The sequence below is a fragment of the Psychrobacillus sp. NPDC093200 genome (assembly GCF_050280345.1).
In the GTDB taxonomy this organism is placed as follows: Bacteria; Bacillota; Bacilli; order Bacillales_A; family Planococcaceae; genus Psychrobacillus; species Psychrobacillus faecigallinarum.
This window is the reverse complement of record NZ_JBNNVC010000002.1, coordinates 921627-1144914: the sequence shown is the minus strand read 5'-3', so window position 1 is coordinate 1144914 and position 223288 is coordinate 921627. Positions and strand designations below refer to the sequence as shown.

Sequence of the window (223288 nt, the reverse complement as noted above, 5' to 3'; positions counted from 1 at the left end):
AGGTTTTTGGAGGGCTATTTGTCATGCATAAAATAGTATATCATAAGATTAATAATAATTTTAGAGAAAAATATTGACATCCTATTAGCTGGTTTGGCAAAATATGGCCATCATTCGATGGTCTATTTTTATGTCCAAAACATTAAGTTGATCCCAGATACGCATTGTGAAATGTTACACTTAAACTAACGCAGCAGGTTAGTTGAAGATCAATGTTTAACTTGTGTTCAACAATCGGGCCAGATTCTGAAATAAAACTTAATAAAAAAATTCGATATTTATGTTAAAGTAGAAAGGTTATTATAAATTATACTTAAACGTAATGCAGGGTAGCTAAGAATTAGTGAGTATATTATAGAAACGGTAAGGAGTAAATTTTCATTATGGATAAAAAGGATTTCTTAATAGGTTTTTTAACAGTTTTCGTGATATCTCTCACTTATAATATAATGAGCAGTATACAACTATCGAATATATGGATACTTAATCTATGTATTAATTTGATTGTCAGTGTTGTAGTGTTTTTTATTTTTACACGTATCTGGAGTTATTTTAAAAAGGAAAAATTTTTCAGCTAAAGGGCTCATTTTTTGAGTAAGAAGGCGTCTTTTTGTATAGACAACACAATTGATGGATTGAGTTTATAATGATTTGTAAAAAAAGATTGTGAAGTATTGTACTTAAAGTAACGGGTGCTTTAGTAAAGATCATAGGGTTGCTTAGGCAACTCTTTTTATTTATTGACTATGGAGACAGTTTAGTTTAGTGGAACAACAAGATGTTAAAGACTAAAACAACTTATAATAGTAACGAATGAAGGGATTTGTTTTTGTACATGATTTGAAAATAATTGATATAATAAGGAGTTAAACTAAGACAGAATCGTAGGGAAAAGTAAGCTAAAATACAAGGAGGATTGATTGTATGAGGAGGAATATTATTTTTGCATAGCAAAGGCTATTGCATAATAATATAAATAAAAATAGCCTTTGCTATTCCTAAAAGAAATATTAACATTTAGGAGTGCAAAAATGAGCTATAAAAATGCAAAGAATCTTCTACCGGCTGAGTTGATAGAGTTAATACAAAATTATGTTGATGGTGAACATATTTATATCCCACTAAGAGAAGATAATAAAAAGTGTTGGGGATCCAATACTTCTACTAGAAGAGAATTGGATTTAAGAAATTCTAATATTTATTACGATTATCTATCTGGAATGGATATGACTATTTTAAGTGGAAAATATTATTTGTCATTCAAGAGTATTCAAAGAATTGTATTAAATGAAAAAAGAAAAAGAATAAACTTTTGAATAAAGCCAATGTGTTTTTTTACACATTGGCTTATTTTCTTTTATGAAATAAGTATGAGGTATTTTAAGGAATATAAGTCAGATATAATCTAATCTAATCACCTCTTAAAAATGAAGAGTTGTGAAAACAATTTTATGAATAAAGGAGACAAGTATGAAACAAACAAAATACAAACTAAACCAAATAACAGATTATATTAATGAACTTATCAATAATCAACAGGGAGTTGGATTGAGCGTTGCAATAGTTAAAGACTCAGAAATTATTTGTTCTAAAGGCTTTGGACACGCTCAGATTCAGCCTTTAAACCAACCAATTGATGGAGAAACATTAATGAGCATTCAAAGTATTTCAAAGAATTTTATGGCACTTTCGATAATGCAACTTGTTGAAAAGAACCTGATTTCATTGGATGATGCTGTTGTTAAATATTTACCATACTTCAGAACCAATAATAAACAACAAAGTGATACAATCACGATACGGCATCTTTTATCTCATACGGCTGGTTTTCCGTCTAATTTAGGAATTGCAAATATGATAGCTCCGAATGTAAGAGAAATTTTTTCTGATACACCTACTGAGTTTCAAGAAGCATTAGACTATTACAATCTTACAGATGATGAGATTAGAAGTGTACAAAGCAGAGAAGATGTAACGAAATGGTTCCAAAAAGTTGAATTGGAGTATCCAGTGGGAGAGGGATGGAATTATTGTACAGATTCGTATGTAATACTGGCAGATTTGTTCGAAAAAGTGACAGGTTCCAATTGGGAAAACCATCTTAGAAATGAAATCCTTACTCCCTTAAATATGGAACGGACAACTAGCGATTCAGATAAAGTTGAAGGAGATTTAAATAGTGCAAGATATTACTTGGGCGAAAATAAAATAGAAACACCTTTTCCAAAAAACTCAATTTCAGCTCCAATTGGTTATTTGTATTCATCGGCAAATGATTTAGGGAAATATTTAGCATTTCACTTAAATAAAGAGCCGATTATTTTACGTACAGATTTAGTCGAAGAAATGCAGAATCCTATTCATCCTGTCAGTGAGGAATGGCGGTTCGGAAGTGAAGTCAGAAGCTACGGACTTGCATGGTTTACTGACGTGTATAGAGGGTTCAAAGTTGTAGAACATAATGGCGGTCAAATGGCTGTAAGGTCTCTGATGGCAATGGTTCCTGAGCTTAACTTGGGGGTAGTTGTCTTACTCAATTTTGACGGGACCGCTCATCATGATATTTGTGACAAGGTTATAGACGTATTCATTGATTCCTAACATAAGAAAATAATTTATACTCGACTGAATACAAATCGACTATAACCGTTTTCTTTCGATTAAACCAGCTAAGAAAAGCGGATTCTTATTCAACTAAACCAGCTAATAGTTTGTCAATATTTTTCACTAAAAAAATTATTAACCTCATGATATACTAAAAAAATACATGCCAAATAACCTTCCTCTAAATCACTTTTGGAAGGTTTTGGTGAATTAATATTAATACAGTTTCTATGCTATATCCTGGAAAGTAGTTCTGTTTTTTAGTAAGGCATAAATCCAGTGTAAGAGCTTATTTACACAGGCAATAATGGCTACCCTAAAGGGTTTTCCTTCTTCTCGTTTCTTGTAGTAAAATTCTCTCAGTCTTTTATTTCGAGGAATGATTTCATCCGTTGTCTTCTTTTTTCTTGCATCTCGAATGCCACTTTGAATAGCCATATACAGGGCGTGACGCAGTCTACTGGAACCCCGTTTGGTAATTCTGTTAATCGATGCAGTAAATTTACCCGAAGAATAAACACTAGGATCGACTCCTGCGAATGCAACGAGTTTTTTGGCGGCGTCAAACCGATCTATCTCTCCAATCTCCGAAATAATCGTTGCAGCGATTTTTTCTCCGATTCCAGGGATAGATTGGAGTATTTTATATTCTTCTATCTTTTTTGCGAGTGAATCTATTTCATTTGATAGCTTTGACAGATGCTTTTGATATTGCAAAACAATATTTATTAACATCTCCAGATTAAAAATATGGCTTTGGTACTGGTTATGTGGAAACGGGTTTCGAAGAGCGGCCTCTCTTAATTTCTGTGCTCTTTCATTTGCCCATTTCTCCGAACGACTGTTACAGAGGGAAGATATCTTCTCAGTCAATTCTTTTTCATCGACACTTAATACGCTTTCGGATGTTGGAAATGCGAGTAAGGTAAGTAATGATACCTTAGAGTAGAGACTTCCAAATACACCTCTAAATTCAGGGAATACCTGATCTATTAAGGAATGAAGCTGTAACTTGGTTTTAGCTGCCATTTCCGCAATACTTTCTTGTTGTCTTGTTAAATTACGAAGATTTAATAGTTGTATTCCTCTCTTTTTATATGGTTCTAATTCTTCTTTATAATAAAGTTCACAAAGATGATAAGCATCGATCGCATCCGTTTTTACCTTTCGTAAACTAGAGCTTTTGGCTCTATGGGAAATAAGGGGATTGATCACTATATAAACATAGTTTTGTTCCTCTAAAAACTGGATAACTGGAGTATGGTAGTGTCCAGTTGATTCTAATACGACCGAAGGGTGATAACCGCCAGAAGCTATTTCTATTTCTTGAAGAAAATCAAGAAAAGCCTTCAATCCTTCCAAGTTATGTTGAATACTAAAGCTCTTTCTATAGGGTTTGCCTTTATCTAAAAATGCTTGAACCTGACTCTCTCCTTTAGCTACATCAAGACCCACAACTGGGTTCATACGTAAATCTTCTCCTAGTAATATAAAATTAGTCGGTATCCCCTAAGGCTTCTTGTAATGTCATAGGTTCGCTTGTTAAACGGGATCAATGTCCCGACCAGCCTGAAACATGCTTATACAAGTAGGGGGTGAACAGTTTAGCTGACGGGGTCTAGTCCCACGGGTGCGACGTTCTACCCCGACTACCGTTATAATAAGACCAATTAGAAAAAGGTCAACCAGAAAAATCTGGCTAACCTTATATTACGAAAGGGGCTTTAGAAGAGTTCTAAAGCATATCAAATGAGGAGGTTGGAAATGAAAAAAAATACTAGGTTTTTCGAAGAATATAACATTAGTAGCGTAATTATTTTTTATGGAATTGTTTTGCTTTACACCTTGTGGATTGGTATAGAGATAGATGTAAAAAAAATATTTACAATTCTAGTTTTCACAATTATTTTTTGGTTAGCAAATAGTTTGCAATCATCCAAATCACCCCAAAAGTAATTTATTTTTGCAATATTATATATATTTTTGAAATAAACAAGCGGCTGCCTGTAATGGTAGCTTTTTCTTATTGAACTAACGAAGCAGTTTAGTTGAATAAGGATTTATGTCGATTGTCATTAGAAAAGGAGAAAAATCATATGTTTGACATAATCTATGCATTAATTGGGCTAATCATTTGCACCTCTATAGTAATCTTTTTTGTGAAAAAAAAACGGGGGCATAAAGATTTTTATTTTAGTGTTATTACAGTAACCTTTTTTGGAATCCTATGTTTGATTCTTATAATTTGGAATACAGAGGATTATATTGCCATTAAAAATAAGGACTTTCAAACAGTGAGTGGTCAATGTTTCGTAACAGAATTTGAATCAACGGGTAGAACAACTAACCATCAACTTCACGTAGAAATTAATGGTCTTGTTGTTTTTGGAGAGTTTGATGATTTTAGTGATGTTAGACAAGGGACCTATCCTTGCACTGTAAAATATATCGAGAAAACTCGTACACTGTTTAGTATCAAGCTAAATTCCACTAACAAGTAAATTTGGATAAAAATTGATGTGAATTGAATAATATAAAAAAAGTCTTAGTGAACATTTCGCCCATTACTTGAATTAGATGAAAAGGTGCTTGTTCAACTCCCATGAAAATTAAAAAATTCTCAAAATATACAAAAATGCATAACAAAAGAGACTCAGAATAAGCTTTTTTAAAAAAGCTGAGCCTTTAGAGTGGTTATATTAAGTTGAAAGTTAAATCAGGAATCAACTCCATTCTTCTTATAATAAAGGCATGGCTGGTGCAGTAACCAGAATAGGATTAATCTCCCATGAGTGCTACTAGTGTAGAGTGCGACAGTCTGTGATGCACCGTGGTCGTTGGAGTCAGACTAACGGATGGGCTCAATGGCACCATAGTTGATCGACCTTCTTCGCCAGCCATAGTATCCTATACCCGTTTTTCACATTTTCATTCTCTCTGGTGTAGCGCTGGTTTTGAGCTACATGGATGGCTAACGGGTGCTTTAGAAAACAGGGCTATCAGGTAAGACAGCCTTTATCCACAAATGAAGGGAAAAAAGTGTTGCAAGCAGCACTTTTAAAATTTTCTTCCTTTGTCGCCAAACCAGTAGATAGAACCCATGATAAAACAGAAAACAAAGAATATCAAGGCGAAAAACGCCATAACGACAAGACCCAAACTCATACCTCCTTTTCTCAGCAATCGTTATTAGTATTATATTTCATCTTTCGGAATTATATTTAAATTATGTTAACCGTGATTAAGAAGGGGAAAAGGACAAGTTTGTGAAATAATGTACTTAAACTAATGAGTGCTTTACTTCAATAAGGTATAAAGACTACTTAGAGGCAGTTTTACTGAATGTCGAAAAATAATCTGAATAGGGGGATGGAATTGAAAACACAATATTTTGTTCAATACTCCAATGATAGTATAATTAATCGTTTTGTCATCCCAAAAGAAACGTTTACATCTATTAGTATTGGAATTAGAAATGTAGGAACCGATTTTATTTTTCCATTGGTTCAAAATATGTTTAGCTTTCCTATTTTCTTTGTTTTGGAAAATGATATTTTTGAACAAGGGAAGAGTATCATTTCGGAAAGGAATATCCCTTCATATAAATTCTCTTCTAACGGTTTTATTATCAAAATCGAGTCTGTTGATACATTGGAAGCAATCTGTGACATATCAGTTGATTTAGCTTTGAATGGTATAAGCGTGTTTATTTTCTTCGGACAAGGGCTTTATGAGGAAGATTTAGTTCCATTGACTCAATGGAATAAACCTATTGAATTTAAAAACCTTGATTTTCAAAAGGTCGAAACATTTATTGATGTAAGCGAGGTTGGAACTACTATATTTAGCAGGAATAATAAGTTCAACTCACCCAGAAAAGTTTCATACTTTATATCAGCATCCTACTTTCTCGATATAGAGAACAGTGACATATAAGTACAAATGATTGATTATTATATTTGTGCTAACTAGGTGCTTTGGCTAAATATGGCCATCACTTCGATGGTCTACTTTTTGTCCAAATCATAAGTTGATCTCAGAATATGCATTGTGAAATGTTACACTTAAACTAAAGGGGCAGGTTTGTTGAAGAAGGTAATTATAGATAAATGGCGAATAAATAAATTTGGAGGCGATTTTTTGAAGAAGGTAATTATAGGATTATGTATAGTTATAACCACTGGACTTATCCTCTTTATCGTACAAGATGAATTTATAGGGAACGAGAATGCAAATAGTATTGATGAAATGTTTTCTGGTCAAATTTTTGATGATGCACAAGAGAAATTTACTGTGCATGCTATGGGGTTAAGTCCAGAAGAAAAAGTCTTTACAGTTAGAATTGAAAGAACACAATACAAAGAACAAGCAGAGGAATACTTTAGAGACATTTTAGATCGTGATATGAAAAGTTATGAACTTGAGGTATTTGCTGATGATTTAACTTTACAATAAAGAGATTTGTGAAAATATACTTAAAGTAACGAGGTGCTTTACTTCAAGAAGGAGTAACGCCTTTTTTCTTATTGATCTAAATGGGCAGCTTAGTTGAACAATGATAAACAACTACAAAGGAGTGAAAATATATGATTACTGCTTCTCTACTCATAGGAGGGTTTTTAATGCCTATCTTGTGTGTTATATTTTGTTTAAATTTGGTTTCTATATTGAAAAAGGTAAAACACGAAGAAAAAACTACAGTCAATACTTTTTGGCTTACAATATCGTTTACTCTGATTATGTGGAGCATTGCAATATTAGCGGCAGCAGGCAAGTAAAAAAGATACCAATATAAAATGAGCTTGGAGATACATCTTCCAGCTCATTTTTTATATGCACTTTAAATTAGAAATTACCAAAGCAAAGATTTAAAAGGAATATATAATAATTTCCTATGTATTAATAAGATTTATGATTATTTCACTTAGATTTTAACCCCGTTTTAACCCCAACAATAAAAAATGACATAATCTTAATGAAAATAAAAAAACCACAAACCCTTTAAGAACAAGGGTTGTGGCTACTATTAATTGATGGTCCCGACTGGTCTCGAACCAGCGACCCCCACCTTGTCGAGGTGGTGCTCTCCCAACTGAGCTACAAGACCGGAATTTATAAAGTTAAATTGATTTTAACATATTTGAGAGTTGGCGGTATATAGTTTTTTTTCTGGTTCTTTTGAATGGGTGTCATAAAATCCTCACATATAAACCAAATGGGGTACTTGTTTGTGGCTGCTGACTTCCACTAAGATGGAAGAGATAGTGGGAGGGAATAAGATCATGTTAAATGAAGCGCAGGATTTTATGAGACTTTATTATTCAGAAACAGGTAAAGAGGAACAAGAGTTGGTTGCTCGCCTGAAAGAAATAGAAGAAGAGATCAATCGTGATGGTACTTACGTACATACAGCGGAAGAGTTGGATTTCGGTGCTAAAGTAGCGTGGCGCAATAGTAATAAATGTATAGGTCGTTTGTTTTGGCAAAGTCTAACGGTCATAGATAAGCGAGAGTTACATAAAGAAGAAGATATTTTAAAGAGCCTACTTGACCATATTCAATACGCTACAAACGAAGGAAGAATCAGGCCGACAATTTCGATTTTTTCTCCTAGTGATGTTCGTATTTGGAATCATCAGCTAATACGTTATGCAGGGTATGAAACGGAGGCAGGGGTCATTGGAGACCCTGACTCTCTAGCTTTTACGAAAGTATGTGAGGAGCTTGGGTGGAAAGGGAAAGGCACGAAATTTGATGTACTTCCACTAGTGATTCAAGTGAAGGATCAGCCTGCAAGGTTTTTTGACATTCCAGAATCTTATATATTAGAGGTTTCCATCCGCCATCCAGAAATGGAGTGGTTTCAAGACCTACAGCTAAAATGGTATGCCGTTCCGATGATTTCCAGCATGAAGCTAGAGATTGGTGGAATTAACTACGTAGCTGCTCCATTTAACGGATGGTATATGGGTACAGAAATAGGTGCTAGGAATCTTGCAGATGATTATCGTTATAACATGTTACCAAGGATTGCTGAGCAAATGGGCTTGAACACTAAGTCAAACGCTTCACTTTGGAAGGATCGCGCATTAGTTGAGTTGAATGCTGCCGTTTTATATTCCTTTAAGGAGGATGGGGTCAGTATTGTTGATCATCATACTGCGGCACATCAGTTTAAAAAGTTCGAGGAAATAGAAAGAGATGCAGGTAGAGATGTCAGCGGAAACTGGACTTGGCTTATCCCACCTATGTCACCTGCTACTACACATATTTTCCATAAGCCCTATAACAATGAAAAGTTAACACCGAATTATTCCTATCAGCCAAATCCGTATTAATCATGGATTATTCAGGAATGGAAAGACCATCAATGATAAGATTGATGGTCTTTTGTTATTGGAGAAATTAGGGGGCATTTTGTTGTGTCAACAAATAAAGAAGAGGGTTATGAGATACAACTGTTGAATAAGTTTTTATAGGTAAGTTAATTTCATAAATAGCACTTTGCCAATTAAAAACGAACATTTCTTACTTGTTCCTTATAGCGGAGGGCTGTAGTAATGCATCAGAATGCTCGCGAAAACGACGGTGACCGTTTTCCGCTCACCCCACGGAATGCTTCAGCCTATAGCGGAAAACTATAAAATTATATTATTAGAAAAGAATAAATTTATTTATAGATTGTTCGATTTCAAATCAATAGGAATTATGAAAAATACCATAAACAAAATTTTACTTTATGATGGGTTCATTAAAATTATTCATGAAGGAATGTGAAACAGATTTTCCGAGCAATGTTGAATTTGTAGAAAAGTATTTGAAAGCTAATATTGTAAGGCAGATCGTGAATAACAAGTCTTCAAAATTAGCCACGACAATTCTAAAAGATAGATAGGAGTAGTAATATGACTAAAGATAAAATGAAGGGCTTTGTTAGTCTAGGGGCCTTATTAAGTATTTTCGGGTTAATAATGATATTTTCCAGTGTGCATTTTGGTACTTCCTTAGCGGATCATTGGCTTTCAAAAGAGGGAGGGGCAGATACAGAGATATACTTAATGAGAATCTCGGGCTATACAAATAATTTTTTAGCTACTGGGAGTATACTTTTGGGTATTGGCCTTGTCACAATTATGTATTTTTATTATAAAATATTAAATTATAATGAAAAAAACAATGAATAATTTTCTATGTAACGTCTTGGTTTAACGAATAAATATAGCGACATATCGAGGTTTTCTTTATAAGTTACCCAAGTATTTTTAACTTTCTTCATTAAAAAATTTGAAGGGCATCATTCCATTAAGAAATGATGCCCTTCAATATACTCGTTTGTTAAGCCTCTGATACAAATCTATTTCTACCAGCATGCATTCCGGCAGAAAATAGGAGAATAGCAGTCACGATGAATAAAATCATAGGAGTATTCCAGCTTCCTGTCGTATCGTGAACAAAGCCAAAGAAGACAGGGCCAATAGCAGCGAGTAAATATCCAATTGACTGGGCAACACCGGATAAATCAGCAGCCTCCATTGGTGTTCTGGATCGAAGAGAGAAGAACATCATAACTAGCCCAAAGGATGCCCCTCCACCTAATCCTAGGAATACCATCCAGAGTATTGCAAGTGATAGACTTCCGTATAATAACCCTGTGAAACCAATTAAATAGCAAATTGTATACACTGCTACTAGAATTCGCTGATCCTTCATTCTACCTGCGAGTATCGGAATTAGAAAGGTCATTGGAAGCTGTGAGAATTGCATGATAGATAGCATCCAGCCTGACTTCTCTGCTTCCATTCCTTGTGTCTGCAATATTTCAGGAATCCATGCAGCGGTTGTGTAAAAAATAAGCGATTGGAAACCCATACATAAGGTAATTGACCAGGTTAGTGGAGATTTTAAGATAGATTTAGCCTTCACTGGATTGGTGTCCGGTCCTTCTGTGACAAGCTGTTGCTTTTTCTTAATTTGTGGTATCCAAACTAAACAGGCAACGATAGCTAAAATAGACCAAAAACCAAGGGCTCCCTGCCATCCAAACGAAGTTCCTTCTGCGATAGGATAGCTAATGCCGGCACCGATGCCAGCTGATAGATTCATAGAAACCGTGAAGATACCTGTGAGTAACCCAATCTGTAATGGGAATTTTAGCTTGATGAAGCTAGGGATCAATACATTTGCAAATGCAATTGCTACTCCTACCAAGGCAGTTCCGAATAATAAGAAAAATGGAGTGCCGATGGAGCGAATTGCAATTCCTACCGCCAGTAGCAATATGGCAAGAAACAATGTCATTTCCATTCCTAACCGACGTGCTACTCTAGGAGCAAATGGGGAGATGATGGCAAAGGCAAGCAATGGGATAGTAGTGATAAACCCTGCTAATACATTAGAAATGTCCAAGCCTTCCCTAATATAAGAAATGATTGGACCAACTGCAGTAAGTGGGGCCCGCAGTGTTGAGGAAATAAAAATTATCCCTATGATTAATAACGTGATTGTTTTTTTATTAGATTCTGGAGTAGTCAACAATTCGAATTCTCTCCTTACACCTTCTGTACTTTCATTCTAGCAAATCCTACACTCTTTAACTGAAAAATTCAACAGTAATACAAATAAAATATAAGTAAGAAAATTGGACATCAAACACTATTATCTATATGCTACACTATAAATGTAAATATTTTGAATAATTACATTCTATTATACTAGGAAACACTGAAATAGATAGTTACAGAAAATAGTTCTTTTCATAACGTAACTACTATAGATATATAAATAAAGGGGGAGTTAGATGGAACCACAAAAAATTTTATCATTAGTAAATGTTTCCAAAAGCTTTGGGAACAAGCAGGTTCTAAGCGGGATAAACTTAGATGTCTACGAGGGACAGATCATCGGATATATTGGACCGAATGGAGCAGGTAAAAGTACTACAGTGAAGCTAATACTTGGTTTAATCGAAGGTTATTCAGGGATGATTGAGATTTTTGGGGAAAATATACACAAAAGTGATTATACATATAAAAAACGGATTGGCTATGTCCCAGAAACTGCGGAGCTTTATGAAAACCTGACAGCCTTTGAGTTTCTAATTTTTACTGGTGAAATGTATGGACTAACGAGCGAGAAAGCCGAGGAAAAAGCCTTTTCTCTCATGAAAGAATTTGGTCTAGAAGGTGCTTTTCATCAAAGGCTTTCCTCTTTTTCAAAAGGGATGAAGCAGAAGGTATTAATCATTTCTAGCCTGTTGCATGACCCTGATCTTTTGTTTTACGATGAGCCACTTAGTGGCTTAGATGCCAACAGTGTCATGGTTATTAAAGAGATTCTTGCAAAACTTGCTGAGCAAGGCAAAACAATTTTCTATTCCTCTCATATTATGGACGTCGTAGAAAAAATCAGTAATCGAATCGTGCTATTGGTGAACGGGGAGGTAGTAGCAGATGGAAGCTTTGAAGAGCTAAAACAGCAAAGTCAGGAGGGCTCACTGGAGGGGATTTTTAATCAATTGACTGGGTTTACTGAGCATGAAGAGATAGCAGAACGTTTTGTACAAACAGTAAGCGAGGGGAAAAGGCTATGAAGGATTTTGCATCGCTAAGAGTGCTAGATCGCTTTAGTACAGTTTTTCTCAAGCTGGATATTGATTATGACATGATGAGAAGGATCTTGCAGCTTAAGCTGACGATGGATAGTCGTAGAATGCCTCCTATTTTCAATGGCTCTAAAGTAAAAAAAGATGGAAATCAATTTCTAAAATCTTTATGGATTTATGGACTTTTTGGACTTATCCTGTTGACCCCATTTCTTTTTTTAGGAAATAGCTTTCTTTTTTCTTTTACTATTATGTTCAGCACGCTGTTTCTTATCTTAATGACTTCTATGATTTCCGACTTTTCTGCAGTACTTTTAGATATCCGAGATAAGAATATCTTACAGCCGAAGCCAATTAGCAATAGAACGATCAATGCTGCTAAGACCATGCATATTTTGATTTATATTGTTTTATTGACCGGCTCCTTTGTTGCTATTCCATTGGTAGTTAGTATATTTAAGTTTGGTATACTGTTTGCACTTTTATTTTTGCTTGAAATTATTTTAATAAGTTGTTTGACGGTCATTTTTACAGCTTTTGTTTATCTATTTATCCTACGCTTCTTTAGTGGAGAATTCCTAAAGGATGTTATTAATTACGTTCAAATTTTCCTAGCAATTGGTATGACTGTCAGCTATCAGTTAATAGCACGTATATTTGACATCGTAAATTTAGATATTGGCTATAGCTTCGCATGGTGGCATTTATTCCTCCCACCTTTTTGGTATGCTGCACCTTTGGAGCTGTTTTTTAATGGCAATGATGCTTTTTATACGATTGTTTTCAGCGTGCTTGCAATTATCATACCTATTTTTGCTGTTTTACTTTACGTGCGACTCATGCCTGCCTTTGAAAACTACCTAGCCAAATTACAGAGCGATTCAAATAGAAGAAAGAAAAAGGCTCGAAGATTGACTACCTTTTGGTCTAAGGTATTGTGCAGAACGAGTGAAGAGAAGGTTTTTTATAGATTTTCCTCCATTATGTTAAAGGAAGAAAGGGAATTGAAGCTAAAAATTTATCCATTGCTAGGTTTTGCAGTTGTTTTCCCATTTATTATGCTTTTCAATAACTTGAGGTTTAGCAGTTATGAGGAAGTAGCGAGTGGAAATTCGTTTATGGTGATCTATTTTGCGCTAATCTTTGTTCCTTCGGTAATTCCAATGCTTGAGTTTTCTAACTACTATAAGGCCCATTGGATTTTTTACGTAGCACCGATTCCTACTAGAGCTACTGTATATAGTGCAACCTTGAAGGCTACTATTATTAACTATTTTATGCCTATATTAATTCCTTTAAGTATAGTTTTCCTTTGGATTTTTTCCTTCCGAATATGGTTGGACATAATCATAGCTTTGCTAGTTGCAGTAGGACTAACAATAGTTTCCTACTGGATATTCATCAAAGATCCTTTTCCATTTTCCAATACACCGAAGCAAGCTCAGGATAATTCGATGATTAAAGTGTTTGGGTCAATGTTTTTAGTTGGTGTCATGGCATTTGTTCATATGATAGTTACTATAGTTAGCCTCGAGTGGTTATACATTTTAGTGCTTATAATTAGTATTTCCATAGGATGGAAGCTGACATTTTATAGTAGAAAACAGAAAGTAGATGCATAGAATGGATATTCATACAGAGCAACAAATTACAGCTTTAATCGAGGCTGATGCTTGGATGATGAATTTATTGAGAGTTGTAAAGAATTTGAAGCTTCCGGATTGGTGGATATGTGCTGGATTTGTACGCTCCAAAATATGGGATACATTGCATAATTATGAGGCAAGAACTCCACTAGCAGATATTGATGTTATTTATTTTGACTCTAGTTGTCTAGATGAGGAAATGGAGAAAAGGATAGAGCAGAAGTTATTCGCTATCAGGCCAGAATGCATGAAGTTAATAATCTCCCTCCCTATAAGTCTGCGACAGACGGGATAGCCAATTTTCCAGAAACGATGACGGCTCTGGGCGTAAAACTAGAGGGGGATAAGTTAATTTTAACTGCTCCCCATGGAGTGGATGACGTCCTCCAGATGCATGTAAGACCAATTCCTAGATTTAATGCAAGCAGCGACCTTAAAGCGATTTATGAAAGACGTATGATGAATAAAAACTGGAAAGCTATTTGGCCAAAGGTCGATGTATAACTAATGTCGAATACTCATGAGAAATGAAAAAATTTGTAGTTCTTTCCCTTTTTGTCTACACAACATCTTAAAACTGATGAACCGATTGGGCAAACGGTGCATATGATGTTATGACTTGAATACAAGGAGGAAGAACATGAAATATTTGCGACATATCGTGACGAAGGCAGTTGTTGCTAAAGGTAAGAAGAGAACGGAATCTTGTGAAACGCTTCGACCACCAAACACACCTTCTAGCATTTTAGGATGCTGGGTTATCAATCATACTTATCAATCCAAAAAACATGGGAAATTTGTAGAAGTAACAGGAAAATTTGATATCAATGTGTGGTATGCCCACCACGATCACTCCAAAACATCGGTATTTACTGAGACAGTGAACTATAAAGACCGCATCAAACTAAGCTTCAGAGATAAAGACTCTACTGGTGAAGAAGTGCATGTGCGTGTTATCCAGCAACCAAACTGCACAGAGGCTATCATTGTCAATGGTCAATTCCAAGTAACTGTAGAGAGAGAATTGCTTGCTGAGGTCGTTGGAGAAACAACTGTTTGTATACAAGTGTATGATGAAGACTTCGAGGAAGAATGGTCCTATGAAGATGAAAGCTCATCTAGTTCTTCCAGCTCTTCATCCAGCTCATCTGAAGACTTCCACGATTCGTCCTCTCTTTAATAAGCCGGCGCAGTCCGGCTTTTTTTTATGGGGTAAAATAGTATATATTTTTTCCTAATTGGTTGTAGAGACAGATATGGAGATATGAAAGTGTAAGCTTTTGTCTAGTCTAGCTTCCTACCTAAGGTCATTTTAAATGAGGGGAATCCAACTGTACTTGCAAAGGTTAATACTTTTTAGGATTGTAATAGCGGGAATGTGTATCCGTTCTTAAGGAAGGTCAATGAAAGAGGATGGCGTATGCACCTCTTTAGCAATGTAAATTTTCCAACATAAAACAAATAAAAGAGCTCGCATTATGTCTGCTTCATTTATTTAATTTGTTATAATAGGTGTAGTAACAATGAGAAGAGGTTAACAATGACTACAATTACTCCAATGATGCAACAATACTTAAAGATTAAAGAAGACTACATAGATGCTTTTTTGTTTTTTCGTCTCGGCGATTTTTATGAACTCTTTCATGATGATGCGATTAAAGCAGCATCTATTTTGGAAATTACTTTAACAAGCAGGAAGGACGGCATTCCGATGTGTGGGGTGCCACACCATGCAGCTCAGAGCTATATTGAAACCTTGATCACAAAAGGGTATAAGGTGGCAATCTGTGAGCAGGTGGAGGATCCGAAAGTAGCAAAAGGGGTGGTAAAACGAGAGGTTGTACAACTCGTGACTCCAGGCACTCTAATGGAAGGGAAGTCGCTACATAATAAAACGAATTATTTTATTGCATCTGCTGATTTACTGTCTACAGATGAAATCGTCTTCTCCTATCTAGACGTATCTACTGGTGATGGGTTTACTACTATTATAAAAGGCGACGAAAAGGAAGTAGTTCAGCAGCTATTAGCATTGCAAGCAAAGGAACTGATTGTAAGCGAGCAAATGTATTTAGTAATCAATGAATTATCCTCGATTCACAATTTTGTACTGTCTATCGAGCAGGAGGAGCTGACAGATGAAGAAGCAGAAAAGTATGTCAAGGATCATCCGGTTTCTACACATCGTACCATCAAAAGATTACTAAAATACATACAAAAAACACAAAAGAGATCGCTTTTACACATTCAGCCCTTAACTTTCCAAGAAAGAGAAGCATTCCTAGCGATGGATTACCATTCCAAGCGCAATCTAGAACTTGTATCCTCTATCCGAAATGGAGATCAAAAGGGAACATTATTATGGTTGCTCGATGAGACAGTCACAGCAATGGGTGGAAGAAAATTAAAACAATGGATTCATCAGCCACTTGCCACTAAGCAGGCAATTGAATCTCGACTTGATATCGTCACAAGCTTCTTAGATGATTTCATGCTTAGAGAGGAAATTAAAGAACTGTTTAAAGAGGTATACGACTTAGAGCGTTTGGTCGGAAGAATAGGATTTGGAAGTGCAGGGGGTAGAGATCTTGCCCAGCTAAGACAGTCTCTTTCTAAAATCCCGCAGATTAAACAGCTGTTATTGGAAACGCAGGACGAAACGTTACAGCGTTTGGGAGAAGCAATTGAGGATTGTCAGGATATATGGAGAAAACTTGCAGATGCAATTAGCGATCAACCACCGATTTCCGTGAAAGACGGAGGGGTTATTAAAAACGGCTATAACGAACGTTTAGACCAGCTTCGAGATGCTTCTGTTAACGGGAAAAAGTGGATAGCAGAGCTCGAGCAAAGAGAGCGTGAAATCACGGGAGCAAAAAATTTAAAAATAGGCTATAACAGAGTGTTTGGATATTATATCGAGCTGACCAAATCGAATATCCATTATGCAGATGAATCTAGATATGTCCGGAAACAGACACTGGCAAATGCGGAACGGTACATAACGGACGAGCTGAAAGAGAAGGAATCTCTTATTCTATCTGCGGAGGACGAAAGCTTAGTGCTTGAATACGAACTTTTCACCGAGCTCCGAGAGGAAATTAAACATTATATTCCGCTTGTTCAAAAGCTGGCCAAACAAATTAGTGAGCTAGATGTGTATATTTCCTTTGCAGAAGTTGCTGAAAAACATCGTCTGACGAGACCTGTCTTTCATAATTCGAAAGCTATGATTATCAAAGAGGGCAGACATCCAGTTGTAGAGAAAATGATGAACAACCAATTATATGTCCCTAATGACTGTGTGCTCACTGAAGAAGAAAATATGATGCTAATTACTGGACCTAATATGTCTGGTAAGAGTACTTTTATGAGACAGGTGGCAATAACTGTCATTATGGCACAAATCGGTTGCTATGTACCAGCTAAATCAGCAGAATTGCCGATAGTAGATAAAATATTTACACGAATCGGAGCTGCAGATGACCTTGCTGGTGGTCAAAGTACTTTTATGATTGAAATGATGGAATCGCAACATGCCATTGTCAATGCAACAAGCAATAGTCTTCTTCTATTTGATGAAATTGGTCGAGGAACGTCCACATATGACGGCATGAGCCTTGCACAGGCGATGATGGAGTATATTCATAATCATATTGGGGCAAATACGTTATTTTCTACCCATTACCATGAGCTGACGGAACTTGAGCAAACATTGTCCCATCTTCGAAATGTTCATGTAGCTGCTACGGAGAAGGATGGTAAGGTCGTATTTCTTCATAAGCTACAGGATGGGCCAGCAGATAAAAGCTATGGTATTCATGTGGCAGAGCTTGCGATGCTTCCGGAAGGAATTATCTCCAGAGCTCGGGAAATTCTTGATACCTTCGAGCAGCAGGACAAAAAGGAATCAAAAAAGGAGAATGAGGCAAATACTCAGCTATCATTTTTTGATGAGTTGCCTACCCCATCAACAGCTACTAAAATAGTTGAAGCGAAAACATCAGACAACGAAACAACAGAAAAAATAGTAAAAAGGCTTAAAAAGGTTAACATTTCGGGTACTACACCTTTAGAGGCTCTTCAATTATTATATGAACTGCAAAATGAGCTAGATTAAAACATAATAGGTGGTGAGCAACAATGGGGAAGATCGTCGTAATGGAAGAGCTTTTATCCAATAAAATAGCGGCGGGGGAAGTAGTGGAGCGTCCTGCCTCCGTCGTGAAGGAATTAGTGGAGAATGCCATTGATGCAGAAAGCACCTCCATTGAAATCATGCTACAAGAAGCAGGACTAGCAGAAATACAAGTAACCGACAACGGAAAAGGTATGGATGAAGAGGATGCTCTTCGTTCCTTTTCCAGACATGCCACTTCTAAAATAATGACTGAGCATGATTTGTTCCGTATTCGCACCCTAGGTTTTCGTGGGGAGGCACTTGCTAGTATTGCCTCTGTATCTAAAATCCTTCTATGGACATCGAATGGGGAAAACATCGGTACAAAGGTGGAATTAGAAGGCGGGAAGATTCAATCTTGTACCCCGGCTCCCATTCGCCGAGGGACTGATATCGTTGTGAAGCAGTTGTTCTTTAACACACCAGCACGACTTAAATATTTGAAAACTATTCAAACGGAGCTAGGTCATACTATCGATCTTATTAATAGGCTAGCACTTAGCTTTCCTAAAATAGCTTTTAAGCTTTCACACAACGACCAAACGATCCTACAAACTAGTGGCCGCGGAGATTTGAGACAGGTTCTTGCCTCGATCTACGGAGTGTCCAATGCTAGAAAAATGATTAAATTTGAGGCAGAGTCCTCTGATTTTAAAATTTCCGGATATGGTACGCTTCCGGAGGTTACGAGAGCATCTAAAAACTATATGACGATTCTTGTCAATGGCCGTTGGGTAAAGCATTACGGGCTGAACAATGCAATTGTAGAGGCGTATCATACCTTACTCCCAATAGGTCGTTATCCGATTGTCGTATTGAACATAGAAACAGATCCAATGCTAACGGATGTGAATGTTCATCCAGCGAAGCATCAAGTCCGGCTGAGTAAGGAAAAGGAACTGATGGAGCTTGTGAAGAAGACCATCCGTTCTGTTATGCATCGCTCTCAGCAGCCACCGGAGATTAAAGAAAAACCCGTAAGGCCAAAGCCACAGCCTAGCTACCAGTTTGACTTTTTTAAACAAACCTACGAGTCGGTAAAGCCTCCTCAGAATGAGGAGCAAGATACTACGACTCCTATAGCTACTTCTACTCCATTAGGCCCTGAAGACACCAATTGGGGAGGAACCCCTAAGGTCTATGAGGAATCGTCTCCTCTTACGGAAGAAGTATACCCAGAAGAAATCATAGAACAAAAAGAGCCGTTTCCAGATCTTCATGTGGTTGGTCAAATCCATGGTACATATATTGTGGCGCAAAGTCAGGATGGGTTTTACTTGATTGACCAGCATGCGGCTCAAGAACGCGTCAAATACGAGTATTATAAAGAAAAGGTAGGAGAGGTTGATGCAACTGAGCGCCAAGCGCTTTTATTGCCACTCACATTCCACTACTCTTTAGATGAATCCTATCGTATTAAGGAATCTTTGGAGGAGCTACACAAAGTAGGGATATTCTTAGAGGAATTTGGTTCTTCCAGCTTTGTTGTCAGAGACCATCCAGCTTGGTTTCCTAAGGGGCATGAAACGAAAATTATCGAAGGACTGATCGAGCAAGTATTGACGAACCGAAAAACAGATATTAAAAAGCTTCGGGAAGAAGCTGCGATCATGATGAGCTGTAAGCTCTCGATTAAAGCAAACCATTATTTAACTTTACATGACATGGAGCAGTTGCTAGTCAGCCTTAAAAATGCAAAGCATCCACTGACTTGTCCGCACGGTAGACCAGTCATTGTCCATTTTTCTACGTATGAAATTGAAAAGATGTTCAAAAGAGTAATGTAGGAGGGGTTATATGGGGAAGTATATTTTATCAATTGATCAAGGAACCACTAGTTCAAGGGCTATTCTGTTTGATAAGGAAGGTAACATCGTTCATTCTTCTCAAAAGGAATTCAAGCAGCATTTTCCGAAAACAGGCTGGGTAGAGCATGACGCAAAAGAAATATGGGGGACTGTGCTCTCGGTATTGGCGGCCGTATTAACGGAGAGTGGAAGTCAGCCGGGAGATGTCCATGCAATAGGGATAACCAATCAGCGGGAAACGACGGTTGTCTGGAACAAGCATACAGGCAAACCTGTATATAATGCGATAGTCTGGCAATCAAGACAGACTCAGTCTATTATCGATGATCTTAAGAAGGATGATCTAGAATCCTTCTTTCAAGAAAGAACAGGCTTAAGGTTGGATCCTTACTTTTCTGCAACTAAGGTCAAATGGATTTTAGATAATGTCGAGGGGGCAAGAGAGCAGGCAGAGGCTGGAGAGCTGCTGTTTGGGACCATTGATACATGGTTAATCTGGAAGCTTTCAGATGGAAAAGCACATGTCACAGATTATTCAAATGCCTCTCGAACGATGATGTATAATATTTTCGAGCAAGAGTGGGATCAAGAGATTTGCGAGAAGTTAAATATACCGATGAACATGCTACCTACAGTTGCTTCCTCCTCAGAAGTTTATGCAAAGACAGATCCGTCTGTTTTCTTTGGCAAGGAGGTAGACATAGCTGGTGCCGCAGGAGATCAACAGGCTGCCTTGTTCGGTCAATGCTGCTTTGAAAAGGGCATGGCGAAAAATACCTACGGTACAGGTTGCTTCATGCTATTAAATACCGGGGAGGAAGCCGTAACATCTGACTCTGGTCTACTAACGACAATTGCTTGGGGCTTGGATGGTAAAGTCACATACGCATTAGAGGGAAGTGTATTTGTGGCTGGTTCAGCCATACAATGGCTACGAGATGGACTCCGTATGCTAAAACATGCAAGTGAATCTGAGAACTACGCAAAACGAGTCGACTCTACAGAAGGTGTCTATGTCGTACCTGCCTTTGTTGGCTTAGGAACCCCATATTGGGATTCTGATGCAAGAGGTTCAATTTTTGGGCTCACACGAGGCACAACCAAGGAGCACTTTATACGTGCGACACTGGAGTCACTTGCCTATCAATCAAAGGATGTTTTAGATACGATGATGAAGGATTCTGGTGTGGAGGTAGAAGTTCTCCGAGTAGACGGTGGGGCAGTAAGTAACGAATTTCTCATGCAGTTCCAAAGTGATTTGTTAAATTTACCGGTAGAGCTAGCGAAGCTCAATGAGACAACAGCACTTGGTGCTGCATTCCTAGCGGGATTGGCCACGGGATTTTGGAAGGATGAGCAAGAGCTTTCGAACATGAGAGAAAGCCAGCGCTTGTATGAGCCGGAAATGGATGAGGAAAAACGTAAGAGATTATATAAGGGCTGGAAACTAGCCGTAGAAGCAACAAGACTATTCAAAATATCAGAACAAGGAGTGGACTAAGTGAAATCTTCAGTAGAACGTGAGCAAATACTTAACACACTAAACTTTTACGAATTTGACGTATTAGTAATCGGAGGCGGGATTACTGGTGCAGGTATTGCCCTAGATGCAGTAACAAGAGGTATGTCTGTAGCCTTGATAGAAATGCAAGACTTTGCAGCAGGGACATCTAGTAGATCTACAAAACTGATCCATGGTGGTTTGCGTTACCTTAAGCAAATGGAAATAAAAATGGTTGCGGAGGTCGGAAAAGAACGAGAAATCGTATATGAAAATGCGGTTCATGTTTCTAAGCCTACCGGTATGCTTCTACCGTTCCATAAGCAAGGGACATTCGGACCTTTAAGCACTTCTGCTGGCCTTAAGCTTTATGATTATCTAGCAGGAGTCAAAAAGGAAGAGCGTCGTTTGATGCTTTCTGCAAAGGAAACATTAGAAAGAGAACCTTTAGTAAAAAGTAAAGACCTTCTTGGTGGAGGCTATTATGTAGAGTACGTGACAGACGACGCAAGGCTAACGATTGAAGTTGTAAAGAAAGCGATTGAAAAGGGTGCTGTTTGCTTAAACTATGCTAAAGCTAGATCATTCCTTTATAACGACGAAAACAAAGTGGTCGGTGCTGAAATTGTAGACATGGTAACGAACAAAAGAATAGCAATCCATGCTAAAAAAGTAGTTAATGCGACTGGACCATGGGTTGATGGTGTGAGAGCACTTGATGCAATCGAAAACAAAAAAAAGCTGCGACTAACTAAAGGTATTCATGTAGTAATTGACCAATCTATTTTCCCTCTCCGTCAGGCAATTTATTTTGATACACCTGATAAGCGAATGGTATTTGCTATACCTAGAGATGGAAAAACATATGTTGGAACGACAGACACCTTCTTTGAAGGAAAAATTCAAAATCCAGTAGCTACGCTAGAGGATGTGGAATACTTAATAGATGCGATTCACTATATGTTCCCTGATGTAAGAGTTGGAGTAGAGCATGTAGAATCCACATGGGCTGGTGTACGACCTTTAATATACGAAGATGGTAAAGACCCTTCTGAAATTTCCCGGAAGGATGAGATTTGGCAATCGGAGGCTGGCCTTCTAACAATAGCGGGTGGTAAGCTGACAGGCTATCGCAAAATGGCAGAGACGATTGTAGATAAAATTTCCAAGCAGCTTGGGGACGAAAAGTATGGTCCTTGTGTAACAAAACATTTAAATTTATCCGGTGGAGAAACTGGGGGCTCTGAGCAATTTGAAGGTTTTGTTACAGTAAAAGAACAAATTGCTCCTTCTTATGGTTTGTCACGTGAGGAAGGTAGAAGATTAGCTAAACTCTATGGCTCTAATGTAGATAAAGTATTTCAATACGCTCATATTCTATCTACAGTCCCTTCAAATTTACCGCTTGGTCTGCTTGCGCAGGTGTATTATGCAGTTCATGAGGAAATGGCATATTCTCCAGTGGATTTCTTAGTTAGAAGAACTGGTATGCTCTATTTCCATATTAATCAGTATAAAATGTACAAGGATGAAGTATTAATTGTTATGAAGCAATTGCTCCAATATTCTAAGGAAGAGACCGAAAGTTTTTCGCAACAATTGGAAGAAGCTTTACTAGATGCTATGTTTTCGGAAGGTAGTGTTGTCGAGTGAAGGAAATTTTAGAAGCGAAGATGTCAGATGGTCATCTCATTTATGTAATGAAAAATGTACCAAATGATACACCAATCGGCCATGTCCACCTTTTACATGGCTTGGCCGAACATATCGATCGTTATGATGCATTTATGCATTTCCTTGTCGATAAAGGTTTTATCGTCAGTGGACATGATCATCGGGGACATGGTAAGACTGCTGGAAAAAATGGTAAGCTAGGTTATTTTGCAGACCATTCAGGCTTCGAGAGAATAACAGAGGATGTACGAGAGGTATTGATAACCGTCCGAGAAGGAATAGGCGAAATTCCTGTTATTTTATTTGGTCATAGCATGGGCTCGTTTGTCGCCCGTCGATATATGCAAAAATATAGTGACTCCCTGTCAAAAGTTATTCTAAGTGGTACAGCATTTGACCCTGGCGTAATGGGAGACATAGGAAGGTTAATTGGTAAAGTAGCTTCTAAGATAAAATCGCCGCAAGGGGAAAGCCCATTGCTTAACTCGCTTGCCTTCGGTGGATTCAACAAGCAAATCGATCAACCAGAGACTCAGTTTGACTGGTTAAGTACTGACAAGGTAGAGGTAAATAAATATATTGAAGATCCACTTTGTGGATTTATCCCATCTAACCAGCTGTACGTGGATATGTTCGGTGGGATGAAATCCATTCATAAGGAATCGGAAATCATGAAAATTCGCAAAGATTTACCAGTGCTGCTCATTAGCGGTGGGAAGGATCCTATCGGAAAAGACGGCAAGGACATTTTTAAAGTAGCGGAAGGTATGAAAAAAGCAGGCATGAGGGATATAACCGTGCAAGTGGTGGAAGGTGCAAGACATGAACTCTTAAAGGAAAAGGGAAAAGATAAAACAATGGACTACATTTACAAATGGATGATGAAGGATGAATAAAAAACCAGCTGTTATTGCAATTGTTGGGCCAACCGCAGTAGGCAAAACGGCGTTAAGCATTGAGCTAGCAAAGGCTTACAATGGGGAAATCATCAATGGTGACTCCATGCAGGTTTATCGAGAGTTAAACATCGGTACCGCGAAAATTACAGAAGATGAAATGGCAGGAGTTCCACACCATCTGTTGGACATCAAGGATCCGACAGATGGCTTCTCTGTAGCAGAATACCAAAAACTTGTACGAGACAAAATAGAAGAAATAGCTTCTAGAGGTAAAGTGCCCATTATTGTTGGGGGAACTGGTCTTTATGTGCAATCGGTATTATATGACTTCCGCTTTACGGAACAGCCAAAACTAGCTAGCACAAGGATACAGGAGCTTGAAGGCCTTAAAGCGGAAGAATTATATGCAAGACTTCTAAAAAAAGATCCAGAGGCTGCTAAGGATATCCATCCGAACAACGTCCAAAGAGTAATCCGTGCAATTGAGAGGCTAGAGCTTACTGGAATGCAGCGAGATGAAATTGAACAAAAACAAGGACATGAAAAGGTTTATCCCCATTATATTATTGGTCTTAATATCGACCGCGAAGTACTCTATGAGCGCATTAACAAACGAGTAGATATCATGGTGGAGCAGGGGCTGTTGCAGGAAGTAAAGGGACTTTATGACAATGGTATTAGGAACTCGCAATCCATCCAAGCGATTGGATACAAAGAAATTTATGAATATTTGGATGGGAAGATAACGCTTGAAGAAGCACTTGAGAGATTGAAGCAAAACTCTAGAAGATATGCCAAGCGTCAGCTAACCTATTTCCGTAACAAAATGGATATTCATTGGTTTAATCCGTTTGAAGACAATAAAAGAATTTTAGAAGAAATTAATAGCTTTTTGCAGGAGAATAAATAATTAAGGCGAATAGTTAAAGTGTTAGGGTATTTTAGCGTAAAATGCAAACGGGGGTATTAAGATGAAACCGATGAATATTCAAGACAATTATTTAAATCAGTTAAGAAAGAACGAGATTTTTGTAACAGTATTTCTTTTAAATGGTTTCCAATTAAAAGGAACAGTTAAATCATATGACAATTTCACAGTATTGTTTGAATCAGATGGGAAGCAACAGTTAATTTATAAGCATGCGATTTCTACGTTTGCTCCATCTAAACCTGTTAAATTATCAGAAGAGTAAAATCGAATCCATTGACAGTTCCACTTGCTCCTATTATTATTTGATAGAATCTTTAAATGAAGTGGAGAGGTTAAATATGAAGACTATTACGACAGATGAGCTTCTAAAAAAAATAGATGCAGGCGAGCAAGTAAATATTATTGATGTACGTGAACAAGAGGAAGTGGATGCAGGTATTATTCCTGGAGCAAAGCATATCGCATTAGGGCAAGTGGAAACAAGCTTGGATCAAATCGACCCGTCCGTTCCTCATTACATAATTTGCAAGGCTGGTGGCCGCAGTGCAATGGCTTGCGAAATTCTAGAAGAGAATGGTTACGACGTAACTAATGTGACAGGCGGAATGATGGCCTGGGACGGCGAAGTACAATTCTAATATCTACTATACAAAGGGGCTAATTTCATTTTTTGAAATTAGTCTTTTCTCTTTTATCAAAAGGAAGTAATGCTTTCATAAATGAAAGTATATTTTTATCCAACAAAACACAAATTACAACGAATAGAATTAGGAGATGCATCATGGAATTTATAACTACTTTATCAAAAAATGTAACAGAACTGGCAGAATCAGCTGAATCTAAGATTGTCGAACAACATAAAGAAGTGGAAGGAATTGCTTTTCACAATCAACAGAAAGTGCTTCATGCATTTAAGGAGCATCACGTGAGTGACCATCATTTTAACCCTTCAACTGGATATGGCTACGATGATGAAGGACGTGATACATTAGAAAAAGTGTATGCAACGACTTTTGGAGCAGAGGCGGCGCTTGTTCGACCGCAAATCATCAGTGGTACGCATGCGATTTCTATTAGCCTATTTGGAGTTTTACGCCCAGACGATGAATTATTATATATAACTGGGAAACCCTATGATACATTGCAATCGATTGTCAGTGGTGGAGAAGAGGACACTGGATCTCTAAAAGACTTTGGCATTAACTATCAGCACATTGACCTGTTAGAAGATGGTGCTGTGGACTGGGAAGCAGTAAAAAATGCAATACACGACAAAACCAAGGTAGTGGCGATTCAACGGTCTAAAGGTTATGCAGTCCGTCCTTCCTTCACAGTGAATCAAATTAAGGATATGGTCGAAAAAATTAGAGGGATCAAAAAGGATGTCATTATCTTTGTGGACAACTGCTATGGAGAGTTCGTTGAAACCCTTGAGCCAACTAACGTCGGAGTTGATTTGATGGCTGGTTCTCTTATTAAAAACCCAGGTGGCGGTATCGCTAAAACTGGTGGTTATATTGCAGGAAAAAAAGAATTTGTTACAAAATGCGCTTATAGAATGACTTCACCGGGTATAGGTTCAGAGGCGGGCGCTTCACTGAATACATTATTAGATATGTATCAGGGATTTTTCCTAGCTCCACATGTCGTTTCGCAAGCGGTAAAAGGCGCTATCTTTACCTCAGCAGTTTTGGAGGAAGTAGGCATGACAACCGAGCCTCATTATTCACAGAAGCGTACGGATTTAATACAATCCGTCTCCTTTCAGACGCCAGATCAAATGATTCAGTTCTGCAAGGCAATCCAAGCACATTCACCTATTAATGCACAGTTTGCGCCAGAACCAGCTTACATGCCAGGCTATGAGGATGATGTAATAATGGCTGCTGGAACCTTTATACAAGGCTCAAGCATGGAACTAACTGCAGATGGACCGATTCGTCCTCCTTATACTGCTTTTATCCAAGGTGGATTGACATATGAACATGTGAAATATGCGATTTTGGGGGCAGTTCAGTCTTTATATAAATAACAAAAAAATACCACTTTCTAAAAATAGAGAGTGGTTTAATTTTTTTGAAAATTTTATGTAAGAATTGTTGACATGGTGTTGACATGTTAGCTAACATCACATATACTATGTTTATAACCTACATAGGAGGTGCAGCGATGGAAAAGGAATGGAGACGTTCCATGCCACTGCTATCGATGAATATTGTCATGCAGCTAACAGGATTAACAGCAAGACAAATTCGATATTATGAAGAGCAAGAATTAGTTCAGCCTGCACGAACGGAAGGTAAGCAACGCATGTTCTCATTAGACGATATCGATGTCCTGCTAGAGATTAAAGACTTATTGAAATCTGGTGTGAACATAGCCGGTATTAAACAAATTTTTGAGATGAAGAAAAATCCTGCAACCTCCAAGGACGTCCGACAAGTAATCTCTGATCAGGAGTTACGCGAAATTGTTAAGGAAGAAATGCGATTGGCACAAAGACAGCAGCGAGCTTCTTTGAGGCAGGGGGACTTATCTCGCTTTTTTCGTTAAGTGAGTTTAAAAAAATATCAAATATTTAGGAGAGTGGAAAAATGAGTAAGTATACAAAAGAAGACATCAAAAAGTTCGTTCAAGAGAATGAGGTGAATTTTATTCGTCTTCAGTTTACAGACATACTAGGTACGATTAAAAACGTGGAAATTCCAGTGAGTCAGCTCGACAAAGCTCTTGATAATAAAATGATGTTTGACGGATCTTCTATCGAAGGATTTGTTCGTATTGAAGAATCTGATATGTACTTAGTTCCAGATTTAAATTCGTGGGTAGTATTCCCTTGGATTACAGGAAAAGGGAAAGTGGCTCGTCTAATCTGTGATGTAAATAAAGCAGACGGAACTCCATTTGCTGGGGATCCTCGTAGTAACTTAAAAAGAATTTTAAAAGAAATGGAAGAACTAGGGTTCACTAGCTTTAACTTAGGGCCAGAGCCGGAATTTTTCCTTTTCAAATTAGATGCTCAAGGTGAGCCGACGCTAGACTTAAATGACCATGGTGGTTATTTCGATTTAGCTCCAGTAGATCTTGGAGAAAACTGCCGTCGTGATATCGTACTTGAGTTAGAGGAAATGGGCTTTGAAATTGAAGCATCTCACCATGAAGTAGCTCCAGGGCAACATGAAATTGACTTCAAATATGCGGATGCTATCACTGCTTGTGACAACATTCAAACATTTAAGCTAGTAGTTAAAACGATTGCACGTAAACACGGATTGCATGCAACATTCATGCCAAAACCATTATTCGGTGTTAACGGTTCAGGAATGCACTTTAACGTATCATTATTTAAAGGTAAAGAAAATGCATTCTTCGATGACTCAGCAGACATGAAAATGAGCGAAACATCTATGCAATTCATGGCCGGTGTATTAAAACACGTCCAAAGCTTCACTGCAATTACAAACCCGACTGTAAACTCATATAAACGTCTAGTCCCTGGTTACGAAGCGCCTTGCTACGTTGCATGGTCTGGTCAAAACCGTAGTCCACTGATTCGAATTCCTTCTTCTAGAGGATTAAGTACTCGTATCGAGGTTCGATCAGTAGACCCAGCTGCAAACCCATACTTAGCTATGGCTGTAATTCTTCAAGCTGGATTAGATGGTATCAAAAACAAATTAACACCACCGCCAGCTGTAGACCGTAATATTTATGTTATGACAGAAGAAGAGCGTATTGAAGACGGTATTCATAACTTACCACCATCATTACACGCAGCTATCCAAGAACTTGGTAAAAATGAGATTATCCGCGGAGCTCTAGGCGAACACATCTACGCTAACTTCGTAGAAGCAAAAGAAATCGAATGGGATATGTTCCGTACGACTGTACATCCTTGGGAACGTGAGCAATATCTAAAAATGTATTAATAGTAAAGCGTTGGGGCTCTAAGCTTCCAACGCCTTTTTGTTTATTGTAAAAAGAGGTTCGTGGTATGAATTTAAAATGCAAACACATTTCTACCACGAAATTATTCAATTTCTTTCATTTACTCATCAAACTTATCAATTGAACGTGCAGCAATTTTCTTTTAACATGTGCATATACGTCCGATGTAATTTGCATAGATCCATGGCCCAGACGTTCCTGGACAAACTTCATATCTGCGCCAGCTTCAAGCAGCATGACAGCATGTGTATGTCTGGTCGAATGGATAGGCAAAGAGGAATGACCGATTTCCTCTAGGCATCCTTTGAAAGCATTAAAAAGAGTAGATTTAGGCAAAGGTGTGCCGTCATCACGACACAAAACAAGATTCAAATCGTGACTATAAAGTTCCTCTAAAACTAATTTTCGCTCATTTTGATAATTGAGATGCGTCTGCAATTCACTGATTAAGGGCGCTCTTATTTCGATTGTTCTTCTAGAATGATAAGTTTTTGTATCTCCTAATATAGGATCGTCATTTTCTGGTTGGAAATCAAGTGAATTTTTAATTGTAATTGTTCTATCTTTCCAATTAATATCTGACCACTGTAGAGCTGCAGCTTCACCCTTTCGAAGGCCAGTATCGAATAGGAGTTTAAAGAATAATCCGTAAATTTGTCCACGCTTATACAATGCTTTTATCAAAGGAGTTACTAACTTTGGTTCTAAGAACTTTAACTTCTTTACTTCGCGCCTTTTTATACTTACATGTTCACAAGGGTTTTTGGTTACATAGCCATTTATCAATGCGCGTTTAAATGCTTGGTATACTACGTAATGAATTCTCCTAGCTGTTTCCGTAGATAATCCTTCTTCCAACTTGCCATCAATAAATTTTTGATACATCATCGGTTTTACATCTTTTAATTCCAGATTACCAAAGTGTGGTATAGCATGGTTATCGAGTACTGTTCGATACGTTTTATAGGTATTCGGTTTTAGCTTGTCCTTTACATACTGGTTCAACCAGGCATGCATATAGATAGCAAAGTTCATTTCACCTTGTTCAAACCCATTCATCACTTCAATTTCTTTTTGACGAGATGCTATTTGTGCTTCCTTCTTAGTCTTATAACCACTTTTAGAAGTTTCTTTCCATTCATCAGAATAGATAACTTTATAGCGTACACGGTACTGCCAAACATCTCCAATTTTTCTAAACGAAGCCATAACTCATTTCTCCTTTCATTAGTATGTAATACTAGCTCCAACATAATTCTATGTATAATACAGCTACCTATTCTATACAAAATTATTAAAATTGCGCTTGAAATGCTGCATCCAATTGCTGCTGGTATAGCTTCATCATGTAACGTTCATAGCGGATGCGAGCAAATTCGGGTGTCACCCGAAAGTTTTCTATAATTAGATTAATAGGGTGATCTTCAGGGGCACTCATAAGTTCCCTTAACATAAATTCAGGTACACAAAATTCATACATAAAGTTTTTTGCTTTGTTTTCTTGATAATTACGGAAAAGTGAAGACATAAGCATTTGGTCTCCAGCATGTATAAGTATATGGCAAAGTTCATGTGTAAAATCTTGCCATTGTTCTTCGTATATCAGATTCTTATTTTAAAAAATAAATGCTCTTTCCTTTAAAAATAAAGCTTGGCTTCTATCATTCCAGAAGAAAACTTTTATATTTAATTGATTGGCTATCCACTGGAAATCTATTTTTTTTGGTTCTGTTATTTTCATTTTAACGTAGATTTTTCTTATGTAATCTTCCAAATGACTTAGGTTGTGCATAGTTTCACTCCTATATAAGAACGTTTGTTCCTTTTTAGTATAATGTAATGACCTAATAAATGATAGTATATTATAATAAATGTTTTAATATATTTGAAAACAAAGCAAACTTGTGTCTTGTTTATGTGCATAAACCTGGTATACTTTTTTTAAGGAGTTGAATACTGTGAAAGTAATTGATTTATTTGCAGGTGCAGGGGGATTGTCAGAAGGTTTTCGACAAGAAGGTTTCGATATACTTGCTCATGTTGAAATGAATAAAAGCGCGTGTAACACTTTAAGGACAAGAGAATCATATTATTATTTGAAAGAGAATAATAAAATAAATACATATAAAAAATACCTATTAAATGAAATTGATAGAAACGAATTATATAATAATGTTCCACCAGAAATTTTAGATAAAGTTATTGAAGCAGAAATTAATAACAAGACTATGCCGAGTATATTTACAAAGATTGATGAACTATTAGAAGAAAATGAAGTAGATTTAATTATTGGCGGACCACCTTGTCAAGCTTATTCAACAGCTGGTATTTCTAGAGATCCAGATAGAATGAAAAATGACCCAAGAAACTATTTTTATAGGTATTATATTAAGTTTTTAAGAAAGTATAACCCTAAGATGTTCGTTTTTGAGAATGTGAGAGGTATACTCACAGCACAAGATGGAAAAGTATTTAAAAACATACGAAGAAATTTGATAAATGCAGGCTATAAAATGGACTATAGAATACTAAATGCTAAAGATTTTGGCGTTACTCAGATAAGAGAGAGAGTTATCATTATTGGTTGGAGAAATGATATCAACTTTAAATATCCTGATTTTTTGATGGAGAAAGAATCTCCTTCAGTAAAGGAGCTCTTTTGTGATTTGCCGAAAATGAATGCCGGGGAAAGTATAAATGGTAAGGGAAAATATCTAACTCAAAAAAATGAATCTATAGAAGGGCTTAGAAGTAATAACTGGAATATACTTACACAACATATTTCTAGACCAAACAATGAGAATGATTTAAAAATTTACAAGCAAGTAGTAGAGACTTGGAACAACGAAAAAAGATTATTAAAATACAATGAATTACCAATTGAACTAATTACTCACAAAAATAGTGATACATTTTTAGATCGTTATAAAATGGTTAAATACGATTCTTTAGCACATACCATAGTGGCTCATATTTCAAAAGATGGCCATCATTTTATTCATCCAGATATAGAACAAAATAGATCTTTAACAGTAAGAGAAGCTGCAAGAATTCAATCCTTTCCCGATGATTTTTATTTTGAAGATTCTCGAACTGCTGCTTTTAAACAGATTGGAAATGCGGTTCCACCATTAATGGCTAGAAAGATTGCAAGAACCTTAAAAAGCACAGAACTCTTATGAGTCTGTGCTTTTTTATTTTACTTATATAGAAGAACATATAAATTCAAAGAAGAAAGTTGAATTTTGCCAGTGAGTTTGTAATTGATTGGTGCTTACTGATTTATCTGTCCAATGCATAGCGAGATTAATATCGTCGATGCATTCAGCTAAGTCATTTAGGTGTTTTAAGGATCTAGTATCAAATTTTTTGACGGTGGGAAGATAGTTTTTAAAGTCCATTAATTTTACTTTGATAGGAACGTCTTTTTGTCCTGGTATATTAGTTTTTGTGTTGATATGTTCTTTCTTTATATTTTTGTTTGAATCAACTACATAGTCTTTGAAATTATTTTTAATTTTACTAAGATGTACTCTAAGGTATTCATCCATCATTACTTCTGTGAGGCTTCTTAGTAAGTAAGCTGTAGCTAGAGGATATTTTTCAACATTAATTGTTGTAATTTCGTTAATAAGTGAAGCCACTTTTGGCGATTTTATATTATCTTTTATCTTAGGGTCAATATATCCTATAGTTTTAAATTTCGAATACCTGTTCTTATAATCGTCTTTCTCGTTTCCATTATTACCAGAACCAGTAGGACCGGAACCAGTAGGACCGGAACCAGTAGGACCGGAACCAGTAGGACCAGAACCAGTAGGACCAGAACCAGTAGGGCCGGAACCAGTAGGACCAGAACCAGTAGGACCGGAACCAGTAGGACCGGAACCAGTAGGACCGGAACCAGTAGGACCAGAACCAGTAGGACCGGAACCAGTAGGACCAGAACCAGTAGAACTGGAGCCATTTACTGTTCTAGTTTTAGGCTTTTTAATTAAATCAACTGATATACTTCTATCTTTACCAAATTGAGTAACAATTAAGTCAAGGATATCATGAAAATAAGTTGAAGCATCATTCCTTATGAAGCCTTCTCTGTTTGTTTTTTCTTCCAAAATTATTGACTTATTTGGATCAAGAATTATATATCCAAAAGTTTGTTTATTATCAATGTTTTCAGCAGCTTTCTTTAATCTTTTTTCTGCTAGTTTTAGCCAGTCTACTTTTCCATGACCATAGATTTTATAATTATCTCTGTATACTGAAATACCTTGAAATGCATCTAGAAAACGAGTTTTAATTTCATTTTCTCTTCCTTTAGTAACATTTTTATAAGTGGGGTCAAAGAAAAAGTTATTAATTAAAACAGTTGTTATTCCTATATCAGCTACTTTTTTTAATTTTGTAGCTTTAGTTTGAAGACTTGAACTATTATTGTTGTTGTAGATAATTTCACCTTTGTAGGTGCAAGTATAATTATACGATATGATTTTATTCCCCGAAAATTCTATTTTTGCATGAAAAGGTGCTTCAAAAACACACTCTTCAGGTGCATGATAATTTACCATTTCAAGACTATTGGGATATATAACTTCAAATGTTTTTTTATTTCCTGGCAAAGTTAAATTTTCTAATTCTTGTTGTATCTCTAATAAATCTAATGTATTGACATCTTTTAATCTAATTTTAGTGCCGTTTTTCTCGACAGTATTACTGTGGATAATCTTTATTTTAAAATCAGTAAGAGTTTCATTATTTTCTAGTTCCTCTTTTGACAGTTGGAATTCGCATTTTTTTCCGTTTGAGACAGTTATAATCTCTATTATGTTTGCAATTCTAAATAAACTAAAACGACCAATACCTTTACCTCCAAGTAAATTAAGTTTTTGATTTTTATTGGCGGTTGCAACAAAAAACCAATTTTCTTTAACTTCTTCTAAACTCATTCCACTCCCATCATCGGTTATTTCAATTTGGCCTTCATTATATAGAGAAAAATCAACACATATAGAATCGGCTCCGGCATCCCGTGCATTTTTTATTTGTTCTGCAATTGCTATACTATCCGACTCTATTATTTTGCTTCCTAATGATTCATAGATGACTCTTGGATCGAACTCTATACCTGTTTCATAAACCATTGAATTACTACTCATAAAAAGTCCCCCGTAACTTTATTTTAATGTCCAATAATATTCCTTAATCACCTTTAATTTCTTCTTTCTATAAAAAAAGTAATTAAATAATTCTAAATGCCTGTAATATAATCTATGTAAATTTAACTACATAATACTTATAAATAAAGAGATTTGGCATAGCCAAATCTCTTTATTTTGTTTATTGTTTGTCATTAGCTAGCTATTAACATCATTCTTAATCATTTCCCATATAGATCGTAGTTTTTGCAAATCCTCTTCTTCACTTTTAGGCAATTCTTTATACCACTTTTGTAGAGAAGGATCATTTACAAAAGCTTGGAATTCCGCTTCTTCTTTTTCAGCTTTGTTTTCTAAGAGTTTATTTATGTCTCGTCCAAGCAAATAATCAGTAGTTACTTCAAAGTAATCAGCGAACTTAGTCAATAATTCAAAGTCAGGTTTTCGTTCATTACGTTCATACATGCTTATTGTACTTTCGGCCACACCAAAAATTTTCCCAAAATCCTTCTGAGAAATATTCCGTTTATTCCTTAAAAATCTCAATGTTTTTCCAAATTGTTCAGTCATGTAATCACCTTTCTTAATAATAGCACATTTTGTGTTAAGTAAAATATTTTTTATTATAATGTTGACAACACATTTCGTGTAGTTTATATTGAATTTACTAACAACACAAAACGTGAAGGGGTGAATAAATTCATGGATAAAATGAAAGTTGGTAAATTGTTATTAGATTTACGCGGAGAGACCTCGAGAAAAGAGGTTTCAAATAAGATAGGCATAAGTGTTAGTGCACTACAAATGTATGAGAATGGTCAACGTATGCCGAAAGATGAAATTAAAATAGAAATTGCTGATTATTATAATAAATCTATAGAGGAAATTTTTTTATGTGAAACTTTCACGTTTTGTGAACATTTTAATGAGTTTTCGGGGTGTTAAAAATATAGAAGACCTATAAGAAAGGAGAAATAATATGTTTTCAGTAAGTGTGGACGAATTACAGTTGGAGTCAATTGTTCGTGAAGAACTTTCTAAGAAGCACAAAACCTATAAGAAAAGACCACCAAAATGTAGTGGTCTCAACGTTTTTCAATAATTAATCTCACCCCATAATCCACCCCATAAATACCCCATTTTTATTTTTAGGCTGTAGAATCACATGTTAAATGATTTCTTGAAAACCTTGTTTTATCTACATTTTTAATACTATATAGTTCTATACATTAAGGCAGTATGTCATCCGTACGACTGTATACCCATGGGAACGTGAGCAATATTTGAAGATGTATTAATAGTAAAGCGTTGGAGCTGTATGGCTCCAACGCTTTTTTGTATATTGTAAATGAGGTTCTTGGTATGAATTTAAAATGCTACCACATTTCTTTCACAAAACTATTCAAATTCTTTCATGTACTCATCAAACTTATCAATTGAACGTGCAGCAGTCTTTTAAGATATGCATACATCCGTTGTAATTTGCTTAGATCCACGCTCCAGTCGTTCCTGCATAAATTTCATATGCGCCAGCCTTCATAACTGCTTATATATATCTTGTTTAATGAATGGGCAAAGAGAGCTTAGAAATAGAAACTTTAAGAACGATAAAGCTTCTTTGGTTGCAATAGAAGAAATAAAAAAACACATCCAAACCGACGTAGTTTTTTATTTTTAAAAATTAAAAATAATCTAAAAAAATAAAGGGTTTTGGATAAAAAGTAGAATATAACAATTGGAAGATAAAAATGAACTAAAAAGGAGGTAAAATTATGAAAATTAAAAAGAAGTTATTGTCGATTGTTGCTTTGCTTATTGTAAGTTTATCTTTTGGAGCAGGGGCAAGCGCTCAACACGTTGGCGAAGGTGATGGTCCTAGGCCAATATGTACTAATAATGGTCATTGTTACTATCCATAATAAGATTTTTAAAAGTTTTTTGAGCATCTCTTCGGAGGTGCTTTTTATTATGAGAAAGAGGATAAGGAATTAATAAGTGAAGCTAATTGCTCTAGGAAATAGGGTGATGAAGTTCCAATAATAGTGGCATAAAATCAGATTAATTAAAAACCATTAAAGGAACAAATCTTTTCCTGTCTCTTTGAACAAAAATAGTTCATGAAGTCACATTCAATACAAAGTGCTGCTTTTTATTATGCTTTAGAAGTGGTGATAAAATGTTTTTCTATAAAACTAAATTGTGGTGGTCTAAACACACCAAGGTTTTAAAAAGTGATATGTAATGTTCCGAGTATTATTAAACTCCTATGAATGATTCCAGTTAGGAAGGGACAGCCTCTGATGCACCGTAGTGATAGGAGTCTGACTAAAGGATGGTCTATATTTTTTTCTAAATCATATTACAAAAAGCAGAAAAAGCAGGAGTTAGAGTTTAATTTGTCGAATTAGTTTCACTTACATTAAAAAGAGGTGGATCAACTATGGAATTTATAATAGATAATGAATGTTTTAATAAGGCAATATCAGATGTTAATAGAGCAGTATCTTTAAAAACAACCTTTCCTATACTGACAGGTATTAAGATAATTGCAAATAATAATGGTTTAACCCTTGTCGGTAGCAATTCAGATTTTATTATTGAAAAGGTTATTCCTTTAATGATTGATGGAAGAAAAGTATTGGAAGTCTATAATCCTGGCAGTGTTGTGATTTCAGCAAAGTTTTTAAGCGAAATTGTTAAGAAATTGCCCGAGAAAATACATATAAAAGTAAACGAAAAACATTTAGTTACCATACAATCCAATGAAATAGTAACAAACTTATACGGATTTGATGCAGAAGAATACCCCACTCTTCCTCAAATAGATGAAAATAAACATGTTACAATTTCTAGTGAAGATCTAATAGAGGCTATTAAACAAACTGTTTTTGCAGTATCAAAAAGCGAGGCTAGACCTGTCTTAACAGGAGTTAACATGTCAGTCAAAGATAGCAGGCTTAAGTGTGTAGCAACAAATTCTCAACGTTTAGCTTTAAGAGAGGTTGCAATAAACTCCAATGTAGATGGAACTTTCATTGTACCAAGTACAAGTTTAAATGAACTAATTAAAATAATTAATAATGAACATAGTGTATTAAATATTTTTTTTACAGACCGGTATATGATTTGTAAATCAAATACACTTTCATTTTTTTCTAGATTAATTGATGGAATTTACCCAAATGTTTCAGGATTACTTCCAGAAAACTCGAAAACAACAATTACTCTCAGTACAAATCAACTATTAAAAAGTATAGATAGAGCTTGTCTCTTTGCGAGTGAATGGAAAAATAATAATGTACATCTAGAAATCATGAATGATTTAAAAATACAAATTTCCTCAAACTCGTCGGAAATAGGGAAAATAGAAGAAACTTTGAACATTAAGGCTATTACAGGTGAAACTAACTTAAATATTTCAATTGATGGGAGTTTTTTAATGGACGCATTAAAAGCAATCAAGGAAGAAGAGATAAGAATAAGTTTTGGCGGTTCTATGAGACCAATCCTAATTGAACCTATTGACAATTTATCTTATCTTCATCTTATTTCACCTGTTCGTTCCTATTAAATAGTACAATTTAGAATGCAAATTAAAATGTACTTTTGTAATTTTTTCATTTAAGGAGCTTAGGCTCTTTTTTTGTTGAAATTCAACTAATAAATATGTTAACACTGTACATAGTTGTAAGTTTAAAAAACATAAAAAAAGACCTTCTTCAAGGTCTAATCAGCTTTAGTTCGCTATTCACATGTTCACGAATGAGAAGTAATTCAATAACATCCTGAGATGAATATGAGTAAGGTGCATTATCAGGAATAAGCTCATTGAATTGTCTAACCAAGTCATTAAGGGTGTCTACATAAAAGTCATTTAAATGTAATTCAAATTTTATCAATATTGTTCTCCTTCTTCTTTTTTAGAAGCATGAACCATTCTCTATAATTTTATTCAATTAGTAGTGAAATACATGCATTAAAAATTAAGAAAATAAAAAAGGACCTTTATCTAAGGTCCTCATGTAAACTGAGATGAGAGTAAAATAAATTTCTCAGTTGTTATTTAGCTTATGTAAGTAACAATTTATTGTACAGGCATGACTACTGTAAAAATACAAAATTTCTTTCAAAATCAAAGAAGTTGATTTCTTTTAATAACATCTCTGAACAATACAATAGCGCCAGAGATTGAAACAAGCGCTATTGTATTAAATGATTAAGGCCTGTCTAAACATGGCGCAGATGCACCAGTGCCACAATTAAAAGCTGATGCCGGACTTTGGCCGATTAAAAATGCTGTTAGGCATAAAACAGAGATAAAAAGTTTAATGTTTTTCGTCTTACCCACTTAATATTAGAGTGTAATCACTTTTACAATAATCACAAGTCCTTAGGTACACATGGAGCGTTACTATAATCAGGCTTACAAATTGGAGGTGCTTGTACAGTTGCTGCTGAAGCAATTGTTGTAGATGATAAAGCAAACACAAAGCCAAAAGCGAGTAGTAACTTAGTTATTCTCTTTTTCATTATTTTCACCATCCTTTCAAATATAAGTAAATTATAGACAACGGTTCCAATTTATTCATCGGTCATTTTGAGTGAATTTTCAGTGAATTTAGTAGTGCTTACTAATTAGTAGAATTGACTTTCTAATAGGTAAATATTATTGTATCGATAGAATTTATTTCAGTAGATACATCAAAGAAAAGAAGAATGAAGATACACTAATTGGAGTTAACAAGCAATTTTATGTGGTGCAAAATACAGAGTATTAAACTCTAATAAGATAGACAACATATTATAGGGGCAGGAGGCGACTCCATCGGGGGAAGGGAGATAGATAAGCCATCAAAAATGACACTTGAGCGACGGTGATGGCTTATCCCCCCGCGGAAAGTGGAATTCATTTATACTTTGTTCTTTGTAAAGTTACTAATTCTTTAGAAATAGAATCAATTGTAAAAAACAATCAGCTTCAGGTAAATTACCATCAACTGATTGTTTAAATAGTATTCTTCATATCTAAAAATATGCAATCGTACTTACATTAAAGATGTGAGCTTTCTCTAGTATTATTTCTGTAAAAAGGAGCTTTCAAAGAAATCAAGCAAAGTATCTAGAGTAATTGGATCACTGTAAGTAGAAGCTTTTGTGTTTATTTCATATACTTGACCGTTTTTGACGGCAGGGATGTTCTTCCATAAATCTGTTTCTAAAAAAGAGTTATCTACATCAGGATTTTTGCTAAAAATTACATAGTCTCCAGCGAATTCAGGAAGTAATTCTGTGGAAAATGTATATATACCAGATTCAAGAGCCAATTCCTCCACTTTTTCCGGCATTTTTAGACCCATGGCTTGATATAAAATTTCAGTGCCACGTGCATAATTATTTCCGAAAACATAAAACTCCTTATTACCACTTTCAATAACAGAAACAGTAGCATCTTCACCAATTTTCGCTTTAATAGCCTCTCCAGTGGATGCCGCGCGTGATTTAAAATCCTCAATCCATTCTTTAGCTTCTTTTTCTTTGTTCAGCAGCTTTCCAATTTCCAACTGCTGATCTAAATAGTCCAGTTTTCCCCATGTAAAAACAACAGTCGGTGCGATTTCATTTAATTTATCAATATTATTCATATGCGAGCCTGCTATAATCAGGTCTGGATCTAATTCAATTATTTTCTCTAGGTTTTCCTCTGTTACAACTTCTACTCCATCAAGTCTTTCTTGAAAAAGAGGGTTCATCTTCGTCCAGTCGTCAATTCCAACGATATTAGCATCTAAAGCCAGTGCATTTGGGCCATTTGTAAGAGTTATTACTCTTTGGGGATCTGTAGGAACCTCAATAGGTCCAGTTTCAGATTCATATGTAAAAGTATCCGACTTTGTCTCTCCTTCAGTTTCTTCCTTGTTCGTGTCATTGTTCCCACATGCTGCAAGTAAAAGCACTAAGAAAAATAAGGATGTTATAAATAGCTTTTTCATCATGTAAAACTCCTTTTTTGTCATTTGTATTTTAAGAAAAGTTGATATTAATTAGTAATGATAATCATTTTCAATTAACTCTCATAAATATTAATTCTATTATTAAAAATTGTCAATAATATTTTATTTTCATGGTTGGAAATACATGTGTAATATCACAAGTAGAAAAATAATTTACTGGTCCTAATAGAGGAGGATAACAAGCTTCTCAAATATTTTTAGTATTTCTGGACAAACTACTAAAAGAGGTAACGAAGGAGGGATAAAGATGGAAATATTATTGAATAGGATTCATGAAGGAATTGAATATCTTACTTCACAAGGTAAACAAATTAACTTAATAAAAATGAACCCTGACATTTTTGATTCTTTGACGCAAGACGAACTTCCTAATGTTAAAATATGTAACGATGCCACAACGATTTTTGGAGTTTCAATGGAAGCAGATGAGAACGTAGAAAAATATGAATTCATTATATCTAGGCCACTTAACTAAAAATAGAAAGGGACCTCTTTGTATAAGATAGAGGTCCCTTTCAACATATACAGCTACTGTCTAATAGATTGCAAGGAAGAGGAAGCTTAAAATGTACCGATTAATAATCGGCTTCACAAAAACTATTGGACTGGAAATTTATTATCTATACTTTTCTAAATCACTTAAGGCTTTTTGCAAGCCTTCCTCGATGCTTTCATTTAAATCTGTTTGGTATACATAAAAAATTAAGCCATTATGGAATTCGTATAGATTATAGGACACAACATTCATGCTTTCCGTCTCTTTTTTTAATTCTTTAAGCCCTTTTTTCCGATCCTCCTCAGAAGGGTAGATATAGATTAAGAATGGTTTGTTATCTAGCAAATATATATTTGGTTTTACGCCGTTTAGCTTATTGCCAAAAATATTACCGTTCCTCTCCTTTGGCTCTTCTAGAGTAAGGTGCTGATTTTCAAGGGAGCCAATTACGTCCTTTAAGGTAATAACTTTAGGATCTTGCGCTTGGCAAGCAGTTATTAACACAAAAAGAGTGAATAAGAATAAGTAAGCCTTCCTCATCTTAATGCTCCTTATCATTTGTTGTTCTATCTCACTTTGATTTGAATAGTAAGCTTTTGCCGACATACTTACGATAACCCCATATACCAAATGACATGATAGTCACACCTATAATAGCGATAAAATATAGTCATAGGAATTTACGTTTATTATTTGATCAAGTGATATACCTATAAGGAGACCACTTATCCCGGCAAATAAAGACCAAAAGAAACGTTTCATTCTATAATCCTCCTCTAAAGTACTGTTAACAATGACTGTCATTTTACTCTACTATCTATAATCTACAAATATTTCCAAAAACCTTGTAGAAACAGCTATAATAGAAGAGAATTAAAAAAATGGAATAGGGCTAATAACAGTTGAAACTTCAACTAATTTAAAATAATAGAGATATAACAAGGTAACGACAGGAGTATTTTTAATGAAAAAAATAATAATTGGTACTGCTTGCATTATGATAGTTGGTATATTCGTAGGTACTTTATTTTACGAAAATTTAGATGCGATTCCAACGGATTCCAAGCAGAATAATATAACAACATTAGAACAAACAAAGCCACTACAGCCATTCTATGTAGACGATTTAACTGGATATTCTTTAGAGTATGATCAAGTACAAATTACTTTTAATAGTGGCAATGAATGGATTGAAGTTCCTATTGAAAAAGAAACGTTATTTGAAGGGGAATATTCCGGAAGTAAGACAGAACTGATAGATGATAGCTATATACTTTCACAGGGGCATGCTTATTTTTTATATTCTAATGAAAATGATTCAAACGAAACCAGTATCGAATTGCTTTATACAAAAAATGAAGGTAAGACATGGGGGAATATAGTTGTCGTAGATCGCTATCCTCCCATTCGTTTTCGTAAAGTTGAGTTTTTAAATGATTCCTTTGGTTACGTCATAATTTCAGGTGATCGTACAATGTCACAGGAATGGACTAATGTTTATATTACGAAGGATGGCGGGATGCAATGGAAAGAAGCGACTCATTCGAATATCACCAGGTTAATTTCAGATGGGGGATTTGTTAGTGAAGAAATAGGCTTCTTGTCATTTGGGATACTTAACCCTGAAGAACCTGATCTTCATGTCACGCAAGATGGAGGGGCCTCTTGGCGTGAAGCCCATATCAATATTCCAGAGAAATATAACAAAATATTTGTTCTGGCGGAGGTACCTTTTAAAGAAGATGACTACTTAGCCGTCTACATTAATCAAGGACCTAATGGGGATTACCAAGGTGGGAAAGTTAAAGGGAAATTCATTTCTAATGATAACGGCAAGACATGGGAATTTTTAAAGGAGGTAACACCAAATGAACCGAAAATATAAAAAAATAGGAGGCTGGTTATTCTTTCTAATGGCCATTGGATTGTTTAGTGTTCAAATGGGATATTTCTTTTTAAAATCAAGATATGTAATAGAGTACGTGGATAATCGATTTTTTTACGTGATAAACATATTAATAGTATTAGCCATTTTCCTCTCCTTGTTTCTTCTGCTCGCTGTCAATAAAAAGTGGAAAATGATAATAGTGAGCATTACAGTCGTAATTCTATTTATACAAGGGGTTTTTATTACTATCCATAGCTATCAAACTAAACATATTCTAAGTATTTCACCAGACTTTAAAAATGTGGTAGTCATTAAGGAAGATAGGAAAGCCAAACAGGCAAAATACTATAGATCATATTATTGGATATTTGCTCGGGAAAAAGAAATTTTGCCCTATAAAACTAAAAGCGAGTTTAAAGTGAAGTGGGTAGAAAAAGACATTGCCGCGGTTACTTATAAATCTGCTGATAGTAAGATACACCAATATATCGGTACCTATGGGGGTCGTGACGAGGGTTCCTATTCTTACGTTGGTCCATCTATCGCTGGACAATGGCAAGGGGATAATGCAATGGTTATCAGTTCACCGGATGGAATTACTGTTGTCCATAACGGAAAAACGGAAAAGTTTAAATGGGACAGTGTTGTTCAATTTGGTACATTAGCCGTTGTTTTGGTCCAAAATAACGAAGCAACTTGGATGATAGGTTTATCAGAGAACTTTAATAGTAACTCGAATGAACAAATACCACCCTCAGGAGAAATCGTGTTATATGAAGCAACTATGAATAACAACGATCCGATAACTCTGAAGTATCTATCTGTTGAATAAATTATATGTGAGTGCAAGAAAATCTATCTATATGTATGGATTAATTTATCCACTAACAACTATAACTGCATGTCCAATCAAACCAGCAACATTTGCTAAAGAGGTTACAAACCACCTCCTCAAAATGATGATTGAAAGTTTCTAAACTGAATTTTATATTGCTTTTCAAGTTATCCAAAGGGGTGTATTAATTGAAAATAATAATAAGTTTAGTTGTTTTGGTTGGATTAGCAATTTTAGCTATAGTTGCTATCTATCCTGGCAGTCAAGATGATGCTGAAGTAAAATTTGCTGAATATCTGAATAAACAAGGTGTAGATGATAATAAGATATCATCAAAAAAGATAATTAAAGACTATAAGAATGGTGGGTATGGATTTATAGTCACTTTTGAAGATGATTCTGCTTATAGTTATGAATATTTTTATAATAGTAATAGTAAAAAAATAGTTCTAGTTGTCTATGATGATGGAAAATCAATAGATGAAGGTATGAAATATGAACCTATAAATGATTAATAATAATGCAACATTCTCTACGAGTTAACCCACAAAATGCAAATGATGTAGACATTTGTCTAATGGGCTTGAAGAACAAGTAAACATCATATTTAATCGTAATGTATTGCTAAAAATTAAACAGAGGTAATTGTATTAAATCCAAAAAGTTATAAAGTGGAGCTCAATTTTAAAATTTTAGGGGGAATTGAAATTGAAAAAAATACTCGCTTTGTTTTTTACAATATTATTTTTGACCGCTTGTTCTGAGACCACGAAAAACGATTATAAATTTATTGGAGAAAGTGATCAATGGGAAGCTGAATATTTGTATAAAGGAATCGAAAAATGGGGAGAAACTAATGGAACAAAAACGTATTCGAACGATGTCAGCTATGAGTTCGTTTTAAAATACAAAGGTTCATTAGAAGAGTTGTCGTCACTACAAAAGCTTGAATACTCTTATCAAACTGATAATAGTAGCGGGAAAAGAGTTCAAGAGTTCACAGAACCTCCATCGTCCGTTACATTTTCTTCTTCAGGGGCCTCAAAAGGTGGCTCAAAATTAACCGAAGATGCTGTCATTAAAGTAAATGTTAAATGGGGAGATTTAGAAGAATCATTTGATCTGCATAATTTAAAGTAGCATATCTGATTTTTACTCCATACAATCTTGGCTTTCTAAGAAAGAAAAGGTATTCGCAAAATATGCTTCGATACTTTCCATTCCATTAGCTGTGATATATATTGCTTTTATATGTAATCGTCGGCAAAATTTAATTAATGAATAAAATCAATTCATAGGTGAATGTGAACTATCGAAAGTTCTATTATGTAAATTTTTTTCTGAAGATCTATTCAAAGGGGATGATTAGGTGAACTCATCTATTTACAGTAACGAATTGGGGTTGTTTACTTTCAATGAAATAACCAATAACTATGAAAATCATGAAAGTAAAATTCATTGGAGCCTAAATACTAGAAATTTAGACGATGCCAAGAGGCTGTTGATAATCGCCGAAAAGTTCTTTATATCTATAGATGAGAAGGCAAGAGTATCTGTGGCAACAAGTATGATTCATTATAAAAATGATTTTTGGCCAGAATACGATGAAAATGATCCGACATTAAATTGGGATGAAGTGGATGCTGGGGAATATGATATAACAAAAGAAAAGTTTGCTAAGTCTATTTCATTATATGATGTGAAAATAAGTAGAAATGAAATATATTGTGAATTCCATGATGGCAATTTATTTGGAGGGCATAGAATACACGCAAGCTTTGATCATTGTTTAGACCTACTAGAGGCTAGTATTTAGTTGAGAAAATGGATAGATATTGTGGTTGTAGGAATTATTATATTAATTATCGTTTTAAATATTTTCTTTAAGAGATAATAAAAAACATACGTACACACCCTAGCCTAAAACGAAAACATTTTAGGTTTTTTCTTTATAGACTGATAATTATTTTCTTCCGGGGAACAATAGGAGAAAATTATAAAGGTGTGTAAGAGATGAAAAAAGCTGTATTTTTAGATCGAGATGGTGTTATAAACGAAGTACTAACTAATCGAGTTAAATTCCTGAATAAACCGCAGGACTTATATTTCCTGCCAGGCGTACCAGAGGCTATAAAAAAATTAAATACTATCTTTGATTATGTGTTTGTGGTTACCAATCAAGGTGGAGTAGGTCTTGGATATATGAAGGAACAGCAGTTAATTCATATACATGAGCATCTGAAGGAAGCTTTAAGGAAGAAAGGAGCGATTGTGAATGATGTTGTCTATTGTCCCCATAAGCCAAAGTCAGGCTGTTCCTGTAGAAAGCCTAATAGTAAATTAATTGAAGATCTTGCCAAGAAGTATGAAATAAATTTGGCCTCTTCTTATATGGTTGGAGACACAGATACGGATATTATTGCGGGTAAGAAAGCTGGTACAAAATGTGTTTTCCTTGGAAAAAGTGACCCTCTAGCTGATGCGATATTTTCTGATTTAGCAGGCGCCGCTGAATGGATTATTCAGGATAGTCAAATTAAGTAAATCGGGAATATTATTTCCCTAAACTTAATTGCTACTCGAAGCAGAAAGGAGCTTGTGTATGAAGATACATTGGGTAAATGGCCAATATTCAGAAGATAATAGGATTTTTGATACTGAGAATGAAGTGTATGAATGGTCTAATTCATTGTATGGCGATTTTTTAGGCTACTTAGTTAGTAAAGAGAATGTTGGGTATACAACTCCAGATGAAAAAGTGATTAAATCTCTCGATAAACTCATACCAAAATGGGCCAATTATATAAATATAATGGTTGTTGTGCAAAAAGATAAAATTAACGTAAACAATAAATATCTTTATAGAATTTGGACTTTAAATATTTAAAAGGGGGAGTTAATATGAATTTTTACATTGCCTCAAGTTTTAAGAATATCCATGAAGTAAGAGAACTTGCTAGAATTTTAAAACTTGAAGGCTGGAACCACACATATGATTGGACTAAAAATGAAAGAGTAGATTCGTATAACTTGCTCTCTGAGATTGGCAAAATAGAAAAACAAGCAGTAGTTGAGAGTGATTTTTTTGTTGTTCTTCTTCCAGCTGGTAAGGGTAGCCATATCGAGATGGGAATAGCCCTGGGGTTAGAGAAAAGAGTTTTTTTATATTCTACTACGAATTCAAGTTTTGATTTTGACCAAACCAGCACTTTTTATCATGTGGATGGGGTAGAACGTTTTACTGGAGATCTACAGTCCTTCGCTCACTATTTAATAGGTAAACATCACCATTAAGATTAAGGGATAAGTTAGGCAGTTTTTTTGTTAGTAAATATAACAAGACCGATTATTAATGGGAATAAAAATATCCAGATTAAATTTTCATTTAAAACATTGACCATGTTATTATTAAAGTTTTTATTGTCGATTTAGTAAAAAAAGCTCGTCCTGACGTTAATAATACGTAAATGCTTATAGTGAATTTGAGAAATTTCCCCGAGAATACTAGGAGTAAAATCAGTACAAAAGAAGTTAGTGAGACTAGACAATAAAAGAAGTTCAATTCATGCATTTTATAGTTGACGGTATATCCGCAAGCATGATTATTTTTCTAAGAAATAAATAAATTTATTAATACAATGACGCACACACATATCCCAATTATGTTTATCAATCGCATATAGAAGCCTCCACAAGTCGTTGAAATTTAGTTAAGTCTATTAGATTTATTTTTTGGATATATTTAATGGATCAAAAAACAACTCATACTCCTTATATTGTATGGAAATTCCATGTCGTTGCTTGTAGACATTAAGAGCTTCTTTTAAGTAGTTAGCTGTAATTTCAAGGTGCAAGCAAATTTCCTCGACAGTCGTATACCCATGTAGATAACACTCGATTAAATGATCGAGTGAGACAATTTTTTCGTAGCCCCACCTTCTTGCAATCAGTTCTAGCTTTTGATTGTTTATATTGCCTAAATCGGTTATATTCCCGGTGGACGTCTCGTAATGTCCTAGCTCTTCAGCCAAAATACAGTGTTTTTCGTAAGAGGACTTGGATTTATTGATTTCTATATTATTGTCATAGTATAGACCGGAAAGCCCCTTTGGCAAGTCCTTTTCCATAATACATATTTGCGGATATTCCATCAGTAGTTTCTCGAAACTCATGTAATTACACCCCCTTAATCCTTCATGGAAATTATTTTCTTTGTGATTTGATAAACTCAATATACTTTTTAATGTCCTCCATCTCTTCCTCGGTAACATTCTCATCTATATGGGCGGCAAATGTTTCGATATTCTTACCCTTTTTAGATTCTAATGGAGGGAAAAATTCATTGATAGAAACATTTAAGATTTTAGCAAGCTCATATAATATTTCTTGATTGGCCTTCCTTTCTCCTTTTTCATAACGAGAAATAGTTTGTTTAGTAGTATGTAACTTTTCAGCCAATTCTTCTTGGTTCATATTTCTCATAATCCGCCATTTTTTTATCTGTTTTCCTACGTAATTAGTCAGCTCCATGTCACTTTTTTCCTCCTGCAATAGTATTTATCTAATTATATAATAAAAGTCACCATAACGGAAGCGAGATTAAGGAATAATGCTATTTAACCATTTACAAGTAACCAATACGGTGATATATTGTTTTCACAATCAGGATTAAACTTCTAAGATAATAGATCAATAAAAATTTTTATCCTAAAGTCACCGAAATGGTTACTTGAGAAGGGAGGAGAAAATTAGATGAAGCAGGAAACGTATTTGTTGGATGTATGGTATTTCAATGATGGTACTCTAAAGGATCCATTTGAAATTTGGTTTGTAGTTACGAAAACCAGAGGCTATGAGGAATATTTAAAAGTGAAGGAACAATCAAGTGAAATACGCTTTAACCCATACTCTGAAAGTCTTTTGTCTAGTATGTTTAGGAACTGGTAGCATGAAGCGTTTGAAAGGGGTGAGTTCTAATTGTCTGTTTTATACGTACTTCTGACTACTGTTACTCTAAGCTTTAGCTTTTGCTTGATCGAAGTGGACAAACGCTTAGCTCGTCTAGAGAAAGTAAGAAAGGGAGTTGATCTGTATGAAAAATGAAAAACTAAAAATCGAGCAAGCTGTATGTTTGATTAAAGATGGAGAAATGGAGCTAGTGGAAAAACCTCAATATGGCTACGGAAAACAAATTATTACTTGGCAAAATGGAAAGCCTACACATATAGAGATTCAATCGACTAAAAGAATATAACCGTTACTGGAATAACCAGGACACAGACTTGAAGACAAGTCTTGTGTCTTTTTTTTGCTTTGCACCCGTTGTAGTTTAAGGCCAAATGGAAAAGGATGCCTCTTGTAATCTTGCCGTTAATGTCCAAATATACAAACTTGTGCATTCCATATTAAGGAGGACTTTAAATGAATATACAGCAAATAGATTCTCGTAAAACCAAAAAAGCAGTGGAACGTGCTTTTGCAGAATTTAGAAGATATCTACTTCAATCTTCTTTAGATAAAATGCCAACTATTACAGCTCAGTATTCCTTGGTACCGCGATCTGGAAGCTTTAGTGGCTCGTCTACTGAAAATTCAGCAGTGAAAAATATAGATTATGAGCGAAAAAGAAAGCTAGTAATGGAGAAAATTATACATGCTGTTAACAAACTATCCTATAAGGAAAGATCTATAATTACGATGAAATATTTTGGTGAGGAGGAGGTATACGATTATGAAGTTTACACTGACCTTCACCTTTCTCATCGGCAGTATTATCGTATTAAAGCTGTGGCCTTTCGAAAGCTTGCTATAGTATTGAATTTAGTTGTATGGAAAGAACAAGAGAACTTGATTAAGGACATAGATCTGCAAGATAGGGAAATAATCGAGTGGCACTTTTAAGGCACACTTTTTTGTTTTAGATGTGTTTTAATATAACCTATAGAATAGTTTTAAAAATCAATTTCCCAATTAGTGCTTTGCAATTAAAACACAACCATTGTTACTTTGTTGTTTGGAATAGAAAGTGAGCTCCTAAAAAGAAGGCACATTGCTGGCACACATTTTCGTTTTGGATATGTTTTAATATAAACTAAGAAGAATAAAAAATATGAGTGGACAGAAGAGAACGTTCCCAATAGGGTCGTTCTTTTTTTGTTCCCTAAAAAGGAGTGAGGGAATGGAATTATTCATCGGCATGAGTTGCACAGTTTTAGGGTTTCTTGTTGGGTTGCTTACTTATAGTCGCAATAGGGACAAGGATATGAAGGCAGAGGCAGCTAGAACAGCGGTAATTGAAACCAAGCTCGATAACATCAGTAGAGGGGTGGAGATAATTCAACAAGAAATGAAAGCATCGGAAAAGCATCGAGAAATTTTGTCAGAAAGACTTATAAGAGTGGAGGAAAGTACTAAGCAAGCTCACCGTCGATTAGACGAAGTAGCACTTATTCAGGAGGTGACGAGTGTATGAATATCAACTGGAATGTGCGTTTACAAAACAAGATTTGGGTGATGAGTTTCCTGTCCCAATTATTTATCCTAGCAGAGCTAATGCTTATTGCTTTCAATAGTCTAGGAATTACTGAGTATTCCTTTTCAGAGAACATAGAGAAATGGCTATTAGCCATGGTAAATGTAGTTTTTGGCCTGTTAGCGACATTAGGATTGATTCAAGATCCTACTACACAAGATCTCTCTGATAGTAAAAGAGCAATGACATATAAAAAACCAAATTGAGCTGCCCTTATGGGTGGCTCTTTCTATTGAAAGGGGTGATTCCATTGGTGTAGACAACGGTTGTACAAGTTTTCTTTAAAAAAATAAAAACAAAAAATTAGAAGAGGTGATTGATTATGGTAAAAATTTTTATTGATCCAGGTCATGGGGGAACTGATCCAGGAGCTGTAGGTAATGGATTACAGGAGAAAAATTTAACTTTGCAAATTGCAACACGTGTGAAAAATATTCTTTTAGCTGAATACAACAATGTAACTGTATTAATGAGCCGTACAGGAGATACATTTCCAACTTTGCAGGATCGTACGAATCAAGCGAATGCCTGGGGAGCAGATTTCTTCCTTTCTATTCATATTAATGCAGGAGGGGGGACAGGCTATGAGGATTATGTCTATCCAGGTAGCGGAACTCCTACTACAACGTATCAAACAAATATTCATTCAGAGATCTTAAAGCTTGTTAATTTTTCAGATCGAGGAAAGAAAACGGCTAATTTTCATGTTTTGCGAGAATCAAATATGCCTTCGTTGCTTACAGAAAATGGCTTCATCGATAATGCCAATGACGCAGCTAAACTTAATACATCCTCTTTCATTGAATCTCTAGCAAGAGGCCATGTAAATGGTATTGTTAAGTCCTTTGGGCTTCCTAAAAAGAGTACCGCTGTGTATCATACAGTAGTAAGTGGAGATACAGTTTACGGTTTAAGTCAAACTTACGGAAGCACAGTTCAACAGATTAAAGATTGGAATGGCCTAGACTCCAATTATACAATTTATGTTGGTCAGGTTTTAAGAGTAAAATAATAGGCCAATGATGCAGTGAGTATTAGGGAGTCCTTCATTGTAAAATATTAAATAATTTATATTGAAAAAGCGTTGAGATTTCTATCTCAACGCTTTTTTCTATTTAGCTTCGATTGTTACGCCTTGCAGTTTTATATATTGTCCATCAGAGACTGTAATATATGTATCTGCTTCAACGTTTTCATTTGTCACAATATCCTCTAACTGATGCGAACTGCTCTTAGAGACTTCGTAATATCCTAATCCTGTATCAGTATTATAAATAATTTTATATTCTCCAGCCGGGATATCTTTTCCTACTTTGTACATACCGTCTTTATAAATACCATCAATAGGAACTATAGAAGGAGCTTGCTCAATAGAATACATATCACCATCCTGAAACTTAAAATATTCTCCATCGTGAAGCGTCACATAGGAATGGGAATCCTTACTTAAATTATCGTTGAAAATAATACCTTCCAATTTACCTGAGCTGTCTTTTGAACTTTCTATATATGTGTAGCCATTAGCAAACACTATATATTCTCCTGCGGATATATCAGTACCAACCTTGTATGTCCCTGATTTAATCTTTCCTTCATTTTTCTTTTCTTGTTTATCCTCGTCTGTTTTTGAATCATTAGTCGTTGAAGCTTCGTTTTTATTGTCTTCTGTGGTTTTCTCGGTAGCTATATCGTTGACTGGCTCATCATCTCCGCCGATTGATGCAAGTGCAATAACAAAAATTACGACGATTACCCAGAACCACCACTTCTTATAAAAAGGTTCTTTTGAATTTCCCATTATTCTTCTCCACCTGTCATATGTAGAATTACATTTAAACATTAACAGAATGCCCATTAATACTGTTTTTTATGAGAGCAAAGAGATATTTTGTTGTTACAATCAAACAGTAAAAAAAGAGATGAGAGAAAAAGTAAATACTTTAACGTGTTATTCGATTATTTAGGGGAGACTCTTTTAGATTACGTCTTTTTGTGTATAGGTCATAGGCTGGAAGAGCATAGGGAGGCCATTACTTAATAGGCATTTTGAAAGAAGAACATTGTTTTTTTATCACAATATAAAAATGAAAATTATTGTATGTATAAGACTGGTCGCTAAACAAGGGCGATCAGTCATCAAAAAAAGGTTAATAGAATTGCAATGTTATTGGATTCCGTATTCTTTAATAAGAGCCTCCATTTTTCTTGAAAACTCGCGATCCAATTTCCTAACCTCATTTAGAATTTCATTTGCTTTAGTTATCTTGTCTGGATCATTCGCATCTAGACCAGCAGCAATTTCACTGAATGCGATATGTTGCTTGCTAATAGCATCTATTAATATTTCATGCGTGGCTGCAATATCATCATTTGGAGGAATAATAGCTTCAATGTTTTCTAAAACAAACATATTTTGTGGAAGAATTTCCTCGTAAATAGCAGTGGCAAATGTATAGCTGTCCAATTGACCATTGGATGATCCAAATCTTAGTTCATCCCAGCGTACTGCTAAATCTGTTACCTCCATATAAGCTACTCTCACATCGTCCACATAGTATTGCACCAGTTCCTTATCTGTAGATACCATTTCCTCCTCAGGTACTGTTGCCTCTTCTTTTGAATCTGATTTGTTTACTTCCTCAGCCGCATTCTCTTCTTTTGTTACTACTTTCTCTATCTCTTTTTCAGGTTTTTCTTCCTCCTTTGCTACGGAGCAAGCAGTAAGGCCCAACATACAAGAAACCATTATTAAAAATAACCATTTTCGCATTATGAAAAAAACTCCTTTTGGCTTTTAATCCTGTGCTTATTAAAAAAAGCTAAGAACATATTGTATAACTTGGTTTAAGATGAAAAAAAAATATTGTTGCTTTTACAAGGATTTAGTTGAGCAAATGTAAGGTCTGGCGTTAGTTCCTGTACTTGATTTATTATTTCTCACGATAAGAAAGGGGATTTCAGTCGGCTTTAAAATATGCACTTATTTACTATATTCATCTCTTAAAATGAAGTCACTGCTATAAGGAAGGAAAACGGGTTTTTGTTAGCGTGGATATATACGACAGGTTACGAGAACAGTAGGATTAGAAAATGTATTTAAATAACATTTTTATGGAAAATAAATATTGAGGCATGAAGTGGCATGGAGAAGAAAAGTCCTACTATGTAGCTCTTAAATAATCAGATGTGGAATTGGAGGGACGCATATAGATATTACTTTTCAATCAACAACAGCAGAAACAAAAAAAGGAAGACAAGAATTTTTATTCTAGTCCTTCCTTTTTTGTTGAATCTAAAGATTTGAGGATAGAAGAGCCAAATTAATGTAGCGAAATAATGGGATCAATTGTTTCACCCCCATTAAATAATTTTTGAACAATATTCTCAGTTGGACAATGAAGCTAATTTAAAAAAGAGGTTTAGGAAAACCATTGAAATGAGCTATGATGCCAATTTGTCCTATGTGGTATGCTTCGTGACTATATATATGATGGAATACCCAGTTATAGGTTGGGGGAGAAGGAGGAATCCAACCATCAGAAAATTTAGGGACTTCAATCAGTTGATTAAACTGTTGATCAGTTAAGTTATTTAATATTCCGTCTGTATGTATGCGAATATCTTGATAAGCTTTAAGTATTTCGAACGAAGAGGAGTTTTTGTCTAAAGTCAAAACTAACTTTTGTTGGAGTGCCACTTCATTAATCCAGAAATCCTCACTAGTAGCAATATGTGAAATAACCCATGCCAAATTATTTGGATAGGTTGGTGAGGTTTTAAACCAGCTTTCTTCTTGTAAACTATTTAAATAAGGTAATAACGTTTTTCTGTAATCATTCCGATATGGAAAAGCCAAATAAATCAATCCTTTCTATTAACATATATTAAATAATGTAAATATAAATTTTAATAAACAAATGTATTCATTTATGAATTTCTAAATATTTTTTATTGTTCCGATGAATTAAAATAGGATAAAGAGCTTACAAATTTGATGTTAATATAGTACAATGCTACTTATATATCTGTAATTCCGGAAATAGTGGAGGGATAGAATGTGGATGCAAATGAATTAATTAATGTGATTAATCATAGTATAGAAAAGTTAGATTATGCTTCAGCAAGAAAATATATAGAGGAAAATCTAAATCTAGTTAATATAAATAAACATTTACTTATTGACAATGCGAGAAGTGTGTTAGTTTACATAAACGACACCCTAGAATCAGGAGCCCAGCCTTTAACTCGCCAAGAAGTTTCCTTGATTTACACGATTAATAAGCATGCTACGAAATTTGACGTTAGAGCTTTGAGAATGATAATAAGAGATAACCCGTCCTTGCTAATAAGACAAGACATCAAACATTATTTTAATGAAGATGCAAAGACTCTCTTAGAGGGAATGAATGTAATACCAAAACAATCAAAACAAGCAATAATATAAACAAAACCCCTTCATGTCTCGAACATGAAGGGGTTTTTCGATGATCTAAACAAAAATGTCCACTTTCTTGTTAGATATGATATCGGCTCAAAGTAATCATACTATGAAAATTGTAGAAGTCAAGCAATCATTAGTGAATATGTCGGTAAACTCCTACTACTTTTCCTAAAATAGAGACTTGATTAACAATAATCGGATCCATCGCAGAGTTCTCCGGCTGTAGGCGGAAATACGTTTTTTCTTTAAAGAATCGTTTTACTGTTGCTTCATCCTCTTCTGTCATTGCTACAACGATGTCCCCATTGTTAGCAGATTGCTGTTGTTTAACAATGACATAATCTCCATTCAAGATTCCAGCTTCAATCATACTATCACCCATAATTTCTAACATAAATAGGTGATCATCTGAAGTACCAAACGTTTCAGGAAGCGGGAAGAATTCTTCAACGTTTTCAATTGCAGTAATAGGCATACCAGCTGTAACCTTCCCAACTAAAGGAACATGCACAACTCCCTGCCTTTCGACAGTAGCCTCTAAACCATCTAATATTTCTATTGCACGTGGTTTTGTAGGGTCTCTACGAATTAAACCTTTACTTTCCAATCTTGCTAAGTGTCCATGTACAGTAGAACTTGAAGCAAGACCTACTGCCTCACCAATTTCACGTACGGATGGTGGATAGCCTTTTTTACGAACTTCTTCCTTTATAAAAGCTAGAATATCTTCCTGTCTTTTAGACGCTTTCTTCAATGAGTTCACCTCTTTTAGTAATAAATTCCCTACTAGATTAATACTTATTAATAGTATACCAGTGTCCTGAAAATTATGCAAACATAGGTTCTAATATTTGTTGACAAAAACAAATGTTCGTATTAATATTAGAACATACATTCCGAACAAACATTCTAATTTTGGGGGTTTTTTTATGAATTGGGTAAAAAACAATTATTTTTTAGCATTATTTTTAGGACTAAATCTTATATTTATGACAACTATGGTAATCTCACATACAATAACAAACGAGGAAGACTCACACATCAAAATAGAACAAGGGGATTCCTTATGGGCTCTTGCAACAAAATATGGCATAGAAGATTCAAGGGAAGAATGGGTTAGTCAGGTAATAGAAATGAATAATTTATACGATACCTCTATTAAAGCTGGGGATGTTATAGTTGTTCCTAAAGTAAGTGAGAACCTTCACTTAAATTATGGAACAGAGGTAGCGGGAGAATGAAATCAGTTATTTATTGTCGAGTAAGTACAGACAAATCCACACAAGAAACTTCTTTAGAGAGACAAGAGGAAGAGTTGATAGATTTTGCTAAAAAACAGGGCAGTGAGGTTTCTCAGGTTTTTGCAGATCAGCATAGTGGATATGATGTTGAGAGAGACGGGCTATTAGAGATGCTCAATTATGTAAAAGAAAATGATATCAAAGCGGTGTTTGTGCAAGATGAAACTAGAATAGGTAGAGGTAATGGTAGAATGGCTGTCCTTCATTTACTTCAGAAAACAAACACATCGGTCTATACGTTACAGGATAAAGGTATATTAAACTTAAATGAAATGGATTCTATGCTTTTAGAAATCCTTGCCTTGGTGGAGGAATATCAACGTAAAATTCATAATGCCAAGATTAAAAGAGGAATGAAGCGCGCGATATCAAAAGGCTATCGTCCAGAAAAGAATTTAAAAACTCGAGGAAACCCTGAGGGAAGAGAGCGAATAGATATACCTGTTGATGAAATTGTCCGATTACGGAACGCAGGGCTCACATACGAGGAAATCACCTCTACATTAAAGGGATTAGGTTTTAATATAAGTAAAGCAACTGTACATAGAAGATATATGGAATTTAAAGAGACTCACGAAGGGTAAAGACTTGCACTTCGTGTGTTTTTTTCATACCTTTATATAAGAGTTAGTTGAAAGGATGAAAAATATGTTAAGTAAAGAAAAACTAGCACGTATTAATGAGCTGGCAAAAAAGTCTAAGTCCAGTGGATTATCTATTGAGGAAGCAAAGGAACAAAGTGCTTTGCGCAAAGAATATTTGGAAACATTTAGAGCAACAATGAGAGATACAATAGAAAGTGTAAAAGTTATCGACCCTTCTGGAAACGATGTTACACCAGAAAAGGTACAACAAGCGAAAAAGGGTAAATTTCTGAATTAACTAATCATTTCAGAAACCATTGATAATACGCGAATTGTTGTCTAAACTATTATTATAGAAAAAATTTTGTTCGAGAGGATGTCATTCATGTCATTACAATCAGATCTATTAGCAATTACGACTATTCGTACTCTATCTATCGATGCAATCGATAAAGCAAACTCTGGTCATCCAGGTCTTCCTATGGGAGCTGCACCAATGGCGTACACATTATGGACAAAACATTTACGCCACAACCCAAGCAATCCTAATTGGTTTAACCGCGACCGCTTTGTTTTATCAGCAGGTCATGGCTCAATGCTGTTATACAGCTTGCTACACCTTGGTGGTTATGATCTTCCTATGGAAGAGATTAAAAACTTCAGACAGTGGAACTCTAAAACTCCCGGACATCCAGAATTTCGTCACACAGCAGGGGTAGAAGCAACAACTGGTCCTTTAGGACAAGGTATAGGTATGGCTGTAGGTATGGCCATGGCAGAGGCGCATTTAGCTGCTACTTACAATCAAGAAGGACATTCTATTGTTGATCATTATACGTATGCATTATGCGGAGATGGAGATTTGATGGAAGGTGTAGCTGCTGAAGCTATTTCTCTAGCGGGACACTTAAAATTAGATAAACTAATCGTATTGTATGATAGTAATGATATTTCGTTAGATGGAGATTTACATAAATCTTTCTCTGAGAACATTGAAAAACGTTTTGAATCATACGGATGGAACCATATTTATGTAGAAGATGGTAATGATATTGAAGCAATTTCAGCTGCAATCGACAAAGCTAAATCACAAAACGATAAACCAACAATTATCGAAGTGAAAACAGTTATTGGATTTGGTTCTCCCAACCGCTCCGGAAAAGCAGATGCTCATGGTATGCCGCTTGGCAAAGAAGAATCTCTATTAGCTAAAGCAGAATATAAATGGTTATTCGAAGAAGATTTCTATGTACCAGAGGAAGTTTATGAAACTTTCAAGGAAGCTGCTGAGCGTCAAGGTGTTCAAGAAGAAGCTACATGGAACGAAAGATTAGCTACTTATGAAAAAGAGTTCCCAGAGCTAGCTCAAACTCTAAAACAAGCGATTAATGGAGAGATGCCTGCAAACTTTGCAGATGCACTTAAAACTTATGAAGAAGGAACTTCACAAGCAAGTAGAGCAGCTTCAGGTGAAGCTATTAATGCTATCGCTCAAAATCTGCCTTCATTTTTCGGAGGAAGTGCTGACTTAGCTGGTTCTAACAAAACGACTATTAAAAATGCTGGAGATTTCTCTGCAGATAACTATGCGGGCAAAAACATCTGGTTTGGTGTTCGTGAGTTTGCAATGGGAACTGCTCTTAATGGTATGGCCCTTCATGGCGGTCTACATGTGTTCGGTGGGACATTCTTCGTATTCAGTGATTATGTACGCCCTGCAATTCGTCTATCCGCATTAATGGGATTGCCAGTAACATATGTGTTCACTCATGATAGTATTGCAGTAGGGGAAGATGGACCAACTCATGAACCAGTTGAGCATTTAGCTTCACTAAGAGCTATGCCAGGCTTATCAGTAATCCGTCCAGCTGATTCAAATGAAACAGCGGAAGCATGGAAATTAGCTGTATCCTCTAAGGATCAACCAACTGTGTTAGTGCTTTCTCGTCAAAACTTACCTACACTTAAAGGTTCTGTAGACCAAGCTAGTGAAGGTGTGGAAAAGGGAGCTTATATCGTTTCACCAGTTGAAAATGCAGAGGGTATCTTACTTGCAACAGGTTCAGAGGTTGGACTAGCAGTAGAGGCTCAAAAAGCTTTAGCAGAAGAAGGAATTCAAGTTTCTGTAGTATCTATGCCATCATGGGATAGATTTGAAAAACAAGATACTGCATATAAAAATGCTGTATTGCCTTCTAACTTAACAAAACGCCTTGCTATTGAAATGGGATCTTCTCTTGGATGGCATCGTTATGTTGGATTCGAAGGTGACGTTATTGCAATAGACCAATTCGGTGCAAGTGCACCTGGAGAGATCGTAATGAAGGAATATGGCTTTAGTGTAGGAAATGTTGTTTCTAAGATGAAAAATCTACTACAAAAATAATATTCTTCTTTGCAATTCGAATACTTTCTCTTAAAAGTATTCGAATTGCTATTTATCAAAGAATTTATATAGAATGCCTATGAAATTTATAGTATAATTTCAATTGGTGTCTTGTACACGTAGAGAAGTTGGTAAAGGAGGAGAAAAATTGGATACTTGGATATGGGTTGTTATAGTAATTGTCGCTTTAATCGGTGGTGTTGTAATCGGATTTTTTGCAGCACGACAATATATGATGAAATATTTGAAAGAAAATCCACCAATCAATGAACAAATGCTACGTATGATGATGGCACAGATGGGTCGTAAGCCATCCGAAAAACAAGTGAAACAAATGATGAACCAAATGAATAAAATGCAAAACAAATAATTAAAGGCACTCATTAATTGGGTGCTTTCTGACTGTAAACATCTCAAACTAATTGAGCTGTTTGCAGTTTTTTATATACACTCATTTTATTTTAGGATTATTTCTAGTATGAAAAAGGATTACTTCAAAAATATTTGTTGAATTTTATTAAAGTAGACTCCCAAAGAATATAGATTCTCTTTAAGGAGATTTTCACTCTGAATTTATTATGTAAAGATTTCAATTAGGAATGATTTGTTATCAATAAAAATAAAAAGAGGATTCCAATTCTATAATGGAATCCTAATCTTAAAATTTTATTATTCAATATGCTTAATTAATGGAATATTAATCGTTTAAAATCAAATTAGAAATGCCTATTTTTCCCCTAGCAAGCTATATTGCTTTAAAAAATCTGATACAACTTCTTCATATTCCTTGCTATTTTCATTAAACGATTTAGCGTGTGCTCCTACATCGAATAATTTGAGCATTTTAGGTCCTTTTTTCTTTTCATATAAATCTTCTGTCATCTTTGGCAAGATGAAATCATCCTCCATACTATGAATAAATAAAACAGGTTTTTCTATTTTATCTACTACATCAATCGGAGATACCAAATTCAAGGTGTAACCATCTCGCCATTTTAAGAAGAGATTAGCAAATCGGATGGCTAAGCTAGAGCGAAGTGGGGTGGTTTGGGTAAGTAAATGATAAACCTGGTCTTCAAAATCAGAGAATGCGCAATCTGAGATATAGAAGTCTGCATCGTCAATAATAGAACCGGCATATAGCAGGGTGGTGGCTGCTCCCATTGACTCCCCGTGTATCCCAATTACCGCTTTTTCGCCTGCACGTTCCCGAACTGCTTCCACTATTGCCTGTAAATCCATTTTTTCGTAATAACCAAAGCTTGTCGTTTTACCTCCAGAATCACCATGTCTACGATGATCATAGACGACGCAGTTAAAGCCAAGTCTTTCGAACATTCTTACAAAACGTAGCGAATTAATCTTATTCTCAGTAACACCATGACAAATGATGACGTAATTCTTCGTTTGGAGAGGTTCAATGAAAATCGCTTTCAGAGAGTAACCATTCTTCGAGGGTATCCACCGTTCTAATTTGTTTACAGCATTAAACCAGACCTCATCTAAACGTTTGGAAGTAATTTCTCTATTGTATATAAAGTCATCTTCTTTTTTCTTCATGTACATGAGTTTATTCGTGAGAAAAAAACCAAACACAGTGGCTACTGCTGTAAGAATACTTGTGAAAATACTCGTCCAAACGATAACTCTTTTTTTCATAAGCTCAGCTCCTACTTGCTCTTATATAATCTATACATCCCTGTCTCAATTGGTCTGGAAACATATGGAGCAACGATATTGACTGCTTTTAATAATTCGTCCATATTGATATTGGTGGAAATATCCATTTTATGTAGCATATTCACAACATCCTCAGTTGCTACATTTCCTGTGGCACCGGGTGCAAAAGGACATCCTCCTAAGCCACCTGCAGATGTGTCGAATCTTGAAATACCGGCCTGTAGGGCTGCAAATATATTGGCAATCCCCATTTTGCGAGTATCATGAAAATGTGCAGTAATTAATGTATTCGTAAATTCATTTTTTATAGCATGGAATAAATTATAGCTTTCTTTTGGATTCGCCATTCCAATGGTATCTGCTACACTAAGTTCGTTTACACCCCATGACACGAATTCCTTGCATAGGTCGATTGTCTTTTGTGGATCGACCGCACCCTCAAAAGGACAATAGAACGCAGTAGAAATACATGCTCGGACAAAATGTCCATCTTCCATTAGTTTTTCCACAATAGGCTTTAATTCATCCATACTTTCTCTTGTAGTTTTGTTAATATTTTTTTGGTTGAAGCTATCTGATACACCTACGAAAACTGCGAAGCTAGTAGCTCCATTTTCCATTGCTAGCTCTACACCTTTTTTATTTGGTGTTAGTACAAATTGTCTACCCACTTTTTTAACTTTCGTAACGATCTCTTTTGAGTCTTTCATTTGTGGAACCCATTTTGGTGATACGAAAGAACTTAGTTCCATTTCTTCTATACCAGCCTGTTGAAGCTGTTCAATAAAAGCTAATTTTATTTCTGTTGGAACCTCATTTTTTTCATTTTGTAGGCCATCTCTTGGTCCTACCTCGATTATTGTCACTTTATTTGGTAAACTATACATATTCATCCCTCCCTCTTTTATTGTAATGAATGGATGGTTGAACAAGCAAACTTTTAATTTGATTTATTAGATTTTATTGAAAAAGGGAATATTAAGGAGGAAATTCACGTGACAAATGAAGTTGTGATCGTAAGTGCTGTTAGAACAGCGATTGGTTCTTTCCAGGGTGGATTAAAGGATATACCAGCAACTAAACTTGGGGCTATCGTTATTCATAAGGCATTAGAAAAAGCAGGGGTAGAAAAGGAATCAGTAGATGAAGTAATCATGGGGAACGTGCTTCAAGCAGGTCTAGGACAAAACCCTGCCAGACAGGCATCCATTCAAGCTGGACTTCCACAATCGGTTTCAGCTCTGACTATAAATAAAGTATGTGGTTCAGGACTTAAAGCAATTCATCTTGCTACTCAAGCAATTATTGCTGGGGATGCAGAAATAATTGTAGCTGGCGGTATGGAAAATATGAGCCAAGCTCCTTATCTATTAAAGAATGCTAGAGACGGCTTCCGGATGGGAGACCAAAAAGTAGTGGATAGCATGATTTCCGATGGACTATGGTGCGCATTCAACGATTATCACATGGGCATAACGGCAGAAAATCTTTGTGACCGTTATGAAATCTCTCGAGAAGAGCAGGACAAATTCTCTGCGCGATCACAAGCAAGAGCTGCAGAAGCTGTAGAAAATGGAAAGTTTGATGAAGAAATAGTTCCTGTGGAAATTCCACAAAGAAAAGGAAATCCCGTTATCTTTGATAAAGATGAGTATCCGAAAAAAGGGTCTACTGAGGAAAAACTAGCTGGATTGCGTCCGGCATTTAAAAAAGATGGGTCTGTTACCGCTGGAAATGCTTCTGGTATTAACGATGGGGCAGCTGCTGTAGTTGTAATGTCTAAGCAAAAGGCAGATCAATTGGGCCTAAAACCTTTGGCTACGATTGTGGCTAACGCATCTGCTGGAGTAGATCCAAGCGTAATGGGTATTGGTCCGGTAGAGGCAGTGAAAAAAGCTTTGAATAAATCCCAGTTATCTCTAAGTGATATTGAGCTTATTGAAGCAAACGAAGCTTTTGCAGCTCAATCTATAGCAGTTGATAGAGAGCTATCCTTCAATCATGATATACTAAATGTAAATGGTGGAGCTATTGCTTTAGGCCACCCAATCGGTGCTAGTGGTGCTCGTATTTTCGTTACTTTACTTCATGAAATGGAGAAGAGAAATGCTAAAACAGGACTTGCGACACTTTGCATTGGTGGAGGTCAAGGGGTAGCTACTATTGTGAAACGCTCATAAAGTAGGTGAAAAAATGGCTAAAAAAAAGCAAAAAAGACATCAACAGCCGCAAGCTAAATCCTCTTCTGTAAAAGAAGAAGGTAATGCTCTTTCAGATCAGCTTTCTATGGATGTTCTTGCTAAGTTAAAAGAAACGAAGAAACAGTTAGTGACAGCTGAACAAGAAAGAGAAGAGGAAAGACAGGCACAGCTTGCTTTTGAAAAAAAACAAAAAGAAAAGAACAAAACCTTTGAAGAGCTACTCGATGAGTATGGCTTTGGTGGTTCTAAGTTCTAATTGAAGACCTATTCACCCGCAAAGGTGAATAGGTTTTTTTATTAGATAAGGAATTTTTAAAAATTAGCATAGGGCTATTTGATAAGTAGAATATTATTTTTCCTTCATCTTTAGAGCACACAATCCTCTCAATAAGTAAAAGAATTTATTAATAACTCATCTTGATGTGTTATATGCTGAAACCGGTTGGTTTACCTCCGAAATCGGTCCGTTCATCTAAAATTTATCCTTTAAATCAGGTGCAAACGGCTAGAAGAATCAGTTTACGACAATAAATGTGTAGATTACTACAATGAAGCCTTGTTTTACAGCAATCTTAGCCTCATTTGAAAACCCAATTTCCAGAAACAAAAACTCGATTTAAAAAAATATATAAAATTTTCAAACAATTTATTGATAAAAATATCCAATTATACTATGATTATCATAACAATACAATAGACATGTAATATACCTGTCTGTTCCTATAGAGGAGTGACCATTCGATGAAAATGGCAAGGCTGGGGGTTCTTTTTGATAGAGAGGAAGCAGAGAAGCAATGGGGGAGGGGAAACAATGTTTTTGAATGTTATGTTTATGAAATTCTCGACCATTTTAGACTCCCTTATCAAAAAATAGATAGTTTGGAACAACTTAATTCCTTTGATTTATTGATAGTCGCTCAATGCTCGGATACTGAAGCTACTCAAGCTACTCAAGCAAAAATACTAAACTATGTAGAGTCTGGGGGAATTGTGATTGCATATGGTGGACTAAATAATCTGAAGGATAAGCTAGGATTTAAAAGTCAACATATTTCCACTGCAGGATATGCAGAGCTTTCGACTTTTCTCAATCAACAGACCCCTCTTCGATATCTTCAAGCGGAACCTTGGACCTATGAAGGGACAGAGTTATCGCACAGCCAGTTAGGGACATTGCTAAATGAGGATGCGTATGCACTACAGCGAATTCAGCACGGAAAGGGCTCGATTGAGCGTTGGGCGGTTCCTATACCACAAACGATCGTTGCTATGCAGCAAGGAACTGCTCCAGTAACTTTAGACGGCATTCCAGCACCAGATGGGAGTGCAAATATTGATGAGGATATTTTAAAGGCAGATGATGGCTTCGAGCTAGATTGGGATTTAGATAGAATCTTTACCCAAACAGGAATGCCGTATTTTCCTCATCCTTACGCAGACTTATGGAGAGAGGTTATTCTAGAGCATCTTGTTAAATGTGCAATGGATAAACAACTTACTATTCCTCTTATTGATTATTGGCCAACTGACGTGAAGCATATGGCTATGATCTCTCATGATAGTGACCTTAATGTTGATGAATCAGCACAAATAACACTAGATACACTAAAATCAGAGAATGTGCAATCCACTTGGTGTATGATTGCGCCTGGTTATAATGCTTCTATTTATGAGCAGATAAAAAAAGATGGTCATGAAATAGCACTCCATTATAATGCGCTTGAGCAGGATGATGGCATTTGGTCGCAGGAAGCCTTTGAAGCACAGCTTACATGGCTACAACAATCTACAAAAGTTGAAAATATAATTTCAAATAAAAATCATTATACGAGATTCGAAGGGTGGGGAGAATTTTTTGTATGGTGTGAGAAATATGGGATTGAAGCAGATCAGTCGAGAGGGCCAAGTAAAAGAGGAAATATAGGATTCCTATTTGGAACATGCCAACCTTATTTTCCAATGGCTTGGGCGGATGAAAAAAATCGACTATATGACGTGTTGGAGATTGGTTTCCTGACGCAGGATTTAAATCATCATACATTAGCTGATGCAACGGTCATTGAACCGTTTCTTGAAGGAGTAAAAAGAGTGAATGGAGTGGCCCATTTTCTATTTCATCAAATTCATATTTATCAGCAGCAACCTGTTCGTGAAGCTATAGTCCAATTAATCCATACTGCAAAGCAGCAAGGCTTTTCGTTCTGGACCAGTAAGCAAATTAACAATTGGGTAAGAGGAAGAAGAAAAGTAGAAATCATAGGTATTTCCGATTTAGGTGAGATCGAGCTTAAAGGGAATATATATGAGGATAAGTTAGTCGTTCTTTTGCCTGTTTCGGCTGAAACTTCACAAACGGTCAAACGTTTTGGATTGAACTGTAAAATTGCTTCTATTGCCAATCATATATTAAAAGAAGCTTAATGTTGGAGGGGCTTATGATGAAAAACAATACTTTAGCAATATTTGGTGGCCAACAAGTAAAAACGACTCCCTTTGGTACTGGAAAGCGCTTTGGCTTAGATGAAGCGACGGAGCTGCTTGAAGCATTAGAGCAGAATACTCTTTTTTATCATTTTGGCAACAAGGTCAAGCAATTTTTATCCGATTTTAATGAAATGTATGGAGTAAAGTATAGTGTTGCAACCTCCTCGGGTACTGCTGCGCTTCATGTAGCCTTAGGAGCTGCTGGCGTTACAGTAGGTGATGAAGTAATAACAAGTCCGATAACAGACCAAGGTACCGTTATCGGAATTCTGTATCAAAACGCTGTCCCGGTGTTTGCAGATTTGGAGCCACATAGCTATAACCTAACAGCTGAATCTATCGAAAGAGTAATTACGCCGAAAACCAAAGCAATTATCGTCGTTCATCTTGCTGGCAACCCCTGTGACATGGAACCAATCATGGAGCTTGCTAAAAAACATAAGATAAAGGTGATTGAGGATTGCGCCCAAAGCTATCTAACCACATACAAAGGACGTTTGACGGGAACAATTGGAGATTATGGGTGCTTCAGTACAAATGATTTTAAGCATATATCTACTGGAGATGGCGGAATTGTTACTATTAATTCTGGTCAAGAGGAAGATTACTACACAACACATGCTTTTGCGGACAAAAATTATAAAAGACAGGAAAAGTCAGTTATAAGGGATATCGAATACTTGGCACCAAATTATCGAATGACAGAGCTACAAGGTGCAGTTGGTATAGCTCAATTAAAGAAGCTGGAATGGATTTGTACGAGACGAAACGAGCTTGGAGAACAATTGACCGTAGGAATACAGAATACGAAGGGCATTCATCCAATGAAAATTACTAAAGGTGGATGGTGTAGCTACTGGTTTTATATGTTCACTCTGGACTCGGAATCTTTGAAATGTACACGTGAAGAATTCTCGACGGCACTATTAGCAGAGGGTATACCAAACTCACCTGGGTACATACCACAGGTTCTGTACGCTCAAAGTTTATTTCAACAAAAGCAGGCTTACTTAAATAGCCATTATCCTTTTGACCAAGGTAACTATGATTATGCTATTGGAAGTTGTCCGAACGCGGAAAGAATTTTGCAGAATGCAATTCGACTAGATATCAATGAGTTTTTTGAGAACAAAGATATAGAGGATATGATTACGGCGTTAAATAAAGTAGCAGCCCATTATCGTGTGTAAGGGAGAGGTCTTTATGTATCATAAATTTATAGATCATGGGACTCCTATTGACGCGGAGGAAGAGCGAACTGCTGCCTTATGTACGAAGGAGGAGGGCACTAGATTTGTTATTGCTTCAAAGGGGTTTGTATTAATAGTTGACATAGACATGGGTAGTTCCAAACAGGTTTTTTTCCCAGAGGGAAATAAAGAATATCCTTTTGCTTCCTTTAGTAGTAATGGGCTATTTTATACAGGTGCAGGAAATATGCTGCTGGTGTTGGACCCGTTCTTGGAACGCTTCATAGATTATCAAATGATTGAAAATGAAGAAGAAATTGTTGGATTTAGTTTTGCGGAGGATTTAACAGGTAACATTTATTTCACCACCTATCCACGATGTTTTTTACTATCCTATAATCCAGAAACGAAGAGTGTCATGGATTACGGCTCCATGCATTCACAAGAAAAATATCCAAGTAGTCTTGCAGTTGACGAATATGGCTGGGTATATATTGGAGTAGGTACAGAATTCAAGGACATAATAGCCTTTCATTTAAAAACAGGCAAGAAAAAGAATCTAATTCCCTCTTCCCTTAGGCAAAAGGGGTCAGGTTATGTTTACCTTGGCACAGATGGTTTTGTCTATGGGCATATGGAGGCATCAGATATGAGGGATGTATTAACAGCTTCACAGTGGTTAAAGTTCACAGAGGGTGAATTTCAGACTGCTAATTATGTTGCACCATCTTATTATGGAGGAGCTGGATTTCAAAAAATACACCATTATCAAGAAGCATCCTATGAAATATTAAGCTACAGTCTATCGAAAAGATATGTAGAAATTGTAGAAAAGAAAACTGGAGTTCATACAACCATTCAGCTAAATTATCAGTCGGATGGAGCTGAACTCTCTACTATTTATCTCGATATATCCGGGTACATTTATGGAACATCCATGCATCCTCTACAATTTTTTCAATTTGATATATCTAATAACTCCTTTAAAAATTTTGGAGCACTAGAAAAAGGCGGCGGTGGAAATATTTGTGCCTATGCCTCCCAGGGCGATTTACTGGTGGGAGTAGCTTATGCAGGTGGCAAGCTTTATGTTCATAATATGAATCAGAAATCAGAAAAACCTACTAGCCCTCGCTTAATTTTAGAGGAGGAGCATATTCATCGTCCACGATGTGCTCTTGCCACGAGCGATAAAAAAGAAGTCGTATGGGGTGGATTTCCGGGTTATGGGGTAGTTGGTGGTGCTTTAGCATTCTTTCATATCGAGACAGAAAAACATACTGTAATTTCTAATAATAATATTTTACCTTATCACAGTACGATCTGTCTTAGCGAGCTAAGAAACGGGGATATCGTTGGTGGAACTAGTGTAGAAGCCCCAGGAGGAGCCGAGGTTAAAGCGCAAGACGCCAATTTGTATGTGTTAGATAAAAAAACAAAACAATTGAAGTATAAATTTGCTCCCTATAAAGGAACACGGGAAATCATCTCTCTTTATACGGATAGTTATGATTACGTTCATGGAGTGACGGAGAAAGGTTTATATTTTGTTTGGATGCCGTCAACGAACACAATTATTACTGAAAAAAATCTCTCTCATTATGGGGAGCCTATTCGCTCTTGTTTCGTGTTTGATGAGCTCACCCAATCTCTTTACTGCCTGATGAGTAAAGGACTCTTCGTGAAGAATTTGCAATATCCAAGCGCTGAAATTCTGTTAGTTGAAGAATTACCCACAAAGGCGAGTAGTGGAATTGCTCTCTATCAAAAAAGAATTTACTATGGGAGCGGCAGTCATTTGTATAGCGTAAGTCTAGATTGATGGAGGGCAGGAATGTATACATTAACGACTTTAAATCAACAAGGGGCTTCATCCCTTTTACAAGAAATAGGAAGTAAAGAAGACTGGGAGAAAAAGAGAAGTCAAATAGAAAATACATGGCGTGAATGTATTGGAGAAATCCCGCCATTAGTAAAAACGCAGTTTGAATTATTCTCATGGGAGACATTTCCTGAATACTATTTTCTAAAAGTAAAGTATGCTACGGTTTTTGGAGATACTGTGCCGGCAAACCTGCTACTGCCAAGAGAGGTTAACTCAAAAAATCTGACTAGTAAGAACGATGCTCTGGAAATCTTATATTCGAAACAATTACAGTATCCAGCAGTGATTGCCCTACATCCTACGAGTGAAGTAGGGAAAGACGATGTAAGTACGCCAGAAGGTAGAGAAAATAGACAATATGGACTTGAACTTGCCAAGAGGGGATATGTAGTTCTTGCACCTGATACTATTACAGCAGGAGAACGGGTTCTAGATATCGAAAAACCTTTTCAAACAGCAACCTTTGATACGCAACATCCTAATTGGTCGGCAGTGGCGAAGATGATTATTGATCACAAGCAGGGAGTTAGTCTGTTAGAGAATATTAAATGCGTTGATAGCAATAGAATAGGTGCTATTGGTCACTCTTTAGGAGGCTATAATAGCTACTTCTTAGCTGGAGTTGATCGAAGAATAAAGACAGTGGTTTGTAGCTGTGGGTTTTCTACAATTGCTGAGGATCCAGAACTGCATCGATGGGGTAAACGAGAATGGTTCAGTCATATACCAAAGTTAAGTGAATATATAAATGAGGGTAAAGTTCCTTTTGAGTTTACAGAGATAGCGGCATTGGTCGCACCAACCCCTTTTTTTGTGTGGATGGGGCAAAATGACTATATATTCCCACATTGGAAGCCGGCTGCACAAGGCCTGAATGATTTAAACTCCTTATATCGATGGTTAGAGAAAGGGGAGCGAATTCAAACGCTTATTGGAAACTCTGATCATGATTTTCCAAAAGAAATTAGACAAATGGCTTACCTATTTTTAGATAGGTGGTTAAAGGAAAAGTGATACTATCAACCTTCCACATGATATTATGTATTTATAGTTAATTTGGGCCGATTTGAGGCAGGGGAGTTGTATGCATTGCTAAAAAGAAAAAGTGACTTTGAAAGTCGTTATAACAAGTTTATCCATGAGGTAAAGCAAGAAATAATTACAGGAAAGATTAAGCCTGGAGAATTTATCCTTCCAGAAAACACTTTGAGTAAAGAGTATGAGCTTAGCCGGGTATCCATACGAAAAGCATTAGCAGAACTAGTGGACGCAGGCCTAATAGAAAAAATAGCTGGAAAGGGCAACCGAGTTACATTGCCCTGTGAAACACAGAAGCAAACGATTACACTTGGATGGTTTTCCAACTCTTACGAAATAGAGACAATCCGTCAGATTATTAGTCGATTTGAAGAGCTTAACCCATATATAAAGGTAAATCTTGAAGTTTTGCCGAATAATCAGTATGTCTATAATCTTTCACAAGCCTTTAAGCATGGAAATGGTCCAGATGTTTTTATTGTTTCGGATTATCATTTTAGACAATTGATGGATTCAAATCGTTTAGACCTGCTAGAGCCTTATTTACCAGCACATCTTGATTCGGAGAAGGATAGCTATCATCAGATTTTTGATATGTTTACTACGGAAGGTAAAATTCATTTGACGCCATTCGTCTTCTCGCCAGTAATGATTTGCTATAATAAGGACATTTTTAAAAAAGCGGGGATAACTGAAGAATTTTTAATAAAGGATTGGGAGGATTTATTGCATATTTCTCAGCAGGCTACTAATGAAGTTAGTGAGGATAATCTTATTAATGAGTATGGTTTTTGTTTTTCCTCTTCTACAAACCGTTGGCCAGTATTTCTTCTGCAAAATAATGGACGTTTTATCGGTTCCGATGGTTCTCAGCCAGTGATGAACAGTCAAGAGAATATAGAGGCGCTTGAGTTTTGTGTAGATTTGATGTATAAGCATCAAGTTTCTCCAATATTTTCTCATGGTAGCAATGACCTCGCAGAAAACTTGTTTATGCGTGAAGGAGCTGCAATGATTCTAACCACCTATTATTTCATGAATGAATTTAGGGACCATAAAATACAGTGGGACGTAATTCCCCCTCCCAAAAACAAAAAATCTGCCACCCTGTTACTAGGTGGTGCTTTGGGTATCAATGTGGACAGTACGATGAAGGAGTCTGCACATGCACTTATTGATTTTATGGTTGGTGAGGAAGCGCAGAAGCTTATAAAGAAAAATGGCTGTACGATTCCAATGCTTCGGACTGTGGCAGAAGATAATAGTCTTTTACAGACTGGGATTCATCCGGAACACTATAATGCATTTATAGAAACGATGCCAAATGCTGTAACTATAAAGGATTTAAATCTGACTGTTGAAGAATTTGAATTAGTTGAACGAGAAATGCAATTCCTATGGGCGAATATGGAAAAATCACAGGATACGTGTCAAAGAATTCAAAACCTACTAGAAGGAAAAAATTCCTTAGTAAAAAATAGTTAGTTTTTTTATGAAACGGCAGGTAGGTTAATTGATTTCTTTTTTATCTATGCCTCCGAATGTAATAGTAAGGTAAACAGTTTGTTGGGGCAGCAATTGAATTGCGATATTTCTACGAAAGGAGGAGAAAAAGCATGAAATTAGCCTTGCTTAGTCCTCATGCCCCTCAAGTCGGTTTTTATTATAACTTAACTAAAACAGAATCTCACTTAGTGTTTAAGATAGACCGAGCAATAGAACAAAAGGTAGACTATTTATTTTTTCCTAAAGAGGAACAGATTAGTAGAAGAGCTTTAATTCATGACAAGATTACATTTTTAGGTAAACAGGCTTGGATAACTTTTTTGAACAATGAAATGTATCCATCCAAGTTTTCTATTAAAGGTGCAAGTTCCCTTGAAATAGAAGGGAATCATTTTTGTCATGTGAGCAACGATGCCAATATTTCAGTATATTTTTACGAAGCTTCCGTATTGATCATGTTAGAGGTAAAAGAAGATACTACAGTTTCACTAAAAATACCGAGGCCAATTCAAATTTTGATAAATGGTAAAGAGACTATAAAGGCACAAGGGATTTGTGGCTTCCAAAATGGAATGCTTAAGTTAAAACTAGAAAAAGGTCAATATAGCGTGGCGGTTACGCTATAAATAAGTCTTTTCTATTATAAATAGATGGAATATTTCGTGAATCTTATAAATATAAGAGGTGTTTGGTATGGAACTGACAGGATGGAGAGGTACATTATATCGATATATGGACTGGGGGATGAAACTTGCTTATGTAAATATCCTTTGGTTAGTTGGAACGGTCATAGGGCTGGGGATTCTAGGATTTTTTCCAGCTACTGTTGCAATGCTTACCATTATTCGTAAATGGAGCAATGGGGAAGAAGATATAAAGTCCTTTACACTCTTCAGAGAAATCTATAAAAAAGAATTCCTCAAATCTAATCTATTTGGTTACATATGGGTTATTATTGGCATCATTCTTTTTGTAGATTTACAATTTTTCCGTAGTTTGCCTAACATAGCTGCTTTAATAGCTTCCTTTTTCTTTTTTATACTAGGGGTCATTTATTTGATTGCTCTATTATATGCGTTTCCACTCTATGTTGGTTATCAGATGAAGCTAATACAATACTTTAAAGATTGTCTTTATATTGTACTTTCCAACCCATTATTTGCAATATTCATGGTTTTAGGATTTTATTTTCCTTGTTATTTAATGATGAAGATACCTGGACTAATCCCTTTTTACGGTGGAAGTTTAATAGGTGTTGCTTTGATTTTTATCTCTAATAAGATGTTTCAAATCATAGAATCTAAGCAGAAGCACAATATTAATACGGCGCACAAATAATTTTAGAAAAATATTGAATAATTGTAAAATTTAAACTAATATTATTATAAATACAGGTATTATACAGGTAATCAATTTGGCGAATCAGTATAAAGGAAAGGGGAAATAAGTTATTGTAACTAAAAATAAGAACATAGAGACAGTTGTACCTCCAGTAACTGAATTGAAGAAAAACCCCAAGCCGTCCAAGAACAATTCCATTAAACAAAAATTATGGAGAGATCGCTATTTATTGTTACTTCTTTTGCCGGGGGCATTATATTTTTTAATCTATCGATATATTCCTATGGTCGGTATACTTCTTGCATTTAAGGATTATAGTCCCTTTATAGGGTTTATTGATAGTCCTTGGGTAGGGTTAAAATACTTTCGATTAATATTTGAGGATGCTGAAGTGGTGCAAGTTATATGGAATACACTACAAATTTCTCTACTACAAATTGTTTTTGCTTTCCCAATCTCAATTATTCTGGCCCTCATGCTAAATGAGTTAAGGAACCAACTTTATAAAAGGTTTCTTCAATCAATTGTTTATATGCCACACTTTCTTTCGTGGGTAGTAGTTGTTGGTATTACAGTTATTTTTCTTCGGAGTGAAGGTTTGGTGAATAACGTTCTAGGAACCTTTCTAGATATAAATCCTATTCCTTTTTTAACTGATCCAGCTATGTTTAAGCCCATTGTTATCCTTCAAGTCATATGGAAGGAATCTGGGTGGGGAACAATATTGTTCTTGGCCGCCTTATCAGGAATCAGCCCTCATCTGTACGAGGCTGCAGTTATGGATGGTGCAAGTCGAATGAGACAGATTTGGCATATTACTCTACCTGCATTGAAAAGTACGATTGTCATTCTGCTAATTCTTCGCCTAGGAAATGTAATGGATAGCGGTTTCGAGCAAATCTTTCTGATGTTAAATCCCTTCAACATGGAATCTGGGAACGTGCTCGACACATATGTATACTTCAAGGGAATACAACAGGCTAATTTCAGCTTTGCTACCGCCGTTGGCTTATTCAAAGGAATTATTGGATTAATATTAGTAGTACTCGCAAATAGGCTAGCAAAACGCTTTGGAGAGGAAGGTTTATATTGATAGATTGATAATTTAGGATGATGAGACTATGAAGTAAGGTCTCATTTGATAGGGGGTATGTTAATGTTCAGATCTTCAGGAGAAAAAGTAATGGATTTTTTTAATGGAACGGTTCTTTTAGTTATTGCTGCTGCAATGCTATTTCCATTTTTATATATTTTCTCAGTTTCTTTTTCCAGCGTCAGTGATGTATTAAATAGCGATTTCCTCATATGGCCAAAGGAATGGGTGACTGATGCCTATACGTATATACTAGGTTCTGATCAATTTGTTAGGTCCTTATTTGTGACAGTTTATATTACTGTAGTAGGAACCTTTGTTAACCTATTGTTTACCACCACTATGGCTTACTCATTAACTAGAAACATTTTGGGTCAGCGTACAATTCTTTTTCTAGTTTTATTTACAATGCTTTTTTCAGCGGGGATGATTCCGACTTATATCGTTGTAAAGGAAACAGGATTATTAAATTCCCTATGGGCACTTATAATCCCTGTTGCAATCAGTCCTTTTAATTTGATTATTATTACTCAGTTTTTTAAGGGCATTCCTGAGGAACTAACTGAGGCAGCGCTAATAGATGGTGCAAATGATATTCAAATATTTACTCGTATTATCTTGCCTTTATCTAAGCCGGCCTTGGCGGCGTTTGGTTTATTTTACGCGGTAGGTCATTGGAATAGCTATTTTTCGGGAGTTCTCTATTTAAATGATCCTGCAAAATGGCCGATTCAAGTAATTTTAAGGCAAATCGTTATTGTCAACGAACCTAATGCTGCACTCGGTGGGCATGCAGCCATGCTTGAAAATTTACCACCACCAGAAACGGTACAGATGGCAGCTATTTTGTTAGCCACCTTACCAATTTTGATAGTCTATCCTTTCTTACAAAAACACTTTGCTAAAGGAGTGATGCTTGGATCTGTCAAAGGATAACTTTCTATTGTAATGACATCGCAGATTTTTTTCACCAGCCAACAAAAATAGTAACGGAGGGGTTAATGTGAGAAGTAAGCAGTGGTTTTATGGTTTTATAATTCTTATTATTGGTCTTGTTTTAGTAGCTTGTACCGATGAAAATGCCCAAACTGAACCAACGAAAGAGCCTGCAGATGAAACAAAGACTGAAGAAGGAAATAAAGAGGAACCTAAAGTAGATCCTTTTGATCATACAGAGAAGTATACAATTACAGGGATGACATTCCGTTTTGGAGATCCGCCACCACTAAAAAGTCCAGGACTTGATATGATCAACGAGCGCTTCAATGTAGACTACAAGCCAGAAATTATACCTCAGGGAGATTACATTGAAAAGTCTTCTGCTATAGTAGCATCCGGTTCTATGCCAGATTTAATCGGTTTTCCAGGCACAGATACACGCTTTTATCAATGGGCTGAACAGGGAGCGTTCTTGCCACTAGATGATTATCTTAAGCACTATGACACGCTAGGAAACATTCCAGACTATGTCTATAACTCTTTTAAGGTGAATGGCAAAATATATGGTATTCCTCGTTACTCTCAACCATATCCTGTAACGCCAGTTATTCGTAAGGATTGGTTAGATAAGCTTGGCTTAGAAATCCCAACAAACTATGAAGAATTAGAGAAGGTTGCAATTGCCTTTACGAAGGAAGATCCGGATGGTAATGGTAAAAATGATACTTATGGGGTTGCAATTGGAGAAAATATTAACCCGAATTTTAACATGGGAACATACTGGGATTTTAATGCATGGTACCACCAAGACGAGGAAGGCAATTATATCCCAGGTATCATTTCTGAAGGAAGAAAAGATTTGATTCAATTCTTCGCTAACCTTTATAAAGAAGGTGCGATGACAAAGGATTTCGCAGTACTTGATTGGGCTAGTACAAACACTGAGTTTTATTCTGGTAAGGCTGGAATATTTGTTGGTGGCGTTTCAGGTATGTCAGAGGCTTACTTTGAGGGATTATTAGCAGCAAATCCAGACGCTCACTTAGTAGCAATTCCTCCTTTTGAAGCACCTGATAAATCAAAAGGCTTTACAATCGGATCTGGCTATTCAGGAATTCTAGCACTTAATGCAAAAATGGCTGGTGATGAAGGTAAGATTTTCCGTGCATTAGAAATGGTAGACTTCGGGAAGAAATTCTATCCAAGAGACACGAAAAATCCAGACAATGCGGATTTCGATTTCTATTTAGGTGGAGAAGGTAAAGGATATAACATGGAAGACGGGCAGGCTGTTCAATTGCCAAACTTCTCATCAGATGGGCTTTCTCCTTCAACTTATTTCTTAGACAATCGTGAGCAAGTACCAACAGATGCAAATATCACATATGCTGATGACTACAAAATGCCAGAGATGAAGGAAATGGTTCAATCTTTACAAGAAATGTTTGAAGCCAATAAATTATATGTGGATCCATCATATGGGGTTATGTCTCCAACTAACCAAGAAAAAGGTACAGATCTAACTCAGTTCATTATGAACGAGCAATCCAAAATGATTGCTGGCCAAAGACCGATTTCTGATTGGGATAGCCTAGTAGATGAGTACATGAAACGAGGTGGAGAAGCAATCATCAAGGAAACAAACGAAGGTATTAAAGCAAAAGGCTACACAGAAAGAGAATGGAAATAATCTCAAAGTAAGGGCTGTCTCAAAAGTTTACCAGACTTTTGGGGCAGCTCTTTTTTATAGCTTTCCATAAGGACTATTTATCTTCAAACACTAATTTACTTCTTTTATTACTCTTGAATTCAACGTAAATATTATAGAAATAATTACTATTAAAATGCCACATAAAAGCATAATGTTCGAAATTGTTATATTCAACATTAGTGCTAATGAAACAAACCCATAGGAAAGTGGGACAAGACCATTAGATGAGGCATTAATAAGGCTCATTACTCTTCCCATTTTTTCTTCATCACATTGCTCTTGAATAAGGGAGATGAGTGAAACATTAATTATCGAGGAAAGGACGCCCATCATCAAAAGTAAGATAATACCTTGCCAAACTGCTTCGATTTGACCAAGTAAAGATAAGAGAAGCCCCAGGATAGAAATGATTAGTAATACTATTAGTCCTCTTTTCTTTCTTAAGTTTAGTAATCCTACAATTATGGCACCGACTAACATTCCACCTTGGTAAGAGCCTTGTAAAAAGCTTAAATCTAACGGTACTCCATGGATCACTTTGTCTACTAGAAGTGGTATGCCCATGAGAAGCGGACCGAAAAAGAAAAAGTTAATGACAACTAGAACAAACAACATATTTTTAAGGAAGGGCATCTTCCAAACATAGGAAAATCCTTCTTTTAATTTCTCTTTCGTACTATCCATTTTCGAGGAGTTTTGTTTACGATTTTCTTCCTTTATGAATGCGGAAAAAACAAAAGTCAAAGACAAAAAGAATGCGATTAACGAAAATAAAATACTAAAAGATCCTACAGTAAGTACCCATCCACCAATCATTGGCCCAGAAAACATAGCAATTTGGTTTGAGCTTTGAATAAATGAATTTGATCTTGTAAGAAGATCTTTGGAAACTAGGTTAGGAAGTAATGATGTATTTGCTGGAGAAAAGAATGCATCTAATACTCCAAATAATAATGCAAAGCAAATTAGAGGCCAGAATTCAAGAATATCCATTCGTAGAAAAAATACCATAATTATAACCAAAACACATCTTACTAAACTTGAAACAAGCATAATTTGAGATCTTTTATAGCGGTCTGCCCATACTCCACCAATTGTCATAAAGATGATACGTGGTAGCATAGTTACCATCATCACAATCCCAAGGGCACTTTCTTTATTTAGAACCTTGATGATATACCATTGCTCCGCAAATAAATAAGTAGATAGTGCTAAAAAAGAGGTTGTACTTGATAACCATAAAAAAACAAATGCTCGATTTCTTAACAAATTTGAAGAAAGGAATTCATTCTTGTTTTCCCTTAACACTTGCTCTCTACTCAATAGATATACTCCTTTTACCTTATGGTTTGTTTTTAAAGATAGGTTCTTCAATCTGAAATGCAGTGGTCATAATATAATAGTTTTGCTGTTCAAGGTCTGTATCTTTTTCAAGCTCATCTAGTAGCTCTCTATACTTCCGAGTAAATTCGAGGAATTTGTCTTTACTAACTTTTACTTCTTTTTGAATAGAGAGTTTAGGCCATTCTTCGACATTTGACGAATTTAATTCAAAGGATTTATCAGGTGCAGTTAAAACTCTGGTCTTAGCACGATCAATTACCTCCAAATATGACTGTCTAGTAGCCTCTTTTGCTTCCACGTAACTTAATAGGTTATCGGCAGGGATGAACCCCTTTGCTACAGCTTGGTAAAACTTTAGAATATTTCCTCCGCGTTCTTCCTTTCTTACAAGCTTAATGATTTGGTGCTTCTCCAGTTCTCGAAGATGATAAAGAATTTTTGCTCTAGATAAGTTGAGTTCCTGGGCAAGCATATGTCCTGTGTGGGGTTGTTCGACTAGTAGCATCAGCATTTTAGTACGTAACGGATCACTAATAACCTTTAACTGTTCGTAGCTTTCAATTATAAAAATGGATTTTTGCTGCATGTAAATTCTCCTTTTTAACCGGTTAATATTTATTAACTGTAATCCATTATGTAATAAATGTAAATAGATGTAACGTGTTTTTATGTAAAAATAAAAAAATTTTGAAATTTTGACGGTAAGAATATAGACGATACTATATTAAGAGAAATTATTGGGTTAGAATGGATAGGGTGAAAATGGAAAGAGGGGTGAAATAATAATGAAAATACATATTTTAGGTGCGTCAGGCTCAGGCACTACTACTTTGGCTCAAGCATTATCAACTGTTCTTCACAATACACATTTGGATACGGATGATTATTTCTGGTTAACAAAATATACGGAAATAAGAGAAGTAGGAGAAAGAAGATATCTACTGAAGGAAGACCTAAATAAGTATGAGAGCTCTATTTTATCAGGGGCATTATGTGGTTGGGGAGATAACTTCAAATCTTATTTCGATTTGGTCATTTTTTTGTCGATTCCACCAAATATTAGATTAAAAAGATTAGAGAAAAGAGAGTTTGAAAGATACGGGGATGAAATATATGTAGGTGGGGCTAAGCATGATCAATATAAGAAGTTTATCGAATGGGCGTCCTTATATGACTACGCAGGTTTAGAAGTGAGGAGTAAAGCTTTACACGAACAATGGATGGATTCGTTAAACTGCCCGATATTGAGAATTGAAGGGGATTATTTAGTGGAAGAACGAGTACATCTTACAATGGACTTCTTGCACGATAACGGTAGTTTCTAGTTCAACGTCCCGTATTTTAAAATAGCTCATAGATTTCTATAAAACCAACTAAATTGCTTCAAAACTATGTGAATTACGACAAAGTATAGCTTATTTACTACAATCATTAGCTGAATTACTACAATCCTTAGTTAATTTACTACAATCAGCACAAATTTTACGACAATACAATATCATGCTCGGTAAAACATAAAAAGCCCCTAAGTATAGTTCCATCAGGGGCTAAAATCTTTGTTATTATATTCGATGCTCAGTATATTTATCTTTTTTTGTAATTTCAGCTGCTTTTTCTAGTATTTCTATTGAAACCTTGGATTTATACGCTTCTATAGTTTCCATTAGTTGCTCTTTAGAGCTTGCTCCAACGATTGCAGCACCATTTTGAAGCACATAATGAAGGGCAATCGAATTTAGAGGTATATCTAATGCTTTAAGCTTAACTAATGTGTCTAATAGTTCTTTGTTGGAGTAGGAGAGGTAATCTCCAGCCTTTTTCGCTCGAATTAGATTTTCATCTTCCGTCAACAAGCCCTTTGCAAGTGAGCCCCTGCTGAGTAGTGAACTATCGTTTTGCTCGAGTAAGGAAAGCCATTCCTCCGGTCTTCTATCTAGTAAACTATATTGCATCATAACTGAAACTGCAGAGCTTTTATTCAAAAATCGATTGATAACATTTGGTCGAATAGAAGAGATGCCGTATTCCCTAATTAGGCCATCTTTTTTGAGAGATTCCATTGTGTCGATAACCTCATCCACGTTGTCTTCCATTGTTCCCCCATGGAGCTGGTATACATCGATATAATCTGTTTGGAGACGTTTTAAGGAGTCATGAATAGCTTTTTGAATCCATTCTTTAGAGGCGTCCCAATGCCAGCCATCACCATTTTCATTTGGTCGATTACCAACCTTTGTTGCAATGATTATCTCTTGTCTATGAGATTTAAGAAGGCTCCCTAGCATTTTTTCATTTTCGCCCTGATCATATAAATCTGCAGTATCATAATAAGTAATGCCATGTTCTAATGCGGTTTGAATAATCTTTTCTGCTTCTTCAAGATTTGATGGCAGGGACATACATCCAAGTCCAATTTCTGAAATCGAAACATCACTTTTTCCTAATTGTCTTTTTTCCAAGATTATCACTTCCTTTCTTACATGTTACAATGAGAACTAGGTAGATTCAAATAAGAGGGAGCGAAACAATGAAAAAATTTGAAGAAAAAACAGTGCAGACCAATCTTGAATTTTCTGGACGAATCATAACCTTACAAGTGGATGAAGTACTATTGCCAAATGGTAAAACAGCTAAAAGGGAGATTGTTAAGCACCCTGGAGCGGTGGCAGTAATAGCTGTGACAGACGATAAAAAGATTATCTTGGTAGAACAGTATAGAAAAGCTTTGGAACGCTCTATTATTGAAATACCAGCTGGCAAAATTGAACCTAATGAGGCACCTGAGCTAACGGCATTGCGAGAGCTAGAAGAGGAGACAGGTTACACCTGTGCTAATATGAAATTTATCCAATCATTTGCCACTTCACCAGGCTTCGCTGACGAGATTATTCACCTTTATATGGCAGAGGATATTGCAATAATGGAACAAGCATCTGCCTTAGATGAGGATGAGTTTGTGGAACTATTGCACGTATCACTTGAGGAAATGGAACAAATGGTAATCTCTCAGCAAATATTTGATGCTAAAACAGCGTTTGCATATATTTGGTTAAAAGATTACTTAAAATGAAGCATGTTTGAACCTAGTACAAGCATAAGATGAAAATAGATAGGGGGGATTCCAAGTTGAACCAGTCTTATACTATTTTCATTTCACTATGCGTACTAGTTTTGAGCTTTGTTGGTGGATTAATATTATTCGAAAGAAGTTCACCAGAACAGCAGCAATGGATCATCAACCTTTTGGATGCAAGAGTCTTACTTGAAGGGCCACCTAGTTTTTTAGAGACTATCTTTCCTCATTTGATGATTGCAGTCGTGTTTTTTCTGTTTTATCAGCATCGGTATTTGCAAAAGTTTACATTAGTTATTTGTGCCTTCAAAATAACCTTTTATGGCTTTTGTTCAAGTTATTTACTACAGACACAAGAAACTACATTCCCGTATGTTTTCTGGTGGTTTCCTTTTCAACTAGTTTACTGCATTCTACTTTTGGCTTTGGCAAATCGGGTAAATCTCTTTACACTTGCCTTCTATATAATTACTATTATAATAGAGTTTATTCTTTTACCATTTATAGTATATAATAATTAGTATTAAATAATAATTATTATTATGTGAATCTCTTGTAATGAGAAAACACTTCTTGGTATAATAGTGGTAGTTAAGGAGGCGTCATATGGAAAGCCGTATTGATCGTATTAAAAAACAATTATCTGGTGCGGGCTATAAACTGACGCCACAGCGTGAAGCGACAGTTCGAGTATTGCTTGAGAATGAAGAAGATCATTTGAGTGCGGAAGATGTTTTCCTACTAGTTAGAGAAAAATCTCCTGATATAGGGCTTGCAACAGTTTATCGTACATTAGAGTTATTGAACGAATTGAATGTTGTAGATAAGATTCAGTTCGGAGACGGCGTATCACGCTATGATTTGAGACAAGAGGGCGCTGCTCATTTCCACCATCACCTTGTTTGCATTGAATGTGGAGCTGTGGATGAAATTCAAGAGGATTTACTCGAGGATGTAGAGGAAATCGTCGAAAAGAAATGGAACTTTATCATAAAGGATCATCGACTGACTTTCCATGGGATTTGTCATCGTTGCCAAGATAAATAACCAGAAAGGATAGCTATTATATGCTATCCTTTTTTTAATAGTTAAAAAAGGATATGCTGTTACTAAATTACTTATCTAGGTTCAGCGTAATAGCGCGAGGTTAAATGAAAAAGCTCCAATGATTAGGGAAATTACCCTTCCCTTTTTTGCAGCTATCAGCATAGATTTTTTAAAAGGAGATTTTAAATTTGAAAGAAGGCCTACTTCATTTAGAAGACTATTTACATTTCCTGCGTATTGAAAGGCAGTTAGCGGAAAACACTTTAATTTCGTATAAAAAAGATTTAACGGATTATTTGAAGTCTGTTTATGAAAAACAGCATTTGCAGAGTTTAAGTGATGTAGAAAGACAGCATATTATCATCCATTTAAGAGATTTAAAGGAGAATGGTAAGTCTGCAAGGACAATTTCTCGTCATATATCATCTATTCGATCCTTTCATCAATTTCTATTGAGAGAGAAAGTGGCATCGAATGATCCGACTATTCATTTAGAGCTGCCCCAGTTGGAGCAGAAACTCCCAAACTTCTTGTCAGTAGAAGAACTCAACAGTCTTCTTGGAAGTATCAGTGTGTCCAAGCCACAGGGTGTTCGAGATTTGGCTATGTTTGAACTGATGTATGCAAGTGGTATGCGTATAAGTGAATGTCTAAATCTAAATCTCGAGGATTTACATTTGTCAATGGGCTTTGTTCGTGTATTTGGAAAAGGCGGGAAGGAACGTATTATTCCACTTGGAGGAGCTGCGTTGCGAGCATGCAGTAATTATATTGAAAATGCTAGGCCGCAGTTACTTAAACAGGAACGTACCGACGCAATATTTATTAATCAGCGTGGCAAACGTTTAACAAGACAGGGTATTTGGAAACTACTAAACAAACATGCCCTTATGGCTGGTATTAAAAAAGAAATTACGCCTCATGTACTAAGGCATTCCTTTGCTACTCACCTAATTGAAAATGGTGCTGATTTAAGGGCAGTACAGGAAATGTTAGGGCATGCAGATATTTCTACAACACAGATTTACACTCATGTAAGCAAGAAAAGATTAAAAGAAGTTTACAAACAATATCATCCTCGTGCATAATGTCAGAGGTCTGACATTTATTTTTGAGGAATTTTTGGTACACTAATATAGAACAAGTAGGAGGTACTATTCATGGAAAAATTTAAGCGTATACATGTTATTGTTATGGATTCGGTAGGAATTGGAGAAGCACCTGATGCAGCAGCATTTGGTGACGTAGGCTCACACACGCTGGGTCATATCGCAGAAAAGATGAATGGCTTAAACATGCCAGAAATGCAAAAGCTAGGATTGGGTAATATTGAACCAATCAAAGGAATTGCTCCAGCAGAAAAACCAGCAGCTTATTTTGGTAAAATGCAAGAAGCTTCTGTTGGAAAAGACACGATGACAGGTCACTGGGAAATCATGGGCTTAAACATCGACAAACCTTTTAAAGTGTATCCTAACGGCTTCCCAGCTGAATTGATCGCTGCTTTAGAAGAAAAAACTGGTCGTAAAGTAATTGGGAACAAACCGGCAAGTGGTACAGAGATTTTAGATGAGCTTGGGGAAGAGCATATGAAAACAGGGGCAATCATTGTATATACTTCTGCAGACCCTGTTTTGCAAATAGCTGCTCATGAAGAAATTATACCGCTAGAAGAATTATATCGAATTTGTGAAATCGCTAGAGAGCTTACTCTGTCGCCTGAATTTTTAGTGGGACGTATTATCGCACGTCCGTTCATCGGAGAGCCAGGAAGCTTTGTGAGAACTTCTAATCGTCATGACTATGCATTGAAGCCATTTGGTCGCACTGCAATGAATGAATTACAAGACGCTGGTTTAGAAGTTATGGCAATTGGTAAGATTAATGATATTTTTAATGGAGAAGGTATTACTTCAACAGTTAGAACGAAAGATAATATGGATGGCATGGATAAATTTATCGAGACATTGGCAAAAGACTTTACAGGTATAAGCTTCTTAAATTTAGTAGATTTTGATGCTTTATATGGTCATAGAAGAGATCCAATCGGTTATGGTAAAGCACTTGAAGAGTTTGATGCTCGCTTGAAGGAAGCGCTTCCTAATCTCACAGAAGATGACTTATTGATTATCACTGCCGATCACGGTAATGATCCAACGATGCCTGGAACAGACCACACGCGTGAATATGTTCCTTTAACAGTTTATTCGCCTAGATTCACAGAGGTAAAAGAATTGCCTTTACGCATGACATTTGCAGATATCGGAGCAACCATTACTGAAAACTTTGGTGTTAAACCAACAGCTTTTGGTGAAAGCTTCCTATCCTTATTAAAATAAAGGACGTGTATGACAATGAGAATGAATGATATTATCGAAAAGAAAAGAGACGGCCAAGCTTTAACAAAAGAAGAAATCAATTTCTTTATTGAAGGCTATACAAACAATTCAATCCCAGATTATCAAGCTAGTGCTTTACTAATGGCCATTTATTTTCAGGATATGAACGATGAAGAACGTGCTAATCTAACAATGGCTATGGTCAATTCTGGTGAGCAAATAGACCTCTCTGCTATTGAAGGAGTTAAGGTTGATAAGCACTCTACCGGTGGAGTTGGTGACACAACTACATTAGTCTTGGGTCCACTAGTTGCCGCTTGTGGCGTTCCAGTAGCTAAAATGAGCGGACGTGGCCTTGGACATACAGGTGGAACAATCGATAAACTAGAGGCGATTGATGGTTTCCATGTGGAGTTATCTTCTGAGCAGTTTGTTAAACAGGTTAATGAAATCAAAGTAGCGGTAATCGGGCAAAGTGGTAACTTGACACCTGCTGACAAAAAGCTCTATGCATTGCGAGATGTTACCTCTACTGTAAACAGCATTCCACTGATTGCTAGCTCAATTATGAGTAAGAAAATTGCAGCAGGAGCAGGTGCTATTGTTTTAGACGTTAAAACTGGTGACGGTGCCTTCATGAAAACAACTGAAGATGCTCGAAAGCTTGCAAAAGCAATGGTTCAAATCGGTAATAGTGTAGGACGTCAAACAATGGCAATTATTTCTGATATGAGCCAACCACTCGGAAGAGCGATTGGAAATGCCCTAGAAGTACAAGAAGCAATTGACACACTAAAAGGCAAAGGTCCGGATGATTTAACTGAGCTATGCTTAACTTTAGGTAGCCAAATGGTAGTTGTAGGAGAAAAAGCTGATACTCTAGAAGAAGCCCGTATAATGCTACAAAAAGCAATCGACGATGGTTCTGCACTAGAAATCTTCAAGCAATTCATCAAATGGCAGGGTGGTAATGAAAAAGTAGTAGACGATACTGCTCTATTACCAAAGGCAGATTTCATCTTTGAAGTGTCTGCTAAAAACGCAGGCTACGTAACTTATATGGAGGCAGATGAAATTGGTACTGCTGCCATGCTATTAGGTGCTGGGAGAGCTACAAAAGAGTCTGAAATCGATTTAGCAGTAGGTATAATGCTAAACAAAAAAGTAGGAGACCATGTAGATGAAGGCGAATCACTGGCTACTATTTACGCGAACTCTGAAAATGTTCAAGAGGTTATGAATAAATTACACGAAAACATTCATATCGAAGCAGAACGAAAAGAAGCACCACCATTAGTTTATGAAATAATTACAGAATAATATTTGTAATAGAGCGACCTTGGTCGCTCTTTTTTTGTTAGCTATTTGAAAGTTGTTGGAAATGGTTGTTTTCAAATTATCTTTTAGACCACCTAGTATTTTAACCATATATTCAGTGAGTAAAAGATTTTAAAGAGTATAGGCTTTAATTTGCCCTTCCATAGACATCTCGTAAAAGTTTATAAAAACTTTTACGAGATGTCTATTTTTTGATTAGAAATTGTTGAATATTCCCATACTAAATGTGTATAGCCCATTTGTCGAAAATCTTCTAAATTTCGATGATTTCTTCTACTTTTGTCAGGCGCAAAGGAATATAGAATTCTATGTGGAATTGCGCTTTATGAGGAGGCGATTTTATGAAACATGATGTTGAAAAAGTAGGAGACGAAATTGTAATTATTCGATTGAAAGGTGAGCTAGACCATCATAGCACTTCTGAAATAAGGAATGAGATAGTACCAATGATTAAAAATGGCTCTATTAAAGTACTAGTTTGGAATTTGAAAGATTTAAATTTTATGGATAGTTCAGGTATAGGACTAATTCTAGGTAGAATGCGAGAGCTAGCGCCAATTGATGGTCAAACAATTATAGTTAACCCGTCACCAACGATGCGTAAAATTTTTCAGTTTGCAGGTTTAAGCCCGTACATCTACAGTGAGTCAGAAATTGAAATAATTTCAAAGTTAGGGGGAATAGTTTATGGACAATGAAATCACATTATCTTTTATTGCCAAAAGTGAGAATGAAGCATTAGCGAGAATGGTGATGTCTAGTTTTATCTCAGCAATTGATCCGACAATTGAGGAGCTATCTGAATTTAAAACAGTTATCTCAGAAGCTGTAACCAATGCTATAGTGCACGGTTATGAAGAGGATGGCGTAGGCAAGATTGAAATTCATGCCGAAAGAAGCGGAAGAGAGATTGTGGTCTCCATCGTTGATTATGGGCGTGGAATACAAGATGTGACACAGGCGAGAGAGCCTTTATATACTACCAAGCCTGAGCAGGAACGCTCTGGAATGGGCTTTACGATAATGGAAAGCTTCAGTGACGACGTGGATATTTATTCCATTCCTGATAGGGGGACAACCGTTACTATCACGAAGAAATTTGTACCAATTCAAGAATCATGTAGGATCGTCTAATGATGAACAACAAGCCAACTATTTTACTGACCCAAGAGAAAATGAGAGAACTTATTGCCTTGTCGCAGGAAGGGGATAAGTTTGCCAGACAGCAAATGATAGAAGGAAATACAAGATTGGTTTGGTCTATTGTTCAGCGCTTTGCTTCTAGGGGGGCAGACCTAGAGGATTTATTTCAAATTGGATGTATTGGTCTTATGAAGTCGGTTGATAAATTCGACTTGTCCTATGAGGTAAAGTTTTCTACGTATGCAGTTCCTATGATTATTGGAGAAATTCAGAGATTTCTTAGAGATGATGGAATGGTGAAGATAAGCCGATCAATACGCGAACTAAATTTTAAAATTCGTCATGCTACAGACGATTTTCTTAAGACTCATGAACGGCAGCCAACCATTTTAGAGCTAGCAAGTATATTAGAGGTTTCAAGAGAAGATATAGTCATGGCCACGGACGCTTTAAGAGATCCCGCTTCCTTGCAGGAGCAACTCTATGAAAACGATAGTGGTGATGCTTTAACCCTGATGGACCAAATGAGAGATGAGCGTTCTGAAAAGTCATTTGATCATATTCCTCTGAGAGAATTGGTAGAAAAACTAGAAAAACGAGAACAGATGATTATTTATCTGCGTTATTACCTAGACTGTACTCAAAGTGATATTGCTGAAAGGTTAGGTATATCCCAGGTTCAGGTGTCAAGGCTAGAAAAGAAGATATTGACACAGTTAAAGAGCTGGCTAGTGCCTGTTGGTAGTACCGCTAATACAAAAGCTAGAGATAGGTGATTATTACGAAACCGTTATTTAAGGATGTGGCCGAGGCCGAAGCATATTTAAAAGAGAAGTTTGGGGTGAATGAGTCTTATGATTTCGGGATTCTTCATACCCATTTGTTTAAATTTCCAGTGTTACTTGTTTATATTAACGGTCTTATCGATGGTCCAACGTTAACTGAATTGATGACCGGCACTTTAAAATGTCCTCCAGAAGAGGACCTAGATCAAAATGAAATTATGAGTCATTATTTTCCTTATTACTCTATAACGGAATATGATTCTAGAGAAAAATGGATTGCCGCGCTACTAAGTGGTCAGGTAACATTCATTTTAGAAAATGGATCTGTTTACACGATTGATGTACGTAGCTATCCCGGTAGAACACCTGAGGAGCCTGACAACGAAAAGGTTGTACGAGGCTCCAGGGATGGCTTTACCGAAAATATTGTATTAAACACTGCTCTCATTCGTAGACGAATAAGAGACACCAATCTCCGATTTGAACTACACCAAATATCCTCCATGAGTAAAATGGACATTGCAATTTCCTATATTAAAGGAGTGGCAAATGAAGAAAACTTAAAACTTATTCGGAAGCGTCTTAAAAATATTAAACATGACGGTTTTACAATGAGCGATAAGGCATTAGAGGAATGGTTATTTGTTCAAGGCTTTCATCCTATGCCTTTTGTTCGCTTTACAGAACGACCGGATATAGCTGCTGCACATTTGCTTGAAGGACATATTTTACTCGTAGTAGATACCTCTCCATCGGTTATTATAGTCCCTACGACTCTTTTCCACCATTTACAACATGCAGAGGAGTATAGACAGGCGCCGGCAATAGGGACTTTAGTAAGATCGATTCGTTTTTTTGGTGTTTTCTTCAGTTTATTTCTCTTGCCATTTTGGTATTTAATGTCTAAGCATCCAGAACTTCTTCCGAATGCCTTGGACTTCTTAGGTCCCAATGAGAAAAGTGCCATTCCGCTTTTACTACAAATAATCTTTGCGGATATTGGGATAGAATTTTTAAGGCTAGCAGCTATTCATACGCCCACTCCGTTATCCACTGCGATGGGTATCATTGCGGCATTAGTTATTGGCCAGATGGCTGTAGATGTTGGATTATTTGTTTCTGAAGTCATTTTATACACAGCAATCACAGCTATATTTACATTTGCTATCCCTTCCTATGAGCTAAGTATAGCGACTAAAATATTCAGAATGTTTATTTTAATTGGGACAGCCATTTTAGGAGTAAATGGATTTTTTATAGCAACCGTATGTTTGATTTGGTACATATGTAGTCTTAAACCGTTAAATGTACCCTATTTATGGCCGTTAATTCCTTTTTATCCAAGAGCATTTGCTCGTATACTCATTCGTTTTCCGATGCCAACCAACGCAAAGCGACCTTATATAACACGATCACCTGTTCGAGATCGCTCCAAATAGCATTGCATTTCCCTTATTCGATATGGTAAAGTTCATATAGAAATGAGGAAAAGAGGCGAGGATACATGGTAATGGTATCAGAGCATGCTGTGAACGAAAAAGGGCACCTATTAATAGGTGGTATTGACTCCTTAGAACTTGCAAAAACATATGAGACTCCTCTGTTTGTATATGATCTGTCTCTTATTAGAGCTAGAGCTAGAGCCTTTTTAGACACATTCAAGCAAGAAAATGTAGTTGCACAGGTTGCCTATGCAAGTAAAGCCTTCTCTAGCGTTGCGATGTACCAAGTGATTGAGCAAGAAGGCTTATCCTTAGACGTTGTCTCCGCTGGAGAACTATATACAGCTATTAAAGCAGGGTATCCTGCAGAGCGTATTCATTTTCATGGTAACAATAAAAGTGTTGAAGAATTAATATTAGCTATGGAGCATAAAATTGGTTGTATAGTGGTGGATAATTTTTATGAAATTGAGCTTTTAAAACAACTAACTGTTAAACTCAACCAAAAAGTGAAAGTTCTTCTGAGAGTGACTCCAGGGGTTGAAGCACATACCCATGATTATATTACGACTGGACAACAAGACTCAAAATTCGGATTCGATTTGATGAATGGACAAGCAGATAAAGCTTTCCAACAGGTTTATAAAGATGAATTTATTGAATTACTGGGATTGCACTGCCATATCGGGTCCCAAATTTTTGAAACAATCGGATTTAAAGTGGCAGCAGAGAAGCTTATTACTAAAATGATTGAGTGGGAAAACACCTTTAATTACGCTTGTACAGTGCTAAATTTAGGTGGAGGGTTTGGGATTAAATATACGGAGCAAGACACACCATTAGAACCGTCTATTTATGTGAAGGAAATGGTGATTGCAGTAAAAGATTTAGTTTCCAAAGCGAACCTAGATATGCCTGAAATATGGATTGAACCTGGTCGTTCGTTAGTAGGGGACGCGGGAACGTCACTTTACACGATCGGCTCGGAAAAAGAAGTGCCAGAAATACGAAACTATTTAGCGGTTGATGGCGGTATGTCTGATAATATTCGCCCAGCTTTATATGGAGCGGAGTACAGTGCAGCTATTGCTAACAAAATGGGAGAACTCAAGGAAGTGGAGTATACCATTGCTGGTAAATGCTGTGAATCTGGTGACAAGCTAATTGAACATATTACACTACCAAAAGCTTCACCAGGGGATATTTTGGCTGTTTTTTGTACAGGTGCATATGGTTATGCAATGGCAAGCAATTATAATCGCATAGCAAAACCCGCCGTTGTTTTTGTTGAAAACGGTCGTCACCAGTTGGCAGTGAAACGAGAAACTCTGGAAGACCTTGTTCGTCTTGACCTTCCCTTCACGTTAGAGAAAGGAAGAGGCTAAGTGAAAAACAAGAATGTTATTTTGTTTCTAATTATATTTATAGTTGGTATAGTATGGGGAGCATTGTATTGGTTCCTTATAGCACCAAATGTTAAACTATAGTTGGACAATTATCATAAAAGGTAGTAAAGTTCTTTTAAAGAAATTAAAAGAGGGTCTAAAACATGTTATGTCGTTATAAAAAAGCATATGAAAAAATTTCTATGGGGCTGTTGTCTTTCATGCCCAATGAAAAAGATTTGAAAAAATTGCTAGAAACAATTCATCAATATGAATCTAATCCAGATTGGCATTTATTTGTTTGGAAAAAGGATGAAGATGTAGTAGGAATTGTAGGAGTTCGTATGGAAGGCACTGAAGGTGTCATTCAGCATATTTCTGTGAATCCTTCTCATCGAGGTGAAGGTATTGGCAAAAATATGGTTCAAACACTGTCGAATATTTTACAAACCACCACTGTAAAACCAACAGAAGAAATAAAACCTTTCTTTGAAAAATGCAATGCAGATAAAGAAGAGAACTGACCTTAGTGGCCTTCTCTTCTTTTTTTCTGTTTTTCTCGTTCTTCAAGTATTTCAGAGCGATCTCTAAGCATATGTTTATGAATAAGAAAATTTCGATCTTCTTCTTTTACGAATGGTATCTCCTCAACCCGGGAAAGAAGCTCCTTGTTTTGGATGTCAATTTGAAATCCTAAAAATGGTTCCTGCCTTTGGATAGAATTATAGGCATTTGTAGCATCTTGGTATAATCGATGAAAATTAATAGTTTCAAAGAAGGGAGAGTGACTTGTTTCTTTCATTCGCTTAATACTGCCACCCATTGTTTTTAGTGCTCCTGAAAAATTCCCTCTACGCCAATGGTACATAGAAGTGGAAAGTAGGATAAGTGCAGCCAAAGAATGTACTTTTTGGCGAGGTGCAACTTCCTTCCAATAGTCTTCTAACAGCTCGTGGCATTCGAAATAATCGTTGATGTCATTAAATTCTTTTAAAAATTGAACAAAATTAGGATGGAATGTAGGGTGCATTACAATCACCTTTCCTCTATAATTATGATTAAAATTAATATTAGGTGGAGTTTTATGTCTTACGAAGTAAAAACAGAAGCATTTGAAGGTCCACTCGATTTATTATTACATTTAATAAATCGTTTGGAAATAGATATATATGATATTAAAATGGCCGAAATCACCACGCAATATATGGAACACATACATGCGATGCGTGTGCTGGAGTTAAATGAAGCAAGTGAATACTTAGTGATGGCCGCTACCTTGCTCTCTATTAAAAGTAAAATGCTTCTTCCGATTCATCAGGATGATCAACTGGAAGATGATTTTGATATTAATCTTGACGATCCTAGGGACGAGTTAGTTCTTAAATTAATAGAGTACAAGAAATACAAAGAAGCTGCTAGTAATTTGCAAGAGTTAGAAGAAACTCGAAATCTATTTTACACTAAGCCTCCTACGGATTTGAGTGGCTATCAAAGCAATCAGCAATTGGCCTTGTTTGATCTTGAAGTAAATGTTTACGATATGCTTGGTGCTTTCCAGAAGATGCTTCGGAGAAAACAGCTAAATGCTCCTCTCCATACTCGCGTAAGTAAACAAGAGGTCTCCATTCGAGAGTCGATGAATAATGTAATCTCTACATTAAAAGAGCATAATGGAAGACTGTCATTTTATGAGCTTTTCCCTACTAGAGATAAAACAACAATTGTTACTACTTTCTTGGCAATATTAGAGCTTATGAAACGACAGGCGGTCAAGGTTGAGCAGAAGAAAAATTTTGAAGATTTATTTGTTCAACTAGGAAAGGAAATAGAAATATATGAAGAAATTGAAGAGTAAAATAGAAAGCCTCTTATTTGTTAGTGGAGAAGATGGCTTAACAAAGAAACAGCTTGCATTTTTAACGGAGGAAGATGAAGAAAATGTAAGAGAAGCTTTAGACTCGCTTATGATGGAATATGAAGATTCTGAGGAAAGAGGAATTCAACTTAAACAACTTGCTGGCACGTATCAATTAGTAACGAAGGAAGAAAACGTGGATTGTATTCAAAAGCTAGTTGAAAATCCTACTACTCAATCTCTATCTCAGGCATCTTTGGAGGTTTTGGCTATCATCGCATATAAGCAGCCTATTACAAGGGTAGAAATAGAGGATATAAGAGGAGTGAAATCAGAAAGACCGATACATACTTTATCTGCTAAAGGACTAGTTCAAGAAGTTGGACGTGCAGAAGGAACGGGTAGAGCTATCTTGTACGGCACCACACAGGAATTCCTACAGTACTTCGGTTTAAAAGATATAAGTGCATTGCCTCCTTTACCAGAAGATGTGGAAGTAGACGATATGGGAGACACCGATTTGTTTATGACAAAGTTTCAAGAGGCATTTGAAGGATAGAAATAAATGAAAAAGGAGTATTTTCCATTTACAAAAAAGCGTTTATACTAGTTTTGTTTTTTCTTTTAATAAATATTAGTAATGCCCATGCAACCTCATCCTCCTATGCTGTTATTGATGCTAAGACAGGAAGACTATTGCTTGGAAGTAATGCGGATGTAGAGTTGCCTATTGCAAGTCTTACAAAGGTTTGGACGGCTTTGACTGTGTTGGATAATGCCACACTTGATGAAGAGATCACAATTTCTTCTGTTGCTGCTGCCCAGGAGGGTTCCTCGCTCTATTTACAGCCTGGTGAGGTCTGGACAGTTAACTCCTTACTGCATGGTCTTATGCTTCAATCAGGAAATGATGCTGCATACGCTTTAGCAGAGCATACAGGAGGGTCATTAGAGGGTTTCGTTAAGCTGATGAACGAGAAGTTTGAATTAGCAGGGTTAGATCATTCTCACTTTACGAATCCGTCAGGTTTACACAATGACGATCATTACGCTTCTGCACATGACATGGCTAATATGTTCCGTTTAGCACTCCAAAATGAAGACTTTAAAAAAATCTCCTCCGCCAAAAATTTTGTGCCAGAGGAACGTTCGATCAAATGGAGAAATAAGCACAAACTAATGCACTTCAACGAGTACACCGTTGCCGGAAAAACTGGCTATACGAAGAGAGCAGGAAGAACCCTTGTCACTTATTTAAAAGATAAGGATAAGGAAGTTATAGTAGTGACATTGAACCACTCGAATGATTGGAATACTCATGTCTCCTTGGCTGAGCAAGTCTTTCAAAACTATGAGAATGTTAAGGTAGTGGAAAAAGGGAAATATCAGCTATTTCAAAAAGACGTAATAGAAGTAAAAAAAGACTATTATTTATTGTTGAATAAAGAGGAACAGGATCAGTTGAATAATGTTCTAATTATTCCTCGTAATAACAACGAGAAAAAGCCTTATTTGTGGAAAGTAATGATTGATAAAGATGTTGCACTAGAATTTAATGTGAAGAAAGTCAAATAATTTTGAGAAGACAGTTTTTCCAAAAGACTGTCTTCTTTTATTTTATGTAAAAGTGTGACATAATTCACTCATGTATGGAAAGAATGGACGAGGTGAATTACTTGGAAAGATTACAAAAAGTATTAGCACACGCAGGTGTTGCTTCTAGAAGAAAAGCTGAAGAGTTAATTTTGGAAGGAAAAGTAAAAGTAAACGGTAAAGTAGTGAAGGAATTAGGTACAAAAGTTTCTGACTCTGATACGGTGGAGGTTGAAGGAGTAAAGTTAGAGAAGGAACAAAAAAAATACTACTTACTTTATAAGCCAAGAGGAGTTATTTCTGCAGTAACGGATGACAAAGGTAGGAAAACCGTGACGGATTTATTGCCTCATGTTACAGAACGCCTATATCCAGTAGGAAGATTAGATTACGAAACGTCAGGAGTACTACTTTTAACAAATGACGGAGATTTCTCGTATGCGTTGACCCACCCTAAATTTAAAGTGGACAAAACCTATGTGGCGAGACTTAAAGGAATACCACTTAAGGAACAATTAAGACCTCTTGAGCGTGGAGTTGTCTTAGAAGACGGCAAGACCGCACCGGCAAGGGTAAAGCTTTTGTCTTCTGAAAAGAAAACGAATAAGTCGATTGTAGAAATCACTATCCATGAAGGAAAAAATCGTCAAGTACGACGCATGTTCGATGCAATTGGTTTTCCTGTGCAAAAACTAAAAAGAGAACGATTTGGCTTTCTAACTTTGCATGGTTTAAATGCAGGGGAGTGGAGAGAACTAACAACTCATGAGGTAAAACAGCTCAGAGTTCTTGCTGAAACAGGTAAAATAGGTAAATAACAATGAAAAGTTCACAAAGCCTTCATAAGTCCTTCTCAATTTGGACATTAATTTTGATATAATATTGTCGGCAATGCATGGAATGGAGGAAATAAATTTGGCTCAATCCAAACAAAAACGTTTTTACATAAGAGCAGTTATTTTAGTAGTACTTACACTAGCAATTGTATTTACAATTTTCTCTAACGTGACTAAAGAAAAAAATGCAGTTTTACAAGTCGGCGATAAAGCACCGGATTTCCATGTGGTAGACACGAATGGAGAACAGCATAAGCTTTCTGATTACAAAGGACAAGGCATCTTTTTAAATTTCTGGGGAACTTGGTGTAAACCTTGTGCAAAGGAAATGCCTGCAATGGACAATCAGTACAATGTCTACAAAGATCAAGGTGTTCAGACTCTAGCTATTAATGTTGGAGAATCGGATTTAAAGGTAAATCGTTTTGCTAACCGTTATGGCTTAACATTTCCTATTGCAATCGATCAAAACAAAAGCTTGTTGGATTCCTATAATATTGATCCGCTACCAACAACCTTTTTGATTAGCCCGGAAGGTAAGATAGAAAAGATTATTAAAGGTGAGATGACCGAGCAAGATATTGCAAATTTCATGGAACAAATCAAACCTTCCTAAAGGAGTCTTTTAGATGGACAAGATAGTTTGTAAATGTGGGCACGTCAACCCTGCAGGTACAGAGCTTTGTGAAAGCTGTGGACGCCCTTTAAGTCAACAATCGAGAGAACAAAAGATTGTTGATATGAGATATGAAGGGTCTGCAAGACGTTCTCAAACCTATAACAAAACAATAATTGATAAAATCTGGAATTTCTTCTCTAGTGTAAAAGTCGGAATGTGGATTATCGTTGCTATCCTAATAGCTGCCGCTATAGGAACTATTCTGCCACAGGTTTTTTATGTTCCTGCAACGAGAGAAGAAGATATTGCAGCGTATTATGAGAGAGTGTATGGATGGTTTGGAACATTATATTATGAATTAGGACTTTCTGATCTTTATAGCTCCTGGTGGTTCCAAACGCTAGTGGGAATGCTAGGTATTTCTTTAGTCATTGCAAGTTTGGATAGAGTAATACCACTTTACAAATCTCTTAAAAAACAAAAAACAAAAAGACATATTAGCTTTTTGAAACGTCAGCGTGTATTCGGCGCAGCAGAAGTAGAAGCTCCTGTCGAATCTCTTGAGAAGGCGGAAGAAAAGCTTAAGTCAATGAAGTATAAGGTTAAACGAGAAGGAAATGCAATTCTTGCAGAAAAAGGTCGTTTTTCCAGATGGGGGCCTTACGTAAACCATTTAGGTTTAATACTTTTCCTGTTTGGTGTTATGCTACGTGCAATCCCAGGGTTTTATGTAGATGAAACTATGTGGATAAGAGAAGGAGAAACTCTTTACATACCACAAACAGATGGTTATTTCTTAGAGAGTAAGGATTTCATCTATGAAACATATACAAAAGAAGAGTCAGAAGAAGTTTTTGGTGAAGCACTTGATAGAGTGGGATCGATTGCTAAAAATTATCAAACGGATGTAGCTTTATATAAAGGGCCAGATGATGCAGTCGCTGGTCATCCCGAAGACTTAAAGTTAGTGAAGGAAGAGTCCATCCAGGTTAATGAACCTTTGAAATTTGATAATTTCTCTGTGTTCCAGATGGATTTCCGTCTTAATGAATTAAAGTCTATGACTTTCCATTTGGAGGACAAAGCTACTGGTACTGATCATGGTCAGTTTACGGTGGAGTTATCAAATCCACAAAGTATGTACGAGTTAAATGATGGTTATAAGGTAGAAATCGTAGACTACTACGCTAATTTTTCTGGTTTTGTAGATGGTGAACCTCAATCAGAGACTCCTGAGCCTAAGAATCCTGCATTTTTAGTGAAAATGTACAGCCCGGAATATCCAAAAGGTGAAACTAGTTTTGTCATGATTCAAAATACATTAGAACCTTTAGGGGAAACAGAATATAAAGTTAAATTTGAAAGTGTAGAAACTAGAGATATGTCAGGTCTTACAATTCGCAAAGATTTAACACTTCCTATTCTAATGCTTGGTGGACTTATCTTTATGATTGGTGTTGCACAAGGGTCTTATTGGAACCATAGACGTATTTGGCTTCAATATTTAGAGGATGGACAGATGGTAGTAGCTGCTCATACGAACAAAAACTGGATGAGCGTTAAGAAGGATATCGATGAGGTTTCGAAGATAACCAATATACCACCATACGAAGATCAGCAAGATTTAGATGCAAAACAAGAAAAAGAGGAAACAGAGGAAGGTGTAAAATAAAATGACAATGGTTTCTGTAAGTGAGACTTTATTGTTTGTAGCGTTTGTCGCTTATTTGGTTGCTACGTTTTTATTTGGTGGAGCAGTCAAATCTTCAAGTGCAGCAGCTACAAATTCATATAAACGATGGGGAAATTTAGCAATTATAGTGACGATTATTGGTTTTGTAGCTAACTTGGGTTATTTTATTACCCGTTGGATTGCTGCTGGACATGCACCAGTAAGTAACTTATTTGAATTTACTACAGCATTCGGAATGCTTGTAGTAGGAGCTTTTATACTTATTCACTTTATCTATAAAACTCCTGCTCTTGGTCTTTTTGCATTGCCTATAGCAGTGCTAATCATTGCATATGCAAGCATGTTCCCAAAGGATATCACTCCATTAATCCCAGCTCTAAAAAGTCACTGGTTAACTATTCATGTTATTACAGCAGCACTTGGTGAAGCTATATTAGCAATCAGTGCAGTAGCGGGTTTAATATGGTTACTAAAAAATATCGACCTAACAAAACCGTCTAAGCAACGTTTTTGGATAGAAGCAACCATGTACCTTTTAGTTTTAGTTTTAGGTTTCGTTATTTCAACTGTTTCATTTTCTGCAGTAGATTATTCAGCAGAATATTCTTATATAGACAAAGAAGGAAATCCACATGATATAGAATATAACCTACCAGCACTATTTGGTATGAATGAATCAGAGGTTATTACTGATGGGGCTATGGAACCGCTAATTGAAGTTCCACCTTTAATTAATGGTAAGAAGTTAACGACTGTTGTATGGGCAGTCCTATTCGGTACAGTACTTTATGGATTACTTCGATTAATCTTACGTAAACGTATTGCTACAGTTTTACAGCCATTAGCTAAAAAAGCTAATTCTCAACTAATGGATGAAATCGGGTATCGCTCTGTATTAATTGGCTTTCCTGTATTCACATTAGGGGCTCTAATATTTGCAATGATATGGGCTCATGAAGCTTGGTCTCGTTTCTGGGGCTGGGATCCAAAAGAAGTTTGGGCTCTTATCACATGGTTATTCTATGCGGTATTCTTACATTTAAGATTGACAAAAGGATGGCAAGGTGAAAAATCTGCATGGTTGGCATTAATAGGTTTTATCATCATTATGTTTAACCTTATTGCTGTAAACTTAATCATTGCGGGTCTTCACTCATACGCATAAGTAAGTCAAAAGTAGTGTCAAAAAGCTCTACATTCAGCAGAATGTAGAGCTTTTCTTTTCTTTTATGTTAAGTAATTGTACAATATAGAATAGATGTAGATAGAAGGGTATGATATTTAAATGTCAGAAATGATAAAACTTTTAGTAGTAGATGATGAAGAACGTATCCGTCGTTTGTTGAAAATGTATTTAGAAAGAGAAGGGTATATGGTAGAGGAAGCTGAAAACGGAGAAGCTGCTCTTTTACTCGCTTTAGAAAATGAATATAATTGTATTCTCCTAGATATTATGATGCCTGAAAAAGATGGTATAGAGGTTATTACAGAGCTTCGAGAACATAAAGACACACCAGTTATTCTTTTAACAGCTAAGGGCGAAGAAGCTAATCGTGTAGAAGGCTTTGAATTGGGAGCGGACGATTATATTGTAAAACCTTTTAGTCCAAGAGAGGTTGTTCTTAGAGTAAAGGCACTTCTGAAAAGATCAGCAGCATTTTCTCCATCACAGACAGTTTCCATTTCTAAGGATATTGTTGTATTTCCTCATTTAACCATTGACCATGATGCACATAGAGTCACTGCAGATGGTGAAGAAGTTAGCTTAACTCCAAAAGAATATGAATTGCTTTACTTCCTTGCTAAAGCGCCAGATAAAGTTTTTGATCGGGAACAGCTGTTAAAAGAAGTTTGGCATTACGATTTCTTTGGAGATTTACGTACAGTAGATACACACGTAAAAAGATTACGTGAAAAATTAAATAGAGTTTCTGAAAAAGCTGCGAAAATGATTGTAACTGTTTGGGGAGTTGGCTATAAATTCGAGGTAGGAAATGAATAGGATTTGGAATAGTGTGGTCGGGAAGCTATGGGGAACCATATTGCTTCTCGTCTTATTTGTGTTGTTTATCGTTACAGTCCTAATGCTAGAATTTTTAGAAGACTTTCATACAGAACAAGCGGAAGAAATTCTTAGACAAGAAGCTGCTACTATAGGGAAAATTGTAGAACAGCAAGAAAATCTAGAGAATTCCCTCTCCATTATTAGTGATATTTTAGGCTCGGAAACAAATACATTAATTGTAAGAAATGCAGATTCTGTATTCCTCTCCGTTCAAGAGGGTCTCAATAAAGAAGTTATCAATGATAAAATATTAGAAGACGAGCAGCTTTCCAAGATTTATACTTCGGATAAAACAATTATTAAGAAAATGCTAATGCCATCCATGACAGAAGAAAATCGAATGGAAAACTATATAATTTTGGCATCTCCTCTAGAAGCTGACGAACAGGTTCATGGAGCAGTTTTTATTTATCAAAGCTTAGAAGTTGTAAATAAAACCTCTAATAATACGACAAAAATTGTATTTCTGTCTGGATTTATAGCTCTGTTACTTACAACCTTGCTTACTTTCTTCCTTTCTTCTAAAATCACATCTCCCCTTCGATCGATGCGAGAGGCGGCTTTAGAGCTAGCTAAAGGAAACTTTGAAACGAAGGTACCTTATACGCAAAGAGACGAGATAGGGGAGCTTGGCTCTGCATTTAACAGAATGGGTAAGCAATTAAAGCATCATGTGGAGGTAATCAATCAGGAAAAGGAACAGCTTTCAAGTATTCTTACTTCTATGACAGATGCCGTAATTACTTTCAACAAAGAATTTCAAGTACAGGTAAGTAATCCACAGGCTGACCAACTGTTAAATAAATGGCATGAAGAAAATGACATTGCTAACAAATCAGATTTACCTGATGAACTTCAGCATCTTCTAGAGCATGTATTGCATTTAGAAGAAGAATTAGATGAGGAATTAGAAATAAGAGGATCATACTTCTCTGTGTCGATCAGCCTTCTTTATAGCAATGAATCTGTTCGTGGGGCAGTGGTCGTATTGCGCGACATGACTGAGCAACATAGATTAGACAAAATGCGTTCAGATTTCATCGCTAATGTTTCTCATGAGCTAAGAACACCTATTTCTATGCTGCAAGGATACAGTGAAGCCATTATCGATGAAATAGTCACGACAGAAGAAGACAAAAATGAAATGATTCGGGTTATTTATGATGAATCTAAACGTATGGGTAGACTTGTAACAGAGTTATTAGATTTAGCGAGACTTGAATCAGGTTATTTGAGCATACACAAAGAAAAAGCAGAAATTGTTTCGGTAATCGAAAGGATTACCCAAAAATTTGACCAAGCTGCGAAAGAAAGTAATGTTAGCTTAAAGTTTGATCACAATATACCTTCTGAGGAATTAATCGAAATTGAGATAGACGAAGATCGTATGGAACAGGTTTTAACGAACTTAATTGATAATGCTTTAAGGCATACTCCGGAAGAAGGCTCTGTTTCCGTACTGTTAGAGAAATCCAAAAACCAAATCATTATAAAGGTATCAGATACTGGATTTGGTATACCTGCGGAGGATTTACCTTATATTTTTGAGCGGTTTTATAAAGCCGATAAAGCTAGAACTAGAGGGAAAGCTGGCACTGGCCTCGGCCTTGCTATTGCGAAAAATATAGTCGAAAGACACGAAGGTCACCTATCAGCAGAAAGCACAGTCGGGGTAGGCACAACATTTATTATTCAATTGCCATTAAGCTAATGTAACAAATCGGGAGATGAAACGACTAATTGAAAGAACGGGGGGAGCATTATGAATGACTCCGTTTTCCACCGCTTGTATGATACCTATCATCAAGACGTTTTTCAGTTTTTGATCTATCTAGTTAAAGATAGACAAACTGCGGAAGACTTGGTCCAGGAGGTTTATGTTCGTGTTCTAAGAGCTTACAGTAAATTTGAGGGAAAAAGCTCCGAGAAAACATGGTTATTTTCAATTGCAAAAAATGTAGCTATTGATCATTTTCGAAAGCATTCCGTTAGAAAGAAAAGAATGTTTGATGCTTTTGACTGGGAATCTACACAGCTTGCATCAAAAGACATGTTGCCGGAGGATTTTACTGTTTTAAATGATGAAATGAAAGCCTTGCTACTAGCTTTAGATACATGTACTGGAGATCAGAAAATGGTAGTCATTATGAGATATTTTCAAGAGCTGTCCATTGCTGAAACCGCACAAGTATTAAATTGGACAGAAGGTAAGGTAAAGACTACTCAGCATAGAGCTATTAAATCACTTCGAGAAAAATTATCTGATAAACAAAAGGAGGGTAATGTTTTACATGAGTAATCAAGAAGAAAAGAATAAAGCGTTAGATGAGCTCTTACACAACATGCCCAAGTTCACAGATAATCGTTCGAAGGATGAAGTATACAATCGAGTGAAGTTAGAAATGGATTCTTCCGATTTAAATAAAGTCATACGAAATAATAAATGGTTTTCTAAATGGATGCCACTTTTAGTGTCTGTTGCTTCTGTTTTGTTGTTAACGTTCTTAATTTCTTCATACTTGGGCACAAGTAGTGAAAAATCTGCAATCCAGCAACAGGCTACAGACAAATCGGACATGTTGAGAACGTTGGACGTTGCTCCTGCCTCTGAGGTAGAAACAACAGAGGGCGGAATGGAAGCCAAGGAAGATGCGGCTATAGAAAATTCAAATGATGTAGTCAATTCTTTAGCTGTCGAAAGTGAATTAGTGCCAGTTCAAGCCTTTAACAACGCTAGAACTGTATATGAAGATGATTTAAATGATGGAATTCCATTTCATTTTTCTGTAACAGAAGGGGCAGAAGCTTACCCAATCACAATAATTATACCTAAGGATAAAATAAACGAAGATTTTACTGACGGATTGCCAAATAGTCTTCAGTTATATGAAAAATATGCAAGCACTATAGATGAATCTGCTCTAGGGTTCGAGGAATATTTGCCCTTGCAAGGTAATTTAGTTTCAGATGGCGATACGCTTCAACACTATTTACCTAAAGGGCATGGTTATGATGCTGCTTCAGCTACTTCCGGAGTGTATACTGATACAATCCGTCATATTTTTACGGATTTTTCCTTCCTGGAACGATTAAGTGAGGATGGCACAGCTATCAATTGGGACCAAGTAGGAGTAATAGGGAAAAAGGAATTGGCAAGCGGAAACAAAGAACGAATGTATTTTAAACACACAATGAATAGCGGACTGACATTCCTTGTTCCAAAGGATGCTAAGTTTGAGAATGCTTTTAAAGATATGCCAAAATCAGCAAATGATCTTTATACGACTGTTGTACCGAAAGATGTTAGTTATGAGGTATCAGAGGAAGGCAACACGGTTGTAATAACATTTGACGAAGCATTAGATTTGGCAACATTGGAATATGAAGATTCTATTCTTATGATTGAAGCCTTTACATTAACAGCTGCAAGCTTCGATAAAACAGTTCGTCTAGAAAATGTTGTACAGAAGCAATGGGATCGATTTGATTTGACAGCTACTTTACCAATCCCAATTGGCCCTAATGGGTACATGATGAACTACTGAATAATAAAGAATCGACCTACTAATTAGTCGGTCGATTTTTTTATTGGTTTTTTTATACGAAAAAAGTGTTTTATAACCGGATAGAAAAATTTACGACCGTTCAGACGAGAGTTATAACCGGATAGAAAAATTTATGACTGTTCGGACGAGTTTTATGACCGGATAGAAAAATTTATGACCGTTCGGACGAGAGTTATGACCGGATAGAAAAATTTATGACTGTTCGGACGAGTTTTATAACCGGATAGAAAAATTTATGACAGTTCGGACGAGAGTTATGACCGGATAGAAAAATTTATGACCGTTCGGACGAGATTTATAACCGGATAGAAAAATTTATGACCGTTCAGGCAAGTTTTATAGTCGGAAAGAGTTATTTATTACAGTTATATATAAGGTGAACAAAAAATCACTGTACTTTAATTTCATAAAAAAGGTTCATCTGTTAATATACTTAAATCGAAACAGTTGTATTGCATATATTAATATAGTTTGATAAAATGATTGTAATTCAAGATAATCTTGAATGACAATAAAATATTGATTCATCTTCGGGGCAGGGTGAAATTCCCGATCGGCGGTATTAGAAGAGTTTTTTCTTGAGCCCGCGAGCCGTAAAAGGCAGGATTTGGTTAAATTCCAAAGCCGACAGTATAGTCTGGATGGGAGAAGGTGAAGGTGCAGTCGTTTTTCGTATGCTCTTATACGGATACGCTTATTTAAGTGTACCTTTTTCTCCTTTAAGCTTTATTTGCTTAAGGGATTTTTTGAGTATTGATAACGAACTGAACCTTTCTTCTTGTGGAGTGAATCGCAAAAGGAGAGAGGATTTATGGCAAAAAGTAAGACGCGAATGCTTATTGCAATCGCAATGCTAAGTAGTATTTCTTTCGTTTTAATGCTGCTTGCATTTCCGTTACCAGTTTTACCAGCTTATTTGAAAATTGACTTCAGTGATATCCCAGCGTTAATTGCTGCTATCACAATGGGGCCAGTTGCAGGAATCATTGTAGCTTTCATGAAAAACGTACTAGATTGGTTCTTTTCAGGAAGTCCCACAGGCGTTCCAGTCGGTCATATGGCTAACTTCGCAACTAGTATTTTGTTTTTGACACCTGTTTATGTCATTTATCGTAAAGTTTCTTCCTCTAAAGGGATTGCTTACGGCTTAGGCGTCGGGACAGTTTGTATGGCTCTTGGTATGAGCCTGTTAAATTATTACGTTTTCTTACCAATGTATTCGTACTTTTTAAACTTCCCAGCGGAAACAGGAACAGCTTTATTTAATTCTATCATTTACGGTATTTTACCGTTTAATCTGATAAAAGGTATTATAGTTACAATTGTTATGGTTGTTCTATTTAAACGATTGAAGCCTATACTAGACAAGGTGAGCGAGTCGTTTAAAGTTCCAAATATAAATTAAAGATATGTATGACTGCTGGCAAACTAGACAATTTCTAGTTTGTCTGCGGTTTTTATTTTTTTGTAGGTATAGCATTAACCTGCCACTTAAGTTTATAGAAATATAAAAAGCCAAGAAAAATGAGCTAGTCATCCTTCTTGGCATTAATATACTATTCAAATTTTAGAGCGTCGCCTTCAAATGATTCTTCAGCAACTTTAATGGAATCGGTAGGGCAGCCTTCAAATGCATCCTCCATGTCCTCCATCAGTTCCTCTGGAACTTCCGTTGTTCCCGTGTTATCATCTAAAATAACAAAGGCAATACCTTCATCGTCATAGTCATATATGTCTGGAGCAGCTGCTCCGCAAGCTCCGCATGCGATACACGTATCTTTATCTACTATAGTATATTTTGCCATTAGTATATTCTCTCCTTTAATTCTACTTATAAGAATTAGCTATCTTATTCATTCTAAAGCTGTTTACGTTTCTTTTCAACAAAAATACTTTCAAACTGTGAGGTATTTAAATTGTATTTTAGCCAACTATTACTAAATATTATTCAAAAATTTAATGGGGAACGGTCAGCAATGGCTTCCTTTTACTTATTAAAAGGGAAAAAATCTGGACAAACCATTCAAGATGTCACTTATTTTAATCTACATCGTTTTTTCTCTATTTATCCGAAGTTAACACAAGAAGAATATAAGCAGCAGTTGTTTAAACTCCAACAAAACAACTGGATTGAAGAGGAAGATTCTCTACTAAGGATTAGTCATAAAGGTTTAAAACAGTTAACTGGATATACAGAACCTTTGTTTAATGGCTGGGAGCTAAGGGGAAACGAAAAATTGTTCTGGTCAAGATTAGAATTAGTAGTCCAAACACTATCTTATTTTAATAAAAATGAAACTAGATTTATTCCCAATCAAAAAGATTATTCGGTTCACCAGTTTGTGAAAGATTACTTACGAGGGAGAGACTATAAATCATCAACATTTCAAAAGGACTTTAAAAGTCAGTTAGAGCATTTACTTCAAATTGCTGAGTTACAGGAAATACATCGTATACTATTAGTCTATCGAATGAGCGGTTATCACATTAGTGGGCTCACATGGGAGCAATTAGCACTGGAGTGTGGAGAATCTATTATAGATATGAAGCTTCAATTTGTAGAAGCGTTGCATATTGTCTTAGATAACATCAATCAAGAAAGTCATCCAGATTTAATAGGTTTAACAAAAGAGATTTTTGTACATAGTCCTTTAACACAATCCGCTTTAAAGACCGAACAGCTTTTAAAGGAAGGTTACTCTATCCAAGATATCGCTGCCCTAAGATCTTTAAAAGCAAATACAATCGAAGATCACTTAATAGAAATAGCAGCAGCTGATCGAAGTTTATCTTTGACATCATTTATATTGAACGACCAAATAAAAAAAGTGCTAGAATTCTCCAATAAACATCAAACCAAAAAATTGAGGTTAATTCGCGAGAACATACCTGAGTTAAGCTATTTTCAAATTAGACTGGCTTTAGCTAAAGGGGAGAAAGAAAATGGATGAACTTCAACACATTCTTCAAACAAGGTTTGGATATAAAGATTTTAGAGAAGGACAGAGGGAAATAATCGAAAAAGTCCTAGCTGGAGAGGATGTAGTAGCTATTTTGCCCACTGGGATGGGTAAATCGTTGCTGTTCCAGCTACCAGCATATTTAAAGAATGGAGCGGTGCTAATAGTATCCCCTTTGCTTTCTTTAATGCAGGACCAGGTAGAGCAGTTAAAAATGATGGGAGAAAAAAGAGTAGTGGCCATCAATTCATTTTTATCCTTCGAGCAAAGAGAAAAGGCGTTATCTGGTTTACAAAATTATAAATTTATTTTTACATCACCTGAAATGTTACAGAATGAGCGTTTTCAAAGAAGGTTAGCTAGTTTAAATTTAGCTTTTATAGTTGCTGATGAAGCGCATTGTATTTCCCAGTGGGGATTTGATTTCCGACCTGATTATTTAAGGATCTCTGAGTCGCTTAAATCGTTAAGAAAGGCAAATGTGCTAGCCTTAACTGCTACAGCCACAAAGGAAGTTGTAAAAGATATAAAAACTACCTTGTTAATGGAACAGCCATTTGAATATATTCATTCCTTGGATCGTCCTTATATTGCTTACGAAGCACATGAGGTGGAGAGCCAAAAAGAAAAGGTAGAATGGATATTAAATAGGATTACTAGCACTACTGGACCTGGTATATTATATAGTCAGTCGAGGAAAAAAACTGAATTTTATACAGAAGAGTTACAAAAAAAGGGCATCAGAGTCGCTTATTATCATTCTAAAATGGATCAAGATGACCGTATTCTCATTCAGCAACAGTTCCAACAAGGCCATTTAGATTGGATTTGTGCTACGAATGCTTTTGGAATGGGTATACATAAGGATAATATTAGACAAATTATACATGATCATATACCAACCTCCGTTGCCAATTATATGCAAGAGGTTGGACGGGCAGGTAGAGACGGAAAACAGTCCATTGCCTCCATTCTTTATATGTTATCCGATGTAGAACAAGCTTATTTTGTTGCGATGCAGGATTTTCCCGACGAACAGGATATTATCCTTGCATATCAGACCAATGAAAATCAGGTGCAGTTATCTGAAACAACGGAAAGAATTTTAGATTATTGGAAAATGGTATTGTCAACAGAGGAAACTATAGAACTGTTTAAGAATATTCGACAAAAAAAATGGATAGAAATTCAAAGCTTGTACACGCTATTACAAAATGAGAATTGTATTAGGGAACAGGTAATTGCCTATTTCGATCAAAAGCTGATAGACAAGCCTTTAAATTGCTGTTCAAAATGTTCTTTAAATCTTCAAGAGTTATTTCATTTACACGATAAACCCCTTATCCATGCTACAGTATTAGATTGGAAAAGTAGATTAGGAAGTATCCTATAATACTTAACAACATTTACATTTTCAACAAAATTCGTCATAATAGTAGTAGATAAGTGGAAGAATGGAGTTTGACTAATATGAGTAAAGATGATTATCAAAAAAAGATTGACGAACATAGACAGTCCATTGGTGTAGAGAGTGAAGCAACTGAATTGAGAAGAAGTAGAAGAAATCCACCAGGTAAAAAGAAAAAGAAAAAGAATATACTCATCCCATCCTTGTTTTTTATATTTATCTTATTGCCTGCAAGTGTTTTGATTTATGTACAATTTTTTTATCAACCAGAAAGCGAAGCCTCAACTGAAGACGAAGGAATCATACAGGTTGTTACTAAGCCAATTTCGAATTTGAACAGCAGCAGTGAAGAAGAGGAAGAAAAAGAAGAGGCAAACGAAACGGAAAAAAATCAAACTTCAGAAGCAGAGAAGCCAGAAGATACAACAGAAGTGCCTCAATCAACTCCAGCCCCTCCGGCAGTTGAACCTAAAGAAAAGGAGGAGGCAGCAACACCAGCACCAACTCAGCCTAAAAAAGAAACTGTACAAGAACCAAAAAAAGACGCGAAAACTCATATAGTTAAGGGTAATGAAACATTATATCGAATCGCGATGAACTACTACAATAATCCAGAAGCAGTCGAAAAGATAAAAGCTGCAAATGGACTAGCTTCCAATGAAATTTATGAAGGACAAAAATTAATTCTGCCATAATCACAAGTTGGAAGGATAAATTCACTTTTTATAGAATATATAGGTATAGACCGTTTTGGAAAGAGGTGTTTGTATGTTTGTAAAAAGTGTAATGATACCAAAGGAAAAATGCTTAACTATTAAAGGCAATGCTTCAGTTTTGGACGCTTTAAATGAACTAGAGGCAAAGGATATTGATGCATTACCAATTATTGAGGATGGAAAGTATAAGGGGATGTTTAACAAGTACCTTTTATACAAGGCGTTCTTTTATAGCAACACAGATAAAGATACTTTTTTGAAACAAACAAAGGTATCTGATGTTGTAACAAGGGAAGATACATTTGTTCAAACTAGTGATGTGTTTGAACAGGCTTTTATGAAGCTATATGATTTTCCAATTTTAGCAGTAGTAGAAGATGAGAAGTTCTTAGGCATAGTCACACGCTATGACACAATTCATCAGTTTAAAAGTGCATTTGGTATGAATACAAAGGGCACTCGAATTGCCTTTACTTCTGTAGAATCTGAAGGAAGAATTCTGAAAATGTCCGACATTTTGCATAAGTATCACACTTCTGTAATTTCGCTAGTAACATTTGATGAAACTGACAAGCTAGTGCGCCGAATAGTTCTTAAAATTGACAATGAGCAAAAATTAGATCGAATTATTCAAGACTTAGAAAAGTCAGGTTTTCGAGTGTTACATATTGATAAAGATGAGTAATATAATCAATATAACGAATGGTTTAAGGACAGGGATAAAATCCCTGTCTTTTTGCTTGAAAGATAATATAGTCATGCTGAAGCTATAGCTGATACCTCTCGTGTTTCCCCATTTGCTTTTCGGGGTAGATATAGGCGCTTGTGCTTTTTTTATAATGGTTAGGGGGGATTTAATGTTGTATATAGTAATAACAGTTTTGGTATTGTGCTTGCTTCTTTTCACATATATGCTCTTTTTAGCATTTCAAACGAATGTCAAAGAACATAGTCTCTGTGTAAAAGAAATACCTAAAGGAGAGCAATTCCATATATTTTTTATATCTGACATTCACCGTCGGAAAATTAAAGATGAACTCATCCACAGTATTATCGGAAAGGTGGATGTAGTAGTTATTGGTGGAGACCTCACGGAAAAAGGAGTACCATTGAATCGGACAGAATTCAATTTAAAGCAATTAAAAAAGCTTGGCCCTGTTTTTTATGTTTATGGTAATAACGACCGAGAAGTCGGAGAAAGTAACTTATTAACTTTGTTCGAATCCCTTGATATTCATATTTTGAACAATAGTTCTGTAGTTCTTTCTAATCTAAATCCTTCCTTGCGATTAGTAGGTATTAATGATGGCTTTGTCGGAAAAGTAAATATAGCAGAAGCCTTCGAGGATGTAAAAGAAGAGGATATCTTAATTTTTGTAACACATGCACCAGCATTCTTTCATGCGGCTCAAAAAATAAGTAACCCACGATTAATGTTGGCTGGACATTTACATGGCGGTCAAATTCGTATTGGTCCTTTAGGGATATATGAAAAGGGTAGTTTTAGATTGAAGGAAAATAAAGCAGAGTTAATAAGCAATGGGTTTGGTACTACAGGCGTACCGCTGCGTCTTGGTGCTAAACCAGAATGCCATATCATTACTCTTAAAGGTTGTAAATGATTAGTAAAAAGTAAGAAAGGAAGTTTTGTACTTGGAACAAATTATTGATGTAGTAGTAGTTGGAGGAGGACCTTGTGGAATTTCTGCAGCAATTTCCACACAAGAGTTAGGATTAAAAACGCTCATTATAGAAAAGGGTAACATTGTAAATGCGATATATAATTATCCAACCCATCAAACTTTCTTTAGTACCAGTGAAAAGCTTGCCATTGGAAATGTACCGTTTATCGTAGAGGAAAGAAAACCAAAAAGAAATCAAGCCTTGGTTTATTATCGCGAAGTAGTAAAACGTAAAAATATTCAAGTTAATAAATATGAGCATGTAAAAAATGTGGAAAAAGCTTCAAATCATTTTGTCATTACAACTTCTAAGGGCTCTTATAAAGCGAAAAATGTTATTATCGCTACGGGATATTATGATCATCCAAATTATATGGGTATTCCTGGAGAAAAACTGCCAAAAGTATTCCATTATTTTAAGGAAGGGCACCCTTACTTTGCCCAAAATGTTTTGGTGATAGGGGGCAAAAACTCAGCTATCGATGCTGCACTTGAACTCAATAAGGCGGGCGCGCATGTGACAGTAGTGTACCGTCAAGGGCAATATTCACAAAGTATTAAGCCTTGGGTTCTACCAGAATTTGAAGGCTGTGTACGTAATAATGAAGTAAATATGCACTTCAATACGGAAGTTATGGCTATAAATGATGATAGTGTAACTTTAAAGGGTCCAGACGGTGAATTTACGATTGAAAACGACTTTGTTTTCGCTATGACAGGTTATCATCCAGATCATTCATTTATAGAAAAGATGGGTGTAGCAATAGATGCCACTTCCGGTAAACCCTTTCACAACCCGGATACGATGGAGACTAATGTAGAGGGGATTTTTATAGCTGGAGTAATCGCTGCGGGCAATAATGCAAATGAAATTTTTATAGAAAACGGTCGATTTCATGGAGAACAAATTGCTACAGAAATAAAGAGAAAAGCTTTGTAAGAAAGTGCGCATGTGAATAAACAAACATCTGTTAAAACTGTCTTCTATAAAGGAGTTTCTAAATGATTGAAATTATTACCGATGTACATAATCTGGAAGGTACTTGTTATATAGAGATATTACCTGATATATATAAAGGGGAATGCTGGAATACTTCTTCTATTTATTTCACAGAAGAGAACTTTAGCTATATGCTGCCCGTCTTCGAGAAGTGCTGTAAAGAATTTGATTATTACGCATTCAATGAAATTGATATAGATACGTGGAAAGTGATTTCTTTCGAATTAGAACAACTAAAAATATTTTTAACTGAAAAACCTATTAAAATTAGCTTGAAAGAAGTATTGGGTTTTCCATTTGTTTATTCCTAAAAAGAATTTATGGAAAACTATGATACAAATAGTGCGCAACTTATTACAATGATTACTCAATTTCAATTATGGATACAGAAAAAAAGTTTAGTAACAAGTTTTATCTCTGTTTTAGGTATATAAATAAAAGAACATATTATTTAACAAAAAGAAGAAAGCAAAATAGCTTTCTTCTTTTTGTTAAAAACTATAGCTATTTCTCTTGTCTACTAAATATACTATGTAGAGCTTGCTCAGGGTTCAGATGGTTTAAGGCGATCAGGAGAGCTAGTCGAGCTTTTTGCCCGTTTAGACCTTGAGCGAAAATCACCCCACGCTCCTTCAATCCTTTTCCTCCACCTACATATCCATATACGTCCTGCGCAATGCCATTAAAGCATCTTGACACTAAAACAATGGGTATATTCTTTTCTAAAATATCATGGATAACGGGTACTAAGCTTGGTGGAACATTACCTTGACCCAATCCCTCTAGAACAATACCATCAAACCCTAAGTTAACCGATGCCTCAAGAAGATCAGGCTCCATTCCTGCATATACCTTAAACAGAGCAACCCTTTTGTTAATTTGTTGAATCGGAAATATTGGTTGATGATTAGGTGAATGATGAAAATACACAATAGACTTAGAGATAAATCCTATAGGTCCATACTGAGGACTCTGAAATGTACTTACATTGCTAGCATGTGTTTTCGTTACGTTCTCGGCTGTATGTATTTCGTCATTTAATACTACTAATACGCCTTTACCTTGTGCATCATCTGATGAAGCTACTTGTATAGCAGCTACTAAATTGTATAAACCATCCGATCCTATTTCGTTTGCCGATCTCATAGCTCCAGTAAGTACGATGGGAATAGTGGTTCCAATGGTCAAATCTAAAAAATAGGCCGTTTCCTCTAATGTATCGGTTCCGTGTGTAATAACTACTCCATCAATATTTCCTTCTTGAATGTATTGATCAATTAATTGTTTAAGTCGTAACATTTCAAAAGGGGTAATATGTGGTGATGGGAGATTAAAGATTTCAGTTTCTATAATATTTGCAAAGCCCTTTAGTTTTTCTGCCTCCACCATAAGTGGATTTTTTTCGGACGGCATCACAGCACCTGTATCTACATTTACTTGCATAGAAATAGTACCGCCTGTATGGATGAGTAAAATTGTTTTCAATTATATAACCTCCAATTTTTTTACAAAATGATTAGAAATTATTGTATACTATTATTAGTAATGTGGAAGGAGTAAGAAAATGTTCGTACTACTTTCCTGTGCAATAGCACCGGCTCTTGCGCTTTTAAGTTATTTCTATCTTCGAAAAGAAATTTCGAAAGAACCTTCAAGACTTTTGTTACATACTTTTATTTATGGTGCTATATTAACATTTCCAATTATGTTTATTCAGCACGTTCTAACTGAGGAGCATTTGTTTGATACTCTATTTTTACGCAATGTTTTAGTGACAAGCGCTTTAGAGGAATTTTTTAAATGGTTGATTTTAATGGTAGCCTTATACAACCACATTGACTTTGATGATCCATATGACGGAATTCTATACGGAGCAAGTGTTTCTCTTGGATTTGCCACGGTAGAGAATATCCTTTACCTCTTAAACTTCGGAATGGACGAAGCTTTTTTAAGAGCATTACTTCCCGTTTCGAGTCATGCATTATTTGGGGTTGTCATGGGATTTTATATTGGAAGAGCTAAATTTACTTCTACCAAAAAAATAAAATATGAGGTTTTTTATGCATTAGCTGCCCCATTGTTTCTACACATAATTTATAATAGCATACTAACCTTCACAGGGTTAGAAATATTGTTAATGGTACCGTTTATGCTGTTTTTATGGATTTTTGGCCTGTCGAAAGTAAAGCAGGCACATATCTTATCACGTAGAACAAGATTTGAAAAGCACGAATATTTTATAAGGGAAGATACAAATTAGTTCATATCACAATGATTCACTAACAAAACTTTGGTGGAATAAATTTATATCAACAAGATGGATCTTGACTATTAGTCATGATCCATTTTTATTTTAGGGATATTAGCGTTGTGTGAATGTGAGGATTTTTGAGAAGCTGATAGAATTTTTAATCAGTTATCCATCATCAATATCATTACTACTAAAATTGGAGATAAATTTTAATATAAAAAAGTCCAATTTCTTAATTTAAAATTTAGAAATTGGACTTTTTTAGTTACTCAAGAATTCATAGAATGCGCCTGTTGTAAATGAAAATCATCGATTAAGAAGTAAGCAAATACAATAAAACTATAAACTCCGAATATAAGATAATTTATCTCTTACTAAAAGACTCCTTTTTAAAAGTTAATATGTATAAACTAATCCAGTTTATCCAAGCTAGTTAAAAAGGAGAGATGTCATATGAAACAGATTAAATACATCCTAATTGGCTTAATATTTTGTACAGCCAGTTATATGTTGTTAACTAAAGAACAAACAACTCAAGCATTCTCCGAACAAATAGTTCAGCGGGGAGCATATGGGGACGATGTAATCGAATTACAAGCCAGATTACAGTATATAGGCTACTATACCGGTGAAATTGACGGCAAGTTTGGTTATGGAACTTACTGGGCGCTTCGAAACTTTCAAGAGAAGTATGGATTACCGGTCGATGGAATGCTTGGGGAGAGTACTAAATCGAAATTAGTGAAAGCGTCAAAATTTGACAAAGCATATGTACATGAACAAATTAACAAAGGCAAAAGCTTTACTTATTATGGTAACGAGAGTCTAGATAATCAAGTCAAAAATGAAAAACCAGATAGTACTAATATGCAGTTACCACCTGAATATAGTGAAAGGGATTTAAAGCTAATCGCTAACGCAGTTTATGGAGAAGCACGAGGGGAGCCTTATGAAGGGCAAGTTGCAGTAGCTGCAGTAATTCTCAACAGGATAGAGCACCCCGACTTCCCTAATACTGTTAGTGAAGTTATTTTCCAACCATTAGCTTTCACAGCAGTTGCAGATGGGCAAATTTGGTTAGAACCAAATGAACGTGCTAAAGAGGCAGTGTTAGACGCATTAAATGGATGGGATCCATCTGAAAATGCCATCTATTATTTCAACCCAGACACAGCAACTAGTCAATGGATTTGGTCAAGACCGCATATCAAAAAAATCGGACAGCATATTTTTTGCTCATAAGGAGACCATATGAAAAAATTTGGATGGGTAATAGTTATAGCTGCTTTAGCCATATTTGTTGTTTACCATTTTAATGTGCAGGAGCAAAATACAAACCTTAAAAATGCTCTAGCAAGTCAATATTCTAATCAGTTAAACTCTGCTTCAGAAAAGCTCACAGAGTTAAGCGATTCAATCGATGAGACATTAATATTCAAGGATGAAGCATCATTAGATCGTCCGCTACAGGACGTTTGGAGACTTTCTTCCGATATCAGAGCTTCCATCTCGGCATTGCCTATAGACCAAGAGACTTCATCTGGATGGATGAACTATTTAACTCGAATTGGTAATGGAGCAGCTCAAGTACGAGCTGGTAAAGTACCGATTGAAGAGTGGCAAACCAACATGGTAGACGCCCGTGGGAATTTGAGAAGTTTATCAGATCAGTGGGCATTTACCAATCGAGATGATGGAAATAAGGACTATATAGTAACTTCATTTGTCCAAAATAAATTAAGTAAGGAAAGTCAAAAAAATTGGAAATCGCTTGGTGCTTCGGTTAAAGCCTATACAGAAAGTGATTTTCCGATGACAGCGAGTGAAACCGATCAACAAAAGAAAAAGGATTTACAGCATATTTCGGACGAGCCAGTAAGCGTTGAAGATGTAAAAGAAAAATTCGCTAAATTCTTCCCAGAGTTAGCTGATGCAAAAATACATGTTACAGAAAGCGGAAAGGATGCTCCTTATCCTTTTTATCATATTGAATTTCATAAAGGCATTCGTATAGGTTATGCGGATTTCACTAAAAAAGGAGGCCATCTTTTATCTTTCTTAATGGAAAGACCTTTCGATAAAAATTCAATCGATACAGAAAGTATGAAGGAAAAAGCTTTAGCTCAAATGAAGAGGCTTGGATTCGAGGATACTGAGTTGATAGAATTCAGAGAAAATACAATTGCTTGGCATTTAGCATTTGCTCGTAAGGATGCCGAAAATAATGCTATTGTTTATGCGGATGGTGTTCATCTCAAAATAGCTAAAGATAATGGGGAGCTATTAGGTTTAAATGCAATGGAATATATTCAAGAGGAAAAAATAGGTAGTCAAAAAATAGTGCCATTAGACTATAAAGAAATTTTTGCTGATGATTTAAAAATCGAAGAAGAGAAGATGGCATATGTAGAAAATGATGAATTACAGCAACGACTTGCTTACGAATTATTGACTAGAAGCGATAAGATAGGAACTTATAAAGTCTATATCGACGCGGAAACTCACGAGATTCTCCAATCGGAGAAACTGCCTTAAAATAATATATAGAAAAATCCCTCTTTAAGTGTCATAATTAAGTCATTATTACAATTAAAGAGGGTAAAAATTATGCAAATAAAACTAGGTACTAATTTAACACTTGAGCCAACATTCACAGACAAATCCGAAAAATACCGGTGTAAAGTAGTAGATATGGATGATCAGTTTATATATATCGATTATCCTATTGATACAGTTACAAATAAGACAATCGTATTGATAGAGGGTACTCAACTAAGAGCTACATTTATAGAGGAGGCTAAATCAGTATATGCCTTCCCTACAGAGGTGCTAGGTAGAAAGTTGGGGCAAATTCCGATGATAAGACTTCCTTATCCTGAATCCTCTGATTTCATGAAAATTCAACGTCGAAATTTTGTTAGGGTTGTTTCTCCCATAGATATCGCAGTTGAATTTGGAGATGAAAAATACCAATTTGTAACTGATGATATTAGTGCTGGTGGTGTAGCAATTATCATTCCCTTTGACGTGAAATTTAATGCAAATGATGAAGTTTCTCTTATTATTCCCCTACCTTTTAATAATGGAGAAATGAGATACGTTTTTACAACTGCTTTAGTTGTACGTATTTGGGAAAAGGAATCTGTAAAGATTGCATCCCTTCAATTTACCAATACAGATGATTTAGACAAGCAACAAATCGTACGGTTTTGCTTTGAAAGACAGTTGTTATTACGGAAAAAAGGACTAAATTAAAAGTCTGTATTTACAGGCTTTTTTTTTTTGAATCGTAATATGATAAAATATATGCGTATAGAGTGGAGGATAAATTAATGAAACAAATTCAAATTGCAATAGACGGCCCAGCAGCTGCTGGTAAAAGTACAATAGCAAAACAAACAGCTGAATTATTAGGGTATACATATGTAGATACTGGAGCAATGTATCGCGCTATTACGTATAAAGCGCTTGGACTTAACATAGATTTGCAAGATGGGACTAAGCTAACAGAGCTACTGAAAGAAACCTCTATTGAACTTAAGCCTTCTCCAAAGGGACAACTAGTATTCCTAGATCAAGTAGAAGTAACCGAAGAAATACGTTCTAAAGAGGTAACTGCCAACGTTTCCGTCGTAGCTGCTCATGCAAATCTACGGGAAGAAATGGTAAAGAGACAGATAGAAATGGGCAAGCATGGCGGAGTTGTTATGGATGGCCGTGATATAGGAACTCACGTACTGACTAACGCAGAACTTAAAATTTTCATGTCTGCAAGTGTGGAGGAACGAGCAAACAGAAGATTTTTAGAAAATCAAAAAAGAGGAATTCATACAAACCTAGAAGAATTAATGCATGACATAGCTTTAAGAGATAAATTAGACAGCGAAAGGGAAGCATCTCCTTTAGTAAAAGCGAAGGATGCTATTTTCATTGATACTACATCTCTTACTATTAAGGAAGTCTCTAATAAGATTATGCAGCTAGCACAAGAAAGGATGGTATGATTGGAGCTATATTCCTTTGCAAAAACAGTCGTTTTTGCAGTCTTAAAACCGATTTATCGATTTGAAGTGATAGGGTCTGAAAATTTTCCTAAAGAGGGCGGAATCTTGCTTTGTTCTAACCATATAGAAAATCTAGATCCTCCTGTTGTTGGAATCAATGCTCCACGGCCAGTCAATTTTATGGCGAAAGAGGAGCTTTTTAAAATACCTATACTAAAAAGCATACTACCTGGAGTAAGAGCTTTCCCGGTAAAAAGAGGGATGAGCGATCGTGATGCCTTACGTAAAGCGTTAAAGCTTTTAAAAGAGGGAGAGGTTGTTGGACTATTTCCTGAAGGGACAAGAAGTAAAGACGGAAAACTTGGAAAAGGCTTTGCTGGTGCAGGTTTTTTTGCATTGAGAGGAAACGCAAATGTAGTGCCATGTGCCATAATAGGACCCTATAAACCTTTTAAACGTTTAAAAATAGTGTTTGGTGAAGTAATTGATATGGAACCATATAGAGAGAGAAGAGCCTCTGCTGAAGAAGTAACTGAAGTAATAATGGAACAAATTGCTAAGCTAATAGAGCAATATAAAACTAACTGAAATATTAATTTCTATTATAAAAGTGCTTCTTTTTGTATTTCTGTGAAAGTTCGCATAAAATAGAGAAGAGACGTTGTGAAGGAGGAATATCATATGTCAGAAGAAATGAACTTAAACACGCAAGAGTTTAAAGAAGGAGATCTGGTAAAAGCGACGGTTGCACAGGTAGATGAAAAATCTGTGATCGTATCAATTGAAGGTGCACCTTTCGATGGTATAGTTCCAATTAGCGAGCTATCTAGCCTGCATATTGAAAAAGCATCCGACTCCGTTTCCATCGGTGATGAACTAGAACTTATGATTACAAAAGTAGAAGAATCAAACTATGTTCTTTCTAAAAGAAAAGTTGATGCTGAAAAAGCATGGGAAACTTTAGAAAAACAGTTCCAAACCGGAGAAATTATTGAAACAGAAGTTAAAGAGGTTGTAAAAGGTGGACTAGTAGTAGATTTAGGAGTGCGTGGATTCATACCTGCTTCCCTAATTGAAGATTACTTTGTTGAATCCTTTGAAGACTATAAAGGACGAGTTTTAACCTTTAAAATTGTAGAACTTGAAAAAGACAAAAACCGATTAATCCTTTCTCATAAAGCGGTAGTAGAGGACGAAAAGTCGGTAAATAAAAATAAAACACTTGATGCTATAAATCCCGGTGACGTTGTTCCAGGAACAGTGCAAAGATTAGCTTCCTTTGGTGCATTTGTAGATATTGGAGGAGTAGATGGACTTGTTCATATCTCTCAAATATCTCATGAGCACTTAGACAATGTGTCGGACGTGTTAACTGAAGGACAAGAAGTTAAAGTAAAAGTTTTATCTATAGATCGTGATTCGGAAAGAATTTCATTGTCTATTAAAGATACTTTACCTGGCCCTTGGTCTGATTTAGAAGAAAAGGCCTCAAAAGGTTCTGTTTTAACAGGAAAGGTTAGACGTTTAGTTTCTTACGGAGCTTTTGTCGAAGTTTTCCCTGGGGTTGAGGGATTGGTTCACATTTCACAAATTGCTCACCAGCACATAGGTACTCCTCAAGAAGTACTTAAAGAAGGGCAAGAAGTACAGGTGAAGGTGTTAGATGTAAACAGCAAAGAAAAACGTTTGTCACTAAGCATTAAAGAGCTAGTGGAGAACGAAGATAGTTTCAACTTAGCTGATTATCAAATGCCAGAGGAATCCAAGGGCTTCTCTATTAGCGATGTTCTAGGCGACCGCTTAAAGGACTTCACTAACAAATAAGAATAGCTTTTTTTCGTCATAATATGTAACTTATTCAAGCAGGTGACTTCAATAAAGTCGCCTGCTTTTATTATTTTGTTGTATAATACAACTTAGACGAAGTTTGGAAGGATGTAATAGTAATGACAAAACCAGTAGTAGCAATCGTTGGTAGGCCTAATGTAGGTAAATCGACCATATTTAATCGCATTGTAGGAGAACGTGTATCTATCGTGGAGGACATTCCAGGAGTAACACGAGATCGTATATATAGCTCGGCTGATTGGCTTACCCATGAATTCAATATAATCGATACAGGTGGTATCGAATTAAGCGATGAACCATTTTTAGAACAAATTAAACAACAGGCTGAAATTGCAATGGAAGAAGCGGATGTGATTATCTTCTTAACAAATGGTAGAGAAGGAGTCACGGCAGCTGATGAATACGTTGCTAAAATACTTTACAAAACGAAGAAACCTGTTGTGCTAGCAGTAAACAAAATCGACAATCCAGATATGCGTGAAATGCTTTATGACTTTTATACTTTAGGATTAGGCGAACCATTTCCGATTTCCGGTTCTCATGGCTTGGGTCTAGGAGATTTATTGGATGAGGTAGCGAAAAACTTTCCTGATATAGAAGAGCAGGAATATGGTGAGGAAGTTATTAAGTTCTCCCTAATTGGTCGCCCAAATGTAGGGAAATCATCTTTAATCAATGCGTTTTTAGGTCATGAGCGTGTTATTGTTAGTGATATAGCGGGTACAACAAGAGATGCTATTGATACAGAGTACTCTTTTGATGGACAAGATTATGTGATGATCGATACTGCGGGTATGCGCAAAAAAGGGAAAGTGTATGAAACTACTGAGAAATATTCCGTTCTAAGGGCATTAAAAGCAATTGAACGTTCGGATGTCGTCTTAGTTGTTCTAAATGCAGAAGAAGGTATTCAGGAACAAGACAAGAAGATTGCAGGCTATGCTCATGAAGGTGGTAAAGCTGTAATAATTGTTATGAATAAATGGGATGCTATTGAAAAAAATGACAAAACGATGAATGAAATGACAAAATCAATTCGTGAGCATTTCCAATTTTTAGATTATGCCCCAATAGTATTTGTTTCGGCTAAAACAAAACAACGTGTTCACGCACTTTTCCCTGTCATCAATCAAGTAAGCGAAAATCATGCGATGCGTGTACAATCTTCTATCTTAAATGAAGTGATCGAAGATTCAGTTGCTAGAAACCCTGCTCCTACAGATAAGGGTAAAAGATTACGTATTTATTATGCGACACAAGTGGCTATCAAACCACCTACATTTGTTGTATTTGTAAATGAACCTGAGTTAATGCATTTCTCTTATGAAAGATTTTTAGAAAACCGTATTCGTGAATCATTTGATTTTGAAGGTACGCCTATTAAAATTATTACTCGAGCTAGAACTTAAAATAGCATAAAGGGGGATTAAAAATGGCGAATATTACAGTGCTTGGAGCTGGTAGCTGGGGAACGGCTCTTGGAATGGTTCTTGCGCATAATAACCATGATTGTCTTCTTTGGTCACACAGAGAGAAGCAAACAGAGGAAATACTCAAAGATCATACCAATAAGCAGTACTTGCCTGATACCAAATTACCCGAAAATCTTAGAGCTACAAGTGATTTGAAAGTAGCGATAGAGCACGCTTCAACGATTGTAATTGCGGTACCTACCAAAGCAATCAGAGAGGTATGTCAGGACTTTGTAAAGCTAATGAATGATAAAAAGCTTTTCATCCATGTCTCTAAAGGAATTGAACCAGATTCCTTGAAACGAATTTCTGAGATGATTGCTGAGGAAATACCAGCATCTTTAGTTGAAGGTATTGTTGTCTTGTCTGGTCCAAGCCATGCTGAGGAAGTAGTGCTTCAGCATCCTACTACTATTACAGTGGCTAGTGACAACATGGTAGCTGCTGAAAAAGTTCAGGATTTATTCATGAATAATTATTTTAGAGTTTATACCAATGATGACGTTATCGGCGTAGAGATAGGAGCCGCCTTAAAGAACGTCATTGCATTAGCTGCTGGAATCGTAGATGGACTTGGCTACGGAGACAATGCAAAGGCTGCTCTTATTACTAGAGGATTAGCTGAAATTTCAAGACTTGGTATTAGTTTAGGGGCCAAGCCTTATACTTTTTCAGGTTTAACAGGTATGGGAGATTTAATAGCAACGTGTACGAGCGTTCATTCTCGTAACTGGAGAGCAGGTAATCTACTTGGTAAGGGTGCAAGTCTAGAGGAAGTGCTAGAAGAAGTAGGAATGATTGTAGAAGGCGTTCGTACGACAAAAGCAGCTCATCAGCTGGCGGTAAAACAAGAAGTCGATATGCCTATTACGGCTGCTCTCCACTCTGTTCTTTTTGAAAATGTACACCCGAAAGAAGCGGTGGATTCACTAATGCACCGTACGAAAAAAAATGAATTGGAAGATTATAAGACGTTTTAAAAATTGACATAAAGAAGAGTTGTATGAAAAAACAACTCTTTTTTCATGTGATATAATATTTTCATGAAAGGTGGGGAAACTCTTGTTACTAGTCTCTTCAATGGACAAAATGTGGATATCCTTTGGTTCCATGGGATGTATGTTTATGGCTATGTTATTAATGTTTTTTGTTAAAAATAAATTTTCTAACCGAATCCTAAAATTCATCTTTGGTCTAATAGCATACATATTACTATTCATAGGATTTATCACAATGGTTTATATCATTTTCAATCCAACAAAAGCTTAGTAAGGAGATTCGGATGAAAAAACTATTATTAACAGTTATGGCGATGGTTGTACTAGTATTAAGTGGATGTGGTTTTAAAGGTGGTTACGAGCCAGAAAACCTATTACCTTATGAAGACCAGCTAAATTCCGTTCAAACTGCAGTAGAGAGCTTTAGAGAAGCTTCAGGTGGTTTGTTGCCTATTAAAACACGTGAGCAGGAAACAGATCAATATATAAAATATCCAATAGATTTTAAGAAAATTGTTCCCGCATACTTAGGGAAAACTCCGGCTAATTCATTCGAAGCAGGTGGAATTTATCAGTATGTTTTAATGGACGTGGAGGAAAATCCAACTGTTAAATTGGTAGATTTGCGTATTGCAGATACATTGCGTGATATTAACTATCGAAAAGGTATTAATGGCTATGGCCCTATTGCTGAGACAATCACGGAAGGGGTCTATAAGCTAGATTATAAAAAAATGGGCTACAAGAATGAATTATCTGTTCAAAGCCCTTATTCCGACACAATGCTCCCTTTAGTGGCTACTGGAGACGGAAAAGTGTATGTAGACTATTCGATTGAGCTAAATCGAATGCTACAAGACACAGAAGTCAATGTGAAGCCAGGTGATGATATACGTTTTCTGCTAACAGACAACTTCGCAATTGTTCCTGCATATTCATTGCCATATACAGTCGATGAAAATAACGAACCAGTTTTTATGCTCAATAAATAACAACATAGGAAACGTTTCATGTGTTATGCATGAAACGTTTTTTTAGTGCATATATTAAATTGCGAAGAAAGGAGAATACCGATGTCTAGTAAACTGTATGAACAAATAGCAGAAAGAACAAATGGCGATGTGTATCTTGGTGTAGTAGGTCCGGTTAGGGTAGGTAAATCTACGTTTGTCAAAAGAGTAATGGAGCTAGTTGTAATACCGAATATTGTTGAGGAATCAGAAAGATTACGAGCACAAGACGAACTTCCACAAAGCTCTCCTGGAAACGTCATCATGACTGCAGAACCTAAGTTCGTTCCAGCCCATGGCACTAATATATACTTGGGAGAAGAACAACTGCGGCTGCAAATTAGATTAGTAGATTGTGTAGGTTATATGATTGATGGTATTAAAACCCACTCAGGTGAAGAGGGGCAAAAACTTGTCCATACACCATGGCACAATGACGCTATTCCGTTTGAAGAAGCAGCGAGAATTGGGACTGACAAAGTCATACGCGATCATTCCACAATCGGAATTGTAGTGACGACCGATGGCACTGTGAATAATATTCCAAGAAGAGCAGCTGAATCAGCGGAAAATGAAATTATCACTCAACTAAAGGAAATAGGAAAGCCTTTTGTTATTGTTGTAAATAGTAAAACGCCTGGCCATTTAGAAACACTTCAATTATGTGAAGAGCTTCAAAAATACCATGAGGTGCCTGTAATTCCAGTCGCTGTCGATAGAATGACTGCGGATGAAATTCAGTACATACTCCAACAGGCGCTTTATGAATTTCCAATTACGGATATTGAACTGGTAAAACCTGATTGGACAGATGTATTGGAACCAGATCATTTTGTGAACAATCAAATTACGACTTCTTTACAGGAGTGGTTGCAAATTGTTTCTAAAATGAGAGATGTCAAAGAGTTGGCTTCAAAATTTAAAGAAGTACCATTTATTAAAACCGCAGAGGTGATAGAAGCAGATCCAGGTAGGGGCTCTGCTTGTATTCAAATAGATCTTAGGCCAGAGGTATTTCAAGAAGTTTGCGATGAATGGCTAGATGAACCGATTACGTCTAAAAAAGATTGGCTCTTGTTTGTGAAGGAGGCTTCAACAGCTAAAAAAGCATATCATCGATTTGCCGATGCTCTTGAAGCAGCAAAAACTACTGGTTATGGAGTATCTTTGCCATCAATACAAGACTTCCAGCCTTCTGCACCTGAAATTATTAAGCAAAATAATTTCTTCGGGGTTAGTTTAAAGGCTAAGGCATCCTCTCTTCATATTATTCGTGTAGATATGGAAGCGGAATTTGCCCCACTTTTGGGCTCAGAATTTCATAGTCAGCAGCTTCTAAAGGATTTAAAACATGGGTTCTTACATGACCGAGATGCATTATGGGAAACACAAGTTTTTGGAACTTCTCTTGTAGAGGTTATGAAAGAAAGCATTCGATATAAAACAGAAAGTGTTAGTCAGGTTGCGAAGAAGAGAATGCGTCAAACAATTGAAAGAATGGTAAATGAGGGAGACCGTGGTATGGTTACCTTTATTTTATAAATATGATTTGGGGCTTTTTGCGACTATGCAAAAAGTCCCGTTATTTTGTTAAATTACCTTTTTTTTTAGGAAAGTTGCTCAAACACAGACAAATAGTGTTGCGAAGGGTTTTCGGTTGTGATACTCTTTTTACAGGATTGAAGCTTATCTTCCTTTGAGAGGAGGTGAATAGTATGAATAAAACAGAATTAGTGAACTCTGTAGCAGAGGCTGCTGATTTATCTAAAAAAGATGCATCTAAAGCGGTTGAAGCTGTATTTGAATCAATTCAAACTGCTCTTGCAGATGGTGAAAAAGTTCAATTAATCGGTTTTGGTAACTTCGAGGTTCGTGAACGTGCTGCACGTAAAGGACGTAACCCTCAAACAGGTAAAGAAATCGACATCGCTGCTAGCAAGGTGCCTGCTTTTAAACCAGGTAAAGCACTTAAAGATGCAGTAAAATAATGGATGATGTAGTACATAGAACGGTTACTGTGAAGCTTGCTTCATGGTAGCCGTTCTTTTCTTTTTATTATATAATATTAATTTGTGTTGTCTGTGAAGTGAAAATTATTTCTTATCTGCGTTTCATATGCTAAGATACATACGATATATTATGCAGTTTTATCTAGGGGGTCAGCAGATGACGAAGGTCAATCTGAAAAAAATAGAAGATGCAGTGACGATGATTTTAGAAGCTATTGGGGAGGATCCTACAAGAGAAGGATTAATGGATACTCCAAAAAGAGTTTCTAAAATGTATGCAGAAATGTTTGAAGGGCTTCATCAAGATCCAAAAGAACATTTCAAAACAGTTTTTAATGAGGAGCATGAGGAACTAGTTTTAGTAAAAGATATACCTTTTTTCTCTATGTGTGAACATCATTTAGTACCTTTTTATGGTAAGGCACATGTAGCATACATACCTAGAGATGGAAAAGTGACAGGGCTTAGTAAGCTTGCTAGAGCGGTAGAAGTTACAGCAAGAAGACCTCAGCTTCAAGAAAGAATTACTTCTACAATTGCGGACGACATTATGGAAATGATTAACCCACATGGCGTTTATGTTGTCATTGAGGCTGAGCATATGTGTATGACGATGCGCGGGATAAAAAAACCAGGCGCTAAGACAGTAACTGCTGTAGCAAGAGGTATATACGAAACAGACGAGATTAAACGTTCAGAGGTTTTATCGTTTATCCAAATGAAATAACTACTTTTGAGGATAGTAAATAATATGGTATGATGAATTTAGATTATGAACAAAGGAGACTATTGTAATGTCTAGTTCAGATTTTATCGTTATAAAGGCAGAGGAAGATGGAGTACAAGTGATAGGCTTGACTCGTGGCTCAGATACTAAATTTCACCATTCAGAAAAACTTGATACAGGTGAAGTAATGATCGCTCAGTTTACAGAGCATACATCTGCAATGAAAATTAGAGGTAAAGCTTCTATTCATACAGACAATGGAATTATCCAAAGTGATTCTAAGAAATAATTAACCTAAATGGCCAATAATCGCTAGTTATAATATATTTGATCATGACAGATTAAAGCTAACTGCGATTGGGAAATGGAGTAAAGTGTATGAATGAATCTTTGATTAAACATCATATAGAACAATATAAAAAAGATATTCTCATGCAAATACAGCATAATACTCTGTTAAAATATGCAGGAATACCTGTTATTGATGAAGATCGTTTGTTTTTTACACTTTTACCGCTACTCAATGGGGAAGAATGGGCTGAAGCGAACAAACAATCAACCATTGCCGTATCCCTTATTTTTGCAGCACTTGCCGCTCATGATTTGGTGAAGGAACAAAACGCAACGACAAAAGAGCAGCAATTACAAGTATTAGCTGGAGATTATTATAGTGGGAAATATTATCAGCTATTAGCTAAGGGGAAGCAAATTGAGTTAATTCAAATCTTTTCCTCAGGAGTCTCATCTATCACGGAGCATAAAACAAGATTTTATGATCACTTAGATTACTCATATGGAGAGCTTATGCAATCTATTCAATTGATCGAAAGCAAGCCAATTGAACAATTTATGGAGCACTTTTCCTACAATGAGTATGTATTTATCATGAAAGAAGCTTTACTTCTTCTAGCTCTAAGAAGAGAGTTAACTGCATATGAAAATAGGGAAGAAACATTTTATATCCGAAACTCATTCCTGCTACAGACTAAGATAGAAACTCTTCGTGCTGAAATAGAAGCGGTTGAAAAAAATTTGGTGCGCGATGTAAGATACTCGAATATATTAAAAGAAAATGTAAAGCATGCGATTTTAGAGCGAGTGACCGAACAAGCTTTAAAAAGCAGTTGAGAGAAGGTTTAACACATGGGAAAAACAAAAGAACAGCATGTCCATGAAGTTTTTGAGAAAATCTCTGAGAACTACGATTCTATGAATTCTGTCATAAGCTTTCAACAGCACAAAATTTGGCGCAGCGATACGATGAAAGCAATGCAGGTTAAAGACGGAAGCAGCGCCTTAGACGTTTGCTGTGGTACGGCGGACTGGACAATTGCAATAGCGAAAGAGGTTGGTCCTACAGGAACAGTTAAAGGGCTAGATTTTAGTCAAAATATGCTGAATGTAGGAAAAGAAAAAGTAAAGGAAATTCCACAAATAGAATTGATTCATGGAAATGCTATGGAATTGCCCTTTGAAGACAATACATTCGACTATGTAACTATTGGATTTGGTTTACGGAATGTTCCGGATTATAAACAAGTGTTGCAAGAAATGAATCGAGTAGCTAAACCAGGCGGTATGATTGTTTGTTTAGAAACCTCTCAGCCGGATTCCAAGCTTTTTAATGCTGGATTCCGCTTTTACTTTAGATATATCATGCCAGTTTTCGGAAAGCTTTTTGCTAAGAGCTACAAAGAGTATTCTTGGTTACAAGAGTCTGCAAAGGAATTTCCTAATAGAGCGGAACTTGCCAAATTATTTGAAACGGTAGGAATGGTTAACGTTAATAGTAAACCATACAGCGGTGGGGCAGCAGCCAGACATATTGGCTTTAAGAAAGATTTTTAAGTGGGGGAAGGTTTGTTTCTGTGGATAAGATGAGATTAAAACTGCTTTATTCCGATCTTAAATCGGATTTGGAAGTCATTGAAAACGAATTAGCAGCAGCTGTGAATTCTTCCTCCCACTTATTGAATGAGGCCTCGCTTCATTTGTTGCTAGCAGGGGGAAAACGAATTCGCCCTGTGTTTGTACTGCTTTCCGCTAAATTTGGAAACTATTCTATAGAGTCTATTAAGCAAGTTGCTGTTTCTGTCGAATTGATTCATATGGCATCTTTAGTCCATGATGATGTTATAGATGATGCTGAAACTAGAAGAGGCCGAGAAACGGTGAAGTCCCAGTGGAACAACCGCGTAGCTATGTATACAGGTGACTTTCTTTTTGCTAAGGCTATTGAATACATAACAGCAGTAAAAAATACATACGCCCACGAAGTTCTCTCGCACACGATGGTTGAGCTTTGTATCGGGGAGATTATTCAAATTGAGGACAAGGGTTTTGTTGATCAGACAGTTAGAGATTATTTAAGAAGAATAAAAAGAAAGACGGCAATCCTCATCTCGGCTAGCTGCGAATTAGGTGCTATTTCATCCGGAGCAGATGAAAAGACTGTTAGGCATTTAAAGAGATTTGGTTATTATGTGGGAATGTCCTTTCAGATTATTGATGACATCTTAGATTTTACATCCACTGAGGAAGAGCTAGGTAAACCAGCTGGTGGTGATCTGTTGCAGGGAAATATTACTTTACCTGTTATTTACGCAAAGAACGATCCAACTATCCATCCGCTATTGCAAAAAGTCTTTGATGGTGAAATTGAAGAGCGAGAGATGCAAGTATTACTTGACGAGATTCGTCAATCGGATGGTATAAAACGCGCTAAACAAATAAGTAATATGTATTTACAAAAGGCGCTGCATGAAGTAAAACAACTTCCAACAAACTCTGCCAAGAAATCTTTGCAAAATGTTGCATTATTTATGAGCAAACGCAACTTTTAATTGAAATTAATTGACTGTAATGTTAGTATTTTTAACGGTGGAGAAATAAAATCCATTTTATATTTGAAGGAGTGTTCATGATGGAAAAAACATTTTTAATGGTAAAACCTGACGGCGTACAACGTAACTTAATTGGAGAAATCGTTAGTCGTTTCGAGAAAAAAGGATTCCAATTAGTTGGAGCAAAATTAATGCAAATTCCTACTGAATTAGCAGAACAACACTACGGTGAGCACAAAGAACGTCCATTCTTCGGAGAACTAGTTGACTTCATCACTTCTGGACCAGTTTTTGCAATGGTTTGGGAAGGTGAAAATGTTATTTCTACAGCTCGTTTAATGATGGGTGCTACTAACCCAAAAGAATCTGCTCCAGGAACTATTCGTGGTGACTTCGCAGTAACTGTTGGAAAAAACATTATCCACGGTTCTGATGCACCTGAAAGCGCTGAGCGTGAAATTGGATTATTCTTCAAGCAAGAAGAGCTAGTATCTTACTCTAAAGATGCTAACAAATGGGTTAACTAATTTAAATGTATGAACAAAACCAATTCTCTTAATGGAGAAATGGTTTCAGACTGTAGACAAACTCAAAGAAATTTGAAATTGTTTATAGTCTTTTTTTATTTACAATACATATAAGAAATTGTCGAATTCCATTTCGGGCACGGCCTCAGCCTTCTTCCTCTCTACGCTCAGCCCCGGTGCTTCGCCTTGTGCTGTTAGCGTAAGAGTCTTTGCGCCTTCCATTTCAATCGACCATTGTCGGCATATTTAAAAAGTGTTGAGTATCATGATGACTAAAAGTCTAATCAATGAATGTGAACAACTTGAAATGCTAATGTTTAAGCCACTTGGCCAAAGCACCAGTTGTCCGTAAATTAAATGCAATGATTAATTCCTTTTCATTTATCCATTGGTAGAACTTCTTTACTCTACTACTAAGAGACCACCACCTCCTTTCTATGTGTTTGCTTATCTTTGCTAAATTCCTTCTAATCCTATGTTTTATATTTTATCTAACAAAAAAGAATTTAAAGTAAATGTTCATATTTATCTGTTTTTTAACTATATTCTAAACGAATAGATTGCGCTATACTTTATAGATAGGCTAGTGGAAGGGAACGATATTATTTGCAAGATTACATAAAATTTGTCGAATCTATTAAAAGAAAAACTGGTATTGATTTAGCTTTATATAAGGAAGCCCAAATGAAACGTCGCTTAACGTCATTATATGAAAAAAAAGGTTATAAGAATTTTATTTCTTTCTTTGAGGCGATAGACAAAGACCGAGATCTTCTGAATGAGTTTTTAGACAGGATGACTATTAATGTATCAGAATTTTATCGAAACAGTAAGAGATGGGAAGTATTACAACAAAAAATTTTTCCAAAGCTGTTAGCCGAAAATAAGCGATTAAAAATATGGAGTGCTGCGTGCTCAACAGGAGAAGAGCCCTATACTACAGCCATGGTGCTTTCAAACCATCTACCATTGTCTCAAATATCAATTATAGCGACTGATATAGATGAAAATGCAATCCAAAGAGCTAAGGTAGGTATCTATCCCGAAAGGTCATTGGCCGAGGTACCAGTTGAAATGAAGAATAAGTATTTTGAGAAGCAAACTTCATTTTATAAAATAGATGATATTATTAAACGAACAGTTACCTTTAAAAAGCATAATCTTTTAATGGATACATACGAGAAAAATCTCGATCTGATTATTTGTCGCAATGTCATGATTTATTTTACTGAAGAAGCTAAAGACCAAATTTACCAAAGTTTTAGCAACTCATTACGTCCTGGTGGGATACTTTTTGTTGGCAGTACAGAACAAATTTTTAATCCTACTAAATACGGATTTGAACCGGAGGATACTTTTTTCTATAGAAAAAAGTAGTAAGATTGCATTAAGTTTGGCTAAGCAAGGAATTAGTGGCATTTAATGAGGAACTGTCCGATAAAAAACGGACAGTTTTTCTTCTATACTTTAAGTTTATATGTTATAGTTGAAAACAAATACTTTAGCGAGTTGAAGGGGGAAAGCGTTTTGCGTTATTTAACAGCAGGTGAGTCACATGGACCACAACTAACAGCCATTATAGAGGGTTTACCAGCCCAATTAGAGATTACAGGTGAAAAGATAAACAAGGAATTAAAACGACGTCAAGGTGGACATGGCCGTGGAAGACGTATGCAAATAGAAAAAGATACAGTTGCCATCACAGCAGGAGTGCGTCACGGTAAATCACTAGGATCTCCAGTCTGCCTAGTAGTTAATAATGATGATTGGAAACATTGGACTCATATTATGGGCATTGAACCGCTTGGAGAAGACGTGGATCCGGACGAGATTAAAAGAAAGATTACAAGACCTCGTCCAGGTCACGCAGATCTTGTCGGTGGTATGAAATATGGCCATCGTGATCTACGAAATGTTTTAGAACGTTCTTCTGCTAGAGAAACAACCGTCCGAGTGGCAGTTGGAGCAGTAGCAAAACAATTATTAAATGAGCTTGGTATTTCCATTGTTGCTCATGTAACCAAAATAGGTGGTATTGAAGCAGATTTAAATTTAGCAGAAGGAATGTCGATTGATGAAATTCGTGAGAAAGTGGAGGCAGACCCTGTCTATTGTTTAGATTCTGAAGCTTCTGCGAAGATGGTAGAGGCAATTGACCAAGCTAAAAAAGCAGGAGACACTATTGGAGGAGTCGTTGAGGTAATAATTACAGGTATGCCTGCAGGTGTTGGAAGCTATGTTCATTATGATCGAAAGCTTGACGGTAAACTCGCTATGGCAATGATGAGTATCAATGCATTTAAGGGAGTCGAGGTTGGCCTAGGATTTGAGATGGCTAACTTGTTTGGTAGTCAAGTGCACGATCAAATCTCTTGGGACAAAGAAGAGGGATACGTTCGTGATACAAACAGACTTGGTGGTATCGAGGGTGGTATGTCAACAGGAATGCCGATTGTTGTAAGAGGTGTGATGAAGCCTATACCAACATTATATAAACCATTACAAAGTGTCGATATCGATACAAAGGAGCAGTTTAAAGCAAGCATTGAACGATCTGATAGCTGTGCAGTACCAGCAGCATCTGTAGTAGCAGAAAACGTTATTGCCTGGGAGGTTGCTTCAGCTGTATTAGATACTTTTAAAGGCGATCAAATGGATATTTTAAAAGCAGATATTGAAAGACATAGAGCGTATACAAAGGGGTTTTGAACATGATTATCCCAGTTAGAACAAATGCCTCTGTTTACGAGGTGCATCTTGGAGAAGGCATCCTTGAGGATTTTTCCTTCAGAAATAAAAAAAAGCTAGAAGACTATGATCAGTTAATTATCGTAAGCGATGAAATTGTTTGGAGTTTACATGAGGACTATGTAAGAGAAAATTTTACTGCGCCGTTTAAAATATGTATTGTTCCAACTGGCGAGTCCTGTAAAACCTTTGAATCCTATTTAAATGTACAAACCTTTCTTTTACAGGAGGGAGCTACACGGAACTCTGCCCTATTTGCTTTTGGGGGAGGGGCTGTAGGAGATTTAACAGGGTTTGTTGCAGCTACCTTTATGCGAGGCATTGCATTCTATCAAATCCCTACTACTATCCTTGCACATGACAGCTCTGTTGGTGGAAAAACAGCGATTAATCATCCGATTGGAAAGAATATGATAGGTGCTTTTTATCAGCCGAAAGAAGTGATTTATGATTTTCACTTTTTAAAGACACTTCCCCTAAGAGAGGTTAAGTCCGGCATGGCTGAGGTTATTAAGCATTCACTTATTAGCGATAATAAGTGGGTGGAGGAATTTTACCAGCTTACTTCATTAAATAATCTAGATAAACTTCAATTGTTACAATGGCTGGATAAGGGCATTCGTGTCAAAGCCAAAATTGTTGAAATGGATGAAAAAGAGAGCAGCTTCCGAAAATATCTCAACTTTGGGCATACATATGGTCACGCAGTAGAAGCATCCATTGGATACGGAAAGATTTCACATGGGGAAGCAGTAATGATTGGAATGGTTCCCGCACTAATGCTTAGTGAAAAGTTCGGCCATCTGCCTAATGGCTTTGCAAAATCATTTTATTCGTTGGCTATTAGACTTGGATATGATATAAAGCAGGTTTTAGCATGTCCCTTTGAGCAATTGGCGGATTTCATGCTGAAGGATAAAAAGACAATGAAAAAGCAACTGCATTTTGCATTACTTGACACCATTGGAGTGCCTTTCATAAAGGTTGTTCCAATGGAAGACATAAAACAGTGTGACGAACAATTACGAAAATGGATAATGGAGGGGAAATAATTGATTAGAGGCGTTAGAGGAGCAACAACAGTGGATGCAGATTCTAATGAGCAAGTAATGCAAGAAACGTCCCGTCTTGCTTTAGAAATGGTCAAGGCGAACGACATTGATCCTGAGTCAATCGCTTCTGTCATTATTAGCACCACTACGGATATTACTTCAGCATTTCCTGCGAGGGCTGTGAGAGGTATAGAAGGATGGTCGCATGTCCCGGTAATGTGTACGCACGAAATGAATGTCCCGGGTGCGCTAGAGAAATGCATACGTTTAATGATGCATGTCAATACAGAGAAATCACAAAAGGATATACAACACATATATTTAAACAAGGCAATTCAATTGAGACCAGATTTATTAAAAAGATAATAATAGAATTGGGGTAAATAGAATGAAATTCAAAAAACAAATTGCTGGATTACAAGCATACCAACCAGGAAAAACAATGGATGAAGTTAAGAAGGCCTTTAATCTTGAAAAGGTTACAAAGCTTGCATCTAACGAAAATCCATATGGTGCTTCACCAAAAGTAAAGGAATTTTTGGCAAATGCTAATATAGATTTTGCATTATATCCAGATGGATATGCCTCTAAGCTTCGCACGGCGGTTGCTAACCGTTTGAATATTTCCGAAAAGCAATTGTTATTTGGTAACGGCTCTGACGAGAATATATTAATCGTTTCCAGAGCGATTCTAGAGCCTGGTTTAAATACTATTATGGCAGATTTAACTTTTGGTCAATACAAGCATAATGCCGTGGTGGAGGGCGCAGAAGCACGTACTGTTCCTCTTACAGCAGAGGGAGAGCATGATTTAGAAAAAATGCTTGCGGCCATCGATGAAAACACAGCAATTGTTTGGATTTGTAATCCTAATAATCCTACAGGGACTCTAACTCCAAGCGATAAAATAAAGGCTTTTGTAGAGCAAGCACCAAGTGATGTATTAATCGTATTAGATGAAGCTTATACAGAGTACATTACGGATAGTAGTTATGAAGATTCTATTCAGTTAATAGAAAAACATCCCAATGTTTTAGTGATGCGTACCTTCTCAAAAGCTTATGGGTTAGCAAGCTTCCGTGTAGGTTACGCAGTAGGTTCTGAGGAAGTAATTAGTCAGCTAGAGCCGACGAGAGAGCCATTTAACAATACCGTCATCTCTCAGGAAGTAGCCATATTAGGACTGAGCGATCAGCAATTCATCGCTGATTGCAAAGAAAAAAATAATGCTGGGAAATCTCAATTCGAAGCATATTGTAAAGAGCGAAAGCTGCACTTCTATCCTTCTCACACAAATTTTATTTTGATGGAAGTAAAAGCTGATAGTGACGTAGTTTTCCAAGGGCTTATGCAGCGTGGATATATCGTTCGCAGTGGTAATGCTTTAGGAAAACCAGGGTATCTTAGAATTACTATTGGAACAAAAGAACAAAATGAAGAATTACTTCAAAAACTAGATGAAGTATTGACAGAGGTAGGGGTAATTTAATGAAACAAACCATCTTCATTATTGGACTTGGTCTCATAGGAGGCTCTCTAGCTTTAGGGCTAAAGAGGAAAGACGGTCTGACTATTGTAGGCTATGATAGCAATGAAAATTCTCTTGTTACTGCTAAAAAGCTAGGGGTAATTGATGAAATTGCTTCTAATATGGAAGATGCTGCACAGCAAGCAGATATTATCGTATTTGCAACTCCAGTCAGTATAACAATCGACCTTATGAAGCTGCTTCCAACATGGAAACTAAAAGAAAATGTGATCATTACGGATACGGGTAGCACGAAGAATGAAATAATGAATGCTGCTGAAGTACTTAAGCATTTTGGAATTACTTTTATTGGGGGGCATCCGATGGCTGGTTCCCATAAAAGTGGTATAGGAGCAGCTCGTGCCTATTTGTTTGAAAATGCATATTATATGCTTACTCCCTTTGTAGACGAAGCGGAGGAAAATTTAAAGAGACTTAAGGATATTTTGCTAGTTACTAAAGCAAAGCTCGTTGAGATTAGTGCACAGGAGCATGACCATATGACAGCAACTGTTAGCCACTTCCCTCATTTAATAGCAGCCTCACTTGTACATCAACTGTCAGAGGAAAATAAGAGCTTTCCTTTTACAAAGCAGCTAGCAGCAGGTGGTTTTCGAGATATAACTCGTATTGCTTCTTCCAACCCGATTATGTGGAGAGACATAACGATGCAAAACCGCCAGGAAATTAGTAATCAGCTTCAGCTTTGGACGGAGGAGATGTTACGATTAAAGCATCTTATAGAAAAGGCAGACCAAAAAGATATCGAGGAATACTTTGCACAGGCAAAACAAATTCGAGATGATCTACCAATTGCTCAAGGAGCATTATATAGTGTATATGACCTGTATGTGGATGTTCCGGATTATGCCGGTGTTATCTCCGAAGTTATTGGTTATTTAGCAAAAGAGGATATAAGTATAACAAATTTGCGTATTGTGGAAACAAGAGAAGACATATTTGGTATTTTGGTCATTAGCTTTCAGTCGATGGAAGACCGTGCGAAGGCTGTTAAATGTATTGCTACTCATACCTCATTTGATACATATATTGCTTAGGGAGGGATCTACGATGTCAGATAAACTATTAAATTTTGATAAGCCTTCCTTACAAGGAAGTATTAAAATACCAGGGGATAAATCAGTTTCTCATCGTTCTATTATGTTTGGGGCTATCGCAGAAGGAACTACAACAGTAGAAGGCTTCCTACAGAGTGATGATTGCTTAAGTACAATTGATTGCTTCTCAAAGCTCGGGGTTGATATAAAGGTAGAAGAGGACCGTGTAGAAATAAAAAGCAACGGGATTTCTACATGGAAAGAACCTCATGAGATTTTATATACTGGTAACTCTGGAACTACAACTCGTTTAATGCTTGGAATATTAGCAGGATCTAATATCTCCTCTGTACTAATAGGGGATGAGTCAATTCAAAAAAGGCCTATGAAAAGAGTTACTGAGCCATTAAAGCAAATGGGCGCAAAACTGATTGGTCGAGCAAATGGACAGTACACCCCAATATCAGTGGAGGGGTCAAATTTGCAGGCCATCCATTATAAAATGCCTGTAGCAAGTGCTCAAGTTAAATCTGCTATATTATTAGCTGCTTTGAATGCTGAAGGTGAAACAATAGTAGAAGAAATAGAGACTACTCGTGACCATACAGAAAAAATGCTTAGTCATTTTGGAGTAAATATTCAAGTTGAGGACAGAATGATTCGTCTTCACGGTGGGCAAAAGCTAACAGGTACTCATGTAATAGTGCCTGGGGATATATCATCTGCTGCCTTTTTCTTGGTTGCGGGGGCTATTTCTCCAAAGAGTAGGTTGGAGCTGACCAATGTAGGGTTAAATAAAACTCGGACAGGGATCATTGACGTATTACAATCTATGGGTGCATCTTTAACAATCGATATATCAGAAAATACAAGTCACGAGCTAATCGGTGCTTTGACTATTGAGACGTCAGATTTAAAAGGTACAACTATAGGAGGCGATCTAATTCCTAGATTAATAGATGAGATACCAGTAATAGCTCTTCTAGCAACTCAAGCTAAGGGAAAAACAATTATCAAAAATGCAGAAGAATTAAAAGTAAAAGAAACAAATCGCATAGACGCAGTTGTTAATGAACTACGAAAACTTGGAGCTAATATTACTCCTACAGAAGACGGGATGATCATAGAAGGGCCAACTCCATTGCATGGCGGAGAATTATTGACTTACGGAGACCATCGTATTGGGATGATGGCTGCTATTGCGGCACTAATTACAGAGGGATCGGTATCAATCGACAATCATGAATGTATTGCTGTTTCTTATCCAAATTTCTTTGAACATATAGAAAAAGTCACGAAACAATAACTTTTCCATAACTCTCCCTAATAAGGAGAGTCTTTTTCTTGTTCTACTTTAAAAGTTCTTGTACGATTAATAAATGAGAAGGAATGGTGATGATATGGAAAGAATGATGCCCTTTATTCGAGTAATGGAGAATGGAGATATAGAAAAGTTAGGAGTAATGCTGGACGCTTTCTTGCTAGAAGGAGATCCGGATGAGCAGTATGAGTTAGCTGATATGTTGACAGAGTATGGATTTGTCCAAGAGGCATTAAAGCTTTTAGAGCATTTAAACTTTATATTCCCAGAAGAGGATCAGCTCAAAATAGATCAGGCACAATTATATTTAGAATTGAATAAAGAAGACGATGCTTTGGAAATGCTAAGCAATATAGAAAAGAAAAGTGAGTCCTATCCACAGGCTTTGCTTACTTTAGCTGATTATTATCAAATGATTGGTTTATATGAGGTTGCTGAACATAAAATAAATGAAGCAATTGCTATTTTACCAAAAGAGCCATTACTGCAATATGCAAAAGGCGAGCTATTGTTTGAAACGGGGAGATATTTAGAGGCTGCGCGATTAATGGAAGAGCTGTTAGCTTCTCAAAATGAACTACAAGGAGTAAATTTACCTTTAAAAGTAGCTGAAATTTATAGTGCTGGTGCTGCTTATGAAGAGGCGATTCCTTATTACACAGATGCATTAAAGAAGGAAGCGGCTCCTGAGGTTCAATTCCAAGCTGCTTATGCTTTTTTCCAAGCTAGACAATATGAGACTGCAGCAAAACATTTAAATCATCTTTTAGAAATTGATCCAGATTTCTTCTCAGGGTATATGCTCCTGGCAGAAACTTATGCAATGCTAGAAAAGAACGAGGAAGCATTAGAGGCTATTACGAACGGAATAGCTCGAGATGAATTTGAAAAAGAATATTATTTATTTGCAGGTAAAATTTCATTGAAATTGGGTAGAGTGAAGGAAGCAGAAAGTTTTCTTCAGCAAGCTATAGCATTAGATCCAGAATATATGGATGCTATCTACATACTTTCTTCTTTGTTTTCACAGGAAGAGATGGATGAAGAACTGATTGAACTATATGAGGCCTTAAAACAGGAGCAATTTGAATGGTCATCTATGTATCCACTTCTAGCAGAGGCATATGAACGTTTAGAAATGTATGAAAAAGCATACGAATTTTATAAACTTGCATATACTGAACATAAAGAGGATGTAGCATTTTTAGAAAAATACTTATACTTCCTTTTAGAAGAAGGTAAGCGTGAAGAAGCTAAAGAAATCATTTCCAAATTGCAGAAGCTTCAGCCTGAAAACAGTGAATGGTTTGACATGATGGAATAAAGATAGGAAGGAGAGGTTATGTGACTGCTTCTGTTTCAGTTGGCGAGAAAAAAGAGTTTGTCCGTTGGTTTTTGAAAAAGTATCAAATGAAAAGAAGAGAGTGCGTGTGGATTTTAAATTACTTAATAAGCCATGAAACAATGTTGAACAATGTACATTTTGTGGAGGAAGCTCATTATTGCCCTCGTGCTATGATTATGTCTGTAACTACTTCCTCCGGAATACCTTTTAGATTCTACAAAGGTAGTATCATGACCGCGGATGCAGAAAAATCATTTCATGATCTTCGATTGCACCCAGAGGAAGAAATGTATATTCAGTTGAACTTTCAAACACTTCCTCCTAGTCCGGAGTACCTAGCGGTTTTAGAAGAGAACCCTTATATGCCGAAATACTTGCATATTAGTGAAAAAGATAAGATGATAGCAGAAGATATATTGACAGAAAGCTTGCAATCTTTTCAGGCTGAGCAGTTGAAAAAACAGATTGATCAAGCAATTGACGAAAACAATAAAGAAAAATTTCTCGAGCTTTCCGCATTGTGGAAAAATCTTCCGTATAGAGAAAAATAGGAGAGATGAGATTATCATGCATTGGAACGGAAAAGATAGCGCAGTTTTTCAAGCACAAAAAGAATATATAGACACAGCAATAATTCCACTAATATTAATAGACGGTTCAGAGCATGGCTTCCCATTTGCTGCTTCTGCAGCTGATTTTACCTTATCGTTAGCCAACACAATTGAAAATCAATTTAAAGGAAGGATTGTTTTATTTCCTTCCTTCTCTTACACAAATAATCAGGACAAGCTATCATTACTAGATGCTTGGAATGAGGAATTAAAAAAAGCTGGGTTTAAACACACATTTTACGTTACTTCTGATAGAGAGTGGAGTACAATGGGGGAGGATCAAAATGTAATATGGTTCCCATCAATACCACTTGATTCCATGGATCAAAAAATGAAAATATCCGTATTGGAAGATCAATTAAGACAATTAATCCCGCTTTTTGCAAAAAAATGGGCAAATTCGTGACAATATCTTTCATTAATTGTTCACAAAGTTCATAATTCGTGGCAGGAATTATTGACCTTCTATTTTTATTGATATATCATTGAAATGTCCTAGTATTATTAATTCAAGCAAGTATGTCCATTGGACTGACCTTTAAGTTAGAGGGGGGAAAAGGATGAGTAACAATAAAGTATCAAGACGTCAATTTTTAAGTTATACATTAACGGGTGTTGGCGGATTTATGGCTGCAGGTATGCTAATGCCAATGGTACGTTTTGCAGTTGATCCTGTATTGCAAAAATCAGAAGGTGGAGACTTCGTACTGACTGAGAAGAAAATTGCAGATCTTACAGATGTGCCTGAACGAGTAGACTTTACTTTTGAACAGGTAGACGGCTGGTACAAGTCTGATGTAACTAGTTCTGCATGGGTTTACAAAGAAGGAGACAGCGTTATCGCATTATCTCCAATCTGTAAGCACTTAGGATGCACAGTCAACTGGGAAGGTGACCCAGCGCATAAAAACCAATTTTTCTGTCCATGTCACGCAGGTCGTTACGAGAAAAACGGACAGAATGTTGCAAAAACACCACCTCTAGGTCCGTTGGATCAATTTGAAGTACGTGAAAATGACGGTTTCTTAGAAATTGGAAAAGCTATAACTAACACATTAGTTTAATGTAAGGGGGTACGACATCAGTGCTTAATAAAATCTATGATTGGGTGGATGAACGTCTTGATATTACACCAATATGGCGTGATATCGCAGACCATGAAGTACCAGAACACGTAAACCCTGCACATCATTTCTCAGCATTTGTTTATTGTTTCGGAGGATTAACTTTCTTCATCACAGTTATTCAAATTCTTTCTGGTATGTTTTTAACAATGTATTACGTACCTGATATCGAGAATGCATGGGAATCTGTTTACTACCTTCAAAACGAAGTAGCATTCGGTGAAATCGTGCGTGGGATGCATCACTGGGGAGCATCACTTGTAATTGTTATGATGTTCTTACATACTTTGCGTGTATTCTTTACTGGTTCTTACAAAAAACCTCGTGAACTAAACTGGATGGTCGGAGTATTAATATTCGCTGTTATGTTAGGTTTAGGATTTACAGGTTACCTACTTCCTTGGGACATGAAAGCATTGTTCGCTACAAAAGTAGGTATTGAAATTGCCGCATCTGTTCCAGTTATTGGTGGCATGATCAAAACGTTATTAGCTGGTGATGAAACAATCATCGGTGCACAAACATTAACAAGATTCTTCGCGATTCATGTATTCTTCTTGCCAGCTGCTCTTTTTGCTTTACTTGCAGCTCACTTTATCATGATTCGTCGTCAAGGTATTTCTGGGCCACTATAATGGGTAAGTGGAACAGATAATTCTTAAAAGGAGGGGACAATATGCATCGCGGAAAAGGTTTGAAATTTGTTGGAGATTCTCGTGTAACGGATCCTTCTAGCCGTAAAAAGAAAACTCCTAAAGACTATTCTGAGTATCCAGGTAAAACAGAAGCTTTCTGGCCTGACTTCTTATTAAAAGAATGGTTAGTTGGAGCAGTATTTTTAGTCGGTTATTTAGTATTGACAGTCGCACATCCATCGCCGTTAGAGCGACCAGCTGACCCAACGGACACAGGATATATTCCTTTACCTGACTGGTATTTCCTATTTTTATATCAATTATTAAAATACGAATTTGCTTCTGGACCATATAATATTATTGGTGCAATCGTTATGCCAGGACTTGCTTTCGGAGCACTTTTACTAGTACCATTCTTAGATACAAGCAAGGAAAGAAGCCCATGGAAACGTCCTTTACCAACTGGTTTCATGCTTCTAGCAATCGCTTCCATCATTTTCTTAACTTGGGAATCTGTAGCAAACCATGACTGGGAAGCTGCTAAAGCACAAGGTGAAATTAGAGAAGAAGTCGCTGTGGAAATTGATGAAACAGCACCAGGCTATGAAATTTATCAGGGATCTTCCTGTATAGGTTGTCATGGTAATGCATTTGAAGGCGGTATAGGTAAGCCACTTATTGGTTTAGAATATACAGCTGAAGAAATTGTTAATATTGCTCATGAAGGGATTGGAACTATGCCACCTGGCTCTTTCCAAGGAACAGAAGAGGAATTACAACAGCTTGCTGAGTTTATAACAACCTTACAGCCAGTAGAATAATCCAAAATTAAGGGAGTCAGGTAACTGGCTCTCTTTTTTTAGCTATAAATTTTTTAATGGTACAACAATGTTACAAAATAACTTAATTATAAAAAAGAGGAGATTGGGTAATATATATGTTAATGCATTTAAAGATGTTGCTTTACAACAAATCCTTTATGTGGTTATTGTTTTTTGTAAATCTTCTGGGCACGATTTATGGTTACATTTGGTATGAAGGGCAATTATCTGTTACTGAAGCTAAGTTTTTAATATTTGTACCAGACAGCCCGACTGCGAGTCTTTTCTTTACGATAGCTCTTCTTGGCTGGCTGCTTAAAAAGAATTGGAAGCTAATAGAAGCATTAGCACTAATTACATTAGTTAAATACGGTTTATGGGCTGTGGTTATGAATCTATGGACATATGTGGAAACTGGAGGTATTGGATGGATGGGGTGGATGCTAGTTGCATCTCATTTTGCTATGGCTTTACAGGCTGTTTTATATATTCCTTTCTATCGTTTTAAACTTGGCCATATTTTAATCGCGGCAATATGGACCTTACATAATGACGTTATTGATTACGTTTTTGGACAAATGCCAACCTATAGAAGCTTAAGTGATTATGCCAATAATATTGGTTACTTTACTTTCTGGCTATCAATTGCATGTATTCTACTTGCAATATCCATTTATCAAAGAAGGTCAAATCATATTAGTTGATTGTAGATCCGTTTCCTATTAAAATTAGTGTTAGATATTGAGAGGGGGAAAAGTCTGTTGGGAATGTATATCATTTATTTTGCGATAATTTTATTATTGCCGATATATGCACAGATGAAAGTTAAAAGCACCTATAAAAAGTATTCTAAGGTACGTTCTACATCCGGTATGACTGGTGCAGAAGTAGCTAGACGAATTTTAGATGAAAATGGTTTATATGATGTTAAAGTAGTAGAAAGCAGCGGTTTCTTAAGTGATCATTATAATCCGATGACCAAAATTGTTGCATTATCTAGTCCTAACTTCCATGAAGCTTCTGTAGCTGGTGCTGCAATAGCTGCTCATGAGGTAGGCCATGCTATTCAGCATAAAGAAGCTTACTCTTTTTTAACATTAAGACATAAATTAGTTCCGGTAGCTAATATATCTTCTAATGCATCTTGGATCTTTATTATGATTGGTATTTTTGCAACTTCAACTAACATGTTGTTATTAGGTATTATTCTATTAGCCATGGGGGTTGTATTCCAAATCGTTACTCTTCCTGTTGAGTTTAATGCCTCTAGTCGAGCTATGAATCAGATGGTTTCGTTAGGTGTTATTCGTAACGAAGAAGAGAGACACGCTAAAAAAGTATTAAGTGCAGCTGCCTTAACGTATGTAGCAGCCGCAGCGGTAGCAGTGCTTGAGCTATTACGTCTAGTCTTAATCTATACAGGTATGTCTAGAGATGAATAATTAAAAATGAAGACTATCTTAGCTTCTGCTAGGATAGTCTCTTTGTTTTAAAATGATTTAATTATAAATAAAAAACAAAAGAGCATGTTTTGCAGAGTGAAAATGCAAGCATGCTCTTTTTATATCCTTTAGTTTAAAGGAGTGGTCTTTTTTGTTCGTCTAATGTAAAGCCCTCACCCATTACATCATTTGTTTCTGTAACTGAAACAAATGCATGGGGGTCAACAGCTGAGATGATAGTTTTTAATCGCATAATTTCATTTTTAGAAATAACGCAATATAATACTTCCCGATCTTTTTTTGTGTAATGCCCATAGCCTTTTAGGACGGTTACTCCCCGGTCCATTTCGGTTGTTATACGATTAGCAATGGCATCCTGATGTTCAGATATGATGAATGCTCCACGAGCTGCATATGCACCCTCCTGGACGAAATCTATAACTCGAGCACCAACAAATACTGCAACAAGCGTGTACATCATTGAGCGAATATCCAAGAATGTTAGCCAAGAAACTAAAATAACTAATGCATCAAACATAAACATTGTTTTACCCATGCTCCAGCCCAAATATTTTTGGGCTAGTCTAGCAATAATGTCAACTCCACCAGTAGTGCCACCAGCTCGGAAGATGATACCAAGCCCTGTACCTATAAAGACACCAGCAAAAAGTGAGGCTAAAAATAAATCATCGCTAATCCCGAGTTGAATCTCATATATTTCGAAGATTTTTAAGAAGATAGAAACTGAAAAGGTTCCTATAAGGGTATAATAAAATACTCTTCTACCTAAAAGCTTCCAACCTAAAAAGAACATAGGTATATTCAGCACAAGATTCATAACAGAAACATCTAACCCAAATACAAAATAAAGAATTAGCGTAATCCCTGAAAATCCGCCTTCTCCAAGGGCATTTTGCATATTAAAATGTACAAATCCAAAACTAAAAATTGCAGATCCCAGTATAATCATCAATATATTCTTAAATTTTAAGCCTATTCCCATTGTACCACCTCATTTAATAGTCCATACTAAATCTATAATATTTTATAGCTTTTGACAACAGTAGTGTATATTTATTACGATAAATGTGGGAGAGTGAGTTTATGAAAGAACATAAAAACATGAAAATGCTTCAACAGGAAGTAGATACATACATAAGCCAATTTAAGGAAGGATACTTTCCTCCAATGGAGCTCCTTGCAAGGCTCACAGAAGAACTAGGAGAGCTTTCAAGAGAGGTTCAACATAAGTATGGTACTAAGAAAAAAAAGCATACAGAGGTACAGAAGGAACTTGCTGATGAAATGGGTGATTTCTTTTTTGTATTAATTTGTTTGGCTAACTCAGAAGGTATTGACCTAGAAGATGCTTTACAAAAAGTACTCTATAAATATAATACACGTGATAAAGATCGATGGACTAAAAAGGAGGACTCATAATGGTAATAAAAGTTGCAGTAGCAGGGCCCAGAGGTAAGATGGGAAGGGAAGCAGTAGGAACCATTACAAAAAACGAGGATTTTCTCTTAGTAGGATTATTAGATTCAAAAAAAACAGAAGCTACCTTAGGAGATAATATACCGATTTATACTTCTTTAACAGAGTTAATCGAAGAAACGGCACCGGACGTTCTAGTCGATTTGACCGTACCTTCTGCTGTTTACGAGCATATTATTACTGCATTGGAGTATGGGGTAAGACCTGTGGTTGGCACTACAGGCTTTTCAGAAGTACAATTAGATAATATTAGAAACTTGGTAGAAGAAAAACAAGTCGGCTGTATTATTGCTCCGAACTTTTCTATTGGAGCCGTATTAATGATGAAGTTTGCCCAAACTGCTGCAAAATATTTACCGGATGTTGAGATAATTGAACTGCATCATGATGAGAAGGTAGATGCGCCTTCAGGGACTGCGATTAAAACTGCACAAATGATACAAAATACTAGAGAAGCTTCAGTTCAAGGTCATCCAGAAGAAGAGGAAATTCTTAAAGGTGCAAGAGGCGCTAATTTTGATGGAATGCGCATCCATAGCGTTCGTTTGCCCGGGTTAATCGCACATCAACAAGTGCTTTTAGGTGGAGATGGTCAGCTATTAACTTTAAGACACGACTCCTTCAATAGAAGTTCTTTTATGTCAGGTGTGGTTATTTCTATTAAAGAAGTGATGAATCAAAGCAAATTAGTGTATGGTTTAGAAGAAATTATCCTATAGGAGGAAGCAACATGAGAATCGCTTTAGTTGCCCATGATAAGAAAAAAGAAGATATGATCCAATTTGTAACAGCTTATAAAACCATCTTAGAGGAGCATGAATTATTTGCTACTGGGACGACTGGTAAAAAGATTATTGATGAAGTAGGATTGTCAGTCAATCGATACAAATCTGGCCCCCTAGGAGGAGACCAACAGATCGGATCAGCAATAGCCAACAATGAAATGGATATGGTTATCTTTTTTAGAGATCCACTTACAGCTCAGCCCCATGAGCCTGATGTAACTGCTTTAATACGTCTATGTGATGTTTATCAAATTCCATTGGCTACAAATATGGGGACGGCAGAAGTACTCTTAAAAGGAATTGAAGAAGGATTTTTAGATTGGCGACTGCTAGAAGAACGCCGCGGACGTTAAGGAAATGAGGATATAATATATGCGTAAATTAAAAATAGGTATCACTTGCTATCCTTCAGTCGGGGGTTCCGGTGTTATTGCAACAGAACTTGGGAAAATGCTGGCAGAAAGAGGTCATGAAATACATTTCATCACTTCTAGCGTGCCTTTCCGTTTAAACAAAATTTACCCAACCATTACCTTTCATCAGGTAGAGGTTAATAGCTATTCGGTATTTCAATACGCTCCATACGATATTGCGCTGGCAAACAAAATGGCTGAGGTAATTCAGGACGAAGGTTTAGACGTTCTGCACGTGCATTATGCTATACCTCACGCAGTTTGTGCAATATTGGCAAAGGATATGGCAAACTCAGACATTGGAATAGTTACTACATTACATGGAACTGATATTACAGTGTTAGGCTATGATTCCTCGCTTACAGGAGCTATTCAATACGGAATTGAGAAGTCTGACGTGGTAACTGCTGTCTCTAAATCCTTAGTAAAGCAAACGAGAGAACTTATAACAACGAAAAAGGATATAGAGACAATTTATAATTTTGTCGATGAAAGAGAATATCATAAAAAAGACGGTGGCAATCTTAAGGAACTTTTAGGTATAAAAGAAAATGAAAAAGTTATTATTCATGTTTCTAATTTCAGGAAGGTCAAGCATGTACCAGATGTAGTAAAAAGCTTTGAGCTCATACATAAAGAAATTCCGGCTAAGCTTTTACTAGTTGGGGATGGACCAGAAAAGCACCCGGTCATGGAATATGTAAAAGGCAAGCCGATTGAAAAGGACGTCCTATTTTTAGGGAAGCAGGAAAATGTTTCGGAATTATATGCCATTTCTGACTTGATGTTACTATTATCTGAAAAAGAGTCCTTTGGATTAGTGCTATTAGAAGCAATGGCCTGTGAGGTTCCATGTATTGGTACAGCTGTAGGAGGGATCCCAGAAGTAATAGTTCCAGGAGAAAATGGGTATCTTGTTCCTCTTGGCGATATAGAAAAAGTAGCTGAATATGGATTGAAGATTTTAAAGGACCCTATTTTACATAATCAATTAAAAGAAACAGCATTAGAGATAGTACGAACTCGTTTTAGCTCTGCACAAATAGTTGAACAATATGAAAAGATGTACGAAAGAGTGGCGAAAAACTGATGAAAGATCGATGGCCAGATGCATTTAAGGTGATTTCTAAACTGGAGGATGCTGGCTTCGAAGCATATGTAGTTGGTGGGGCAGTGCGAGATTTCGTGCGAGGAGTAAAAGCGAATGATGTTGACATTACTACAAATGCCTTACCACATGAGGTGAAAACTCTTTTTGAACAAACCATCGATGTAGGAATAGAGCATGGAACAGTTCTTGTAGTACTAGAAGATCCTATTGAAGTAACGACCTATAGATCTGAAACGTCTTATAGTGACTTTAGAAGGCCAGATGAGGTCCGATTTGTCCGAACATTGAGAGAAGATCTCCAGCGTAGAGATTTTACCATCAATGCAATGGCTTTGACGAAGGAAGACGAGCTAATCGACTTTTTTAGTGGTAAACAGGATTTAAAACTTAAAATTATTAAAGCGGTTGGAAATCCAAAGGAACGATTTTCTGAGGATGCTCTTCGTATGCTAAGGGCAATTCGTTTTTCATCTCAACTAAATTTTTCCTTAGAGCAGTCTACTTTGGATGCTATACAAGAGCTCCACCCTCTAATAACTCACATCTCTATGGAAAGGGTCAAAGTAGAGCTTGAAAAGATTTGGGTAAGTAATTATCCGTATAGAGGCATGGAACTTTTTGCTGCAACTGGTCTCTCCGAGCACTTTTTAGGAGATTGGTGTACCAACGTTTCATTATGGAAGCAATTTAATCACTTTGGCAATAGAGCCAATGGCTGGGCTTTTTTTGTATTGATGAACGAGGGACTGAATATAGGCGAGTTATTGTCTAATTTCAAATGTTCAAATGATGAGAAGAGCTATGTCAAAAACGTGTTGCTTGCGGTTAAGTTTTTGAAGAAGGGTTTTTGGACTTCATATGAATTATTCCAGTTTACAGTAGAGGTTTTAATTGCTGCCGCTAGCTATAGTCAAATTATACAGCATATTGAACATCCCTATACTCCTGAGATATTAGCTGATTTAAAAGCCAAACTGGCTATTTCATCTGTACGTGAGATTGTTGTAAGCGGACATGATTTGATGGAATGGAAGAAGGAAAAGCGTGGGCCATGGATTCGGGAAGTATTAGATAGATTAACTACAATGATATTAAATGAGGAAATAGAAAATGACAGACAACATATAAAGGAATGGTTTATTCGTGAATATGTCAATTAAAGAAAAAATTATTTCCAGATTAAAAGAGGCAAGCGGTGAACCAATCTCAGGACAAATACTAGCAGATGAACTAGAAATATCTAGAACAATGGTATGGAAGTATTTAAAGGGACTAGAGGAAGAAGGCTATGAAATAGTAGCTATAAAGAAAAAAGGTTACATCCTAAATAGATTGCCTGATACAGTGGCTGCTGAGCGTATTTCTCTTCATCTTCAAACAGAGCATCTTGGAAGGGAAATTGTTTATCATCCTGTTTGTGAATCTACGCAAACAATTGCCGCAAATAAAGCTAGAGATGGCGCTCCACATGGTACAGTTGTCATTGCAGAGGAGCAAACAGCCGGGCGTGGAAGAATGGACCGTTCATGGGAATCTTCATCTGGTGAGGGAATATGGATGAGCGTCATTTTGCGTCCGAAAATAACTCCACAATTTGCGGCCCAATTTACTTTAGTAGCTGCTGTATCAATTGCACGAGCTATTGAAGAGGTTACCAGATGTGTTCCTAATATTAAATGGCCAAATGACCTTCTGATTAACGGGAAAAAAGTAACCGGTATTCTAACTGAGCTGCAAGCAGATATGGATAGAGTTCAAGCAATTATTGTTGGGATAGGCATCAATGTCAATCAAACCGCTGATTCTTTTAAGGGGGTATTGGAGCCTATTGCAACCTCTCTAAAAATGGAGTCGGGCACAGCTGTAGACCGGTCTTTATTGGTCTCTAAAGTACTTTTTCATTTAGAGAGATATAGTGATATGTATATAAAGCTAGGATTTGAACCTATTAAACTTATTTGGGAAAGCTACAATTGCACATTAAATAATCGCATTAGAGCTACTACCTTAAGAGAGACTGTCGAAGGTCAGGCAATTGGAATGACAAATGATGGTGCGTTACAGCTTCGGCTTGATAATGGGGAGATAAAAAATATATATTCCGCAGATATCGATTTATTAAAAACTTAGTTTGGACGTTTGAGTCGAATTCTGTTATTCTTTATGCGAAGGGTAGTATCTTTAATAAGAACTACACCTATATTATTTTTTTAAAATTTAATAGTCTGCCTTGATCTTAGATTGACAGGGACGGAGAAAACCGATGAATTTAAATTTTCTGCCCTTCTGTCCACTTTCGGATTGAAGGGCTTTATATTTGGTTTTCTCTTCATCTTGCAGAATGCATCAGTATTAAGGCTGAGCTGGACGTATGGATATTATGAGGAGGGAAATGATTGAAGACGACGAGTGACTTTTTGAAGATGAAAAGTAAAGAAGACAAGATTACGATGATGACTGCTTACGACTATCCAACTGCTAAGTTTGCAGAAGAGGCTGGAGTCGACATGATTTTAGTTGGTGATTCTGTTGGGATGGTTGTATTAGGCTATGATTCAACAGTATTAGTAACCATGGAAGATATGATTCATCACGGCAAGGCAGCGAGAAGAGGAGCAACAAATACGTTTTTAGTAGTTGATATGCCCTTTGGTACGTATCATGGGAATATTGATCAATCACTTGCGAACGCTGTCCAACTAATGCAAAAGACCGGGGCACAAGCGGTGAAAATTGAAGGGGCAGATGATGTAATACCTGTCATTGAAAGATTGACTTTTGCTGGTATTCCAGTGGTAGCGCATTTAGGTTTATTGCCACAATCGGCCGGAGTTTTAGGTGGCTATAAAGTACAAGGGAAAACTGCAGAAGCAGCACAAAAGCTAATAGAGGATGCAAAAAAATGTGAACAGGCAGGTGCTTGTGCCGTTGTTTTAGAATGTATTCCTTATCAGCTTACCGCAGAAATCTCAAGCAATTTAACTATTCCAACTATCGGTATTGGAGCGGGCTCCACTGCTGACGGCCAAGTATTAGTTTTCCATGATTTAGTGAAATATGGCTCACACCATATCCCTAAATTCGTAAAGGAATACGCGAATGTGGGTGAACCAATTCTTCAAGGCATTAGGCAGTATGTTGAAGAAGTTAAGAGTGGAATATTTCCTTCTTTGGAGCATTCTTTTACGATGAAGGACGAACAATTAAATCAGTTATATGGAGGCAATCATGCGAACAGTACAAACGATAGATGAATTAAAAGCTATTATCTCAAATCAAAAACAACAAACCATTGGATTTGTGGCTACAATGGGTTATTTGCATGAAGGACATAAAACACTTCTGACAAAAGCAAGAGCTGAAAATGAATTCGTAGTTGCAAGTATTTTTGTAAATCCTGCACAATTCGGTCCTAATGAGGATTTAGATAGATATCCCCGAGATATTGAAAGAGATACAAAAATTGCAACAGAGGCAGGGGTAGACTTATTGTTTGTTCCAACGCCAGACGAGATGTATCCTTTTGAAAGTGGTATTACTATCAACGCTGGAGAGATTTCAACCAAGCTGTGTGGTGCAACTCGTCCAGGACATTTCGATGGAGTTTTAAAAGTAGTTTCCAAGCTATTTCATTTAATCCAACCTACTAAGGCGTACTTTGGCCAAAAGGATGCACAGCAGTTAGCTATAATTAAATTATTTGTAGAAGCATACAACTTTCCACTTGAAATAGTTGGCGTTCCAACTGTCCGTGAGGAGGATGGCCTAGCAAAAAGCTCAAGGAATGTCTTTCTAAGCGAAAAAGAACGAGATGAGGCACCTCATATATACAAGGCGTTAAATTTAGCAAAGGATACATGGTTGAGAACGAAGGATATAGAAGGGGCTATTGACGGAGCAAAACAATATATTAATGAAAATACTTCTGGTAAAATAGATTACCTGGAGGCATTGGCCTATCCTACTTTACAGCCGGTTAACGAGTATACAGAAGAAGTTCTCTTCGCAACAGCTGTTTTTTTCGAAAAAGCAAGATTAATTGATAATATGATAGTTAATATAAAGGAAGTGCAATGATGTTAAGAATGATGTTAAATAGTAAGATTCACCGTGCAATAGTTACAGAAGCAGATTTAAACTATGTAGGTAGTATTACGATTGACCAAAATATATTAGATGCAGTAGGCATGCTTCCAAATGAAAAAGTTCATATCGTTAACAATAATAACGGTGCCCGTTTTGAAACATATATAATCGCTGGAGAACGTGGTAGCGGTGTAATATGTGTAAATGGAGCTGCCGCACGTCTTGTACAGCGTGGAGACGTAGTGATCATCCTGTCCTATGCTTATGTGATGAATGAAGAAGCAAAATCACATCAGCCTACAGTAGCAATCATGAATACGGATAACACAATCAATCAAATTATCCACTATGAACCAGAAGCGACTGTTATGTAAGATTTGAAAGCTAGACTTAGCCAAAGTCTAGCTTTCTTTTTGGATTTATAGCCGTTCAATTACATAGGTAACCGGAAAAATGTTGCAGAAATTGAGAGAAGTGTTGCGGTAATGCTCAAAAATGTTGTGAATATTAAAACAAAAGTTGCAGGAAAGCAAACCTTCGCAGAGTTGCAGCGTTAAGAACGGAATGTAGGCTTATGGCAAATCTAAGCAGTAATTATTATTTCGTTCTACATATATTTCGTTTCTATTTATGGAATGTGGTACAATTTTTAAAAAGCAACACAAGAAAGTTTCTAGGAAAAATAGATGCTTTTAATTTAAATGATGGTGAGATGAAGAATGTTGCAAAATCATAAATATGCAGTTGTAGATATTGAAACAACAGGCCATTCATCTGCCAATGGTGACCGAATTATTCAACTTGCAATTGTATTTATTGAGAACAATCGGATTAGTAATTCATTTACTACGTTCGTAAACCCCAAAAAAGCGATTCCTTTGTTTATTCAGGATTTAACGAACATAAAGGACGAGGATGTAAAGGACGCTCCGTTATTCGAAGAAATTGCTCCTAAAGTTTTGGAAATTCTGCAGGACCATATTTTTGTTGCGCACAATACAAATTTTGATCTGACATTTCTTCAACAGGAGCTAAAACGGGTAGGTTTGCCTAAATTAGTTTGTAAATCTATTGATACAGTAGAATTCGCTAAGTTGATGTTCCCTAATATTTATAGCTATAAGCTTCAGGACATTGCGACTGAGCTCCATATAGAATTAGAGTCTGCTCACCGTGCGGATGATGATGCATTGGCTACTGCACATTTGCTTTTAAAATGCTTTGACCAGCTGCAAGCATTGCCATTAAAAACGGTGGAGCTATTACATAAAAGATCCTTCCAACTGAAATCCAATCTAGCACTCATCTTTTTTGAAGTTATAACGATAAAAAGAAAGACTCATGTGACCCAAGATTATTTAGAATATCGCGGAATACCACTAAAAGATGTGAAAAAAGAGCCTGCACCAGAATGGAGTAAACTTGCTTATCCGATTTCTAATGATGAAAAGAATCGATTATTCCAACACGGTAGCCTGAAGCTAGAGGAAAGACCAGGGCAATATAAGCTAATGGATGAGATTCACCATGCACTAATAGAATCCAAAGAGATTGTGTGCGAGGCGGAAACCGGAATAGGAAAAACATTAGCCTACCTTATTCCATCCGTTTTATATGGATTAGATCAAGGAAAGCCTATTATAGTTAGTACTTATACAACACATCTCATTGATCAGCTTATAACAGAGGAAATCCCAAAGCTTTATGACATTCTTAACATTAGACTTAGAGTGGCGAAGCTAAAAGGTATCAATCACTATATTGATGTTTATCGTTTTTGGGAGCACCTTCAGCAAGAGGATGAGTCTTACGATGAGACGTTTACGATTATGCAAGTTTTAGTTTGGCTTACTATAACAGAGGAGGGTGACCTCTCGGAATTGAATGTTTCGGGTGGTGGTCAGCTATTTATAGATAAAATAAGAAGGACCTCAGAAAAAAAGATTAACGATGTAAAAGGGATAGATTTTTATGAGCGTGCTCTTCGTCGAAGTGAGCACTGTGATATCCTGGTAACGAATCATTCCATGATTATTATGGATACGGAACGAGAAACAAAGCTATTGGGCCATGGTTGTGCCACAATTATTGATGAGGCACATCAAATGATACATGCTAGTATATCCCGAAAAGAAAGAATTTTTTCATATACTAATTGGAAATATATTTTAGGTCAATTTGGCACGCTAGATACAGATCATCTACTTTACAAGCTGTCTCTTCTAAATGTTTCCTTGTCTGTCCGCATTCGTATTGAGAAGCTGTTTGTTGACATAGTTGAATCATTTGATCATGCAATGGGATATGTTATCTCTACTATTCAAAGCTATCCACATAAATCGAAGAGTACCAAACGAACTTATGCTATGGAGGATTTAAATTTAGAGAAAGCTTTTTTTATAAAAGTTGCTAAGAATCTACAAACATTTATCTATTCAACTAAGCCCTACGTGGGCTCAGCAAAGAAAAATATTATTGATGAACAATTATTAGTATTAGTAAATGAGTGGGAATATTGGTTACGTGAACTGGAGATTAAAGTAAGTGAATGGGATGAAATCTTCTTGCAGGATAAGGAAGTAGAGGCGAAATGGCTCGAGTTAGATAATAGAAGCGTCCCTGGAAGTCTCACTATCATCAAAAGACCATTAAATTATCAAGAGGATATAAAGGTTGCCATGGCTCCTTTAAGAGAGCAGGGAGGAATTATCTGGACTTCTGGAACATTGACAGTGCCCTCCAATAAATACTTTATTACTTCTCAGCTTGGATTGAGCTCAAATATACCTATCCATCAGTTTAAAGTAGAATCTAACTTCTACAAGGGTGCAGAGCTTTTAATCATCGAGGATATGCCAGACATTCAGCAAGTATCTCAATCGGATTATATTGAATCAGTTGCGGAAGCAATTGTCCAGACGGTTTTGGTCACTGGAGGAAGGTGCTTTGTATTATTTACTTCACAGGATATGTTACGTAAGACTGTGGAATTGATACAGGATACTAATCTGCTTGAAGATTTCATGCTATTTGCACAAGGAATCACGACTGGGAGCAGGATGCGTTTGTTAAAGTCATTCCAGCGATTTTCTAAGTCTGTATTGTTCGGAACCAATAGCTTTTGGGAGGGAGTAGATGTTCCAGGTGAAGCTCTTTCAGTAGTGATTATGGTTCGCTTACCTTTTTCTTCTCCCGATGATCCCTTATTTAAAAAGCGTGCAGAGCTGCTAACTAAAAATGGACAAAATCCTTTTTCTTCCTATTCCTTGCCAGAGGCAATTTTAAGATTTAGACAAGGATTTGGAAGATTAATTCGTTCCTCTGCCGATAAAGGAGTATTTATCGTATTAGACAGAAGGATTGATACGAAGTCTTATGGTAGTGATTTTCTACAGGCAATCCCAAATATTCCTGTTAAGAAAGTATCATTAGAAAATATAGTCTTAGAGCTAGAAAATTGGTATACTAATGAAGGATGAGTATTAGAAAGCGGGTAGAAATATGGAAAACAAAATTGAAGTGATATCAACCGTCACCGTACAATACCAATCAGATCTATATAAGATAGTGGATGCATTGAACCGTTCGTTGAAGGAAAAGGATCTAATGTTTGGATTAGCATTAGATAAAGAAGATCAAGAAAAAGCAGTCTTCACAATTTATAGGACCTAAACTATGGCATTAAAGAGATGGCTAATATTTATCGTTGTTTTTGCTATCAGTCTCACCATAATCCTAAGCCTACTTATTTATAAGGAAGCAAGAGAACCTTTCAATGATAACCTGACGAAGGCAGAGTCTTATACGCTTCAAAATAATTTATTGAAGACAATAGATGATTCGTATGTGTATAATAATACCGACTCATATCAGACAATTATTGGTACCAATAAGGACGGCTCTAAAAAAGCTTTTTTTATCCCAACAAAGGATAACGAAGAGCAAATTATGGAGGTAAGTCTTGATGAAGGTATATCTGAAGAGAAAGCTGTCTCGATAGCTTTGGAAGGGGAAAAAGGTAGTAAGCTGCTTCACGCGAAATTAGGTGTGGAAGAGGTCGGGCCAGTATGGGAGATTACCTTTGTGAATTCTAAGGATAACCTCAACTACGTATATCTGTTATTTGATAATGGCGATTGGTGGAAGAGAATATCCAATTTGTAAAATATATTTTTAACTTTTGGAGGACAACATGAAAAAAATTATGATTAAAGATATGTCTAGCCATGTTGGAGAGACAGTAAAACTTGGTGCGTGGCTTGCAAACAAACGCTCTAGTGGTAAGATTGCCTTTTTACAGCTTCGCGATGGTTCTGGATTTGTACAAGGAGTAGTAGTGAAGGAAGTTGTGGGAGAAGAGATTTTCCAAACAGCAAAAGGTTTAACTCAAGAAACTTCTATGTATATTACTGGAGAAGTAACAAAAGATGAACGTTCTTCATTTGGTTACGAGCTTCAAGTAAAAGAAATAGAGGTAATTCATGCAGCGGTAGATTATCCAATCACACCGAAAGAACACGGTACTGAGTTCCTTATGGACAACCGTCACCTATGGTTACGTTCAAGAAAACAACACGCGATCATGAAAATTCGTAACGAAATTATCCGCGCTACTTACGAGTTCTTTAATGATAACGGCTTTGTAAAAATGGATCCCCCGATTTTAACTGGCTCAGCTCCAGAAGGAACTTCTGAGCTTTTCCAAACTAAATATTTCGATGAGGATGCATATTTATCTCAGTCTGGTCAGCTATATATGGAAGCAGCTGCTATGGCTTTAGGAAAAGTATTCTCTTTTGGACCAACATTCCGTGCAGAAAAATCCAAAACACGTAGACACTTAATTGAATTTTGGATGATAGAGCCTGAAATGGCATTTACAGAATTTGATGAGAACTTAGAAGTACAAGAGCAATACGTTTCCTTTATTGTTCAGGCCGTTCTTAAAAACTGTCAATTAGAATTAGAGCGCTTAGGTCGCGATACATCTAAACTGGAAAAAATTCAAGCACCTTTCCCTCGTATTACTTATGACGATGCAATCAAGTTCTTACATGAGAAAGGCTTTGATGATATCGAGTGGGGGGACGATTTCGGATCACCTCATGAAACAGCTATCGCAGAAAGCTATGATATGCCAGTTTTCATCACTCATTATCCAGTAGGCATTAAGCCATTTTATATGCAGCCACATCCAGACAGAGAAGATGTTGTGTTATGTGCCGATTTAATTGCTCCAGAAGGATATGGTGAAATTATCGGTGGTTCTGAACGTATTCATGACTATGACCTATTAAAGCAACGTCTTGCGGAACATAAATTAGATGAATCAGCCTATGCTTGGTATTTAGAGCTTCGTAAACAAGGGTCTGTTCCTCACTCAGGATTTGGTCTTGGATTAGAACGTACGGTAGCTTGGTTAAGTGGAGCAGAGCACGTTCGTGAATCTATACCATTCCCAAGACTATTAAATCGTTTGTATCCATAATCTTAAGCCAAAGGAACTATATATATTATCATCATGCAATAAATAAGAAAGGGAGTGCGAGTATGCATAAGCGAAATCGGCTCCGAATCTGGACAGAGCAGGGAAATGTAACCATTTCCCAGCTTTTTTTTAGCCATTATAAGGCAATTAATATGAAGGATGAGGAAGCTATTCTGCTATTACATCTTATCGCTTTTGGAGAAGCGGGAAACCACTTTCCAACCCCTCAAAACTTAGTGGAACGTACACATTTTAGTGAACATAAAGTAGTGACGATTTTGCAGCGTCTTGTCCAAAAAGGTTTAATTCAAATAGAACAGCATATGGACGACGACGGAGTCCATTATGAGTACTACGATTTTAATCATTTATGGGAGCTCTTGGTCGATTGCGTAGAGCAACAAAACCTAACTAAAGAAGACGAAGAAGTAAAGGGCGAAGAAGGCGAAATTTACAAGTTATTTGAGCAGGAGTTCGGTAGATTATTATCTCCAATGGAATATGAAACGATTGGCATGTGGTTCGATCAGGACAACCACTCAGCCTCCTTAATACGTTTAGCGTTAAAAGAGGCAGTTTTATCTCAAAAGCTTAGCCTGCGTTATATAGATCGGATATTATTCGAATGGAAAAAGAAAAATATTAAAACGGTTGAAGCTGCAGAAAATCAATCGGCACAGTTTCGACAGCATATACCAATACAAAGACCAAAGGAGCAACCTGCAAACACAGCGAAGGTTCCTTTCTACAATTGGTTAGAAGAAAGAGAGTAGGTGGAGAAAGTTGCTTACAAAAGCCCAATGGCATTTTTGTTTAGAGGAAATGGAAAGGATGTTTCCGGATGCTCATTGCGAGTTAGTCCACGACAATCCTTTTGAATTATTGGTAGCTACATTACTTTCAGCACAATGTACTGATGTCCTTGTAAACAAAGTAACAAAGGATCTTTTTCAAAAATATAAAAAACCTGAAGATTACTTAGATGTATCCATAGAGGAATTACAAAATGATATCCGCTCAATAGGTTTATATCGTAATAAAGCAAAAAATATTCAAGCACTTAGCAAGCAACTAATTGAGCTCTATAACGGCGAGGTCCCTGCTAATCGTGATTTACTTACGACATTTCCAGGTGTTGGTCGTAAAACAGCTAATGTAGTTGTTTCGGTAGCCTTTGATATACCAGCCATAGCTGTAGACACTCATGTAGAGCGTGTTTCAAAGCGACTGGGACTATGTAGATGGAAAGATTCTGTTCTGCAGGTAGAAGAAACGTTGATGAAAAAGACACCAATTGAATCGTGGTCTAAGGCGCATCATCAACTGATATTTTTTGGGAGGTATCATTGTAAGGCCCAAAATCCCAATTGCCCACAATGTCCTTTGTTGCCGGTTTGTCGAGAGGGTAAAAAGAGGATGAGCAAAGTTGTCCAAGCTTAGAAAAGAAGATTTTAAACCGATTTTTGCAAGATGGTCAGTCATTCGGAGTCAGTTGGAGATTCTTTATAAGGAAAGAGAGAAAGACAGCCATGATTTAATGGAGAAGGGCATCGAATTATTGAGTGAATTATTTGTATTGGCTGAAGGTACTTCCCCTTTAAATTATGAAGAGCGTTTTATCTTTGTTCAAAAGAATTATAAGTCTTATGCAGCTTTTCGACAACTAGATGAATTGTTCAAGGAAACAGAAAAAAAACTTGCTCGTCGATTCATCATGGAATCAAGAATGCCTTAATATTTTTAACACTACCCCATAAGAACTGCCTTTAGAAGTTAGATACTAAACTAACATACAGAGGCAGTTTCTATGGGGCATTTTTTATGATAATGTTTTTATTTTTCATCTTGCTGGTAAGCCTTATCAAAGATGCACCTAAGACTATAAAAACTTAAAAATATAGGTTATATTTAACAGAATAATATTATTTTTTCTGGAGGTTTATATGAAAACTTTCATATATATGTTGAGACACTGTGATTCATTTAAAACGGGAAATGAAAAAGATAGAGGCCTAACTGAAAAAGGTGTGACGGATGCTCAACGACTAATAAAGATTTTAAAAGAAGAAAATATTAATACAGTTATATCTAGCCCATATACCCGTTCTGTATTAACAGTTCAACCATTAGCTGAATACATTGGACAAAATGTGGTAATTCTTGAAAATCTTAAAGAAAGAGTTTTTAGCCCTGAGAAAAAACGTTTATCTGATAATGAGCTTCAATGTTTGTTAGAGAAATCTTTTGAGGAACCGGATTTTTCTCTTAAGGGAGGAGAGTCGAATAAAAGAGTGTCAAGAACGGGGAATAAATGCACTCAAATCAATATTACATACTTTTAAAGGTCAGAAAATAGTAGTAGGTACTCATGGTGCAGTGATGACGTTAATGATGGGATATTTTGATAGTAGTTATGGCTTGGATTTTCTTTTAAGCACTTCAAAGCCTGATATTTATAGAATGGAGTTCAATGAATTGGAATTAGTAGATGTAACTAAAATATGGAAGTGATGACTATTTATTAAGTTCATAATGTCAATAAAGCTTTAAAAGAGCATCAGCTTATCCAAGAATGCTACTCATTTATTATTAATTTTGAAAGGAAGATGCTCTTTTGAATTCGTTAAAGGGGAAAATTGCAGTTGTTGCTGGTGGAACACGTGGTGCTGGTAGAGGAATTGCTGTTAAGTTGGGAGAAGCTGGAGCAATAGTATATGTGACAGGGAGAAGTACAATTCATAGTCAGTCACCCATGGGCCGTATGGAAACGATTGAGGAAACAGCAGAATTGGTAACAAAAGCCGGGGGAAAAGGAATACCTGTAAAGGTCGATCATACTATTGAAACGGAAGTTGTTCACCTATTTGACCGTATCCAAAAGGAACAGGGAAGGTTAGATATATTAGTTAATGATATTTGGGGAGGAGATCCTCTTACGGAATGGGGAAAGCCAATAGGAGAGCATAGTCTTCATAAAGGACTTCAGATGCAAAAACAAGCTGTCCATTCACATATTATTACTTCTCATTATAGCATTCCTTTATTTAAAGAGAATAATAGTGGCCTGATCATCGAAATTACTGATGGCATTGATTACGAACCTCGAGGTAACTTCTATTATAGTCTAGCAAAAATCTCCTCAATCCACATGGCACAGGCGATGGCCATGGATCTAAAAGAATATAATATTTCTGTCATTGCTGTTACTCCTGGTTTTTTACGTTCGGAAGCAATGCTTGAATCGTTTGGTGTTACCGAAGAAAATTGGAGAGATGCAACAAAGATAGATCCTCATTTTATTGCGTCAGAAACACCATTTTATATTGGAGAGGCTATACGCTGTCTTGCAAGTGATCCTCATATAGCTAAAAAGACAGGTGGGGTATATAGCACCTGGGAACTTTCAGAGGAATATGCATTTAAGGATGCTGATGGTTCACAACCACATTGGGGAAATTATTTTATAAAAAATGTGAAAGTATAAAAGGTAACATCTTTCAGTCTCTTCTTGACCAGATTCATTTTCAAAGTCAAATTGTTTATTAGAGTTGCAAGAGACTCTTTATTTACCGTAAGATTGATTCATATTTTATATCAGAAATAAAAAAAAACCATAAAAAACGAGGAAAGTTTATATGAACTTTCCTCGTTTTAGCTTTAAAAATTATCATCTAACTATGATAAAGAATGCTTGGTTAAGGTGTAGTTCCGCTTTCGGTGTTACCTTCTGGATTTTCTACTGGACTTTCTCCATCAGTTCCACCTTCGTTTCCTTGACCACCCTCATTAGCGCCACCATCATTGTTGCCAGTGTTGTTGCCATTCCCGTTACCATTATTACCGTTGTTGCCATTATTTCCGTTATTACCATTATTACCGTTATTACCATTGTTACTGTTGTTACCATTATTTCCGCCTTGGTTCTTATTCTCATCTTCAGGATTTTCCTCAGGGTTTTCTTCCTCAGGCTCTGGATCCTCAAGATTTTCTTCCTCTATACCTTCTAAAACTAATTCTGCGCTAGCTGGAGCGCTTCGAACATCTTCAGCTAAAGCTGTAACTGTAAATACATACTTACTACCAGGAATAAGATTTTGGACGATTAACCCTGTTTTGTTTGTCGTTTGCAAAATCTCATTTGGACCATTGTCTATTGAGACAGCAACTTCAAATTGAACATCTATATCTTCCTCGTCTGGCTGTTCAAATTCCCAATTTAATGTTGCAGATGATGTCGTTTCGTCATATTGAACTGATAAATTAGTTGGAGCGTTGAGCTCAAGCTGATCATATTCTTCAGATACTTCTGTAGGCTCTGTTCCTTTAACGAATAACTCCGTTAACTTTTTATCATCAGGAGTATATTCACTAGCTAATTTTAAAGGATTAGATCCTTTTTCAATTGTTACTTCTACAACAGAATTAGGTTTTTTAAATTTTTCCGTTTTCTGTCCTTCAGAAATATTCCCCATTACCTCTTTAAAGATACGTTGGGGGAGACTACGCTCTTCAGATGTAGTGATAGCTGAGTTATCATCATAACCAGACCATACGGTTACTGAATAATTGGTTGTGTATCCAGCAAACCATACATCCGGAACTCCTTTTTTGTCTCCTCCGAAGTTGGAAGTACCAGATTTACCTGCAACATCCAATCCACTAACTGCTGCGGCCTTACCAGTACCTTTTGTTAAAACATCTCTTAGAACATCTGTAATGATGTAAGCTGTTGAATCCTTCATAACTGCTTTAGATTCTGGCTTATAGTTTTTTTCTGTTTTGCCATCTCTATATACAATTTTATTAATCGCATATGGCTCTGTATGAATCCCTTCATTACCAAATGCAGCATATGCTCCTGCTAGTTGGATAGGGGACATGAATTTTGAGATACCACCGATTGCATAAGCTTCGTTGACTGTACCGATGTCTACTCCAAATCGACTAATAAATTCTCTTGATTTTTTAGTACCTACTTCTTTTAAAGTTTTGACGGCAGTAGTATTACGTGATTTATATAATGCTTCACGCATAGTCATAGATCCTAAATATTTGTTATCAGCATTACGTATTACCTGATCGGTCCCTGTATATTTAATTTCTTCGTCCACAAGTGTCTGAGCAGGGGACCAACCTAAAAATTCTACAGCTGGACCATAATCTATCAACGGTTTAATAGTCGAACCTGGTGAACGATTAACCATATCTTGAGCATGATTATATCCTCTATCTGCTCCGTAATTTCTTCCTCCACCAACAGCAACTACTGCCCCTGTCTTAGTATCAATCACTGCAACACCAGATTGTATATCCTCTGTTGGGAATATATCTGAGGACAAGGTCTTTTCTACTTGCTCCTGAGCTTTTGGTTGAAGAGTCGTATGGATTGTTATTCCTTCGGAAATGGCATCTGCATCACCGTTTTCCTCAAGCTCATCTAATACTATGTCGATAAACGCATCATATTTTGAATCTTGGTTTGCAACTCTTTCTTCTTCTGGAAGAAGGGAGTCGGTAACAGGCACCGCTTGAGCAGCCTTCATTTCCTCGTCTGTTATTTTTCCATGAAGATTCATTAGATATAGGACCGTATTTCTTCTTTTTTCAGCTAGTTCAGGGTTTTTAAAAGGATTATAGTTATTTGGACTTTGGGGCATGCCCGCTAACACTGCCATTTCATGTAGCTCTAAATCCTTTAACTCTTTACCGTAAAAATATTTAGAGGCAGTTCCAAATCCATAAATACGTCCTGACATAAGTACTTTGTTAAAATACATTTCGAAAATTTCTTCTTTTTTATATTCACGCTCTAACTGAAGAGCCAAATGGGCTTCTTGAGCCTTACGTTTTATTGTTTTTTCATTTGTAAAGAATGAGTTTTTAACAACTTGTTGAGTGATTGTACTTGCCCCCTGTGCACCAAATCCATCTTTCAGATTGGCCAAAACGGCTTTACCTAATCGTAGAACATCGACTCCCATGTGGTCGTAAAAACGTACATCCTCTGTTGCTAATATGGCATCTTCCATTTGTTGAGGGATATCTTCATAGGAAACATATTCGCGACTTTCGCTTCCAACAGTTGCAAACACTTCCCCATTAGCATCTAATAATTTAGGACTAATTGGGTCCTTTAACAAGTCCTCGTCTAAATCTGGAGCGCTGCTTGCGTAAAATGCAAATACAGATCCACCAGCTATCATTCCTACTAATCCAACCGCCACAATAGCTAATAACACTCGCTTAATCCATGTTTTGGCAGGTTTCTTTTGTTTTTTCTTTTGAGCCATTTGTTGCTTTCTTCTTTGTTCACGAGTTGTTTTTTGCTCACTCATAAACGTCTCCTCACTTTCGCTTTATACATACAAGTCATTAACTATCTTTAAATAATTGACCCTTGGTGCATATTTTGGGTTTATTTCAATCCCATATTCTTCAAATTCTTCGAGGGTTATTGATTTCCTTCCCCCCGATAGCATTCTATCCCAAAATAATTTTAAATGCTCGTAAGACAAATAAAAATATCTATCCATACTAGAAAATCGAACTAATAAGAAGCTAATCCCAAGTTGTTTAACTACTTTCCCCATATGCTCTACTTGATGTAAATGAACATTTTTCAGAGGAAAGGAAGTTTTATTTTCCGTTTCTTTTGCTTCAAAGTCAATATATTTTCCTTTGTAGACTCCGTTAAAGTCAGTAGTTGATGGGGTTCGATAATATGCTTCTTTTATAACTGCGGAGCTTCTACTTGGATAATCCACCTTGACGACCTGAATAGGTATTGGCTTTTTATAGATGACTGCAATGTCATGAGCTAGATAGTACTCGTTGGCATCATTTATCTCATCTTCTAACGTCCTACCCCTATTACTAAAAGAATAATCTTTTTTCTTTGGAATATTTGTTTTCTTGGTAGGTGTATATACTTTCCCATTAGGGTATTGAATAGCCAAGACAATCACCTCTTTTATGGTATTAGTTTATCACAAGTTAGTTAGACGAACGAGTAATCAATTTAGTTTCATTTTTGTAACTGTCGACGGACCACTAGTTTTGTCTGATGTAAAGAACCTTTGTCGAGCAGGCAGGTATTTATGATGTAGGAAGGAACTTAACAGTTAAAGGAGAGTGGACATTATGAACAAAATTGAACGCCTTATCGACCAACTTGAACTATTGGAATATCTATTAGAAAACCGTCTGAATGAAGAACAGGATCAGTTCGAAGAAGATTTTAGTAAATCATCCTTTCGTTTACTAGGTAAGATGGAAAAATTGGAGAATAATATGTAAGGAATGTATGTTCGTCTGAAACTGGTAATATGATATGCTTTTTGATAAACTATTACTAGATTGAGAGGGATTACATTGTCATTAACAAGTGTAAATAATCAGCTTTTAAACGAGTGTGATATTTGTATAGAACGTTTTCACCGTTTCAGAGAAGAGGACCGAGAGCCTGATTTTTTTAGAGAAGTGAAGCCATATGCATATAATATAGATGAATTATTAAACGAATGGGAGCAGCTTGTTCGACCTTGGATACAGACCAAACGACCGAAATATGTACATCCAAGCCAAATTGATTCACTACTAGAATCTATGAGGCAATTTGTTGTGCAGTCATTTTATAAAGCAACAAGTAAAAAACGTTTCTTAAAGTCTGTACATTCTTCCAAATACACATTAGAAACAATTCTTCAGGCATTGAAGGAGGTTGGAGAGTAACATGCAAAAGAATAAAAGTATTGCAGAGCTATTAGAAAATTGGAGAATTGACAGCAATCGCCACCCGCAAATAGAGCATATCCATACAGTAGAGGAAAAAGATGCAATTTATGCACCTTTCCCAGAAAAAATGCATCCCTCTATTAAAAATGCTTTGAAAGGACGTGGGGTGAGTCAACTCTATATTCATCAAAGACAAGCTTTTGATGCTGCTTCTTTAGGGAAGTCATTTACTGCTATTACTCCAACTGCCTCTGGTAAATCTCTTTGTTACCATCTTCCTGTCTTACAATCGATAATGGAAGATCCAACCTCTCGTGCCATTTATTTATTTCCGACAAAAGCATTAGCACAGGACCAAAAAAGCGATTTAAATGAATTGATTCGAGAGAGTGGAGAAGAAATATTAAGTTTTACGTACGATGGTGATACCGAGCCGGGGATTAGACAAAAAATTAGAAAATCTGGACATATTGTGTTGACTAATCCAGATATGCTGCACTCCGGCATACTACCTCACCATACAAAATGGGTTTCCCTTTTTGAAAATCTAAAATATATTGTCATTGACGAAATTCATACATATAAAGGTGTATTTGGTAGTCATGTCGCACATGTTATTCGCAGATTGAAAAGGATCTGCGAATTTTACGGTAGTAAGCCGCAATTTATTTGTACGTCAGCTACTATTAAAAATCCTAAAGAGCTTGCAGAAAATTTAACAAATGAAACACATCAATTAATTGATCAAAACGGTGCTCCTGCTGGCAGAAAGCACTTTGTATTTTATAATCCTCCTATTATACATCCAGTATTTAATGTTAGAAGAAGTGCGGTTTTAGAGGTTAGGGATCTTGCGCAAGAGTTATATGTAAACGGAATTCAAACTATTGTATTTGCTAAAAGTAGAGTAAGAGTGGAAATGCTAGTAACTTATTTAAAGGCTTTGGTGAGTAAAAAGATAAATGATCAATCTATTCGTGGCTACCGTGGAGGATACTTACCTTCTGAGCGAAGAGTTATCGAAAAAGGGTTGAGAGAAGGAGTAATTCGAACAGTAGTTAGCACAAATGCACTTGAGTTAGGAGTAGATATTGGCCAGCTTCAGGCTTGTATTATGACTGGATATCCAGGAAATATTGCAAGTGCTTGGCAGCAAGCAGGTCGAGCAGGCCGTCGACAGGACGAGGCCCTTATTATTTATGTGGCTCAATCGACAGCTCTAGATCAATACGTAGTAAAGCACCCTGACTATTTTCTTGGACAATCACCTGAAGAGGTCCGGATCCATCCAGACAATATGATAATTTTGATGGACCACCTTAAATGTGCAGCCTTCGAGCTTCCATTTAGTACTAGTGATACATATGGAGAATTCTTTATACAAGAGCTGTTAGAATTTCTTGAGAGCGAAGGAGTTCTTCTAAAGACATCGGACAAGTGGCATTGGATGTCCGAAAGCTTTCCAGCTAGTAATGTAAGTCTGAGGTCTGCTTCTCAGGACAATGTCATAATTATTGATCAAACGATTCCGACAAAAACTAGAGTGATTGGAGAAATGGACCTTTATAGTGCGATGACGTTACTCCATGAAGAAGCGATCTATCTCCATCAGGGAACTCAATTTCAAGTAGAAAAACTCGATTGGGAGGAGAAAAAGGCCTTTGTGAAGGAAGTGGACGTGGATTACTTTACTGATGCTAATATCGCAATCGAACTAAAGGTATTAAGCGAGGATAAGGAAAGAGAAGCGGATATTGGTACGCTTAGATTTGGTGATATCATTGTTCTTGCTCAGCCTACTATCTTCAAAAAGATTAAGTTCGATACCCATGATAATATTGGTTCAGGTAAAATACATCTACCGCCACTAGAGCTTCATACCTCGTCCACTTGGTTTAGCTTCGATAAACCAAACAATTGGTCAGAAACGTTGCTTTCAGACGCAATGACAGGAGTGGCCTATGCGCTACACTCGTTTATCCCTTTATTCATACATTGTGATGCTAAGGATATTCATGTAGTACCTCAGGTAAAATCGATTAATGTAGAAAAGCCTACTTTTTATATTTATGACAGCTATCCAGGGGGAATTGGTTTATCCGAGAGAATGTTTGATCTATGGAATAATTTAGTGCCTAAGGTGACGGAGCAGGTAGAAAGCTGTCCATGTACTGGTGGTTGTCCCGCTTGCATTGGCGCTCAGGACGCCGAACAAAACTTGAAAAAAGAAGTTATTAAACTTCTTCACTTATTGCAGGTGAATCAAAATGTCGTATGAAAAAAAACTATTAGAAATGAAGGGCCTATTAAAGAAAAATACTCCTGAAAAACAGCAACCCAAAAAGGAAGTGCTAGATATTGCACTTCCTTTTTATACAGAGCAATGGGAAAAGGCTGGATTAAAGCTAATAAAAAATGAAAAAGGTTTCTTCTTTTTAAAAGAAACATTTTATCGTAACAAGCATATACATGGAACTATTGGCTTGGATAAGCTTGAAGCTGCTATTTCTTTTATGCAGGAAAGATATCCAACTCATCCGCTTACTATTTCTCCAAACAGCCCTTATTGCTTTTATGACACGGAAACGACCGGTCTAAAAGGGGCTGGTGTCTTAATTTTTTTGAATGGTATTTTAAAAAAGGCTCCTGGAGGTTATTTATTGTCTCAATACGTGCTAGCAGACCCAGGACAGGAAGCTGCCTTTCTATTGGCCACTGAGTTTTGGAAAAACACTCAAACTATTATTACTTATAACGGTAAAAGCTTTGATTTGCCCCAATTAACGACAAGGTGGACAATGAATCGTAACACTTTACCACCCATGAAATCTCAAGGACAAATTGACTTAATGCACTCATCTAAAAGAATTTGGAAAGGTGATTTAGAGCGATTTAAATTAAAGCAATTAGAAGAAAGTAAATTAGGTTTTAGTCGCAAAAATGATATACCTGGTCATTTAGCTCCAATTATTTATTTTGATGCGGTTAAGCATGGTAACCCAACTAACCTTATGAGAATTTTAAAGCATAACGAATGGGATATCCTATCACTAGCAACGCTTTATACTTTATCGGTGGATCTACTAAAAGAAACCGAGGTTCAGGAAACTGCAAACACCTATACGAATATTGGAAAATGGTTTAAAGATTTAAAGTCTAAGGATGCAAGCAAGAAATGGTTCCAATTTGTATTAGATCAATTTCCAGAAAGAGAAACAAGCATGGCCTACTACTATATGGGTTTGCATTTAAAAAGGCAAAAACTGATGGATGAAAGTATCGAAGCCTTTAAGGAAGCTTTAAAAGAAATAAAAGGGAAATATCGTTTAGAAGTTCTGGTAGAACTAGCAAAGCTATATGAACATCAAAAAAAAGATTATGAAAAAGCATTAGAAATGACCCTTGAATGCCTTGAATATTGGAGAGATTCTGAAATAGATTCACATAAAGATTTTAGTAGTCAGCTCCGTATGCGGGAAATAAGAATAAATAAGAAAATAAATATTTCCCGGGAAAGCGCACAACCTAACAAAAAACGCACTTAATCGCCCAAAAATACTCCATTATTCGACACCACTATGCTATAATACGAGTAGCGAATTGTAGACGGAAGGAAGATGCTGCATGGAATTTAAGTTAAAGGCTTCTGATATATTAGAAAAAGAATTTAAAACAGGCTTAAGAGGCTATAATCAAGAAGAAGTAGATATGTTTTTAGATGATATCATCCAAGATTATGAAGCGTTCGAAAAGAAAGTATCACAGCTGCAATTAGAAAATAAGCAACTAAGAGAAGAGTTAGCTGAGGCACCAAAACGAACAGCTCCTGTCCAACCAGCAGCTGGCGCTACTAATTTTGATATTCTAAAAAGATTATCTCATTTAGAAAAACATGTGTTTGGCGCAAAATTGTACGAGTAATATTATATTAGTAAAGAATTATTGTATATTCAGCTAACATCGTGTATAATTGGTTTACCACTTATATATTCGGGCAATCGCTGCAATGCTAGACATTGTAGAGGAAAGTCCATGCTCACACAATTCTGAGATGAATGTAGTGTTCGTGCTTAGTGAAAAAATAAACTAAGGCAGCCATTTTGGCTGACGGCGGGATGAAGGCCTAAGTCTTCGGATATGGCTGACAATCTCTGAAAGTGCCACAGTGACGGAGCTGTATAGGAAACTATACAGGTGGAACGAGGTAAACCCCACGAGTGAGAAACCCAAATTATGGTAGGGGCATTTTCTTGAAGGAATTGAACGGATAGAAAAACAGACAATAATCTGTAGATAGATGATTGCCATCCACATACGTACGAGGTAATGCACCGTTTGAGTACCGTGGAAACAAAACATGGCTTATTGAGTGTATGAGTGGCTATAATTAATAATACGGAAAGCTCTCCAATCACGGAGAGCTTTTCTTTTCTTAATAGATAAAAAAGTATATGCTTATTTATAGTATTTATATAGCTATGGGAGTGTTGTACCATTATGGTATGTAAGTAAAATACTATCGTACTGCTTCCGCACTTTTCTGATATATTTTTTGATTCTTTATAATATAATGCAAAATCTTCACTATCCTCACAAATTTTTTCTAAAATTGCTTACTACGAGATGTTTACATAGAGTCGATCATAAGATGGTCATCACCGATTATAAGAGAATAGGCATATTCCGAACAGGAGATGCAGGATGAAAGCGGGTCATTAAAGTTGAACAAAGAGCAACAACCTGAAAGCTTTTCTTCATATCCAAATAATTTAGTGGAGAAAGTATTTAATTCGACTACTGAGGGTATTATGATTACGGATGAAAAAATGCGGATTACGTTAGTAAATGCTGCGTTTGAAAAGGTTACGGGCTATGTTTTGAACGAAGTGCGAGGTGAAACTCCACGTATACTGAAGTCAGGTAGGCAAGAAAAAACATTTTACGCAACTATGTGGAATGAGTTGAAGCTTAAAGGTACCTGGCAAGGCGAAATATGGAATAAAAGAAAAAACGGAGAACTTTACCCAGAATATCTAACTATTTATAGCATACAAAACGAGCAAGGGGAAACTACTAATTACTTTGGTGTCTTTTCCGATATTTCCATAAAAAAAGTGGTAGAGAAAGAAATGGAAACGTTAACTTTCAGTGATCGCCTTACGAGTTTACCTAATAGATCTTCCTTTAACGAATTATTTTCACAAATAATCAGTGAATCTGGTTCTCAGGCAAAGCATGCAATCTTGTTTATAGATTTAGATCGCTTTAAGCAAGTAAACGCCTCACTTGGCAATGAAGTAGGGGATATCATCCTAGTTGAATTTGCTAAACGCATTAAGCAAATTATTAATAAAGACGATATTTTTGCAAGATATGGTGGAGACGAATTTTTGCTTGCTATACAGGATATTAAAAATCAAAAAGAAGCCGCCCAATATGCTTCAGAAATTATTAAATCGCTTAGCAAGCCATTCTATTTAGATGATATGGAAATTTATATCACTTCTAGTATTGGAATTGGATTATACCCTCAAGACAGCGAGGATGTTGACAAGCTTTTACACAAGGCTGACAAGGCAATGTACTTCGCTAAACAAAATGGTAGAAACCAATATGCTTTTTACTTCGAGGAATTAAAGAGGGATTCAAAGAGGCAATTGTTCCTAGAAGCTGAGTTGAGAAAGGGTATTCAGGCTAAAGATTTTAACATATACTATCAACCGAAAATTTCGCTAGATACAAATGAAATCGTTGGAGTAGAAGCTTTAGTTAGATGGCAAAATGATCAGATTGGAGTCGTATCCCCTGGCGAATTTATACCTTTAGCAGAGGACACGGGCCTTATCATTCCTTTGAGTGAGCTAATAGTTGAAAAAGTATGTTTAGATATTCTTGAATGGAGAACACTTGGTTTAAATAACCTTAATGTATCAATAAATATTGCTTCACTCCATTTTCAACAGGATAATTTTATCGAGAGAATAAATGAAATATTGATGCAATATAATTGTAGTCCACAGCAGCTTGAATTAGAATTAACAGAGCGTACGATTATGAAGGACTCCGAGAGTATTATAACCAAGCTAATAAAGCTTAAAAATATGGGTTTTAAAATTTCCATTGATGATTTTGGTACAGGATACTCTTCTTTAAGCTATTTAAACCGATTTCCTTTAAACTATTTAAAAATTGATAGAAGCTTTATACAGCATATTACTTCATTAAAGGATAAACAAGCGATCGTAGAATCAATTATATTAATGTCTCATCGCTTGCAATTAAAAGTAATAGCTGAAGGTGTAGAATCCAAAGAACAAGTAAAAATCTTAAAAGAAATGAACTGCGATATTATACAAGGATATTATTACAGCAAGCCAGTTCCAAGTAAAGGGCTAATGGATTTTCTCGAGCTTTGGGAGATCCTTAAGCAAGAAGGGAAGCAATAATGACAACATTTAAATTAGTAGCAACTGCAGCAATGGGCTTAGAAGCCATCGTTGCAGAAGAAGTGAAAGCACTAGGATACGAAACAACGACTGAAAATGGAAAAGTATATTTTGAAGGAGACGAGCGGGCAATTGCAAGAGCCAATGTTTGGTTAAGAGTAGCAGATCGAGTGAAAATTGTCGCAGCTCAGTTTCCAGTAAGAACTTTTGATGAACTTTTTGAACGTACAAAGGCTATTCAATGGGAAAAGTTTCTTCCTGTGGATGCTGCATTTCCCGTTCAAGGTAAATCCGTCAAATCTACTTTATTCAGTGTTCCAGATTGTCAGGCTATTGTCAAAAAAGCGATTGTAGAAAGATTAAAGCTTGCATATAAACGAATTGGATTTCTGGATGAATCAGGTGCAACATATAAGATTGAAATAAGTATACTTAAAGATGTGGCAACAATCACCTTAGACACGAGTGGTGCTGGATTGCATAAACGTGGCTACCGACATGGCCAAGGGGAAGCTCCATTAAAGGAAACGTTAGCAGCCGCTTTGGTAAAAGTCTCTAAATGGAGCCCCAATCGTCCATTTGTCGATCCATTTTGTGGTTCTGGGACAATTCCAATAGAAGCAGCTATGATTGGCCAAAATATCGCTCCAGGCTTTAATAGAGATTTTCACAGCGAAGATTGGTCTTGGATGCCTAAAACAATTTGGGATGATGTAAGAAACGAAGCAGAGGATTTAGCTGATTATGATCAAAAATTAGAGATTATCGGCTCTGATATTGATCATAAGATGATTCAAATCGCAGAACAAAATGCATTTGAGTCAGGATTTGCAGATATAATCAGCTTTAAACAAATGCAGGCAAGTGACTTTTCAACCAATCTGACGGATGGTGTCATGATTGGTAATCCTCCTTACGGCGAACGTATAGGAGAAATCGAAGAAATTGAAAAAGTTATCAGCGACCTTGGCCATACAATGGAAACATATCCATCATGGTCGGTATATATGCTTTCTTCTATGGAGAATTTTGAAAATCTTTACGGACGTAAAGCAACTAAGAAACGTAAATTATTTAATGGATTTATTAGAACAGACTACTATCAGTTCTGGGGTAAACGTTCATAACAGTAGGGGAGACTAGCTCTCCCATGCTGTTATATTATTATTCAAGGGAGTTAGAAAATGAAGCAGGCTTTGCCATTTAAATTATCAAAAGACCGTTCTTTCTTTGAATCATTAGGAGATTGGATGGGAGACGTATTATACGATGAATTGCCAGAGAAAGGGTTTGAATGTCGTGATGAACAAATTTTCATGGCATATCAAATCGAAAAAGCATTAAAAGAAAAAAATGTATTATTTGCAGAAGCAGGCGTAGGTACCGGTAAAACAATCGCTTACTTACTTCCTGCTATTTCTTATGCAAGATATACTGGAAAACCAGCCTTGATTGCATGCGCGGATGAAACGCTAATAGAGCAATTGGTAAAAGAGGCCGGAGACATCTTTAAGCTACAAAATTATTTAGATATAAAAATCGATGTTAGGTTAGCTAAATCGCGTAGCCAGTACCTATGCCTAAAACGATTGGAAGAAGCGCAAAAGGATAGCGATAACGACTTCTTTATAGAAGAAATTGAAGATGGAGTACCTGATTTCGTTTATGGCTCGTCTTCTCTTCAAAGTATCTTTCCATTTGGTGAGCGTAGCCAATTTTCAGGAGTAAGTGATGTAGACTGGCAAAAGGTTAACTTTCATCCTACTCAACAATGTACTGTCTGTGATTTACGCAATAGATGTGGGCAAACAATTCACCGTCAGCATTACAGAGAATCATCTGATTTAATCATCTGTTCCCATGACTTTTTAATGGAACATCTGTGGACTAAGGATTCACGTGTTCGAGAAGGACAATTGCCATTTTTACCAGAAGTGTCGATGATTGTATTAGACGAAGGACATTTGCTAGAATTCGCAGCTCAAAAAGCGTTAACCTATGAAGTACAAAGTGAAACATTAATTCGATTACTTGAAAGAGTAATGGTAGATGGTGTTCGCGAAAAGACTTTAAACTTAATGGAAGTTCTCCAAGATACGCATGAGAAAATTTTTAGCGTTTTACGAATCGGCAGCTTTGCGGAAGAAACGGAACGTATGAAGATTAACAAGTCATCTGAGCTAATGCAGTTATGTAAGCATGCCATTAAAATTACAGATGATTTACTAGAGGAGTTCGTGTTTGAATCAGAGCTTTTTACAATTCCAGAATATGAACTTAGAATGGTAGAGGAATTTTTAGAGCAATATTCTTTTTCCTTGCGATTATTTACAGAGAAGGGCGATGGGGTTGAGTGGTTAGAAATAATCGATGGCTACGAAACACTTATTATCATGCCTAGATTAGTTACAGACATTTTAAATGAAAAGCTATTTTCTACCAAGCTTCCGATCATCTTTTCATCTGCTACATTATCGATTGAAAAAGATTTTACGTATTTGGCAGATTCGTTAGGAATAGAAAAGTTTCAATCATTCTCAGTGCCGTCTCCGTTTGACTACGATGAAGTGATGAAAGTTAAAACGCATCATATTAGCCAGGAAGAGAAGGCTAGTGAAGTCGATCATTTATTGAAAGCAAAACAACAAACACTTATTTTGTTTAAATCAAAAGCTGCGATGGATAAATTTAGGTCCTCCACAAGTACTGATGATATTGCATATGAAGGGGATCGTGAGCTTTCCACAATCGTCAAAGAATTTCAAAATGGAGAGTTTTCTACACTTTGCTCTTATCATCTTTGGGAAGGCTTAGATTTGCCTAAAGAAGCATTAACTAGAGTAATTATTTATGATTTGCCTTTCCCACCGGTAGATCCGTTATTTGATGCCAAACGTTCATTTTCTAATAATCCATTTGAAGAAGTGGAGCTGCCGTTCATGCTGCTTAGACTTCAGCAAGGAATAGGTCGACTAATTCGTACCTCTGAAGACTACGGTGAGATTCACCTATTGTTGAACGAAAAAGAAGCGCCATTAGAGGGACGTTTTGTAGGGATTTTGCCAACACCAATTTCAAATTAATTTTAAATAGCCTTTTTCTTTTAAGTTTGTGGATGTAAACCACTCATTCCTTATGAATTTTAAGGAATTTGTTTGTTATACATTGGACGAATATAAAAGGAAAAGGTTTTTTAACGAATCCCTTTAAATTGAATAATATAAATAACAGGGCGTATGTCTCAAGAATTTAAAAAGGTGGGATTGAGTATACAAAATATGGATGATACAGTTTATTTAAACAAGGACGATATTACTAGTGATTTTCATTATGCTAATACAGAAGAGAAAATGACTGGTCCATGGTTTGACAATTTAACTTTTTTACAAATGAACCATTCAAAAAATATTCATCAACAAAATGAAGTAGCTAATAAAGACACATCAAAACAGCCATCGGAAGAATTAAATGAGATAGTAAAAATAAAGCGACCTACGATTATAAGAAGAAAATGTAGTAGATCATTATTGACATCTTCCACTGATTACAAATTTATATTAATGGACGCTAAGAAGAGCAAGAAGGATAGCAGCATGCTAAACTGTTTGAAAGTAGCCAGAAGCACACTAAAGTCTTATTATAACCTTTTAAACAATAGCTATATCTCTAGCAAACCTAAAGAAAAATATAAAAGAGCTCATCTATTCACCTCTTCACAAACAATGGAATTAGATGATTATAACTACGAATTAGAATTGATGGCTTACATGGAATATGAAGATAATCAAACAGACTGGGAAAGAAAACCACATTTATTACTGCAAGATTCATCTGTGTTATTAGACCAACATTTATGATCTATCCTGAATATTACAATTTGTTGGCATATGTATCTAAAATAAATACTGTAAGTGTAATTATACGGAGAAAAAAAAGGCAAATAACCATCCGTGGAACCTGTTAAAAGTAATATCGAAGTTTTATCTATGGCACCGTAGAAATAGAGGATGCTGGAGTTTCAACTCCTCCTAATTTGATGTCTGGGCTTGGTTCATAGAAACTAAGCTCATTTTTAAATATATAAATATATAGTAAATTGGGTTGAAGAGACTTAATTAGCTTTATCCAGATATGCTTGGTGAAGAGAGGGGGACTGCTTGGTATATTTGTAGCATTCTTCAAAAGAGGCTGGGACATAAGTAGATTCATGCTACATAAAAATGCTGTGAGTTGATTCTTATTACAATCTATAAAGAAAAGAATACTTCATTCTGAGTGAATGCGTTTTGATAGACATTTATTTAACTGAAGATATCTTCTTTTATATGTGAAGGTATGTGCAGTTTTCACTTGATATCGAAGATAATTCGGGGTGTTTGGATCGGAGACGGCGACTCCTAGGGGACAAGCGTGTGGTAGAGACTACAGGCTCGAGCAGTGCCCCCAGGAAATCGTCCGCTGTAGCAGAGAACACCAACTGTAAGTAGAAAAAGCCCCGGAAATTTACTAAACGGTAAATTTCCCGGACTCTTGAATTTTTAAGGTGGGTTTTATCCCAGCTTCGTAATATTAAGATTTTGAAGTTACCAGAATTTATACCCTTTTGAACCTGGAGGAGCATTCTGAAGCATATCGAACACTGGAACTGTATAAGCAAACAAGATTAAGAAGATACAAATAGTCAACCAGATCTTCCAGTTTTCCAAAACCATTGGAGTTTTTTCTGCATTTTCAGAAACCTCGCCAATTGGGAATTCTGTTTCTCCTTTAGGAGCAAACCATACTAGGTGGACGATGATATACAATACCAAGATGATACCGATGAATAAAATCGTACCACCAACTGCCTGAGCTATCTGATAGCCAATCCAATCAGTTGCTTGTGCAGAATCACCATAGGTAGAGAAATCTGAACGGCGAGGAGCACCCATTAAACCAGCTATATGCATAGCTCCAGACATGATGGACATACCTACTGCCCATACAATAGCTTGTATAATTGCTAGCTTATTCATTTGTTTAGTCAACACTCTACCAGTAAGATGAGGGATTAACCAATAAGCGGCACCAAAGAATGTTAAAACAACTGTTGTTGCTAAAGTGAGATGAAAGTGACCAGTAACCCAGATAGTATTATGTACTACTTGGTTCATTTGGTTAGATGCATTAATAATACCTCCAGCTCCAGCAGGGATGAAGGCTGCCATACCGATGAATGGTACAACGAATCGAGCATCCTTCCATGGAAGCTTTTTAAACCATCCAAATAACCCTTTTCCTCCAAGCTGTCTTCCGCGAATTTCAAATGTAGCGAACATGGAGAAAGCAGTTAGAAGGGAAGGTATAACAACCATCATTGTCAAAATTACTTGCAAGTATTTCCAGAAAGAATCAATACCAGGCTCTGTCAATTGGTGATGGAATCCAACAGGAATAGAGAAAATCAAGAAAAGCATAAAGGAAAGTCTTGCAAGTGCATCCGAATAAATTTTCCCGCCAATAATTTTAGGAATGATTACGTACCAAACCATATAAGCAGGTAATAGCCAGAAATATACTAATGGGTGACCAAAATACCAGAAAAGTGTACGAGAAAGAAGAATATCAATCTTATCTACCCAGCCTAATGACCAAGGAATCAATTGGAAAACTACCTCAACTGCAACACCAAGTGAACAAATGATCCACATAGTTAAGTTTACGATTACCATAAAAGTTAATAATGGGCTTGGTTCTCCTGGATTAGCTTTGCGCCATTCTCTATATTTCATTATAAGACCAGCTCCACCAATCCAAGAGCCTACGACTACCAGTGCCAATCCCACATAGAAGATCCAATGTGCTTGTAGGGGTGCATAGAAAGTGTACAGAACAGATGCTTCATTTAATAAAACCATTACTGCAGCAGCAGTTGTTCCGATTGTCATTGTCCAGAACCCAATCCAGCCAAGCATTCTTTGCTTATCTGTCAATGTGCCGGCAGTGCGACTTACAGCAGCAATTTGGAAACCAAAGATAAAATAAGTTGTTAAGATAAGTGCTAATAAAACCCCATGAACCGTTAATAATTGATAGTATCCGATTCCCCAAGGAAGAGTAAATTGTCCAGAACGTACTAGTGTTTGTAATAGTCCACAAAGTCCTCCGATTAAAAGTGCAATGAATGCTACATGGATGTGAGCCATTGCGAGCTTGCCATCACGACGATCTACCTTCACAAAGCTTTGTGCTTTCTCTGTTATTGTTGCCATGTTACTCAACCACCTTTAACTTCGATGTCATAGAAGTGTGTCCTATGCCACAATATTCGTTACATAATATTAAATACTCTCCAGCTTTATCTACTGTTGTTACGTATTCTGAAACGTAGCCAGGTTCTAGCATCATATTAATATTCGTACCCACTATTTGAAAGCCATGAATTACGTCTTTTGTTGTTGCGATAAATTTAACAGTTGATCCGAGTGGTACTTCAAATTCCTGTGGATTATAGAAGAAAGCAGAAGCAACGACTACTACTTCGTAATCCCATTCCTTACCTTCGACCTTGTGAACTCCAGGATTATTAAAAGGAGCAATTTCATCTACTCGCTCAGGATCAATATATACTTTTGCACTAGGTGGATGAGAACCGTAATGAAATGCGCTAAAGCCAACTATAATTAAGAATAAAACCAAAGACCCTACCCCGAATGTTATCCACCATTTTTCATACTTGTGAATATGCATAACCTTTAACCTCCAATGATTTAAAATCTGTCAATAAATAAATAGAATGCCAGAAACCAAGTTACTAATATAAAGATCCCCACTACGCTAACAGATATTAACGTGCCCTTAAGTTCTGGTTCTTTATTGTGTTTTTTGGACATCAGTCGTACACCTCCAAAATATTCTTCTTTTTATCTATAGCTACATCATAAATTTAAATATTTATGTGTGATGTGATATTTCTCACACATACAAAGGTATTATGTGAAGATAATGTGAAATAAATTAAAAGTCATAGAAGTGGAAGGGAGATTAGTGAAGATAGTTGCAGTTCAGACTCTTGAGAAATAGAGTGCTAGCTAAAGATCTTATCCTTTAAATTAGCTCAAGGTCCTTAGGGATTGCCAAATAAAAAAGAATCCTTTATTTAAAAGGATTCTAAGTTTTATATGTATTCTTATTGATAGTTAGTCCTCATCTATTGTAAGAATAATAGTCATAAGGCCTATGTCTTCGGTTTCTACAGGCAAGCGAAAGGCATGATGAAAACCAAATAGTTTACTCTTGCCAACAATGACAGTTGGCGGTGTAATATCAATCTCTAAACCTTCTTGGGCAACAGTAGTACACAAGTTGCCTGCAATCATATTCCCGAGTTCACCAGTAAAAGATTCGAGCATTTCGCCCTCGAGAGGCATGCCGAACATAGAGGCGCCAACGGAGGAGAAGAATTGGGAGGATGCATCAACAATAATTCTTCCCTTAATGTCTCCAACAATTCCAATGAGAACGCCCATCTCTTCCTGATCAAATGGTTGAATCATTAGTGTGGGAGACTTAAAACTAAGGTTAAGAGGAATAACAGACTTTAATGATTGAATGGTACCATTTAAAAGTGTTTTAATATGCTTGGAATTACCCATTTTATCCCCTCCTAATAGTAAAGATGAATCAATTTTATCATATTGTCTAGTTAAAAAGAATATATTTTGTAGTCAATTGTTGAAAAATGTGATAACATCTAAATGAGAATGAATATCAAGTTCAGTTGAGAGGGAGATTGTCATGGTATTTATATTAATTGGATCGACTGTAGTTATATACAGCGTAATAACAAAACACATTTTAAATTCTATTACACCGCAAACAAAATAATAGTAGTACAGTGATGACTTTGTGAACAATAAAGTCATCTTTTTTTATATTTTCTGATATGATATACATATTGTTTAAAGAATAAAAAGGGGAAATAAATTTCACATGAATCAATTAGAGGAATTACAGAAAATCAAAGAATCGAATGCTTTACTCGCGACAATTTTTAAACAAAACAATGATGAAGAGAGATATGCAAAATCAAAACTTTTTGCAGAAAAAATAGAAAAGGGAACATTTACAATTGCTTTTGCAGGTCATTTTTCAGCAGGTAAATCAAGTATGATTAATGCCCTTGTAGATGAACAGCTATTACCAACAAGTCCTATACCAACCTCTGCGAATATAGTTACGGTGAGCAAAGCGGACAAGAATTTTGCTATTGTCCACTTTGTAAATGATGCTCCGGTCAAATTCTCTGGGGAATATGATATTGGACAAGTAAAAAAATATTCCAAGGACGGGAGTAAAGTTTCTCAAATAGAAATTGGACATCAAACCTCGGAGCTTCCTAAAGGGATTATAGTTATGGACACACCGGGAGTGGATTCAACGGATGATGCACATCGTGTATCAACAGAGTCTGCATTACATCTAGCAGATATCGTGTTTTATGTAATGGATTATAATCATGTGCAATCCGAGCTGAATTTTCAATTTACTAAACAGTTGCTTCACTACAATGAAAATATTTATTTAATCGTAAATCAGATTGATAAACACAGAGAAGAGGAATTATCTTTCACTGAGTATAAACAATCTGTTTCTACAGCTTTCAATGCTTGGAATGTCGAGCCAAAGGATATCTTTTATACTTCATTAAAAAACAAAGAAATAGTACATAATGATTTTCAACAAGTTAGGCAGATCGTAAAAGAATCTATACTACATAAAGAAGAACTTTTCCTACGGTCAGCATCAGCTACTCTAAAAAAGCTAAAGGATGAACATATAAAATTTTTAGAAGAGGAAAAAAAAGACTTACAGCAGGAACTAAGTTATTTACTCACAGAAGAAGATTGGAGCAATGTTGAAGAAATATTAGATCAGCTGGAAACTTCAGAGAAGCAAATACAGCTCCAAGAGAGCGGTGCGTGGAAAAAGACATTTGAAACGAGCAGGAAGGCTATATTGGAAAACGCCTCAATTATGACTTATGAAATGCGTGACCTTTTAAAACAATATGCAGAAAGTAGGCAGGAGTCATTTAAGGTTGGTTTCATCGGAAGCAAGAAAAAAACAGAAGAAGAAAGAAAAAGAAGGTTAGCTGAAGCAATTCAGATGCTGGATAAAATTGTAGCTACTAATATTACTACACATATAAAAGATTTAATGAAGGGTCTTTTAAAGGATGTTAGCTTGTTAAATGAAGAAAAGGCAAACGAAATAAATAATATGTCCTTTTCTTTACCTGAGGAAATCATCGCAGACACTATGCATAGTGGGGCAAGTGTTACGGGTGATGCAATACTGAACTATGCTAATAGAGTAAATGATGCAGTTATTAGATATTATGTGAAGGAAACTGACCGATGGAAGGACGAAAATTCAAATTATATCGAACTAAATTCATCCAATCTAGATGTGCGGTTAGAGGATAAAACGAATGTTTTAAAGGAAAAGCAAGAAGCTATATTAAAAGTGTCTGATATAGAAGAAAAAATAGAAAATCTGGATAAGCAATTATCGACACCTTCGATCCAGTATAGGAAAGATAGAGATTATCTTCTTGATGAATGGGAGAAAGAACGCTTGTCCTTCGAGCGCTCTATAGTAGAGTACGTTGATAAAACTAGAGAAGAAACAGAAAAAATTTCCCCTGTATTAATAGAGGAAGAGATATTAGAGGAAAGTGCTACATTACCTTTAGATGAAGTAGTGCAAAGGGCAAACAAAATTGGAGAGATTTTATCGGAGCTTCCTGATTTTAAGGACGCCGCGTCTGTTATTAAGAAAAAGGCAATGCGTGTTCAAAACCAACAATTTACAATTGCTCTATTTGGTGCTTTTAGTGCAGGAAAATCAAGCTTTTCTAATGCCTTAATGGGAGCGGATGTTCTGCCGGTTTCTCCAAACCCTACAACCGCTGCCATCAATAAAATACATCCAGTTTCTAAAGAACATCTGCACAATACCGCTGATGTTACTTTAAAATCTAAAGAACAGTTACTCGATGATGTAAAGTTTGCCTTTTTACAATTGGGTAAAAATGTTATTTCATTAGAGGATGCATACGAAAAGGCTCCTTCTGCCTTAAGTGAATCAGCTGCAGAAGAAGTGCATAAGTCATTTGTGAATGCTTTCTACAAAGGATATCCTGATGTACGGAATCATCTAGGTGAGATACTAAATGTGGATAATCAAGAATTTTCTCTTTATGTGGCTGAGGAATCGAAAAGCTGTTTTGTTGATTACATTGACTTTTATTATGATTGTGAGTTAACTAGATTAGGCGTCACTTTAGTAGATACACCAGGTGCAGATTCCATCAATGCTAGACATACTGGTGTTGCGTTCGATTATATACGAAATGCAGATGCCGTTCTTTTTGTCACATACTTTAATCATGCTTTTGCAAAGGCTGATAGAGAATTTCTTATTCAGCTTGGTCGTGTTAAAGATTCCTTTGAACTAGATAAAATGTTTTTCGTTGTAAACGCCATTGATCTTGCAAGCAACGAGGAAGAGGCTAACTTAGTTAAACAGTACGTAAAAGACGAACTGCAGCGATTTGGAATTCGATTTCCTAGGGTGTATGGAGTCTCTAGTCTTCAAGCTTTAAAAGAAAAGCAAAACAAAGAAAGACTTCATCAAGGCATGGAACATTTTGAAGAAGCATTCCATCATTTTTTGGAAAAAGATCTTAAACAAATTGCTATAACTTCATTAGAAGAGGAATCTAATCGACAAAAAAATAAATTGCTTTCTTTAATAGAACAAACGGAGGCTAACTTAGCAAGAAAAGAAGAACGACTTACTGAGCTTAGCGATCAGGAACTAAAAATAAGGAATCGTTATACTGAATACAAGTCTGTATCTTTAACTAAAGATGCGGTTCAGGAATTGGAATCCCTTCTTTTTTACGTATTACAACGTGTGTATTATCGATTCAACGAATTTTTTAAGGAAGCGTATAATCCTTCAATTTTCTCTAATTATAATGCATCTACGGCTTTGGACTTAGCATTGAGGGATATACTTCAAATGATTCGTTTTGATCTGGAGCAGGAAGTCCGTGTTACGAATTTCCGACTGCTACAATATATTCAAAAACAAATGACTCAAATAGATAAAGAAGAAATGCGAGTATTAAAGGAATGGAATGGGAGCTTAACTTATAGCCCTCATGAAAGTGAAGACTACGAATTACTAGAGTTTGTTGGCCCCTTTAAAGACAAAGACAAATATACTCATGTAAAATCATATTTTAAAAGTGCTAAGTCATTTTTTGAAAAAAATGAAAAAGAAAAACTAAGAGATGCTCTATCCGAGCAAACAAAAGTTGAGGCAGCTGCTTATTTAGATGAGGAAAAAAAACGTTTAGTAAAATGGCTAACTATCTATGCAGAGAAGGAAGTAGAAAATGCTCGCTTAAAATGGTTAAATGAATCCTTAACTCAGTTGGAGGCAGAAAGAAGATTACTGGAGCAGGAAGAAACACTAGCTAAGTGGAAGGATATCTATAAGAAATTAGATACTGGAGGTAACGAAAAATGACAAAGGTATTTATAGAGCTTTCAGAAATAGATATAACGTCTTCAAGATTTATTGATACGCGCTTTATCTTGGGGGAACCTTCCGCAGGCTATGAAGCATTTAAAGAAAGCCATGTGAGTGGAGCAGTTTATTGGGATCTTGAAAAAGATCTCTCTGATATGGACGATTTTAAAGGTAGACATCCGATGATTTCAAAGGAAAAAATGATTGAGCTTGTACAAAACTCAGGTTTAAATTTAGATGATACAATTATTATTTATGATCAAGGGGAAGCTCCTTTTGCATTAAGAGCTTATTTCTTGCTGGAATGGGCAGGATTTAAAAATGTAAGAGTTATACGCCAAAGCTTCGAAATGATAAAACAGCAACTTCCAATAACTGATGAAGTGACTCAATATACCAAGTCGAATATGACTCCACTTTGGAATGACGAAATTTATTTAACTATGGATGAAGTGCGAGATATTGCCAATGGAAAAAGGGACGGACAGTTAATTGATGCTCGTTCATCGGCTAGGTATCGGGGAGAAATAGAGCCTATTGATCATATAGCAGGTCATATTCCAACAGCAATAAATTACGACTGGGAGCAACTAAAGCGAGATGGTGCATTTTTGGAGCAAGAACTAATGGAATCTCAGCTAAGCAACCTTTCTAATAAGGATAAGCCTGTCATTGCATACTGTGGGAGCGGAGTAACGGCAGCTCCATTATACGCAAGCTTAAAAGAAGCTGGTTATAAGGATGTAAAATTGTATGTAGGTAGTTACAGTGACTGGATCCGAGAAAATGATGTAGAGAAATCTAACTAATAATAAAGAGACCATATCTTCTAGGGGATTGGTCTCTTTATTATTAGGTTTAATTTTTTGAAAAGCTTAGGATTTGTATTTAGATAATTTTATAGCTATTTACGACTTCTCTTGAGATCACTCTTTTTTAAACAGGTATTTTTTGTTTATATATGCTCCTTCACTGGTAACGATTACCTCTGCATATGGTATTCCAAATACAGTATAAGTGTTTAGAATAATATACGGTAGTTGTTCCTCTTCATCGATCTTATTACTATCAATCTCATATGAAACTACTAATAGCTGATCAAATGAATTTTGAAAAATATTATTAAATGTACCTAAGTTAAAATCATTCCACTCAGAATCATTATGTACGTTTGTATAAAGAAAACTGGTTGGTAAAAAAGCAATGAGACAAAAAATAAAAGATATTAACTTTAAAAATGCTTTACCTGAACTATAATTTATCCTTCTTCGTTTACGGTACCTCATATTAAACAACTCCAATACTTGTTTTTAAACGCTATAGCAACTTATTCGAATTGTCCTGTAAACATGAATAAATTTAGTTCAGAGACCCATTGGTTAAATTATAAACGATATAAAATAAGGAGGAGTTTAGGTAAATTCATTCAAAATCGTAAGAAAATGAAACAATAAGGGATTAGCTACGTCTAACTTGACTAATAAAGAAAATTGGAAGGGAATGGTTGATCTTTGAGGAAGAAAATGGCCCTTTATTTATCAATGGTTTTTACTTCAGTCGTTCTTTTTGGCTGTCAATTCGAAGAAAGCACTGTTAAAAAAACTAGCAGTCAGCAGTATTTAGAAGAAAATGAAAAATTGGAAATAGATGTAGAATTTTCTGTGGTTACCCTTACAATAATAAAAGAGGGTAAATCAATTGTTTTTGATGATTACAATGCACTTGAGCAATTTAAAAGCATAATCTCAAGCGCGGTAAAAGAAAATGGAATCGTAAATATAGCCAATCCAGATTATTCTGTAGATATAATTAATGAAAATAAAGACAAACAGGTTTTACATCTTTGGTTAGGTGGAGCATTTGAAGAAAGTACCTTTATGAATACAAATGATACTCACACCATTTATATTCTTCCTGGTGAATCTACCAATAAGATATTGGATTTAATAGAACAGGTCTAAAAGATACTCTTTTAGCGGCAATAAGCTTTATCTCTTTACTATTATCCCCTTAACTAAAATATATTTTAGTTAAGGGGACAATTAGCTTTTTACCAATTAAACACGAACATTTGTCACTCCGTGGATTGGAACGACAGGCGGCGACTCCAGCGGGATGAGTGAAACAGATAAGACAGCACAAACGGGGCGAATGCCACGGTTATGGCTTATCACTCATCTCGTGGAACGCGTCCGCCTAAAGTGGAAATCAAGTAAACTATACTCATTGTTAAGAATATTTTTGCTTAGGTTCGTCTAATATTATTTAAGTTAACAGAGTAGTTCGCTTGTTTTTGGAGAAACTAAATAATATCTTTTTAAGGGTATTTCATATATAATAAATTGTCGTATAAAAGAATTTGGTGTATAATAGGCGAATTGTATGTGTAAGAAAAGAGGGGCTAAATAATGAAAAAATCAATTTATGGTCTAACAAGAGACCAATTAATAGAGTGGTTAATGGAACATGGACAAAAGAAATTCCGTGCTGAACAGGTATGGGATTGGTTATATATTAAACGAGTACAGACCTTTGAGGAAATGACGAATGTTAATAAAGATTGTCTTAAGCTACTAGAAGATAACTTTGTAATCCAAACCTTGAAGGAAAATGTAAAACAAGAGTCTGCTGATGGAACGATTAAATTCCTTTTTGAAATGCAGGATGGAAATTTAATCGAAACAGTTTTAATGCGATTTAAATATGGCTTGTCTGTATGTGTAACAACACAAGTAGGCTGTAATATTGGCTGTAGTTTCTGTGCAAGTGGTCTGTTAAAGAAAAGCCGCGATCTAGATGCTGGAGAGATTGTTGGGCAAATTATGAAGGTACAGGAGCATTTAGACGAATTACAGAAGGATGAGCGCGTTAGTCACATCGTAGTAATGGGTATTGGTGAACCATTTGATAATTATAAAAACCTTATGAATTTCTTAAGAACAGTGAATGATCAAAAAGGTCTTGCTATCGGTGCGCGCCATATAACAGTTTCTACAAGTGGGTTAGCTAAGAAGATTATGGACTTTGCAAACGAAAATATTCAAGTTAACCTTGCAGTTTCCTTACACGCTCCAAATGACGAGCTTCGTTCTAAAATTATGGTTATCAATAAGGCGTTTCCAATTGAGAAAGTTATGGCTGCTGTTGACTATTATTTAGAAAAAACAAACCGTCGTATTACATTTGAATATATTCTTCTTAAAGATGTAAACGATCATGTTGAAGAAGCACAGCAATTGGCGAAGCTACTGGAAAATAAACGCCATCTTTCTTATGTTAACTTGATTCCATACAATCCAGTTGACGAGCATGGCCAATACCAACGTAGCACAGAAAAGTCTATTAGTTCATTCTTCCAAACTTTAAAAAATAGCGGTATTAACTGTGGAGTGAGAATGGAACAGGGAACTGATATTGATGCTGCTTGTGGCCAATTACGTAGTAAACAAATTAAAAAAGAAAAAGCTGGAGCAAAATAATACACTTCCAATAAAAAACGCATCTTCCTTATTCAGGAGGATGCGTTTTTTTCTTTTTCTCTAATTCTGTTGGACGCTCGTCTATTGTATGTTTATAGGCATAGCCCTTGTTGATAGTGAAAATAGTTAAGGCAAGGACAATGATAAAGATGATGATTCCAATAACAATAACTGTAACTATGGGAATAACCTCCAAAAAATAAAGTATACACCCATATCATAGCACAATAAAGATGATGGAGGGAGAGGGGGCAATTACAAGAAAAAAGCTATCCCGAGGAATAGCTTTTTTCTTTATACTGTAGCAGTTACATTCATAACTTCTTCAATTTTTTCCCATGGAAGTTCCATTGCCGCAGCAACGCCTTTACCATAAGCTGGGTCTGCTTTATAGCAATGGATGATGTGGCGGATTTTAATGAAATCTTCTACACCATTCATATTACGTGCAGTGTTTTCAAATAATACTTGTTGTTTTTCTGGGGTCATTAGATTGAACAATTTACCTGGTTGTTCGAAATAATTGTCATCATCTTCACGGAATTCCCAAATACCAGCATCTCCTTGAAGTGCTAGACTAGGCTCTTTGAATTGAGGTTGTTCCTTCCATTGACCATAGCTGTTAGGCTCATAAGGTAATGTACTACCTAAGTTACCATCTACACGCATAGCACCATCTCTATGGAAAGAGTGTACAGGACATTTAGGTTTGTTAACAGGAATTTGGTGATGGTTAACACCTAGGCGGTAACGTTGAGCATCGCCATAAGAGAATAAACGACCTTGTAACATTCTATCAGGGGAGAAGCTAATACCAGGTACTACGTTAGCTGGTGTAAAAGCAGCTTGCTCTACTTCTGCAAAATAATTTTCAGGGTTACGGTTTAGTTCCCATTCACCAACTTCGATAAGTGGGAAGTCTTTTTTATACCAAACTTTTGTTAGATCAAAAGGATTATAAGGCATATTATTAGCTTGTTCTTCCGTCATTACCTGAATATACATTTTCCATTTAGGGAAATTACCAGCTTCGATATTGTCGTATAGGTCACGCTGATGACTTTCACGGTCAACACCAACCACTTCAACTGCTTCTTGATCAGTTAAGTTTTCAATACCTTGTTGAGAACGCATATGGAATTTAACCCAGACACGTTCATTGTTAGCATTAATCATACTGAATGTATGGCTACCAAATCCGTGCATTGTACGGTAAGATTTTGGAAGTCCTCTGTCACTCATTACGATTGTAACTTGGTGAAGTGCTTCCGGTAATGATGTCCAGAAATCCCAGTTACTATTAGCACTACGCATACCAGTACGTGGATCACGTTTAATAGCATGATTTAAATCTGGGAAATTAAGTGGATCACGGAAGAAGAATACTGGAGTGTTGTTACCAACTAAATCCCAGTTACCTTGCTCTGTATAGAAACGCATAGAGAATCCACGGATATCTCGTTCCGCATCTGCAGCTCCGCGTTCACCAGCTACAGTTGAGAAACGTACGAACATATCTGTTTCTTTACCAATTTCGGAGAATATACTAGCGCTAGTATATTGAGTAATATCATTAGTCACAGTAAATTTACCGTAAGCACCTGAACCTTTTGCGTGCATACGACGCTCTGGAATTACTTCTCTATCAAAGTGTGCTAGTTTTTCTAATAACCATACGTCTTGTAGTAAAAGAGGACCTCTTCTACCAGCAGATTGTGAGTTTTGGTTATCTACTACTGGTGCGCCAGCTGCAGTTGTCAGCTTATTGTTTTGTTTTTCAGTCATTCTTTTTCCCCCTAGATTAGAATCTTTATAATACAAGAATTATTATATCAAAGGGTGGGGGAGAATGCTAGAATTTGAATGTAACTTTTTATTATTCTTATAGGAATGTGAGCATTATTAGGCAATAGAAAACTTTCTAAACCGTTGATATAGTTGGATTCTCACTTAAATTAATAGGTCAAAAAGTGTGCTATCTTTATTAACTTCCTTAAAGAAAAAGCCATTCTCATTCATACGTGAGAGAAGCTCTAAATAATCCTCACTTCTTTTTAATTCAATGCCGACTAACGCCGGTCCACTTTCTTTGTTGTTCTTTTTGGTATATTCAAAGGTGGTGATATCATCGTCTGGACCCAGTACTTTATCAAGAAATTGTCTTAATGCACCAGCTCTTTGTGGAAAGCTGACGATAAAGTAATATAAGAGCCCTTCATGTATTAACGATTTTTCCTTAATCTCTTGCATCCTACCTATGTCATTATTTCCTCCACTAATAATACATACGACGGACTTACCTTTTATTTGTTCCTTATGAGAATCAAGTGCTGCAATTGATAATGCCCCTGCAGGCTCTGCGATAATAGCGTGTTTATTGTATAAGCTCAAAATAGTTGTGCATACCTTCCCTTCTGGGACAAGGGTGATGTCATCCACATATTTAGAAACAATCTCGTAGTTTAGCTTTCCTACACACTTAACAGCTGCCCCGTCAACGAATTTATCAATTGCATCAAGAACAATTGGGCCTTTGTTAGCTATGGCAGCTTTCATACTTGCAGCTCCTGAAGGCTCGACACCGATAATTTTAGTGTTGGGGGATAGGTTTTTTATATAAGAAGAAACTCCAGAGATGAGACCACCACCACCAATACTAGAAAAAACATAATCAAGCTCCTCTTCAATATCATTCATAATCTCCACAGCCACTGTACCTTGACCAGCAATGATATCTAGATCATCAAATGGATGAATAAACAAACGGCCTTCTTGTTCTGCATAAGTAGTTGCAGTACTAGCGGAGTCATCAAATGTATCCCCAGCTAGGATAATTTCTGCGTATTGCCGGCCAAACATTTTTACCTGCTCAATTTTTTGACTAGGAGTGGTTAGAGGCATAAATATTTTAGCGGAAATACCTAAGTGAGCACAGGCATAAGCGACTCCTTGGGCGTGATTACCTGCACTAGCACAGACTATTCCTTGCTTTCGAGCGATCTCTTCAATGGTTTTAATTTTATAATAAGCACCGCGGAGTTTAAACGAACGAACATGTTGTAAATCTTCGCGTTTAAAATAAATATTCGCTTCATATTTTTCAGATAGATAGTCGTTTTTTTGAAGAGGTGTATGTATAACTACCTCTTTAAGAAATTGGTGCGCTTTTAGCACATCTTCAATTTGAAGTGTTTTGATATCTGCCATTTGCATGATATGACCTCCTAAATCTAATTATCAGTATATTTTAACACACTACAGTAATAAACCCACGATTTATTTTTGATAATTCTAAATAATAAAACACTAAGGGTTTTTGACATTACCTATTTTTGATAATTTCAAACATATTTTATTGACAAAAATGTTCGATTAGAACATAATATGTTCATAGTTAACATTTTATTTGTATTTAGGGGATGAATTCATGCTTCCAATTAACAGAAAAAAGAAAATTATCGATGAGCTTTCTATTAAGGGGAAGGTTGAAATCTTAGAGCTTGTAGACCTTTTAGGAGTTTCTGCAATGACTATACGAAGAGATTTAGACGAATTAGAAAAGCAGAAAAAATTGATAAGAACACATGGTGGTGCTGCGCTACCTCAAGCGATAATAGGGGAACAATCATATGAACAAAAGCTTTCAGAAGCTCATATACAAAAGAAAGAGATTGCACAAATTGCCGTTGGCTTAGTAAAAGACGGTATGAGGATTTTGTTGGATTCAGGAACAACTACATTAGAAATTGCAAGGCTATTGAAATCACGGACGAATATCACAGTAGTTACAAATGATATTAAGATTGCTGCTGAATTAACAGATTCTAATTTAGAAGTTATTTTACTTGGTGGAAAGATCCAGAATGGTGTCGGTGCAATACTTGGATCCTACGCTGAGCAAATGCTAAAAAACATACATGTAGATATTCTGTTCCTTGGAGCACATGCTGTGCATGCTTCTCTCGGTATATCTTCTGCAACTTTCGAGAAAGCATCTATCAAAAAAGAGATGATAAACGTAAGCGAGGCGGTTTACCTAACTGTAGATGCACATAAATTTGGGAAAAAAGCATTTGCTAAAATAGCTGGTGTGGATTCGGTAACAGGAATTATAACGGATAGCACTATTTCTAAGGAAGTAGAAGAGATTTATAAGGAGAAATCTACTTTTATAAAGGGAGTGACAAAGTGAAGATAGGCATTATTGCAGATGATTTAACAGGAGCAAATGCTACTGGAGTCCTCCTGGCGAAAAATGGTTTCACGAGTGCTACAGTTGTTTTTGGTGGAGAGGTGCCATTAAATAGTGATTTTACCTCTATTAGCATAGATACAGATAGTAGATATTGTTCTCCTTCTAATGCAGAAGAACGTGTTTTGAAGGCATATGAGCAACTAACAATTTGGGGAGCAAGTGTTATTGGTAAACGAATTGATAGTACTGTGAGAGGTAATCTCGGAGTAGAGACCGATGTTTTACTGAATGCCATCGGTGGAAACTCCGTAGCGGTTGTTGTTGCTTCTTACCCAGATTCAGGTCGAGTAGTTTCAGGTGGCTATCTTTTAGTGGATGGGGTACCTGTGGAAGCAACTGATGTCGCTAAAGATCCTATGAATCCAATAAGTATCTCTCATGTCCCTACTATTATGGAAAACCAAAGCCAACTTCCTGTTTGTCATGTGGGGCTTGGCACAGTTTTAAAGGGTAAAGAGGCAATACAATTACAGTTAATGAAGCAAATTGAAGCGATGAATCGAATTATAGTAGTAGATGCAGTGACAAATGAAGAAATTGACAATATTGCCGAGGCGATGGCTTCCATAGATGGAATTCATTTTATCCCCGTAGACCCAGGTCCACTCTCTGCCTCTTTTGGAAGAATGAAAGCCCATCAACATGTTCAAACAAATAAATTCATCGTGACTGTTGGTAGTATTACTCCATTAACTGGTAGACAGCTGAATTATTTAATTGATAAGAAAAATGCAGATCCAGTATATGTGCGTGCTAGCGCTTTAGCATCGGTAAGTAGTTCCTGGGAGAAAGAAATTGATCGTGCAACGGAAGAAGCATTGAATAAACTAGAGGTGCAAGAAGTATTAATCATTACTACCTATGCGCCTGGAACAGAAAAGCTGAACCTAGCTGATATAGCATTGAAAGAGGGCGTAACGGAAGAAAAACTGGCAAAGCGTTTAACAGAGGGGCTTGCTAGAGTAACAAACAATGTGGTTCAGCAAACAAAACATCAAATAGATGGTACTTTCTCAAGTGGAGGAGATGTAACGGCAGCTATTTGTGCTGTGAGTGATGCTGCAGCGATAGGCTTGCAGGATGAAGTCATTCCCTTAGCTGCTTATGGCCATTTTATAGGTGGTATATTTGATGGTATTCCCGTGATTACTAAGGGCGGGATGGTAGGAGATAAATATTCTATCTACAAATGCGTAAGATTTTTAACAAACAAAAAAGAAGAAGGAAGTGTTCTAATATGACAACACGAGAAATTATTGCAATACCTATGGGAGATGCAGCAGGGATAGGACCAGAAATTACAGTGAAATCTTTAGCTAAAGAAGAGATTTATTCTATGTGTAAACCACTAGTTGTAGGTGACGCTAAAATTATTCGTAAAGCAATTGAAGTTACTGGGGTGGACTTAAATGTAAACGTGGTTGCCTCTCCAATAGATGGTTCTTATAAATTTGGAACAATTGATATTATTGATTTGAATAATATTGATTTAGAATCTTTTGAACCTGGGAGCGTTTCTGCTCAAAATGGACAAGCGGCTTTCGAATTTATCAAACGATCAGTGGAATTAGCTATGGCTGGGGAAGTTAAAGCATTGGCAACAACTCCTATCAACAAAGAATCTTTAAAAGCAGCTAATGTTCCTTACATTGGCCATACGGAAATGCTAGAAGACCTTGGTGGCTCTCCGGATCCATTAACAATGTTCCAAGTAAATGGTATGCGTATTTTCTTCTTAACTCGCCACTTATCTGTTGCTGACGCTATTAAACAAATGACTAAAGAGCGTGTACGCGATTATTTGAACAGATGTGACCAAGCTTTACAGCGTTTAGGTGTGGAAACTCGTAAATTAGCTGTTGCTGGGTTAAATCCCCACGCAGGTGAGGGTGGTTTGTTTGGGATGGAAGAAGTAGAAGAGATTAAACCAGGCGTCGAGCTTGCTAAAGCAGATGGAATTGATGCATATGGACCAGTTCCTGCTGACTCCGTATTCTTCCAAGCACTTAATGGAAAATATGATGCGGTTCTTTCCTTATATCACGATCAAGGCCATATTGCAGCGAAAATGACCGATTTCCATCGTACTATTTCTATTACGAACGGTCTACCATTCTTGCGCACTTCTGTAGACCACGGGACCGCGTTTGATATTGCATGGAAAAACATTGCATCAGAAGTTAGTATGTTTGAGTGTATCAAGCTTGCTGCAGAGTATGCGCCTAAATTTACTCGTGAGTCTTTGTAAGTTTTGTAATTCTAGAAAAGGGGATTCCCCTTTTCTATTTAAATATACATAATTGAAAGGGGTTTCAAGAATGGGTTTAGAAATGCAAATGTTGTTGGGGTTAGTTATTGGTGTAACGGTTTTAATTTTGCTTGTGTTAAAAACTAAAATTCATGCTTTTTTAGCGTTGCTAATTGCAGCTTCTGTAACTGGGCTTATTGGAGGGATGGAGCCTTTAAAGGTAGTTAACTCTATAACTTCTGGTTTCGGTAACACGCTAGCTTCTATAGGGATCGTTGTAGGGCTAGGGGTAATGATGGGGAGGATTTTAGAAGTAACGGGAGCAGCTGAAAAGCTAGCTTATACGTTAATTCGAGTAGTTGGAAAGAAGAAGGAAGAATGGGCAATGGCCATTGCTGGTTATTTCGTATCTATTCCTATTTTTGTAGATTCGGCCTTCGTCATTTTAAATCCTTTAGTAAAGTCATTATCACGTAAAACAGGGAAATCTGTAGTTACATTGGGGGTTGCATTAGCGATAGGGTTAGCAGCAACTCACCATGCGGTTCCACCAACTCCAGGTCCTTTAGGGGTAGCGGGTATTTTTGGAGTAGATATAGGTGAAATGATCTTCTGGGGATTAATATTTGCTATTCCGATAATTATAATAGGTGTTCTTTATGCAAAATGGATTGGAAAACGAATATACCAAGTTCCAGAAGAAGATGGAGAAGGATTTATTCGTAAAGATTCGTCTGAAATGGTATACAATGATTTTTTAGCAGCTTCTGCTGACAGAGAAAAAGAGCTACCATCTTTTTTCATATCTTTTTTACCGATATTATTGCCAATCATATTAATATTCTTAAATACCACTTTAACAGCTTTAGAAATAACAGGAGGGTTCTGGGAATATGTATTATTCTTAGGACAACCAATTATCGCTTTAGCACTTGGATTAGTTGTCGCAATTTATGGTTTAGCTAATCAAATGAAAAAAGAAGAAGCTTTAGAGAGAATGGAAGAAGGAATGACTACTGCGGGTATCATCCTTTTAGTTACAGGTGCTGGTGGTGCATTAGGAACAGTATTGCGTGACAGTGGCACAGGGGATTATTTAGCTGAAATAATTGCAGGGTTACCTCTGCCTGCTATATTAGTGCCATTCTTTATAGCGTCTATTGTACGATTAATACAAGGTAGTGGGACTGTTGCTATGATTACAGCAGCTTCAATCTCTGCTCCAATTTTAGCCAATCTTGACGTTAATCTAGCCTTAGCGGCTCAAGCGGCGGCACTAGGTGCAATGTTATTTTCTTACTTCAATGATTCACTGTTCTGGGTTGTTAACCGTATGTTAGGAATCACTAAACTAAAAGAACAAATTTTAGTTTGGTCCGTACCAACAACCATTGCTTGGGGTACCTCTTTAATCATGCTAATCATCGCCAATGCCATAGTAGGCTAATAGAATACTAGAACATCGCTGCTTATATTTCTAGTGTTTCGTATATTTCATGTGTCTGGTATATTACAGGTGCCTGGCACCTGTAATATACACAAATTATTTTAATATACAAATGCAAATATTCTAATATAATATAATTACAATTCTCGTAATAAATACGCTTAAAAAAGGTTTTTTTTTAATAGAGGTAGTTAGTTGCAAATAGAGAAGAAAAAAATAGAAACTTTTATTTCAATAGTGTTACAGGTGCCTGGCACCTGTAACACTATTTTTATGAGCAAATTTTCAGCATATTTTAGTGGGTGCGTGATATACTAACAAAATGATTTGGGTTTGAAATTTTTGCATGATTTTTAATAGTTTTAGGAGGAATGGATATGTCAATCAAGGTAGCAGCTATTATTGGAAGTAACAGAAAAGAGTCTTACAATCGTAAATTAGTGGAGTATATGAAGAAGCGTTATGCGGATAAGTTAGTTATTGAGCTTGTTTCTATCAATGAAGTAGAAATGTTTAATGCTGATATTGAGAATGATCCTCCGCAAGGTGCGATTGAATTTAAAAAGAATGTTCGTAATGCGGATGCGGTGCTTTTTGCTGTACCAGAATATAATTTCTCTATTCCTGGTGCTTTAAAAAATGCAATAGATTGGTTATCACGTAGTGGAAATGATTTAGTTGGTAAACCAACTTTCATCATTGGCTCTTCAATGGGTGTGCTAGGAAGCGTTCGAGCTCAAATGCACCTTCGTGAGATACTATCTAATCCGAATCTCCAACCACAGCTACTTCCAGGAAACGAAGTGTATGTAGGGGCAATTCATACAAAATTGAATGAACAAAATGAAGTGACTGATCAAGCAACAATAGATTTTCTAGATAAAGTAGTAAATAATTTCATCGAATTTTATAATAAAGTTAAGTAAGAGTAAAAAGGGAGAAAATCATTGATGATTTTCTCCCTTTTAATATATAAAGCATATTTTGATCTCTGTTATAATTTTTATTTAGCTTTTCACGCAATTGCTTGTCAGGGTGCATAGGAGCTTAGTTTTTCTCATTTCGCAAGCCATGCAATGCAAAAATCTTGTATACTCAGCCCTAGATCTATTATTTAATATAGCTAAAATTCTCTAAAGGATAAATTGTCATGTTAACCTTTCCTAAAACGATATCAATAGGTACAAATCCGACACTAGGATTTCTGCTATCGTTGCTGAAACGCCTATTGTCCCCTAGGACGAACAAGGAACCCTCTGGAACGACTACTTCCCCCAAATATTCTTCAAGTGTAAAGTCCTCCGTGAGCGTGCCATTATCTAATAACTCTTTTTTAAATTCATCTAAATATGGTTCATCGAATTTAGTCCCGTTTATTAAAAGCTCATCGTTTTTATAAGTAATATGGTCTCCAGGAATGCCTATAACTCGCTTGATATAATTAGTTTCCGCATCCACTTTAAAAACAATTACATCAAATCGCTCGTAGTCACTCAATTTCGGCCCTATTTTATTGACCATGACTTTGTCCCCGCTTTCAAAAGTGGGGAGCATAGAGGCACCTTCTACTTCGATAGGTGTAAACAAAAAATATCGAATTCCAAAAGCAAATATAACAGCAATTCCAATCGCTCTAAACCACTCCCAAAACTCACTTTTACCATTCATCTTTTTCAAATTATTCCCTCACATTCTTCCATTATTATTAGCTTTATTTTAACATGAAAATATAAATTATAGAAAAAATATCCTGTTTGAGTACATTATTGATATTGGTTAAGCAATTTAAAAAACTTCACAGTAAAATCATGAAATACCTTCTCAGATGGGGATAAGTCCCTCGTGACCGGGCTAATCATGCCAACTGTTCTTTGAAGAGGAGGAGAATACAGTGGAATCTTAACCGTAAACCTAGGAATAGAGTCATAAAAGGTGCTATCAGGCAAAAGTGTTATACCGATCCCAGCGGCAACCAATCCCTTAATAGCATCCATGTCCTCACCCTCTGAGGAACTTTTAGGTGTAAATCCAAGTGAATTACATGCGTCTATTATAATCTTATGTAATACAAATCCCTTTGGGAATAAAACAAAGTCCTCATTTCGCAAATCAATCAAGGGAACCTTCTCCTTCTTTGCTAAAGGGTGATTTACAGGAACTAGCACGGAAAAGTTTTCCGTAAACAATATGGTGGTATTAATAGAATAATCTTTCGGAGGGAGTGGTCCTAAAAATGCTATATTAATTTCCCGATTTTTTACTGCATCTATTAAATAATCATAAGATCCTTGTCTTAATTGGAAAGCCACATTCGGATGCTCTTTTTTAAAGGCAGAAATAACGGTCGGTAATAAATGGCCGGCTAAACTAGTGGGGAAGCCGATTTTAATAGTCCCTTTTTCCGGATCCAAATATTCGTCAATTTGTTTTTTTGCATAGTCTATAGCCTGAAGAGCTGAAAGGCTATGCTCTAAAAAGATTTTCCCTATTGGTGTCAATTTAACATTGCGACCTATTCGCTCGAATAATTCTACTCCCAACTCATTCTCTAAATTAGCTATTTGTCTGCTAACCGCAGACTGAGCAACATGTAAATGTATCGCCGCTTCCGAAATATGTTCTCGTTCTGCTACTTCTTTAAAGTATCTTAATTGCCTTATTTCCATAGTTTTCTCCTAACCTATCTCAAATGTAGATTGTTTATATCCAAATTATATATTGTTTATATTATTTTGAAAACATACAATGTTCCTAACACACTTTTTTGGAAAATGGAGGTCGATTACATGACATTTCACCAGCTACCGAAAGCACAGGGCATGTATAATCCAGAATTAGAACATGACGCCTGTGGGATAGGTTTATATGCAAATATAAAAGGAACACCAACACATGATATAGTGAAAAAAGGTTTAGAAATGTTATGTCGTTTGGATCATCGTGCTGGAAAAGGTAGTGATGGTCAAACGGGAGATGGAGCAGGTCTCATGGTACAAATTCCAGATGTTTTTTTTCGGGTAGTTTGTAGTCAATGGGAAATTCCAGAAAAAGGACAGTATGGAGTAGGTATGTTGTTTTTTACAGAGGCGGATGAAGAAAGACAAGCGATAGAACAAAAAATAAATGATACCATTTTCGCCGAAGGTCAGGAACTTATAGGATGGAGGACAGTCCCGACAGACAAAAGTATGTTGAGTGATTCAGCTCGAAATACTGCACCAGTAGTGAGGCAAGTATTTATTAAAGCTAAAAGTCTTCCTGACTCTTTATCCTTTGAACGGAAGTTATATGTTATTAGGAAACAGATAGAGCATTGGGCACATCAAGAAGCTAAAAAATTCTACTGTGCAAGTCTTTCAAGTCAAACAATAGTTTTTAAAGGAATGCTGACTCCTAAAGAAGTAGATCAGTTTTATGTGGACTTACAAGACGAGCTTTTTACTTCTGCTTTTTCACTAGTGCATTCTCGATACAGCACTAATACTTTCCCTAGCTGGGAGCGTGCACACCCAAATCGCTATATTGTTCACAATGGTGAAATAAACACGCTACGCGGTAATGTCAATTGGATGAAAGCTCGTGAGCAACAGTTTGTTTCAGATGCCTTTGGTGATGATTTAGGAAAAATCCTTCCTATTATTGATCCTTCTGGAAGTGATTCATCTATGCTCGATAATGCATTTGAATTTTTTGTATTAGCTGGGAGATCTCCGGCACATACAGCTATGATGCTTATTCCAGAACCGTGGACTGAGAATCCTCATATTTCTCAAGAGAAAAAAGCATTTTATGCTTATCATAGCTCTTTAATGGAGCCTTGGGATGGACCAACAGCTATCTCGTTTACAAATGGCAAGCAGATAGGTGCTATTCTAGATCGTAATGGGTTGAGACCAGCTCGTTATTACGTGACAAAAGATGACTACATTATATTTTCTTCAGAAGTTGGAGTAGTAGACATCGAAGAAGATAATATTCTTTATAAGGAGCGTCTAAGTCCTGGAAGAATGCTTTTAATAGATTTGGAGCAGGGAAGAATTATATCCGATGAGGAAATTAAGTCAGAAATGGCGATGGCTCAGCCTTATCAGCAATGGTTAGAAGACTATCAACAAAAGATATTAGTAAATGAAGAAAACATAGAAAATCTTGATGACCTGTTATTTCGTCAAAAGGCTTTTGGCTATACGTATGAAGACATTCACAAATATATGCTGCCAATTGCAATAGAGGGAAAAGATCCTATTGGTTCTATGGGGAATGACACCCCGTTAGCTGTATTGTCAGATAGACCGCAATCCCTCTTCAATTATTTTAAGCAGTTGTTTGCTCAAGTTACCAATCCACCAATAGATTCAATACGGGAGCATATTGTTACATCCACCATGACATTGCTTGGTGCAGAAGGCGATCTGCTTACCCCTGGAGAAGTTAATGCGAAGCGAATATATTTGGATACACCAGTTTTAACTAATGGGCAGCTTCAAGAAATAAAGGATTTGAAGGATGAAAGCTATCAAAGTGGTATTATTTACATTGATATGTCTGAAGATTTGGAAAAAGATTTGCGGAGAATCTCTAAAAAAGCAGACGAACTGATAGAACAGCGAATCTCTTTAATCATTTTGTCTGATAAATCTCTAAATCAGTCTCAACCAACTATTCCGATTTTATTGGCAGCTAGTCATTTACACCAACACTTGCTTCGAACAGGTAATCGAACGAAAGTTAGCATTTTAGTGGAAACTGGGGAGTCAAGAGAGGTTCATCAGTTTGCTGCACTTATTGGTTATGGGGTAGATGCGATTAATCCATATCTTGCATATGCAACCATTGCAGAAGCTATACAAAATGGACACTTAGAATGCAACTATCACGATGCTATAACTAAGTATAGTAAGGGGATAGCAGAAGGTGTCGTAAAAGTCATGTCTAAAATGGGTATTTCCACTGTACAGAGCTACAGAGGGGCACAGATATTTGAAGCGGTAGGTATTAGCAAAGATGTAATTGAGAATTATTTCACAGGCACTGTGTCTCAGCTTGGTGGGATTGACATAGAAACGATTAGAGAAGAGGCAATTCGTAGACATATACTAGCGGTCGAATCTACTGTGGATGCTTTAGATTCAGGGAGTGATTTTCAATGGAGAAGCACTGGCGAGCATCATGCCTTTAATCCAAAGACAATTCACACACTTCAATGGGCAACGCGAAGAGGAGACTACGGACTTTATCGTCAGTATGCAGAAATGGCAAATGAAGAGCGAATAGGCTTTTTACGAAACCTACTGACATTTAAGAAGGGAACAAAGAAAATCACATTAGATGAAGTTGAATCTGTAGATTCCATTGTGAAGAGGTTTAAGACAGGTGCTATGTCCTTTGGTTCACTAAGTCAGGAAGCGCATGAAACTTTAGCAATTGCAATGAATCGTCTTGGAGGAAAGAGTAACAGCGGAGAGGGTGGAGAACATCCTAATCGTTATGTATTAGATACTAATGGGGATAACCGACGTAGTTCTATCAAACAGATTGCTTCAGGTCGTTTTGGTGTAAATAGTCACTATTTAGTAGAGGCAGATGAGCTCCAGATAAAAATGGCTCAAGGCGCTAAACCAGGTGAAGGTGGTCAACTTCCAGGCAATAAAGTATATCCATGGGTAGCAGATGTCAGAGGATCCACAACTGGAGTGGGATTGATATCCCCACCTCCACATCATGATATTTATTCCATAGAGGATATGGCCCAACTTATTCATGATTTAAAAAATGCAAATAGATTTGCGAGAATTAGTGTGAAGCTAGTTGCCAAATCGGGAGTAGGAACAATTGCTGCGGGTGTTGCAAAAGGCTCTGCAGACGTAATTGTAATTAGTGGATACGACGGTGGAACGGGAGCTTCTCCAAAAACAAGCATTAAGCATACTGGATTGCCTTGGGAGCTAGGACTTGCTGAAGCACATCAAACGTTAATGCTAAATGGCTTACGAAATAAAGTGGTTTTGGAAACTGACGGCAAACTAATGACTGGAAAGGATGTAGTAATGGCTGCTTTGTTAGGAGCAGAAGAATTTGGCTTTGCTACAGCGCCTCTAATCGTATTAGGCTGTGTCATGATGCGTGCCTGTCATATGGACACTTGTCCAGTAGGGATAGCAACGCAAAATCCTGAGCTAAGAGACAAATTTAGTGGTTCTGCTGATTATGTCGTTAACTTTATGAGGTTTGTGGCAGAGGAAGTAAGAGAGTATATGGCATTGCTAGGATTTAGAACAGTTGATGAAATGGTAGGAAGAACTGACCTACTTGAAGTTAGTGACCGAGCAAAATCTCATTGGAAAGCTCAGCAACTAGATCTCTCTGTCCTACTATACCAAGTGAGTGGAGACAGAACATGTAAACAAAAACAAGATCATCAGCTCGAAAAGTCATTTGACATGAGGGAGCTTATGCCTCGAGTTGAAAAAGCTATTATAAATAGAACAAAGGTTGATCTACAATATAAGATTGCTAATACTGATCGAGTTGTCGGTACCATTATTGGAAGTGAAATCTCCAAAAAATACGGGGCAAGTGGTCTGCCAGATGATTCAATTACTTTACGATTCAATGGTGCTGCCGGTCAGAGCTTTGGTGCATATATTCCACAAGGAATGACAATGTTTGTAGAGGGAGATGTAAACGACTACTTTGGCAAAGGAATTTCTGGAGGAAAGCTAGTTGTTACTTCTCCATTATCAGGAACTTCAGAACAAAATGTAATCGCTGGAAATGTGGCGCTATATGGAGCTACTGATGGAGCAGTGTTCATTAACGGCCGAGCTGGTGAACGTTTTGCTGTAAGGAATAGTGGTGCAGACGTGGTTGTTGAAGGGATAGGTGATCATGGTTGTGAGTATATGACGGGCGGTCGAGCAGTTATCCTTGGGGACGTAGGCAAAAATTTTGGAGCAGGAATGTCCGGTGGTATCGCTTATGTATTGGTTGAAGATATAGAGCAGTTCAAATTTAAGTGTAATAAAGAAATGATTGGATTTGAGAAACTTCAATCTAAAGAAGAGACTCATAGTGTAAGACAGCTAATAATGGACCATTACTATTATACAAGAAGCACAAAAGCAATGAATATTTTAGACAATTGGAATGAAATGGTGCAAAAAGTAGTCAAGGTTGTACCTAATGATTATAAAATGATGCTAGAAAAAATTGCTGCATTTAAAAAAGATGGATTAACAGAAGATGATGCAGCGATGAAAGCCTTCCTTTCAACCTCTACAAAACAAGTAGAAAAGAAAGCTACACTTATCAAAAAATAAAGTAATTTGACTCCTTTATGTAAGAGATTCGGGCTCAATTAGGATAGCACTACGTAGGGTATTTTTGGTAGAGCTGCTCAGAGTAAGTAATAGTTTTACAATGCTCACTTTGACATCTAAAGATGTCTAATCATCGAGTGAAGCAGGCAAACAGTGCCGTACTAAGGAAAGGAGGAATTTTTATATGGGTAAACCAACTGGTTTTATGGAATATCAACGAGAAAAAGGAAAGGAAGTCGCACCTCTAAAACGTATAAAAAACTGGGGGGAATACGCTTCTAAACTTTCTGATGAGTCTCTTCGCAAGCAAGGAGCACGTTGTATGGATTGTGGTACTCCATTTTGCCATATGGGAATCGAAATCAGAGGTGCAACTACGGGCTGTCCAATAAATAACTTAATACCAGAATGGAACGATTTAGTTTACCGAGGGAAATGGCAGGAAGCATTAAATCGATTAATGATGACAAATAATTTCCCAGAGTTTACAGGTCGAGTATGCCCGGCACCTTGTGAGGGCTCATGCACATTAGCTATAACAGATCCTGCAGTTTCTATTAAGAATATCGAAAGAACAATCATAGACAAAGGATTTGAAAATGGCTGGATTACTCCAAGAATTCCTACGATTAGAACTGGAAAAAAAATAGCCGTTATTGGTTCTGGTCCTGCTGGTTTAGCAAGTGCAGACAATTTAAACCAAGCAGGCCACTCTGTTACGGTTTATGAACGTGCTGACCGTGCAGGCGGGCTGTTGATGTATGGTATTCCGAATATGAAACTAGAAAAAGAAATAGTAGAAAGAAGAGTTCACCTGCTTCAGCAGGAAGGTATTGATTTCATTTTAAATACAGAGGTTGGAAGGGATATTACTGCTGAGGAGCTAAAACTTCAATATGATGCAGTTATCCTTTGCATCGGGGCACAAAAACAACGTGCACTTCATATGGAGGGTAGTAATGCAGAGGGAGTTTATTTAGCAATGGACTATTTAACTTCTACAACAAAGAGCTTATTAGATTCAAATTTCGCTGACGGTCAATTTATTAACACGAAAGGGAAGGATGTTATTGTAATTGGTGGAGGAGATACAGGTGCAGACTGTGTAGCTACAGCTATCCGTCAAAACTGTCGTAGTGTAGTTCAGTTTGGAAAACATCCACAGCTTCCATCATCCCGTGCAGAGGATAACCAATGGCCTACAGATCCGAATATTTTTAAACTGGAATATGCGTACGAGGAAGCTAATGCAAAATATGGAAAAGACCCTAGAGAATATTTAATTCAAACGAAAAAAATGATTAAAGACAAGGATGGAAGGCTAAAAGAGCTTCATACAATCCAAATGGAAAAAATCCTTGGTGAGGACGGATTTTATTTTTTTAAAGAAGTTCCAGGTTCGGAAAAGATTTGGCCTGCGCAATTTGTTTTTGTAGCAATAGGATTTGAAGGACCAGAGACTTCTTTAACTGAACAATTTGGAGTAAAGGTTTTGAACAAAAGGATTGCTGCTTCTGCTAAAGATTATACTACAAATGTAGAAGGTGTATTTGCAGCAGGTGATGCTAGAAAGGGCCAAAGTTTAATCGTTTGGGCAATTAAAGAAGGTCAAGAGGTAGCAAAAAGAGTGAATGACTATGTAACGAATAAAGCAGTTGCTAGATAATCATGAGAGAGAGACCTAGGGATGGGTCTCTCGATTTTTTTGTAATATATTTCATCGTGTTATCATATTAGCATACTAAAGTTTTTCTTTTATTTTCTGTCAACTGATGGCATAATAAAGTAATACTAGAACTGGGGGTAGTAACAGCATGATTGGTATTATAGATTATGGAGCAGGAAATTTACATAGTGTAGTAAAGGCAATTACTCAGCTTGGTTATCAGATTAAACTTATTACTAAACCTAGTGACCATGACGATCTAATAGATAAGCTAATTCTGCCAGGGGTAGGCAATGCAAAGGTAGCTATGAATGTTTTAAACGAGACAGGCTTAAGTGATTATTTACGAACAGAGGTTGCCAAGGGGACACCGCTTTTGGGAATTTGCTTAGGAATGCAACTTCTTTTAGAAACTAGTGAAGAGGGAGATGTACCATGTTTAGGATTTCTACCCGGAACAGTTCCATTGTTTGGTGAAGAGGCTGAAAAGGTTCCTCATATGGGATGGAATCAAGTGAAGGATGTTCAAAATCATTTCTTGTTTCAGGATATTCCAGAAAGCACTGATTTCTATTTTGTTCATTCGTATTACGCAGAGCCTAGCATGGAGCAACACGTCATAGGTGTGACTAATTATGGACCCGACTTTGCGTGTGCAATAGGAAATAAGCAAGTGATGGGTGTACAGTTTCATCCAGAAAAAAGCGGTAAGTATGGCATTCAATTACTAGACAATTACTGCAAGCAAGGAGTTAGACAGCATGCTTAGAAAAAGAATTGTTCCTGCAATAGATGTTTTAGGTGACAAAGCGGTAAAGTATGTACAATTTAGAAACCCTACAATAATTGGTGATCCAGCAGAGCTAGGGAAGAAATATTCAGAAGACGGCGCGGATGAGTTAATCTATTTAGATACCACCGCTTCATTAAAAAACCAAGATTTGAAAATAGATTGGATACGTCGAGTTGCAGAGCAGGTGTATATACCTTTTTCTGTAATAGGTGGTGTTAGAACAATAGATGATTTCAAGAGGCTTCTTCGCGCTGGCGCTGATAAGGTAGGGGTCAACTCAGCTGCCGTACAAAGACCAGAGCTTTTAAGAGAAGCCGCGGATATATTCGGTAAACAATGTGTAGTGTTGGGGCTTGATGCCATGCCAATTTATAATGACGATAAGGAAATTGTGAGATGGGAAGTATATACACATTCAGGACACGAGAAAACGGGAATGGATGTAGTGGAGTGGGCGCAACAAGCAACCGATCTTGGAGCTGGTGAGATTATTTGCACAAGTATTCATAAGGATGGCATGAAAAATGGTTATGATGTGGAGCTGATCAAGTTACTCTCGGAAAAAGTAAATGTACCAATTATTGCTTCTGGTGGTGCGGGTAAATTAGAGCATATAGAAGAAGTGTTTGCTGCAGGAAAAGCGGACGCGGCACTAGTAGCTTCAATGATTCATTACGGAGATTATACTATTTCAGAGATTAAGGATTACCTGCAGGTGAAGGGTATTAATATGAGAATGTAAAGTTAAAATGACCTGTCTGTTGAACAATCTTGTTCACAGCAGGTCTTTTTGCAGTATTTATTTGATAATCGGACGGAATTAAAAAAAGCTATCCAGTCATCCAAATGGATAGCTTGGGTAAAGGAAGTTTATGCATTTATTTAGCACTGCGCTAGCCACACAAATAGTAAGAGTAGCAAAGATTTATTAAAGGTTTTTTAGATATTCTAAATCTATCTAATTATTTCCCAACCACGTTCTTGGGCAAGATTTCGAAGCTTTTCTTCTGGTTTAACTGCAATTGGATTTCCGACTAATTCAAGAACAGGTAAATCCGAATAGCTATCACCGTATGCATAGCTGTTTTCCCAGTCTATTTCTTGGCCTTCTAACTGTTCCAAAAGTTTCTGAGTCTTCATAGCGCCATTCACATGTTCCAGCGGTGATTTAGTATATACTGAGTTCTCTTTATAGATTATTTCAGTGCCTATGATTTGTTTGAATGAAATTCCTTCGGTTACTCGCTCTAAAAATTGAGTATATGCACCCGACACTAGATAAATATGTACATTTTCTTGTTGGTGAGTATTTAGCTTTTCCAGTACTTTTTTATTGAAGTTTTTTTGCATTTGTTCCTTTAATTCATCAAAATACTGAGACATCTCATCTCTTGTTCTACCTTCAAAAGCTTCCAAATATAGTTGCATGGACCGCTTCTTCATATTTGTAGTTGGATAAAGCTTAAGCTTATTTGCAATATAAGGAGGTACGATCGATCGATAGAATCGTTTATATTGGGGATGATAAGTTGGGTGTTCCTTTAAATGGTTCATTAACAGCTTGAACGTTTCTTCTTCGTATAAAGTTCCGTCAAAGTCAAAAATTGCAACTCGCATGTCTTCACCTTTTCTTTATAGGACTTTGTTTTATTATACTGGAAAATACGAAGGAAAGAAAAAATACTTGTCCTTAAGTGAATTTTGTAGAAATCTATATGAGTTTCTACTTATAAAAATGTATACAAAGTTGCAGATTATTCTTAGCTTTTACAAAAAAATATGGCGCTTTCTGCTCCAAAGTTGAACAGAAAGCGCCAGGATGCTGCTTCGAATTATTGCATTTTGTACATTGGACCTTCTGCAGTACCGTAGTTGTTGAAGATCTGTTCCATTGTTTGATCATCGAAGCGTGGTACTTGATAATAACCATGCTTGTTTTGATAAATGGAAAGCTCATACGCCATCTCAATACAGTTCGGGATTGAGTCTTGAAGTACTCTTCGTACAACTGGGTTGGTAGACTCTAACGCAGCAGGTACTTTTCCAGCGGCACCAGCTTTAGCAGACCCTAGCAAATAACCTGAAATCATTTCATCATTAATTTCAGAAATGCTTTGCATAGGTTTCTTAGGCTGTGAAGACGGCTTTAAACCATAAGTGAAATCATTTTCCGTTGCCATCTTATAAGATGACGTGCGGTGTGAAGGATCTTTTCCGGTTTTAAAGCATTCCACTAACATATTATACTCATCCAAAGCGAATGAATATTGGCGATCCAGGATATTCAGTAATTCCTGATCCTTCACATGAGGACGAAGAATGGTTTTCAAGTTTAATGCACCAATTGCTGCTGACAATACCTCATGTACATCCATTAGCTCGTGAGCGCCATGATTAAAATGAGGTACAACTGTTTGCCCGTTCATCGTTTCACTGTGATTTTGACTGTATGTGTTATCCAATCTATTCTCCTCCTCCATAAAGATGTATTAAAACATCTCAATTAGTGTGAACAGAACAACCAAAAATATGTATAGATACTTATAGCTAAAATGTGTTACAGGTGCCTGGCACCTGTAACACATTTGAAATAAAACAATCGTGAATTTTTTAGGGAAATTCACGATTGTGCTTGGGCAATTTAGTTTTCGATTGATGTACCTAAAGAAAAGAGGAAGCGATACAAAAAATGGTATGTTTCTTCTATAGTATAGTTATCGTTAAAACCGTCAATATAATTTAAAGGAAGGTTTACTTCCCAAAGACCATCGCCGTTAGAGAACATGACGCTGTAATTCATTGCTTTTCCATCGAAGTGATTGTTCAAGTAAGCTTTTAATGCTTCACCATATTTTTTTTGTATGGCAAGACCAAACATAGCCGTATACACATCAAATACTTCATCATATTCAAAGGCAATAGCATCTACACTAATCACGTCGAAGTGAGCAGTCTCTATGTACATGAACTCGTTTACTTTTTCTTTAAAATGAGTTATTGGCGTTTTTAAAAATGCGCTAGATTCTTTTGAAACTAATTCTTCTGTTTCTTTGTCAAACCGTTCAATGATTGCGCTATTAAATAGGTTGTCGTTTTCTATCAAGGATATACTTGTAGATTCTGACAAAAGTTCTTTCGCTAAAGCGTAATCTTGTTCTTCTTTAGTTAGCTCAAGGGTTACACCTGTAGCATCGGTGATTTTTTGTATAAGTTTCTTTTTTATCATATATAATCGTTCCTTTCTTCATCAGCAATTACTTGTAAGTCATATGCGTCAATACTAATTATAGGGTAGTTATTTTTTTCTGCATAATTTTGCGCTAGTTTTTTTATGAATTTTGGTGACCCTTCATTCTCCTCATCATAAATGATTAACATTGCATCTGTATTTCTTATGAGAAATTTATTCTTTTCGATAAATTGCCATGGAGCCTCATAAGGCTTCTTTGTCACACTAGTATGAAAATCAGCTAGTGATATAAGTCTTTGATAATTTTCCTTCTTTTGATCATTCCAATTTTTTTCCTGTTCTAAAAAGGGAGTAATAATAGAATATTTTAAATGTGGAAATTCCTTTTTTAACTCCACTACCATTTCTGCAGACCAAGTTTCTACACCAAGCTGTCCACTTGTTATTACCCATTCAAGACCCTCGTCGAGAAGTGCGCGCATCTGATTCTCAACTGCTTTTTTTATGATAGGCACACCAGGATGGTTGTCATTGAATATACCTAATTCATGGGCTTTATACCCAGTTATTAAAAGTCTTTTAATCATTTTCTCTACCTTCTTTTAACTTTTTGAGTAATGTGTCCATATACTACATCTTCTCATAAACTAGTATGAATGCAAAGAAGGGATGATGAAAGTTGGATGAAACGGTAAGCGTAGAGTATGTAAGTCCATTTGAAGGACACGTTTTCCAAGCGGCACAAAGTTTAATGGGTACAAACATAGCAGTACAAACAACTAAAAATATTCTTCAGGGTAAACTGACGATGGTAGCTCCGGATCATATTGTAGTGAGTGTAGGTGGAGTTCCTTTTTACGTACGTATTCAAGCTATAGTGTGGATTACTCCGAACATACCTAAATGAAAGGATGGTTAATTGTTTAATAGAGTAGATAAGTTGTTAATTGAATTACCTAATTTAGAATATGGTGACGCAAATGCCGCTTCAGTAGTTCAAGAACTATTAGGTGGGAAATTTGGTGAGATGTCTACTCTCAACAACTATATGTATCAATCTTTTAACTTTCGTGGAAAAACTAAGCTAAAACCATTCTATGATTTGGTTGCTAGTATCACTGCAGAGGAATTTGGTCATGTAGAGCTCGTATCTAATACGATTAATCTGTTATATAAAGGAACTAGCTTTAGTGGAGATCCAGATTTAGCACCACTTCAAGATGCCAAGAATATGCGAAACACTTATGCTTTTATTGCCAATGCTCAAACCTCTTTAGCTGGAGATTCTATGGGTAATCCATGGAGAGGAGATTACGTATTCTCGAGTGGCAACCTAGTACTAGATCTTTTGCATAATTTCTTTTTAGAATGTGGAGCTAGAACTCATAAAATGAGAGTATATGAAATGACTGAACACCCAACTGCTAGAGAAATGATTGGATACTTATTAGTACGTGGAGGAACTCATATTATTGCGTACGCAAAAGCTCTTGAAATGGCGACAGGTGTAGATGTGACCAAAATGCTACCAATCCCTAACTTGGATAATCGTGCGTTTGATCACGCGCGCAAATACGAGGATCTTGGATACGGAAATGTTCTATTCACTTGGAATAATGTTGGCGATTACAAGGACATCGATAAAATTTGGAAGGGACAAAATCCAACAAGTGGAGACAGGTTGTTCGTGAAAGAAGGCAGTCCTAAGGGTTATAAAATTCCTGAATTAGAATCGCTTCCGGAGGAATTTGCTCCTGGTATCGGACCAGAAGAATTCCAAGCAATTGCAAAAAGACTGATGTCAAAAATTTAAACTAAGAAAACCTAGCGCTTACATCTGTCTTGAAATTATATGAGTATAGCGAATAGGCAGCGCTCTAGCTATCCCAACTATACATTTGACCTTGAATGATAAGGCTCTAGAATTAAATGAACCTGATTTCATTTCTTTAACACTTTCGTATCTTTCCATTAAAAAAGCCCCGTTCTAGCTGAACTGGGCTATTACATATCATTATCAATTATTTAATACACCTTTTGATACAAGTTCACGTATTTTTTCTTCCGAAAATCCAATCTCATCTAATACCTCCTGATTATGTTGGCCAAGCAGGGGGGCAGGGGAACGCAGCTGCCCTGGGGTTTCAGAAAATTTGGCTGGGAAGCCAAGTGTTTTCATAGGGCCAGCTATCGGATGCTCGTAATTTAACACCATATCTCGAGAAAGAATATGCTCATCTTCAAGCGCTTGGTCGTATGAATATATTGGGCTGCATGGAATTCCATGTTCATCAAGCAATGATAGCCATTCGGATGAGCATTTCTCTTGAAGGACAGTTTCAATTTCCAACTCAAGTTGGTTTACATTTTGTGTTCGTATAGAATTGGTTAGGAATCGTTTGTCATTAATCCACTCTGGTTTATTTATTACATATATACATAACTTTTCCCAAAGTTTTTGATTGCCAGCACCAATTAAAATAGAACCATCCTTAGTTTGAAACCCTTGGTAGGGAGAAGAGACACGATGAGCTGTACTATTTCTCTTAGGAATCTCGCCTTTACCAAAATATGCAGCTGCCTCCCAAACCGTCCAAGCGAGACCTGCGTCTACTAAGGATACGTCTATGTATTGACCAACTCCTGATTTTAACCGATAAATATAAGCAGAGAGAATTGACTGTATGGCTGTTTGTGCTGCTGCTATATCATGTATAGCAATGCCGACTTTTACAGGCTTACCTTCACGTTCTCCAGTCATATCCATTATTCCAGAGAGACCTTGCGCCATAATGTCATAGCCGCCCTTGTTTTTATAGGGTCCGGTCTGTCCATATCCAGAAATAGAACAATATATAAGCGATGGATTAATAGCTTTTAAAGTTTCATAGTCTATTCCAAGCTTGTTAGTTACACCCGGTCTGTAATTCTCAATAATAACATCCGCATCCTTGACTAATTCCTTCAATATCTGAATGCCTTCCTCTTTTTTTAGATTAAGGCATATACCTCTCTTGTTTCGATTCACCATCATATATATATAACTTTCTTCTTTAACATAAGGTCCCATTTGGCGAGTATCATCCCCATTTGGGTATTTCTCAACTTTTATAACTTCAGCTCCCATATCTGCTAGAACCATAGAGCAATAGGGACCCGCGAGGACCTGAGAAAGATCAACTATTTTCATACCTGTCAAAGCTTGTGCTATCATGATAAACCACCTTATCTTTAACCTTTAATGACCAGCATATTTCTAAGTTCTTCCATATTGCGTACACCCGCCAAGGAGATTGAAACCTTAGTCTCCTGCAGGAAATTTTCTAATACTCTTTCTACACCTTTCTGTCCACCGGCAGCAAGTCCCCATACGAATGGTCGCCCAATACAAACAGCAGTTGCACCAAGAGCAAGTGCTTTAACAGCATCAGAACCTCTTCTCACTCCGCTATCAAATAGAACTGGAATGCTTCCATTTACAGCTTCCACAATACCTGAAAGAGCATCTATGCTTGCAATAACACCGTCCAACTGACGACCTCCGTGATTGGATACGATGATACCATCAATTCCTTTTTCAATTGCCAGCTTGGCATCATCCGGGTGAAGTATACCTTTAATCAAAATAGGAAGGGATGTGTGATTCCTTAACTCTGTAATATCATTCCAGTTTAATGTAGGATGATAAATGTTTTCTAGGATGCTATCCACAATGGCTTCCTGAGATTGCTCCGTTAAATCAGCCATAAAAACAGGGTCTGTTGCGTAATTACCTTGACCATAGCCGCGTTTAAGAGGGGAGAACTGATTGCGAATATCTTCCTCGCGCCATCCAAGCATAACCGTATCCACTGTTAACACGATTGCCTCGTAGCCAGCAGCTTCCGCTCTTCTTGCCATACTAAAAGCAATTTCTTTATTGGAGGACCAGTAAAGCTGAAACCACTTTGAGCTGCCTGGAGTTGCTGCGGCAATCTCTTCAATAGAATAGCTCGACACAGTACTTTGTATATAAGGAAAATTAAATTTTGCTGCCGCCTTCGCAACAGCAATTTCTCCATCTTCATGGGCAATTTTATTTACACCGACGGGAGCGATGAAAAGAGGATGCGGATATGTATGACCTAATATTGTTACTTCTGTATTCAAAGAAGAGACATCTGTTAAGAATCTTGGAACTATCGAGTATTTGGAAAAGCTACTTATATTTTTATTGTAGGTTTCTTCTCCACCTGCCGATGAACGGATATAACCAAAGGGACCAGGTTCTAATGCTTCTCTCGCTTCCTGTTCTAATTCCTTAAAGTCAATTGGATATTTTGTGTGATTGTCTATATTTCCTAATAGTAAGTCATTATTTTTAGCATTGCTCATGATCTACACCTCTTATGTAAAATTGGGCTTTCTTTTTTCTAAAAATGCTTGAATACCTTCTGTATAATCCTTAGAGCTGAAGGAATCTAATATCAACTGCTCTATCTCAAGCGTTTCTTCATTTTCTCCATCTAAAATAGACTGGATAACTTGCTTGATTCCATTGTTTGCAGTGGAGGATTTGCTCACAATTTTGTTAGCAAAAATCAAGCATTCCTCTTCCACTTCTTCCATTGGAAAAACATAATCAATTAAACCAATTTCCTGTCCTTCTTTAGCAGAAATAAGCTTAGCTGTGTAAAGTAACTCTTTAGCTTTAGAAGGACCAATCAAATTTACCAATCGCTTAGTGCTTGTTAGATTATATATAATTCCTATATTTGCTGCAGTGATACCAAGCTTACTTCCAGCCGAAGCAAATCTAAAGTCACAAGAGTTAGCTAGCTCTAAACCACCACCAATAGCTAATGTTTTAATAAGTGCGATAGTCGGCTTAGGAAAGCGGTATAGTTTTTCAACCGATTCAAGCGTTAAGTCATTATAAGCCTTCGCTTTCTCAGCAGAAAAACGATTTTCTAAAAACTCGGTTATATCTGCTCCAGAAGAAAAGGAGGTTTCATCCACTCCTTTTAAAATAAGCAATTTAATAGAAGTATCCTTTTCTAACTCTTCTAAGATTTGACCCAGCTGTTTAAACATAGCGAGAGAAAATGAGTTTTTCTTTTCAGCTCTATTAAATACAAGTGTAGCAATAGGCCCATTACGTTCTATGTGCAATTGGTTTGTCATTAGAAATGCCTCCGTTTAATCTTTTTTTATCCTTGCAGCTAATCTGTTACCGATAGACTGAATACCTTGAACTAGAATGATCAATATAAGCACCGTGGCATACATGATATCCTCTTCATATCGTAAATGCCCAAAACGATATGCTAGGTCACCAAGACCACCTGCACCGACCATACCTGCCATTGCCGTAGCTCCGATTAAACCTACTGTCGAAATAGTTAAGCCTAAAATAATTGAAGGACGTGCCTCACGCAGTAGCACATGCCAAATGATAGAAGGAGTTTTAATTCCCATCGCTGTATAAGCTTCAATGACACCATTCTGTACCTCTAAAAGTGCGGATTCCATCAATCGTGCAATATATGGAGCAGTATAAATTACTAATGGAACGATAACACCCTTAACACCGATCGTAGTTCCAACAATAAATTTAGTAAAAGGAAGGATAAAAAATAGTAGAATAATAAATGGAATAGAACGAATTATATTAATCAGAAGGTTACTAACTTGGTATATAACCGCATTTTGTAACGCTTGACCTGGTCTAGTTAGAACGATAAGTATTCCAAGTGGGATACCAATGATTATGGAAAAGAATAAAGATATGCCTACCATCTGAAATGTTTCAATTACAGATTCTCCGATGATTGGCAACCATTGATTAGTGAATTGTTCGAATCTACTCATGAGTGCACCTCCAAGCTCTCAGTTCCAACTCCTTGTTCTTCTAAGAAGCGAATAGCTGATTGTACTTGATTTTTTTCTCCTACTAAATGAATCACGATATTACCGACAATTCCGTTTTTCAATTCAATAATATTGGCCGTTAAGATATTTGGTTGTACATCAAACTTCTGACTAACCTCTGCTAATAATGGTTTTCCAGTACTTTCCCCAACGAAAGTCAAGCGAGTGACTGCACCCGTCACATGGAGCTGAGAAATAAGGGAAGGGGATAAGTTACGTTGACTAATTGTGTTTAAGAACTTTTTAGTTGTCGGATGACTAGGCTTCGTGAAAAGATTAATAGCTGTGTTCTCTTCTACAACTTCTCCGTTTTCCATCACATACACATGATCACAAATCTTTTGAATAACATTCATTTCATGAGTTATTAAAAGAATAGTTATACCTAATTCCTTATTGATCTTTAATAAGAGCTCTAATATTGAGTCAGTCGTTTCTGGATCCAGAGCACTTGTTGCTTCATCACTTAATAATACTTCTGGTTCCTGGGAGAGAGCTCTTGCAATAGCTACACGTTGCTTTTGGCCGCCAGAAAGCTGGTTTGGATAGCTTTTATGCTTATCGGTTAAGCCTACTATTTTTAAATATTTTTCCACTCTTTTTTTAACTTCGTTCTTGTCGTAGCCAAGCAGCTTTAAAGGTATAGCGATATTGTCGTAAACAGTGGCAGTTTTTAAAAGGTTAAATCCTTGAAAAATCATGCCTATTTTGTTTCTGACTTTTCGAAGTTGAGGAAGGGGAAGGGGGGTTATTTCTTCGCCATTAATGTATACTTTGCCTTTTGTTGGCTTTTCGAGCAGGTTAACACATCTGATAAGTGTGCTTTTCCCTGCTCCGCTATAGCCGATAACTCCGTGAATTTCACCTTTTCTTACATGAAGACTTACGTTACTGACAGCCTTTACTGTGTTTCTTTTGCTGATGAATTCCTTTGTAATATTCTCTAAAACTATCATGTTAAATCTTCCTTTCTAAAGAAAACGTTACCGGTTGCGGCAACGTTTTTGTTATTTCTACTCATCCCAGCTTGCTAACACAGAACCTTGAAACTCTTCTTCGATAAATGTTCTGACTTCCTCTGATTGATAAGCTTTTACAAACTTTTGAACGGTTGGATCATCTTCGTTTTCCGCGCGTACAACGATATAGTTCACATATGGAGAGTTAGATGACTCTAAAAGAATTGAGTCTTCCTTCGGGTTAATGCCAGCAGCCAAAGCAAAGTTTGTATTGATTGCCGCAGCGTCTACCTCGCTAAGCTGTTTCGGTATTTGAGCAGCCTCTAATTCGATAAATTCAATATTCTTAGGGTTTTCTTCGATATCATAAATAGAAGCATTTTCTTTTTTATCTTCTTTAATTTTAATAAAGCCATTTTCCTCTAGTATATATAATGCGCGTGAACCGTTAGTTGGGTCGTTTGGTAATCCAAATGTGGCACCTTCTGGTAAATCTTCGAACGATTTAAATTTTTCAGAGTAAATACCCATTGGGTTTAAAATAGTTTTACCAACTGGTACTAGCTCAGTACCATGGTCTTCGTTGAAAGCATTTAGAAAAGGCTCATGTTGATAGCTATTTGCGTCTAGGTTACCTTCAGATAGTGCTGTGTTTGGAAGTATGTAATCAGAAAAAGCTTTAATTTCTATTTCTAGTCCATCTTTTGCTGCAACTTCTGCTGCAACCTCAGCTATTTGTTCGTGAGGACCAGCAGTTACACCTATGACTAATTTATTTTCATCTAAGGCTTTGTCACCTGTAGATTCATCACCACAAGCCGCAAGCAACCCCGTTAATAGAACTCCTGATAATACTAAACCAACCTTTTTCATTAAAATTCCTCCTTAATAATTATTAAAGAATTCGAATAAATATAAAAGCCTCTCTTTCAAAAAGAAAGAGAGGCACACAAAAATGCATTGTCCTCTCTTATCTTCCAAAACAAAAATGTTTTGCAGGATTTAGCACCTTTCTATACTTTTGGTATAGATGGTTGCCGAGCTTCAACGGGCCAGTCCCTCAGCTACTCTTGATAAGAGATAATAAGCTATTAAGTTTTTCGTTTATTCTATAAATGAAAATTTACTATACTAAACTAACAAAGTCAAGAGCTATTTTTTAATAGTAAAATTTTTTAGAAAAGATTAAAATTATAAGATAATAAATAATTATGCAATTGGAGGAATCGACATGACAATAAGAGCAAATTTTGCAGTTGGTGATTTTGAGAGAATAGTTGGTGCTAGATTAAAATATGGAACAGATTTGATAGAAGGGATAGAAGCAATATGTGAAGCCAACCAAATTACTTCTGCCACTATCGTTAGCTGCTTTGGAAGCTTTCAAAAGTGTGGCTTTGTCTATTTAATTCCAGCTGATTCCTCGAAAATAGGTGTAGCCTATAATGAAATGATCGTAAAAGAAGGACCTATAGAATTTTTACATGGTACAGGAGTTATATGTCAGCGAGAAGGAAAATATGCCACACATTTTCACGGATCAATGTGTGATCAATATGGTGCTGTTTTTGGAGGTCACTTCATCAAAGGTGAGAATCCTGTAATTACGGTTGACCTAGTCTTAGCCGAAGTAAAAGGGATGGAATTCCATCGGAAACATGATGAAGAGACTGGTGCAATTCAGTTTTATCCGATTGAGAAAGGGAGCAAGTTCTCCAGGTCAATAGAGGAATAGAAAGTGTAGTAGGTTAACATATAAAAGAATTTAAATAAACAATAGAATATGACATAAAAAAAGACTACTTTTGTAGTCTTTTTTTATTTTGTTGACTATTTCACTTAAACACACTAATTAATATTGTGATGAGAAAATAAACTAAAATACCAAGTATAAATAGTCCTATAAATTTTTTCATGTAAGATACCTCCAGAGGTTTAAGCTTGTTTTTATTGAACGGTCATAAAAAAATTTATCCGGTCATAAAACGTTGCTATCCGGTCATAAAAAAATTTATCCGGTCATAAAACGTTGCTATCCGGTCATAAAAATTTTTATCCGGTCATAAAATCGCGCTATCCGGTCATAAAAATTTTTATGCGGTTATAAAGACAATTTATCAATTATTTTCATAGAAATTAGTGTCTTTTAACTTCACTTAAACATCTTTTAGATGATAACAGTAACTAATTCTTAAAAAAGTTCTAGCTTTTCTATACGGTCAACAGCCTCAATCAGGCGATCCTCATCAACTAAAAGTCCGATGCGTACATAACCTTCCCCGTGTTTACCAAATCCATTGCCAGCAGCGACAGCAACATCTGCTTTTTCTAGAAGTATGTCAGCAAATTGTTCACTAGTATAGCCATTTGGTACAGGAAGCCATGCAAAGAATGAGCCTTCAGGAGCTTTCACATTCCAACCAATTTTGCGACAGGCATCTATGAAAGTATTTCTTCTTTTTTCATAGAGTGCCACTAATTCTTCCACGCATTCCTGAGACCCATTTAGTGCTTCTGCTGCTGAAGATTGAACAGCAGGGAAGAGACTGACAAAAAGATGGTCTTGTATAATATTGATAGCCTCAATCATTTTAGAATTACCTACGGCAAACCCTACGCGCCAGCCTGCCATATTATAGGTTTTGGATAGCGTATACATTTCAATTCCGACTTCTTTAGCACCTTTTGCTTGTAAGAAACTAATAGGTTTTTTCCCATCAAAGCCGATGCCTCCGTAAGCAAAATCATGGACAATGGCTATATCATTTTCCTTTGCTAACTCAACAGTTTCCTGGAAAAACTCTAAAGTAGCAGAGGCTCCCGTAGGATTATTAGGATAATTCAAATACATTAGTCTCGCTGCCTCTTTTTGGTCCGGGGTAAGCTGCTTGTAATCGGGTAGAAACGCATTTTCTTCTAACAGTGGCATAGTATCAAATTGCACATTTGCTAGTCCTACTCCAGAGAGATAATCTGGATAACCAGGGTCAGGAAGGAGCATTAATTCCTTCTCATTCATCATAGCTAAAGGTAGCTCTACTAAACCTATTTTAGTACCAAAAAGTACGGCTACCTCTTTATTAGGATCTATATTAACGTCATACTCTCGAGAATAAAAATCTACGGCCGCTTGCTTTAGCTCGTTTATACCTCTAAAGGGAGAATATTTATGAGAAAGCGGACTTTGTGCTGCTGTCGATAGCGCTTGTACAATATGGTCAGGTGTCGGCTGGTCAGGGTTTCCTTGTCCGAGATTGATAACATCCCTACCTTCTGCCACAGCCTTCGCTACTTTTTGTACTAATGTTGCAAAAAATTGGGGAGGGAGATTTTTTAAACGATCAGAAAATTCCATGGACAATACCTCTTTTTCTAAATAGTTGCATATATTAGTCAAATCTTATAATCTTTTTAGTATTATGTCTATAGGTGGTGGCGAAATGAAAATAGCTTGTGTTCAGTTAGATATAGCGTTTGGTAATCCAAAAGAAAATTTTAAAAGAGTAGAAAAGAAAATTAGAGAAGCAGCTATACAAGGAGCAAATCTTATAGTTTTGCCGGAGATGTGGAACACGGGATATGATTTAACGAGATTAGAAGATATAGCAGATGATAAAGGGGTAAAGACGAAGGAATTTCTAGTTAAACTTGCGAAAGAATTACATATACATATAGTGGGTGGCTCGGTTTCGACGAAAAAAAAGAACTCCTTTTACAATACCATGTATATCGTAAACCATTCGGGAGAGCTAATCGCTGAGTACGACAAGGCCCATTTATTTAAGCTAATGGATGAGCATTTATATTTAAAAGCTGGAGACAGTAAGAATATTTTTATGTTGGATGAAGTGACGATGGGAGGCGTTATTTGTTATGATTTACGCTTTCCGGAATGGTTTCGTGCTCACTCATTGAATGGTGCCAAAATAATTTTTGTTCCTGCTCAATGGCCCTCAGCACGTATAGACCATTGGAAAATACTTTTACAGGCAAGAGCTATTGAAAATCAATGCTATATAGTTGCAGTAAATCGAGTAGGAGAAGATCCGAACAATCAGTTCAATGGAAACTCGATGGTAATTGCTCCATGGGGAGATATAGTTTGGGTAGGAAACGAGGAAGAAACTATTGGATTAGTAGATATTGATTTAAATCTAGTAGAAGAAGTAAGAGGTAGAATTCCTGTATTTCAAGATAGAAGAGAATCATTATATAAATAATAATATTTCTTTCTAGAAAACTATTTAATTCAGTTGACGTTTAATTGGCTTTTTTGTATGGTTTTGTAAAGGGGGAGAAATAATGACAGAACATAAACTGGCAATACAGGATGAATATCCAGATGACTTTGCTTGGTGCTATGGATGCGGTCGTTTAAATGAAGAGGGGTATCATTTAAAGACTTATTGGAATGGAGACAAAACAGAAACTGTTTATCATCCAAGAGAAGAGCATATTGCAATTCCTGGCTTTGTATACGGTGGATTAATTGGAGCAATAGTGGATTGTCATGGAACTGGTTCGGCAGCTCTTGCACTTCACCGAAAAAATGGTTTTGAGCCTGGCAGTGGAGAAACACCGCCACGATTTGTCACAGGGTCCCTCCATGTCGATTTTCTTAAGCCTACGCCTCAAAAGGTCGAACTAAAAGCGATAGGTACGGTGGAAGAGATTCATCCGAAAAAATGGAAGGTAACTTCAGAAGTCTACGCAGGAGATACGCTTTGCGCTAAAGGGGAAGTCATCGCTGTAGTTATGCCTGCAACATTTACAAATAAATAATAACTTTAACACAGGAGACTTTTTCCTGTGTTTTTATTTTATAAGATTATACCCTTTCTTTTATGGGAAAGAAGAAATAAAGGAGGGAAATGGAATGGATACTTTTCTATATTTATTTTTCACAGGCTCCTATATAGCATTGCTTATTTGGGGCTTAATCGGAATAAGGAAGCAGGATTTACCACAGTGGACTAGTTTTATTTATCTTATAATATTAGCTCTCATTTATGACAATGGAATTATCGCTTTTGGTAAATGGATTGGTGAGGGAGAGTTGCTAGAGACATTGAATCTGTTAAGGTTTTGGACACATGCTTTTTTAACACCTTTACTAGTTTTATTTGCTACTGGTACATTGAAGGAAAGTGGGGTATTATGGGCTCAAAAAAAATGGGTGTCCATAGTAGGTATTATTTATACGGTAATTTTAATAGGTATAGAAGTGTGGTTGGAAGCCTCTCAACTTACATTAAAAGCTGCTGAGGAATATGGGGTTCTAAGATATGTTTCCACCAAGGAAGCTTCTGGGCCCCCAGTTATGATTCTCCTTGTAACACTAGTATTGATTGTGGCTAGTGCTATTCTTTGGAAGAAAACAAAGTGGGCAGTATTTTTTATAGGTGCAATCGTGATGACCATAGGAAGCGCAGTACCAATAAATGTAGATAGCGGAGCGGTGACAAATGCTTTTGAATTGTTCTTGTTATTTACACTTGTTTGGACAAAAAGAAGGCTAGTCGAAGATAAACTACGTGTTTATTAAAAAATGCTAAAGCATAAAACAAGGAAATAAGATATCTTTAACTTTACTTGTAAATTTAAATATTAATAAGTGATAAGTGAGTATTCCTTTGGGAGTTATACTTTTCATGTAATAATAAATCTATTAGTAAAATAAAGTAAAATAAGTTTTAACTCAGAGCAGAAAAGAGGATAAAAAATGAAACCTGAAAAAGAAAAAATGCTGTGCGGTGAAATGTATAATCCCGCTGACCCTGAATTAGTATTGGAACGAGAAAATGCTAGACGAAAAGTAAGGATTTACAATCAGACATTGGAAAGTGAGGGACAAAAACGCGTTGAATTATTAAAAGATTTATTAGGTTCAACTGGAGAATTAGTCTATATGGAACCAAATATCAGATTTGATTATGGCTATAATACATATGTTGGTGAAAACTTTTTTGCAAATTTTGACTGTACCATTTTAGATGTTTGTGAAGTTCGCTTTGGAGATAACTGCATGCTTGGACCTAGCGTGCAAATATACACAGCTACACACCCAATTACCCCCATGGAGCGTAATTCAGGAAAGGAATACGCAAAGCCTATAATAATTGGGAACAATGTGTGGATTGGTGGTAACGCAGTTATAAATCCAGGTGTTTGTATAGGAGATAATGCTATCATTGCTTCAGGAGCAGTCGTGATAAAAAATGTGCCCGCAAATGTGGTTGTAGGTGGAAATCCAGCAAAAATAATTAAAGAAATTGAAGTGTAGAGGAATAGGTCAGGTGTAAGTTTAAATCTCACTTATGATACTTACATTTAACTGTTTAAAAATTATAAACTATCCTGAGGCAAGAAAATAGCTACATGCAAGAATGTTGTCCGATCGACTTTCTTGCATGTATCTAAATAGTTACCCTCACAGACGAGCCTTTTTTTGCTGAGAAAGCACTGTCTTAGAGAAGGTTCCCTTTTCCCTCCATAGTCCTTAGCGAATAATCACCACTAAATAAAAATTAGACAGCATCAACTGGCACTGGCTTTGGTGCTTTATCTGGTTCAGGTACTCTAATCAACACTATTATTCCAACAATAAACAAAATGATTAAACTAAACACACCATACGATGAATTGCCTGTAATTTGTGTAGTTAGACCAATTAAAAGTGGGCCCATTATGGAAGCAAATTTACCAAAAATATTATAGAAACCGAAAAACTCATTTGAATTTTCCTTCGGTATAAGTTTGCCGAAGTACGATCTACTTAATGCTTGTATTCCACCCTGAGAAGTTGCTACGAGCATTGCTAAAATCCAGAAATCTGCAATAGTTTCTAAGAAAAATGCATAAGTACATACAATTATATAAACAAAAATTCCGACATATAGCATTTTCTTTTCTGAAAATCTTGCAGCTAGTTTACCATATAAAATTGCAAAAGGGGCAGCTACAACCTGTGTAACAAATAAGACGATGATTAAATCCGTAGCCTGTAAGCCCAAGTCAGTGCCATAGGCAGTAGACATTGCGATAATAGTTCCTACACCATCAATATAGAAGAAATAGGCTATTAAAAATAGAAATAAAGCTCGATACTGACGTATTTCTTTTATAGTTTTTCCAAGTCTTTTAAAGCTTTGAGCGACAGGATTTTTTTCACGCTCAATATAATGAATTTGTTTTACATTTCTAAACATCGGAATAGCAAAAATAATCCACCAAGCGGCTGTAATCAGAAATGCAATGCGGCTTGCGTTTATTTCAGATAGAGGGATTTTTTCTGCCCCAGCCAACAAAATAATAACCATACTAATTAAAAAAGGAATCGCACTACCAATATACCCTAGTCCGTATCCTCTCGAGGAAACACGAGACATTCGTTCATTTGTTGTAACGTCAATAATAAAGCCATCATAGAAAACATTCGCACCAGTTGCACCAAGAGCTGCAAAAGTATAGCATATCAAAAATAGATACCATTTATCATAAGGGATGAAAGCTAGTAAAGCAGTAGCAGCTACTCCTAAAAAGAAAAAGAAAAAGAAAAATTTCTTTTTATATCCTTTATAATCGGCGATGGTTCCAAGGATTGGCCCTATCATTGCTAATATAAATGTAAAAATGGCAATAGTGTAACTGAGATAAACTGTAGAATCATTCGTATCTACGCCGGCAGCTGTTGCCGATCCTTTGTAAAAAATAGGGAAAATAGCAGTTGTAATTATTATAGAATATGCAGAGCTTCCCCAATCATAAAGAGCCCAACTATTTTCTTCCTTTGTAAACTTTTTCATATATAATGATTCCCCCTTTCTGTCTGATAATATTGTACATGATTTATAACAAACTATGTAAAAAAAACTGAAATATTACATATCTTTTACGTTCTATTAGATAGTAATAAGAAGCTTAAGAGATTAGAGAAAGAGTTGTGAATATTTACGGGAAAAAAGAGGAAGGGGCTTGAGATGCCCTATAGAAGGAGGTTTATTTTAGTTTTGAAGCAATTTCAGATACAACAAAAGCTAGGTGGTCATTTCCAAAAAGCTGCAATACTTGTATAACAGTCTCGGTATCTACTTCTAATGCATTTTTTTCCGTTTCTTCTATTGCACTTGCTAAAGCGTCGTTTGTTTTTTGATCTGGATATGCTGTTTGATATAATGCAAAAGGGTCTAAGTCATGATTGATACACCATTGGGCATACAATTGAATCATTATATTTTCATCCTGTTCGTACTGCTCTATCACATTGTTTTTCATATTAACTCCTTTGTAAGAAGGCAATTTATCGCATTCTAATTTTATATTCTTTATATAGCAACTAGTTCACTAGTTTTAAGTCGTACTCTAAGTATATTACTTTTTCCCATTGGAGTCTTTATAGATTTGAAGAAAGTCACAAGTTAGTCCCTCTTTGCACAAGTTGTATTCATTCTAATATAAAAGCTCGAAGTAAAAGAAGCTATCATAATATACATTATGATAGCTTCTTTCTTTATTTGTTTTCAATTGTCTCTGTTAAGATTTCAAGTTCATCAATCAGTGAACCAATGTATGCAATAGTGTCTTTAAGTGGCTCATCTGTAGTGATATCAACACCAGCCATTTTTGCTAATTCTACTGGCGTTTTAGTGCCACCAGCTTTTAAAACTTCTACCCATTCATCTACGGCTGTTTGGCCTTCATTTAATATACGCTTAGCTACCTGTGTAGAGATAGTTAATCCTGCACTATACGTATATGGGTATAAGCCCATATAATAATGAGGCTGACGCATCCATGTAAGCTCTGCTCCATCTGTTATTTCCACTGCATCTCCCCAGAAATCTTCTAATACTTCGCGCTTATAAGCATTTAATATTTCAGCATTTACATTTTGACCTTGATCCACTCGCTCATAAACTTTACGTTGGTAAGCTGCTTCCAATAAATGAGTAACAAAATTATGATAATAAGTTCTAGCCACTATAGATGAAATTACCCAGCGTTTAAATTTAGGGTCATCTGAATTTTTTAAAAGGTGGTTAGCAACTAACATTTCGTTCATGGTAGAAGGTGCTTCTATAAAATATAAAGATGGACGAGAATTAAATAGATTTTGTTCTTGGTGTGCAAAATAGAAATGACCAGCATGACCAAGCTCATGTGCTAATACAAAAACCTCATTCATGCGACTTGACCAGGATATTAAAATATATGGATGGCTACCATAAGGACTAGAACAGAAGGCCCCAGTTGATTTTCCTTCATTTTGAGCGAAGTCTACCCAGCGTTCTTTGTAAGAACGATCAACCATTTCAAGATACTCGTCACCCATTACAGATAGAGAATCTTTGATATATTTTTTTGATTCTTCTATTGTAATTGTTGGTTCATAGTTTGGATCAAGAGCAATCTTTAAATCAGCGAACGTCATCTTATCAAGTCCATGTATCTTTTGAAGCAATTTCGCGTATTTTCTCATATGTGGTGCTAGCTCTTTTGTGATCAAATCAATTTGACGGTTATATAGAGAAATATCTACGTCTTGGTCAGAAAGTAAGTATTCAAATACTGAGTCATATCCTCGTAAGTCTGCTGTCGTTTTTTCTTGTTGTAGTTGAATATCATATGTTTTTGCAGTTGTGTGCTGATATTCCTTAAGCTTTGAAGAGAAAGCTTCAAATGCTGTTCTACGAAGAACCGTATCAGTTTCAGCTTCCCAATCATTTTCAAAGGAAACGTAGCTTAATGGATATTGTTTCCCGTTTACTACGAAATTTGGAAAGGCAATATCTAATAGCTTAGTAGTTTCGTATAAGTTATAAGGTGCATCAAAGGTAGGGGAGTAGGCAGCTAAAACCTTTTCAACCTCAGGATGTAGAGTATATTTTTTCTTTTCAAGTAATTTAACTAAATAATTCTCGTACTCGGAATTTAGTTTTATAGCTTCTTCTATTATTTCTTTTGGTAATTCTAAAAGTTCACTATCAACAAATGAAGTTTGGCTTGCAACTTTTCCTGCTAAAGAACCAAATTTACCAGCTCTCATTTGTGATTCAGTATTTGTTTGATCCACGGTTATAGCTAGTCTTGCGTAACTTCCTAATAAATTGAACTTCTCAAAAAGAGTCTTGTATTCGCTTAAAGCGTCCACGATTGCTTTAGCGCTATCTATTTTGCCTTTAAATTTCTCGGCAAACATAGGGACGCTTTTTTCTATTTCCTCTAAAGTATTATTGTAATCCTCTTCCGTAGCATATAAATCTTTTAAATTCCATGTTTCTTCTACTTTCACGTCTGATCTTTTTGGTAAGCTTTGCACCATTTTCATCTCTCCTTAATATTACGGTTTTCGAACTATAAATAATTATAGCGGAGAAAGGTAGAAAAGTAATTATTTTTATTATTTTCAATTAATTTAATTGATTAATATAACAATCAAGTTTAATGGACTGTATTTTTAAGGAGGCGAGCGATAAGCATCAACTCAGTTCAGAAGTTGTTTGTAACTTTGTTCTCCTCTTGTTGGAACTTACGGACGCAGTACAGAAATAATTTCGTTATTCTTATACATGCAGTGTTTAAGCAGGCAGGGATGTCCATCATCATCTATAGATTCGGTAAAAATTTTATACATAATATTATTAATACAATAACAATAGTATATCAAAAATTATAAAAATTCTAATTAGTCAAATTTCTATAGACTGAATCATTACTTTGTTTTACAATGTAATTGTATTAAAGAAATGTTAATTTTGGAATAAGTTGCTATTAAAAAGAGAGGATAGTACGCTTTAAGATTTCAAAATTTTCAAACATTATAAGGGGGTATATTTTTTATGAAAAAATCAAAATTTGCTTCATTGTTCCTTGCCTCATCCCTTTTAATAGGGGTTTTGACAGGATGCTCTAGTGAAGGTGGTCAGGGTGATGGTGGGGATACAGTAAAAATTGGTATTAACTTGGAACTTTCTGGTGGCACAGCATCTTATGGCCAATCTGAAGACAAGGCTATTGACTTGGCTGTGGATGAAATTAATGAAGACGGTGGAATTGATGGTAAGAAAATTGAACTTGTAAAAGTCGACAATAAATCAGATGCAGGTGAAGCAACCAATGGAGCTATTAAGCTAATTACCAAAGATAAGGTAGTAGCAATCATAGGCGCAGCAACTAGTGGTAACTCTGTAGCACAAGTAGAAGTTGCCGGGAAAAACAAGGTGCCGCTAATCTCACCATCAGGAACTAGCACTACTGTAACAGTAAATGATGATGGGAAAGTTAATGAATATGCTTTCCGCACAGCATTCATTGATCCCTTCCAAGGAACTGTGGCAGCAAACTTTGCTGCCAATGAATTAAAGGTTAAAAATGTTGCAATTTACGCGGACAACGGAAGTGATTATGCAAAAGGCTTAGCAGCATCCTTTAAAAAGGATTTTGAAGCGGCTGGCGGTAAAATTGTAGCGGAGGAATTTTACGCAGCAAAAGATTCTGACTACCGATCTACCTTAACCAGTATCAAATCTAGTAACCCAGATTTCATTTTTATTCCTGGATATTATGAAGAAGTTGGTCTAATCGTTAAGCAAGCTCGTGAAATGGGAATTACGGTTCCGTTGATGGGTGCTGACGGATGGGATTCACCAACAATCGTTGATTTAGCTGGGGCTGATGCTTTAAATAACACGTTTATCATTACTGCTTACTCTTCAGAAGACCCAGATGGAAAAGCAAAATCATTCTCAGATAAGTTTAATGAAAAGTACGGTGAAGCTCCTAACTCGTTCCATGCTCTAGGCTATGACACTGTTTACTTATTAAAGGATGCAATTGAAAGAGCAGACTCAACCGATGGTGAAAAAATTAAAGAAGCATTAGAAGCAACTGATAATCTGGATTTAGTAACGGGACTATACTCCATGGATGAAAATCATCACCCAGTGAAATCAGCAACAATTATTGAGTTTGTAGATGGAAAACAAGTCTTTAATACAAAGGTAAATCCTTAAAATATTGTTACTAATAATGGAGGGATTCATTCCCTCCTTTTCTGTTACTTTATGAAAGTGGGTTTAGACTTGTACAGTACTAACATATAAGGGAGTGGAACTACATGGAATG

At 36.4% G+C, this 223288-nt stretch carries 227 protein-coding genes, 1 tRNA gene, 1 other RNA gene, 3 pseudogenes and 2 riboswitches (1 of these 234 running past the window's edge); of the genes and pseudogenes, 180 read left to right on the top strand and 52 right to left on the bottom strand.

Annotated features, from left to right (window positions below; all coding sequences use genetic code 11):
• Window positions 1-1031 precede the first annotated feature (1031 nt).
• Both ACQKNZ_RS13510 and ACQKNZ_RS13505 read left to right on the top strand, forming a co-directional pair.
• Window positions 1032-1316 (top strand): CD3324 family protein, encoded by a 285-nt coding sequence (locus ACQKNZ_RS13510; RefSeq protein ID WP_427660126.1) that lies wholly within the window; start codon window positions 1032-1034, stop codon window positions 1314-1316.
• A 154-nt stretch (window positions 1317-1470) separates the two neighbouring features.
• Window positions 1471-2601 (top strand): serine hydrolase domain-containing protein, encoded by a 1131-nt coding sequence (locus tag ACQKNZ_RS13505; protein WP_427660124.1) that lies wholly within the window; start codon window positions 1471-1473, stop codon window positions 2599-2601.
• Window positions 2602-2832: 231 nt separating this feature from the next.
• On the opposite strand, the gene ACQKNZ_RS13500 is transcribed toward ACQKNZ_RS13505, so the two are convergent.
• Window positions 2833-4071 (bottom strand): IS110 family transposase, encoded by a 1239-nt coding sequence (locus tag ACQKNZ_RS13500; RefSeq protein ID WP_427660122.1) that lies wholly within the window; start codon window positions 4069-4071, stop codon window positions 2833-2835.
• Window positions 4072-4368: 297 nt separating this feature from the next.
• Between ACQKNZ_RS13500 and ACQKNZ_RS13495 the strand changes: the two genes are divergently transcribed.
• The 6 genes from ACQKNZ_RS13495 to ACQKNZ_RS13470 all read left to right on the top strand — a co-directional run bounded on the left by ACQKNZ_RS13495 (window position 4369) and on the right by ACQKNZ_RS13470 (window position 7382).
• Entirely contained in the window at window positions 4369-4560 is a 192-nt protein-coding gene (locus ACQKNZ_RS13495; RefSeq protein ID WP_144541839.1) for a hypothetical protein, read from the top strand.
• 140 nt (window positions 4561-4700) lie between these two features.
• Window positions 4701-5105: a hypothetical protein gene (locus ACQKNZ_RS13490; RefSeq protein WP_427660120.1), complete on the top strand. Its 405-nt coding sequence runs from the start codon at window positions 4701-4703 to the stop codon at window positions 5103-5105.
• Window positions 5106-5571: 466 nt separating this feature from the next.
• On the top strand, window positions 5572-5829 hold the full coding sequence (locus ACQKNZ_RS13485; protein ID WP_427660118.1) for a hypothetical protein: 258 nt from the start codon (window positions 5572-5574) through the stop codon (window positions 5827-5829).
• A 150-nt stretch (window positions 5830-5979) separates the two neighbouring features.
• Complete coding sequence (locus ACQKNZ_RS13480; RefSeq protein ID WP_427660116.1) at window positions 5980-6540, top strand: hypothetical protein; 561 nt, start codon at window positions 5980-5982, stop codon at window positions 6538-6540.
• A 204-nt stretch (window positions 6541-6744) separates the two neighbouring features.
• On the top strand, window positions 6745-7059 hold the full coding sequence (locus tag ACQKNZ_RS13475; protein WP_427660114.1) for a hypothetical protein: 315 nt from the start codon (window positions 6745-6747) through the stop codon (window positions 7057-7059).
• A gap of 167 nt (window positions 7060-7226) precedes the next feature.
• Complete coding sequence (locus ACQKNZ_RS13470; protein WP_191963868.1) at window positions 7227-7382, top strand: hypothetical protein; 156 nt, start codon at window positions 7227-7229, stop codon at window positions 7380-7382.
• A gap of 256 nt (window positions 7383-7638) precedes the next feature.
• Here ACQKNZ_RS13470 and ACQKNZ_RS13465 read toward each other — a convergent pair.
• Window positions 7639-7711, bottom strand: a tRNA-Val gene (locus tag ACQKNZ_RS13465).
• Window positions 7712-7886: 175 nt separating this feature from the next.
• Between ACQKNZ_RS13465 and ACQKNZ_RS13460 the strand changes: the two genes are divergently transcribed.
• Both ACQKNZ_RS13460 and ACQKNZ_RS13455 read left to right on the top strand, forming a co-directional pair.
• Entirely contained in the window at window positions 7887-8942 is a 1056-nt protein-coding gene (locus ACQKNZ_RS13460) for a nitric oxide synthase oxygenase (protein ID WP_427660112.1), read from the top strand.
• 567 nt (window positions 8943-9509) lie between these two features.
• The gene (locus ACQKNZ_RS13455) at window positions 9510-9788 is read left to right on the top strand and encodes a hypothetical protein (RefSeq protein ID WP_427660110.1); all 279 of its coding nucleotides are present in this window, start codon (window positions 9510-9512) and stop codon (window positions 9786-9788) included.
• Window positions 9789-9939: 151 nt separating this feature from the next.
• Here the strand turns inward: ACQKNZ_RS13455 and ACQKNZ_RS13450 are convergent, their stop codons facing one another.
• The gene (locus ACQKNZ_RS13450) at window positions 9940-11139 is read right to left on the bottom strand and encodes a CynX/NimT family MFS transporter (RefSeq protein WP_229654093.1); all 1200 of its coding nucleotides are present in this window, start codon (window positions 11137-11139) and stop codon (window positions 9940-9942) included.
• A gap of 262 nt (window positions 11140-11401) precedes the next feature.
• Between ACQKNZ_RS13450 and ACQKNZ_RS13445 the strand changes: the two genes are divergently transcribed.
• From ACQKNZ_RS13445 to glnA, 15 genes and pseudogenes are all read left to right on the top strand, one after another.
• Window positions 11402-12193: an ABC transporter ATP-binding protein gene (locus ACQKNZ_RS13445; protein WP_151110277.1), complete on the top strand. Its 792-nt coding sequence runs from the start codon at window positions 11402-11404 to the stop codon at window positions 12191-12193.
• Entirely contained in the window at window positions 12190-13827 is a 1638-nt protein-coding gene (locus tag ACQKNZ_RS13440; RefSeq protein WP_427660107.1) for a hypothetical protein, read from the top strand. Before ACQKNZ_RS13445 ends, ACQKNZ_RS13440 begins: the two co-directional genes overlap by 4 nt.
• 1 nt (window position 13828) lies before the next feature.
• Window positions 13829-14355: pseudogene (locus ACQKNZ_RS13435) on the top strand (nucleotidyltransferase family protein).
• 136 nt (window positions 14356-14491) lie between these two features.
• Window positions 14492-15031: an outer spore coat protein CotE gene (cotE, locus tag ACQKNZ_RS13430; protein WP_144541801.1), complete on the top strand. Its 540-nt coding sequence runs from the start codon at window positions 14492-14494 to the stop codon at window positions 15029-15031.
• A gap of 360 nt (window positions 15032-15391) precedes the next feature.
• On the top strand, window positions 15392-17971 hold the full coding sequence (mutS, locus tag ACQKNZ_RS13425; RefSeq protein ID WP_427660104.1) for a DNA mismatch repair protein MutS: 2580 nt from the start codon (window positions 15392-15394) through the stop codon (window positions 17969-17971).
• A gap of 23 nt (window positions 17972-17994) precedes the next feature.
• Complete coding sequence (gene mutL, locus ACQKNZ_RS13420; RefSeq protein ID WP_427660102.1) at window positions 17995-19818, top strand: DNA mismatch repair endonuclease MutL; 1824 nt, start codon at window positions 17995-17997, stop codon at window positions 19816-19818.
• Between the two features lie 10 nt (window positions 19819-19828).
• On the top strand, window positions 19829-21340 hold the full coding sequence (gene glpK / locus ACQKNZ_RS13415; RefSeq protein ID WP_427660100.1) for a glycerol kinase GlpK: 1512 nt from the start codon (window positions 19829-19831) through the stop codon (window positions 21338-21340).
• Entirely contained in the window at window positions 21341-22993 is a 1653-nt protein-coding gene (locus tag ACQKNZ_RS13410; protein ID WP_154311000.1) for a glycerol-3-phosphate dehydrogenase/oxidase, read from the top strand.
• A complete protein-coding gene (locus ACQKNZ_RS13405; RefSeq protein WP_427660098.1) occupies window positions 22990-23910 on the top strand; it encodes a lysophospholipase in 921 nt (306 codons plus the stop codon). Before ACQKNZ_RS13410 ends, ACQKNZ_RS13405 begins: the two co-directional genes overlap by 4 nt.
• A complete protein-coding gene (gene miaA / locus ACQKNZ_RS13400) occupies window positions 23903-24823 on the top strand; it encodes a tRNA (adenosine(37)-N6)-dimethylallyltransferase MiaA (protein ID WP_427660096.1) in 921 nt (306 codons plus the stop codon). The genes ACQKNZ_RS13405 and miaA overlap by 8 nt, the downstream gene beginning before the upstream one ends.
• Before the next feature lie 61 nt (window positions 24824-24884).
• On the top strand, window positions 24885-25106 hold the full coding sequence (gene hfq / locus ACQKNZ_RS13395; protein ID WP_144541813.1) for an RNA chaperone Hfq: 222 nt from the start codon (window positions 24885-24887) through the stop codon (window positions 25104-25106).
• Window positions 25107-25182: 76 nt separating this feature from the next.
• On the top strand, window positions 25183-25482 hold the full coding sequence (locus tag ACQKNZ_RS13390; protein WP_144541815.1) for a rhodanese-like domain-containing protein: 300 nt from the start codon (window positions 25183-25185) through the stop codon (window positions 25480-25482).
• Window positions 25483-25625: 143 nt separating this feature from the next.
• The gene (locus ACQKNZ_RS13385; protein WP_154310998.1) at window positions 25626-26876 is read left to right on the top strand and encodes an aminotransferase class I/II-fold pyridoxal phosphate-dependent enzyme; all 1251 of its coding nucleotides are present in this window, start codon (window positions 25626-25628) and stop codon (window positions 26874-26876) included.
• A 137-nt stretch (window positions 26877-27013) separates the two neighbouring features.
• Window positions 27014-27397: a MerR family transcriptional regulator gene (locus ACQKNZ_RS13380; RefSeq protein WP_144541819.1), complete on the top strand. Its 384-nt coding sequence runs from the start codon at window positions 27014-27016 to the stop codon at window positions 27395-27397.
• Window positions 27398-27438: 41 nt separating this feature from the next.
• Window positions 27439-28773 (top strand): type I glutamate--ammonia ligase, encoded by a 1335-nt coding sequence (gene glnA / locus ACQKNZ_RS13375; protein ID WP_427660092.1) that lies wholly within the window; start codon window positions 27439-27441, stop codon window positions 28771-28773.
• Between the two features lie 115 nt (window positions 28774-28888).
• Here glnA and ACQKNZ_RS13370 read toward each other — a convergent pair whose 3' ends face one another.
• Together ACQKNZ_RS13370 and ACQKNZ_RS13365 are read right to left on the bottom strand one after the other, a co-directional pair.
• Window positions 28889-30001, bottom strand: a complete 1113-nt coding sequence (locus ACQKNZ_RS13370; RefSeq protein ID WP_427660090.1) for a tyrosine-type recombinase/integrase — start codon at window positions 29999-30001, stop codon at window positions 28889-28891.
• Between the two features lie 85 nt (window positions 30002-30086).
• Window positions 30087-30395 carry an ImmA/IrrE family metallo-endopeptidase gene (locus ACQKNZ_RS13365; RefSeq protein WP_427660172.1) on the bottom strand — a complete coding sequence of 103 codons (309 nt, stop codon included), beginning with the start codon at window positions 30393-30395 and terminating at the stop codon, window positions 30087-30089.
• Window positions 30396-30750: 355 nt separating this feature from the next.
• Between ACQKNZ_RS13365 and ACQKNZ_RS13360 the strand changes: the two genes are divergently transcribed.
• The gene (locus ACQKNZ_RS13360) at window positions 30751-31974 is read left to right on the top strand and encodes a DNA cytosine methyltransferase (protein ID WP_427660088.1); all 1224 of its coding nucleotides are present in this window, start codon (window positions 30751-30753) and stop codon (window positions 31972-31974) included.
• A 21-nt stretch (window positions 31975-31995) separates the two neighbouring features.
• Here the strand turns inward: ACQKNZ_RS13360 and ACQKNZ_RS13355 are convergent, their stop codons facing one another.
• Both ACQKNZ_RS13355 and ACQKNZ_RS13350 read right to left on the bottom strand, forming a co-directional pair.
• A complete protein-coding gene (locus ACQKNZ_RS13355; protein ID WP_427660086.1) occupies window positions 31996-33948 on the bottom strand; it encodes an ATP-binding protein in 1953 nt (650 codons plus the stop codon).
• A gap of 198 nt (window positions 33949-34146) precedes the next feature.
• The gene (locus ACQKNZ_RS13350) at window positions 34147-34518 is read right to left on the bottom strand and encodes a helix-turn-helix domain-containing protein (RefSeq protein WP_427660084.1); all 372 of its coding nucleotides are present in this window, start codon (window positions 34516-34518) and stop codon (window positions 34147-34149) included.
• 132 nt (window positions 34519-34650) lie between these two features.
• Here ACQKNZ_RS13350 and ACQKNZ_RS13345 point away from each other — a divergent pair, with 132 nt between their 5' ends.
• From ACQKNZ_RS13345 to dnaN, 4 genes are all read left to right on the top strand, one after another.
• Complete coding sequence (locus ACQKNZ_RS13345; RefSeq protein ID WP_427660082.1) at window positions 34651-34893, top strand: helix-turn-helix domain-containing protein; 243 nt, start codon at window positions 34651-34653, stop codon at window positions 34891-34893.
• Between the two features lie 34 nt (window positions 34894-34927).
• Window positions 34928-35050 carry a hypothetical protein gene (locus ACQKNZ_RS13340; RefSeq protein WP_427660080.1) on the top strand — a complete coding sequence of 41 codons (123 nt, stop codon included), beginning with the start codon at window positions 34928-34930 and terminating at the stop codon, window positions 35048-35050.
• 670 nt (window positions 35051-35720) lie between these two features.
• Entirely contained in the window at window positions 35721-35867 is a 147-nt protein-coding gene (locus ACQKNZ_RS13335; RefSeq protein ID WP_154310979.1) for a hypothetical protein, read from the top strand.
• Between the two features lie 521 nt (window positions 35868-36388).
• On the top strand, window positions 36389-37519 hold the full coding sequence (dnaN, locus tag ACQKNZ_RS13330; RefSeq protein WP_427660078.1) for a DNA polymerase III subunit beta: 1131 nt from the start codon (window positions 36389-36391) through the stop codon (window positions 37517-37519).
• A gap of 148 nt (window positions 37520-37667) precedes the next feature.
• Here dnaN and ACQKNZ_RS13325 read toward each other — a convergent pair whose 3' ends face one another.
• The 3 genes from ACQKNZ_RS13325 to ACQKNZ_RS13315 form a co-directional block, all read right to left on the bottom strand.
• Window positions 37668-37847 carry a hypothetical protein gene (locus ACQKNZ_RS13325; RefSeq protein WP_151110252.1) on the bottom strand — a complete coding sequence of 60 codons (180 nt, stop codon included), beginning with the start codon at window positions 37845-37847 and terminating at the stop codon, window positions 37668-37670.
• A 481-nt stretch (window positions 37848-38328) separates the two neighbouring features.
• Window positions 38329-38478, bottom strand: coding sequence for a hypothetical protein (locus ACQKNZ_RS13320; protein ID WP_154310977.1), 150 nt, complete (start codon window positions 38476-38478; stop codon window positions 38329-38331).
• 545 nt (window positions 38479-39023) lie between these two features.
• Window positions 39024-39938 (bottom strand): iron-hydroxamate ABC transporter substrate-binding protein, encoded by a 915-nt coding sequence (locus ACQKNZ_RS13315; RefSeq protein ID WP_144537082.1) that lies wholly within the window; start codon window positions 39936-39938, stop codon window positions 39024-39026.
• Window positions 39939-40206: 268 nt separating this feature from the next.
• On the opposite strand from ACQKNZ_RS13315, the gene ACQKNZ_RS13310 reads away from it, so the two are divergent.
• The gene (locus tag ACQKNZ_RS13310) at window positions 40207-40434 is read left to right on the top strand and encodes a lactate dehydrogenase (RefSeq protein ID WP_144537080.1); all 228 of its coding nucleotides are present in this window, start codon (window positions 40207-40209) and stop codon (window positions 40432-40434) included.
• Window positions 40435-40575: 141 nt separating this feature from the next.
• On the opposite strand, the gene ACQKNZ_RS13305 is transcribed toward ACQKNZ_RS13310, so the two are convergent.
• Window positions 40576-40995 (bottom strand): hypothetical protein, encoded by a 420-nt coding sequence (locus ACQKNZ_RS13305; RefSeq protein ID WP_427660075.1) that lies wholly within the window; start codon window positions 40993-40995, stop codon window positions 40576-40578.
• 424 nt (window positions 40996-41419) lie between these two features.
• Here ACQKNZ_RS13305 and ACQKNZ_RS13300 point away from each other — a divergent pair, with 424 nt between their 5' ends.
• The 8 genes from ACQKNZ_RS13300 to ACQKNZ_RS13265 all read left to right on the top strand — a co-directional run bounded on the left by ACQKNZ_RS13300 (window position 41420) and on the right by ACQKNZ_RS13265 (window position 46472).
• Window positions 41420-42340, top strand: a complete 921-nt coding sequence (locus tag ACQKNZ_RS13300; RefSeq protein WP_151110246.1) for a WD40/YVTN/BNR-like repeat-containing protein — start codon at window positions 41420-41422, stop codon at window positions 42338-42340.
• Entirely contained in the window at window positions 42324-43175 is an 852-nt protein-coding gene (locus tag ACQKNZ_RS13295) for a hypothetical protein (RefSeq protein ID WP_427660073.1), read from the top strand. The genes ACQKNZ_RS13300 and ACQKNZ_RS13295 overlap by 17 nt, the downstream gene beginning before the upstream one ends.
• 191 nt (window positions 43176-43366) lie before the next feature.
• Entirely contained in the window at window positions 43367-43693 is a 327-nt protein-coding gene (locus ACQKNZ_RS13290; protein ID WP_225321683.1) for a DUF3139 domain-containing protein, read from the top strand.
• A gap of 193 nt (window positions 43694-43886) precedes the next feature.
• Complete coding sequence (locus ACQKNZ_RS13285; RefSeq protein ID WP_427660071.1) at window positions 43887-44318, top strand: hypothetical protein; 432 nt, start codon at window positions 43887-43889, stop codon at window positions 44316-44318.
• A gap of 229 nt (window positions 44319-44547) precedes the next feature.
• The gene (locus tag ACQKNZ_RS13280) at window positions 44548-44994 is read left to right on the top strand and encodes a DUF2262 domain-containing protein (protein ID WP_144537070.1); all 447 of its coding nucleotides are present in this window, start codon (window positions 44548-44550) and stop codon (window positions 44992-44994) included.
• Window positions 44995-45191: 197 nt separating this feature from the next.
• Entirely contained in the window at window positions 45192-45722 is a 531-nt protein-coding gene (locus tag ACQKNZ_RS13275; protein ID WP_427660069.1) for a D-glycero-alpha-D-manno-heptose-1,7-bisphosphate 7-phosphatase, read from the top strand.
• 58 nt (window positions 45723-45780) lie between these two features.
• Complete coding sequence (locus ACQKNZ_RS13270) at window positions 45781-46065, top strand: hypothetical protein (RefSeq protein ID WP_144537066.1); 285 nt, start codon at window positions 45781-45783, stop codon at window positions 46063-46065.
• Window positions 46066-46079: 14 nt separating this feature from the next.
• The gene (locus ACQKNZ_RS13265; RefSeq protein ID WP_144537064.1) at window positions 46080-46472 is read left to right on the top strand and encodes a group-specific protein; all 393 of its coding nucleotides are present in this window, start codon (window positions 46080-46082) and stop codon (window positions 46470-46472) included.
• 431 nt (window positions 46473-46903) lie between these two features.
• Here ACQKNZ_RS13265 and ACQKNZ_RS13260 read toward each other — a convergent pair whose 3' ends face one another.
• Together ACQKNZ_RS13260 and ACQKNZ_RS13255 are read right to left on the bottom strand one after the other, a co-directional pair.
• Complete coding sequence (locus tag ACQKNZ_RS13260) at window positions 46904-47350, bottom strand: ImmA/IrrE family metallo-endopeptidase (RefSeq protein WP_151110244.1); 447 nt, start codon at window positions 47348-47350, stop codon at window positions 46904-46906.
• A gap of 31 nt (window positions 47351-47381) precedes the next feature.
• Window positions 47382-47708, bottom strand: coding sequence for a helix-turn-helix domain-containing protein (locus tag ACQKNZ_RS13255; protein WP_427660066.1), 327 nt, complete (start codon window positions 47706-47708; stop codon window positions 47382-47384).
• A 222-nt stretch (window positions 47709-47930) separates the two neighbouring features.
• Between ACQKNZ_RS13255 and ACQKNZ_RS13250 the strand changes: the two genes are divergently transcribed.
• From ACQKNZ_RS13250 to ACQKNZ_RS13220, 7 genes are all read left to right on the top strand, one after another.
• Window positions 47931-48125 carry a hypothetical protein gene (locus tag ACQKNZ_RS13250; protein ID WP_154310968.1) on the top strand — a complete coding sequence of 65 codons (195 nt, stop codon included), beginning with the start codon at window positions 47931-47933 and terminating at the stop codon, window positions 48123-48125.
• A 30-nt stretch (window positions 48126-48155) separates the two neighbouring features.
• Complete coding sequence (locus ACQKNZ_RS13245) at window positions 48156-48281, top strand: hypothetical protein (RefSeq protein ID WP_255475381.1); 126 nt, start codon at window positions 48156-48158, stop codon at window positions 48279-48281.
• The gene (locus ACQKNZ_RS13240) at window positions 48271-48432 is read left to right on the top strand and encodes a DUF3954 domain-containing protein (protein ID WP_144537056.1); all 162 of its coding nucleotides are present in this window, start codon (window positions 48271-48273) and stop codon (window positions 48430-48432) included. Before ACQKNZ_RS13245 ends, ACQKNZ_RS13240 begins: the two co-directional genes overlap by 11 nt.
• 167 nt (window positions 48433-48599) lie before the next feature.
• The gene (locus tag ACQKNZ_RS13235) at window positions 48600-49079 is read left to right on the top strand and encodes an ArpU family phage packaging/lysis transcriptional regulator (RefSeq protein WP_427660063.1); all 480 of its coding nucleotides are present in this window, start codon (window positions 48600-48602) and stop codon (window positions 49077-49079) included.
• Between the two features lie 277 nt (window positions 49080-49356).
• Complete coding sequence (locus ACQKNZ_RS13230) at window positions 49357-49650, top strand: hypothetical protein (RefSeq protein WP_144537052.1); 294 nt, start codon at window positions 49357-49359, stop codon at window positions 49648-49650.
• The gene (locus ACQKNZ_RS13225) at window positions 49647-49916 is read left to right on the top strand and encodes a phage holin (protein ID WP_144537050.1); all 270 of its coding nucleotides are present in this window, start codon (window positions 49647-49649) and stop codon (window positions 49914-49916) included. Before ACQKNZ_RS13230 ends, ACQKNZ_RS13225 begins: the two co-directional genes overlap by 4 nt.
• 116 nt (window positions 49917-50032) lie before the next feature.
• The gene (locus ACQKNZ_RS13220; protein WP_144537048.1) at window positions 50033-50722 is read left to right on the top strand and encodes an N-acetylmuramoyl-L-alanine amidase family protein; all 690 of its coding nucleotides are present in this window, start codon (window positions 50033-50035) and stop codon (window positions 50720-50722) included.
• A 99-nt stretch (window positions 50723-50821) separates the two neighbouring features.
• Here the strand turns inward: ACQKNZ_RS13220 and ACQKNZ_RS13215 are convergent, their stop codons facing one another.
• From ACQKNZ_RS13215 to ACQKNZ_RS13205, 3 genes are all read right to left on the bottom strand, one after another.
• Window positions 50822-51508 (bottom strand): hypothetical protein, encoded by a 687-nt coding sequence (locus ACQKNZ_RS13215; protein WP_427660061.1) that lies wholly within the window; start codon window positions 51506-51508, stop codon window positions 50822-50824.
• A 366-nt stretch (window positions 51509-51874) separates the two neighbouring features.
• Window positions 51875-52480, bottom strand: a complete 606-nt coding sequence (locus ACQKNZ_RS13210) for a hypothetical protein (RefSeq protein ID WP_427660059.1) — start codon at window positions 52478-52480, stop codon at window positions 51875-51877.
• A gap of 636 nt (window positions 52481-53116) precedes the next feature.
• Entirely contained in the window at window positions 53117-53566 is a 450-nt protein-coding gene (locus tag ACQKNZ_RS13205; RefSeq protein WP_427660057.1) for a DinB family protein, read from the bottom strand.
• Between the two features lie 201 nt (window positions 53567-53767).
• On the opposite strand from ACQKNZ_RS13205, the gene ACQKNZ_RS13200 reads away from it, so the two are divergent.
• Window positions 53768-54154 carry a hypothetical protein gene (locus ACQKNZ_RS13200; protein WP_151110238.1) on the top strand — a complete coding sequence of 129 codons (387 nt, stop codon included), beginning with the start codon at window positions 53768-53770 and terminating at the stop codon, window positions 54152-54154.
• Window positions 54155-54284: 130 nt separating this feature from the next.
• Here ACQKNZ_RS13200 and lexA read toward each other — a convergent pair whose 3' ends face one another.
• Window positions 54285-54905 carry a transcriptional repressor LexA gene (lexA, locus tag ACQKNZ_RS13195; RefSeq protein ID WP_151110235.1) on the bottom strand — a complete coding sequence of 207 codons (621 nt, stop codon included), beginning with the start codon at window positions 54903-54905 and terminating at the stop codon, window positions 54285-54287.
• A gap of 175 nt (window positions 54906-55080) precedes the next feature.
• Here lexA and yneA point away from each other — a divergent pair, with 175 nt between their 5' ends.
• The 5 genes from yneA (at window position 55081) to ACQKNZ_RS13170 (ending at window position 58792) form a co-directional block, all read left to right on the top strand.
• A complete protein-coding gene (gene yneA / locus ACQKNZ_RS13190; RefSeq protein ID WP_144537036.1) occupies window positions 55081-55392 on the top strand; it encodes a cell division suppressor protein YneA in 312 nt (103 codons plus the stop codon).
• Window positions 55389-56036: a YneB family resolvase-like protein gene (locus ACQKNZ_RS13185; RefSeq protein ID WP_144537034.1), complete on the top strand. Its 648-nt coding sequence runs from the start codon at window positions 55389-55391 to the stop codon at window positions 56034-56036. Before yneA ends, ACQKNZ_RS13185 begins: the two co-directional genes overlap by 4 nt.
• Before the next feature lie 64 nt (window positions 56037-56100).
• Window positions 56101-56334 carry a DUF896 domain-containing protein gene (locus tag ACQKNZ_RS13180; RefSeq protein ID WP_144537032.1) on the top strand — a complete coding sequence of 78 codons (234 nt, stop codon included), beginning with the start codon at window positions 56101-56103 and terminating at the stop codon, window positions 56332-56334.
• An 87-nt stretch (window positions 56335-56421) separates the two neighbouring features.
• The gene (tkt, locus tag ACQKNZ_RS13175; protein ID WP_151110233.1) at window positions 56422-58422 is read left to right on the top strand and encodes a transketolase; all 2001 of its coding nucleotides are present in this window, start codon (window positions 56422-56424) and stop codon (window positions 58420-58422) included.
• A gap of 148 nt (window positions 58423-58570) precedes the next feature.
• On the top strand, window positions 58571-58792 hold the full coding sequence (locus ACQKNZ_RS13170) for a YneF family protein (protein WP_144537029.1): 222 nt from the start codon (window positions 58571-58573) through the stop codon (window positions 58790-58792).
• A gap of 356 nt (window positions 58793-59148) precedes the next feature.
• Here the strand turns inward: ACQKNZ_RS13170 and ACQKNZ_RS13165 are convergent, their stop codons facing one another.
• Entirely contained in the window at window positions 59149-60081 is a 933-nt protein-coding gene (locus ACQKNZ_RS13165; protein ID WP_144537021.1) for an alpha/beta hydrolase, read from the bottom strand.
• Between the two features lie 11 nt (window positions 60082-60092).
• Window positions 60093-60989, bottom strand: coding sequence for a hydroxymethylglutaryl-CoA lyase (locus ACQKNZ_RS13160; RefSeq protein ID WP_144537019.1), 897 nt, complete (start codon window positions 60987-60989; stop codon window positions 60093-60095).
• A gap of 108 nt (window positions 60990-61097) precedes the next feature.
• On the opposite strand from ACQKNZ_RS13160, the gene ACQKNZ_RS13155 reads away from it, so the two are divergent.
• From ACQKNZ_RS13155 to ACQKNZ_RS13100, 12 genes are all read left to right on the top strand, one after another.
• On the top strand, window positions 61098-62282 hold the full coding sequence (locus ACQKNZ_RS13155; protein ID WP_154310961.1) for an acetyl-CoA C-acetyltransferase: 1185 nt from the start codon (window positions 61098-61100) through the stop codon (window positions 62280-62282).
• 13 nt (window positions 62283-62295) lie between these two features.
• Window positions 62296-62559: a DUF3886 domain-containing protein gene (locus ACQKNZ_RS13150; RefSeq protein ID WP_144537015.1), complete on the top strand. Its 264-nt coding sequence runs from the start codon at window positions 62296-62298 to the stop codon at window positions 62557-62559.
• Window positions 62560-63044: 485 nt separating this feature from the next.
• Window positions 63045-64724, top strand: coding sequence for a hypothetical protein (locus tag ACQKNZ_RS13145; RefSeq protein WP_427660051.1), 1680 nt, complete (start codon window positions 63045-63047; stop codon window positions 64722-64724).
• Between the two features lie 17 nt (window positions 64725-64741).
• Window positions 64742-65977 (top strand): DegT/DnrJ/EryC1/StrS family aminotransferase, encoded by a 1236-nt coding sequence (locus ACQKNZ_RS13140; protein ID WP_144537011.1) that lies wholly within the window; start codon window positions 64742-64744, stop codon window positions 65975-65977.
• A 13-nt stretch (window positions 65978-65990) separates the two neighbouring features.
• Complete coding sequence (locus tag ACQKNZ_RS13135) at window positions 65991-67799, top strand: hypothetical protein (RefSeq protein ID WP_427660049.1); 1809 nt, start codon at window positions 65991-65993, stop codon at window positions 67797-67799.
• Window positions 67800-67811: 12 nt separating this feature from the next.
• Window positions 67812-68876, top strand: a complete 1065-nt coding sequence (locus ACQKNZ_RS13130; RefSeq protein WP_144537008.1) for a prolyl oligopeptidase family serine peptidase — start codon at window positions 67812-67814, stop codon at window positions 68874-68876.
• A gap of 75 nt (window positions 68877-68951) precedes the next feature.
• Entirely contained in the window at window positions 68952-70385 is a 1434-nt protein-coding gene (locus tag ACQKNZ_RS13125; RefSeq protein WP_342578491.1) for an extracellular solute-binding protein, read from the top strand.
• 131 nt (window positions 70386-70516) lie between these two features.
• Window positions 70517-71032: a hypothetical protein gene (locus ACQKNZ_RS13120; RefSeq protein ID WP_342578493.1), complete on the top strand. Its 516-nt coding sequence runs from the start codon at window positions 70517-70519 to the stop codon at window positions 71030-71032.
• Between the two features lie 67 nt (window positions 71033-71099).
• Window positions 71100-71744: a YesL family protein gene (locus ACQKNZ_RS13115; RefSeq protein ID WP_427660046.1), complete on the top strand. Its 645-nt coding sequence runs from the start codon at window positions 71100-71102 to the stop codon at window positions 71742-71744.
• A 163-nt stretch (window positions 71745-71907) separates the two neighbouring features.
• Window positions 71908-72840: an ABC transporter permease gene (locus tag ACQKNZ_RS13110; RefSeq protein WP_427660044.1), complete on the top strand. Its 933-nt coding sequence runs from the start codon at window positions 71908-71910 to the stop codon at window positions 72838-72840.
• 63 nt (window positions 72841-72903) lie between these two features.
• Window positions 72904-73776, top strand: a complete 873-nt coding sequence (locus tag ACQKNZ_RS13105; protein ID WP_342578498.1) for a carbohydrate ABC transporter permease — start codon at window positions 72904-72906, stop codon at window positions 73774-73776.
• Window positions 73777-73843: 67 nt separating this feature from the next.
• Window positions 73844-75469 carry an extracellular solute-binding protein gene (locus ACQKNZ_RS13100; protein WP_191697437.1) on the top strand — a complete coding sequence of 542 codons (1626 nt, stop codon included), beginning with the start codon at window positions 73844-73846 and terminating at the stop codon, window positions 75467-75469.
• Between the two features lie 90 nt (window positions 75470-75559).
• On the opposite strand, the gene ACQKNZ_RS13095 is transcribed toward ACQKNZ_RS13100, so the two are convergent.
• Window positions 75560-76813 carry an MFS transporter gene (locus ACQKNZ_RS13095; RefSeq protein WP_144536997.1) on the bottom strand — a complete coding sequence of 418 codons (1254 nt, stop codon included), beginning with the start codon at window positions 76811-76813 and terminating at the stop codon, window positions 75560-75562.
• A 19-nt stretch (window positions 76814-76832) separates the two neighbouring features.
• The gene (locus ACQKNZ_RS13090; protein WP_144536995.1) at window positions 76833-77420 is read right to left on the bottom strand and encodes an ArsR/SmtB family transcription factor; all 588 of its coding nucleotides are present in this window, start codon (window positions 77418-77420) and stop codon (window positions 76833-76835) included.
• Window positions 77421-77619: 199 nt separating this feature from the next.
• On the opposite strand from ACQKNZ_RS13090, the gene ACQKNZ_RS13085 reads away from it, so the two are divergent.
• Window positions 77620-78159: an AAA family ATPase gene (locus ACQKNZ_RS13085; RefSeq protein ID WP_427660040.1), complete on the top strand. Its 540-nt coding sequence runs from the start codon at window positions 77620-77622 to the stop codon at window positions 78157-78159.
• Between the two features lie 237 nt (window positions 78160-78396).
• On the opposite strand, the gene ACQKNZ_RS13080 is transcribed toward ACQKNZ_RS13085, so the two are convergent.
• Entirely contained in the window at window positions 78397-79293 is an 897-nt protein-coding gene (locus ACQKNZ_RS13080; RefSeq protein WP_427660038.1) for an aldo/keto reductase, read from the bottom strand.
• Window positions 79294-79361: 68 nt separating this feature from the next.
• On the opposite strand from ACQKNZ_RS13080, the gene ACQKNZ_RS13075 reads away from it, so the two are divergent.
• From ACQKNZ_RS13075 to ACQKNZ_RS13020, 12 genes are all read left to right on the top strand, one after another.
• Entirely contained in the window at window positions 79362-79904 is a 543-nt protein-coding gene (locus ACQKNZ_RS13075; protein ID WP_144536989.1) for an NUDIX domain-containing protein, read from the top strand.
• Window positions 79905-79960: 56 nt separating this feature from the next.
• Window positions 79961-80428: a hypothetical protein gene (locus ACQKNZ_RS13070; RefSeq protein ID WP_144536987.1), complete on the top strand. Its 468-nt coding sequence runs from the start codon at window positions 79961-79963 to the stop codon at window positions 80426-80428.
• A gap of 85 nt (window positions 80429-80513) precedes the next feature.
• Complete coding sequence (locus ACQKNZ_RS13065; protein ID WP_144536985.1) at window positions 80514-80954, top strand: Fur family transcriptional regulator; 441 nt, start codon at window positions 80514-80516, stop codon at window positions 80952-80954.
• Window positions 80955-81142: 188 nt separating this feature from the next.
• Entirely contained in the window at window positions 81143-82042 is a 900-nt protein-coding gene (gene xerD, locus ACQKNZ_RS13060; RefSeq protein ID WP_144536983.1) for a site-specific tyrosine recombinase XerD, read from the top strand.
• Between the two features lie 72 nt (window positions 82043-82114).
• Window positions 82115-83293 (top strand): phosphopentomutase, encoded by a 1179-nt coding sequence (gene deoB, locus ACQKNZ_RS13055; protein ID WP_191697441.1) that lies wholly within the window; start codon window positions 82115-82117, stop codon window positions 83291-83293.
• 15 nt (window positions 83294-83308) lie between these two features.
• Window positions 83309-84613 carry a pyrimidine-nucleoside phosphorylase gene (locus ACQKNZ_RS13050; RefSeq protein ID WP_144536979.1) on the top strand — a complete coding sequence of 435 codons (1305 nt, stop codon included), beginning with the start codon at window positions 83309-83311 and terminating at the stop codon, window positions 84611-84613.
• Between the two features lie 359 nt (window positions 84614-84972).
• A complete protein-coding gene (locus ACQKNZ_RS13045; RefSeq protein WP_144536977.1) occupies window positions 84973-85329 on the top strand; it encodes an STAS domain-containing protein in 357 nt (118 codons plus the stop codon).
• On the top strand, window positions 85319-85765 hold the full coding sequence (spoIIAB, locus tag ACQKNZ_RS13040) for an anti-sigma F factor (RefSeq protein ID WP_144536974.1): 447 nt from the start codon (window positions 85319-85321) through the stop codon (window positions 85763-85765). The genes ACQKNZ_RS13045 and spoIIAB overlap by 11 nt, the downstream gene beginning before the upstream one ends.
• Window positions 85765-86550: a SigF/SigG family RNA polymerase sporulation sigma factor gene (locus tag ACQKNZ_RS13035; RefSeq protein ID WP_144536972.1), complete on the top strand. Its 786-nt coding sequence runs from the start codon at window positions 85765-85767 to the stop codon at window positions 86548-86550. The genes spoIIAB and ACQKNZ_RS13035 overlap by 1 nt, the downstream gene beginning before the upstream one ends.
• A 2-nt stretch (window positions 86551-86552) precedes the next feature.
• Window positions 86553-87998, top strand: a complete 1446-nt coding sequence (locus ACQKNZ_RS13030; protein ID WP_151113699.1) for a spore germination protein — start codon at window positions 86553-86555, stop codon at window positions 87996-87998.
• A 65-nt stretch (window positions 87999-88063) separates the two neighbouring features.
• A complete protein-coding gene (lysA, locus tag ACQKNZ_RS13025) occupies window positions 88064-89386 on the top strand; it encodes a diaminopimelate decarboxylase (RefSeq protein ID WP_144536971.1) in 1323 nt (440 codons plus the stop codon).
• A 164-nt stretch (window positions 89387-89550) separates the two neighbouring features.
• Window positions 89551-89910 (top strand): GNAT family N-acetyltransferase, encoded by a 360-nt coding sequence (locus tag ACQKNZ_RS13020; RefSeq protein WP_144536969.1) that lies wholly within the window; start codon window positions 89551-89553, stop codon window positions 89908-89910.
• 2 nt (window positions 89911-89912) lie between these two features.
• On the opposite strand, the gene ACQKNZ_RS13015 is transcribed toward ACQKNZ_RS13020, so the two are convergent.
• Complete coding sequence (locus ACQKNZ_RS13015; protein WP_151110199.1) at window positions 89913-90416, bottom strand: DUF309 domain-containing protein; 504 nt, start codon at window positions 90414-90416, stop codon at window positions 89913-89915.
• 54 nt (window positions 90417-90470) lie between these two features.
• Between ACQKNZ_RS13015 and ACQKNZ_RS13010 the strand changes: the two genes are divergently transcribed.
• The 12 genes and pseudogenes from ACQKNZ_RS13010 to ACQKNZ_RS12955 all read left to right on the top strand — a co-directional run bounded on the left by ACQKNZ_RS13010 (window position 90471) and on the right by ACQKNZ_RS12955 (window position 103018).
• Window positions 90471-91241, top strand: coding sequence for a segregation/condensation protein A (locus tag ACQKNZ_RS13010; RefSeq protein WP_144536967.1), 771 nt, complete (start codon window positions 90471-90473; stop codon window positions 91239-91241).
• Window positions 91222-91800, top strand: coding sequence for an SMC-Scp complex subunit ScpB (scpB, locus tag ACQKNZ_RS13005; RefSeq protein WP_144536965.1), 579 nt, complete (start codon window positions 91222-91224; stop codon window positions 91798-91800). Before ACQKNZ_RS13010 ends, scpB begins: the two co-directional genes overlap by 20 nt.
• 53 nt (window positions 91801-91853) lie before the next feature.
• On the top strand, window positions 91854-92816 hold the full coding sequence (locus tag ACQKNZ_RS13000; RefSeq protein WP_191697443.1) for a D-alanyl-D-alanine carboxypeptidase family protein: 963 nt from the start codon (window positions 91854-91856) through the stop codon (window positions 92814-92816).
• A 101-nt stretch (window positions 92817-92917) separates the two neighbouring features.
• Entirely contained in the window at window positions 92918-93652 is a 735-nt protein-coding gene (locus ACQKNZ_RS12995) for a pseudouridine synthase (protein WP_144536961.1), read from the top strand.
• 97 nt (window positions 93653-93749) lie between these two features.
• Complete coding sequence (gene resA / locus ACQKNZ_RS12990) at window positions 93750-94286, top strand: thiol-disulfide oxidoreductase ResA (protein WP_305076191.1); 537 nt, start codon at window positions 93750-93752, stop codon at window positions 94284-94286.
• A gap of 13 nt (window positions 94287-94299) precedes the next feature.
• Window positions 94300-95961: a cytochrome c biogenesis protein ResB gene (resB, locus tag ACQKNZ_RS12985; protein WP_151110197.1), complete on the top strand. Its 1662-nt coding sequence runs from the start codon at window positions 94300-94302 to the stop codon at window positions 95959-95961.
• Between the two features lies 1 nt (window position 95962).
• Window positions 95963-97147: a c-type cytochrome biogenesis protein CcsB gene (gene ccsB / locus ACQKNZ_RS12980; protein WP_151110195.1), complete on the top strand. Its 1185-nt coding sequence runs from the start codon at window positions 95963-95965 to the stop codon at window positions 97145-97147.
• 120 nt (window positions 97148-97267) lie between these two features.
• The gene (locus ACQKNZ_RS12975; protein ID WP_144536954.1) at window positions 97268-97984 is read left to right on the top strand and encodes a response regulator transcription factor; all 717 of its coding nucleotides are present in this window, start codon (window positions 97268-97270) and stop codon (window positions 97982-97984) included.
• Entirely contained in the window at window positions 97977-99758 is a 1782-nt protein-coding gene (locus tag ACQKNZ_RS12970; protein WP_154310946.1) for an ATP-binding protein, read from the top strand. Before ACQKNZ_RS12975 ends, ACQKNZ_RS12970 begins: the two co-directional genes overlap by 8 nt.
• 45 nt (window positions 99759-99803) lie before the next feature.
• A pseudogene (sigX, locus tag ACQKNZ_RS12965) lies at window positions 99804-100346 on the top strand (RNA polymerase sigma factor SigX); the annotation flags it as partial.
• Window positions 100339-101592, top strand: coding sequence for a hypothetical protein (locus ACQKNZ_RS12960; protein ID WP_154310945.1), 1254 nt, complete (start codon window positions 100339-100341; stop codon window positions 101590-101592). The pseudogene sigX and the gene ACQKNZ_RS12960, both read left to right, overlap by 8 nt.
• Window positions 101593-102135: 543 nt before the next feature.
• A riboswitch (FMN riboswitch) is annotated at window positions 102136-102270 on the top strand.
• A gap of 154 nt (window positions 102271-102424) precedes the next feature.
• Window positions 102425-103018, top strand: a complete 594-nt coding sequence (locus ACQKNZ_RS12955; protein ID WP_144536946.1) for an ECF transporter S component — start codon at window positions 102425-102427, stop codon at window positions 103016-103018.
• A 151-nt stretch (window positions 103019-103169) separates the two neighbouring features.
• On the opposite strand, the gene ACQKNZ_RS12950 is transcribed toward ACQKNZ_RS12955, so the two are convergent.
• Entirely contained in the window at window positions 103170-103418 is a 249-nt protein-coding gene (locus ACQKNZ_RS12950; RefSeq protein ID WP_144536944.1) for a ferredoxin, read from the bottom strand.
• Between the two features lie 111 nt (window positions 103419-103529).
• On the opposite strand from ACQKNZ_RS12950, the gene ACQKNZ_RS12945 reads away from it, so the two are divergent.
• The 7 genes from ACQKNZ_RS12945 (at window position 103530) to ACQKNZ_RS12915 (ending at window position 109690) form a co-directional block, all read left to right on the top strand.
• Window positions 103530-104564 carry a helix-turn-helix domain-containing protein gene (locus ACQKNZ_RS12945; RefSeq protein ID WP_144536942.1) on the top strand — a complete coding sequence of 345 codons (1035 nt, stop codon included), beginning with the start codon at window positions 103530-103532 and terminating at the stop codon, window positions 104562-104564.
• Window positions 104557-105966 (top strand): RecQ family ATP-dependent DNA helicase, encoded by a 1410-nt coding sequence (locus ACQKNZ_RS12940; protein WP_144536940.1) that lies wholly within the window; start codon window positions 104557-104559, stop codon window positions 105964-105966. The genes ACQKNZ_RS12945 and ACQKNZ_RS12940 overlap by 8 nt, the downstream gene beginning before the upstream one ends.
• Before the next feature lie 77 nt (window positions 105967-106043).
• On the top strand, window positions 106044-106676 hold the full coding sequence (locus tag ACQKNZ_RS12935) for a LysM peptidoglycan-binding domain-containing protein (RefSeq protein WP_154310943.1): 633 nt from the start codon (window positions 106044-106046) through the stop codon (window positions 106674-106676).
• A gap of 73 nt (window positions 106677-106749) precedes the next feature.
• The gene (locus ACQKNZ_RS12930; RefSeq protein ID WP_144536936.1) at window positions 106750-107382 is read left to right on the top strand and encodes a CBS domain-containing protein; all 633 of its coding nucleotides are present in this window, start codon (window positions 106750-106752) and stop codon (window positions 107380-107382) included.
• Between the two features lie 172 nt (window positions 107383-107554).
• Window positions 107555-108319, top strand: coding sequence for a metallophosphoesterase (locus ACQKNZ_RS12925; protein ID WP_342578512.1), 765 nt, complete (start codon window positions 107555-107557; stop codon window positions 108317-108319).
• Window positions 108320-108350: 31 nt separating this feature from the next.
• On the top strand, window positions 108351-109319 hold the full coding sequence (locus ACQKNZ_RS12920; protein ID WP_144536932.1) for a YpdA family putative bacillithiol disulfide reductase: 969 nt from the start codon (window positions 108351-108353) through the stop codon (window positions 109317-109319).
• A 62-nt stretch (window positions 109320-109381) separates the two neighbouring features.
• Window positions 109382-109690 (top strand): hypothetical protein, encoded by a 309-nt coding sequence (locus tag ACQKNZ_RS12915; RefSeq protein ID WP_427660026.1) that lies wholly within the window; start codon window positions 109382-109384, stop codon window positions 109688-109690.
• Between the two features lie 193 nt (window positions 109691-109883).
• Here the strand turns inward: ACQKNZ_RS12915 and ACQKNZ_RS12910 are convergent, their stop codons facing one another.
• Entirely contained in the window at window positions 109884-110864 is a 981-nt protein-coding gene (locus ACQKNZ_RS12910) for an asparaginase (protein WP_144536928.1), read from the bottom strand.
• Window positions 110865-110943: 79 nt separating this feature from the next.
• On the opposite strand from ACQKNZ_RS12910, the gene prsW reads away from it, so the two are divergent.
• The 34 genes from prsW (at window position 110944) to ACQKNZ_RS12740 (ending at window position 140753) form a co-directional block, all read left to right on the top strand.
• On the top strand, window positions 110944-111639 hold the full coding sequence (gene prsW / locus ACQKNZ_RS12905) for a glutamic-type intramembrane protease PrsW (protein ID WP_144536926.1): 696 nt from the start codon (window positions 110944-110946) through the stop codon (window positions 111637-111639).
• 498 nt (window positions 111640-112137) lie between these two features.
• Window positions 112138-112872 carry a spore cortex-lytic enzyme gene (gene sleB, locus ACQKNZ_RS12900; RefSeq protein ID WP_225216089.1) on the top strand — a complete coding sequence of 245 codons (735 nt, stop codon included), beginning with the start codon at window positions 112138-112140 and terminating at the stop codon, window positions 112870-112872.
• A gap of 9 nt (window positions 112873-112881) precedes the next feature.
• A complete protein-coding gene (locus ACQKNZ_RS12895; RefSeq protein ID WP_144536922.1) occupies window positions 112882-114165 on the top strand; it encodes a PepSY1/2 domain-containing protein in 1284 nt (427 codons plus the stop codon).
• A 72-nt stretch (window positions 114166-114237) separates the two neighbouring features.
• A complete protein-coding gene (locus ACQKNZ_RS12890) occupies window positions 114238-114885 on the top strand; it encodes a flagellar brake protein (RefSeq protein WP_144536920.1) in 648 nt (215 codons plus the stop codon).
• Between the two features lie 77 nt (window positions 114886-114962).
• Entirely contained in the window at window positions 114963-115634 is a 672-nt protein-coding gene (gene cmk, locus ACQKNZ_RS12885; protein ID WP_144536918.1) for a (d)CMP kinase, read from the top strand.
• The gene (locus ACQKNZ_RS12880) at window positions 115635-116222 is read left to right on the top strand and encodes a lysophospholipid acyltransferase family protein (protein ID WP_340844375.1); all 588 of its coding nucleotides are present in this window, start codon (window positions 115635-115637) and stop codon (window positions 116220-116222) included.
• A gap of 93 nt (window positions 116223-116315) precedes the next feature.
• Window positions 116316-117458, top strand: a complete 1143-nt coding sequence (gene rpsA, locus ACQKNZ_RS12875) for a 30S ribosomal protein S1 (RefSeq protein ID WP_154310939.1) — start codon at window positions 116316-116318, stop codon at window positions 117456-117458.
• Between the two features lie 122 nt (window positions 117459-117580).
• The gene (gene der, locus ACQKNZ_RS12870; RefSeq protein ID WP_144536913.1) at window positions 117581-118891 is read left to right on the top strand and encodes a ribosome biogenesis GTPase Der; all 1311 of its coding nucleotides are present in this window, start codon (window positions 117581-117583) and stop codon (window positions 118889-118891) included.
• Window positions 118892-118914: 23 nt separating this feature from the next.
• The gene (locus tag ACQKNZ_RS12865) at window positions 118915-119934 is read left to right on the top strand and encodes an NAD(P)H-dependent glycerol-3-phosphate dehydrogenase (RefSeq protein WP_144536911.1); all 1020 of its coding nucleotides are present in this window, start codon (window positions 118915-118917) and stop codon (window positions 119932-119934) included.
• A 100-nt stretch (window positions 119935-120034) separates the two neighbouring features.
• Window positions 120035-120223: a DUF2768 domain-containing protein gene (locus tag ACQKNZ_RS12860; RefSeq protein WP_144537230.1), complete on the top strand. Its 189-nt coding sequence runs from the start codon at window positions 120035-120037 to the stop codon at window positions 120221-120223.
• A gap of 13 nt (window positions 120224-120236) precedes the next feature.
• Window positions 120237-120944 carry a hypothetical protein gene (locus ACQKNZ_RS12855; protein WP_144536909.1) on the top strand — a complete coding sequence of 236 codons (708 nt, stop codon included), beginning with the start codon at window positions 120237-120239 and terminating at the stop codon, window positions 120942-120944.
• A gap of 81 nt (window positions 120945-121025) precedes the next feature.
• Window positions 121026-122504 carry a stage IV sporulation protein A gene (gene spoIVA / locus ACQKNZ_RS12850; RefSeq protein WP_427660020.1) on the top strand — a complete coding sequence of 493 codons (1479 nt, stop codon included), beginning with the start codon at window positions 121026-121028 and terminating at the stop codon, window positions 122502-122504.
• Window positions 122505-122677: 173 nt separating this feature from the next.
• Window positions 122678-122950 (top strand): HU family DNA-binding protein, encoded by a 273-nt coding sequence (locus ACQKNZ_RS12845; protein WP_144536905.1) that lies wholly within the window; start codon window positions 122678-122680, stop codon window positions 122948-122950.
• Between the two features lie 178 nt (window positions 122951-123128).
• Entirely contained in the window at window positions 123129-123698 is a 570-nt protein-coding gene (gene folE, locus ACQKNZ_RS12840) for a GTP cyclohydrolase I FolE (RefSeq protein WP_427660018.1), read from the top strand.
• A 67-nt stretch (window positions 123699-123765) separates the two neighbouring features.
• Window positions 123766-123987 (top strand): trp RNA-binding attenuation protein MtrB, encoded by a 222-nt coding sequence (mtrB, locus tag ACQKNZ_RS12835; RefSeq protein ID WP_144536901.1) that lies wholly within the window; start codon window positions 123766-123768, stop codon window positions 123985-123987.
• Window positions 123988-124076: 89 nt separating this feature from the next.
• Window positions 124077-124826 (top strand): heptaprenyl diphosphate synthase component 1, encoded by a 750-nt coding sequence (locus ACQKNZ_RS12830; RefSeq protein ID WP_427660015.1) that lies wholly within the window; start codon window positions 124077-124079, stop codon window positions 124824-124826.
• Window positions 124827-124841: 15 nt separating this feature from the next.
• A complete protein-coding gene (locus ACQKNZ_RS12825) occupies window positions 124842-125546 on the top strand; it encodes a demethylmenaquinone methyltransferase (protein ID WP_144536897.1) in 705 nt (234 codons plus the stop codon).
• Between the two features lie 29 nt (window positions 125547-125575).
• The gene (gene hepT, locus ACQKNZ_RS12820; protein ID WP_144536895.1) at window positions 125576-126541 is read left to right on the top strand and encodes a heptaprenyl diphosphate synthase component II; all 966 of its coding nucleotides are present in this window, start codon (window positions 125576-125578) and stop codon (window positions 126539-126541) included.
• Between the two features lie 80 nt (window positions 126542-126621).
• The gene (ndk, locus tag ACQKNZ_RS12815; RefSeq protein WP_144536893.1) at window positions 126622-127068 is read left to right on the top strand and encodes a nucleoside-diphosphate kinase; all 447 of its coding nucleotides are present in this window, start codon (window positions 126622-126624) and stop codon (window positions 127066-127068) included.
• Window positions 127069-127674: 606 nt separating this feature from the next.
• Entirely contained in the window at window positions 127675-128445 is a 771-nt protein-coding gene (locus ACQKNZ_RS12810) for a CheR family methyltransferase (RefSeq protein ID WP_151110167.1), read from the top strand.
• Between the two features lie 150 nt (window positions 128446-128595).
• A complete protein-coding gene (gene aroC, locus ACQKNZ_RS12805; RefSeq protein ID WP_144536889.1) occupies window positions 128596-129777 on the top strand; it encodes a chorismate synthase in 1182 nt (393 codons plus the stop codon).
• 2 nt (window positions 129778-129779) lie between these two features.
• On the top strand, window positions 129780-130868 hold the full coding sequence (gene aroB, locus ACQKNZ_RS12800) for a 3-dehydroquinate synthase (RefSeq protein ID WP_154310932.1): 1089 nt from the start codon (window positions 129780-129782) through the stop codon (window positions 130866-130868).
• Complete coding sequence (gene aroH / locus ACQKNZ_RS12795; protein WP_144536885.1) at window positions 130869-131234, top strand: chorismate mutase; 366 nt, start codon at window positions 130869-130871, stop codon at window positions 131232-131234. It begins immediately after the preceding gene.
• Between the two features lie 22 nt (window positions 131235-131256).
• Window positions 131257-132357 carry a histidinol-phosphate transaminase gene (hisC, locus tag ACQKNZ_RS12790; RefSeq protein ID WP_151110160.1) on the top strand — a complete coding sequence of 367 codons (1101 nt, stop codon included), beginning with the start codon at window positions 131257-131259 and terminating at the stop codon, window positions 132355-132357.
• A complete protein-coding gene (locus ACQKNZ_RS12785; RefSeq protein WP_144536881.1) occupies window positions 132357-133454 on the top strand; it encodes a prephenate dehydrogenase in 1098 nt (365 codons plus the stop codon). Before hisC ends, ACQKNZ_RS12785 begins: the two co-directional genes overlap by 1 nt.
• A 13-nt stretch (window positions 133455-133467) precedes the next feature.
• A complete protein-coding gene (aroA, locus tag ACQKNZ_RS12780; RefSeq protein ID WP_427660010.1) occupies window positions 133468-134760 on the top strand; it encodes a 3-phosphoshikimate 1-carboxyvinyltransferase in 1293 nt (430 codons plus the stop codon).
• Between the two features lie 94 nt (window positions 134761-134854).
• Window positions 134855-136099, top strand: coding sequence for a tetratricopeptide repeat protein (locus ACQKNZ_RS12775; protein ID WP_427660008.1), 1245 nt, complete (start codon window positions 134855-134857; stop codon window positions 136097-136099).
• A gap of 20 nt (window positions 136100-136119) precedes the next feature.
• Entirely contained in the window at window positions 136120-136671 is a 552-nt protein-coding gene (locus ACQKNZ_RS12770) for a ReoY family proteolytic degradation factor (protein ID WP_144536877.1), read from the top strand.
• A 16-nt stretch (window positions 136672-136687) separates the two neighbouring features.
• Window positions 136688-137137: a YpiF family protein gene (locus ACQKNZ_RS12765; protein WP_151110156.1), complete on the top strand. Its 450-nt coding sequence runs from the start codon at window positions 136688-136690 to the stop codon at window positions 137135-137137.
• Between the two features lie 154 nt (window positions 137138-137291).
• A complete protein-coding gene (locus tag ACQKNZ_RS12760; protein ID WP_144536873.1) occupies window positions 137292-137795 on the top strand; it encodes a ubiquinol-cytochrome c reductase iron-sulfur subunit in 504 nt (167 codons plus the stop codon).
• A 20-nt stretch (window positions 137796-137815) separates the two neighbouring features.
• On the top strand, window positions 137816-138490 hold the full coding sequence (gene qcrB / locus ACQKNZ_RS12755; protein WP_144536871.1) for a menaquinol-cytochrome c reductase cytochrome b subunit: 675 nt from the start codon (window positions 137816-137818) through the stop codon (window positions 138488-138490).
• Between the two features lie 41 nt (window positions 138491-138531).
• A complete protein-coding gene (locus ACQKNZ_RS12750; protein ID WP_144536869.1) occupies window positions 138532-139311 on the top strand; it encodes a menaquinol-cytochrome c reductase cytochrome b/c subunit in 780 nt (259 codons plus the stop codon).
• Window positions 139312-139427: 116 nt separating this feature from the next.
• Entirely contained in the window at window positions 139428-140015 is a 588-nt protein-coding gene (locus tag ACQKNZ_RS12745; protein WP_154310931.1) for a DUF1405 domain-containing protein, read from the top strand.
• A gap of 63 nt (window positions 140016-140078) precedes the next feature.
• Complete coding sequence (locus ACQKNZ_RS12740; protein ID WP_427660169.1) at window positions 140079-140753, top strand: zinc metallopeptidase; 675 nt, start codon at window positions 140079-140081, stop codon at window positions 140751-140753.
• 133 nt (window positions 140754-140886) lie between these two features.
• On the opposite strand, the gene ACQKNZ_RS12735 is transcribed toward ACQKNZ_RS12740, so the two are convergent.
• Window positions 140887-141756 (bottom strand): YitT family protein, encoded by an 870-nt coding sequence (locus tag ACQKNZ_RS12735; RefSeq protein ID WP_427660004.1) that lies wholly within the window; start codon window positions 141754-141756, stop codon window positions 140887-140889.
• A gap of 101 nt (window positions 141757-141857) precedes the next feature.
• Here ACQKNZ_RS12735 and ACQKNZ_RS12730 point away from each other — a divergent pair, with 101 nt between their 5' ends.
• The 18 genes and pseudogenes from ACQKNZ_RS12730 to ACQKNZ_RS12645 all read left to right on the top strand — a co-directional run bounded on the left by ACQKNZ_RS12730 (window position 141858) and on the right by ACQKNZ_RS12645 (window position 157617).
• Complete coding sequence (locus ACQKNZ_RS12730) at window positions 141858-142193, top strand: nucleotide pyrophosphohydrolase (RefSeq protein ID WP_144536863.1); 336 nt, start codon at window positions 141858-141860, stop codon at window positions 142191-142193.
• Complete coding sequence (gene dapB, locus ACQKNZ_RS12725) at window positions 142193-142969, top strand: 4-hydroxy-tetrahydrodipicolinate reductase (protein WP_154310929.1); 777 nt, start codon at window positions 142193-142195, stop codon at window positions 142967-142969. Before ACQKNZ_RS12730 ends, dapB begins: the two co-directional genes overlap by 1 nt.
• Before the next feature lie 11 nt (window positions 142970-142980).
• Entirely contained in the window at window positions 142981-143388 is a 408-nt protein-coding gene (gene mgsA, locus ACQKNZ_RS12720) for a methylglyoxal synthase (RefSeq protein ID WP_144536859.1), read from the top strand.
• Window positions 143389-143407: 19 nt separating this feature from the next.
• On the top strand, window positions 143408-144538 hold the full coding sequence (gene bshA / locus ACQKNZ_RS12715; RefSeq protein WP_144536857.1) for an N-acetyl-alpha-D-glucosaminyl L-malate synthase BshA: 1131 nt from the start codon (window positions 143408-143410) through the stop codon (window positions 144536-144538).
• Window positions 144538-145719, top strand: a complete 1182-nt coding sequence (locus ACQKNZ_RS12710) for a CCA tRNA nucleotidyltransferase (RefSeq protein WP_427660001.1) — start codon at window positions 144538-144540, stop codon at window positions 145717-145719. The genes bshA and ACQKNZ_RS12710 overlap by 1 nt, the downstream gene beginning before the upstream one ends.
• Entirely contained in the window at window positions 145709-146689 is a 981-nt protein-coding gene (locus tag ACQKNZ_RS12705; RefSeq protein WP_427659999.1) for a biotin--[acetyl-CoA-carboxylase] ligase, read from the top strand. Before ACQKNZ_RS12710 ends, ACQKNZ_RS12705 begins: the two co-directional genes overlap by 11 nt.
• Window positions 146690-146955: 266 nt before the next feature.
• The gene (gene panB / locus ACQKNZ_RS12700; RefSeq protein ID WP_144536851.1) at window positions 146956-147813 is read left to right on the top strand and encodes a 3-methyl-2-oxobutanoate hydroxymethyltransferase; all 858 of its coding nucleotides are present in this window, start codon (window positions 146956-146958) and stop codon (window positions 147811-147813) included.
• The gene (gene panC / locus ACQKNZ_RS12695; protein WP_427659996.1) at window positions 147788-148636 is read left to right on the top strand and encodes a pantoate--beta-alanine ligase; all 849 of its coding nucleotides are present in this window, start codon (window positions 147788-147790) and stop codon (window positions 148634-148636) included. The genes panB and panC overlap by 26 nt, the downstream gene beginning before the upstream one ends.
• Entirely contained in the window at window positions 148636-149019 is a 384-nt protein-coding gene (gene panD / locus ACQKNZ_RS12690; protein WP_144536847.1) for an aspartate 1-decarboxylase, read from the top strand. Before panC ends, panD begins: the two co-directional genes overlap by 1 nt.
• A 345-nt stretch (window positions 149020-149364) precedes the next feature.
• Window positions 149365-152124, top strand: a complete 2760-nt coding sequence (gene dinG, locus ACQKNZ_RS12685; RefSeq protein WP_427659994.1) for an ATP-dependent DNA helicase DinG — start codon at window positions 149365-149367, stop codon at window positions 152122-152124.
• Window positions 152125-152146: 22 nt separating this feature from the next.
• Window positions 152147-152317, top strand: coding sequence for a YpmA family protein (locus tag ACQKNZ_RS12680; RefSeq protein WP_144536843.1), 171 nt, complete (start codon window positions 152147-152149; stop codon window positions 152315-152317).
• 3 nt (window positions 152318-152320) lie between these two features.
• The gene (locus ACQKNZ_RS12675; protein ID WP_144536841.1) at window positions 152321-152809 is read left to right on the top strand and encodes a DUF5590 domain-containing protein; all 489 of its coding nucleotides are present in this window, start codon (window positions 152321-152323) and stop codon (window positions 152807-152809) included.
• Window positions 152810-152837: 28 nt separating this feature from the next.
• Window positions 152838-154133, top strand: coding sequence for an asparagine--tRNA ligase (asnS, locus tag ACQKNZ_RS12670; RefSeq protein WP_427659991.1), 1296 nt, complete (start codon window positions 152838-152840; stop codon window positions 154131-154133).
• Window positions 154134-154195: 62 nt separating this feature from the next.
• Window positions 154196-154906 carry a DnaD domain-containing protein gene (locus tag ACQKNZ_RS12665; RefSeq protein WP_144536837.1) on the top strand — a complete coding sequence of 237 codons (711 nt, stop codon included), beginning with the start codon at window positions 154196-154198 and terminating at the stop codon, window positions 154904-154906.
• 10 nt (window positions 154907-154916) lie between these two features.
• Window positions 154917-155573, top strand: a complete 657-nt coding sequence (gene nth / locus ACQKNZ_RS12660) for an endonuclease III (protein WP_144536835.1) — start codon at window positions 154917-154919, stop codon at window positions 155571-155573.
• Window positions 155560-155868, top strand: a complete 309-nt coding sequence (locus ACQKNZ_RS12655) for a YpoC family protein (protein ID WP_427659989.1) — start codon at window positions 155560-155562, stop codon at window positions 155866-155868. Before nth ends, ACQKNZ_RS12655 begins: the two co-directional genes overlap by 14 nt.
• A gap of 208 nt (window positions 155869-156076) precedes the next feature.
• Window positions 156077-156644: pseudogene (locus ACQKNZ_RS12650) on the top strand (histidine phosphatase family protein).
• Window positions 156645-156747: 103 nt separating this feature from the next.
• Window positions 156748-157617, top strand: coding sequence for an SDR family oxidoreductase (locus ACQKNZ_RS12645; RefSeq protein ID WP_340844387.1), 870 nt, complete (start codon window positions 156748-156750; stop codon window positions 157615-157617).
• Window positions 157618-157828: 211 nt separating this feature from the next.
• Here the strand turns inward: ACQKNZ_RS12645 and ACQKNZ_RS12640 are convergent, their stop codons facing one another.
• Window positions 157829-160468 (bottom strand): PBP1A family penicillin-binding protein, encoded by a 2640-nt coding sequence (locus ACQKNZ_RS12640; RefSeq protein WP_427659987.1) that lies wholly within the window; start codon window positions 160466-160468, stop codon window positions 157829-157831.
• A gap of 21 nt (window positions 160469-160489) precedes the next feature.
• Entirely contained in the window at window positions 160490-161089 is a 600-nt protein-coding gene (recU, locus tag ACQKNZ_RS12635; protein ID WP_144536825.1) for a Holliday junction resolvase RecU, read from the bottom strand.
• A 184-nt stretch (window positions 161090-161273) separates the two neighbouring features.
• Here recU and ACQKNZ_RS12630 point away from each other — a divergent pair, with 184 nt between their 5' ends.
• From ACQKNZ_RS12630 to ACQKNZ_RS12585, 10 genes are all read left to right on the top strand, one after another.
• Window positions 161274-161429 (top strand): hypothetical protein, encoded by a 156-nt coding sequence (locus ACQKNZ_RS12630; RefSeq protein WP_154310921.1) that lies wholly within the window; start codon window positions 161274-161276, stop codon window positions 161427-161429.
• 75 nt (window positions 161430-161504) lie between these two features.
• The gene (locus tag ACQKNZ_RS12625; RefSeq protein WP_144536823.1) at window positions 161505-161864 is read left to right on the top strand and encodes a YppE family protein; all 360 of its coding nucleotides are present in this window, start codon (window positions 161505-161507) and stop codon (window positions 161862-161864) included.
• A gap of 1 nt (window position 161865) precedes the next feature.
• Window positions 161866-164145 carry a DEAD/DEAH box helicase gene (locus ACQKNZ_RS12620; protein WP_427659984.1) on the top strand — a complete coding sequence of 760 codons (2280 nt, stop codon included), beginning with the start codon at window positions 161866-161868 and terminating at the stop codon, window positions 164143-164145.
• A complete protein-coding gene (locus ACQKNZ_RS12615; protein ID WP_427659982.1) occupies window positions 164135-165412 on the top strand; it encodes a ribonuclease H-like domain-containing protein in 1278 nt (425 codons plus the stop codon). Before ACQKNZ_RS12620 ends, ACQKNZ_RS12615 begins: the two co-directional genes overlap by 11 nt.
• Window positions 165413-165491: 79 nt before the next feature.
• Window positions 165492-165788, top strand: coding sequence for a cell division regulator GpsB (gene gpsB / locus ACQKNZ_RS12610; protein WP_144536817.1), 297 nt, complete (start codon window positions 165492-165494; stop codon window positions 165786-165788).
• A gap of 65 nt (window positions 165789-165853) precedes the next feature.
• Window positions 165854-166237, top strand: an RNA gene (gene rnpB / locus ACQKNZ_RS12605) — RNase P RNA component class B.
• Between the two features lie 351 nt (window positions 166238-166588).
• Window positions 166589-168313 carry a putative bifunctional diguanylate cyclase/phosphodiesterase gene (locus ACQKNZ_RS12600; RefSeq protein WP_427659979.1) on the top strand — a complete coding sequence of 575 codons (1725 nt, stop codon included), beginning with the start codon at window positions 166589-166591 and terminating at the stop codon, window positions 168311-168313.
• On the top strand, window positions 168313-169440 hold the full coding sequence (locus ACQKNZ_RS12595; protein WP_144536813.1) for a THUMP domain-containing class I SAM-dependent RNA methyltransferase: 1128 nt from the start codon (window positions 168313-168315) through the stop codon (window positions 169438-169440). The genes ACQKNZ_RS12600 and ACQKNZ_RS12595 overlap by 1 nt, the downstream gene beginning before the upstream one ends.
• Before the next feature lie 57 nt (window positions 169441-169497).
• The gene (locus ACQKNZ_RS12590) at window positions 169498-171396 is read left to right on the top strand and encodes an ATP-dependent DNA helicase (RefSeq protein ID WP_427659977.1); all 1899 of its coding nucleotides are present in this window, start codon (window positions 169498-169500) and stop codon (window positions 171394-171396) included.
• A gap of 195 nt (window positions 171397-171591) precedes the next feature.
• Window positions 171592-172170 (top strand): hypothetical protein, encoded by a 579-nt coding sequence (locus tag ACQKNZ_RS12585; RefSeq protein WP_427659975.1) that lies wholly within the window; start codon window positions 171592-171594, stop codon window positions 172168-172170.
• A gap of 726 nt (window positions 172171-172896) precedes the next feature.
• Here the strand turns inward: ACQKNZ_RS12585 and ACQKNZ_RS12580 are convergent.
• The 4 genes from ACQKNZ_RS12580 to ACQKNZ_RS12565 all read right to left on the bottom strand — a co-directional run bounded on the left by ACQKNZ_RS12580 (window position 172897) and on the right by ACQKNZ_RS12565 (window position 175947).
• Window positions 172897-174564, bottom strand: a complete 1668-nt coding sequence (locus ACQKNZ_RS12580; protein ID WP_151110110.1) for a b(o/a)3-type cytochrome-c oxidase subunit 1 — start codon at window positions 174562-174564, stop codon at window positions 172897-172899.
• Between the two features lies 1 nt (window position 174565).
• Window positions 174566-175042, bottom strand: coding sequence for a cytochrome c oxidase subunit II (locus ACQKNZ_RS12575; RefSeq protein WP_144536805.1), 477 nt, complete (start codon window positions 175040-175042; stop codon window positions 174566-174568).
• A 20-nt stretch (window positions 175043-175062) separates the two neighbouring features.
• Window positions 175063-175185: a cytochrome c oxidase subunit 2A gene (locus ACQKNZ_RS12570; protein ID WP_144536803.1), complete on the bottom strand. Its 123-nt coding sequence runs from the start codon at window positions 175183-175185 to the stop codon at window positions 175063-175065.
• A 306-nt stretch (window positions 175186-175491) separates the two neighbouring features.
• Window positions 175492-175947: a chemotaxis protein CheX gene (locus ACQKNZ_RS12565; protein ID WP_144536801.1), complete on the bottom strand. Its 456-nt coding sequence runs from the start codon at window positions 175945-175947 to the stop codon at window positions 175492-175494.
• A 337-nt stretch (window positions 175948-176284) separates the two neighbouring features.
• Here ACQKNZ_RS12565 and ACQKNZ_RS12560 point away from each other — a divergent pair, with 337 nt between their 5' ends.
• Together ACQKNZ_RS12560 and ACQKNZ_RS12555 are read left to right on the top strand one after the other, a co-directional pair.
• The gene (locus ACQKNZ_RS12560) at window positions 176285-179896 is read left to right on the top strand and encodes a dynamin family protein (protein WP_427659972.1); all 3612 of its coding nucleotides are present in this window, start codon (window positions 176285-176287) and stop codon (window positions 179894-179896) included.
• A complete protein-coding gene (locus ACQKNZ_RS12555; protein ID WP_427659970.1) occupies window positions 179893-180708 on the top strand; it encodes a sulfurtransferase in 816 nt (271 codons plus the stop codon). The genes ACQKNZ_RS12560 and ACQKNZ_RS12555 overlap by 4 nt, the downstream gene beginning before the upstream one ends.
• Window positions 180709-180825: 117 nt before the next feature.
• Here ACQKNZ_RS12555 and ACQKNZ_RS12550 read toward each other — a convergent pair whose 3' ends face one another.
• On the bottom strand, window positions 180826-181185 hold the full coding sequence (locus tag ACQKNZ_RS12550) for a hypothetical protein (RefSeq protein WP_144536795.1): 360 nt from the start codon (window positions 181183-181185) through the stop codon (window positions 180826-180828).
• Window positions 181186-181440: 255 nt separating this feature from the next.
• Between ACQKNZ_RS12550 and ACQKNZ_RS12545 the strand changes: the two genes are divergently transcribed.
• Together ACQKNZ_RS12545 and rlmN are read left to right on the top strand one after the other, a co-directional pair.
• The gene (locus ACQKNZ_RS12545; RefSeq protein WP_427659968.1) at window positions 181441-181860 is read left to right on the top strand and encodes a hypothetical protein; all 420 of its coding nucleotides are present in this window, start codon (window positions 181441-181443) and stop codon (window positions 181858-181860) included.
• Window positions 181861-182307: 447 nt separating this feature from the next.
• Window positions 182308-183378, top strand: a complete 1071-nt coding sequence (gene rlmN / locus ACQKNZ_RS12540) for a 23S rRNA (adenine(2503)-C(2))-methyltransferase RlmN (protein ID WP_144536791.1) — start codon at window positions 182308-182310, stop codon at window positions 183376-183378.
• Between the two features lie 28 nt (window positions 183379-183406).
• Here rlmN and ytzI read toward each other — a convergent pair whose 3' ends face one another.
• The 3 genes from ytzI to ilvA all read right to left on the bottom strand — a co-directional run bounded on the left by ytzI (window position 183407) and on the right by ilvA (window position 186591).
• The gene (gene ytzI, locus ACQKNZ_RS12535; RefSeq protein WP_144537223.1) at window positions 183407-183559 is read right to left on the bottom strand and encodes a YtzI protein; all 153 of its coding nucleotides are present in this window, start codon (window positions 183557-183559) and stop codon (window positions 183407-183409) included.
• 113 nt (window positions 183560-183672) lie between these two features.
• A complete protein-coding gene (locus tag ACQKNZ_RS12530; RefSeq protein WP_144536790.1) occupies window positions 183673-185163 on the bottom strand; it encodes a catalase in 1491 nt (496 codons plus the stop codon).
• A 165-nt stretch (window positions 185164-185328) separates the two neighbouring features.
• On the bottom strand, window positions 185329-186591 hold the full coding sequence (ilvA, locus tag ACQKNZ_RS12525; protein ID WP_340863064.1) for a threonine ammonia-lyase IlvA: 1263 nt from the start codon (window positions 186589-186591) through the stop codon (window positions 185329-185331).
• A 214-nt stretch (window positions 186592-186805) separates the two neighbouring features.
• On the opposite strand from ilvA, the gene ACQKNZ_RS12520 reads away from it, so the two are divergent.
• The 5 genes from ACQKNZ_RS12520 (at window position 186806) to ACQKNZ_RS12500 (ending at window position 192254) form a co-directional block, all read left to right on the top strand.
• A complete protein-coding gene (locus ACQKNZ_RS12520) occupies window positions 186806-187570 on the top strand; it encodes a DeoR/GlpR family DNA-binding transcription regulator (protein WP_144536786.1) in 765 nt (254 codons plus the stop codon).
• Complete coding sequence (locus tag ACQKNZ_RS12515) at window positions 187567-188874, top strand: four-carbon acid sugar kinase family protein (protein ID WP_427659964.1); 1308 nt, start codon at window positions 187567-187569, stop codon at window positions 188872-188874. The genes ACQKNZ_RS12520 and ACQKNZ_RS12515 overlap by 4 nt, the downstream gene beginning before the upstream one ends.
• Entirely contained in the window at window positions 188871-189881 is a 1011-nt protein-coding gene (gene pdxA, locus ACQKNZ_RS12510; RefSeq protein WP_144536781.1) for a 4-hydroxythreonine-4-phosphate dehydrogenase PdxA, read from the top strand. Before ACQKNZ_RS12515 ends, pdxA begins: the two co-directional genes overlap by 4 nt.
• Window positions 189882-189951: 70 nt before the next feature.
• Window positions 189952-191328, top strand: coding sequence for a GntP family permease (locus ACQKNZ_RS12505; protein ID WP_427659962.1), 1377 nt, complete (start codon window positions 189952-189954; stop codon window positions 191326-191328).
• A 377-nt stretch (window positions 191329-191705) separates the two neighbouring features.
• Complete coding sequence (locus ACQKNZ_RS12500) at window positions 191706-192254, top strand: NADPH-dependent FMN reductase (RefSeq protein WP_186318081.1); 549 nt, start codon at window positions 191706-191708, stop codon at window positions 192252-192254.
• A gap of 184 nt (window positions 192255-192438) precedes the next feature.
• Here ACQKNZ_RS12500 and lepB read toward each other — a convergent pair whose 3' ends face one another.
• Window positions 192439-192996: a signal peptidase I gene (gene lepB, locus ACQKNZ_RS12495; RefSeq protein ID WP_427660167.1), complete on the bottom strand. Its 558-nt coding sequence runs from the start codon at window positions 192994-192996 to the stop codon at window positions 192439-192441.
• A gap of 95 nt (window positions 192997-193091) precedes the next feature.
• Window positions 193092-193994, bottom strand: a complete 903-nt coding sequence (locus ACQKNZ_RS12490) for a LysR family transcriptional regulator (RefSeq protein WP_151110094.1) — start codon at window positions 193992-193994, stop codon at window positions 193092-193094.
• A gap of 120 nt (window positions 193995-194114) precedes the next feature.
• Here ACQKNZ_RS12490 and gltB point away from each other — a divergent pair, with 120 nt between their 5' ends.
• From gltB to hisF, 4 genes are all read left to right on the top strand, one after another.
• Window positions 194115-198647 (top strand): glutamate synthase large subunit, encoded by a 4533-nt coding sequence (gene gltB, locus ACQKNZ_RS12485; protein ID WP_427659959.1) that lies wholly within the window; start codon window positions 194115-194117, stop codon window positions 198645-198647.
• Between the two features lie 184 nt (window positions 198648-198831).
• Window positions 198832-200313, top strand: coding sequence for a glutamate synthase small subunit (gene gltD, locus ACQKNZ_RS12480; RefSeq protein ID WP_427659957.1), 1482 nt, complete (start codon window positions 198832-198834; stop codon window positions 200311-200313).
• A 148-nt stretch (window positions 200314-200461) separates the two neighbouring features.
• Window positions 200462-201082, top strand: a complete 621-nt coding sequence (gene hisH / locus ACQKNZ_RS12475; RefSeq protein WP_144536771.1) for an imidazole glycerol phosphate synthase subunit HisH — start codon at window positions 200462-200464, stop codon at window positions 201080-201082.
• Entirely contained in the window at window positions 201075-201848 is a 774-nt protein-coding gene (gene hisF, locus ACQKNZ_RS12470; RefSeq protein ID WP_144536769.1) for an imidazole glycerol phosphate synthase subunit HisF, read from the top strand. Before hisH ends, hisF begins: the two co-directional genes overlap by 8 nt.
• A gap of 212 nt (window positions 201849-202060) precedes the next feature.
• On the opposite strand, the gene ACQKNZ_RS12465 is transcribed toward hisF, so the two are convergent.
• The 4 genes from ACQKNZ_RS12465 to ACQKNZ_RS12450 form a co-directional block, all read right to left on the bottom strand.
• Complete coding sequence (locus ACQKNZ_RS12465; RefSeq protein ID WP_427659954.1) at window positions 202061-202723, bottom strand: HAD family hydrolase; 663 nt, start codon at window positions 202721-202723, stop codon at window positions 202061-202063.
• Window positions 202724-202938: 215 nt separating this feature from the next.
• Window positions 202939-203568: a spore coat protein gene (locus tag ACQKNZ_RS12460; protein WP_370455722.1), complete on the bottom strand. Its 630-nt coding sequence runs from the start codon at window positions 203566-203568 to the stop codon at window positions 202939-202941.
• A gap of 179 nt (window positions 203569-203747) precedes the next feature.
• Window positions 203748-204332, bottom strand: a complete 585-nt coding sequence (locus ACQKNZ_RS12455; protein ID WP_427659952.1) for a branched-chain amino acid aminotransferase — start codon at window positions 204330-204332, stop codon at window positions 203748-203750.
• Entirely contained in the window at window positions 204329-204883 is a 555-nt protein-coding gene (locus ACQKNZ_RS12450) for an SLOG family protein (protein WP_427659950.1), read from the bottom strand. Before ACQKNZ_RS12450 ends, ACQKNZ_RS12455 begins: the two co-directional genes overlap by 4 nt.
• Before the next feature lie 92 nt (window positions 204884-204975).
• On the opposite strand from ACQKNZ_RS12450, the gene ACQKNZ_RS12445 reads away from it, so the two are divergent.
• Together ACQKNZ_RS12445 and ACQKNZ_RS12440 are read left to right on the top strand one after the other, a co-directional pair.
• Window positions 204976-205203, top strand: a complete 228-nt coding sequence (locus tag ACQKNZ_RS12445; RefSeq protein WP_154310901.1) for a DUF2642 domain-containing protein — start codon at window positions 204976-204978, stop codon at window positions 205201-205203.
• A gap of 12 nt (window positions 205204-205215) precedes the next feature.
• Entirely contained in the window at window positions 205216-206109 is an 894-nt protein-coding gene (locus ACQKNZ_RS12440) for a manganese catalase family protein (RefSeq protein ID WP_144536757.1), read from the top strand.
• Window positions 206110-206313: 204 nt separating this feature from the next.
• On the opposite strand, the gene ACQKNZ_RS12435 is transcribed toward ACQKNZ_RS12440, so the two are convergent.
• From ACQKNZ_RS12435 to ACQKNZ_RS12410, 6 genes are read right to left on the bottom strand one after another with little or no spacing between them, the layout of a single operon-like run.
• Window positions 206314-207510 (bottom strand): CaiB/BaiF CoA transferase family protein, encoded by a 1197-nt coding sequence (locus ACQKNZ_RS12435; protein WP_427659947.1) that lies wholly within the window; start codon window positions 207508-207510, stop codon window positions 206314-206316.
• Between the two features lie 17 nt (window positions 207511-207527).
• Window positions 207528-208670, bottom strand: a complete 1143-nt coding sequence (locus ACQKNZ_RS12430) for an alpha-hydroxy-acid oxidizing protein (RefSeq protein WP_144536755.1) — start codon at window positions 208668-208670, stop codon at window positions 207528-207530.
• A 12-nt stretch (window positions 208671-208682) separates the two neighbouring features.
• A complete protein-coding gene (locus tag ACQKNZ_RS12425) occupies window positions 208683-209459 on the bottom strand; it encodes an enoyl-CoA hydratase/isomerase family protein (RefSeq protein ID WP_427659945.1) in 777 nt (258 codons plus the stop codon).
• A gap of 15 nt (window positions 209460-209474) precedes the next feature.
• Entirely contained in the window at window positions 209475-210146 is a 672-nt protein-coding gene (locus ACQKNZ_RS12420) for a methionine ABC transporter permease (protein ID WP_144536751.1), read from the bottom strand.
• The gene (locus ACQKNZ_RS12415; RefSeq protein ID WP_340863074.1) at window positions 210143-211162 is read right to left on the bottom strand and encodes a methionine ABC transporter ATP-binding protein; all 1020 of its coding nucleotides are present in this window, start codon (window positions 211160-211162) and stop codon (window positions 210143-210145) included. Before ACQKNZ_RS12415 ends, ACQKNZ_RS12420 begins: the two co-directional genes overlap by 4 nt.
• 57 nt (window positions 211163-211219) lie before the next feature.
• Window positions 211220-212038 carry a MetQ/NlpA family ABC transporter substrate-binding protein gene (locus tag ACQKNZ_RS12410; protein ID WP_340863075.1) on the bottom strand — a complete coding sequence of 273 codons (819 nt, stop codon included), beginning with the start codon at window positions 212036-212038 and terminating at the stop codon, window positions 211220-211222.
• A 94-nt stretch (window positions 212039-212132) separates the two neighbouring features.
• Window positions 212133-212245, bottom strand: a riboswitch (SAM riboswitch).
• 151 nt (window positions 212246-212396) lie between these two features.
• On the opposite strand from ACQKNZ_RS12410, the gene ACQKNZ_RS12405 reads away from it, so the two are divergent.
• The gene (locus tag ACQKNZ_RS12405; protein ID WP_427659941.1) at window positions 212397-212900 is read left to right on the top strand and encodes a PPC domain-containing DNA-binding protein; all 504 of its coding nucleotides are present in this window, start codon (window positions 212397-212399) and stop codon (window positions 212898-212900) included.
• A 456-nt stretch (window positions 212901-213356) separates the two neighbouring features.
• On the opposite strand, the gene ACQKNZ_RS12400 is transcribed toward ACQKNZ_RS12405, so the two are convergent.
• Entirely contained in the window at window positions 213357-214520 is a 1164-nt protein-coding gene (locus tag ACQKNZ_RS12400; protein WP_340863077.1) for a pyridoxal phosphate-dependent aminotransferase, read from the bottom strand.
• 85 nt (window positions 214521-214605) lie between these two features.
• On the opposite strand from ACQKNZ_RS12400, the gene ACQKNZ_RS12395 reads away from it, so the two are divergent.
• The 4 genes from ACQKNZ_RS12395 (at window position 214606) to ACQKNZ_RS12380 (ending at window position 217448) form a co-directional block, all read left to right on the top strand.
• Window positions 214606-215385: a carbon-nitrogen family hydrolase gene (locus tag ACQKNZ_RS12395; RefSeq protein ID WP_340863078.1), complete on the top strand. Its 780-nt coding sequence runs from the start codon at window positions 214606-214608 to the stop codon at window positions 215383-215385.
• 82 nt (window positions 215386-215467) lie between these two features.
• Entirely contained in the window at window positions 215468-215947 is a 480-nt protein-coding gene (locus tag ACQKNZ_RS12390) for a PaaI family thioesterase (RefSeq protein ID WP_144536740.1), read from the top strand.
• Window positions 215948-216041: 94 nt separating this feature from the next.
• The gene (locus ACQKNZ_RS12385) at window positions 216042-216710 is read left to right on the top strand and encodes a phospholipid phosphatase (RefSeq protein ID WP_154310897.1); all 669 of its coding nucleotides are present in this window, start codon (window positions 216042-216044) and stop codon (window positions 216708-216710) included.
• A 177-nt stretch (window positions 216711-216887) separates the two neighbouring features.
• Entirely contained in the window at window positions 216888-217448 is a 561-nt protein-coding gene (locus tag ACQKNZ_RS12380) for a sugar O-acetyltransferase (protein WP_340863079.1), read from the top strand.
• 244 nt (window positions 217449-217692) lie between these two features.
• Here the strand turns inward: ACQKNZ_RS12380 and ACQKNZ_RS12375 are convergent, their stop codons facing one another.
• From ACQKNZ_RS12375 to pepF, 3 genes are all read right to left on the bottom strand, one after another.
• Window positions 217693-218970, bottom strand: coding sequence for an MFS transporter (locus ACQKNZ_RS12375; protein ID WP_340863080.1), 1278 nt, complete (start codon window positions 218968-218970; stop codon window positions 217693-217695).
• A gap of 193 nt (window positions 218971-219163) precedes the next feature.
• On the bottom strand, window positions 219164-219439 hold the full coding sequence (locus tag ACQKNZ_RS12370) for a hypothetical protein (RefSeq protein WP_151110064.1): 276 nt from the start codon (window positions 219437-219439) through the stop codon (window positions 219164-219166).
• Between the two features lie 235 nt (window positions 219440-219674).
• Complete coding sequence (gene pepF / locus ACQKNZ_RS12365; protein WP_427659937.1) at window positions 219675-221486, bottom strand: oligoendopeptidase F; 1812 nt, start codon at window positions 221484-221486, stop codon at window positions 219675-219677.
• Window positions 221487-222003: 517 nt separating this feature from the next.
• Here pepF and ACQKNZ_RS12360 point away from each other — a divergent pair.
• A complete protein-coding gene (locus ACQKNZ_RS12360; RefSeq protein WP_144536729.1) occupies window positions 222004-223176 on the top strand; it encodes an ABC transporter substrate-binding protein in 1173 nt (390 codons plus the stop codon).
• Window positions 223177-223280: 104 nt separating this feature from the next.
• Window positions 223281-223288, top strand: partial view of a branched-chain amino acid ABC transporter permease gene (locus tag ACQKNZ_RS12355; protein WP_144536727.1) — the 5' end (the start) only. Its footprint extends 865 nt past the window's final position; the window shows 8 of its 873 coding nt (coding positions 1-8); its start codon is at window positions 223281-223283; its stop codon lies beyond the right edge, outside the window.

Excerpts from the sequence above, each read along its gene's own strand:
- ACQKNZ_RS13510 (WP_427660126.1), top strand. The coding sequence starts at position 1,032 with ATGAGCTATAAAAATGCAAAGAATCTTCTACCGGCTGAGTTGATAGAG.
- ACQKNZ_RS13505 (WP_427660124.1), top strand. The coding sequence starts at position 1,471 with ATGAAACAAACAAAATACAAACTAAACCAAATAACAGATTATATTAAT.
- ACQKNZ_RS13500 (WP_427660122.1), bottom strand. The coding sequence starts at position 4,071 with ATGAACCCAGTTGTGGGTCTTGATGTAGCTAAAGGAGAGAGTCAGGTT.
- ACQKNZ_RS13495 (WP_144541839.1), top strand. The coding sequence starts at position 4,369 with ATGAAAAAAAATACTAGGTTTTTCGAAGAATATAACATTAGTAGCGTA.
- ACQKNZ_RS13490 (WP_427660120.1), top strand. The coding sequence starts at position 4,701 with ATGTTTGACATAATCTATGCATTAATTGGGCTAATCATTTGCACCTCT.
- ACQKNZ_RS13485 (WP_427660118.1), top strand. The coding sequence starts at position 5,572 with ATGGCTAACGGGTGCTTTAGAAAACAGGGCTATCAGGTAAGACAGCCT.
- ACQKNZ_RS13470 (WP_191963868.1), top strand. The coding sequence starts at position 7,227 with ATGCCTATCTTGTGTGTTATATTTTGTTTAAATTTGGTTTCTATATTG.
- ACQKNZ_RS13460 (WP_427660112.1), top strand. The coding sequence starts at position 7,887 with ATGTTAAATGAAGCGCAGGATTTTATGAGACTTTATTATTCAGAAACA.
- ACQKNZ_RS13455 (WP_427660110.1), top strand. The coding sequence starts at position 9,510 with ATGACTAAAGATAAAATGAAGGGCTTTGTTAGTCTAGGGGCCTTATTA.
- ACQKNZ_RS13445 (WP_151110277.1), top strand. The coding sequence starts at position 11,402 with ATGGAACCACAAAAAATTTTATCATTAGTAAATGTTTCCAAAAGCTTT.
- ACQKNZ_RS13440 (WP_427660107.1), top strand. The coding sequence starts at position 12,190 with ATGAAGGATTTTGCATCGCTAAGAGTGCTAGATCGCTTTAGTACAGTT.
- cotE (WP_144541801.1), top strand. The coding sequence starts at position 14,492 with ATGAAATATTTGCGACATATCGTGACGAAGGCAGTTGTTGCTAAAGGT.
- mutS (WP_427660104.1), top strand. The coding sequence starts at position 15,392 with ATGACTACAATTACTCCAATGATGCAACAATACTTAAAGATTAAAGAA.
- mutL (WP_427660102.1), top strand. The coding sequence starts at position 17,995 with ATGGGGAAGATCGTCGTAATGGAAGAGCTTTTATCCAATAAAATAGCG.
- glpK (WP_427660100.1), top strand. The coding sequence starts at position 19,829 with ATGGGGAAGTATATTTTATCAATTGATCAAGGAACCACTAGTTCAAGG.
- miaA (WP_427660096.1), top strand. The coding sequence starts at position 23,903 with ATGAATAAAAAACCAGCTGTTATTGCAATTGTTGGGCCAACCGCAGTA.
- hfq (WP_144541813.1), top strand. The coding sequence starts at position 24,885 with ATGAAACCGATGAATATTCAAGACAATTATTTAAATCAGTTAAGAAAG.
- ACQKNZ_RS13390 (WP_144541815.1), top strand. The coding sequence starts at position 25,183 with ATGAAGACTATTACGACAGATGAGCTTCTAAAAAAAATAGATGCAGGC.
- ACQKNZ_RS13385 (WP_154310998.1), top strand. The coding sequence starts at position 25,626 with ATGGAATTTATAACTACTTTATCAAAAAATGTAACAGAACTGGCAGAA.
- ACQKNZ_RS13380 (WP_144541819.1), top strand. The coding sequence starts at position 27,014 with ATGGAAAAGGAATGGAGACGTTCCATGCCACTGCTATCGATGAATATT.
- glnA (WP_427660092.1), top strand. The coding sequence starts at position 27,439 with ATGAGTAAGTATACAAAAGAAGACATCAAAAAGTTCGTTCAAGAGAAT.
- ACQKNZ_RS13370 (WP_427660090.1), bottom strand. The coding sequence starts at position 30,001 with ATGGCTTCGTTTAGAAAAATTGGAGATGTTTGGCAGTACCGTGTACGC.
- ACQKNZ_RS13355 (WP_427660086.1), bottom strand. The coding sequence starts at position 33,948 with ATGAGTAGTAATTCAATGGTTTATGAAACAGGTATAGAGTTCGATCCA.
- ACQKNZ_RS13350 (WP_427660084.1), bottom strand. The coding sequence starts at position 34,518 with ATGACTGAACAATTTGGAAAAACATTGAGATTTTTAAGGAATAAACGG.
- ACQKNZ_RS13345 (WP_427660082.1), top strand. The coding sequence starts at position 34,651 with ATGGATAAAATGAAAGTTGGTAAATTGTTATTAGATTTACGCGGAGAG.
- ACQKNZ_RS13340 (WP_427660080.1), top strand. The coding sequence starts at position 34,928 with ATGTTTTCAGTAAGTGTGGACGAATTACAGTTGGAGTCAATTGTTCGT.
- ACQKNZ_RS13335 (WP_154310979.1), top strand. The coding sequence starts at position 35,721 with ATGAAAATTAAAAAGAAGTTATTGTCGATTGTTGCTTTGCTTATTGTA.
- dnaN (WP_427660078.1), top strand. The coding sequence starts at position 36,389 with ATGGAATTTATAATAGATAATGAATGTTTTAATAAGGCAATATCAGAT.
- ACQKNZ_RS13320 (WP_154310977.1), bottom strand. The coding sequence starts at position 38,478 with ATGAAAAAGAGAATAACTAAGTTACTACTCGCTTTTGGCTTTGTGTTT.
- ACQKNZ_RS13315 (WP_144537082.1), bottom strand. The coding sequence starts at position 39,938 with ATGAAAAAGCTATTTATAACATCCTTATTTTTCTTAGTGCTTTTACTT.
- ACQKNZ_RS13310 (WP_144537080.1), top strand. The coding sequence starts at position 40,207 with ATGGAAATATTATTGAATAGGATTCATGAAGGAATTGAATATCTTACT.
- ACQKNZ_RS13305 (WP_427660075.1), bottom strand. The coding sequence starts at position 40,995 with ATGAGGAAGGCTTACTTATTCTTATTCACTCTTTTTGTGTTAATAACT.
- ACQKNZ_RS13300 (WP_151110246.1), top strand. The coding sequence starts at position 41,420 with ATGAAAAAAATAATAATTGGTACTGCTTGCATTATGATAGTTGGTATA.
- ACQKNZ_RS13295 (WP_427660073.1), top strand. The coding sequence starts at position 42,324 with ATGAACCGAAAATATAAAAAAATAGGAGGCTGGTTATTCTTTCTAATG.
- ACQKNZ_RS13275 (WP_427660069.1), top strand. The coding sequence starts at position 45,192 with ATGAAAAAAGCTGTATTTTTAGATCGAGATGGTGTTATAAACGAAGTA.
- ACQKNZ_RS13270 (WP_144537066.1), top strand. The coding sequence starts at position 45,781 with ATGAAGATACATTGGGTAAATGGCCAATATTCAGAAGATAATAGGATT.
- ACQKNZ_RS13265 (WP_144537064.1), top strand. The coding sequence starts at position 46,080 with ATGAATTTTTACATTGCCTCAAGTTTTAAGAATATCCATGAAGTAAGA.
- ACQKNZ_RS13260 (WP_151110244.1), bottom strand. The coding sequence starts at position 47,350 with ATGAGTTTCGAGAAACTACTGATGGAATATCCGCAAATATGTATTATG.
- ACQKNZ_RS13255 (WP_427660066.1), bottom strand. The coding sequence starts at position 47,708 with ATGGAGCTGACTAATTACGTAGGAAAACAGATAAAAAAATGGCGGATT.
- ACQKNZ_RS13250 (WP_154310968.1), top strand. The coding sequence starts at position 47,931 with ATGAAGCAGGAAACGTATTTGTTGGATGTATGGTATTTCAATGATGGT.
- ACQKNZ_RS13240 (WP_144537056.1), top strand. The coding sequence starts at position 48,271 with ATGAAAAATGAAAAACTAAAAATCGAGCAAGCTGTATGTTTGATTAAA.
- ACQKNZ_RS13235 (WP_427660063.1), top strand. The coding sequence starts at position 48,600 with ATGAATATACAGCAAATAGATTCTCGTAAAACCAAAAAAGCAGTGGAA.
- ACQKNZ_RS13230 (WP_144537052.1), top strand. The coding sequence starts at position 49,357 with ATGGAATTATTCATCGGCATGAGTTGCACAGTTTTAGGGTTTCTTGTT.
- ACQKNZ_RS13225 (WP_144537050.1), top strand. The coding sequence starts at position 49,647 with ATGAATATCAACTGGAATGTGCGTTTACAAAACAAGATTTGGGTGATG.
- ACQKNZ_RS13220 (WP_144537048.1), top strand. The coding sequence starts at position 50,033 with ATGGTAAAAATTTTTATTGATCCAGGTCATGGGGGAACTGATCCAGGA.
- ACQKNZ_RS13215 (WP_427660061.1), bottom strand. The coding sequence starts at position 51,508 with ATGGGAAATTCAAAAGAACCTTTTTATAAGAAGTGGTGGTTCTGGGTA.
- ACQKNZ_RS13210 (WP_427660059.1), bottom strand. The coding sequence starts at position 52,480 with ATGCGAAAATGGTTATTTTTAATAATGGTTTCTTGTATGTTGGGCCTT.
- yneA (WP_144537036.1), top strand. The coding sequence starts at position 55,081 with ATGAATTGGGTAAAAAACAATTATTTTTTAGCATTATTTTTAGGACTA.
- ACQKNZ_RS13185 (WP_144537034.1), top strand. The coding sequence starts at position 55,389 with ATGAAATCAGTTATTTATTGTCGAGTAAGTACAGACAAATCCACACAA.
- ACQKNZ_RS13180 (WP_144537032.1), top strand. The coding sequence starts at position 56,101 with ATGTTAAGTAAAGAAAAACTAGCACGTATTAATGAGCTGGCAAAAAAG.
- tkt (WP_151110233.1), top strand. The coding sequence starts at position 56,422 with ATGTCATTACAATCAGATCTATTAGCAATTACGACTATTCGTACTCTA.
- ACQKNZ_RS13165 (WP_144537021.1), bottom strand. The coding sequence starts at position 60,081 with ATGAAAAAAAGAGTTATCGTTTGGACGAGTATTTTCACAAGTATTCTT.
- ACQKNZ_RS13160 (WP_144537019.1), bottom strand. The coding sequence starts at position 60,989 with ATGTATAGTTTACCAAATAAAGTGACAATAATCGAGGTAGGACCAAGA.
- ACQKNZ_RS13150 (WP_144537015.1), top strand. The coding sequence starts at position 62,296 with ATGGCTAAAAAAAAGCAAAAAAGACATCAACAGCCGCAAGCTAAATCC.
- ACQKNZ_RS13145 (WP_427660051.1), top strand. The coding sequence starts at position 63,045 with ATGAAAATGGCAAGGCTGGGGGTTCTTTTTGATAGAGAGGAAGCAGAG.
- ACQKNZ_RS13140 (WP_144537011.1), top strand. The coding sequence starts at position 64,742 with ATGAAAAACAATACTTTAGCAATATTTGGTGGCCAACAAGTAAAAACG.
- ACQKNZ_RS13135 (WP_427660049.1), top strand. The coding sequence starts at position 65,991 with ATGTATCATAAATTTATAGATCATGGGACTCCTATTGACGCGGAGGAA.
- ACQKNZ_RS13130 (WP_144537008.1), top strand. The coding sequence starts at position 67,812 with ATGTATACATTAACGACTTTAAATCAACAAGGGGCTTCATCCCTTTTA.
- ACQKNZ_RS13120 (WP_342578493.1), top strand. The coding sequence starts at position 70,517 with ATGAAATTAGCCTTGCTTAGTCCTCATGCCCCTCAAGTCGGTTTTTAT.
- ACQKNZ_RS13115 (WP_427660046.1), top strand. The coding sequence starts at position 71,100 with ATGGAACTGACAGGATGGAGAGGTACATTATATCGATATATGGACTGG.
- ACQKNZ_RS13105 (WP_342578498.1), top strand. The coding sequence starts at position 72,904 with ATGTTCAGATCTTCAGGAGAAAAAGTAATGGATTTTTTTAATGGAACG.
- ACQKNZ_RS13090 (WP_144536995.1), bottom strand. The coding sequence starts at position 77,420 with ATGCAGCAAAAATCCATTTTTATAATTGAAAGCTACGAACAGTTAAAG.
- ACQKNZ_RS13085 (WP_427660040.1), top strand. The coding sequence starts at position 77,620 with ATGAAAATACATATTTTAGGTGCGTCAGGCTCAGGCACTACTACTTTG.
- ACQKNZ_RS13075 (WP_144536989.1), top strand. The coding sequence starts at position 79,362 with ATGAAAAAATTTGAAGAAAAAACAGTGCAGACCAATCTTGAATTTTCT.
- ACQKNZ_RS13065 (WP_144536985.1), top strand. The coding sequence starts at position 80,514 with ATGGAAAGCCGTATTGATCGTATTAAAAAACAATTATCTGGTGCGGGC.
- deoB (WP_191697441.1), top strand. The coding sequence starts at position 82,115 with ATGGAAAAATTTAAGCGTATACATGTTATTGTTATGGATTCGGTAGGA.
- ACQKNZ_RS13050 (WP_144536979.1), top strand. The coding sequence starts at position 83,309 with ATGAGAATGAATGATATTATCGAAAAGAAAAGAGACGGCCAAGCTTTA.
- ACQKNZ_RS13045 (WP_144536977.1), top strand. The coding sequence starts at position 84,973 with ATGAAACATGATGTTGAAAAAGTAGGAGACGAAATTGTAATTATTCGA.
- spoIIAB (WP_144536974.1), top strand. The coding sequence starts at position 85,319 with ATGGACAATGAAATCACATTATCTTTTATTGCCAAAAGTGAGAATGAA.
- ACQKNZ_RS13035 (WP_144536972.1), top strand. The coding sequence starts at position 85,765 with ATGATGAACAACAAGCCAACTATTTTACTGACCCAAGAGAAAATGAGA.
- lysA (WP_144536971.1), top strand. The coding sequence starts at position 88,064 with ATGGTAATGGTATCAGAGCATGCTGTGAACGAAAAAGGGCACCTATTA.
- ACQKNZ_RS13020 (WP_144536969.1), top strand. The coding sequence starts at position 89,551 with ATGTTATGTCGTTATAAAAAAGCATATGAAAAAATTTCTATGGGGCTG.
- ACQKNZ_RS13015 (WP_151110199.1), bottom strand. The coding sequence starts at position 90,416 with ATGCACCCTACATTCCATCCTAATTTTGTTCAATTTTTAAAAGAATTT.
- ACQKNZ_RS13010 (WP_144536967.1), top strand. The coding sequence starts at position 90,471 with ATGTCTTACGAAGTAAAAACAGAAGCATTTGAAGGTCCACTCGATTTA.
- scpB (WP_144536965.1), top strand. The coding sequence starts at position 91,222 with ATGAAGAAATTGAAGAGTAAAATAGAAAGCCTCTTATTTGTTAGTGGA.
- resB (WP_151110197.1), top strand. The coding sequence starts at position 94,300 with ATGGACAAGATAGTTTGTAAATGTGGGCACGTCAACCCTGCAGGTACA.
- ccsB (WP_151110195.1), top strand. The coding sequence starts at position 95,963 with ATGACAATGGTTTCTGTAAGTGAGACTTTATTGTTTGTAGCGTTTGTC.
- ACQKNZ_RS12975 (WP_144536954.1), top strand. The coding sequence starts at position 97,268 with ATGTCAGAAATGATAAAACTTTTAGTAGTAGATGATGAAGAACGTATC.
- ACQKNZ_RS12970 (WP_154310946.1), top strand. The coding sequence starts at position 97,977 with ATGAATAGGATTTGGAATAGTGTGGTCGGGAAGCTATGGGGAACCATA.
- ACQKNZ_RS12960 (WP_154310945.1), top strand. The coding sequence starts at position 100,339 with ATGAGTAATCAAGAAGAAAAGAATAAAGCGTTAGATGAGCTCTTACAC.
- ACQKNZ_RS12955 (WP_144536946.1), top strand. The coding sequence starts at position 102,425 with ATGGCAAAAAGTAAGACGCGAATGCTTATTGCAATCGCAATGCTAAGT.
- ACQKNZ_RS12950 (WP_144536944.1), bottom strand. The coding sequence starts at position 103,418 with ATGGCAAAATATACTATAGTAGATAAAGATACGTGTATCGCATGCGGA.
- ACQKNZ_RS12940 (WP_144536940.1), top strand. The coding sequence starts at position 104,557 with ATGGATGAACTTCAACACATTCTTCAAACAAGGTTTGGATATAAAGAT.
- ACQKNZ_RS12935 (WP_154310943.1), top strand. The coding sequence starts at position 106,044 with ATGAGTAAAGATGATTATCAAAAAAAGATTGACGAACATAGACAGTCC.
- ACQKNZ_RS12930 (WP_144536936.1), top strand. The coding sequence starts at position 106,750 with ATGTTTGTAAAAAGTGTAATGATACCAAAGGAAAAATGCTTAACTATT.
- ACQKNZ_RS12925 (WP_342578512.1), top strand. The coding sequence starts at position 107,555 with ATGTTGTATATAGTAATAACAGTTTTGGTATTGTGCTTGCTTCTTTTC.
- ACQKNZ_RS12915 (WP_427660026.1), top strand. The coding sequence starts at position 109,382 with ATGATTGAAATTATTACCGATGTACATAATCTGGAAGGTACTTGTTAT.
- prsW (WP_144536926.1), top strand. The coding sequence starts at position 110,944 with ATGTTCGTACTACTTTCCTGTGCAATAGCACCGGCTCTTGCGCTTTTA.
- sleB (WP_225216089.1), top strand. The coding sequence starts at position 112,138 with ATGTTGTTAACTAAAGAACAAACAACTCAAGCATTCTCCGAACAAATA.
- ACQKNZ_RS12895 (WP_144536922.1), top strand. The coding sequence starts at position 112,882 with ATGAAAAAATTTGGATGGGTAATAGTTATAGCTGCTTTAGCCATATTT.
- ACQKNZ_RS12890 (WP_144536920.1), top strand. The coding sequence starts at position 114,238 with ATGCAAATAAAACTAGGTACTAATTTAACACTTGAGCCAACATTCACA.
- cmk (WP_144536918.1), top strand. The coding sequence starts at position 114,963 with ATGAAACAAATTCAAATTGCAATAGACGGCCCAGCAGCTGCTGGTAAA.
- rpsA (WP_154310939.1), top strand. The coding sequence starts at position 116,316 with ATGTCAGAAGAAATGAACTTAAACACGCAAGAGTTTAAAGAAGGAGAT.
- der (WP_144536913.1), top strand. The coding sequence starts at position 117,581 with ATGACAAAACCAGTAGTAGCAATCGTTGGTAGGCCTAATGTAGGTAAA.
- ACQKNZ_RS12865 (WP_144536911.1), top strand. The coding sequence starts at position 118,915 with ATGGCGAATATTACAGTGCTTGGAGCTGGTAGCTGGGGAACGGCTCTT.
- ACQKNZ_RS12860 (WP_144537230.1), top strand. The coding sequence starts at position 120,035 with ATGGACAAAATGTGGATATCCTTTGGTTCCATGGGATGTATGTTTATG.
- ACQKNZ_RS12855 (WP_144536909.1), top strand. The coding sequence starts at position 120,237 with ATGAAAAAACTATTATTAACAGTTATGGCGATGGTTGTACTAGTATTA.
- spoIVA (WP_427660020.1), top strand. The coding sequence starts at position 121,026 with ATGTCTAGTAAACTGTATGAACAAATAGCAGAAAGAACAAATGGCGAT.
- ACQKNZ_RS12845 (WP_144536905.1), top strand. The coding sequence starts at position 122,678 with ATGAATAAAACAGAATTAGTGAACTCTGTAGCAGAGGCTGCTGATTTA.
- folE (WP_427660018.1), top strand. The coding sequence starts at position 123,129 with ATGACGAAGGTCAATCTGAAAAAAATAGAAGATGCAGTGACGATGATT.
- mtrB (WP_144536901.1), top strand. The coding sequence starts at position 123,766 with ATGTCTAGTTCAGATTTTATCGTTATAAAGGCAGAGGAAGATGGAGTA.
- ACQKNZ_RS12830 (WP_427660015.1), top strand. The coding sequence starts at position 124,077 with ATGAATGAATCTTTGATTAAACATCATATAGAACAATATAAAAAAGAT.
- ACQKNZ_RS12825 (WP_144536897.1), top strand. The coding sequence starts at position 124,842 with ATGGGAAAAACAAAAGAACAGCATGTCCATGAAGTTTTTGAGAAAATC.
- hepT (WP_144536895.1), top strand. The coding sequence starts at position 125,576 with ATGAGATTAAAACTGCTTTATTCCGATCTTAAATCGGATTTGGAAGTC.
- ndk (WP_144536893.1), top strand. The coding sequence starts at position 126,622 with ATGGAAAAAACATTTTTAATGGTAAAACCTGACGGCGTACAACGTAAC.
- aroB (WP_154310932.1), top strand. The coding sequence starts at position 129,780 with ATGATTATCCCAGTTAGAACAAATGCCTCTGTTTACGAGGTGCATCTT.
- hisC (WP_151110160.1), top strand. The coding sequence starts at position 131,257 with ATGAAATTCAAAAAACAAATTGCTGGATTACAAGCATACCAACCAGGA.
- ACQKNZ_RS12785 (WP_144536881.1), top strand. The coding sequence starts at position 132,357 with ATGAAACAAACCATCTTCATTATTGGACTTGGTCTCATAGGAGGCTCT.
- aroA (WP_427660010.1), top strand. The coding sequence starts at position 133,468 with ATGTCAGATAAACTATTAAATTTTGATAAGCCTTCCTTACAAGGAAGT.
- ACQKNZ_RS12775 (WP_427660008.1), top strand. The coding sequence starts at position 134,855 with ATGGAAAGAATGATGCCCTTTATTCGAGTAATGGAGAATGGAGATATA.
- ACQKNZ_RS12765 (WP_151110156.1), top strand. The coding sequence starts at position 136,688 with ATGCATTGGAACGGAAAAGATAGCGCAGTTTTTCAAGCACAAAAAGAA.
- ACQKNZ_RS12760 (WP_144536873.1), top strand. The coding sequence starts at position 137,292 with ATGAGTAACAATAAAGTATCAAGACGTCAATTTTTAAGTTATACATTA.
- ACQKNZ_RS12750 (WP_144536869.1), top strand. The coding sequence starts at position 138,532 with ATGCATCGCGGAAAAGGTTTGAAATTTGTTGGAGATTCTCGTGTAACG.
- ACQKNZ_RS12745 (WP_154310931.1), top strand. The coding sequence starts at position 139,428 with ATGTTAATGCATTTAAAGATGTTGCTTTACAACAAATCCTTTATGTGG.
- ACQKNZ_RS12740 (WP_427660169.1), top strand. The coding sequence starts at position 140,079 with ATGTATATCATTTATTTTGCGATAATTTTATTATTGCCGATATATGCA.
- ACQKNZ_RS12735 (WP_427660004.1), bottom strand. The coding sequence starts at position 141,756 with ATGGGAATAGGCTTAAAATTTAAGAATATATTGATGATTATACTGGGA.
- ACQKNZ_RS12730 (WP_144536863.1), top strand. The coding sequence starts at position 141,858 with ATGAAAGAACATAAAAACATGAAAATGCTTCAACAGGAAGTAGATACA.
- dapB (WP_154310929.1), top strand. The coding sequence starts at position 142,193 with ATGGTAATAAAAGTTGCAGTAGCAGGGCCCAGAGGTAAGATGGGAAGG.
- mgsA (WP_144536859.1), top strand. The coding sequence starts at position 142,981 with ATGAGAATCGCTTTAGTTGCCCATGATAAGAAAAAAGAAGATATGATC.
- bshA (WP_144536857.1), top strand. The coding sequence starts at position 143,408 with ATGCGTAAATTAAAAATAGGTATCACTTGCTATCCTTCAGTCGGGGGT.
- ACQKNZ_RS12710 (WP_427660001.1), top strand. The coding sequence starts at position 144,538 with ATGAAAGATCGATGGCCAGATGCATTTAAGGTGATTTCTAAACTGGAG.
- ACQKNZ_RS12705 (WP_427659999.1), top strand. The coding sequence starts at position 145,709 with ATGTCAATTAAAGAAAAAATTATTTCCAGATTAAAAGAGGCAAGCGGT.
- panC (WP_427659996.1), top strand. The coding sequence starts at position 147,788 with ATGCGAACAGTACAAACGATAGATGAATTAAAAGCTATTATCTCAAAT.
- panD (WP_144536847.1), top strand. The coding sequence starts at position 148,636 with ATGTTAAGAATGATGTTAAATAGTAAGATTCACCGTGCAATAGTTACA.
- dinG (WP_427659994.1), top strand. The coding sequence starts at position 149,365 with ATGTTGCAAAATCATAAATATGCAGTTGTAGATATTGAAACAACAGGC.
- ACQKNZ_RS12680 (WP_144536843.1), top strand. The coding sequence starts at position 152,147 with ATGGAAAACAAAATTGAAGTGATATCAACCGTCACCGTACAATACCAA.
- ACQKNZ_RS12675 (WP_144536841.1), top strand. The coding sequence starts at position 152,321 with ATGGCATTAAAGAGATGGCTAATATTTATCGTTGTTTTTGCTATCAGT.
- asnS (WP_427659991.1), top strand. The coding sequence starts at position 152,838 with ATGAAAAAAATTATGATTAAAGATATGTCTAGCCATGTTGGAGAGACA.
- ACQKNZ_RS12665 (WP_144536837.1), top strand. The coding sequence starts at position 154,196 with ATGCATAAGCGAAATCGGCTCCGAATCTGGACAGAGCAGGGAAATGTA.
- ACQKNZ_RS12640 (WP_427659987.1), bottom strand. The coding sequence starts at position 160,468 with ATGAGTGAGCAAAAAACAACTCGTGAACAAAGAAGAAAGCAACAAATG.
- ACQKNZ_RS12630 (WP_154310921.1), top strand. The coding sequence starts at position 161,274 with ATGAACAAAATTGAACGCCTTATCGACCAACTTGAACTATTGGAATAT.
- ACQKNZ_RS12620 (WP_427659984.1), top strand. The coding sequence starts at position 161,866 with ATGCAAAAGAATAAAAGTATTGCAGAGCTATTAGAAAATTGGAGAATT.
- ACQKNZ_RS12615 (WP_427659982.1), top strand. The coding sequence starts at position 164,135 with ATGTCGTATGAAAAAAAACTATTAGAAATGAAGGGCCTATTAAAGAAA.
- gpsB (WP_144536817.1), top strand. The coding sequence starts at position 165,492 with ATGGAATTTAAGTTAAAGGCTTCTGATATATTAGAAAAAGAATTTAAA.
- ACQKNZ_RS12595 (WP_144536813.1), top strand. The coding sequence starts at position 168,313 with ATGACAACATTTAAATTAGTAGCAACTGCAGCAATGGGCTTAGAAGCC.
- ACQKNZ_RS12590 (WP_427659977.1), top strand. The coding sequence starts at position 169,498 with ATGAAGCAGGCTTTGCCATTTAAATTATCAAAAGACCGTTCTTTCTTT.
- ACQKNZ_RS12585 (WP_427659975.1), top strand. The coding sequence starts at position 171,592 with ATGGATGATACAGTTTATTTAAACAAGGACGATATTACTAGTGATTTT.
- ACQKNZ_RS12580 (WP_151110110.1), bottom strand. The coding sequence starts at position 174,564 with ATGGCAACAATAACAGAGAAAGCACAAAGCTTTGTGAAGGTAGATCGT.
- ACQKNZ_RS12575 (WP_144536805.1), bottom strand. The coding sequence starts at position 175,042 with ATGCATATTCACAAGTATGAAAAATGGTGGATAACATTCGGGGTAGGG.
- ACQKNZ_RS12570 (WP_144536803.1), bottom strand. The coding sequence starts at position 175,185 with ATGTCCAAAAAACACAATAAAGAACCAGAACTTAAGGGCACGTTAATA.
- ACQKNZ_RS12565 (WP_144536801.1), bottom strand. The coding sequence starts at position 175,947 with ATGGGTAATTCCAAGCATATTAAAACACTTTTAAATGGTACCATTCAA.
- ACQKNZ_RS12560 (WP_427659972.1), top strand. The coding sequence starts at position 176,285 with ATGAATCAATTAGAGGAATTACAGAAAATCAAAGAATCGAATGCTTTA.
- ACQKNZ_RS12555 (WP_427659970.1), top strand. The coding sequence starts at position 179,893 with ATGACAAAGGTATTTATAGAGCTTTCAGAAATAGATATAACGTCTTCA.
- ACQKNZ_RS12550 (WP_144536795.1), bottom strand. The coding sequence starts at position 181,185 with ATGAGGTACCGTAAACGAAGAAGGATAAATTATAGTTCAGGTAAAGCA.
- ACQKNZ_RS12545 (WP_427659968.1), top strand. The coding sequence starts at position 181,441 with ATGGTTTTTACTTCAGTCGTTCTTTTTGGCTGTCAATTCGAAGAAAGC.
- rlmN (WP_144536791.1), top strand. The coding sequence starts at position 182,308 with ATGAAAAAATCAATTTATGGTCTAACAAGAGACCAATTAATAGAGTGG.
- ACQKNZ_RS12530 (WP_144536790.1), bottom strand. The coding sequence starts at position 185,163 with ATGACTGAAAAACAAAACAATAAGCTGACAACTGCAGCTGGCGCACCA.
- ilvA (WP_340863064.1), bottom strand. The coding sequence starts at position 186,591 with ATGCAAATGGCAGATATCAAAACACTTCAAATTGAAGATGTGCTAAAA.
- ACQKNZ_RS12520 (WP_144536786.1), top strand. The coding sequence starts at position 186,806 with ATGCTTCCAATTAACAGAAAAAAGAAAATTATCGATGAGCTTTCTATT.
- pdxA (WP_144536781.1), top strand. The coding sequence starts at position 188,871 with ATGACAACACGAGAAATTATTGCAATACCTATGGGAGATGCAGCAGGG.
- ACQKNZ_RS12505 (WP_427659962.1), top strand. The coding sequence starts at position 189,952 with ATGGGTTTAGAAATGCAAATGTTGTTGGGGTTAGTTATTGGTGTAACG.
- ACQKNZ_RS12500 (WP_186318081.1), top strand. The coding sequence starts at position 191,706 with ATGTCAATCAAGGTAGCAGCTATTATTGGAAGTAACAGAAAAGAGTCT.
- lepB (WP_427660167.1), bottom strand. The coding sequence starts at position 192,996 with ATGAATGGTAAAAGTGAGTTTTGGGAGTGGTTTAGAGCGATTGGAATT.
- ACQKNZ_RS12490 (WP_151110094.1), bottom strand. The coding sequence starts at position 193,994 with ATGGAAATAAGGCAATTAAGATACTTTAAAGAAGTAGCAGAACGAGAA.
- gltB (WP_427659959.1), top strand. The coding sequence starts at position 194,115 with ATGACATTTCACCAGCTACCGAAAGCACAGGGCATGTATAATCCAGAA.
- gltD (WP_427659957.1), top strand. The coding sequence starts at position 198,832 with ATGGGTAAACCAACTGGTTTTATGGAATATCAACGAGAAAAAGGAAAG.
- hisH (WP_144536771.1), top strand. The coding sequence starts at position 200,462 with ATGATTGGTATTATAGATTATGGAGCAGGAAATTTACATAGTGTAGTA.
- hisF (WP_144536769.1), top strand. The coding sequence starts at position 201,075 with ATGCTTAGAAAAAGAATTGTTCCTGCAATAGATGTTTTAGGTGACAAA.
- ACQKNZ_RS12465 (WP_427659954.1), bottom strand. The coding sequence starts at position 202,723 with ATGCGAGTTGCAATTTTTGACTTTGACGGAACTTTATACGAAGAAGAA.
- ACQKNZ_RS12455 (WP_427659952.1), bottom strand. The coding sequence starts at position 204,332 with ATGATAAAAAAGAAACTTATACAAAAAATCACCGATGCTACAGGTGTA.
- ACQKNZ_RS12450 (WP_427659950.1), bottom strand. The coding sequence starts at position 204,883 with ATGATTAAAAGACTTTTAATAACTGGGTATAAAGCCCATGAATTAGGT.
- ACQKNZ_RS12435 (WP_427659947.1), bottom strand. The coding sequence starts at position 207,510 with ATGATAGCACAAGCTTTGACAGGTATGAAAATAGTTGATCTTTCTCAG.
- ACQKNZ_RS12430 (WP_144536755.1), bottom strand. The coding sequence starts at position 208,670 with ATGAGCAATGCTAAAAATAATGACTTACTATTAGGAAATATAGACAAT.
- ACQKNZ_RS12425 (WP_427659945.1), bottom strand. The coding sequence starts at position 209,459 with ATGACAAACCAATTGCACATAGAACGTAATGGGCCTATTGCTACACTT.
- ACQKNZ_RS12420 (WP_144536751.1), bottom strand. The coding sequence starts at position 210,146 with ATGAGTAGATTCGAACAATTCACTAATCAATGGTTGCCAATCATCGGA.
- ACQKNZ_RS12415 (WP_340863074.1), bottom strand. The coding sequence starts at position 211,162 with ATGATAGTTTTAGAGAATATTACAAAGGAATTCATCAGCAAAAGAAAC.
- ACQKNZ_RS12410 (WP_340863075.1), bottom strand. The coding sequence starts at position 212,038 with ATGAAAAAGGTTGGTTTAGTATTATCAGGAGTTCTATTAACGGGGTTG.
- ACQKNZ_RS12405 (WP_427659941.1), top strand. The coding sequence starts at position 212,397 with ATGACAATAAGAGCAAATTTTGCAGTTGGTGATTTTGAGAGAATAGTT.
- ACQKNZ_RS12400 (WP_340863077.1), bottom strand. The coding sequence starts at position 214,520 with ATGGAATTTTCTGATCGTTTAAAAAATCTCCCTCCCCAATTTTTTGCA.
- ACQKNZ_RS12395 (WP_340863078.1), top strand. The coding sequence starts at position 214,606 with ATGAAAATAGCTTGTGTTCAGTTAGATATAGCGTTTGGTAATCCAAAA.
- ACQKNZ_RS12390 (WP_144536740.1), top strand. The coding sequence starts at position 215,468 with ATGACAGAACATAAACTGGCAATACAGGATGAATATCCAGATGACTTT.
- ACQKNZ_RS12385 (WP_154310897.1), top strand. The coding sequence starts at position 216,042 with ATGGATACTTTTCTATATTTATTTTTCACAGGCTCCTATATAGCATTG.
- ACQKNZ_RS12380 (WP_340863079.1), top strand. The coding sequence starts at position 216,888 with ATGAAACCTGAAAAAGAAAAAATGCTGTGCGGTGAAATGTATAATCCC.
- ACQKNZ_RS12375 (WP_340863080.1), bottom strand. The coding sequence starts at position 218,970 with ATGAAAAAGTTTACAAAGGAAGAAAATAGTTGGGCTCTTTATGATTGG.
- ACQKNZ_RS12370 (WP_151110064.1), bottom strand. The coding sequence starts at position 219,439 with ATGAAAAACAATGTGATAGAGCAGTACGAACAGGATGAAAATATAATG.
- pepF (WP_427659937.1), bottom strand. The coding sequence starts at position 221,486 with ATGGTGCAAAGCTTACCAAAAAGATCAGACGTGAAAGTAGAAGAAACA.
- ACQKNZ_RS12360 (WP_144536729.1), top strand. The coding sequence starts at position 222,004 with ATGAAAAAATCAAAATTTGCTTCATTGTTCCTTGCCTCATCCCTTTTA.